206 protein-coding genes, 14 tRNA genes, 1 other RNA gene and 2 pseudogenes (2 of these 223 only partly in view) are annotated in these 223,264 nt (G+C 67.5%); 84 read left to right on the top strand and 139 right to left on the bottom strand.

The genetic code is table 11. The annotated features are described in order from the left end of the window. The 4 genes in view from ACVCL9_RS05465 to ACVCL9_RS05480 are tightly spaced (at most 46 nt apart) and all read left to right on the top strand, a layout consistent with a single transcriptional unit that may run on beyond the window. On the top strand, positions 1–240 hold the 3' end of the coding sequence (locus ACVCL9_RS05465) for an AAA family ATPase (RefSeq protein ID WP_395118642.1). Its footprint begins 702 nt before the window's first position; the window shows 240 of its 942 coding nt (coding positions 703–942); its start codon lies off the left edge, out of view; its stop codon occupies positions 238–240. After that, the gene (locus tag ACVCL9_RS05470) at positions 240–1,193 is read left to right on the top strand and encodes a DUF58 domain-containing protein (RefSeq protein ID WP_447098833.1); all 954 of its coding nucleotides are present in this window, start codon (positions 240–242) and stop codon (positions 1,191–1,193) included. Before ACVCL9_RS05465 ends, ACVCL9_RS05470 begins: the two co-directional genes overlap by 1 nt. Further along, positions 1,190–3,157 (top strand): transglutaminase TgpA family protein, encoded by a 1,968-nt coding sequence (locus ACVCL9_RS05475; RefSeq protein WP_447098832.1) that lies wholly within the window; start codon positions 1,190–1,192, stop codon positions 3,155–3,157. Before ACVCL9_RS05470 ends, ACVCL9_RS05475 begins: the two co-directional genes overlap by 4 nt. A gap of 46 nt (positions 3,158–3,203) precedes the next feature. Next, the gene (locus ACVCL9_RS05480; protein WP_447098831.1) at positions 3,204–3,794 is read left to right on the top strand and encodes a Slp family lipoprotein; all 591 of its coding nucleotides are present in this window, start codon (positions 3,204–3,206) and stop codon (positions 3,792–3,794) included. Positions 3,795–3,859: 65 nt separating this feature from the next. On the opposite strand, the gene ACVCL9_RS05485 is transcribed toward ACVCL9_RS05480, so the two are convergent. The 8 genes from ACVCL9_RS05485 to ACVCL9_RS05520 form a co-directional block, all read right to left on the bottom strand. Then, positions 3,860–4,204, bottom strand: coding sequence for a histidine triad nucleotide-binding protein (locus ACVCL9_RS05485; RefSeq protein WP_395118650.1), 345 nt, complete (start codon positions 4,202–4,204; stop codon positions 3,860–3,862). A 37-nt stretch (positions 4,205–4,241) separates the two neighbouring features. Continuing rightward, positions 4,242–4,841 carry a recombination mediator RecR gene (recR, locus tag ACVCL9_RS05490; protein WP_447098830.1) on the bottom strand — a complete coding sequence of 200 codons (600 nt, stop codon included), beginning with the start codon at positions 4,839–4,841 and terminating at the stop codon, positions 4,242–4,244. Positions 4,842–4,944: 103 nt separating this feature from the next. After that, entirely contained in the window at positions 4,945–5,268 is a 324-nt protein-coding gene (locus ACVCL9_RS05495; protein WP_395121393.1) for a YbaB/EbfC family nucleoid-associated protein, read from the bottom strand. Next, positions 5,268–6,929: a DNA polymerase III subunit gamma/tau gene (dnaX, locus tag ACVCL9_RS05500; RefSeq protein ID WP_447098829.1), complete on the bottom strand. Its 1,662-nt coding sequence runs from the start codon at positions 6,927–6,929 to the stop codon at positions 5,268–5,270. Before dnaX ends, ACVCL9_RS05495 begins: the two co-directional genes overlap by 1 nt. Positions 6,930–7,011: 82 nt before the next feature. Next, an RNA gene (ffs, locus tag ACVCL9_RS05505) (signal recognition particle sRNA small type) lies at positions 7,012–7,108 on the bottom strand. A gap of 93 nt (positions 7,109–7,201) precedes the next feature. Next, positions 7,202–7,294: transfer RNA gene (locus tag ACVCL9_RS05510), tRNA-Ser, on the bottom strand. A 312-nt stretch (positions 7,295–7,606) separates the two neighbouring features. Then, entirely contained in the window at positions 7,607–8,365 is a 759-nt protein-coding gene (locus ACVCL9_RS05515) for an MBL fold metallo-hydrolase (protein WP_447098828.1), read from the bottom strand. Beyond that, positions 8,362–9,093, bottom strand: coding sequence for a 3-deoxy-D-manno-octulosonic acid kinase (locus ACVCL9_RS05520; protein ID WP_395121394.1), 732 nt, complete (start codon positions 9,091–9,093; stop codon positions 8,362–8,364). The genes ACVCL9_RS05515 and ACVCL9_RS05520 overlap by 4 nt, the downstream gene beginning before the upstream one ends. Positions 9,094–9,168: 75 nt before the next feature. Between ACVCL9_RS05520 and ACVCL9_RS05525 the strand changes: the two genes are divergently transcribed. After that, positions 9,169–10,212, top strand: coding sequence for a glycosyltransferase family 9 protein (locus tag ACVCL9_RS05525; protein ID WP_447098827.1), 1,044 nt, complete (start codon positions 9,169–9,171; stop codon positions 10,210–10,212). An 18-nt stretch (positions 10,213–10,230) separates the two neighbouring features. Here ACVCL9_RS05525 and ACVCL9_RS05530 read toward each other — a convergent pair whose 3' ends face one another. Together ACVCL9_RS05530 and ACVCL9_RS05535 are read right to left on the bottom strand one after the other, a co-directional pair. Continuing rightward, positions 10,231–11,160 carry a LysR family transcriptional regulator gene (locus ACVCL9_RS05530; protein ID WP_447098826.1) on the bottom strand — a complete coding sequence of 310 codons (930 nt, stop codon included), beginning with the start codon at positions 11,158–11,160 and terminating at the stop codon, positions 10,231–10,233. Positions 11,161–11,264: 104 nt separating this feature from the next. Beyond that, on the bottom strand, positions 11,265–11,405 hold the full coding sequence (locus ACVCL9_RS05535) for a hypothetical protein (RefSeq protein ID WP_447098825.1): 141 nt from the start codon (positions 11,403–11,405) through the stop codon (positions 11,265–11,267). Here ACVCL9_RS05535 and acnA point away from each other — a divergent pair. Further along, positions 11,404–14,157, top strand: coding sequence for an aconitate hydratase AcnA (gene acnA / locus ACVCL9_RS05540; protein WP_447098824.1), 2,754 nt, complete (start codon positions 11,404–11,406; stop codon positions 14,155–14,157). The two genes, ACVCL9_RS05535 and acnA, sit on opposite strands and share 2 nt — an antisense overlap. Before the next feature lie 85 nt (positions 14,158–14,242). On the opposite strand, the gene ACVCL9_RS05545 is transcribed toward acnA, so the two are convergent. After that, positions 14,243–14,689 carry a hypothetical protein gene (locus tag ACVCL9_RS05545; RefSeq protein ID WP_395118660.1) on the bottom strand — a complete coding sequence of 149 codons (447 nt, stop codon included), beginning with the start codon at positions 14,687–14,689 and terminating at the stop codon, positions 14,243–14,245. A 144-nt stretch (positions 14,690–14,833) separates the two neighbouring features. Between ACVCL9_RS05545 and ACVCL9_RS05550 the strand changes: the two genes are divergently transcribed. Further along, complete coding sequence (locus ACVCL9_RS05550; RefSeq protein WP_447098823.1) at positions 14,834–16,519, top strand: AMP-binding protein; 1,686 nt, start codon at positions 14,834–14,836, stop codon at positions 16,517–16,519. A gap of 70 nt (positions 16,520–16,589) precedes the next feature. On the opposite strand, the gene ACVCL9_RS05555 is transcribed toward ACVCL9_RS05550, so the two are convergent. Next, entirely contained in the window at positions 16,590–16,958 is a 369-nt protein-coding gene (locus ACVCL9_RS05555) for a PilZ domain-containing protein (RefSeq protein ID WP_395118664.1), read from the bottom strand. 845 nt (positions 16,959–17,803) lie between these two features. Between ACVCL9_RS05555 and ACVCL9_RS05560 the strand changes: the two genes are divergently transcribed. From ACVCL9_RS05560 to arsC, 4 genes are all read left to right on the top strand, one after another. Then, positions 17,804–18,736 (top strand): segregation and condensation protein A, encoded by a 933-nt coding sequence (locus ACVCL9_RS05560; protein WP_395118666.1) that lies wholly within the window; start codon positions 17,804–17,806, stop codon positions 18,734–18,736. Positions 18,737–18,798: 62 nt separating this feature from the next. Next, on the top strand, positions 18,799–19,662 hold the full coding sequence (gene scpB, locus ACVCL9_RS05565) for an SMC-Scp complex subunit ScpB (protein WP_447098822.1): 864 nt from the start codon (positions 18,799–18,801) through the stop codon (positions 19,660–19,662). Next, on the top strand, positions 19,659–21,059 hold the full coding sequence (locus tag ACVCL9_RS05570; RefSeq protein WP_447098821.1) for a pseudouridine synthase: 1,401 nt from the start codon (positions 19,659–19,661) through the stop codon (positions 21,057–21,059). The genes scpB and ACVCL9_RS05570 overlap by 4 nt, the downstream gene beginning before the upstream one ends. A 9-nt stretch (positions 21,060–21,068) precedes the next feature. Further along, positions 21,069–21,413 (top strand): arsenate reductase (glutaredoxin), encoded by a 345-nt coding sequence (gene arsC, locus ACVCL9_RS05575; protein WP_447098820.1) that lies wholly within the window; start codon positions 21,069–21,071, stop codon positions 21,411–21,413. A 34-nt stretch (positions 21,414–21,447) separates the two neighbouring features. Here the strand turns inward: arsC and ACVCL9_RS05580 are convergent, their stop codons facing one another. The 3 genes from ACVCL9_RS05580 to ACVCL9_RS05590 form a co-directional block, all read right to left on the bottom strand. Further along, positions 21,448–22,248, bottom strand: a complete 801-nt coding sequence (locus ACVCL9_RS05580; RefSeq protein WP_447098819.1) for an amidohydrolase — start codon at positions 22,246–22,248, stop codon at positions 21,448–21,450. Positions 22,249–22,250: 2 nt separating this feature from the next. Next, complete coding sequence (locus ACVCL9_RS05585; RefSeq protein WP_447098818.1) at positions 22,251–23,390, bottom strand: pyridoxal phosphate-dependent aminotransferase; 1,140 nt, start codon at positions 23,388–23,390, stop codon at positions 22,251–22,253. A 64-nt stretch (positions 23,391–23,454) separates the two neighbouring features. Beyond that, positions 23,455–24,429, bottom strand: a complete 975-nt coding sequence (locus tag ACVCL9_RS05590) for a LysR substrate-binding domain-containing protein (protein WP_447098817.1) — start codon at positions 24,427–24,429, stop codon at positions 23,455–23,457. 127 nt (positions 24,430–24,556) lie between these two features. On the opposite strand from ACVCL9_RS05590, the gene ACVCL9_RS05595 reads away from it, so the two are divergent. From ACVCL9_RS05595 to ACVCL9_RS05620, 6 genes are all read left to right on the top strand, one after another. Beyond that, positions 24,557–26,227: an amidohydrolase gene (locus tag ACVCL9_RS05595; RefSeq protein WP_447098816.1), complete on the top strand. Its 1,671-nt coding sequence runs from the start codon at positions 24,557–24,559 to the stop codon at positions 26,225–26,227. A 279-nt stretch (positions 26,228–26,506) separates the two neighbouring features. Further along, positions 26,507–26,854, top strand: a complete 348-nt coding sequence (locus ACVCL9_RS05600) for a hypothetical protein (RefSeq protein ID WP_395118682.1) — start codon at positions 26,507–26,509, stop codon at positions 26,852–26,854. Between the two features lie 2 nt (positions 26,855–26,856). Next, positions 26,857–27,231 carry a GntR family transcriptional regulator gene (locus ACVCL9_RS05605; RefSeq protein ID WP_395118684.1) on the top strand — a complete coding sequence of 125 codons (375 nt, stop codon included), beginning with the start codon at positions 26,857–26,859 and terminating at the stop codon, positions 27,229–27,231. Further along, a complete protein-coding gene (locus ACVCL9_RS05610; RefSeq protein ID WP_395118686.1) occupies positions 27,228–28,085 on the top strand; it encodes an ABC transporter ATP-binding protein in 858 nt (285 codons plus the stop codon). The genes ACVCL9_RS05605 and ACVCL9_RS05610 overlap by 4 nt, the downstream gene beginning before the upstream one ends. Then, positions 28,082–29,041 carry an ABC-2 transporter permease gene (locus ACVCL9_RS05615; protein WP_395118688.1) on the top strand — a complete coding sequence of 320 codons (960 nt, stop codon included), beginning with the start codon at positions 28,082–28,084 and terminating at the stop codon, positions 29,039–29,041. Before ACVCL9_RS05610 ends, ACVCL9_RS05615 begins: the two co-directional genes overlap by 4 nt. Before the next feature lie 34 nt (positions 29,042–29,075). Continuing rightward, entirely contained in the window at positions 29,076–29,768 is a 693-nt protein-coding gene (locus ACVCL9_RS05620) for a hypothetical protein (protein ID WP_395118690.1), read from the top strand. A 142-nt stretch (positions 29,769–29,910) separates the two neighbouring features. On the opposite strand, the gene ACVCL9_RS05625 is transcribed toward ACVCL9_RS05620, so the two are convergent. After that, positions 29,911–31,293, bottom strand: a complete 1,383-nt coding sequence (locus ACVCL9_RS05625; RefSeq protein WP_447098815.1) for a class II fumarate hydratase — start codon at positions 31,291–31,293, stop codon at positions 29,911–29,913. Positions 31,294–31,517: 224 nt separating this feature from the next. Between ACVCL9_RS05625 and purB the strand changes: the two genes are divergently transcribed. The 3 genes and pseudogenes from purB to ACVCL9_RS05640 all read left to right on the top strand — a co-directional run bounded on the left by purB (position 31,518) and on the right by ACVCL9_RS05640 (position 35,699). After that, complete coding sequence (purB, locus tag ACVCL9_RS05630; protein ID WP_447098814.1) at positions 31,518–32,885, top strand: adenylosuccinate lyase; 1,368 nt, start codon at positions 31,518–31,520, stop codon at positions 32,883–32,885. Positions 32,886–32,988: 103 nt separating this feature from the next. Continuing rightward, positions 32,989–34,803, top strand: a complete 1,815-nt coding sequence (locus ACVCL9_RS05635) for a DUF885 domain-containing protein (protein WP_447098813.1) — start codon at positions 32,989–32,991, stop codon at positions 34,801–34,803. Between the two features lie 161 nt (positions 34,804–34,964). Then, positions 34,965–35,699, top strand: a pseudogene (locus ACVCL9_RS05640) (DUF72 domain-containing protein). Positions 35,700–35,917: 218 nt separating this feature from the next. Here ACVCL9_RS05640 and ACVCL9_RS05645 read toward each other — a convergent pair. From ACVCL9_RS05645 to ACVCL9_RS05655, 3 genes are all read right to left on the bottom strand, one after another. Continuing rightward, on the bottom strand, positions 35,918–37,285 hold the full coding sequence (locus ACVCL9_RS05645; protein ID WP_447098812.1) for an amidohydrolase family protein: 1,368 nt from the start codon (positions 37,283–37,285) through the stop codon (positions 35,918–35,920). Next, positions 37,282–38,721: an amidohydrolase gene (locus ACVCL9_RS05650; RefSeq protein ID WP_447098811.1), complete on the bottom strand. Its 1,440-nt coding sequence runs from the start codon at positions 38,719–38,721 to the stop codon at positions 37,282–37,284. The genes ACVCL9_RS05645 and ACVCL9_RS05650 overlap by 4 nt, the downstream gene beginning before the upstream one ends. Before the next feature lie 227 nt (positions 38,722–38,948). Beyond that, complete coding sequence (locus ACVCL9_RS05655; protein ID WP_447098810.1) at positions 38,949–41,612, bottom strand: TonB-dependent receptor plug domain-containing protein; 2,664 nt, start codon at positions 41,610–41,612, stop codon at positions 38,949–38,951. Positions 41,613–41,981: 369 nt separating this feature from the next. Here ACVCL9_RS05655 and ACVCL9_RS05660 point away from each other — a divergent pair, with 369 nt between their 5' ends. After that, entirely contained in the window at positions 41,982–42,329 is a 348-nt protein-coding gene (locus tag ACVCL9_RS05660; RefSeq protein WP_447098809.1) for a hypothetical protein, read from the top strand. Between the two features lie 59 nt (positions 42,330–42,388). Here the strand turns inward: ACVCL9_RS05660 and ACVCL9_RS05665 are convergent, their stop codons facing one another. The 12 genes and pseudogenes from ACVCL9_RS05665 to ACVCL9_RS05720 form a co-directional block, all read right to left on the bottom strand. Beyond that, positions 42,389–42,883: a hypothetical protein gene (locus tag ACVCL9_RS05665; RefSeq protein WP_447098808.1), complete on the bottom strand. Its 495-nt coding sequence runs from the start codon at positions 42,881–42,883 to the stop codon at positions 42,389–42,391. A 133-nt stretch (positions 42,884–43,016) separates the two neighbouring features. Further along, entirely contained in the window at positions 43,017–43,886 is an 870-nt protein-coding gene (locus ACVCL9_RS05670) for a nucleotidyl transferase AbiEii/AbiGii toxin family protein (RefSeq protein ID WP_447098807.1), read from the bottom strand. Next, the gene (locus tag ACVCL9_RS05675; RefSeq protein ID WP_447098806.1) at positions 43,858–44,880 is read right to left on the bottom strand and encodes a type IV toxin-antitoxin system AbiEi family antitoxin; all 1,023 of its coding nucleotides are present in this window, start codon (positions 44,878–44,880) and stop codon (positions 43,858–43,860) included. The genes ACVCL9_RS05670 and ACVCL9_RS05675 overlap by 29 nt, the downstream gene beginning before the upstream one ends. 33 nt (positions 44,881–44,913) lie before the next feature. Further along, a complete protein-coding gene (locus ACVCL9_RS05680; protein WP_447098805.1) occupies positions 44,914–45,075 on the bottom strand; it encodes a hypothetical protein in 162 nt (53 codons plus the stop codon). Positions 45,076–45,300: 225 nt separating this feature from the next. Next, positions 45,301–45,555, bottom strand: a complete 255-nt coding sequence (locus ACVCL9_RS05685; protein WP_447098804.1) for a Txe/YoeB family addiction module toxin — start codon at positions 45,553–45,555, stop codon at positions 45,301–45,303. Between the two features lie 25 nt (positions 45,556–45,580). After that, positions 45,581–45,825, bottom strand: a pseudogene (locus ACVCL9_RS05690) (type II toxin-antitoxin system Phd/YefM family antitoxin). A gap of 86 nt (positions 45,826–45,911) precedes the next feature. Beyond that, positions 45,912–46,538 carry an HD domain-containing protein gene (locus tag ACVCL9_RS05695; protein WP_447099453.1) on the bottom strand — a complete coding sequence of 209 codons (627 nt, stop codon included), beginning with the start codon at positions 46,536–46,538 and terminating at the stop codon, positions 45,912–45,914. Positions 46,539–46,974: 436 nt separating this feature from the next. Next, positions 46,975–47,064, bottom strand: a tRNA-Ser gene (locus tag ACVCL9_RS05700). Positions 47,065–47,281: 217 nt separating this feature from the next. Continuing rightward, complete coding sequence (locus ACVCL9_RS05705; protein WP_447098803.1) at positions 47,282–47,650, bottom strand: LrgA; 369 nt, start codon at positions 47,648–47,650, stop codon at positions 47,282–47,284. Continuing rightward, positions 47,647–48,927, bottom strand: coding sequence for a serine--tRNA ligase (gene serS, locus ACVCL9_RS05710; RefSeq protein WP_447098802.1), 1,281 nt, complete (start codon positions 48,925–48,927; stop codon positions 47,647–47,649). The genes ACVCL9_RS05705 and serS overlap by 4 nt, the downstream gene beginning before the upstream one ends. Positions 48,928–49,093: 166 nt before the next feature. Continuing rightward, entirely contained in the window at positions 49,094–49,678 is a 585-nt protein-coding gene (locus tag ACVCL9_RS05715; protein WP_447098801.1) for a hypothetical protein, read from the bottom strand. Between the two features lie 157 nt (positions 49,679–49,835). Next, the gene (locus ACVCL9_RS05720; protein WP_447098800.1) at positions 49,836–51,173 is read right to left on the bottom strand and encodes a replication-associated recombination protein A; all 1,338 of its coding nucleotides are present in this window, start codon (positions 51,171–51,173) and stop codon (positions 49,836–49,838) included. Between the two features lie 211 nt (positions 51,174–51,384). Between ACVCL9_RS05720 and ACVCL9_RS05725 the strand changes: the two genes are divergently transcribed. Further along, a complete protein-coding gene (locus ACVCL9_RS05725) occupies positions 51,385–54,426 on the top strand; it encodes a ligand-binding sensor domain-containing diguanylate cyclase (protein ID WP_447098799.1) in 3,042 nt (1,013 codons plus the stop codon). Between the two features lie 9 nt (positions 54,427–54,435). Here the strand turns inward: ACVCL9_RS05725 and ACVCL9_RS05730 are convergent, their stop codons facing one another. From ACVCL9_RS05730 to ald, 5 genes are all read right to left on the bottom strand, one after another. Continuing rightward, positions 54,436–55,125: a YoaK family protein gene (locus tag ACVCL9_RS05730; RefSeq protein ID WP_447098798.1), complete on the bottom strand. Its 690-nt coding sequence runs from the start codon at positions 55,123–55,125 to the stop codon at positions 54,436–54,438. 7 nt (positions 55,126–55,132) lie between these two features. Continuing rightward, a complete protein-coding gene (gene lolA / locus ACVCL9_RS05735; protein ID WP_447098797.1) occupies positions 55,133–55,801 on the bottom strand; it encodes an outer membrane lipoprotein chaperone LolA in 669 nt (222 codons plus the stop codon). Positions 55,802–55,863: 62 nt separating this feature from the next. Then, positions 55,864–57,390: a tetratricopeptide repeat protein gene (locus tag ACVCL9_RS05740; RefSeq protein WP_447098796.1), complete on the bottom strand. Its 1,527-nt coding sequence runs from the start codon at positions 57,388–57,390 to the stop codon at positions 55,864–55,866. A 128-nt stretch (positions 57,391–57,518) separates the two neighbouring features. Beyond that, positions 57,519–59,843 (bottom strand): DNA translocase FtsK, encoded by a 2,325-nt coding sequence (locus tag ACVCL9_RS05745; protein ID WP_447098795.1) that lies wholly within the window; start codon positions 59,841–59,843, stop codon positions 57,519–57,521. Between the two features lie 29 nt (positions 59,844–59,872). Continuing rightward, positions 59,873–60,937 (bottom strand): alanine dehydrogenase, encoded by a 1,065-nt coding sequence (gene ald, locus ACVCL9_RS05750; RefSeq protein WP_447098794.1) that lies wholly within the window; start codon positions 60,935–60,937, stop codon positions 59,873–59,875. A gap of 219 nt (positions 60,938–61,156) precedes the next feature. On the opposite strand from ald, the gene trxB reads away from it, so the two are divergent. From trxB to aat, 3 genes are all read left to right on the top strand, one after another. Continuing rightward, positions 61,157–62,119 carry a thioredoxin-disulfide reductase gene (gene trxB / locus ACVCL9_RS05755; protein ID WP_395118732.1) on the top strand — a complete coding sequence of 321 codons (963 nt, stop codon included), beginning with the start codon at positions 61,157–61,159 and terminating at the stop codon, positions 62,117–62,119. A gap of 99 nt (positions 62,120–62,218) precedes the next feature. After that, positions 62,219–63,349 (top strand): GNAT family N-acetyltransferase, encoded by a 1,131-nt coding sequence (locus ACVCL9_RS05760; RefSeq protein WP_447098793.1) that lies wholly within the window; start codon positions 62,219–62,221, stop codon positions 63,347–63,349. Continuing rightward, positions 63,346–64,077: a leucyl/phenylalanyl-tRNA--protein transferase gene (gene aat / locus ACVCL9_RS05765; RefSeq protein WP_447098792.1), complete on the top strand. Its 732-nt coding sequence runs from the start codon at positions 63,346–63,348 to the stop codon at positions 64,075–64,077. The genes ACVCL9_RS05760 and aat overlap by 4 nt, the downstream gene beginning before the upstream one ends. Here aat and ispG read toward each other — a convergent pair. Continuing rightward, complete coding sequence (gene ispG, locus ACVCL9_RS05770) at positions 64,070–65,329, bottom strand: flavodoxin-dependent (E)-4-hydroxy-3-methylbut-2-enyl-diphosphate synthase (RefSeq protein WP_447098791.1); 1,260 nt, start codon at positions 65,327–65,329, stop codon at positions 64,070–64,072. The genes aat and ispG overlap by 8 nt on opposite strands. A 183-nt stretch (positions 65,330–65,512) precedes the next feature. Here ispG and ccoN point away from each other — a divergent pair, with 183 nt between their 5' ends. From ccoN to ccoS, 7 genes are read left to right on the top strand one after another with little or no spacing between them, the layout of a single operon-like run. Then, on the top strand, positions 65,513–66,979 hold the full coding sequence (ccoN, locus tag ACVCL9_RS05775) for a cytochrome-c oxidase, cbb3-type subunit I (protein ID WP_447098790.1): 1,467 nt from the start codon (positions 65,513–65,515) through the stop codon (positions 66,977–66,979). 12 nt (positions 66,980–66,991) lie between these two features. Then, positions 66,992–67,657 (top strand): cytochrome-c oxidase, cbb3-type subunit II, encoded by a 666-nt coding sequence (gene ccoO, locus ACVCL9_RS05780; protein ID WP_447098789.1) that lies wholly within the window; start codon positions 66,992–66,994, stop codon positions 67,655–67,657. Then, on the top strand, positions 67,654–67,848 hold the full coding sequence (locus tag ACVCL9_RS05785; RefSeq protein ID WP_447098788.1) for a cbb3-type cytochrome oxidase subunit 3: 195 nt from the start codon (positions 67,654–67,656) through the stop codon (positions 67,846–67,848). Before ccoO ends, ACVCL9_RS05785 begins: the two co-directional genes overlap by 4 nt. After that, positions 67,845–68,753 (top strand): cytochrome-c oxidase, cbb3-type subunit III, encoded by a 909-nt coding sequence (ccoP, locus tag ACVCL9_RS05790; RefSeq protein WP_447098787.1) that lies wholly within the window; start codon positions 67,845–67,847, stop codon positions 68,751–68,753. The genes ACVCL9_RS05785 and ccoP overlap by 4 nt, the downstream gene beginning before the upstream one ends. Then, positions 68,737–68,976 carry a hypothetical protein gene (locus tag ACVCL9_RS05795; RefSeq protein WP_447098786.1) on the top strand — a complete coding sequence of 80 codons (240 nt, stop codon included), beginning with the start codon at positions 68,737–68,739 and terminating at the stop codon, positions 68,974–68,976. Before ccoP ends, ACVCL9_RS05795 begins: the two co-directional genes overlap by 17 nt. After that, complete coding sequence (locus ACVCL9_RS05800) at positions 68,973–71,225, top strand: heavy metal translocating P-type ATPase (protein ID WP_447098785.1); 2,253 nt, start codon at positions 68,973–68,975, stop codon at positions 71,223–71,225. Before ACVCL9_RS05795 ends, ACVCL9_RS05800 begins: the two co-directional genes overlap by 4 nt. Continuing rightward, complete coding sequence (ccoS, locus tag ACVCL9_RS05805) at positions 71,222–71,404, top strand: cbb3-type cytochrome oxidase assembly protein CcoS (RefSeq protein ID WP_395118752.1); 183 nt, start codon at positions 71,222–71,224, stop codon at positions 71,402–71,404. Before ACVCL9_RS05800 ends, ccoS begins: the two co-directional genes overlap by 4 nt. A 215-nt stretch (positions 71,405–71,619) precedes the next feature. Here ccoS and ACVCL9_RS05810 read toward each other — a convergent pair whose 3' ends face one another. Next, on the bottom strand, positions 71,620–73,566 hold the full coding sequence (locus ACVCL9_RS05810; protein ID WP_447098784.1) for an acetyl-CoA hydrolase/transferase C-terminal domain-containing protein: 1,947 nt from the start codon (positions 73,564–73,566) through the stop codon (positions 71,620–71,622). Between the two features lie 64 nt (positions 73,567–73,630). Between ACVCL9_RS05810 and ACVCL9_RS05815 the strand changes: the two genes are divergently transcribed. Beyond that, the gene (locus ACVCL9_RS05815; protein WP_447098783.1) at positions 73,631–75,106 is read left to right on the top strand and encodes a phospholipase D-like domain-containing protein; all 1,476 of its coding nucleotides are present in this window, start codon (positions 73,631–73,633) and stop codon (positions 75,104–75,106) included. Between the two features lie 78 nt (positions 75,107–75,184). After that, positions 75,185–76,546: an exodeoxyribonuclease VII large subunit gene (xseA, locus tag ACVCL9_RS05820; RefSeq protein ID WP_447098782.1), complete on the top strand. Its 1,362-nt coding sequence runs from the start codon at positions 75,185–75,187 to the stop codon at positions 76,544–76,546. 30 nt (positions 76,547–76,576) lie between these two features. Here the strand turns inward: xseA and ACVCL9_RS05825 are convergent, their stop codons facing one another. The 3 genes from ACVCL9_RS05825 to ACVCL9_RS05835 all read right to left on the bottom strand — a co-directional run bounded on the left by ACVCL9_RS05825 (position 76,577) and on the right by ACVCL9_RS05835 (position 79,697). Then, positions 76,577–77,497 carry a histone deacetylase family protein gene (locus tag ACVCL9_RS05825; protein WP_447098781.1) on the bottom strand — a complete coding sequence of 307 codons (921 nt, stop codon included), beginning with the start codon at positions 77,495–77,497 and terminating at the stop codon, positions 76,577–76,579. Further along, a complete protein-coding gene (locus tag ACVCL9_RS05830) occupies positions 77,494–78,015 on the bottom strand; it encodes a hypothetical protein (RefSeq protein WP_447098780.1) in 522 nt (173 codons plus the stop codon). The genes ACVCL9_RS05825 and ACVCL9_RS05830 overlap by 4 nt, the downstream gene beginning before the upstream one ends. A 470-nt stretch (positions 78,016–78,485) precedes the next feature. Beyond that, entirely contained in the window at positions 78,486–79,697 is a 1,212-nt protein-coding gene (locus tag ACVCL9_RS05835; protein ID WP_447098779.1) for a glycosyltransferase, read from the bottom strand. A gap of 116 nt (positions 79,698–79,813) precedes the next feature. On the opposite strand from ACVCL9_RS05835, the gene ACVCL9_RS05840 reads away from it, so the two are divergent. Together ACVCL9_RS05840 and ACVCL9_RS05845 are read left to right on the top strand one after the other, a co-directional pair. Continuing rightward, positions 79,814–80,365, top strand: a complete 552-nt coding sequence (locus ACVCL9_RS05840) for a TetR/AcrR family transcriptional regulator (protein WP_447098778.1) — start codon at positions 79,814–79,816, stop codon at positions 80,363–80,365. A gap of 186 nt (positions 80,366–80,551) precedes the next feature. Continuing rightward, positions 80,552–81,982: an aldehyde dehydrogenase family protein gene (locus ACVCL9_RS05845; RefSeq protein ID WP_447098777.1), complete on the top strand. Its 1,431-nt coding sequence runs from the start codon at positions 80,552–80,554 to the stop codon at positions 81,980–81,982. Positions 81,983–82,060: 78 nt separating this feature from the next. Here ACVCL9_RS05845 and ACVCL9_RS05850 read toward each other — a convergent pair whose 3' ends face one another. Next, positions 82,061–82,816 carry a YdcF family protein gene (locus tag ACVCL9_RS05850; RefSeq protein ID WP_447098776.1) on the bottom strand — a complete coding sequence of 252 codons (756 nt, stop codon included), beginning with the start codon at positions 82,814–82,816 and terminating at the stop codon, positions 82,061–82,063. A gap of 132 nt (positions 82,817–82,948) precedes the next feature. Between ACVCL9_RS05850 and ACVCL9_RS05855 the strand changes: the two genes are divergently transcribed. After that, the gene (locus ACVCL9_RS05855) at positions 82,949–84,391 is read left to right on the top strand and encodes a phospholipase (protein ID WP_447098775.1); all 1,443 of its coding nucleotides are present in this window, start codon (positions 82,949–82,951) and stop codon (positions 84,389–84,391) included. Positions 84,392–84,571: 180 nt separating this feature from the next. Further along, on the top strand, positions 84,572–85,069 hold the full coding sequence (locus ACVCL9_RS05860) for a hypothetical protein (RefSeq protein ID WP_447098774.1): 498 nt from the start codon (positions 84,572–84,574) through the stop codon (positions 85,067–85,069). Here ACVCL9_RS05860 and ACVCL9_RS05865 read toward each other — a convergent pair. The 4 genes from ACVCL9_RS05865 to ACVCL9_RS05880 form a co-directional block, all read right to left on the bottom strand. After that, positions 85,029–85,622 (bottom strand): GNAT family N-acetyltransferase, encoded by a 594-nt coding sequence (locus tag ACVCL9_RS05865; RefSeq protein WP_447098773.1) that lies wholly within the window; start codon positions 85,620–85,622, stop codon positions 85,029–85,031. The genes ACVCL9_RS05860 and ACVCL9_RS05865 overlap by 41 nt on opposite strands. Before the next feature lie 82 nt (positions 85,623–85,704). Next, positions 85,705–86,511, bottom strand: a complete 807-nt coding sequence (locus ACVCL9_RS05870; protein ID WP_447098772.1) for an AraC family transcriptional regulator — start codon at positions 86,509–86,511, stop codon at positions 85,705–85,707. 67 nt (positions 86,512–86,578) lie between these two features. Continuing rightward, the gene (locus tag ACVCL9_RS05875) at positions 86,579–87,052 is read right to left on the bottom strand and encodes a DUF1456 family protein (RefSeq protein WP_447098771.1); all 474 of its coding nucleotides are present in this window, start codon (positions 87,050–87,052) and stop codon (positions 86,579–86,581) included. Further along, the gene (locus ACVCL9_RS05880) at positions 87,049–87,546 is read right to left on the bottom strand and encodes a hypothetical protein (RefSeq protein ID WP_447098770.1); all 498 of its coding nucleotides are present in this window, start codon (positions 87,544–87,546) and stop codon (positions 87,049–87,051) included. Before ACVCL9_RS05880 ends, ACVCL9_RS05875 begins: the two co-directional genes overlap by 4 nt. On the opposite strand from ACVCL9_RS05880, the gene ACVCL9_RS05885 reads away from it, so the two are divergent. The 6 genes from ACVCL9_RS05885 to ACVCL9_RS05910 all read left to right on the top strand — a co-directional run bounded on the left by ACVCL9_RS05885 (position 87,545) and on the right by ACVCL9_RS05910 (position 93,947). After that, positions 87,545–89,011: a vWA domain-containing protein gene (locus tag ACVCL9_RS05885; RefSeq protein ID WP_447098769.1), complete on the top strand. Its 1,467-nt coding sequence runs from the start codon at positions 87,545–87,547 to the stop codon at positions 89,009–89,011. The genes ACVCL9_RS05880 and ACVCL9_RS05885 overlap by 2 nt on opposite strands. A 160-nt stretch (positions 89,012–89,171) precedes the next feature. Then, complete coding sequence (locus ACVCL9_RS05890) at positions 89,172–89,726, top strand: RNA polymerase sigma factor (RefSeq protein WP_395118779.1); 555 nt, start codon at positions 89,172–89,174, stop codon at positions 89,724–89,726. After that, entirely contained in the window at positions 89,723–90,634 is a 912-nt protein-coding gene (locus ACVCL9_RS05895) for a hypothetical protein (protein ID WP_447098768.1), read from the top strand. The genes ACVCL9_RS05890 and ACVCL9_RS05895 overlap by 4 nt, the downstream gene beginning before the upstream one ends. Further along, positions 90,631–91,227, top strand: a complete 597-nt coding sequence (locus tag ACVCL9_RS05900) for an IMPACT family protein (RefSeq protein WP_447098767.1) — start codon at positions 90,631–90,633, stop codon at positions 91,225–91,227. Before ACVCL9_RS05895 ends, ACVCL9_RS05900 begins: the two co-directional genes overlap by 4 nt. A gap of 359 nt (positions 91,228–91,586) precedes the next feature. After that, the gene (locus tag ACVCL9_RS05905) at positions 91,587–93,359 is read left to right on the top strand and encodes an ABC transporter transmembrane domain-containing protein (protein ID WP_447098766.1); all 1,773 of its coding nucleotides are present in this window, start codon (positions 91,587–91,589) and stop codon (positions 93,357–93,359) included. 33 nt (positions 93,360–93,392) lie between these two features. Further along, positions 93,393–93,947 (top strand): DUF3228 family protein, encoded by a 555-nt coding sequence (locus tag ACVCL9_RS05910; protein ID WP_395118787.1) that lies wholly within the window; start codon positions 93,393–93,395, stop codon positions 93,945–93,947. Between the two features lie 72 nt (positions 93,948–94,019). On the opposite strand, the gene ACVCL9_RS05915 is transcribed toward ACVCL9_RS05910, so the two are convergent. Then, on the bottom strand, positions 94,020–95,072 hold the full coding sequence (locus ACVCL9_RS05915) for an NAD(P)-dependent alcohol dehydrogenase (protein ID WP_447098765.1): 1,053 nt from the start codon (positions 95,070–95,072) through the stop codon (positions 94,020–94,022). A 215-nt stretch (positions 95,073–95,287) separates the two neighbouring features. Between ACVCL9_RS05915 and ACVCL9_RS05920 the strand changes: the two genes are divergently transcribed. Next, positions 95,288–96,787, top strand: a complete 1,500-nt coding sequence (locus ACVCL9_RS05920; protein WP_447098764.1) for a catalase — start codon at positions 95,288–95,290, stop codon at positions 96,785–96,787. 56 nt (positions 96,788–96,843) lie between these two features. On the opposite strand, the gene ACVCL9_RS05925 is transcribed toward ACVCL9_RS05920, so the two are convergent. After that, complete coding sequence (locus ACVCL9_RS05925; protein ID WP_447097690.1) at positions 96,844–97,824, bottom strand: IS110 family transposase; 981 nt, start codon at positions 97,822–97,824, stop codon at positions 96,844–96,846. A gap of 484 nt (positions 97,825–98,308) precedes the next feature. Between ACVCL9_RS05925 and ACVCL9_RS05930 the strand changes: the two genes are divergently transcribed. Continuing rightward, complete coding sequence (locus tag ACVCL9_RS05930) at positions 98,309–98,809, top strand: PepSY domain-containing protein (protein ID WP_395118793.1); 501 nt, start codon at positions 98,309–98,311, stop codon at positions 98,807–98,809. Between the two features lie 201 nt (positions 98,810–99,010). After that, entirely contained in the window at positions 99,011–99,208 is a 198-nt protein-coding gene (locus tag ACVCL9_RS05935; RefSeq protein ID WP_395118795.1) for a hypothetical protein, read from the top strand. Positions 99,209–99,214: 6 nt separating this feature from the next. Here the strand turns inward: ACVCL9_RS05935 and ACVCL9_RS05940 are convergent, their stop codons facing one another. From ACVCL9_RS05940 to ACVCL9_RS05985, 10 genes are all read right to left on the bottom strand, one after another. Then, positions 99,215–99,832 (bottom strand): Fic/DOC family protein, encoded by a 618-nt coding sequence (locus ACVCL9_RS05940; RefSeq protein WP_447098763.1) that lies wholly within the window; start codon positions 99,830–99,832, stop codon positions 99,215–99,217. A gap of 26 nt (positions 99,833–99,858) precedes the next feature. Continuing rightward, positions 99,859–101,061 (bottom strand): enoyl-ACP reductase FabV, encoded by a 1,203-nt coding sequence (gene fabV / locus ACVCL9_RS05945; RefSeq protein ID WP_447098762.1) that lies wholly within the window; start codon positions 101,059–101,061, stop codon positions 99,859–99,861. Positions 101,062–101,283: 222 nt separating this feature from the next. Continuing rightward, on the bottom strand, positions 101,284–101,487 hold the full coding sequence (locus ACVCL9_RS05950; protein ID WP_136259031.1) for a cold-shock protein: 204 nt from the start codon (positions 101,485–101,487) through the stop codon (positions 101,284–101,286). A gap of 150 nt (positions 101,488–101,637) precedes the next feature. Continuing rightward, positions 101,638–102,399: an S-methyl-5'-thioinosine phosphorylase gene (locus ACVCL9_RS05955; RefSeq protein ID WP_447098761.1), complete on the bottom strand. Its 762-nt coding sequence runs from the start codon at positions 102,397–102,399 to the stop codon at positions 101,638–101,640. A 143-nt stretch (positions 102,400–102,542) separates the two neighbouring features. After that, entirely contained in the window at positions 102,543–103,106 is a 564-nt protein-coding gene (locus ACVCL9_RS05960; protein ID WP_395118805.1) for a hypoxanthine-guanine phosphoribosyltransferase, read from the bottom strand. Beyond that, positions 103,103–104,116: a beta-N-acetylhexosaminidase gene (gene nagZ / locus ACVCL9_RS05965; protein ID WP_447098760.1), complete on the bottom strand. Its 1,014-nt coding sequence runs from the start codon at positions 104,114–104,116 to the stop codon at positions 103,103–103,105. Before nagZ ends, ACVCL9_RS05960 begins: the two co-directional genes overlap by 4 nt. Continuing rightward, a complete protein-coding gene (locus tag ACVCL9_RS05970) occupies positions 104,110–104,631 on the bottom strand; it encodes a CYTH domain-containing protein (RefSeq protein ID WP_447098759.1) in 522 nt (173 codons plus the stop codon). Before ACVCL9_RS05970 ends, nagZ begins: the two co-directional genes overlap by 7 nt. A gap of 114 nt (positions 104,632–104,745) precedes the next feature. Further along, a complete protein-coding gene (rlmD, locus tag ACVCL9_RS05975; protein WP_395118811.1) occupies positions 104,746–106,083 on the bottom strand; it encodes a 23S rRNA (uracil(1939)-C(5))-methyltransferase RlmD in 1,338 nt (445 codons plus the stop codon). A 111-nt stretch (positions 106,084–106,194) separates the two neighbouring features. Beyond that, positions 106,195–106,803 (bottom strand): YdbL family protein, encoded by a 609-nt coding sequence (locus tag ACVCL9_RS05980; RefSeq protein ID WP_395118813.1) that lies wholly within the window; start codon positions 106,801–106,803, stop codon positions 106,195–106,197. A 97-nt stretch (positions 106,804–106,900) separates the two neighbouring features. Then, positions 106,901–108,934 (bottom strand): hypothetical protein, encoded by a 2,034-nt coding sequence (locus tag ACVCL9_RS05985; RefSeq protein ID WP_447098758.1) that lies wholly within the window; start codon positions 108,932–108,934, stop codon positions 106,901–106,903. A 45-nt stretch (positions 108,935–108,979) separates the two neighbouring features. Here ACVCL9_RS05985 and ACVCL9_RS05990 point away from each other — a divergent pair, with 45 nt between their 5' ends. Then, positions 108,980–109,711, top strand: a complete 732-nt coding sequence (locus ACVCL9_RS05990; RefSeq protein WP_447098757.1) for a response regulator — start codon at positions 108,980–108,982, stop codon at positions 109,709–109,711. Between the two features lie 170 nt (positions 109,712–109,881). Here the strand turns inward: ACVCL9_RS05990 and recO are convergent, their stop codons facing one another. The 11 genes from recO to ACVCL9_RS06045 all read right to left on the bottom strand — a co-directional run bounded on the left by recO (position 109,882) and on the right by ACVCL9_RS06045 (position 122,108). Continuing rightward, on the bottom strand, positions 109,882–110,631 hold the full coding sequence (gene recO / locus ACVCL9_RS05995; protein WP_395118819.1) for a DNA repair protein RecO: 750 nt from the start codon (positions 110,629–110,631) through the stop codon (positions 109,882–109,884). A gap of 176 nt (positions 110,632–110,807) precedes the next feature. Further along, positions 110,808–111,740, bottom strand: coding sequence for a GTPase Era (era, locus tag ACVCL9_RS06000; RefSeq protein WP_395118821.1), 933 nt, complete (start codon positions 111,738–111,740; stop codon positions 110,808–110,810). Between the two features lie 78 nt (positions 111,741–111,818). After that, positions 111,819–112,478, bottom strand: coding sequence for a ribonuclease III (gene rnc, locus ACVCL9_RS06005; RefSeq protein WP_447098756.1), 660 nt, complete (start codon positions 112,476–112,478; stop codon positions 111,819–111,821). Between the two features lie 3 nt (positions 112,479–112,481). Then, positions 112,482–112,865 carry a DUF4845 domain-containing protein gene (locus ACVCL9_RS06010; RefSeq protein WP_395118825.1) on the bottom strand — a complete coding sequence of 128 codons (384 nt, stop codon included), beginning with the start codon at positions 112,863–112,865 and terminating at the stop codon, positions 112,482–112,484. A gap of 188 nt (positions 112,866–113,053) precedes the next feature. Beyond that, positions 113,054–113,944 (bottom strand): signal peptidase I, encoded by an 891-nt coding sequence (lepB, locus tag ACVCL9_RS06015; protein WP_395118827.1) that lies wholly within the window; start codon positions 113,942–113,944, stop codon positions 113,054–113,056. Positions 113,945–114,045: 101 nt separating this feature from the next. Beyond that, on the bottom strand, positions 114,046–115,839 hold the full coding sequence (gene lepA / locus ACVCL9_RS06020; RefSeq protein WP_395118829.1) for a translation elongation factor 4: 1,794 nt from the start codon (positions 115,837–115,839) through the stop codon (positions 114,046–114,048). A 176-nt stretch (positions 115,840–116,015) separates the two neighbouring features. After that, entirely contained in the window at positions 116,016–117,485 is a 1,470-nt protein-coding gene (locus ACVCL9_RS06025) for a Do family serine endopeptidase (RefSeq protein ID WP_447098755.1), read from the bottom strand. Positions 117,486–117,652: 167 nt separating this feature from the next. Further along, positions 117,653–118,312: a sigma-E factor negative regulatory protein gene (locus ACVCL9_RS06030; protein WP_395118833.1), complete on the bottom strand. Its 660-nt coding sequence runs from the start codon at positions 118,310–118,312 to the stop codon at positions 117,653–117,655. Beyond that, a complete protein-coding gene (rpoE, locus tag ACVCL9_RS06035) occupies positions 118,309–118,902 on the bottom strand; it encodes an RNA polymerase sigma factor RpoE (RefSeq protein ID WP_395121396.1) in 594 nt (197 codons plus the stop codon). The genes ACVCL9_RS06030 and rpoE overlap by 4 nt, the downstream gene beginning before the upstream one ends. Before the next feature lie 145 nt (positions 118,903–119,047). Beyond that, a complete protein-coding gene (locus tag ACVCL9_RS06040) occupies positions 119,048–121,603 on the bottom strand; it encodes a putative bifunctional diguanylate cyclase/phosphodiesterase (RefSeq protein ID WP_447098754.1) in 2,556 nt (851 codons plus the stop codon). A gap of 10 nt (positions 121,604–121,613) precedes the next feature. Continuing rightward, complete coding sequence (locus tag ACVCL9_RS06045) at positions 121,614–122,108, bottom strand: hypothetical protein (protein WP_395118837.1); 495 nt, start codon at positions 122,106–122,108, stop codon at positions 121,614–121,616. A gap of 285 nt (positions 122,109–122,393) precedes the next feature. On the opposite strand from ACVCL9_RS06045, the gene ACVCL9_RS06050 reads away from it, so the two are divergent. After that, entirely contained in the window at positions 122,394–124,451 is a 2,058-nt protein-coding gene (locus tag ACVCL9_RS06050; RefSeq protein WP_447098753.1) for a 3-hydroxyacyl-CoA dehydrogenase NAD-binding domain-containing protein, read from the top strand. A gap of 66 nt (positions 124,452–124,517) precedes the next feature. Here the strand turns inward: ACVCL9_RS06050 and ACVCL9_RS06055 are convergent, their stop codons facing one another. The 5 genes from ACVCL9_RS06055 to ACVCL9_RS06075 all read right to left on the bottom strand — a co-directional run bounded on the left by ACVCL9_RS06055 (position 124,518) and on the right by ACVCL9_RS06075 (position 129,542). Further along, positions 124,518–125,087 carry a DUF2058 domain-containing protein gene (locus ACVCL9_RS06055; RefSeq protein ID WP_447098752.1) on the bottom strand — a complete coding sequence of 190 codons (570 nt, stop codon included), beginning with the start codon at positions 125,085–125,087 and terminating at the stop codon, positions 124,518–124,520. A gap of 38 nt (positions 125,088–125,125) precedes the next feature. Beyond that, positions 125,126–125,350 carry a SlyX family protein gene (locus ACVCL9_RS06060; RefSeq protein WP_395118843.1) on the bottom strand — a complete coding sequence of 75 codons (225 nt, stop codon included), beginning with the start codon at positions 125,348–125,350 and terminating at the stop codon, positions 125,126–125,128. Next, positions 125,350–126,690, bottom strand: coding sequence for a UDP-glucose dehydrogenase family protein (locus ACVCL9_RS06065; protein ID WP_447099452.1), 1,341 nt, complete (start codon positions 126,688–126,690; stop codon positions 125,350–125,352). Before ACVCL9_RS06065 ends, ACVCL9_RS06060 begins: the two co-directional genes overlap by 1 nt. 131 nt (positions 126,691–126,821) lie before the next feature. Further along, positions 126,822–127,580, bottom strand: a complete 759-nt coding sequence (locus ACVCL9_RS06070) for an FKBP-type peptidyl-prolyl cis-trans isomerase (RefSeq protein ID WP_395118845.1) — start codon at positions 127,578–127,580, stop codon at positions 126,822–126,824. A gap of 195 nt (positions 127,581–127,775) precedes the next feature. After that, positions 127,776–129,542, bottom strand: a complete 1,767-nt coding sequence (locus ACVCL9_RS06075; RefSeq protein ID WP_447098751.1) for a cation:proton antiporter — start codon at positions 129,540–129,542, stop codon at positions 127,776–127,778. Between the two features lie 170 nt (positions 129,543–129,712). Here ACVCL9_RS06075 and ACVCL9_RS06080 point away from each other — a divergent pair. The 3 genes from ACVCL9_RS06080 to ACVCL9_RS06090 all read left to right on the top strand — a co-directional run bounded on the left by ACVCL9_RS06080 (position 129,713) and on the right by ACVCL9_RS06090 (position 130,046). Beyond that, positions 129,713–129,788: transfer RNA gene (locus ACVCL9_RS06080), tRNA-Ala, on the top strand. 69 nt (positions 129,789–129,857) lie between these two features. After that, positions 129,858–129,933, top strand: a tRNA-Glu gene (locus tag ACVCL9_RS06085). Between the two features lie 36 nt (positions 129,934–129,969). Then, positions 129,970–130,046 (top strand) — tRNA-Asp (locus ACVCL9_RS06090). A 111-nt stretch (positions 130,047–130,157) separates the two neighbouring features. Here the strand turns inward: ACVCL9_RS06090 and ACVCL9_RS06095 are convergent. Both ACVCL9_RS06095 and ppsR read right to left on the bottom strand, forming a co-directional pair. After that, complete coding sequence (locus tag ACVCL9_RS06095) at positions 130,158–130,586, bottom strand: DUF1249 domain-containing protein (protein ID WP_395121398.1); 429 nt, start codon at positions 130,584–130,586, stop codon at positions 130,158–130,160. A gap of 84 nt (positions 130,587–130,670) precedes the next feature. Continuing rightward, positions 130,671–131,486, bottom strand: a complete 816-nt coding sequence (gene ppsR, locus ACVCL9_RS06100; protein ID WP_395118849.1) for a posphoenolpyruvate synthetase regulatory kinase/phosphorylase PpsR — start codon at positions 131,484–131,486, stop codon at positions 130,671–130,673. 224 nt (positions 131,487–131,710) lie between these two features. Here ppsR and ppsA point away from each other — a divergent pair, with 224 nt between their 5' ends. Continuing rightward, positions 131,711–134,083, top strand: coding sequence for a phosphoenolpyruvate synthase (gene ppsA / locus ACVCL9_RS06105; protein WP_447098750.1), 2,373 nt, complete (start codon positions 131,711–131,713; stop codon positions 134,081–134,083). A gap of 256 nt (positions 134,084–134,339) precedes the next feature. Here the strand turns inward: ppsA and ACVCL9_RS06110 are convergent. Then, a tRNA-Ser gene (locus ACVCL9_RS06110) sits at positions 134,340–134,429 on the bottom strand. 108 nt (positions 134,430–134,537) lie between these two features. Between ACVCL9_RS06110 and ACVCL9_RS06115 the strand changes: the two genes are divergently transcribed. Next, positions 134,538–135,239 carry a PP2C family protein-serine/threonine phosphatase gene (locus ACVCL9_RS06115; RefSeq protein ID WP_395118853.1) on the top strand — a complete coding sequence of 234 codons (702 nt, stop codon included), beginning with the start codon at positions 134,538–134,540 and terminating at the stop codon, positions 135,237–135,239. An 18-nt stretch (positions 135,240–135,257) separates the two neighbouring features. On the opposite strand, the gene dnaQ is transcribed toward ACVCL9_RS06115, so the two are convergent. Genes dnaQ through ACVCL9_RS06130 form a run of 3 tightly spaced genes read right to left on the bottom strand, consistent with a single transcriptional unit; the run spans position 135,258 to position 137,110 of the window. After that, on the bottom strand, positions 135,258–135,962 hold the full coding sequence (gene dnaQ / locus ACVCL9_RS06120) for a DNA polymerase III subunit epsilon (RefSeq protein ID WP_395118855.1): 705 nt from the start codon (positions 135,960–135,962) through the stop codon (positions 135,258–135,260). Further along, on the bottom strand, positions 135,959–136,402 hold the full coding sequence (gene rnhA / locus ACVCL9_RS06125; RefSeq protein WP_395118857.1) for a ribonuclease HI: 444 nt from the start codon (positions 136,400–136,402) through the stop codon (positions 135,959–135,961). The genes dnaQ and rnhA overlap by 4 nt, the downstream gene beginning before the upstream one ends. A gap of 6 nt (positions 136,403–136,408) precedes the next feature. After that, the gene (locus ACVCL9_RS06130) at positions 136,409–137,110 is read right to left on the bottom strand and encodes a class I SAM-dependent methyltransferase (protein ID WP_395118859.1); all 702 of its coding nucleotides are present in this window, start codon (positions 137,108–137,110) and stop codon (positions 136,409–136,411) included. Between the two features lie 238 nt (positions 137,111–137,348). On the opposite strand from ACVCL9_RS06130, the gene gloB reads away from it, so the two are divergent. Together gloB and ACVCL9_RS06140 are read left to right on the top strand one after the other, a co-directional pair. Beyond that, complete coding sequence (gene gloB, locus ACVCL9_RS06135; protein WP_447099451.1) at positions 137,349–138,113, top strand: hydroxyacylglutathione hydrolase; 765 nt, start codon at positions 137,349–137,351, stop codon at positions 138,111–138,113. Further along, positions 138,110–139,279, top strand: coding sequence for a transglycosylase SLT domain-containing protein (locus ACVCL9_RS06140; protein ID WP_447098749.1), 1,170 nt, complete (start codon positions 138,110–138,112; stop codon positions 139,277–139,279). Before gloB ends, ACVCL9_RS06140 begins: the two co-directional genes overlap by 4 nt. 112 nt (positions 139,280–139,391) lie before the next feature. Here the strand turns inward: ACVCL9_RS06140 and ACVCL9_RS06145 are convergent, their stop codons facing one another. The 16 genes from ACVCL9_RS06145 to rlmE all read right to left on the bottom strand — a co-directional run bounded on the left by ACVCL9_RS06145 (position 139,392) and on the right by rlmE (position 152,092). Beyond that, positions 139,392–141,302: a SurA N-terminal domain-containing protein gene (locus ACVCL9_RS06145; protein ID WP_447098748.1), complete on the bottom strand. Its 1,911-nt coding sequence runs from the start codon at positions 141,300–141,302 to the stop codon at positions 139,392–139,394. Positions 141,303–141,457: 155 nt separating this feature from the next. After that, a tRNA-Asp gene (locus ACVCL9_RS06150) sits at positions 141,458–141,534 on the bottom strand. Positions 141,535–141,542: 8 nt separating this feature from the next. Further along, positions 141,543–141,617: transfer RNA gene (locus ACVCL9_RS06155), tRNA-Val, on the bottom strand. 20 nt (positions 141,618–141,637) lie between these two features. Then, positions 141,638–141,910 (bottom strand): HU family DNA-binding protein, encoded by a 273-nt coding sequence (locus ACVCL9_RS06160; RefSeq protein WP_136258998.1) that lies wholly within the window; start codon positions 141,908–141,910, stop codon positions 141,638–141,640. A gap of 333 nt (positions 141,911–142,243) precedes the next feature. Further along, the gene (lon, locus tag ACVCL9_RS06165; RefSeq protein WP_447098747.1) at positions 142,244–144,724 is read right to left on the bottom strand and encodes an endopeptidase La; all 2,481 of its coding nucleotides are present in this window, start codon (positions 144,722–144,724) and stop codon (positions 142,244–142,246) included. 169 nt (positions 144,725–144,893) lie between these two features. Next, a complete protein-coding gene (gene clpX, locus ACVCL9_RS06170; protein WP_136258996.1) occupies positions 144,894–146,189 on the bottom strand; it encodes an ATP-dependent Clp protease ATP-binding subunit ClpX in 1,296 nt (431 codons plus the stop codon). A 109-nt stretch (positions 146,190–146,298) separates the two neighbouring features. Then, positions 146,299–146,928 (bottom strand): ATP-dependent Clp endopeptidase proteolytic subunit ClpP, encoded by a 630-nt coding sequence (clpP, locus tag ACVCL9_RS06175; RefSeq protein WP_395118867.1) that lies wholly within the window; start codon positions 146,926–146,928, stop codon positions 146,299–146,301. Between the two features lie 35 nt (positions 146,929–146,963). Next, positions 146,964–148,256 (bottom strand): trigger factor, encoded by a 1,293-nt coding sequence (tig, locus tag ACVCL9_RS06180; RefSeq protein ID WP_447099450.1) that lies wholly within the window; start codon positions 148,254–148,256, stop codon positions 146,964–146,966. A gap of 85 nt (positions 148,257–148,341) precedes the next feature. Continuing rightward, positions 148,342–148,427: transfer RNA gene (locus ACVCL9_RS06185), tRNA-Leu, on the bottom strand. Between the two features lie 227 nt (positions 148,428–148,654). Further along, a tRNA-Lys gene (locus ACVCL9_RS06190) sits at positions 148,655–148,730 on the bottom strand. A 35-nt stretch (positions 148,731–148,765) separates the two neighbouring features. After that, positions 148,766–148,842 (bottom strand) — tRNA-His (locus ACVCL9_RS06195). A gap of 13 nt (positions 148,843–148,855) precedes the next feature. Next, positions 148,856–148,932, bottom strand: a tRNA-Arg gene (locus ACVCL9_RS06200). Positions 148,933–148,957: 25 nt separating this feature from the next. Beyond that, a tRNA-Pro gene (locus ACVCL9_RS06205) sits at positions 148,958–149,034 on the bottom strand. A 177-nt stretch (positions 149,035–149,211) separates the two neighbouring features. Continuing rightward, positions 149,212–149,288: transfer RNA gene (locus ACVCL9_RS06210), tRNA-Arg, on the bottom strand. Positions 149,289–149,487: 199 nt separating this feature from the next. Next, positions 149,488–151,446 (bottom strand): ATP-dependent zinc metalloprotease FtsH, encoded by a 1,959-nt coding sequence (gene ftsH, locus ACVCL9_RS06215; protein WP_395118869.1) that lies wholly within the window; start codon positions 151,444–151,446, stop codon positions 149,488–149,490. Beyond that, a complete protein-coding gene (rlmE, locus tag ACVCL9_RS06220) occupies positions 151,439–152,092 on the bottom strand; it encodes a 23S rRNA (uridine(2552)-2'-O)-methyltransferase RlmE (RefSeq protein ID WP_447098746.1) in 654 nt (217 codons plus the stop codon). Before rlmE ends, ftsH begins: the two co-directional genes overlap by 8 nt. Positions 152,093–152,173: 81 nt before the next feature. Here rlmE and yhbY point away from each other — a divergent pair, with 81 nt between their 5' ends. Both yhbY and ACVCL9_RS06230 read left to right on the top strand, forming a co-directional pair. Continuing rightward, positions 152,174–152,470: a ribosome assembly RNA-binding protein YhbY gene (gene yhbY / locus ACVCL9_RS06225; RefSeq protein WP_447098745.1), complete on the top strand. Its 297-nt coding sequence runs from the start codon at positions 152,174–152,176 to the stop codon at positions 152,468–152,470. Beyond that, positions 152,470–152,847, top strand: coding sequence for an Mth938-like domain-containing protein (locus tag ACVCL9_RS06230; RefSeq protein ID WP_447098744.1), 378 nt, complete (start codon positions 152,470–152,472; stop codon positions 152,845–152,847). Before yhbY ends, ACVCL9_RS06230 begins: the two co-directional genes overlap by 1 nt. Positions 152,848–152,872: 25 nt before the next feature. On the opposite strand, the gene ACVCL9_RS06235 is transcribed toward ACVCL9_RS06230, so the two are convergent. Genes ACVCL9_RS06235 through surE form a run of 4 tightly spaced genes read right to left on the bottom strand, consistent with a single transcriptional unit; the run spans position 152,873 to position 155,987 of the window. Next, positions 152,873–153,847, bottom strand: a complete 975-nt coding sequence (locus ACVCL9_RS06235) for a peptidoglycan DD-metalloendopeptidase family protein (protein WP_447099449.1) — start codon at positions 153,845–153,847, stop codon at positions 152,873–152,875. Positions 153,848–153,888: 41 nt separating this feature from the next. Beyond that, positions 153,889–154,494 (bottom strand): YqaA family protein, encoded by a 606-nt coding sequence (locus ACVCL9_RS06240; protein WP_395118875.1) that lies wholly within the window; start codon positions 154,492–154,494, stop codon positions 153,889–153,891. Beyond that, a complete protein-coding gene (locus tag ACVCL9_RS06245; protein WP_395118877.1) occupies positions 154,494–155,189 on the bottom strand; it encodes a protein-L-isoaspartate(D-aspartate) O-methyltransferase in 696 nt (231 codons plus the stop codon). The genes ACVCL9_RS06240 and ACVCL9_RS06245 overlap by 1 nt, the downstream gene beginning before the upstream one ends. Before the next feature lie 3 nt (positions 155,190–155,192). Beyond that, on the bottom strand, positions 155,193–155,987 hold the full coding sequence (gene surE, locus ACVCL9_RS06250) for a 5'/3'-nucleotidase SurE (RefSeq protein ID WP_395118879.1): 795 nt from the start codon (positions 155,985–155,987) through the stop codon (positions 155,193–155,195). Between the two features lie 141 nt (positions 155,988–156,128). On the opposite strand from surE, the gene ACVCL9_RS06255 reads away from it, so the two are divergent. Then, on the top strand, positions 156,129–156,680 hold the full coding sequence (locus ACVCL9_RS06255) for a Smr/MutS family protein (RefSeq protein ID WP_395118881.1): 552 nt from the start codon (positions 156,129–156,131) through the stop codon (positions 156,678–156,680). Positions 156,681–156,758: 78 nt separating this feature from the next. Here ACVCL9_RS06255 and truD read toward each other — a convergent pair whose 3' ends face one another. The 8 genes from truD to ACVCL9_RS06295 all read right to left on the bottom strand — a co-directional run bounded on the left by truD (position 156,759) and on the right by ACVCL9_RS06295 (position 164,865). Then, positions 156,759–157,769 (bottom strand): tRNA pseudouridine(13) synthase TruD, encoded by a 1,011-nt coding sequence (truD, locus tag ACVCL9_RS06260; RefSeq protein ID WP_395118883.1) that lies wholly within the window; start codon positions 157,767–157,769, stop codon positions 156,759–156,761. A gap of 161 nt (positions 157,770–157,930) precedes the next feature. Continuing rightward, entirely contained in the window at positions 157,931–159,325 is a 1,395-nt protein-coding gene (gene mgtE / locus ACVCL9_RS06265; protein WP_395118885.1) for a magnesium transporter, read from the bottom strand. Beyond that, positions 159,322–159,795 (bottom strand): 2-C-methyl-D-erythritol 2,4-cyclodiphosphate synthase, encoded by a 474-nt coding sequence (gene ispF, locus ACVCL9_RS06270; protein WP_447098743.1) that lies wholly within the window; start codon positions 159,793–159,795, stop codon positions 159,322–159,324. Before ispF ends, mgtE begins: the two co-directional genes overlap by 4 nt. Continuing rightward, positions 159,792–160,490 (bottom strand): 2-C-methyl-D-erythritol 4-phosphate cytidylyltransferase, encoded by a 699-nt coding sequence (gene ispD / locus ACVCL9_RS06275; protein WP_447098742.1) that lies wholly within the window; start codon positions 160,488–160,490, stop codon positions 159,792–159,794. Before ispD ends, ispF begins: the two co-directional genes overlap by 4 nt. Beyond that, on the bottom strand, positions 160,487–160,816 hold the full coding sequence (gene ftsB, locus ACVCL9_RS06280) for a cell division protein FtsB (protein ID WP_395118890.1): 330 nt from the start codon (positions 160,814–160,816) through the stop codon (positions 160,487–160,489). The genes ispD and ftsB overlap by 4 nt, the downstream gene beginning before the upstream one ends. A 15-nt stretch (positions 160,817–160,831) precedes the next feature. Further along, positions 160,832–162,130: a phosphopyruvate hydratase gene (gene eno, locus ACVCL9_RS06285; protein ID WP_447098741.1), complete on the bottom strand. Its 1,299-nt coding sequence runs from the start codon at positions 162,128–162,130 to the stop codon at positions 160,832–160,834. A gap of 143 nt (positions 162,131–162,273) precedes the next feature. Then, positions 162,274–163,107 carry a 3-deoxy-8-phosphooctulonate synthase gene (gene kdsA / locus ACVCL9_RS06290; RefSeq protein WP_395118894.1) on the bottom strand — a complete coding sequence of 278 codons (834 nt, stop codon included), beginning with the start codon at positions 163,105–163,107 and terminating at the stop codon, positions 162,274–162,276. 84 nt (positions 163,108–163,191) lie between these two features. Continuing rightward, on the bottom strand, positions 163,192–164,865 hold the full coding sequence (locus ACVCL9_RS06295) for a CTP synthase (RefSeq protein WP_447098740.1): 1,674 nt from the start codon (positions 164,863–164,865) through the stop codon (positions 163,192–163,194). A 143-nt stretch (positions 164,866–165,008) separates the two neighbouring features. On the opposite strand from ACVCL9_RS06295, the gene ACVCL9_RS06300 reads away from it, so the two are divergent. Then, complete coding sequence (locus tag ACVCL9_RS06300) at positions 165,009–166,808, top strand: M24 family metallopeptidase (RefSeq protein ID WP_447098739.1); 1,800 nt, start codon at positions 165,009–165,011, stop codon at positions 166,806–166,808. A 46-nt stretch (positions 166,809–166,854) separates the two neighbouring features. On the opposite strand, the gene lipA is transcribed toward ACVCL9_RS06300, so the two are convergent. From lipA to pdxR, 7 genes are all read right to left on the bottom strand, one after another. Next, positions 166,855–167,832 carry a lipoyl synthase gene (gene lipA / locus ACVCL9_RS06305; protein ID WP_447098738.1) on the bottom strand — a complete coding sequence of 326 codons (978 nt, stop codon included), beginning with the start codon at positions 167,830–167,832 and terminating at the stop codon, positions 166,855–166,857. A gap of 104 nt (positions 167,833–167,936) precedes the next feature. Continuing rightward, positions 167,937–170,693, bottom strand: coding sequence for a putative bifunctional diguanylate cyclase/phosphodiesterase (locus ACVCL9_RS06310; RefSeq protein WP_447099448.1), 2,757 nt, complete (start codon positions 170,691–170,693; stop codon positions 167,937–167,939). 70 nt (positions 170,694–170,763) lie between these two features. Further along, entirely contained in the window at positions 170,764–171,540 is a 777-nt protein-coding gene (locus ACVCL9_RS06315; RefSeq protein ID WP_447099447.1) for a TenA family transcriptional regulator, read from the bottom strand. A 544-nt stretch (positions 171,541–172,084) separates the two neighbouring features. Continuing rightward, positions 172,085–172,843: a hypothetical protein gene (locus ACVCL9_RS06320; protein ID WP_447098737.1), complete on the bottom strand. Its 759-nt coding sequence runs from the start codon at positions 172,841–172,843 to the stop codon at positions 172,085–172,087. Positions 172,844–172,919: 76 nt separating this feature from the next. Beyond that, the gene (locus ACVCL9_RS06325; protein ID WP_395118920.1) at positions 172,920–173,372 is read right to left on the bottom strand and encodes a hypothetical protein; all 453 of its coding nucleotides are present in this window, start codon (positions 173,370–173,372) and stop codon (positions 172,920–172,922) included. Beyond that, positions 173,369–173,782, bottom strand: coding sequence for a CC0125/CC1285 family lipoprotein (locus tag ACVCL9_RS06330; protein WP_447098736.1), 414 nt, complete (start codon positions 173,780–173,782; stop codon positions 173,369–173,371). The genes ACVCL9_RS06325 and ACVCL9_RS06330 overlap by 4 nt, the downstream gene beginning before the upstream one ends. Positions 173,783–173,914: 132 nt before the next feature. Beyond that, positions 173,915–175,348: a MocR-like pyridoxine biosynthesis transcription factor PdxR gene (gene pdxR, locus ACVCL9_RS06335; RefSeq protein WP_447098735.1), complete on the bottom strand. Its 1,434-nt coding sequence runs from the start codon at positions 175,346–175,348 to the stop codon at positions 173,915–173,917. 131 nt (positions 175,349–175,479) lie between these two features. On the opposite strand from pdxR, the gene ACVCL9_RS06340 reads away from it, so the two are divergent. From ACVCL9_RS06340 to ACVCL9_RS06350, 3 genes are all read left to right on the top strand, one after another. Then, positions 175,480–176,277, top strand: coding sequence for an MBL fold metallo-hydrolase (locus ACVCL9_RS06340; protein WP_447098734.1), 798 nt, complete (start codon positions 175,480–175,482; stop codon positions 176,275–176,277). Between the two features lie 9 nt (positions 176,278–176,286). Continuing rightward, complete coding sequence (locus ACVCL9_RS06345) at positions 176,287–176,757, top strand: cupin domain-containing protein (protein WP_447098733.1); 471 nt, start codon at positions 176,287–176,289, stop codon at positions 176,755–176,757. 133 nt (positions 176,758–176,890) lie between these two features. Then, positions 176,891–177,298, top strand: a complete 408-nt coding sequence (locus ACVCL9_RS06350; protein ID WP_395118929.1) for a VOC family protein — start codon at positions 176,891–176,893, stop codon at positions 177,296–177,298. 45 nt (positions 177,299–177,343) lie between these two features. On the opposite strand, the gene ACVCL9_RS06355 is transcribed toward ACVCL9_RS06350, so the two are convergent. The 4 genes from ACVCL9_RS06355 to ACVCL9_RS06370 form a co-directional block, all read right to left on the bottom strand. Beyond that, positions 177,344–180,847 carry a class I SAM-dependent DNA methyltransferase gene (locus tag ACVCL9_RS06355; RefSeq protein WP_447099558.1) on the bottom strand — a complete coding sequence of 1,168 codons (3,504 nt, stop codon included), beginning with the start codon at positions 180,845–180,847 and terminating at the stop codon, positions 177,344–177,346. Positions 180,848–180,971: 124 nt separating this feature from the next. Continuing rightward, entirely contained in the window at positions 180,972–181,343 is a 372-nt protein-coding gene (locus tag ACVCL9_RS06360) for an ArsR/SmtB family transcription factor (protein ID WP_447098732.1), read from the bottom strand. 4 nt (positions 181,344–181,347) lie between these two features. Continuing rightward, positions 181,348–182,433, bottom strand: coding sequence for an ACR3 family arsenite efflux transporter (arsB, locus tag ACVCL9_RS06365; protein WP_447098731.1), 1,086 nt, complete (start codon positions 182,431–182,433; stop codon positions 181,348–181,350). Then, positions 182,430–182,933 carry an arsenate reductase ArsC gene (locus ACVCL9_RS06370; protein ID WP_447098730.1) on the bottom strand — a complete coding sequence of 168 codons (504 nt, stop codon included), beginning with the start codon at positions 182,931–182,933 and terminating at the stop codon, positions 182,430–182,432. The genes arsB and ACVCL9_RS06370 overlap by 4 nt, the downstream gene beginning before the upstream one ends. 73 nt (positions 182,934–183,006) lie before the next feature. Between ACVCL9_RS06370 and arsH the strand changes: the two genes are divergently transcribed. Beyond that, a complete protein-coding gene (gene arsH, locus ACVCL9_RS06375; RefSeq protein ID WP_447098729.1) occupies positions 183,007–183,768 on the top strand; it encodes an arsenical resistance protein ArsH in 762 nt (253 codons plus the stop codon). A 31-nt stretch (positions 183,769–183,799) separates the two neighbouring features. Here the strand turns inward: arsH and ACVCL9_RS06380 are convergent, their stop codons facing one another. Further along, positions 183,800–185,638, bottom strand: coding sequence for an ABC transporter ATP-binding protein (locus ACVCL9_RS06380; RefSeq protein ID WP_447099445.1), 1,839 nt, complete (start codon positions 185,636–185,638; stop codon positions 183,800–183,802). Between the two features lie 214 nt (positions 185,639–185,852). Between ACVCL9_RS06380 and ACVCL9_RS06385 the strand changes: the two genes are divergently transcribed. The 3 genes from ACVCL9_RS06385 to ACVCL9_RS06395 all read left to right on the top strand — a co-directional run bounded on the left by ACVCL9_RS06385 (position 185,853) and on the right by ACVCL9_RS06395 (position 189,666). Further along, positions 185,853–188,252: a DUF3772 domain-containing protein gene (locus ACVCL9_RS06385; RefSeq protein ID WP_395118941.1), complete on the top strand. Its 2,400-nt coding sequence runs from the start codon at positions 185,853–185,855 to the stop codon at positions 188,250–188,252. A gap of 41 nt (positions 188,253–188,293) precedes the next feature. Next, the gene (locus ACVCL9_RS06390) at positions 188,294–189,109 is read left to right on the top strand and encodes a helix-turn-helix domain-containing protein (protein WP_447098728.1); all 816 of its coding nucleotides are present in this window, start codon (positions 188,294–188,296) and stop codon (positions 189,107–189,109) included. 134 nt (positions 189,110–189,243) lie between these two features. Continuing rightward, positions 189,244–189,666 (top strand): VOC family protein, encoded by a 423-nt coding sequence (locus ACVCL9_RS06395; RefSeq protein ID WP_447098727.1) that lies wholly within the window; start codon positions 189,244–189,246, stop codon positions 189,664–189,666. A gap of 51 nt (positions 189,667–189,717) precedes the next feature. Here the strand turns inward: ACVCL9_RS06395 and ACVCL9_RS06400 are convergent, their stop codons facing one another. Next, the gene (locus tag ACVCL9_RS06400) at positions 189,718–191,364 is read right to left on the bottom strand and encodes an alpha/beta hydrolase (protein ID WP_447098726.1); all 1,647 of its coding nucleotides are present in this window, start codon (positions 191,362–191,364) and stop codon (positions 189,718–189,720) included. Positions 191,365–191,410: 46 nt separating this feature from the next. Further along, on the bottom strand, positions 191,411–193,111 hold the full coding sequence (locus ACVCL9_RS06405; RefSeq protein WP_447098725.1) for a serine hydrolase: 1,701 nt from the start codon (positions 193,109–193,111) through the stop codon (positions 191,411–191,413). Positions 193,112–193,245: 134 nt separating this feature from the next. Between ACVCL9_RS06405 and ACVCL9_RS06410 the strand changes: the two genes are divergently transcribed. Together ACVCL9_RS06410 and ACVCL9_RS06415 are read left to right on the top strand one after the other, a co-directional pair. Next, positions 193,246–194,037, top strand: a complete 792-nt coding sequence (locus ACVCL9_RS06410; protein ID WP_447098724.1) for a phosphatase PAP2 family protein — start codon at positions 193,246–193,248, stop codon at positions 194,035–194,037. Further along, entirely contained in the window at positions 194,034–194,843 is an 810-nt protein-coding gene (locus ACVCL9_RS06415; protein ID WP_447098723.1) for a DUF72 domain-containing protein, read from the top strand. The genes ACVCL9_RS06410 and ACVCL9_RS06415 overlap by 4 nt, the downstream gene beginning before the upstream one ends. Positions 194,844–194,901: 58 nt before the next feature. Here the strand turns inward: ACVCL9_RS06415 and ACVCL9_RS06420 are convergent, their stop codons facing one another. Next, positions 194,902–196,455 (bottom strand): POT-type proton-dependent oligopeptide transporter, encoded by a 1,554-nt coding sequence (locus ACVCL9_RS06420; RefSeq protein ID WP_447098722.1) that lies wholly within the window; start codon positions 196,453–196,455, stop codon positions 194,902–194,904. A gap of 141 nt (positions 196,456–196,596) precedes the next feature. Here ACVCL9_RS06420 and ACVCL9_RS06425 point away from each other — a divergent pair, with 141 nt between their 5' ends. From ACVCL9_RS06425 to ACVCL9_RS06435, 3 genes are read left to right on the top strand one after another with little or no spacing between them, the layout of a single operon-like run. Then, complete coding sequence (locus ACVCL9_RS06425; RefSeq protein ID WP_447098721.1) at positions 196,597–197,013, top strand: ribonuclease domain-containing protein; 417 nt, start codon at positions 196,597–196,599, stop codon at positions 197,011–197,013. Next, positions 197,010–197,453, top strand: coding sequence for a barstar family protein (locus ACVCL9_RS06430; protein ID WP_395118961.1), 444 nt, complete (start codon positions 197,010–197,012; stop codon positions 197,451–197,453). Before ACVCL9_RS06425 ends, ACVCL9_RS06430 begins: the two co-directional genes overlap by 4 nt. Before the next feature lie 30 nt (positions 197,454–197,483). Then, positions 197,484–197,747, top strand: coding sequence for an RNA-binding S4 domain-containing protein (locus tag ACVCL9_RS06435; RefSeq protein WP_447098720.1), 264 nt, complete (start codon positions 197,484–197,486; stop codon positions 197,745–197,747). Between the two features lies 1 nt (position 197,748). On the opposite strand, the gene ACVCL9_RS06440 is transcribed toward ACVCL9_RS06435, so the two are convergent. Beyond that, positions 197,749–198,567: an arylamine N-acetyltransferase family protein gene (locus ACVCL9_RS06440; protein ID WP_447098719.1), complete on the bottom strand. Its 819-nt coding sequence runs from the start codon at positions 198,565–198,567 to the stop codon at positions 197,749–197,751. Positions 198,568–198,688: 121 nt separating this feature from the next. Between ACVCL9_RS06440 and msrA the strand changes: the two genes are divergently transcribed. Together msrA and ACVCL9_RS06450 are read left to right on the top strand one after the other, a co-directional pair. Beyond that, positions 198,689–199,369, top strand: coding sequence for a peptide-methionine (S)-S-oxide reductase MsrA (gene msrA, locus ACVCL9_RS06445; RefSeq protein ID WP_447098718.1), 681 nt, complete (start codon positions 198,689–198,691; stop codon positions 199,367–199,369). 150 nt (positions 199,370–199,519) lie between these two features. Then, the gene (locus ACVCL9_RS06450; RefSeq protein WP_447098717.1) at positions 199,520–201,364 is read left to right on the top strand and encodes an ABC transporter ATP-binding protein; all 1,845 of its coding nucleotides are present in this window, start codon (positions 199,520–199,522) and stop codon (positions 201,362–201,364) included. 24 nt (positions 201,365–201,388) lie between these two features. On the opposite strand, the gene ACVCL9_RS06455 is transcribed toward ACVCL9_RS06450, so the two are convergent. Next, positions 201,389–201,811, bottom strand: a complete 423-nt coding sequence (locus tag ACVCL9_RS06455) for a hypothetical protein (protein ID WP_447098716.1) — start codon at positions 201,809–201,811, stop codon at positions 201,389–201,391. Between the two features lies 1 nt (position 201,812). After that, on the bottom strand, positions 201,813–202,997 hold the full coding sequence (locus ACVCL9_RS06460) for a DUF6861 domain-containing protein (RefSeq protein ID WP_447098715.1): 1,185 nt from the start codon (positions 202,995–202,997) through the stop codon (positions 201,813–201,815). 267 nt (positions 202,998–203,264) lie between these two features. Between ACVCL9_RS06460 and parE the strand changes: the two genes are divergently transcribed. From parE to ACVCL9_RS06475, 3 genes are all read left to right on the top strand, one after another. Beyond that, complete coding sequence (gene parE, locus ACVCL9_RS06465) at positions 203,265–205,154, top strand: DNA topoisomerase IV subunit B (RefSeq protein WP_447098714.1); 1,890 nt, start codon at positions 203,265–203,267, stop codon at positions 205,152–205,154. A 142-nt stretch (positions 205,155–205,296) separates the two neighbouring features. Next, positions 205,297–205,890, top strand: coding sequence for a fasciclin domain-containing protein (locus ACVCL9_RS06470; RefSeq protein ID WP_447098713.1), 594 nt, complete (start codon positions 205,297–205,299; stop codon positions 205,888–205,890). 109 nt (positions 205,891–205,999) lie between these two features. After that, positions 206,000–206,521 (top strand): 3-hydroxyanthranilate 3,4-dioxygenase, encoded by a 522-nt coding sequence (locus tag ACVCL9_RS06475; protein WP_447098712.1) that lies wholly within the window; start codon positions 206,000–206,002, stop codon positions 206,519–206,521. Between the two features lie 60 nt (positions 206,522–206,581). On the opposite strand, the gene ACVCL9_RS06480 is transcribed toward ACVCL9_RS06475, so the two are convergent. Then, complete coding sequence (locus tag ACVCL9_RS06480; RefSeq protein WP_447098711.1) at positions 206,582–207,124, bottom strand: NUDIX hydrolase; 543 nt, start codon at positions 207,122–207,124, stop codon at positions 206,582–206,584. 168 nt (positions 207,125–207,292) lie between these two features. Between ACVCL9_RS06480 and ACVCL9_RS06485 the strand changes: the two genes are divergently transcribed. Both ACVCL9_RS06485 and ACVCL9_RS06490 read left to right on the top strand, forming a co-directional pair. Continuing rightward, positions 207,293–208,822, top strand: coding sequence for an amino acid permease (locus ACVCL9_RS06485; protein WP_395118979.1), 1,530 nt, complete (start codon positions 207,293–207,295; stop codon positions 208,820–208,822). Between the two features lie 76 nt (positions 208,823–208,898). Next, the gene (locus ACVCL9_RS06490; protein WP_395118981.1) at positions 208,899–210,365 is read left to right on the top strand and encodes an amino acid permease; all 1,467 of its coding nucleotides are present in this window, start codon (positions 208,899–208,901) and stop codon (positions 210,363–210,365) included. A 396-nt stretch (positions 210,366–210,761) separates the two neighbouring features. Here ACVCL9_RS06490 and ACVCL9_RS06495 read toward each other — a convergent pair whose 3' ends face one another. Next, on the bottom strand, positions 210,762–211,094 hold the full coding sequence (locus ACVCL9_RS06495; protein WP_395118983.1) for a high-potential iron-sulfur protein: 333 nt from the start codon (positions 211,092–211,094) through the stop codon (positions 210,762–210,764). Between the two features lie 167 nt (positions 211,095–211,261). Between ACVCL9_RS06495 and ACVCL9_RS06500 the strand changes: the two genes are divergently transcribed. The 5 genes from ACVCL9_RS06500 (at position 211,262) to ACVCL9_RS06520 (ending at position 215,239) form a co-directional block, all read left to right on the top strand. Further along, positions 211,262–211,912, top strand: coding sequence for a methylthioribulose 1-phosphate dehydratase (locus ACVCL9_RS06500; RefSeq protein ID WP_447098710.1), 651 nt, complete (start codon positions 211,262–211,264; stop codon positions 211,910–211,912). Beyond that, entirely contained in the window at positions 211,909–212,460 is a 552-nt protein-coding gene (locus ACVCL9_RS06505) for a 1,2-dihydroxy-3-keto-5-methylthiopentene dioxygenase (protein WP_395118987.1), read from the top strand. The genes ACVCL9_RS06500 and ACVCL9_RS06505 overlap by 4 nt, the downstream gene beginning before the upstream one ends. Before the next feature lie 79 nt (positions 212,461–212,539). Beyond that, complete coding sequence (gene mtnC, locus ACVCL9_RS06510) at positions 212,540–213,232, top strand: acireductone synthase (RefSeq protein WP_447098709.1); 693 nt, start codon at positions 212,540–212,542, stop codon at positions 213,230–213,232. 13 nt (positions 213,233–213,245) lie between these two features. Next, entirely contained in the window at positions 213,246–214,241 is a 996-nt protein-coding gene (locus tag ACVCL9_RS06515; protein ID WP_447098708.1) for a C13 family peptidase, read from the top strand. 149 nt (positions 214,242–214,390) lie between these two features. Beyond that, a complete protein-coding gene (locus tag ACVCL9_RS06520; RefSeq protein WP_447098707.1) occupies positions 214,391–215,239 on the top strand; it encodes an MliC family protein in 849 nt (282 codons plus the stop codon). 22 nt (positions 215,240–215,261) lie between these two features. On the opposite strand, the gene hisIE is transcribed toward ACVCL9_RS06520, so the two are convergent. From hisIE to ACVCL9_RS06575, 11 genes are all read right to left on the bottom strand, one after another. After that, positions 215,262–215,894: a bifunctional phosphoribosyl-AMP cyclohydrolase/phosphoribosyl-ATP diphosphatase HisIE gene (hisIE, locus tag ACVCL9_RS06525; RefSeq protein WP_447098706.1), complete on the bottom strand. Its 633-nt coding sequence runs from the start codon at positions 215,892–215,894 to the stop codon at positions 215,262–215,264. 111 nt (positions 215,895–216,005) lie between these two features. After that, a complete protein-coding gene (gene hisF, locus ACVCL9_RS06530; protein WP_395118997.1) occupies positions 216,006–216,779 on the bottom strand; it encodes an imidazole glycerol phosphate synthase subunit HisF in 774 nt (257 codons plus the stop codon). After that, the gene (hisA, locus tag ACVCL9_RS06535) at positions 216,773–217,501 is read right to left on the bottom strand and encodes a 1-(5-phosphoribosyl)-5-[(5-phosphoribosylamino)methylideneamino]imidazole-4-carboxamide isomerase (RefSeq protein ID WP_447098705.1); all 729 of its coding nucleotides are present in this window, start codon (positions 217,499–217,501) and stop codon (positions 216,773–216,775) included. The genes hisF and hisA overlap by 7 nt, the downstream gene beginning before the upstream one ends. Then, the gene (gene hisH / locus ACVCL9_RS06540) at positions 217,498–218,088 is read right to left on the bottom strand and encodes an imidazole glycerol phosphate synthase subunit HisH (RefSeq protein ID WP_447098704.1); all 591 of its coding nucleotides are present in this window, start codon (positions 218,086–218,088) and stop codon (positions 217,498–217,500) included. Before hisH ends, hisA begins: the two co-directional genes overlap by 4 nt. Beyond that, on the bottom strand, positions 218,088–219,155 hold the full coding sequence (gene hisB / locus ACVCL9_RS06545) for a bifunctional histidinol-phosphatase/imidazoleglycerol-phosphate dehydratase HisB (RefSeq protein WP_447098703.1): 1,068 nt from the start codon (positions 219,153–219,155) through the stop codon (positions 218,088–218,090). The genes hisH and hisB overlap by 1 nt, the downstream gene beginning before the upstream one ends. Then, positions 219,152–220,219 (bottom strand): histidinol-phosphate transaminase, encoded by a 1,068-nt coding sequence (gene hisC, locus ACVCL9_RS06550; RefSeq protein WP_447098702.1) that lies wholly within the window; start codon positions 220,217–220,219, stop codon positions 219,152–219,154. Before hisC ends, hisB begins: the two co-directional genes overlap by 4 nt. Next, complete coding sequence (gene hisD, locus ACVCL9_RS06555) at positions 220,216–221,514, bottom strand: histidinol dehydrogenase (protein ID WP_447098701.1); 1,299 nt, start codon at positions 221,512–221,514, stop codon at positions 220,216–220,218. Before hisD ends, hisC begins: the two co-directional genes overlap by 4 nt. 28 nt (positions 221,515–221,542) lie before the next feature. Next, positions 221,543–222,436 (bottom strand): ATP phosphoribosyltransferase, encoded by an 894-nt coding sequence (gene hisG, locus ACVCL9_RS06560; protein WP_395119009.1) that lies wholly within the window; start codon positions 222,434–222,436, stop codon positions 221,543–221,545. Beyond that, positions 222,433–222,768, bottom strand: coding sequence for a YerC/YecD family TrpR-related protein (locus ACVCL9_RS06565; RefSeq protein ID WP_395119011.1), 336 nt, complete (start codon positions 222,766–222,768; stop codon positions 222,433–222,435). Before ACVCL9_RS06565 ends, hisG begins: the two co-directional genes overlap by 4 nt. 217 nt (positions 222,769–222,985) lie before the next feature. Next, the gene (locus tag ACVCL9_RS06570) at positions 222,986–223,147 is read right to left on the bottom strand and encodes a 30S ribosomal protein THX (protein ID WP_395119013.1); all 162 of its coding nucleotides are present in this window, start codon (positions 223,145–223,147) and stop codon (positions 222,986–222,988) included. A gap of 93 nt (positions 223,148–223,240) precedes the next feature. Further along, positions 223,241–223,264, bottom strand: partial view of a MerC domain-containing protein gene (locus ACVCL9_RS06575; RefSeq protein ID WP_395119015.1) — the 3' portion only. 408 nt of this gene lie beyond the right edge of the window; 24 of the gene's 432 nt are visible here — the last part of the coding sequence; its start codon lies beyond the right edge, outside the window; it ends in the stop codon at positions 223,241–223,243.

A 223,264-nucleotide genomic window follows, 5' to 3' on the forward strand; every position in this document is an offset into this window, starting at 1 on the left:
GCGCTGCTGGCCGCGAGCCGGCGCCATCCGGAGATCCGCGCGGGCCTGTCGCCACGCGCGGGCCTGGCGTTGCTGGGCGCTGCCCGCGCCTGGGCCATGCTCAGCGGCCGCAGTCATGTACTGCCCGAAGACATCCAGGCCCTGTTCGTGCCGCTGGCAGCTCACCGACTGCCGGCCACGCGGGGGGCCGACGGAGCGCAGCTGGCGCGGCAGTTGCTGACCGAGGTGGCGGTGGATTGATGCGAGGCCTGATGCAACGCCTGCAACGCCGGGCGGAAAAGCGCCTGCCGGCGTTGACCCGCTACCGCCGCCCGGAGCGATTGCCGATCACCCTGCATCGCCGACGCATCTATATCGTGCCCAGCGGCTTCGGCCTCGGCTTCACCGTGCTGTTGCTGGTGATGCTGGTCGGCGCGCTGAACTACAACAACAACGCCGCCCTGCTGCTGACCTGCCTGCTCGGCGCAGCGAGTGCGGCGAGCATGCTGGTGGCATTCCGCAACCTCGACGGGCTGCGCCTGGATCACCTGCGCGCCGGCCACGCGATCGCCGGCGAGGCGATCGAGCTGGTGTGCTCGTTCCATTCGGATCGCCCGCGCGGCGCCCTCCGACTGGACCTGGACGACGAATCGACTGCCTTCGCCGTGGACAGCGCCGACGCCGCCCAGGTCCGCCTGCGCCTGTCGACCCACCGGCGCGGCTGGCAACCGCTGCCGCGACTGCGCCTGTGGACCAGTTGGCCGCTGGGCATGTTCCGCGCCTGGAGCTGGCTGCACCCGGAGCAATCCGTGCTGGTCTGGCCGCGCCCGGAGGCGACCGGTCCGGCGCCACGGGCGATGGCCGACGACGCCCGCCGCATGCAACTTCACCGCGGCGAGGAACTGGCCGCGTTGCGCGACTATCGCGCCGGCGATCCGCAACGGCACATCGCCTGGAAACCCAGCGCCCGCCACGACGACCTGCTGGTGAAGGACTTCGAACAGCCGCGCAGCCGGCCGCAGTGGCGCCTGGACTGGCGGCAACTGCATGGTCTGGACGATGAAGCCCGCATCGCGCGACTGGCACGCTGGCTCAACGAGGCGCAGGCGCAGCGCTGCAGCTACAGCCTGTGGCTGCCGGGCACCGAGATCGGCAGCGGCAGCGGACTGCAGCACTACGTCCGCTGCATGGACGCGCTGGCGGGCCTGCCGTGAGCGGGCGCAGGAAACCGGGCAAGCCGGCGATCGCGCTGCCACAACGCGCGTTCGACCTGCTCTGCCTCAGCGCAGCCTTCGTGCTGGCGGTCAACGCCAGCCACCTGCCGTGGTGGCTCAGTGCCGCGCTTGCCGTGATCCTGGGCAGCCGCTGGTGGCAGCGTCACCGCCACCCCGGTCGCGTGCCGCAGGCGATCAAGCTGCCGCTGCTGACCCTGCTGACCCTGGCGATCATCGCCTACTACGGCAACCTGTTCGGGCGTGCGCCGGGCACCGCGCTGGGCATCGGCCTGCTGGTGCTCAAGCTGCTGGAAACCGAAACGCTGCGCGACGTGCGCGTCGGGGTGGGCTTTGCCTGTTTCACCCTGATGACCGCCCTGCTGTTCGACCAGGGCATGGTCAGCACGCTGGTGGTGGCGCTGGGACTGGTGCCCGCGCTGGCCACCCTGCGGGCGCTGGAACCCGCGCAACCGGCGACCGGCATGGCGCGCAGCTTCATGCCCGCGCTGGCGCTGCTGGCGGCGGCACTCCCGCTGGCCTTGCTCGCCTTCGTGCTGGTGCCCCGGCTGGGTTCGCCGTTGTGGGGCGCACCCGGCCGCGACCAGGCGCGCACCGGCCTCAGCGACCGCATGAGTCCGGGTGCCTTCACCGAGCTGTTGACCGACGATCACCCGGCCATGCGGGTCACCTTCGACGGCCCACCGCCGCCGCCGGACCAGCGCTACTTTCGCGCCTTCGTCATGGCCAGGTACGACGGCGTGAGCTGGAGCTATGACGACGTGGCCCACGCAGCACCGGTGCCGCTCGAGGTCGAGCAGTCGATCGGCTACCGGATCAACCTGCTGCCCACGCACCGCCGCGTGCTGCCGACCCTGGACGTGCCGATCGAGGCGCCCGCGGGGGCCGTCATGCACAGGGACCGCGTGGTGGTAGCCAGCCGACCGGTCGACGATGCGCTCAGCTATGCGCTCGGTTCGGCCACGCGATACCGGCTCGAACCGCAGTTGGACGCGCGACCCCAGCGCTGGCTGCAGCTCCCCGCCCGCTTCAACCCGCGCACGCTGGCGCTCGGCCAATCCTGGCGCGAGCGCCACGGCAGCGACGACAACGCCATCGTCCGCGAGGCGCTGGCGCTGTTTCACGATGGCGGGTTTCGCTACACGCTCGCGCCGGCGCCGTTGGGCCGCGACGCCATGGACGATTTCCTGTTCGCCACGCGCGAAGGCTATTGCGAGCACTACTCGTCCGCATTCACCGTGCTGATGCGCGCAGCCGGCATTCCGGCACGCGTGGTCACCGGCTACCAGGGTGGCTACTGGAACAAGCTGGGCAACTATCTGCTGGTGCGCAACTCCGATGCCCATGCCTGGAGCGAAGTGTGGCTGGCCGGTCGCGGCTGGGTGCGCGTCGACCCCACGGCCGCCGTGCGCCCCGAACGGGTCAGCCTGGGCGCTGCCGCTGCCGCGGGTGATCAGCTGGACTGGTACCGACGCGACTGGCTGCAGCAGTTCCGCAATCGCTGGGACATTGTCAACCGCTGGTGGGACCAGGGCGTTGTGGCGTTTGATGCGCTACGTCAGCGCGGCTTGCTGACCCCGTTCGGCATCCGCGACACCGACACGAGGACGCTGGGCGTGCTGCTGGCCATCGGCAGCAGCCTGTTCGTCGCCATCGGGCTGGCGTGGGCATTGCGGCGGCGGCAGCCGCGCGACCCGTTGCGGGAGGCCTTGCGCGCGCTGGAACGCAAGCTCGCACGGCAACGGGTCGTCCGGCGGACCGGCGAAGGCCCGCAGCACTACCTGAGCCGCGCGGCACGTGCCCTGCCGGCGCAGCGCGGCCAGCTGACGGAGTTGATGCAGCAGTACCTGGAGCTTTGCTATGCCAGCGACGAACCCGCGCCTGAATCAGTCCACGCGTTCCGGCGCATGGTGCGGGATTTTCGGGTAACGAACGTGGTCAAATGACATCGATGCGATGGTGGACACCATCGTTCCTGACGGAGAAAACCTCATGTCTCTTTACCGTCCTCTCACCCTCGCCGCCGCGGTTGCCGTGCTGGGTGGTTGTGCGACGATCCCGCAACCGCTGCAGGGAAACTACGCCACCGTCTCCACCGCCAGTGCGCGACAGGGCGGCGCCGGCGACACCCCGGTTCGCTGGGGTGGCGAGATCATCAAGACCGAACCCGGCCCGCAGCAGACCTGCTTCTTCGTGCTGTCGCGCCCGCTGGACAAGCAGGCACGACCGCGCCTGGGCAATTCGGGCGAGAACGACGGCCGCTTCGTCGCCTGCCGTGACGGTTTCTACGACCCTGAGGTGTTCACCCGCGGACGCGAGCTGACCGTGACCGGCACCCTGCACGGCACCGTGACCAAGAAGGTCGGCGAGTACGACTATGCCTACCCGCGCGTCGAGGCGAACGTGGTCTACCTGTGGCCCAAGCGACAGCCCCGCGCAGCCTACCCGCCCGGCTTCTACGACCCGTTCTGGGGCCCGGGCTTCGGCCCGTACTGGGGCAGCCCGTGGGGCTATCCGTACTGGGGCGGCCCGCGGGTGATCGTGGTGCGTCCGCCGGCACCGCCACCGCCGCCGAAGAAGTAACCATCTGCCTACGAAAACGCCGGCTCGCAGCCGGCGTTTTCCGTTTTTCGTCAGGTCCGCGCCGGTCAGCCCGGCGGCCAATGCATGCGGCGTCCGGCCAGCAGATGGACATGGATGTGGAAGACGGTCTGGCCGCCATCCTCGTTGCAGTTGATCACGGTGCGATAACCCTGCTCGGCGAAGCCTTCCTGCTTGGCGTAGGCCGCGGCGGCCAGCAGCAGTTTTCCGAGCAGGGCCGCCTGTTCCGGAGTCGCGTCGTTGAGCGTCGCCAGCGACTGCCTGGGAATGAACAGCACGTGCACCGGTGCCTGCGGATTCAGATCGCGGAAGCCCAGCACCTCGTCGTCCTCGTAGACGATGTCGGCGGGAATCTCGCGGCGGACGATCTTGCTGAAAATGGTATCGCTCATGCTTGACTCCCTCGATCCGGCGGCGCGGTGGCCGTCATCAGTCCAGTATCTGGCGACCGCCGAACGCATGCGCCAGCGTGCTGCGGTCGACGTATTCCAGTTCGCCGCCCAGCGGCACGCCGTAGGCCAGCCGGGTCGGGCGCACGCCACCGGCACGCGCCAGTTGCGCGAGGTAGTGCGCGGTCGCGTCACCTTCCACGGTGGGATTGGTGGCGATGATCATCTCCTCGATCTCGCCCTCGCCCAGGCGCCGGGTCAGTTTCGCCAGCCCCAGTTCTTCCGGCCCGAGCCCGTCCAGCGGCGACAGCCGGCCCATCAGCACGAAGTACTGGCCACGATAACCGGTGGCCTGCTCGATCGCCGCCAGTTCGGTCGGCGACTCGACCACGCACAACACCTGTCGATCACGACTGGCACTGGCGCACAACGCGCACAGCGGCTCCTCGCTGAAATTGCGGCAACGCTCGCAGTGGCCGATCTTCTCCATCGCCTGCGCCATCACCCGCGCAAGCCGCGACCCGCGCTCGCGCTCGCGCTCAAGCAGATGAAACGCCATCCGCTGCGCACTCTTGCCACCCACGCCGGGCAGGCAGCGCAGCGCCTCGATCAGTTCGGCAAGAAGTGGGGAGCTGTTCATGGGCCCTTGGCCGCGAATGGGGAATCGGGAATGGAGAGTCGGGAAAGCACGGCTCGCTGGCTCCCGCGCCTGGTCTCGCGATTCCCCATTTCCGATTTCCGGCTCAAAACGGCATCTTGAACCCGGCCGGCAGGTTCATCCCGGCGGTGACGCCGCCGAGCTTGTCCTTGCTGGCCTGGGCAACTTTGTTGACGGCGTCGTTCACGGCGGCGGCGACGAGGTCTTCCGCCATCTCGGGGTCGTCGGCAAAGGTCTGCCGGTCGATCTGCACGCGGCGCACTTCATGCGCGCCGGTCATCACCACGCTGACCAGGCCGCCGCCGGCGCTGCCGGTGACTTCGAGTTTCGCGATCTCCTCCTGCGCGCGCTTCATGTCTTCCTGCATGCGCTGCGCCTGCTGCATCAACTGACCGATTTGTCCTCTCATCATCTGGCTCCGGGTTCGTTGCCCAAGGGTTTGACGGATTGCGGCACGACGCGGGCGCCGAAGTCGCGCTTCAGGCTCTGCACCAGCGGATCGTCCTCGATCGCCTGCTCGGCCGCGCTCTGCGCGCTGTCGCGTGCCTTGGCCGCGCGCGCCGCCGGGGTCTGCATGGCGTCGGCCTGGCTCTCGCTGACGAAGCGCAGGCGGATGGTCTCGCCCAGCGCCTGGCTGATGCGATCCTCCATCTGGCTGACCATGGGCTCCACCGCCATGCCCATGTGCGCCGGCTGCAACGCCAGCACCAGGGTCTGGCCGTCACGCTCGCGCAGCACCGCGTTCTGCGCCACCACGCTGAACGGCCCGCGCAGCTGGGCCCGTTCGATCAGCGCCTCCCAATCCGGCCGGCCGCTCGCATCGCGTGCAATCGGCGCGGGCGCCGGAGCCTGCGCGGCTGGCTCGCGCGGTGCTGGCGCGGGTGTCGGCGTGGCAGCGCGAGCATCTGCGGACGGCGGTGCGGGTGCACGCGCGTGCGCCTGGCTCGTCGGCGCCCGCGGCGCCACGCGCGCCGCCGCGGGTTCGTCGCCCGGACGGAAAGCGAGCATGCGCAGCAAGGCCATCTCGAAACCGGTGCGGGCGTCGGGCGCCAGCGTGAGGTCGCGCCGGCCCGTCACTGCAATCTGGTAGTACAGCTGCACGTCCTCCGGCGTGATGCGCCCGGCGAGGTCGGCCAGCGCGCCGTCGGCGTCATCCGCTTCCGGCCGGTAGCCGGGAATCAGCTGGATCAGCTGCAGGCGATGCAGCAGGCCGGCGATGTCGTCGAGCACGCCGCCGAAGTCGGGCGAATAGGAGGCGATCTGCGTGCACTCGACCAGCAGCTGCTCGCCGTCGCCCGAAGCCAGCGCCTCCAGTACGCCGAGCACCTGCCCGCGCGCCACGCTGCCCAGCATGGTGCGCACGTCGTCGGCGTGCAGCGCGCCGCCGCCATAGGCGATGGCCTGGTCAAGCAGCGACAGGCCATCGCGCAGCGAGCCGTCCGCGGCGCGGGCCAGCTCGCCGATCGCGCTGTCTTCATAGGCGATGTTCTCGGCACCCAGGATGTGCCGCATCTGGCCGGAGATCTGCTCCGGCAGCAGCCGCTTCAGGTTGAACTTCAGGCAACGCGACAGCACCGTCACCGGCAGCTTCTGCGGGTCGGTGGTGGCGAGCAGGAACTTCACGTGCGGTGGCGGCTCTTCCAGCGTCTTCAGCAACGCGTTGAACGCGTTCTTCGACAGCATGTGCACCTCGTCGACCAGGTACACCTTGAAGCGGCCGCGCGACGGCGCGTACTGCGCGTTCTCGATCACCTCGCGCACGTCGTCCACGCCGGTGTTGCTGGCCGCATCGATCTCCAGCAGGTCGACGAAGCGGCCTTCGTCCACCGCCGTGCACACCGAACACTCGCCGCAGGGATCGGCCGACTGGCCGCGCTCGCAGTTCAGCGACTTGGCGAAGATGCGTGCAATGGTGGTCTTGCCGACGCCGCGGGTGCCGGTGAACAGGTAGGCGTGATGCATGCGGCCGGTGTCGAGCGCGTTGGTGAGCGCGCGCACCACGTGTTCCTGCCCCACCAGCTCGGAGAACTTGCGCGGGCGCCACTTGCGGGCGAGTACCTGATAGGACATGACTGCCAACGTGGGGACAAAGGTCGATTGTGCCAAGTCGGCGCACGCAAGTCAGCAAACGTCCGGCCCGAAATGGTGGCGGCCCCGCCAGCCACACCCCGGCACCCGAGTCATTCGCTACCGTTGCTTCCTTCCGGACCTGGCGGAGTTTGCGAACTATCGTCGCGGGGGGACCGACGGGGCCACCATGGACGTCAAGCGATTACGCTTGTTGCTGTGTTGTTGCTGTTGCTGTTGCGCCAGCTTCATGCCGTCGCAGTTTGTTCAGAAACTGGCGGAGAGGGCGGGATTCGAACCCGCGATACGGGGATAAGCCGTATACACACTTTCCAGGCGTGCTCCTTCAACCACTCGGACACCTCTCCGCAAAATCTTTGTCGCACCATCTCGCAGCGGGCGGGATTGTTCGGCTCATCCTGAGCCTCACCCCTCACTGGCGTTCGGGGCCAGCCTGGCGGCTGTCCAAATTCGTTCCAGACGAATTTGTCGAACCCGCGATACGGGGATAAGCCGTATACACACTTTCCAGGCGTGCTCCTTCAACCACTCGGACACCTCTCCACTTTTCGAAGCAACCCGGCAAGGACGCCCGGATCTTCCTTGCGGGGCATCCCGCCCGACAAAGAAGCGGAAGGATAGCCGCAGGCCCGGATGCAGGCAAGCAAATCGAACGGGAGTCAACCGGCGTCGGCGCGCGGCGCGGCCGGCGCCTGCAACGCGACGCGTTGCCCCGGCGTGGCGATACGGAAACCGCGTGCCGCCAGCGCATCGCCATCGGCCGCGCTGCCGTAGTGGTAAAGAAGCAACTGTCGCTGCAGCGCCTGCGGGTATTCCCGCGCGATGTCGTCGATGCCGGTGTGCGACGGATTGCCGAGCAGGCTGCAGTCGTGGGCGACCAGCGCCGCGCCGCCGGCATGCCGCGCCAGCACTTCCGGGATCGGCCGGGTGTCGCCGGTGTAGACGAAACTGCCCTCCAGCGCCAGGCCGTACGAGGTGCCCGGCACGTGATGGCGGGTGGCGAACACGTCGAACCAGCAGCCATCCAGCCAGAAGCCGCGACTGCACGGCACCAGCTGGAACGCCTCCCAGAAATTGACTCCGCCTTCGGCCAGCGCACCGGGGTAATCGGCCACCCGCGTCTGCAGCCATGGCACCAGCGCGGCGTGGGTGAACAGGCGCATCCGCCCACGCCGCGCGGGATCGAACCAGAGCCGGATGAACAACTGCTCCAGCTCCGCGACATGATCCATGTGGGTGTGGGTGATGAACACCGCGTCCGGCAGGGTGCCGTAGCTTGCCGTGTAGCGGTCGAGCGTGCCCGGTCCGCAGTCGATCAGCAGCACCGGCTTGCCCGCGCGCTCGAGGACGGCGGCAGAGGCACCCAGCGCCGTCGCATGCGCGGCGCCCACGCCGAGAAAATGCAGTTGCCAGTTCATGCCGTCAGTGCGCGCTCGTAGCCATGCAGCAGAGGCTGCCAGATTTCGCGCTCGAACGCCTGCTCGCCTGCCGCGGCGGCGCCGAGCTTGAGCAACGACCGGCGCAGCCGCTGCAGGTTCGCCCGGCGCCAACCGGGTGCGGGCGCACGCTGGCGACCGCGGTCGAAGTCGATCAGATGCAGGCCGGCGGCCGAGACCAGGACGTTGTGCGCGTTCAGGTCGGCATGCCAGATGCCGGCCCGATGGAAACGCCCGACCACCGCGCCGACCTCGACCGCAAGCTCGCTGCCGAGGTCACCGCCGGCCAGGCACTCGGCGAGCGTCCGCGCGCCGGCGATGCGATGCGTGATGAGGTCGGCGCGATACAGCAGACCCTGGCGACGGTAACGCGCGGCGACCGCGCATGGCCCGGGCAAGCCCAGCCGCGCGATCTCGGCAAGCAGCCGGAACTCCCTGAAAGGCCGGCTGCGCCGCGCCCCCAGCCACAGATAGCGATCGCCCAGCAGCGCCCGTACCAGTCCGCCACGACGATAGTGGCGCAGCACGCACTCGCCGAGCGGGCTCGCGATGATCGCCACGCCGCCGCGGCCGCCGGCCTGCATGCGCAAGGCGCCGCGTTCGCGCCAGTAATCCGGCGCAAACCAGTCGTCGTCGACTTGTGACGATACGGCGGCGTCACACAGAATCGCGCCGTGGGCGTCTTGCTGGATGCGTTCGGGCATCATGATGCCTTGTGACCGGACACCGATTCTAACCCACAGGCCCGCCCTGCCTTCCGCTGGCGCGGGCCAACGACCATCGCGATGAATGCACCTTCCTCGATCTGCCTGCTGCGCACCTCCGCCATCGGCGACGTCACCCACGTCGTGCCACTGGTGCGCACGCTGCAACAGGCGTGGCCGCAGACCGCGCTGACGTGGATCGTCGGCAAGCTCGAACGCAAACTGGTGGGCGACCTGCCCGGCGTGGAGTTCGTCACCTTCGACAAGGCCGCCGGCTGGACCGGCCTGAGTGCAGTGCGTGCCGCCCTGCAGGGACGTCGCTTCGACGCGCTGCTGCAGATGCAGGTGGCGATGCGCTCGAACCTGCTGAGCCTGGCCGTCAAGGCGGATCGGCGCATCGGTTACGACCGCGCCCGTGCGAAAGACCTGCACGGCCTGGTCATCAACGAGCGCATCCCTGCGCGCGGCGGCGAACACGTGCTCGACGCGATCGGCAGCTTCTGCGAACCGCTGGGCCTGCAACAGACGCAGGTGCGCTGGGACATCCCGATCCCCGGCGATGCGCACGCCTGGGCCGCCACGCAACTGCCCGGCGACACACCCACCTTGCTGGTCAGCCCCGCCTCCAGCCATGCCTTGCGCAACTGGCGGCCCGAGCGCTACGCGGCGGTGATGGACCATGTCGCCTCCCGCGGCTGGCGGGTGGCCCTGATTGGCGGACCATCCGCATCGGAGCGCGCCATGGCCGACGCGGTGCTGGCCGCCTGCCGGCGCGCGCCGCTCGATCTCACCGGCAAGGACACCCTGAAGAAACTGCTGGCCCTGCTCGCCCGCGCGCAGCTACTGCTGGGCCCGGATTCCGGTCCGATGCACATGGCCAACAGCGTCGGCACCCGCGTGCTCGGCCTGCATGCCGCCAGCAACCCGGAGCGCTCCGGCCCCTACTCCGATCGACGCTGGTGCGTGAACAAGTACGACGAGGCCGCGCGCAAGTACCTGGGCCGACCGGCAGCGGAGATTCCGTGGGGCAGCAAGATCGAACGCCCCGGCGTGATGGACTTGATCGACGTGGATGCGGTGATCGACCGTTACGAGGCAGCCGCACGCGACCTCGGCCTGGCCTGACCTTCGCGCGTCGACGCGTCAGCCCTTGCCGCTGCGCACGCGCAAGCCCGGTCGCTGCCGCGCCAGCTTTCGCAACAGCTCGGCAAAGGCGTGCAGGTCGTCGTGCCAGGGCGAGGCATCGCGCCAGTACAGCGCGATTTCGCGACCGCCGGCCGAACCCTTGAGCCGCGCCAGCACGATCCCCGGCATCGAGGCGAGCCGCTCGTGCGCCAGCGCCGGTACCAGCGCGTAGCCACCGCGCAAGCTGACCAGCGCGGCGAGGCTTTCCAGGCTGACGTCCTGCACGTTGCCACGCTCACTGCCGTCGAGCCCGTCGGCATGGCTTTCCGCCATCAGGATCGCCTCGGCCTGGTCCAGTTGTTCCAGCGCAATGGACGGTCGGCCGGCCAGTGGATGATCGGCGCGCAGCATCAGCTCCCACGGTTCGAAGAACAGCGCCCGTGAGGCAATCCCGCTGACAGTCGATGCCGATGGGGCGAGCACCGCGTCCAGCTCACCCTCGTGCAGCCTGCGCAACAAGCCGCGTGGCTTGCCCTCGGAGATGCCCAGCCGGGCGCCGGGAAAATGCTGCGGAAACGGCGCAATCAAATGCGGCAACAGATATGGCCCCAGCGACGCCGGCAAGCCCAGCCGCAGCGCGCCGCCGAAAGCCACCTCGCCGGCACGGGCGACCTGCTGCAGGTGCTCGGCCGCCACCAGCACCGCATCGATCTGCTGCAACAGGCGTTGGCCGCCGGCGGTCACCACCACCCGCCGCCCGCCACGTTCGAACAGCGGTGCACCGAGCGCCTGCTCCACCTTCTGCACCTGGTGGGACAAGCCGGACGGACTGATGTGCATCGCGCGCGCGGCACTGTTGAAACTGCCGTTCCGATGCACCGCCTGCACCAGCGCAAGGTCGCGCAGCGAGACGGCGGCGAGGTGGGTCGAAATCATCGAACGCTGCATGTCGTCAAAGGCGTTTGTCTGTGATGGTCAAGGCGGGCATCCTGCAGGCACCGCGTGATTCCCCGCCCGGGCGCCGGGTGCAGTCTAACCGGCGCAGCAGCCCGTCACGCGCCGACACGCCCGGGTTCCTCGACGCCGACATGCAGCGTTTGAGCGATAATTCCCCTTTTGGCGGGGCCGGCCGCGCCGTTTCCGCATGCTTGCCAGTCGTCCCAGCCGCAGGATTCAGCCAGGAGCAGCACCATGAAAGACACGTTCGCCACCCGTGACACTCTCGAAGTCAACGGCAGGAAATACGCCTATGCCAGCCTCGCCAAGCTTGGCGAACGCTTCGACCTGAAGCGGCTGCCCTACTCGATGAAGATCCTGCTGGAGAACCTGCTGCGCCACGAGGATGGCGTGGACGTGACTTCCCGCGAGATCGAGGCGGTGGCCACCTGGGACGCCAGCAAGGAGCCGGATACCGAAATCGCCTTCATGCCGGCGCGCGTGCTGCTGCAGGATTTCACCGGCGTGCCGTGCGTGGTCGACCTGGCTGCCATGCGCGACGCGATGAAGGCGCTGGGCGGCGATCCCACCCTGATCAACCCGCTGTCGCCGGCCGAGCTGGTGATCGACCACTCGGTGCAGGTGGACGTCTTCGGCAGCGAGGACGCGCTGGAGAGGAACGTCGCGATCGAGTTCGACCGCAACCAGGCGCGCTACAGCTTCCTGCGCTGGGGCCAGAAGGCGCTGAGCAACTTCAAGGTGGTGCCGCCGCGCACCGGCATCGTCCACCAGGTGAACCTGGAATACCTGGCGCGGGTGGTGATGCACACCGAGATCGACGGCCAGGCCTGGGCCTATCCCGACACCCTGTTCGGCACCGACTCGCACACCACGATGGTCAATGGCCTGGGCGTGCTGGGCTGGGGCGTGGGCGGCATCGAGGCGGAGGCGGCCATGCTCGGCCAGCCTTCTTCCATGCTGATTCCGCAGGTGGTCGGCTTCAAGCTGTCCGGCCGCCTGCCCGAGGGCGCCACCGCCACCGACCTGGTGCTGACCGTGACGCAGATGCTGCGCAAGCAGGGCGTGGTCGGCAAGTTCGTGGAGTTCTTCGGTCCGGGCCTGCAGCACCTGGCCCTGGCCGACCGCGCCACCATCGGCAACATGGCGCCGGAATACGGCGCCACCTGCGGCATCTTCCCGGTCGACCAGGAGTCGCTGAACTACCTGCGCCTGTCCGGCCGCAGTGACGAGCAGATCCAGCTGGTGGAGGCGTACGCCAAGGCCCAGGGCCTGTGGCATGACGCCAACAGCCCGGAGCCGGCGTTCTCCGCCGTGCTCGAACTCGACCTCGCCGACGTGAAGCCCTCGATGGCCGGCCCCAAGCGCCCGCAGGATCGCGTGTTGCTGACCGACGTGCAGAAGAACTTCCACGAAGTGGTGGGCCCGCTCACTGCCAATCGTCGCCGCGGCAATGGCGACGTCGACCGTTTCTCCAACGAGGGCGGCGCCAGCGCGATCGGCAACCCGTCCAACGCGATCGGCGATACCGGCGTGCTGGTGGAACGCAACGGCCAGAGCTTCCGCGTCGCTGACGGGTCGGTGGTGATCGCCGCGATCACCTCGTGCACCAACACCTCCAACCCGGCAGTGATGCTGGCGGCAGGCCTGGTCGCCAAGAAGGCCGCTGCCAGGGGCCTGAAGGCCAAGCCGTGGGTGAAGACCTCGCTGGCCCCCGGCTCCAAGGTGGTGACCGATTACCTGGAGCAGACCGGCCTGCTGAGCGAGCTGGAGAAGACCGGCTTCTACCTGGTCGGCTACGGCTGCACCACCTGCATCGGCAACTCCGGCCCGCTGCCGGTCGAGGTCAGCAAGGGCATCGCCGACGGCGACCTGGCGGTGGCCGCCGTGCTCTCGGGCAACCGCAACTTCGAAGGCCGCGTGCATGCCGAGGTGAAGATGAACTACCTGGCCTCGCCGCCGCTGGTGGTCGCCTATGCGCTGGCCGGCTCGCTCGACGTGAACCTCTCCACCGATCCGCTGGGCCAGGATGCGCAGGGCAAGGACGTGTTCCTCAAGGACATCTGGCCGAGCAACAAGGAAATCAGCGACCTGATGGCCAGCGCGGTCACCTCGGCCATGTTCAAGAAGAACTACGCCGACGTGTTCAAGGGCGACGAGCGCTGGAACGCGATCGCCTCGCCGGACGGCGCGCTGTACGCCTGGGACGAAGCTTCCACCTACATCAAGAACCCGCCCTACTTCGAAGGCATGACGATGGAGCTGGGCACGGTCGAGGACATCCACGCCGCGCGCTGCCTGGGCCTGTTCGGCGACTCCATCACCACCGACCACATCTCCCCGGCCGGTTCGATCAAGAAGGATTCGCCCGCCGGCCGCTTCCTGATCTCGCGCGGCGTGCAGCCGATCGACTTCAACTCCTACGGCTCGCGCCGCGGCAACGACGACGTGATGGTGCGCGGCACCTTCGCCAACATCCGCATCAAGAACCAGATGCTGGATGGCGTGGAAGGCGGCTTCACCCGCCACATTCCCAGCGGCGAACAGCTGGCGATCTATGACGCGGCGATGAAGTACAAGGAAACCGGCACGCCGCTGGTAGTCATCGCCGGCAAGGAATACGGCACCGGCTCCTCGCGCGACTGGGCTGCCAAGGGCACCCTGCTGCTGGGCGTCAAGGCGGTGATCACCGAGAGCTTCGAGCGCATCCACCGCTCCAACCTGGTCGGCATGGGCGTGCTGCCGCTGCAGTTCAAGGCCGGCGAGAATGCCAAGTCGCTGGGCCTGACCGGTCGCGAGAGCTTCGACATCACCGGCCTGGACAACGGCAACGCGAAGGAAGCCACGGTGACCGCCACCGCCGAGGACGGCAGCAAGAAGCAGTTCAGCGTGCACGTGATGCTGCTCACGCCGAAGGAGCGCGAGTTCTTCCGCCACGGCGGCATCCTGCAGTACGTGCTGCGCCAGCTGGCCGGCCGCAAGGCCGCCTGATCCGGCGACACCCTGACAAGAAAACGCCCCGCTGGCCGGGGCGTTTTCTTTGTGGGGTACCGCAGCGTCGCCTGCGCGCCGGCTGCTAAATCGAACGCTCCCAGCTGGCGGTATAGCAGTGCCAGTCGCCGCCTTCCTCGCGCCATCCCGAGGTCACCCTGTAGACCCCCAGCCGATCGGGCAGCAGGCGTCCGCCGCTGCTCAGGGTGACCGTGAAAGTCGCCACCATGCGTTCGCCGCGTGGCTCGACGGAGACCGGCCCGAGCAAGACGCCGACGTGTTCGCCGCGCAGCTTCAACAGGCCCACCATCGCCATCAACCGGCGCCGGTCCAGTTCGCCGGCGTTGCCGTCGAAGTCCTCGCTCAATGACTCGCCCACGCCGCTGGCCGAACCGGCTTCCGCCGCCTGCGCCGTCGCAGTGATTGCGGCACGTATGCGCTCCTCGTCCGGCGCACGGTGGCAGGCAGCAAGCATCACCACGCACCACAGCAGTGCCGCCGACAGCAGGAAGATTTTTCGCGATCCGATCATCGATGGACTCCATGGCAACGCGGCTTGCCGCCGTGCGCGGGCGTATGCTCCAATGAACCGGCGCATGGGCCATCATGGATGCGTTCGGCATCCTGATTCCACCATCGGCGGCGCCATCACGGAAAACACGGGGAACCCCAGAGCATGAGCAACGAACGTCCCTGGCTGGAACATTATCCGGCCGGCGTGCCCGGTCAGATCGACGTCAACCAGTATGCTTCGGTCCCGGCGGTGCTCGAGGAAGCGTTCACCCGTTTCCGCGATCGTCCCGCCTTCGCCAATTTCGGCCGCCAGCTCAGCTATGGACAGATCGACGAGATGAGCCGCCAGTTCGCCGGCTACCTCACCGGCGTGCTCAAGCTCGGCAAGGGCGATCGCATCGCGATCATGCTGCCCAACGTGCTGCAGTATCCGATCGCGCTGTTCGGGGCGTTGCGCGCCGGGCTGGTGGTGGTCAATACCAACCCGATGTACACCGCGCGCGAGTTGAAGCATCAGCTGGAGGATTCCGGCGCCAAGGCGATCGTGGTGCTGGACAATTTCGCTGCCACGCTGCAGCAGGTGGCGGCGCAGACCCAGGTCAAGCACATCGTCACCACGGGCATCGGCGACCTGCTCGGCTTCCCCAAGGGCGCGCTGGTCAACTTCGTGCTCAAGCACGTCAAGAAGATGGTGCCGGCGTTCCACTTGCCCGAAGCCGTGCGTTTCCGCGACGCGCTGGCCCAGGGCGCAGCGCACCCGCTGCAGCCGGTCACGATGGACCACGACGACATCGCTTTCCTGCAGTACACCGGCGGCACCACCGGCGTGGCCAAGGGTGCGATGCTGACCCACGGCAACATGATCGCCAACATGCTGCAGGCAGCCGCCTGGATCGGCACCGAGCTGGTCAAGCCCGGCAAGGAAGTGATCATCACCGCGCTGCCGCTGTATCACATCTTTTCGCTGACGGCGAACGGCCTGGTCTTCACCCGCCTGGGCGGCCTCAACTGGCTGATCACCAACCCGCGCGACATGCCCGGCTTCGTCAAGGAGCTGGGCAAGTCCGGTTTCACTGCGCTGACCGGCGTCAACACCCTGTTCAATGGCCTGCTCAACACGCCGGGCTTTGCCGAACTGGATTTCTCCCGCCTGCACCTGACCCTCGGCGGCGGCATGGCGGTGCAACGCAAGGTGGCCGAGCGCTGGAAACAGACCACCGGCTGCACGCTCGCCGAAGCCTATGGTCTCACCGAAACCTCCCCGGCGGTGTGCATCAATCCGCTGAACCTGAAGGAGTACAACGGCTCGATCGGGCTGCCGGTACCGTCCACCGACGTGGCAATCTGGTCGGAGGCCGGCCAGCCGCTGCCGGTCGGCGAAGTCGGCGAGCTGATGGTGCGCGGGCCGCAGGTGATGAAGGGCTACTGGAAGCGCGAGGATGAAACCGCCAAGGTGCTCGGCGCCGATGGCTGGCTGCACACTGGCGACATCGCGAAGATGGACGAGAACGGCTACTTCTACATCGTCGACCGCAAGAAGGACATGATCCTGGTCTCCGGCTTCAACGTGTATCCGAACGAAGTCGAGGACGCGGTGATGGCGCACCCCGGCGTGCTGGAAGTGGCCGCGGTCGGCGTGCCCGACGAGCATTCCGGCGAAGTGGTGAAACTATTCGTGGTGCGCAAGGACCCGAACCTCACCGAGGAAGCGCTCAGGCAGTTCTGCCGCGAGAACCTGACCGGCTACAAGCGGCCCAAGCTGATCGAATTCCGCGACAGCCTGCCCAAGAGCAACGTGGGCAAGATCCTGCGCCGCGAATTGCGCGACGAGAAGAAACCCGCGGGCTGAACCTTCGAACATCCACCTGCAAAAACGCCCGCAATCGCGGGCGTTTTCGTGCAGGCGCGACGGAACCGGCTCAACCGTCCTTCCAGTACTCCAGGATATCGGCGTAACCGCCCAGCAGGTTCCACAGCGGCACCTGCTTGTCCTCCGGAATGCGGCTGTAGGAAAAACCGATGTGATGATCGGAGATGCGCGCGACAGTCGCCTCCAGATGGATATGCAGGTTGTGCCCGAAAATCATGTCCAGCACCCAGCTCTGCCCGGTTTCGCCGGTCCAGCCCAGCGGGCGGCGCAGCAATGCTCCGGTCGCCGAGATATCCACCAGTTCGGTGGGGTGCGACTCGCCATGACGGCTGATCAGCACCGTCGTCTCGATCTGCATGCGCGCCGGACGCAACTTCTCCGGCTCGCCTCGATCATGTCCCTGTTTGTCGATCGCCATCAGTTTTACCGCCTGTCTGCGTTTGCGCCTGCCCGGGGCAGGAACGCACCACCCTCATGTCCGGCGACCGCACCGGCCCCATCGAAACCGGCTGTCGTGCGTCCGGCCTCCCTCCGCTCGTAGCAATTGCCGTGCCACGGCGTACGTACACCGCCAAACCCCTCGCCAGGCCGCTTGCCGTGGGCAGACGCCGCATTTGCCGGCCGCCGAAAGGACACCTTCCTTTCAGCTGTCGACAGCCCCTCTGGAAGGGTGCTTCGAGCGCTTTCGCGCTTGCCCCGCAGCGTCACATTGGGTCACGTGGGGCCACCGGCATCCCCGCGGTAGTGGCGGAACCCCCTATTCTGCCTGTTGCCGACGCGGACATGAACCCCGCACGCGCTTTTCGTCCACCCGCGACCGACTGGACTTGTGTCCGGCTTGCCATTACCCTGTGGCCACGCGTGGACCCATGGAACCTGCTTGCTGCCGGCCCTTCGGCGCTCCAGGGTTGTCCACCGAAGTACCCAGACTGACCGGCAAAGAGCCAGCGGCGCCGAAGTTGTTCGCCAGTTGGCTTGCTCTGTTGTCGTGGCCGACGACCCGCAACAGCAGCGCCTTGGTCGCTGACGACCCGCCTGACCGAACCACGACGCGTGGATTCATCATGCCGGGCGAAACGATGGCGCCGACCGCGCCTCGGTTTTGATGTTGCACGGAAACGGGATACCGGGACGCCGCCCAACGACGCGTTTGAGCGCGGGCACATGCCGGGCGCGAGCACCACGTCGCGCCTGCCCACGAACAACCATGAACATGCGCTACCCACTGCCAGCCGTGGAACACGGCTCTCCAGACAGGCCTTGATGAGCACTGAATCCGTCGTCGAGCAGTCCGATCCGGGCGCCGCCACGCCCGACGCATTTGCCGCGGTACCGCAACAACAGGAGATGCCGCTGGCCATCGTGCGCGGCGAACCGATGCTGCAGATGCCGCAGGATCTGTACATCCCGCCGGATGCGCTCGAGGTCATCCTGGAGTCGTTCGAAGGTCCGCTGGATCTGCTGCTGTACCTGATCCGCCGACAGAACCTGGACATCCTGGACATCCCGGTTGCCGAGATCACCCGGCAGTACATGACCTACATCGAACTGATGCGGGACGTGATGCGGCTGGAGCTGGCCGCCGAGTACCTGCTGATGGCGGCGATCCTGGGCGAGATCAAATCGCGCCTGCTGCTGCCGCGTCCGCCGCTGGAAGAAGGGTTGGAAGACGACCCGCGCGCCGAACTGGTACGCCGTTTGCAGGAGTACGAGCGGTTCAAGCGGGCGGCCGAGGACATCGAGGCCCTGCCGCGCATGGAGCGCGACAGCGTGGTGGTGCATGCCGACACCGGCGAGCGCAACGTGATCCGGCTGCCGCCCCCGCTGGAACTGACCGAGCTGCTGCTGGCACTCAAGGACGTGATGCACCGGGCCGAACTGTTCGGGCATCACGCAATCAAGCGCGAGGCGCTCAGCGTGCGCCAGCGCATGGGCGAGCTGCTGAGCCGGCTGGAAGACGACACCTTCCACCGGTTCGAGGACCTGTTCGACCTGGCCGAAGGCCGCCCGGGCATCGTGGTGACCTTCCTGGCGATGCTGGAGCTGGCCAAGGAAATGCTGATCGAGATCGTGCAGGAAGTGCCGCTGGCGCCGATCTACGTCAAGGCCAAGGCCAGCCATGAGGAGCCCGCCGAACTGCCGGCGGAAGACACACGAACGGGCGAATCGGCGCTGGCCGAACCGTCCGGCGACTGATCCACCCATCGACCGATCCATCTCTGGACCGACCCACGCCGACCCGGCACCGACTCGAACCCATGCAGATCGACCAACTCAAACCCATCATCGAGGCCGCCTTGCTGGCGTCGACCCAACCGATGACCCTGCCCCAGCTCGGCGACCTGTTCAACGAAGACGAGGACGTCGGCTCGCAGCAGATCGCCCAGGCGCTGGAATCACTGGCCGGCGACTGTGAAGGGCGCGGCATCGAACTGAAGGAGGTCGCCTCCGGCTTCCGCTACCAGGTGCGCCAGGACGTGCATCCGTGGATCTCGCGGATGTGGACCGAGCGACCCAGCCGCTACTCGCGCGCCCTGCTGGAAACACTGGCGCTGATCGCCTACCGGCAGCCGATCACCCGTCCCGAGATCGAGCAGATCCGCGGCGTGGTGGTGTCCTCCAACATCATCAAGACGATGGAGGAGCGCGAGTGGATTCGCGTGGTCGGCCATCGTGACGTGCCCGGCAAGCCGGCGTTGTTCGGCACCACGCGCGCGTTCCTCGACTACTTCAACCTGAAATCGCTCGATCAGCTGCCGCCGCTGTCGGAGATCCGCGACATGGAAGATCCGCAGATGCGCTTCGAGCCCGACCCGCTGCCGGCGCACGTCGGCCGCGACCTGCCCATCGATCCGGACGACGACGCGGACGACCAGGTTGCGGAAACGACCGATCCGGGCGAAACCGACTCCCCGCGCGAACCGCTGTCCGACGCCGAGTCAGGCACCGGATCACCGATCGACGCCCACCACCCCACCCTCGCCGCCGACGCCCAGGCGCCCAGCGGCTCATCCGGGCCTGACGAAGCTGCCGACCATCCCGGTTCGCCTTCCGCCAGCCCGTCGACCACGGCCGTCGAAACCGACGCCGACGATCAAGATACCAAGGAGCAAAGCGCATGACTGCGCCGCAAAAATCCGTTCTTACCCTGAAGCGCGACACCCGCGCAGCCACTGACGGACCGGCCCTGGAGGAACGCCTGCACAAGGTGCTCGCCAACGCCGGCCTCGGCTCGCGCCGCATGCTGGAACAACGCATCCAGGCCGGAGAGATAGAGCTCAACGGCAGCCCCGCCGAGATCGGCATGAGCGTCAAGGCTGGCGATCGCGTGGTCATGGACGGCAAGCAATTCGTGGTGGCCACCGACAACCGCGATGACGCCGAAGTGCTGATCTACCACAAGCCCGAAGGCGTGCTGACCACCCGCGACGATCCCGATGGCCGCCCGACCGTGTTCGAACAACTGCCGCAACTCAAAGGCGCGCGCTGGGTTGCCGTGGGCCGGCTGGACATCAACACCACCGGCCTGCTGCTGCTGACCACCGACGGCGAGCTGGCCAACGGCCTGATGCATCCCAAGAGCGGCATGGAGCGCGAGTACCTGTGCCGCGTGCACGGCGAGGTGCCGGACGAGGTCATCGAACGCCTGAAAGCCGGCGTGGAGCTGGAGGACGGCCCGGCCCGCTTCGACGAGATCGCCGTGATCAGCCGCGGCGGCAGCCACAGCTGGTTCCGCGTGGTGATCCGCGAAGGCCGCAACCGCGAAGTGCGCCGCTTGTGGGATTCGCAGGGCTTCCTGGTCAGCCGGCTCAAGCGCATCCGCTACGGCCGGATCGAGCTGCCGCGCAACCTGCGTCGCGGCGAATGCGAGGCGCTCGATGCCGACAGCGTCAAGCAGTTGCGCCAGACCAGCGGGCTCGGACTCCCCCAGCCGGTGCTGACGCTGAGCCCGATCCTGCACCAGCGCCGTGCCACCCGCGGCGTCACCGAATATCGCCCGGAGCACGGCACCGGCAGCGCCTGGACCAGCGGCCAGGACGAGGCGCGCGAGCTGCGTGCCTACGACCGCATTCGCGAAGAACCCGCACGCGGACGCAAATCCGCGCCGCGCAACGGCCGCGAGGTCAACGGCAACGTGGCGGCACCTGAGCGGGCGCCGGGGAATGCGAAGCGGCACGGCAAGGGCCGTCGTGTGGCACCGGGCCAGGAGCTGCCTTCGGTGCGCACCTGGTTTGCCGGCGAGTCTCGCGATGGCAGCCCCCGTCCCGGCGGTCGGCGCGGCTTGGCCGGCGCCACCACCGGCAACCGTGGCGCGGCGGGTGGGCGCTCACGCGGCGCCCCCGCTGCCGGCAGCCCCTACGTCGGCACGGGCGGCAGCGGCAACCGCGCGCCTGCCAACCGACCCGGCCACGCCGGTCGTGGCCAGGGCGGCAACCGCGCCCCGGGCAGCCCGCGGCCCAAGGGCCATGGCGGCGGACGCCCGCCGGGTCGCGGCGGCAACCGCTCCGGCAACCGTTGAGGGCGAGCGATGATCCGCATCTACCACAACAACCGCTGCTCCAAGTCGCGCGCCACGCTGGCCCTGCTGCAGGAACGCGCCGACGACGTCGAGGTAATCAACTACCTCGACACGCCACCCACCGCGACGGAACTGGTCGACCTGCTCAAGCAACTGGGCATGACCGCCCGGCAATTGCTGCGCACCGGCGAAGCGGAGTACACCGAGCTCGGCCTGGATTCGCCCTCGCTCGATGACCGGTCGCTGATCGCCGCCATGGTGGCGCACCCGCGCCTGATCGAACGACCGATCGTGGTGGCCAACGGCAAGGCCGTGATCGGCCGGCCGCCCGAATCGGTGCTGGCCATCTTGTAGGAGCCCGCTCGCGCCCGGTGCCGGTCAGCGCTCGTCAATCCGCGTCAAGCGTGAATGAGTCCGCATCCATCCATGCCGGGAAGCGTTCGCGATGCGCCAGCAGCGGGGCCGGGTCGAGAGTGACGGTGACCACCTGCTCCTGCGCACCCAGTTCCACCAGTGCCTCGCCCACCGGATCGATCACCGCGCTGTCGCCGGCATAGGCGATCTCGTTGCCGTCCACGCCGACCCGGTTCACGCCGACCACGCAGGCGAGGTTCTCGATCGCCCGCGCGCGCAGCAGGGTACGCCAGGGATGCCGACGCGCGGCCGGCCAGTTCGCCACGAACACCGCCAGGTCGTAATCCATGCCACCACTGGCCGATGCGAGCCGGCGATTGCGCAACCACACCGGAAAGCGCAGGTCGTAGCAGACCTGCGGCAGGATGCGCCAACCCTTCAGCTCGACGATTGGCCGCCGCCTGCCGCTGCCGTAGCGGGTGTGCTCGCCGGCCATGCGGAACAGGTGGCGCTTGTCGTACTGCTCGAAGCTGCCGTCCGGGCGCATCCACAGCAGGCGGTTGTAGACCACCTCGTCCTCGCGGATCGCCACGCTGCCGCAGATCACCGCCCCCACCTCGACGGCCAGCGCGCGCAGCCAGGCGATGCCCTCGCCCTCCATCGTGTCGGCGCTGGCGCGGGTATCGTTGCTGAAGCCGGAGAGGAAGGTTTCCGGCAGCACCACCAGATCGCTGCCGCGCGCACGACGCACCAGCTCGCCGTAATAGTCGCGGTTGGCCGGCGCGTCATGCCAGCGCGTGGCGCCCTGCACCAGCGACACGGTCAGCGGCAGCATCGTCACAGCCGGCACAGCCGCTCGGCGGCCGCCTCCATGGTGGCGTCGCTCTTGGCAAAGCACAGCCGCAGCAGGCGCGTGCCCGGCGGGCGTTCGCAGAACGGCGTCAGCGGAATCGTCGCCACGCCGCCGTGCTCCACCAGCCAGCGACTGAAGGCGAGATCGTCATCGTCGCGGATCGCCGAGTAATCGACCAGCTGGAAATAGCCGCCCGGCACGTCGAGCAGCTTGAAACGCGAAGGCGCCAGCAGCGCGCGGAAGCGGTCGCGCTTGGCCCGGTAGAACGCCGGCAATTCCAGGTAGTGTTGCGGCGTGCTGGCCATGAATTCGGCAAATGCCACCTGCGCCGGATGAAACGTGCAGAAGGTCAGGTACTGGTGCACCTTGCGAAATTCGGCCGACAACGCGGCCGGCGCCACCGCGTAACCGACCTTCCAGCCGGTGCAGTGATAGGTCTTGCCGAACGAGGAGACCACGATGCTGCGTTCGGCCAGTTCCGGGTGGCGCAGCACGCTCTCATGGGCACCTTCGTAGACGATATGCTCGTACACCTCGTCGGACAGCACCACGATGCCGGTATCGCGCACGATCGCCGCCAGCTCGTCCAGGTCGGCCGCCGAGAGCACCGCGCCGGAAGGATTGTGCGGGGTGTTGATGAGGATCATGCGCGTCTTCGGCGTCACCGCGTCGCGCACGCGCTGCCAGTCGATCGCGAACGCCGGCACGGTCAGCGGGATGTGCACCGCGCGCGCGCCCTGCAGCTCGATCGCCGGCTCGTAGCAGTCGTAGGCCGGGTCGAACACGATCACCTCCTCGCCCGCGCGCACCGTCGCGGCGATTGCCGCGAAGATCGCCTCGGTGGCGCCGGAGGTGACCGTGATGTCGGTATCGACGTCGAGCTTGCGCCCGTACAGACGCGCGGTCTTCAGCGCAATCTGCTCGCGCAGGGCGGCGGTGCCGTGCATCGGGGCGTACTGGTTCCTGCCGGTGTTCATCGCCCGCGTCAAAGCATCGCGCAGCTCCTGCGGCGGTTCGAAATCGGGGAAGCCCTGGCCGAGGTTGACTGCCTGGTGCTGCAGCGCCCACTGGCTCATCACGCTGAAAATCGTCGTACCGACCTTGGGCAGCTTGGTTTCAATCATCGTCATCTGGCCGTTTGGATGTCCATAAGGGAATCAGCGTAGCGCATGGGCCGGGTCGCCTGCATCAGGCAGGCGGCAGCTCGGCCTGCGGGCGTTCGCGGCACTGCTGGTGTTTCAGCAACGTGGTTTCCGGCAGCCGCTCGGCCAGGAAATCGACCAGTGCGCGCACGCCCGGCAGCATGCCGCGCCGGCTGGGGTAGACGAAATGCATGATGCCCTCGGGCATGGTCCAGTCCGGCAACACCACTTCCAGTTCGCCGGCGGCAATCGCCGGCGCGCACACGAACTCCGGCAGCAGGGCCACGCCCAGGCCGCGGCGGGCCGCCTCCAGCAGCACGGCGAAATCGCCGGTGATCAGGCGCGCCTGCACCTCCACGTTGACCTGCCCCCCGCCGGCGTCGATCAACTCCCACGTCTGCGCGCCTTCGTGCTCGCGCATCGACAGAGCGGGCAACCTGGCCAGCTCCTCCGGCGTCGCCGGGCGCCCGGTGACCTTCAGCAGCGCGGGGCTGGCCACCAGGGTGGTGCTGGAATGGCCGAAACTGCGGATCACCAGGTTGGCGTCGGTGTCCAGCTTGCTGCGCACGCGAATGGCCAGGTCGAAGCCCTCGCCGATCACGTCGATACGGCGATCGTTCGCCAGCAGACGCACCTGCATCTTCGGGTACATCGCCAGGAAATCCGGCAGCAGGTACGCCAGCACGGTCTGCGCCAGCGAAACCGGGCAGCTCAGGCGCACGACACCGCGCGGCTCGGCGCGCAACTCGTCCACCGCGTCCTGCGCCGCCTGGGCCTCTTCCAGCACCGCACGGCAATGGGTGTAGAAGCGCTCGCCGACCTCGGTAACCACGAACCGGCGGGTGGTTCGCTGCAGCAGGCGCACGCCGAGCCGCTCCTCCAGCTGGGCCACCCGCTTGCTCAGGCGCGACTTGGGCACGCCCAGCGCGCGGCCGGCGGCGGAGAAGCCGCCGTGCTCGACCACCGCCGCAAAGAAGTACAGATCGTTCAGATCCTGCAAGGCACCGCTCAGTTGCGTCATCTTCGTATCCATCTACGAACCACGGCCATCGCGCCAGCGTAGCACCGCGGTTCGACTGCGCCAGCCGCCGCTGGAAATTGCCGGCCGGCATTGACACACTGGCGCACCCGACTGCCGGAATCTCCACATGACTCCGTTCCCGCGCGTGCTCCTGTTCGCCGTGCTGCTGGCGAGCGCCCCGCTGGGCCATGCCGCCAAGCTGCTGGTCAGCAACGTCAACGGCTACACGCTGGACAGCCAGGGCAAGTTGCAGCAGTTCCAGGCGCTGCTGGTCGATGACGGCAAGGTGGTGGCCACCGGCAGCACGGCCGAACTGCAGCCACGCGCCGATGGCGCCAGCGTGATCGACGGCCGCGACCAGACCCTGCTGCCCGGCTTGATCGACGCCCACGGCCACGTGCTGGAACTGGGCTACGCGCGCAACAGCGTCGACCTCAGCGAGACCCGCTCACTGGACGAAGCGCTGGCCAAGGTGAAGGCCTACGCCCAGGCGCATCCGCAGGCGAAATGGATCCGCGGCGGCGGCTGGAACCAGGTGATCTGGAAACTCGGCCGCTTCCCCACCGCCAGCGAGCTCGATACCGCGGTCGCCGACCGGCCGGTGTGGTTGAGCCGCGTGGACGGCCACGCCGCGTGGGCCAACAGTGCAGCGATCAAGCTCGCCGGCGTCACCCGCGCCACTGCCGACCCGGCTGGCGGACGCATCGAGCGCGACGCGCAAGGCAATCCGGCCGGCGTGTTCGTCGACGGCGCCACCGAGCTGGTCGACACCCACGTGCCGGCGCTGACCGCGGCGGAGAAAGCCGCCGCGCTGGACACGGCGCTGGCCGAGATGGCCCGCGTCGGCCTCACCGGCGTCAGCGATGCCGGCATCGATCTGGACAACTACCGGCTCTACCGGCAGTACGCCGACGCGCACAAGCTGACCGCGCGCATCTACGCGATGATCCGCGATACCGGCGAGTCCTTCGACGTCATCAGCAAGGACGGTCCGCTGATCGGCTACGGCAATGATTTCCTCACCGTGCGCGCGGTCAAGCTGTTCGCCGACGGCGCACTGGGCAGCCGCGGCGCCGCGATGCTCAAGCCCTACTCCGACGACCCGCACAACAGCGGCCTGCTGTTCATGTCGCCTGCCACCATGACGGCCAAGATCGACAAGGCATTCGCCAAGGGCTACCAGGTCGGCATCCACGCCATCGGCGACCGCGCCAACCGCGAAGTGCTGGACAGCTTCGCCGCGGCCTATCGCAGCCACCCCGACGCCAAGGCGTTGCGCAACCGCGTCGAGCACGCGCAGATCGTCTCGCTGGAGGACATCCCGCGCTTCGTGCCGCTGCAGCTGATCGCCTCGATGCAGCCCACCCACGCCACCTCCGACATGAACATGGCCGAGGATCGCGTGGGCCACGAACGCATCAAGGGGGCTTACGCGTGGCAGCGCTTCCTGAAACAGGGCACGGTGATCGCCGCGGGTTCGGATTTCCCGGTCGAGTCGCCCAACCCGTTCTTCGGCCTGTACTCGGCCGTCACCCGCGAAGACCACCAGGGGCAGCCGCCCGGCGGCTGGTATCCGCAGCAGGATCTGAGCCTGACCCAGGCCCTGCGCGCCTTCACCCTCGATGCGGCGTACGCCGAGCATGCGGAGAACCGCATCGGCACGCTGGAGCCCGGCAAGTGGGCCGACTTCATCCTGGTCGACCACGACGTATTCAAGGACCCGGCCAGCAAGCTCTGGAACACCAAGGTGCTGCAGACCTGGGTGGGCGGCAGGCAGGTGTACGCGAAGAAGGATTGATCACCTCCCCTGACGACCCGAGAAGGCCGGCTGCGAAGCCGGCTTTTTGTTTGGAGCAGGGAATAGGGAATGGGGAATAGGGAATAGAAAGAGCGGAAAAGCGCCGCCCTGATGCTCTTGGCTTCGGCTATTCCCTATTCCCTATTCCCTATTCCCTATTCCCCCGCCCCATAGGCCATCAGTCATGTAGTCAAATCCGAATTTCCCCTTGACGGCTCAAAAGTCGGTGTTATAGTTCACTACAACACCACTCACCCAGAGCACCAAAGGAGGTTCGACATGAAAGCGTACAAACTGATCGCCGGCGCCGCGGCCATCCTGCTCACCTTCGCGAGCCTGCGCGCCGTCTTGTACAACGTCGACGCCTGGCAGCCGGTCGGCAACAGCCACACCAGCACGCCGGCCCACGTCACCAACCTGGCCCCCGTTACCGTGCATCCGAGCGCCGCCGAATGGCGCGCCGCGGCGCTGATCGACGACGGCAGCGCCGCCAACCTCGCCGTCGTGCCCGCCGACGCGCAGCTGCGCCTGGGCGACACGATCGAGCCGCTGGGCCTGCTCGGGGCGCAGTGGGTCATGCCCTACTATTCGTTTGGCAAGAAGTTCGATCGCATCACCAAGGAATAACCATGACCATCGCCTGGAACGACAGCGTCCCGATCTATCGCCAACTGCACCAGCGTGTGGTGGCGATGATCCTGGACGGCGCCTTGAATGAAGGCGACCCGCTGCCGTCGGTACGCCAGGTAGCGGCGGATTATCAGATCAACCCGCTGACCGTATCGAAGGCGTACCAGGAACTGGTCGACGAACAACTCGTGGAAAAAAGGAGGGGTCTGGGCATGTTTGTCATCGAAGGGGCGCGCGATGCGCTGCTCAAGTCCGAACGGGAACGCTTCCTGCGCGAGGAATGGCCGGCGTTGCATGCCCGCCTGCAGCGCCTCGGACTGGATCTCAAGACCCTGATGCGGGAAGCCGGCAACCACCAGGAGCCATCAGCATGAGCGCGGTCATCACGGCCAGCGGCCTCGGCAAGCGTTACAAGTCGACGGTCGCGCTGGACAACGTCAGTTTCCAGGTCGAACCCGGTCGCATCGTCGGCCTGATCGGCCCCAACGGTGCCGGCAAGACCACCGCACTGAAGGCCATCCTGGGCCTGACCGACTTCACCGGCGAGCTGAACGTGCTGGGTTTCGACCCGCGCAAGCAGCGCGACCGGCTGATGGGCGAGGTGTGCTTCATCGCCGACGTGGCGGTGCTGCCGCGCTGGATTCGCGTGCGTGAAGTGGTCGACTTCGTCGCCCACGTGCATCCGCGTTTCGACCGCGCCAAGTGCGAGGCCTTCCTTGCCCGCACCAAGCTGCAGCCCGAACAGCGCGTGCGGCAGATGTCCAAGGGCATGATCGTGCAGTTGCACCTGGCGCTGGTGATGGCGATCGACGCCAAGCTGCTGATCCTGGACGAGCCGACCCTGGGCCTGGACATCCTCTACCGCAAGCAGTTCTACCAGAACCTGCTGGAGGACTACTTCGACGAGAACAAGACCATCATCGTCACCACCCACCAGGTGGAGGAAGTCGAGCACATCCTCACCGACCTGATGTTCATCCGCGACGGCAGGATCGTGCTCGACGCGGACATGGACGCCGTGGGCGAGCGCTACATCGAGGTGATGGTCAACGCCGACCGGTCCGAGGCCGCCCGTGCGCTGAAGCCGCTGGACGAGCGCCAGGTCTTCGGCAAGAGCATCTTTCTGTTCGACGGTGTCGGACGCGCGCAACTGGAAGCCCTGGGCGAAACCCGGCGGCCATCCATCAGCGACCTGTTCGTCGCCACCATGAAGGGAACCTACGCATGAACACCTTCCTGTGGTTGGTCAAACGCGAATTCTGGGAGCACCGCGGCGGCTTCCTGCGTGCGCCGGTGATCACGGCCGCAATTTTCCTGGTGCTGAACCTGATGGGTATCGTGACCGGCGAGGTGATGGGCCGGCAGATGGGCTTCCACCTGGGTATGGGCAGCAACAACCTGCACCTGCTCACCCAGGACCTGGACCAGCGGTCGATGGAGGCGGTCGGTGCCGGGCTGGACCTGGTGATGTACTCCTCCACCATGATCATCGGTATCGTGCTCGGCTTCGTGGTGTTCTTCTACTGCCTCGGCGCGCTCTACGACGATCGCCGCGACCGCAGCATCCTGTTCTGGAAATCGCTGCCGGTGTCGGACACCGCAACCGTGCTGTCCAAGGTCTTCTCCGCCACCGTGGTCGCGCCGTTGATCGCGGTGGTCGTGGGCGCCCTCACCGGGATCGTGATGCTGCTGATGTTCGCCATCACCCTGTCCCTGCATGGCGTCAGCGTGTGGCACCTGCTGGGCCTGTCGCACCCGCTGCAGGTGATCGCCAACCTGGTCGGCTCGATCCCGCTCTATGTGCTGTGGGCGCTGCCGACGGTGGGCTGGCTGATGCTCTGCTCGGCCTGGGCGCGCAGCAAGCCCTTCCTGTGGGCGGTGGCATTGCCGGTGGGCGTCGGCATCGTGATTGGCTGGTTCAACCTGCTGGGCACGCTGAATATCTCCAACGACTGGTACTGGCGTGGCGTGGTGGCCCGCATCCTGGGCAGCGTGTTCCCGGGTGGCTGGTTCAGCGAGGTCAGCGGCATCGGCGGCGACAACCCGGCGCAGGTGCTTTCCACCCTGAGCGTGATGCACAGCTACAGCGCGATGGGCTCGATGAACCTCTGGATCGGCGTGGCCGCGGCCGCCGCCATGCTGGCCGGCGCGATCTGGTTCCGCCGCTGGCGCGACGACAGCTGAGTTGCGTTCCAACACACGACTTGGAGAAGCACCCATGAAATCCCTCACCCTCAACGCCCTCGCCCTGGCCTTGCTGTTGCCGCTGGCCGCCTGCGGCCAGTCGGACCACACGGACTCCCAGCCGGCCTCCTCGGCAACCACCGCACAAACTGCCGGTGACAAGGCGCCCACCTCGTGGGTGGCCCGTCGCGTCGACGACGCCATGCAGAAGGCCCGGCAGGAACTGGCGACCAAAAACATCGACGTGGACACCGTCCACATCGGCAGCACCCTGCGCATGGGCCGCTCGACATCCAACGCCCAGATCACGCCGCAAGGCGAGCTGCTGATCGACGGCAAGCCGGTCGCCGCCACGCCGGAGCAACGGCAGCTGCTGCTGGACTACCGCCACCGCGTCATCGACATCGCCGAGGCCGGCATGGCGATCGGCACGCAAGGCGCGGACCTCGGCATGCATGCCGCCAGCGCAGCGCTGAGCGGCGCGTTCAGCGGCAAGAGCGACGCGGAAATCGAGGCGGCGATCAAGCCGCAGACCGACCGCATCCAGGCCGCCGCCCTCGAGCTGTGCAAACGCCTGCCCGACCTGCGCGCCGCCCAGCAGCAGCTGGCAACCACGATGCCCGCATTCAAGCCCTACGCGACGATGACGGAGGAAGACGTGCAGGACTGCGACAAGAACATTGCCAACTCGGGCCACAAGAAAGGCGTGACCGTGCTGTCGTTCTGAGGACGGGATTCGGGATTCGCGAGAGCAAAAGCAAAGGCATCGCCCGCGAGCGGGCTTCTGCGAGATGACGGAGGCTGCAGGAGCCCGCTCGCGGGCGATGCCTTTGCAAATCACCAATCCCGTATCCCGAATCCCTGGTTGTCTATTTTTCGTGGATGCCGCCGCGGGTCAGCGCCATCGGGTCGAGCAGCTTCTTCAACTCGTCCTTTTTCAGCCCGGTGGTTTCCAGCGCCACGTCCATGATCGGCCGGTGCTGTTTGTACGCCTGCTTGGCGGTGGCCGCGCCCTTCTCGTAGCCGATCACCGGGTTCAGCGCGGTGACCAGGATCGGGTTCATCGCCAGCGCCTGGTACACCCGCGCCTTGTTGACCTTGAAGCCGGCGATGGACTTGTCCGCCAGCAGCACGCTGACATTGGCCAGGATGCCGATCGACTGCAGCAGGTTGTGCGCGATCAGCGGCAGCATCACGTTGAGCTGGAAATTGCCGCTCTGGCCGGCGATGGTGATCGAGGCATCGTTGCCGATCACCTGCGCGGCCACCATCGCCACCGCCTCGGGGATCACCGGATTGACCTTGCCCGGCATGATCGACGATCCCGGCTGGAGCGCCGGCAGCTCGATCTCGCCCAGGCCGGCCAGCGGGCCGGAGTTCATCCAGCGCAGGTCGTTGGCGATCTTCATCAACGCGACGGCCAGCGTCTTCAACGCGCCGGACAGTTCCACCGCCGCATCCTGCGCGGCCATGCCCTCGAAGTAGTTTTGCGCCGACTCGAACTTCACCCCGGTCAGCTTCCTCAGCTGGGCGGCCATCGCCGGGCCGAACTTCGGGTCGGCGTTGATGCCGGTGCCCACCGCGGTGCCGCCCTGCGGCAGTCGGCGCATGCGCTTCAGCGCATCCTCGATCCGCTCGATGGCCGCGCCGACCTGCGCCGCCCAGCCCGACAGTTCCTGCCCGAAGGTGATCGGCATCGCGTCCATCAGGTGGGTGCGGCCGGTCTTGGGCGTGTTCTTCAGTTCGCGCGCGCGCTTGTCGATCGCCTTCTGCAGGTGCTTCAGCGCCGGCAGCAATTGCTCGCTGGCGGTCAGCGTGGCGCTGACGTGGATGGCGGTGGGGATCACGTCGTTCGAGCTCTGCCCGTAATTGACGTGGTCGTTCGGATGCACCTTCGCACCCGCGGCAACCGCCAGGTGCGCGATCACCTCGTTTGCATTCATGTTGGTGCTGGTGCCCGAACCGGTCTGGAAGATGTCGATCGGGAATTGCGCGTCGTACTGGCCGTCCGCCACCGCCAGCGCCGCCTTGCGGATCGCCGCCGCCTGACCCTTTTTCAGATGGCCCAGCGAAAGGTTCACGTCGGCCGCAGCGGCCTTGATCAGCCCCAGCGCACGGATGAACGGCCGCGGCAGGTGCAGGCCGGAAATCGGGAAGTTGTCGATCGCGCGCTGGGTCTGCGCGCCATACAGCGCGTCAGCCGGGACTTGCAGCTCGCCCATGCTGTCGTGTTCGATGCGGAAGTTGTTCATTGGGGAAATTCCTTCGGGGTGGGACCGTGGCATCGCCTGGACCGTTCGGGCTGAGCGTAGCGCCGAAGGCGCGAAGTCGAAGCCCTCTTGATACCCTTCGACTTCGCGCCTTCGGCGCTACGCTCAGGGTGAACGGGAGACGGTCACGTCCGCCCACTATAAGCCGCCGGGCACGGAGCCGCCGGCAATGTAAAATGCTCGTTTCCCCTCGCCGGAACGCCCCGATGTCCAACCACGCCCTGACCGCCCTGTCGCCGCTGGACGGCCGCTACGCCAGCAAGGTCGAAGCGCTGCGTCCGATCTTCAGCGAGTTCGGGCTGATGCATCGCCGCGTGCAGGTGGAGATCGAATGGCTGCTGGCCCTTGCCGCCGAGCCCAAGATCGTCGAACTCCCCGCCTTCGACGCGACCCAGGTCGCCACCCTGAAAGCCATCGCGGAGGACTTCAGCGAGGCCGACGGCGAGCGGATCAAGGCGATCGAGGCGACCACCAACCACGACGTCAAGGCGGTCGAGTACTTCATCAAGGAGAAGATCGGCGCCGACGCCAGCCTCGCGCAGGCGAAGGAGTTCGTGCACTTCGCCTGCACCAGCGAGGACATCAACAACCTCTCCTACGCGCTGATGCTGCGCGACGCGCGCCGCGGCGTGCTGCTGCCGCAGCTCGATGCGCTGATCGACACGCTGCGCCAGATGGCGCACGACAACGCCGGCCTGCCGCTGCTCTCGCGCACGCACGGCCAGACCGCCTCGCCCAGCACGCTGGGCAAGGAGATCGCCAACGTGGTGGCGCGCCTGGAACGTCAGCGCAAGCAGCTGGCGGCGGTCGAAGTCTCCGGCAAGATCAACGGCGCGGTGGGCAACTACAACGCCCACGTGATCACCTACCCTGAAATGGACTGGCGGGGTTTCTCGCAGCGCTTCGTCGAAAGCCTCGGCCTCGACTACAACGCCTACACCACCCAGATCGAGCCGCACGACAACGTCGCCGAATACTGCGACGCGGTGCGCCGCGCCAACATCATCCTGATCGACCTGGCCCGCGACATCTGGGGCTACATCTCGCTGGGCTACTTCAAGCAGACCTTGAAGGCCGGTGAAGTCGGCTCCTCGACCATGCCGCACAAGGTCAACCCGATCGACTTCGAGAACGCCGAAGGCAACTTCGGCCTCGCCAACGCGCTGCTGGGTCACTTCGCCGAGAAGCTGCCGATCAGCCGCTGGCAGCGCGACCTCACCGATTCCACCGTGCTGCGTGCGCTCGGCACCGCCTTCGGCCACACGCTGGTGGCGCTGGAATCGCTGAAGAAGGGCCTGGGCAAACTCAACGTCAACGCCGAACGCATCGCCGCCGACCTCGACACCAGCTGGGAAGTGCTGGCCGAAGCCGTACAGACCGTGATGCGTCGCTACGGCCTGCCGCAACCCTACGAGCAGCTCAAGGCACTGACCCGCGGCCACGGCATCACCAGGGATTCCATGCGCGAGTTCATCGCCGGGCTTGAACTTCCGGCGGATGCGAAACAGCACCTGCTGGAGCTGACGCCGGCCGGCTACATCGGGCTGGCAAAGCGCTTGGCGAAGGAAATCTGACCGCTCCGCGCGGCACGACAACCGGCACCACCCCCCGCGCGATTGCGTCGAACCGGCAGTACGCCTTAGGCTCGGCGCTTGCGATCATCCCGGGGAAGTCGACATGCATCCATTGCGCGCGCTCACACTCTCTGCCGTCGTTGCCGCCACCTTTCTTGCCGGCTGCTCCGCCGACGCCTCGCTGTCGGGCCAGTCCACGCCGGCCGCCGCATCCAGCGTCCACGCGGCGGACGCCGGCCGCAACGCGACACTGGCAACGGACGTCGACGCGTTCCTTGCCGGCTACTTCCAGCACTACCCGGTGTTCGCGGCCAACGCCGGCAAGCACGAGTTCGACGGCCGTCTGCCCGATTTCAGCGCCGAAGGCCTGAAGGCCAACGCGGACTGGCTGCATGCGCAAAGGAAGAGCTTTGCCGCATTCACCGATGACGAGCTGGATGCCCGCGGCCGATTCCAGCGCGACTACGTACTGGCGGTGATCGACGGCCAATTGTTCTGGCTGGAGGATTCGGGCGCTCCGTACAAGAACCCCACCTTCTACACCGGCGACCTGTCGCCGAGCATGTACCTGACCCGGCCATACGCGCCGCTGGCGCAGCGCATGGCGGCCTTCGTGACTTACCAGGAGGCGCTGCCCAAGGCGCTGGCGCAGATCAAGGCCAACCTCAAGCTGCCACTGCCCGCCTCGTACATCGACGTGGGCGTAAATTCGTTCGCAGGCTTCGCCAGCTTCTTCAAGACCGACGTGCCCGGCATCTTCGCCCAGGTGAAGGACGATGCCCTGCAGGCGCGCTTCAAGGCCAGCAACGCCGCCGCCATCAAGGCCTCGCAAGAGCTGGCCGACTGGCTCAAGGCGCAGAAGCCGCACGCCACCCAGGACTTCGCGCTGGGCGCGGACAAGTTCGCGAAGATGCTGCATGCCACCGAACGGGTCGACCTTCCGCTGGACCAGCTCAAGGCGATCGGCGAATCCGATCTTGCGCGCAACCTTGCCTCGCTCAAGAGCGCCTGCGACAAGTTTGCCCCGGGCCAATCGCTGAAGGATTGCGTGGCGAAGGAGAGCGCCGACAAACCCGTCGGCGGAGCAGTTGAAGGCGCCCGCGCGCAGCTCGCCAGCCTGCGCCAGTTCATCGTCGACAAGGATCTGGTCAGCATTCCCGGCACCGAGCAGGCCAAGGCCGAAGAGGCCCCGCCGTTCAACCGCTGGAACTTCGCCTACATCGAGATCCCCGGCCCGTACGAGAACAACCTGCCGTCGGTGTACTACATCGCCCCGCCCGACCCGACCTGGAGCAAGGCCGACCAGGCCGCCTACGTGCCGGGCAAGGCGGCGCTGCTGTTCGTCTCCGCGCATGAAGTCTGGCCCGGCCACTTCCTGCAGTTCCTGCACGCCAACCGTGCGCACTGGAAATTCGGCCAGCTGTTCGTCGGCTATGCCTTCGCCGAAGGCTGGGCACATTACGCCGAGGAGATGATGTTCGACGCCGGCCTCGACGGCGCCACGCCGGAAGTCCACATCGGCCAGCTCACCAACGCCCTGCTGCGCGACGTGCGCTACCTCTCGGCAATAGGCCTGCACACCGGCGGCATGAGCATGGCCCAGTCCGAGCAGATGTTCCGCGACAAGGCCTTCCAGGACCCGGGCAACGCCCGCCAGCAGGCTGCCCGCGGCACCTACGACCCGGCCTATCTCAACTACACCATGGGCAAGCTGATGATCATGCAGCTGCGCAAGGACTGGATCGCCGCCCACCCCGGCCCGAACGCGCTGAAGGCATTCCACGACCAGTTCCTCAGCTACGGCGGCCCGCCGATCCCGCTGGTGCGTCAGCAGATGCTGGGCGGGAAAGCCGAAGCGAAGCTGTGGACGGCGAGCGCGACGGCGCCGGCAGCGGAAGCGTCCGCTTCGTCCCACTAGGCCCTCAGTGGCCACGCTGATCAGGCTCATTCGCCTTCCAAGACGAATGAGCCTGATCGCGTCGATGCAGCGACAGCGACGCGACATCGCGGCTGCATCGCCACCATGGAGGTGGCTTCCTTCATCGTGACATGACGAACGGCGCGGTAGCGTCGTCCGCGATGGATGGCCTCCGCGGGATTTCCATGGTCGAAGCGCGTATTGGCATCGCCGGCTGGTCGATTCCTTCCGCGCTGGCGAGCCGCTTCCCCGAGGGCAACAGCCACCTCGAGCGATACGCGCAGCGGTTCAATTGTGTCGAGATCAATTCCTAGTTCTACCGCCCGCATCGGCCGGCCACCTACCGTCGCTGGGCGGCCAGCGTGCCGGCAGCGTTCCGCTTTGCGGTGAAGATGCCGCGCGCCATCAGCCACGAGGCTCGCCTGCACGACTGCGAACCGGCGTTGCGCATCTTCCTGGGCCAGGTCGACGAACTGGAAATGAAACTGGGTTGCCTGCTGCTGCAGCTGCCGCCCAGCCTCGCCTATGCACCATCGACGGCGCTGCCGTTCTTCGATCGGCTGATGCGGCTGCATGCCGGGCCAGTGGCCTGCGAACCGCGCCACCCGTCGTGGTTCCGGCCGGCCGTCGATCGCGCGCTGCGTGAACGGGGTATCGCGCGGGTGGCTGCCGATCCGGCGCGACACCCGCGCGCAGCGGTCCCGGCGGGAGATCCCCGCCTCCAGTATTTCCGCCTGCATGGCGCACCGCGCATCTACTACGACGCCTACTCCGAGGCCGCGCTGCGCAGCATCGAACGTCGGCTGCGGCGTCCGCAGCGCTGGTGCATTTTCGACAACACTGCGCTCGGCCACGCCGTGGCGAACGGACTGGACCTGATCGAACGCATCAGCTGATGCTCCACTTTCTCGTTCCTTACCGTGTCGTGGTCATTCGACGGGACATCGGTACCGGAAAAGCGCCGCCAGCAGGCTGCCAGCGAATGAACAAACTGCCAGAGCAGCGGCAGGTGCGACTGCCACGCGTGTGGCGATACGGGAAGATCCGGCCGGCAGTGCCCGCCCTGCGACGGCAGGCTCCGCCGCCTGCGGGCGGCGGAGCCTGCGGCACGTGCCTATTGCGCCGCCGGCACGATGTAGCCGGGCGGCAAGTCCTTCCTGCCGCGCATCGCCTGCATGTAGCGGTCGCGCAGCATCGTCTGGCGGCTGACCATGGGAATCTTGCGGCCGGCGATGAATACCTGGTCGGCGAAGCTGGACAGTTCCAGCGGGTCGCCGCTCCAGATCACCACGTCGGCCAGCTTGCCCTGCTCCAGCGTGCCCACATCCTGGTCCATGCCGTAGATCCGCGCCGGGTTCAGCATCAGCGCCTTCAACGCGTCGAGCCACGGCAGGCCGTTGGCCACCGCATTGCCGGCAGCCTGGGTGACATTGCGCGCGTTGTGGGTGTCGCCGGTGGCGAAGGCGATCATCACGCCGGCTTTCTGCAGGCGCGCGGCGTTTTCCAGGGTCGAGCCCAGCGTCTCGAAATGTGCCGGCAGGTCTTCCAGCGGATTGAGCAGCACCGGCACGTGGGCGGCGGCGAGTTCGTCGGCGACCATCCAGGCTTCGGCGCCGCCGGAGACGATCAGCTTCAGCTTGAAGTCGCCGGCCAGCCGCAACGCCGCCTCGATGTCGCTGGCACGCTCGACGTGGAGCACCAGCGGCTCCTGGCCCGCCAGCACCGGACCGAGCGCCTCCAGGTCCAGCCGCGTCAGCGCGTACTTGCGGCGCTGGTTGCTGGCATAGGCGCTGGTGTTGTCGGCGTAGTCCCTCGCATCCTGCAGCGCCTCGCGCAGGGCCAGCATCGCGGCCGCGCGCGAGCCGCCGGCCTGTGCGGCGCCGGTCTCGCCCAGCGCGGCGAACATCGCCGCCGCATCGCGATGGATGAAGCCTTCGGTGGAACCCAGGTCGATGATGGCGCCACGGCCGGCGATGATGTGCTTGTCGCCGTTGGTGGGCGACACCATCGCGCGGGTGACGCCGGCGATCCGGTTGACCGGGATCAGCATCGAGCGCGGGTTGATCGCGTCGGCCACGTCGAACGCGGCGCTGAAACGCGAGTCGCCGGCCGAGGCGTCGCGGGTTTCCTTCACCGCGCCCACCTCGACGATGCCGAACTGGCTTTGCGGGTCGAAGATGCCGGGCGTGACGATCTTGCCGGTGGCGTCGATGCGCTCGGCATCGGCGGGAATCTCGACGTTGGCGCCCACCGCGGCGATCCTGCCGTTCTTGACCAGCACCGTGCCGTGCTCGATCTTGCCGGCGGCGCCCAGCGTGTACACGGTGCCGCCGGTGATGGCGTAGGTCTTGCCATCGCCGGCAGCGTTGCCATTCGCAGGCGCCGCGGAACTGGCCGCCGCGGTATCGGCATGGCCGTCCGAATGGTCGGCCGGGCTGCAGGCGACGCAGAGCATCGCCAGGATCATGGCCAGGTATTTCATCGTGCGCCCTCCCCTGCGGCGGCATCGGTGGCATGCGGGTCGATGAAGCTGCCCAGCATGAAATCGGAGGTCGATTGCCGCTGCGGTTCGTCGCGCTCGTAGACCACGGCGCCGTCGAGGAACACCTTCTCGGTGCGCGCGTAGACGCTGAACGGGTCGGCGCTCCAGATCACCACGTCGGCATCCTTGCCCGGTTCCAGCGAGCCGATGCGGTCGGCCAGGCCCAGCGCCTTGGCCGGGTTGAGCGTCATCCACATCACCGCGTGCTCCTTGCTGATGTCGAGCCCGGCACGCCGCCCTGCGGCCAGCGCCTTGGCTACTTCCTGGTTGAGGCGCTGGATGCCGTTCTCGTCGTCCGAGTGGATCATCGCGCAGGCACCGCCGGCATCGACCATCGCGATGTTGGCGCGGATGCCGTCCCACGCTTCCATCTTGAAGCCCCACCAGTCGGCCCACATCGCCGCGCAGGTGTCCGTCTTCGCCAGCAGGTGCGGAATCTTGTACGCCTCGACGGCATGGTGAAACGCCGCGATCTTGAAGCCGAACTCGTTTGCCACGTCGAGCAAGGCGGCCATCTCGTCGGCGCGGTAGCAATGCATCTGTACGCGGATCTTGCCGCCGAGCACTTCGGCCAGAGTCTCCTTGCCCAGATCGCGCTTGGGCGGCGGGCCGGCCTCCGTGGCGCCCTTGGCCTTGACCTTCGCCTCCCACGCCTTCCACTCGCGGTCGTAGGCCTGCGCGTCGGCGAACGCCTGCCGGTAGCCGGCGACGTCGCCCATCAGCGTCGACGGAAACTGGTGACGGCTTCCGTAGACCCGCATCGGATTCTCGCCGCAGGCCATCTTCAGGCCATACGGCGCATCCGGAAATTTCATTCCCTGCACGGTGGTGGCCGGCACGTTCTTCAACACCACGCTGCGCCCGCCGATCAGGTTGCCGGAACCGGGCAGGATCTCCAGCGTGGTCACGCCACCGGCGCGCGCGGTGTTGAAGCCCGGGTCCTGCGGCCACACCGAATGCTCGGCCATCACCTGCGGCGTGGTCGGGTTGGTCATCTCGTTGCCGTTGGCGGTGGCATCCACCGATGGCGACGGATAGACGCCCAGATGCGAATGCACGTCGATCAGTCCGGGCGTGACGAACTTGCCCTTGGCATCGATCACCACCGCACCGGCCGGCGCCTCGACCTGCTTGCCGATCGCCGCGACCTTGCCGTCACGCAACAGCACCGACCCATCGTCAATGCGCTCGCCGGTACCGGTGTAGATCGTCGCGTGCTCGATCAGCGTGACTTGCGAAGGCAGCGGCTGGTAGGTGGACGGGAAGGCGTCCGGCGGAAATTCGGTGGGCTGCGGCGTTGCAGCCTGGGCGACCACCCCGGCGGACACCACCAGCAAAACCGCGAGCACCGCCGCGCGCAAGTGTGACGATTTCATCTTCGCTCCCAAGTTGGCCCCAATGCCACGCCAGCCCTGGCTGCGATGTGCGGCGCATCCGTTGCCGCCGTCCGCAAACCGTACATGGAAGTGGCGGCAAAGTCTTGCTTGCAATGGCGCGGGGCGGCGTGAGGCTACTGGGTCAGCGGAGAGCGCGCTCGTCGGCTGAGCCATCAACTATCGTCCCCCCGGGCACACCCGGGGAGACGGTCCATGGCGACGACCGGTCAGAAGCTTGCTGTCACGCGCGCGTACCAGAACGCGCCGTTGAAACCGAACGGCGAGGTCAGCGCGTACTTGACGCCAAGGAACTGCAGCGTGGCGTTCTGCTCCTTGCCGGGGTAGGTGTCGAAGACGTTGTTGCCGCCGATGGCCACCGTGAAGGTGTCGTTGAACTTGTAGCTGGCCTCCAGATCGAGCAGCGTCTTGCCGCTGTAGTGATTGACGTCGTCCGGCGGGTTGTTGCTGCCGAACAGGCCGACCGTGGTGCTCCAGCTGCCGTATTGATTGATCCGCGCGATGGCATCGAACCCGTGCAGCGCGTAGTCGAAGCTGAGCACCGACCGGCTCCTGGGCACCTGGTGCTCGAGGTCGTACACGAAATCGTCGTTGAGCGTGTCCGGCTGCACCTTGACCACGTTCTGCTTGTTGCGGTTGTAGCGGAAGTCGATGTTGAGCCTGCCATTGCCCAGCTGATGCCGCGTATCGAGCACGAAGTCGATGCCGCGGATGTCGGAGCCGAACGCATTGCCGAAATAACTGGCGTCGCTGCCGAGCAGCAGTTGCGCGTTCGGATAGCCGCCGGCGGCGAGCTGGTCGACGGTGGCCTGGCTCACGCGGTTGCTGACCAGGCCAATGCGGTCGTCGATCCTGATCCGGTAGTAGTCCAGGGTGGTCGTGACGCTATCGAGCGGCGTCCACACGGCGCCGACGGACAGGCTCCTGGAGGTTTCGGTCTTCAGCGGTTTGGAACCGAGCGCGCGCGCCACCGGGTTGTCGACCGGATAGGTGCCGGCGGGTATCAGGCCACCCTGGGCGTTAGCCGTGGTGGTGACATTGAGTGTGTTCGCCTGGCCCGGGGTCGGTGTGCGGAAGCCGGTGTTGTACGTACCGCGCAGCGCGAACGCGTCGGTGAACGCGTAACGGCTGGAAAGCTTGTACACGACCTTGGAGCCGTAGTTTTCCGCACGCTCGTAACGCACCGCCGCCGCGCCGGACCACTGGTCGGTGAAGTTCGTCTCGGCGTCGACGTAGGCGGCCTCGCTGTTCTGCATGAAGCGCCCGGCCGCGTTGGCCGGAAAGCCCTGGAAGGCATCCGAGCCCACCCCGAACACCGACGCGGTCGGCCCCACCTCGATCGAACCGGCGTCGCCCTGGTGGATGATGTAGGTCTCCTGGCGCCAGTTCGCGCCGAAGGCGAGCGTGAGCGGCGAATCGTCGAACGAACGGACGAAATCCGCACCGGCGCCCTGCTCGCGCTGGGTCAGCTTGCCGGGATGGAAGTTGGTGGGCGACAGGCTGCCCAGGCTCGGGTTGATCGAGCCCTTCAACTGGTAGTCGACCTCGTTGCTGCCGGTGCGGTAGTGCAGGTCCCACTGCAGGTTGCTCTGCCCGCCGCCACGCACGCCGCCGACCAGCTGGTGATCGCTGATGTCCGCACCGAACAGCGGGCTGTAGCCGCCCGGGAACTTCGTGTAGATCGGGTTCAGCAGCACCCATCCGCTCGGACTCGCCGCGTTGGCCGTCAGGTAGTTCGCCGGATCGCCGCCACCGGCCACGATGCTGTCCACCAGCGACTGCGGCGCGTTCGCCGGGGTCAGGGTGCCATCGGCGTAGCTGACCAGGGTGGAGCGGCCGCCGATGCCGTACTGGGCCGGCAAGACCGGGTTGCGGTAGAAGAAGCTGGACAGGACCTTCTTGTCCATGAAGCTGCCCGTGGCGTAGAGCTGCATGTCGCCGGACAGCGGCAGGCCGGCGTTGACGAAGAGCTTGTTGGTCTTGGTCTGCGGGTCGCCCCAGCGCTGGCCGAAGCCGTCATACGGCACCTGGTCCGCACCGACCACGGCCGCGACGGCCGCCGCGTCCGCTTGCGGCATCCCGCGCGAGGTGGGGTCGGTGGTTTCGCGCTCGGCACTCACATGCACGAAGCCATCGGCGCCGAGCGGGAATCCCGCATCGGCGTCGTAGCGCCGCAGGTTGCCATCGCCCTTGCCGTACTGGCCCACCTGCGCGCTGACCGTCACGCCCGAGCGGGCCTTCTTGAGAATGACGTTGACCACGCCGGCGATCGCGTCCGATCCATACAGCACCGAGGCGCCATCGCGCAGCACTTCGACGCGCTCGATGGCGTTGGACGGAAACACCGAGAAATCCACCGCCTGCGCGCCCTGGTTGAAGGTGCCCAGCGGATCGAGCTGCAAGTTGACCAGCGCCGAACGATGGAAGCGCACGCCGTCGACCAGAACCAGGGTCTGATCGGGCGACAGGTTGCGCAGCGACACCGGCCGCACGAACGACGTGCCGTCGGCGATGGGAAAACGCTGGGTAGTCAGCGACGGCACGATGTTGGTCAGCGCGTCGGTGAGGTCCGCCGAAGACTGCTTCGCGATCTGGCTGCCGCTGAACGCGTCGATCGGCGAAATGGATTCGGTCGGCGACAGGCCGGCCCGGTGCGTACCGGTCACCACCACTTCCTGCAGGGTGGTGGTCGACTTGGCCTTCGCCGCATCGTTGCGCCCTTGTGCCGCGGTCGCCTGGCTGGCCTGGGCCTGTCCGCTGTCCGACGCGCCCGCGTCCTGCGCCTGCACCGAGCACGCGACCAGCGCCGCAGCGGCAAGCGCCGCGCGAATGGCGCGCAAAAGAACCACGTTGATCCCTGCATGGTTATGCATGTTGTCTCCCTCCCGATGGCCGCTGAATTCCCCCCTCAACGCAAACTACTCCGACCCCTGGCGTCCCAAAAGGCCTCCATTGGTAGTACGTGCGCGAGATCACTTTCGTGGCGACAGCCTTGCCGATGGGTGCACTCATCAAGCGACTCGCCGGCATCTGTCCACCGGGGCAACAGAAATGATTGGGCGGCGGGAGCGGCGTAGCGAAACCGCTCGAAACGAGGCGGGTTCGGGAAAGTGGACCTGACCCCGTTGGTGACGCCGTCAACCCGTGACCCCGAGCGGCGTTCTCCTTCCGGCATGCCGCCATTCGTCCGGCACGACATGGCAGTACCCAACCGCCGGCCTCCCACACTGAAGGACACCGTCATGAACCACGCTTCGATGATCCGTCTCGGTCTGCTCAGCCTGATCGCCTGCACCGCGTTCGCCAGCGCCAGCGCGATGGCCGCCGACAGCACCGTCCCCGGTCACCCCCGCGTCAACGAGGTCAACCAGCGCATCGACAACCAGCAGGCGCGCATCGCGAAAGGCGTCGCCAACGGCACCATCACGCCGAAGCAGGCAGCCAACGACCAGCGCCGCGCCGCCAACATCGCCCAGCGCGAAAGCGCCGCCGAAGCCAAGCATCACGGCCACCTGACCAAGGGCGAAACCCGCCGCCTCAACCGCGCGGAAAACCGCAACAGCCGCCACATCCACCGCCAGCGCCACTGAGCGCCAGCAAAAAAAGAGGCCCCGCTTGCGGGGCCTCTTCCATTCCAGGAAATGACGAATCAGGCCGGCAGCGGCTCGCTCGGCGCCGGCTCACTGGCCGGTGCGGGATTGCGCGGCCCGCGGGCAAAGCGGGCGGCCAGCGCCTTGCGCGCCTCGTCCAGTCCCTGCCCCTTGCCGGCCACCTTCAGCACCGCGTAACCCTCCAGCGCATTGGTCATCAGGTCGCTGCCCACCGCCATCTCGGTGTCGACGCCACGCTGATGCAGCTTGCCCAACCGCACCAGGCGCGGGCGCAACGCATCCAGCGTGGCGATGTCGCGCTGATAACCGTCCAGATCGAAATTGCGGGGCAGCACGCCGGGGTTGTCGGCGAACACATGACCGGCCTGCCGGCAGAACGCCTCGGACTTGTCGCCCATCTTGGTCAGCCCGTGGCGCTGCTCGGGCGTCAACGCGATCAGCGAGGCCAGGCCCGTCTCCAGTGCAGCCAGGGCGTTGTCGATGGCCGCCAGCACTTCGGCATTCAGGTCGATATCGATCAGGTTCTGAGGCATGTTCACTGCATTGATTGAGTTGCAGACAAGCCGGTCCGTTGGCCGACGCCGCAGCGTAGCGCGCCACCTGCCCGCTACCAGCCAATCAGCCGGAACCAAGATTGTCCCCGACACATTTTCTGGACTGATTCGCTCAAGGGGTCGCGGCGCCCCGCAATCCCGCATGAAAGGCGCCCAGCAGGTCGAGGTCGATCTGCACGTCGCCGGACCGCATGTCGCCTATCAGCAGCAGCCGGCCATCCGGGTCGATCTCCGTCGCCAGCAGATCCAGCACCGCGTCCAATGCGACTGTGACACCGGCGTTCGCCAACGGGTGCAGCAACTTTCTGGCGTCGTGGCCCAGCAACCATGCGCCGGCACGGGCATGGTCGTAATCGCTCGCTTCGAGCAGTTGGCTCGCGTCCGCATACAGGCGTTCCATGTTGCCCGCCTCTAGATAACTGCGCAGCAGCAGGCGCAGGTCACCGGCATCGACGCCCGGCCGTTCGTGGCGTCGGTCACGCCAGGCGAGCAGCTTCAGGACGGCTTGCGCCGGCAAGGAGGCGACCGCCACCACCACGTCATCCGGCAGCCGTACCGCGACTGCCTGCGCCGCCGCCTCGCGGTAGCCGAGCATGGTCATCTCGACGACATGCGGCGACGGCCAGGCGATGCTGCGATCGGCCCGCTCCACGCCGCCGAAGGGAAGCAGATCCACCCGATGGCACTGCTCGAACACCAACCGATGCAGCACGCCGGGCACTTCGGCGAAAGATCCGTCGGCGAGCAGGGCGTTCCTCAAACCGGCGAAGCTGTTCCATCCATCCAACCCAAACGCGAAATCCATGTCGGTCGTGGCGCGCGCGACGCGTATGCCATGCGCGAACGACAGCAACACGTCGCGCGCCATCGCGCCCACCAGCAAGGGCTCGGCATCCGGCCAGGCCCGGCGCATCGTCGCCACCAGCCTGGCCAACACCGCCAGCCCGGGCTGCTCACGCAAATCCAGCGGCGATCCCTGCATGCATTTCCCCTGCGATTTCCAGACAGCGCGCATCGCCGATCGCCAGCAGGTCCGCGTACACCAGCAAGTGCGGCACCATGCCGGGGGTCTCGCCCTCGAAATTCCAAAAGCGTCGCAGCACTTCCACGTTGCCGTTGCGATGCGGCTGCAGACGCTGATCGGTCAGTAGATTCGGTTCGACCTTGTTGCCGTAGAAGGTGGCCGTGCCGGGCCGCAGGTGTTGCGTCAGCCGCGCCGCTGCCGGCTCACCGCCCAGCAGCAAGCCGTAGCGCGTTGCGTCGATGGCCTCGACCCAGTCGAGCTTGCGCGTGTCGTAGCGGCCCAGCAGCAGCTTGGGCCGCAGCCGCTGCGGATACGCATCCACCCAGCGCTTGAGCAGCCGTTCCGCATCGATCAGCCGGCGCCGCTTGCGCAACGTGGCGACGAAGCCGAGCTGCGGCAGTTCGGCCATCACCCAGCCCACCGTGCCGTGCGCCACGCCCGCCAGGGCGGCGATCTCCCGATACGGCAGGTCCACCGCCGCCGGCCGGCACAACAGGGCGAACAGCACCTGCAGCCCGGTGGCCTGAAACGCACGGCCGCCCTGCGTCGGCGGCGCGAGGGCTTCCCTCGGCCGCTCACCCTTCACCCAGACATGCAGCGGCGGCTGCGTCAACCAGGCGTTGCCCGCGGCATCAATGAACTGCACGCCGCGCCGGCGCAGCTCGTCGGCCATCGGCGGCGTGACGTAGTCGGCCACCAGCAGCCCCTGCTCGCCGTGGTTCGCCAGCTGATGCAGCGCCGCGCCGAGCGTGGCACGGCGCAGGCCGCGCTTCAGCTCGGCGACGTAGCGCAGCTCGCGGCCATCGAAACGCAGGCACAGCACGGCATCGCCGCGCGTCGCCTGGCCGCCAGGCTCCCGTTCGACGACTTCCCATTGCAGGCCTGGCAGCTGCACCGCGGTCAAGGCAGCCTGCAGCAGATCCGGTTCGTGTTGACGGCGGTGTTTGTCCATGATTGGGATTTGTCCATGTTTTGTGGACAGAAGTCAATTGTGGACAAGATGCGGCCTCGAACCCGTGCGAGCATCGCGATGCAAGATCAGGTAGTCGGCGCGGCGGATGCTGGACTTGTCGCGCGCGGCACGATGGCCCCGCACCACCATGCGGCCGGCCTTGAGCGTGAACTCCTGAAACACCTGCTCATTCACGTTTCAACCGCTGGCGACCAGGGCGGGTGTGATGAACTTCAGGCAGATGTCCGCTTCGGACAGTTTTCTCTTATCCATGAAGCATGACTCTGGCGACTCCCCCGACTCGAACACGCCAGAGCATAGGGCGTTGGATCGACCCCGACCAGTCGACGGCGCATGTCGATGTCTTTACACCGCCGCGTGGGTGGTTTTTCAAAGCCAGCCGCGACCGTTGCCTGTTGCTCAATAGTGATACCGCAACTGCGCAATCAGCAGCGCGTCGGCAACGGGCTTGTACACCATGCGGTGCTCGCCGTTGATGCGGCGCGACCAATAATCGGCCAGCCCGTGTCGCAAGGGTTCGGGTTTGCCGATGCCTTCGAGGGGGTGGCGCATGGTGTCGTCGGTCAGCTTGTTGATGCGCGCCACCAGCTTGCGGTCGTGGGCCTGCCAGTGGAGGTAATCCTCCCAGGCCGCGTCAGAGAAGATCAGCTGCATGCCGGCCAAGCTCAGCGAGTTAGGTTCAGCGGGCCAGCCTGAGTGGTTTGCCGCCACCGGATTCCAGTTGCGCCATCGATTCCAGCAGGCGGCGCGCGTTCCTGGGGCTACGCAGCAGGTACGCGGTCTCATCCAACGACTGGCAATCGGCCAGCGACATCATCACCACTCGTCCTTCTTGGTAATGATCACCGGCGCATGATCCTCGCAGACGCGCTCCATCGTCTCGGCGAGACTGGAACGGGCCTTGGTGTAGGTGATGGTGTCCATGGGCTATCGCGATATGTACATTATTCTGTACATGATCTAGCCGACGGCCCGCAGCCGGTCAAATGCCGCGGGTCCAAGCCGGCGAATCAGCCAGCAAGCGCCTTGCGTTCCCCCGCGCCTGCCAGCGCATGCATCAGGTCCACCGTGCTGTCGAGCACCCTGGCGACCTTCGTGCCACGACTCGAGAAGATTTCTACCAGCGCCTGGTAGTAGCCCAAGGTCCCGTCGCGTCCGCCGGTGAACCGATCGAATACGCGCGTGGCAACTTCGGGATCTTCCAGGTCCTGGACGATGGCGCGGGCGTTATGCAGCTTGTCGCAGGCGGAGACAAGCAGCGTGGCGTCCGGGGCTTGTTTCAGGTGTGCGAGGTAGGCGAGTTTGCGCTCGATCCAGTCGCGGCGTCTGGCTTCCGGATCGGTGTGGCTGGCCTTGCCTTCGGCGGTGCCATCGGTGCAGTCCACCACGATGTTGGCGACGGCATCACCGAATTGCTTGCGGATCGCCGCCTCATGCCCGGTACCGCAATCCTCGATGGTGTCGTGCAGCAGGCCGGCGATGGCCTGGTCTTCGTTACCGCCGAACTCGATCACCAGGCTGGCCACGCCGAGCAGGTGATAGAGGTACGGGATGTTCGAGCCCTTGCGCACCTGCGCGGCGTGGGCGATGCGGGCGTAGTCAACGGCCTGGCTGAAGCGATCGGATAGCGTGGTCATGCTGCCCCCTGTGACGGTTTCATCGTAGCCAATGATGATGGCGGCGCGGCGCAAGGGCTGAGAGCGTAGCGGACGCCGTTCAACGCTTGATCTCTTCTTCCATCACTTGGCTCATCGTGCTCTCCGTAAAAAGTTGGCACCTGAGCAGAAAATCACTGGGTCATTACATTGCGCTGTTGCGTGCCGTCCGCGGGGATTGTTGGGCCCATCCATGGGCCAAACCCCTTCGCGCTGCGCACTGCGGGGCCTGCCTGCGGCTGCCCGAATTCGCTCCCGGCGAATTCGCCGACTGCGGAGGCAGGATGCCAGAGCGAACGTCGGCGAAGCCGACGGACCGAAGGGTGAGGTGCAGGATGCGCCGAATAACCAGTGGGTTCTCATTCCTGCCATCACCGCCAGAAAAGGAAAACGCCCCACTCGGGGCGTTTTGCTTTTCTGGCGGAGAGAGTGGGATTCGAACCCACGGTAGTGTTGCCACTACGGCAGTTTTCAAGACTGCTGCCTTAAACCGCTCGGCCATCTCTCCGAAAAATTTTCCCGCCAACTGTCGCTCTGGGAACTCTGGCCCTTCGACTTCGCTTCGCTACGCTCAGGGTGAACGGTGGGAAGTTGTGCGGGGTGCACATGCTATCAGGAACGTTGCAATGGATGCCGCGGAAGGCGCGCCGGGACTTTGTAGCAGCGCACTCTGCGCGCGATGTTTTTCGGTGGCGTGACGAAGGGCATCGCGCACGAGTACGCTCCTACAGCGGCTTGGGCTTTTTTCTCGACAGCGCCACCAGGCAGCCGACCAGGATCGCCACCGGGATCAGGGCGCCGAGCAGCGGCAGCAGCAGCACTGGTTCGCGCACGACCATCGGCACCAGTTGGGTGGCGCTGGCGAAGGCGATGATGGCGAGGCGCCGGCGGCGGCTGTGGCGGGCGAACCAGAAGCTGGCGAGGACGAGCGCCAGCGCGACCATCGAGAGATCGAGGTCCACGGTGGGCAGGTGCCAGACGCCGTCGAAGCCGAGGCGGGTGGCGATCACGCCGGCCAGCACCAGCAGCAGGAAGAAGCTGGTGTAGAACTCCACCCTGCCCCAGTTGCCGCGTGCGGGCGCCGGCGTGTTCATGCGATGCGGTCGAGCCCAGCCATGTACGGGCGCAGTGCTTCGGGGATGGTGATCGAGCCGTCGTCGTTCTGGTTGTTTTCCATCACGGCGATCAGGGTGCGGCCGATGGCGAGGCCGGAACCGTTGAGCGTGTGCACCAGTTCGGGCTTGCCGGTTTCGGGGTTGCGCACGCGGGCCTGCAGGCGGCGGGCCTGGAAGTCCACGCAGTTGGAGCAGCTGGAGATTTCGCGGTAGGTCTGCTGGCTGGGCAGCCACACTTCCAGGTCGTAGGTCTTGGCCGCGCCGAAGCCCATGTCGCCGGTGCACAACAGCATCTTGCGGTATGGCAGGCCGAGCTTCTGCAGCACGGTCTCGGCGTGGCCGACCATCTCCTCCAGCTGCGCGCGGGACTGGTCGGCGCGGGCGATGTGCACCATTTCCACTTTCTCGAACTGGTGCTGGCGGATCATGCCACGGGTGTCGCGGCCGTAGCTGCCGGCCTCGGCGCGGAAGCACAGCGTGTGCGCGGTCATGCGCAGCGGCAGCGCGTCGGCGTCCTGGATGGTGTCGCGCACCAGGTTGGTCAGCGAAACTTCGGCGGTGGGGATCAGGTAGCGCTTGGTCTCGCCGACTTCGGTGGCGAACAGGTCTTCTTCGAACTTCGGCAGCTGGCCGGTGCCCTGCATGGTGTCGGCGTTGACGATCACCGGCAGGTTGCATTCCAGATAGCCGTGCTCGCCGGTGTGCAGGTCGAGCATGAACTGGCCGAGCGCGCGGTGCAGATGCGCGAGCTGGCCGCGCAGCACGGTGAAGCGCGCGCCGGAGAGCTTGGCGCCGGCGTCACCGTCGAGCCAGCCGTGGCGCTCGCCCAGTTCGACGTGGTCCTTCACCGCGAACGCGAACTCGCGTGGCGTGCCCCAGCGGCTGACTTCGACGTTGTCCTTTTCGTCCTTGCCCAGCGGTACTGAGGCATCCGGAATGTTGGGGATGCCCAGCGCGATCTCGGCAAGTTTCGCCTGCACGTCGCCGAGGGCCTGCTCGTTGGCCTTGAGCTTGTCGCCGATGCCGGCGACCTCGGCCATCAGCGGTGCCACGTCCTCGCCTTTCGCCTTGGCCTGGCCGATCGCCCTGGAGCGGGTGTTGCGCAGGTTCTGCAGCTCCTGCGTCTCCATCGCCAACTGCTTGCGCGAACTCTCCAGCGCCTCGACGGCGGCCACGTCCAGCATGTAGCCGCGGGTTTCGGCGAGGCGTGCGGCGGTTTCGGCCAGATGCGAACGCAGCAGGGCGGGATCGAGCATGAGCGAGGTCCAGGTAACGGCTTGAACCGCGAATTATCGCTGCGCGTGGCCGGTGGCCGCAATGAATGCGGCCACGTCCCTGCTTTTGGCGGCCTTCGACTTCCTCGCTCCTCAAAGCCGCGGCCATCCCTGGCCGCACCCCGCGTGCGGCGCTACTCGCCTACGCTCAGGGGGAACGGTTCGACGAGCGCTCGCCGCGACCCAGCCACCACGCCATCGCGGCACCGGCGAGCAGCCAGCCGATCAGTTGCTCGGCCAGGGCGGCGAGCGTGAAATCGAGCGGGAAGCGGTACCAGTTCCAGTACGGGAGCATGCTGCTGAGCCAGGCAAACACGGCCGCCGCAGCGGCAATCGCCACGCGGCGACGGAAGCCCACCACGGCCAGCCCCATGACGAAGGCCAGCGCCAGCGACGCCAGCGTGTCGGATGCCCACTGCCGCCCGATCTGCGGGCCCATCTGCATCATGTCGGTGCCGCGCGGCTGGTACACCACCCAGGCGTACGGCGAGCGCACAGCCTTGATCGAATAGGCGCGCACCACGGCCGCGTCGCCCATCTGCTTGGGATCGAGCGAGGGCAGCAGGTACACCCCTGGTTGATCGCCAAGCCCTTCCTGCAGCCCGCTCAGCGCCGCGTTCTCGTTGAGCGGCTGGTGGATGCCGACACTGCCCAGCCCCAGCGCCATGTGCGCGGCCACGCCCCAGAGGAACATCACGATGCCGCCGATCAGACCCGCCACCAGTACGCGCATGGTTCATCCCTCCCCCGGTTGGTTGAGCCAATCTAGGTCGGGAAAGCGCGTGCGGCAAGGGCGTACGCGGCAGGAGCCCGCTCGCGGGCGATGCTCTTGCGAATCCCGAATCCCGAATCCCGAACCCGAAAGAAAAGCATCGCCCGCGAGCGGGCTCCTACGGATTGCGGGCTTTTTCGCGGGCGGCACGCAGGGCCAGCAGTTTTTCGCGCAGTTGCAGTTCCAGGCCGCGTTCGACCGGTTCGTAGAACACCGTGCCGACGAGCGCGTCGGGCAGGCACTGCTGGTCCAGCGCGATGCCGCCTTCGGCGTCGTGGTCGTACTGGTAGCCCTTGCCGTAGCCGAGGCCCTTCATCAGTTTGGTGGGCGCGTTGCGCAAGTGCATCGGCACTTCCAGCGTGCCGCCCTTGCGTACCGCGTCGCGGGCCTTGTTGTAGGCCATGTAGGCGGCGTTGCTCTTGGGCGAGATGGCCAGCCAGATCGCCAGCTGGGCCAGGCCCAGTTCGCCTTCGGGGCTGCCCAGGCGCTCGTAGGTGTCCCACGCGTCCAGCGCCATGCGCCAAGCGCGCGGCTCGGCCAGGCCGACATCCTCCACCGCCATGCGGGTCATGCGGCGGGCGAGATACAGCGGATCGACGCCGCCATCGAGCATGCGGCACAGCCAGTACACGGCGGCGTCGGGGTCGGACGAGCGCACGGATTTGTGCAGCGCCGAGATCTGGTCGTAGAACTGCTCGCCCTGCTTGTCGAAGCGACGGGTGCGGTCGGCCAGCACCTGGCTCAGCGTGGCCTCGTCGATGGTGCGCTCGTGCGCCAGTTCGGCGGCGATTTCCAGCAGGGTCAGCGCGCGGCGCACGTCGCCATCGGCGGCCTGGGCGATCGAATCGAGCGATTCGTCGGACACCTGCAATTGCAGTTCGCCGAGGCCGCGCTCGCTGTCGGCCAGCGCGCGTTTCAGCGCGGCGATGATGTCGGCGGTGGAAACCGGCTCCAGCACATGCACGCGGCAGCGCGACAGCAGCGCGGAGTTAAGTTCGAACGAGGGGTTCTCGGTGGTGGCACCGATGAAGATGATCACGCCACGCTCGATGTGCGGCAGGAACGCATCCTGCTGGGTCTTGTTGAAGCGGTGCACCTCGTCCACGAACAACACGGTGCGGCGGCCCTGCGCGAAGTTCACCTCGGCCTCGGCCAGCGCCTTGCGCACGTCAGGCAGGCCGGACAGCACGGCGGAGATCGCACGGAAATCCGCCTCGGCGTAACGCGCCACCAGCAGCGCCAGCGTGGTCTTGCCGCAGCCGGGCGGGCCCCACAGCACCATCGAATGGATCTTGCCGGCCTCCAGCGCGCGGCGCAGCGCCTGGTCCGGGCCGACCAGACGCTGCTGGCCGACGATTTCGTCGAGGCTGCGCGGGCGCATGCGTTCGGCCAGGGGCTTGAGCGCGTCGGGCTCGGCGAACAGGCCGGAGCCGGCCGGGGCAACGGGAGGATTCATGCGCCGATGATAAAGCATGCACTCGCGGCACCCGCCTGCCGAAACGCAGTGCATGCCGGTATCATGGCGTCGCCCGCGTTGTCTAGCCGATGCGACCGGGCGTGGCGGGGGACAACCAGAACGTGATCGTGCACGGAATCATTGACCACACCACGAAAACCGGACGCGCGCAGCGGCCCGGCGCCTTGCCGTGCCGGCATGGATGGCCGGGGTGAAGCGGCAGCCCTTGCGCTGCCCGTTGCTGGGCCTGCTGGGAGCGCTGCTGCTGTTGCTCCGGGCTGGCGCGGGCATGGCTGCTCCGGCTTCTCCGGTCGATCCGTGGGCGCCGTTCGAGTCGCCGTGGTTCGACAAGGTATCCAGTGCGGAAGGATTCCCGCCGGCCATCGTCACCGCGCTGGCGCAGGATCGCGAAGGCCTGCTGTGGGTGGGCACGATGGTCGGGCTGGCCCGCTACGACGGCTACCGCACCCAGCTGTTCGACGTCCGCGGCGAACCTGTCAAGGGCCTGCCCGACGCCTACGTGCGCTGCCTGCTGGCCCTGCCCGACGGCGGCATGCTGATCGGCACCAACGCCGGCGGCCTGGTGCGCTTCGATCCGGCGACCAACACCTTCCGCGTCTATCCCGGCGGCCCGGACGGCATCTCCGACCGCAAGATTTTCGCCCTCGCCGACGACCACGCCGGCGGCGTGTGGGTGGCCACCGAACAGGGCCTGGACCATCTCGACCTGCGCAACAACGCGATCCGCCACGTCGACACCGGCAGCGACACCGCGCCGCGCAACTTCAGCGTGATGCAGGACCGTGCGGGCAACCTGTGGCTGGGCAACAACGAGGGCCTGTTCGTGCGGCACGCAGGCAGCGATCGCTTCGAGCGCCCCGCGCCGCCCGGCGACGCCGTGGTGGCCACCGTGCTGGAGAACCAGATCTGGGCCATCGACGAGGACAGCGCCGGGCGCCTGTGGATCGGCAGCGGCCAGGCCGGCGCGGTGTACCGCGGCCCGCACGGAAACTGGCATCCGGTGCCGCAGTTCAGCGGCTATCGCAAGGGCGCCCAGCACGCCACCGTGCGCGACTTCCAAGAGGCCGCGCCGGGCACCATGTGGATCGCCACCGACGGCAGCGGCGTGCTGGCCTACCGCCCCGGCGACGCCTCGCTGCAGCGGATCGAGCACGATCCGGCGGTGCCCTCCTCGCTGCCCGGCGACGCCGTGCGCGCATTACTGCACGACCGCGCCGGCAACCTGTGGGCGGCCACCGACCTGGGCCTGGCCCGCGCCTATCTGGGCGACCGCGGCGCGTTCTCGGTGCTGCCATCGCCGCTGGAATCGAACATGCTCAGCGACACCAGCGTGCGCGGCGTCTACGTGGACAGTCGCGGGCTGGTCTGGATCGGCCTGAGCGCCGGCCGCATCGACGTGATCGATCTGCGCGCCGGGCAGATGCGCCACCTGCGGCTCGGCGGCACGCAGACGCTGCGCGACGTGCAGTCCTTTGCCGAGGCGGCAGACGGCTCGATCTGGGTCGGCACCCAGGGCCTGGCGAAGGTGGACCCGCACACGTTCGAGATCAGCTCGTCGGTGCTGCCCGCACTGGAGAATACGCCGGTGCTGTGCCTGCGCATGGATGGCAACCGCCTGCTGATCGGCACCTACGACGGACTGTTCCGCTACGACACCGGCACCGGCGTGCTGGACCACATCCGGCACGACCCGGACGACCCGACCAGCCTGGTCAGCAACACGGTGCGGCAGATCCTCAAGGTCGGCGACGAATGGTGGTACAGCACCTCGCGCGGCATCAGCATCGCCCCCGACAGCGGCGCCAGCCGCGGCTTCCGCACGCTCACCCATCGCGAGGGCGATCCGGCCAGCCTGCCCGGCGATTCGGTGAGCGCGGCAACGCCCGGCCCGCGAGGGCACCTGTGGGTGAGCACCTCCGGCGGGCTGGCCGAAAGCATCGGCAAGAACCCGTGGCGCTTTTCCAGCATCGGCGTCGCCGAAGGCCTGCTCAGCGACAAGGTCACCAGCGCGCTCAGCGATGGCCTGGGCCACATCTGGGCCAGCACCTCCAGCGGCGTCGCGCGCGTCGATGCCGGCAGCCACGCGGTGCGCAACCTGAGCTCGCGCGACGGCCTGCACATCCGCAGCTACCACTATGCCGACGCCGCCGCCCACGCGCCCGACGGTTCGCTGCTGTTCGGTGGCCTGGGTGGCCTGACGGTGATCCGCCCGGCCATCCAGATCGACGACAACGACGACGCCCCGCTGGCGATCACCCACGCGGTGCTCGGCGCGGTGGCGCTGCCGTTCGGCAAGCTGCCGCATGACGGCGACACGATCACGCTGGACCAGCGCAACCGCAACCTGCGCGTGGACTTTTCCCTGCTGGATTACCGCTCCCCCGGCGAAACCTCGTACAGCTATCGCATGACCGGCCTGGACGACGGCTGGGTCGACATCCCGGCCGGCGCCAAACCCGGCGCGAACTACACCAACCTCGCGCACGGCGACTACGTGCTGTATCTGCGCGCCAGCACGCAGGGCATGTACCCGCGCACGGTCGAAAGCCGCCTGCTCGTGAAGGTCGCCCCCCGCTGGTACGAGACCTGGTACAGCAAGCTGGCAGCGGTCGCGCTGCTGATCGGCCTGGTGGTGCTGCTGGTGCATCTGCGCACGCTCTACCTGCGCCGACAGGCGCTGCAGCTGCAGCGACAGATCAACGAGCACACGCGCGACCTGCGCGCCGCCAACCGGCGCCTGGACGAGCTGGCCAGCACCGACGGGCTCACCGGCATCTACAACCGGCGCCGCTTCCTGGAGCTGGCCCAGGCGGAATGCGAACGGTCGCGCGAGCAATCCATCTGCATCGCGCTGTTCGACCTGGACCGCTTCAAGCAGGTCAACGACATTCACGGCCACCTCGCCGGCGACGCCGTGATCCGCGGCGCGGTGGCGGTGATCCAGCGCCATTGCCGGCAGGGTGACCTGCTCGGACGCTACGGCGGCGAGGAGTTCGTGCTGTGCCTGCCCGACACCAGCGTGGCGCAGGCCAGCGAGATCGCCGAGCGCATCTGCGCGGCCATGGCCGGCACGGCCGTCAGCTATCAGGATCGGCCGATCCAGGTCACGGTGAGCATCGGCGTCACCGCGCTGCGTCAGGGTGAATCCATCGAGCAGTGGCTGTCGCGCGCGGACAAGGCGCTGTACGAGGCCAAGCGCAACGGCCGCAACCGCTACGCGGTAGCCAGCTGACATCCCCGCTCAATCGGCGCCCGCGGTGCCCCGACTCAAGGTGTATTGCCGGTAGATGCCGTAGCCCATGCCGCACAGGCCGGTCAGCGCGGCCGGCACCAGCAGGGCGCGCTCGCCCATGGCGCGGAACAACAGCGCGCCGGCCGTGCCGCCCAGGGTGAAACAGGTCACCACCAGCAGGCACACGCCCACGCGCAGCGCATCCACCGGCAGGCCGCGCATCCGCTGGCCGATGTAGATTCCCAGGTCGGTGAACATGCCGGAGACGTGGGTGGTGCGGAACACCATGCCGCTGTACGTGCTGGCCATGCCGTTCTGCAAACCGATGCCGATCGAGGCCAGGTAGATGCCGGCCGAATCATTGGCATGCAGCAGCGGCACTGCCGCAAACAGCAGCAGCGACTCCAGCACCAGCGCCACGCCGTAGCGGCGGCCGAGTTTCAGCGTCTGCTGCTGCACGATCAATCCGCTGAGCAGCGCACCGAACACGAACGCCGCCACCGACAGGCCCCAATGCACCGCTTCCGGCCCGTCCGCCAGGCCCAGCGATGCACCGAGCAAGGTGGTCGATCCGGTCAGGTTGGTGATTGCCTGGTGGCGAAAGCCCAGGTAACCGGCCGCGTTGACGATGCCGGCGATGAACGCCAGCACGCCGCCACCGATCCACGCCCAGCGCGGCAACTGCCGCAGTACGGCCATCGCCGGCTCAGTCCCGGATCGGCTGGATGCTGATCTGCGGCACGTCGCCGATCACGTCGGCGCCCTCCGGCGGCACGAAGTTGAACGTGCCCGGCGGCAGCACCGGGTTGCGCTGCCACTGCGAGAAACGGATCTCGGTGGTCGCGCCGAGCTGGTCGCGGAAGGTCATCCGGGCCAGGCCGTTCGCGTCGAAACCGAGGTCGACCCAGGCGAACTGCGCGTCTTTGCTGGTGGAGGTCAGCCGCAACCAGGCGAGCCCGTCCTTTTCGCCGCGTTCGCTGGCGTTGAACTCCTTGTCCAGCTGCTTGAGGTCGGTCAGCACGGTCAAGGGACTGTGCGCCTCCTCGGTGCTCTGCCTGCGCACGGTGACCTGCTCCAGCTCCGGGTCGTACATCCAGACCCGGCCGCCGTCGGCGACGATGGTCTGCTTGTACGGCGTGGTGGTGTCCCAGCGGAACTCCCGCGGCGCCTCCAGGGCCAGCGTGCCGGAACTGGTCTTGCTGCCCTGGCCGTTGACGTTGGTCAGCGTCTGGCTGAAATGCCCGGTCAGCGAATGCAGGCCGGTGGCGAATGCATCCAGCCGCGCCCGCGCCGGGCCGGTGGCCGCCTGCGCGAGGCCAGCCACGCCCAGGGCAGACAGGGCGACGATGCAGAGAATGATGCGATTGCGGGTCATGGCCATTTCCGAATGGGTAAAGACAAGTGTGTCATCCACTGGCTTAATCAAAGGCTTCCGCGTCAATCGGGAACCACGTCGAAGGCGACCGACAGGCGGTAGTCGCCGGGAGCGGCCACGAATGGCACCGTGCCATGCCACATCCACGAAGGGAACAGGGTAAGCACGCCCGGCACCGGCTTGACGCAGTGCCCGGGGGGCGATCCGGACGGCAGTTCGTGGCCGAACTTCAACCATCCGCCGCGGTCGTCATCGGACAGCGACGCCGGCACCTCGATGTGACAGGCCGAGGATATCCAGCCCTTGCCGTGGAAATGGCTCGCATGGTGCCCCTGTGACTTCAGCCGCACCGACCACATGCCGCTGAAACGATAGCGGCCGGTGCCGCGCCGCGAAAAGGCGTCGGCACCCGTGGCCATCACCGTCTCCATGTAGCGGCGGATGGCGCCATCGACCGCCGTCGGAAACGCCCGCACCGCCCGATCCGCCGAGGGGCTGCCGGGCCGCAACTCGACCTGCGTGCCGGTGCGCGCCGACTGCGTGGGCGGGTGCGCCTGCAACGGGTCGTGCCGTGCGTGCAGGCTGGCCGCGAGGTCGTGCAGATAATCGTCGAGACTGGCCCAGCCCGGTGGCACGTCGATGCGACAGGAGCGCACCAGCCGCGGGTAGTCGTACAACGCCGGATAGCGCGGATCGCCCAGCGCATGCCACGCCGCGGCCTGCAGTGCGAAGGCGGACACGTCGTTGCGGTCCAGCGCCAGCAGTCGGCCGGCCAGGCTGGCCGCCGCTTCCGGCAGCCCGGCCGCGAGCAGGATGTCGCCGTGCAAGCGGTGCGCCTCCCGGCTGCGCGGCTCCAGTTGCAGCGCGTGGGTGATGAGCGCCAGCGCCCGGGGCGGGTCCAGTTGCAGCGCGCATTCCGCCGCCAGTACGTGCAGCGCGGCGTGCTGCGGGTGCGCTTCGAGCAGCGGCGCAAGCTCGGCGTACGCCCGTTCGGCCGCGCCGGTCTGACGCCACAGCCGGGCCTTGACCATGCGCAGCTCGACGCGCGAGCGGGCGTCGCTGCCCGCATCGAGCGCGATGGCCACCGCATCCATGTCGCCGCTGCGCATCCACACCAGTTCGGCCAGCGTGGTATGCGCCGCAAGGTGCTGCGGCGCCGTCGCCACGACCTGACGAAGCTCCGCTTCGGCCTCGACGAACCGATCCTGTTCGAACAGGGCGCGAGCCAGCACGTAATGCGCGTGCGGATGGTCGAGCGACTGCGCGAGTGCGCCGCGCGCCGCCACCTCGGCTGCTTCGGGCTGGCCGCTTTCGCCGTGCGCCACGGCAAGCCCCAGCAGCATGCGCCCGTCCCCGGGCGCGGCGGCCATCGCAACTTCGAACGCCGGCACGGCCTGCCGCGGACGCCCCAGCGACAGCAACAGCTGCGCGCGCAACCGCAGCGGCTCGACGACCCGGCAATCCGGCGTCGAGCCGAGGAATCGCTCGACGATCGCCAGCGCGTCCTGCGCGCGGTTTTGCTGGACCAGGCGATGGACGTCGCCGGCCAGCGACGCCCACGCGGCATCGTTCCCATCGTGTTGCGGCAAGTTCGACACCATGACCGACGTACGCGTCCAAGAGCAATCATGAAGGCCGTCGCGCGTCCGATCCACGGACCCGGCGTGCGCGGCAGGAGCGCATCATGCCGGTTTTGCGCCGGCAGCGGGATACCGGATCAATCCTTGGGCGGCGGCGGCGCCAGCACCTCGCGGTTGCCGTTGTGCTGCGGCGCGCTGACCACGCCGTCGGCCTCCATCTGCTCGACCAGTCGCGCGGCGCGGTTGTAGCCGATGCGCAGATGCCTTTGCACGCCCGAGATCGAGGCGCGGCGCGTCTGCGTGACCACCGCCACGGCCTTGTCGTAGAGCTGGGTGTCGGCGTCGCCGCCTTCCTCGCCGTCCTGCGGCAGGCCGGAGTCGTTGATGAACTTGCCGTCGCTGGTGGCCTGCACCTCCTCCAGCACGCCTTCGATGTAGTCGGGCCCGCCCTGCGACTTCAGCCAGGCGACCACGCCGTGCACCTCGTGGTCGTCGACGAAGGCGCCGTGCACGCGCTCGGGCGTGGCGGTGCCCGGCGGCAGGTAGAGCATGTCGCCGTGGCCCAGCAGCGCTTCCGCGCCGGACTGGTCGAGAATCGTGCGCGAGTCGATCTTGCTCGATACCTGGAACGCGATGCGGGTGGGGATGTTGGCCTTGATCAGGCCGGTGATCACGTCCACCGACGGGCGCTGGGTGGCCAGGATCAGGTGCACGCCGGCGGCACGCGCCTTCTGCGCCAGGCGCGCGATCAGCTCCTCGACCTTCTTGCCGACGATCATCATCATGTCGGCGAATTCGTCGATGAACACCACGATGTTCGGCAGCGGCTCCAGCGGGTCGGCCGCCAGGCCCGGCATGTCCGGGTTGGGCCGGAACAGCGGATCGAGCAAAGGCTGGCCGGCGTTCTCGGCGTCCTTCACCTTCTTGTTGAAACCGGACAGGTTGCGCACGCCCACGGCGGCCATCAGCTTGTAGCGGCGCTCCATCTCGGCCACGCACCAGCGCAGCGCGTTGGCGGCCTCCTTCATGTCGGTGACCACCGGCGCCAGCAGGTGCGGGATGCCCTCATACACCGAGAGCTCCAGCATCTTCGGGTCGATCATGATCATGCGCACGTCTTTGGGGCTGGCCTTGTACAGCAGGCTCAGCACCATCGCGTTGACCGCCACCGACTTGCCCGAACCGGTGGTGCCGGCCACCAGCAGGTGCGGCATCTTGGCCAGGTCCACCACCACCGGCTTGCCGCCGATGTCCTTGCCCAGCGCCAGCGCCAGCGGCGAGCGCGCCTGGTCGTACTTGTCCGAACGCAGGATCTCGGACAGGTAGACGATCTGCTTGCGCGTATTGGGGATCTCCAGCCCGATCACGTTCTTGCCGGGGATCACGTCGACCACGCGCACGCTCACCACCGACAGGCCGCGGGCGATGTCCTTGTCCAGGCTCGACACCTGCGAACCGCGCACGCCGGGCGCCGGCTCCATCTCGAAACGGGTGATCACCGGCCCCGGATAGGCGCCGACCACCTTCACGTCGATCTTGAAATCCTTCAGCTTGAATTCGACCTGGCGCGAGAGGACTTCCAGCGTTTCCTCGGTATAGCCAGGCCCCTGCTCCGGCGCCTCGTCGAGCAGCGACAGCGGCGGCAGTTCACCCGGCGCGGCGGCGCCGGCGAACAGCGGGATCTGCGTCTCCAGCCGCGCGCGCTCGCTCTTGGTCACCGGCGCGGGCGCCGCCTCGATGCGCACCGGTTCGCGCCGGGCCTGCTTCACCGCGTCGGCCTTCTTGATCACCTCGCGCTCGCTGCGCGCCTGGCGCGCGGCCAGCAGTTGCGGTGCCTCGCGCAGCTTGCCGCGCAGCCAGCCGGCCAGCTGCAGCACGGCCTGGCCGGTCCAGTCCATCACGCCGAACCAGGACAGCCCGGTGGCCAGCGTCACCGCAATCAGGAACAGCGCCAGCAGCAGCAACGGCGCGCCGGTGGACCCGAACGCCGACAGCACCGCATGGCCCACCCACACGCCGATGATGCCGCCCACGCCCTGCGGCTGCACCGGCTCCTGCGCGAAGTTCAGATACAGCAGCGCCGGCCCGGTGATGAAGAAGAACACGAAGCCGACCAGCCGCAATGCCGGTTCCCACGGATGCTGCGGTTGCTGTCCGCGCTGGCGCAACACCTGCACGCCGAGCAGCAACAGCAGCAACGGGAAGCAGTACGCCACCAGGCCGAAGATCCAGCGCAGCAGATCGGCCACGTAGGCACCGACGGTGCCGCCGAAGTTGCGCGCATGCTCCAGCTGGCCGGCATTGGTCCAGCTGGGGTCATGCGGGTCGTAGCTGAACAGGCATACCAGGAGGTACACCGCCAGCGGCAGCAGCAGCAGGGCGCCGGCTTCGCGCAGCCGGCGTTTCAACTCATCGCTGAGGCCTGCCTTGGGTTGTTGCCTTGCGTTCGCGCCGCGCGCCACCCGGGGTGCCCCTTTCTTCGTGACCAGGGTCAGAGCATACCTTGCAGCGCCGGATGTACCAGCTTGCCGCCGTCGATGTTGATGCCGACCTTGAGCGGCTCGAACTCGCGCCACGCGTTGCCGCCGGCCAGGCGCTGCACGTACGGCAGGATCGCCGCGGAGATCGCCACCGACGAGGTCTGCGGCACCGCGCCGGGCATGTTGGTGACGCAGAAGTGGGTAACGCCGTGCACGTCGTAGGTGGGGTGCTCCCAGGTGGTCGGCCGGGAAGTCTCGAAGCAGCCGCCCTGATCGATCGCGATGTCCACCAGCACGCTGCCCGGCTCCATCGACTTGACCATCGCCTCGGTCACCACGTGCGGCGCCTTGGCGCTGGGGATCAGCACGGCGCCGACGACCAGGTCGGCGTCGCGCACTTCCTCGGCCACCGAGGATTCATAGGCGTACAGCGCGGTGACGTTCGGGCCCAGCGCCATCATCTCGGCCAGGCGATCCTGACGCTTGTCGAACACCACCACGTTGGCGCCGGCCTGCGCCGCCAGCGCCGCGGCATTGCCGCCGGCCGCGCCGGCACCGAGCACCACCACCTTGCCGCGCGGGGTCGAGGCCATGCCGCCGAGCAGCTTGCCCTTGCCGCCCTGCGGACGATGCAGCAGCGTGGTGCCGCACTGGGTGGCGATGCGCCCGGCGATCACCGACATCGGGTGCAGCAGCGGCAGGCCGCCGTGATCTTCCACCGACTCGAACGCCACGCCGGTCAGGCCGATGTCGAGCAGGCTGCGGGTCAGCGCCGGCTCCGCCGCCAGGTGCAGATAGCAGAACAGCAAGTGGTGCTTCTTCAGCAGGGCCAGGTCGCCGGCGATCGGCTCCTTCACCTTGACGATCAGTTCGCCCGCCTCGTACAGCGCGGCGGCATCGGCCACGATCTTGATGCCGGCGTTGACGTACGCCTCGTCCGAAAAACCGCTCTTCAGGCCGGCCCCGGCCTGGATGAACACCTCATGGCCGCGACGCACCAGGTCGGCAGCAGCGGCGGGAACAAGGGCGACACGACCTTCGAGGGTCTTGGTTTCGGAGGGGATACCGATACGCATGGCAAAAGAATCCTGTGGGAACACGTGGAAAGTCCATCGCGCAACTGCCGCGGTGGTGTCGTTGATCTGCCGGCGACTTGAATCAGCCACGCGGATTCCCCATTCTCCGGGGGTCGCATTCGTTGTTGCCACCTGCAGGCCCGGTTTCGGTGAAACCCCGGCTGCAGCTGCAGCGAATAGCCGCTCAAGCCACCAGCAAACCCAAGGATTATACCTGCCATGCCCACCCCCAAGCACAGCCGCCTGCTGATCCTCGGCTCCGGTCCTGCCGGCTACACCGCCGCGGTGTACGCTGCCCGCGCCAATCTCAAGCCGACCATGATCACCGGCCTGCAGCAGGGCGGCCAGCTGATGACCACCACCGACGTGGACAACTGGCCGGGCGACGTCGAGGGGCTGCAGGGTCCGGCGCTGATGCAGCGCATGGCCGAGCACGCCGAGCGCTTCCACACCGAGATGATCTTCGACCACATCCACACCGCCGACCTCAAGCAGCGCCCGTTCCGGCTGGTCGGCGACTCCGGCGAGTACACCGCCGATGCGCTGATCATCAGCACCGGCGCCACCGCGAAGTACCTGGGCATCGCCAGCGAGGAGAAGTTCAAGGGCAAGGGCGTGTCGGCCTGCGCGACCTGCGACGGCTTCTTCTTCCGCGACCAGGACGTGGTGGTGATCGGCGGCGGCAACACCGCGGTCGAGGAAGCGCTGTACCTGGCCAACATCGGCCGCAAGGTGTACCTGGTGCACCGCCGCGACAAGTTGCGCGCGGAGAAGATCATGCAGGACAAGCTGTTCGAGAAGGAGGCCGCGGGCAAGATCGAGCTGGTCTGGAACCACACCATCGACGAGGTGCTCGGCGACGACACCGGCGTCACCGGCGTGCGCGTGAAGGACGTCAACTCCGGCGCCACCCGCGACATCGCGGCCACCGGCTTCTTCGTGGCGATCGGCCACACCCCGAACACCGGCATCTTTGCCGGCCAGCTGGACATGCACGACGGCTACATCCGCATCCACAGCGGCCAGAACGGCATGGCCACGATGACCTCGATCCCCGGCGTGTTTGCCGCCGGCGACGTCGCCGACCACGTCTATCGCCAGGCGATCACCTCCGCCGGCTTCGGCTGCATGGCCGCGCTGGACGCCGAACGCTGGCTCGACCAGCAGACGCCGGCGGGCTGACCTGCCCGCAGGAGCCCGCTCGCGGGCGATGCTTCTGGCCGGGATTGAAAAAAACAGAAGCATCGCCCGCAAGCGGGCTCCTGCGGCACCTGCCGAGTCATGCACATCCGCTTCCACGACGCGATCGCCGAACTGCCTGCCGCGGCGTGGGACGATTTGCGCGGCGGGGCGAATCCGTTCGTGTCGCACGCGTTCCTGCATGCGCTGGAAGACACCGGCTGCATCCGTCCCGACTGGGGCTGGCAGGCACACCACCTGGGCCTGTACGACCACGATCGCCTGGTGGCCGCCGCGCCGCTGTACCTGAAAGGCAACTCGCACGGCGAGTTCGTGTTCGACTGGAGCTGGGCCAGCGCGTGGGAGCGCGCCGGCGGCGAGTACTACCCGAAGCTGCTCTGCGGCGTGCCCTACTCGCCGGTGCCCGGCCCGCGCCTGCTGGCCGACACGCCAGCGCTGCGGCAGGCGCTGGTCGAGGCGATGCGCGCCGAGGCGAAGCGGCTGGGGCTGTCCTCGGTGCACGCGAATTTCCTGCTCGCCACGGAGGCGCCGGCGTTCGGCGACGACTGGCTGGCCCGCTCGGACGTGCAGTTCCACTGGCACAACCGCGACTACCGCCACTTCCCGGATTTCCTCGCCGCGCTGACCCACAAGAAGCGCAAGAACATCCTGCGCGAACGCACCCAGGTCGCCGCCAGCGGGTTGGCGATCGAATGGCGCAGCGGCGACACGCTCGACGAGCACGAGTGGAATCGCGTGCACGCGCTGTACGAAGCCACCTTCGACGACAAGGGCAACCACGCGGTGCTGACCGTCGCCTTCTTCCGGCAGCTCGGCGAACTCGGTCCGCTGGCACAGCTCGCGCTGGCCCGCGCAGGCGGCGAGATCGTGGCGATGGCGTTGTTCGTGCAGGGCGACGGCGTGCTCTACGGTCGTTACTGGGGCAGCATGGTCGACGTGCCCGGGCTGCATTTCGAACTCTGCTATTACCGCGGCATCGAGTACGCCATTGTGCAGCGGCTGCATCGCTTCGAGCCCGGGGCGCAGGGCGAGCACAAGCTGGCACGCGGCTTCCTGCCCGCGCGCACGCAGTCGCGCCACTGGCTCGCCCACCCGGGCTTCCGCGCGGCGGTGGCCAGCGCGCTGGCGCGCGAGGCACCGGCGGTGGATGCCTACGCGGAAGAATTGCGGCAACACAGCCCGTACGCGCAGCACGACGAGGCTGCGCCATGATCCGCCTGCCCCTGCTCGATGCCGACGCGCCGGAGCGCTTTCCCGATCCCTCCCGCGCACTGGCCGAACCGAACGGCCTGCTTGCCTTCGGCGGCGACCTGTCGCCAGGCCGGCTGCTGGCCGCCTACCGGCAAGGCATCTTCCCCTGGTTCGGCGAGGGCGAACCGATCCTGTGGTGGTCGCCCGACCCGCGCTGCGTGTTTCGCACCGACGCGTTGCGGCCGAACCGCAGCCTGCGTCGCCAGCTCGCCGGCAAGCGCTGGCGGGTGACGATCGACCGGGCGTTCGAGGCGGTGATCCGCGGTTGCGCGGCGCCGCGCGACAACAGCTCGGGCAGTTGGATCGTACCGGCCATGATCGACGCCTACCTCCACCTGCACCAGCTCGGTTACGCGCACAGCGTGGAGACCTGGGACGGCGAGCGCCTGGTCGGCGGCGTCTACGGCCTTTCTGTCGGCAAGCTGTTTTGCGGCGAGTCGATGTTCAGCGCCGAGAGCGGTGGTTCGCGGGTGGCACTGATCGCGCTGGCGCGGCTGCTGCACGAACAGGGCTGCCCGCTGCTCGATGCGCAGGTAGCCAACGCCCACACGCTGAGCCTGGGTGCGTTCGAGATGGCGCGCGCGGACTACCTGGCGCAGGCCGGCACGCTGGCCGCGCAACCTGGGCAGGTCGGCAGCTGGACCGATCTCGGCCCGCGGCTGTGGCAGCCCGGCACGACTTTCAGCTAGCGCGCGCGGCGTACTTGCGCGCCACGTAGTCGTCGAGGATGTCGACGAACTCGTTGGCGATGTTGTCGCCGCGCAGCGTCATCGCCTTCTCGCCGTCGATGAACACCGGCGCGGCCGGCGCCTCGCCGTTGCCCGGCAACGAGATGCCGATGTTGGCGTGCTTGGATTCGCCCGGCCCGTTGACGATGCAGCCCATCACCGCCAGGGTAAGGTTCTCCACGCCGTCGTATTTCACCCGCCACAGCGGCATCTGCTCGCGCACGTGTTCCTGCACGGTCTTGGCCAGTTCCTGGAAGAACTCGCTGGTGGTGCGCCCGCAACCCGGGCAGGCGGTGACCAGCGGCGTGAACGAGCGCAGACCCATCGTCTGCAACAGCTCCTGCGCCACGATCACCTCGCCGGTGCGCGAGGCACCGGGTTCGGGCGTGAGCGAGATGCGGATGGTGTCGCCGATGCCTTCCTGCAGCAGCACCGCCAGCGCGGCAGCCGAGGCGGTGATGCCCTTGGAGCCCATGCCGGCCTCGGTCAGGCCCAGGTGCAGCGCGTAGTCGCAGCGCGCGGCGATGTCGCGGTATACGGCGATCAGTTCCTGCACGCCGGAGACCTTGCACGACAGGATGATGCGCTCGCGCGCCAGCCCGAGTTCCTCGGCGCGCGCGGCCGAATCCAGCGCGGAGCGGATCAGCGCCTCGCGCGCCACGTGCGAGGCATCCCAGGGTTCGGCGCGCTGCGCGTTCTCGTCCATCAGCGCAGCCACCATGGCCTGGTCCAGCGAGCCCCAGTTGGCGCCGATGCGCACCGGCTTGCCGTGGCGCAGCGCCTTCTCGATGATCGAGGCGAACTGGCTCTCGTGCTTCTTGCCGAAACCCACGTTGCCGGGGTTGATGCGGTACTTGGCCAGCACCTCGGCGCAGGCCGGTTCGCGCTCCAGCAACTGGTGGCCGTTGTAGTGGAAGTCGCCGATGATGGGCACGTCCACGCCCATCATCGCCAGCCGCTCGGCGATGCGCGGCACCGCGGCCGCGGCGGCCGGCGTGTTCACCGTGATGCGCACCAGCTCGGAGCCGGCGCGGGCCAGCTCGGCGATCTGTTTCGCGGTGCTGGCCGGGTCCTCGGTGTCGGTATTGGTCATCGACTGCACCACGATCGGGGCGCCGCCGCCTACCTTGACCTTGCCGACCTGCACGCCCACGCTGGCGCGGCGCGGCGCGGGCGCCGCCGGACGGGGTTGTTGCGAAACGATCTCACTCATGGATTCAACCGGAATGTCTGGTCGCGGCAGGCCGCGACTGAAGATGCCAAGGATACTCGCCCGACCGGTAGCGCCGGCCTCCGCCGCGATGACGTGGACGGAATGCCGCAGTTGCTTGATCGAGGTCAGCACTTCGCCGCATGCTTGCCGCCAAAATGCCCCGCTGTCCAGCCGGAAAAGCCGATGCCGAACACCGAATACTACAACGACAAGGTCGTCCGCCAGTTCCTGCTCGCGGCCGCCGTATGGGGCATCATCGGCATGTCCGTCGGCGTCTATGCCGCCGCCGAACTGATGTGGCCGGTGCTCAATTTCAACGTGCCGTGGCTGACCTTCAGCCGCATCCGGCCCGACCACACCTTCGGCGTGATCTTCGCGTTCGGCGGCTCGGCGCTGATGGGCACCTGCTATTACGTGGTGCAGCGCACCGGCCACGCGCGGCTGGCTTTCAGGAAGCTGGCCGCCTTCACTTTCTGGGGCTGGCAACTGGTCTGCGTGCTGGCGATGACCACGATGCCGCTGGGGCTGACCCAGAGCAAGGAATACGCCGAGCCGGAATGGTTCATCGACATCCTGATCGCGGTGGTGTGGGTGAGCTTCGGCGTGGTGTTCTTCGGCTCGCTGGCGCGCCGGCGCATCAAGCACATCTACGTGGCCAACTGGTACTACGGCGCGTTCATCATCGCCGTGGGCCTGCTGCACATCGTCAACAACCTGGCCATCCCGGTCTCGCTGACCAAGTCGTACTCGATCTATTCCGGCGTGGTCGACGCGATGGTGCAGTGGTGGTACGGCCACAACGCGGTGGCGTTCTTCCTCACCGCCGGCTTCCTCGGCATGATGTACTACTTCGTGCCGCGGCAGGCCAAGCAGCCGCTGTGGAGCTACCGCTTCTCGATCGTCAATTTCTGGGCGCTGATCTCGGTCTACATGTGGGCCGGCGCGCACCACCTGATGTACACCGCCCTGCCCGACTGGGTGCAGTCGGTCGGCATGGCGTTCTCGCTGGTGCTGCTGATGCCGAGCCTGGGTTCGGCGGCCAACGGCCTGCTCACCTTCAACGGCGTGTGGCACCGCCTGCGCACCGACCCGGCGGCCAAGTTCATGGTGTTGTCGCTGGTGTTCTACGGCGCCTCGACCTTCGAAGGGTCGATGATGGCGATCAAGACGGTGAACTCGCTGTCGCACTACACCGACTGGACCATCGCCCACGTGCATTCGGGCTCGCTGGGCTGGGTGGCGATGATCACCATCGGCTCGCTCTACGCGATGGCGCCGCGCGCGCTGGGGCGGCCGGAAATGCATTCGCGCAAGGGCATGGAGCTGCACTTCTGGCTGCACATCATCGGCACCCTGCTGTACGTCGGCTCGATGTGGACGGCTGGCGTCACCGAGGGCCTGATGTGGCGCGCCACCAACCCCGACGGCGCGCTGACCTACGGCTTCCTCGACAGCCTGCTGGCGATCAAGCCGATGTACCTGATCCGCTGGGCCGGCGGCGTGTTCATCCTGTCCGGCATGTGGGTGATGGCGTGGAACCTGTGGTACACCGCCGCCGACGCCCGCGCCCGCCTGATCAAGCCGATCCCGGTGCCGATCCCCGAGCCGGTGCCGCACCAGGTGCCCGCGCCCCTGCCTGCCGCGGGTTGAGGAAGATTCCAGATGGCCTACAAACATTTCGAAGCGATCGAGAAGCACGCCGGCCTGCTCGGCATCGGCATCGCGATCATGGTCTCGCTGGGCGGGTTGGCCGAGATCACCCCGCTGTTCATGGAGGCGCATTCGGTGAAGGCGCCGCCGGGCGTGCATCCGTACGAGCCGCTGCGCCTGATCGGCAAGGACGTCTACGTGCGCGAGGGCTGCTACCTGTGCCACTCGCAGATGATCCGCGCGCTGCGTTTCGAGACCGAGCGCTATGGCCATTTCTCCACCGCCGAGGAGTCGGTCTACGACCGCCCGTTCCAGTGGGGCTCCAAGCGCACCGGGCCGGACCTGGCGCGCGTGGGTGGCAAGTATTCCGACGAATGGCAGCGCCTGCACCTGATGGACCCGCGCCAGGTGGTGCCGCAGTCGAACATGCCCGCCTACCCGTGGCTGGCGCACAACACGATCAGTGCCGAGGACGTGCAGGCGCGCATGCGCACGCTGCGCAAGCTGGGCGACCCGTACACCGACGCGCAGATCGCGGCGGCGCCCGAGGCGGTCAAGGGCAAGACCGAGATGGACGCGCTGATCGCCTACCTGCAGGGCCTGGGCATCGCCAACGAGCCGGCCCCGCCGGCAGCCAAGCCGGCGACCACCGACGGCGTCGCGGGAGCCACGCCATGACGCCGATGAGCCCGGTCTGGGGCCACGTTGCAGGGGTATTCATCATCCTGATGCTGGTGACCTTCATCGGCATCTGGATCTGGGCCTGGCGCAAGCGCCACAAATCCACGTTCGACCGCATGGCGCGCCTGCCGCTCGAACAAGACGAACTACCCGACAGCGATGTCGACGCCAAGGAGGATCGCCCATGAGCAGCGGCTGGTCGTTGTGGGTCATGTTCCTGGTGGTGCTCAACCTGGGCATCACCTTCGCGCTGTACCTGTGGGCGCCGCGGGCAAAGATCCCGACCCGGCCCGACGGCACCACCGGCCACGTGTGGGCGCACGGCACCATCCTGGAAGGCCTCAAGAACCTGCCCCGGTGGTGGATCGTGTTTTCCGGCGCGATGTTCGCCGCGGCATTCATCTATCTGTTCCTGTTCCCCGGCTTCGGCAACCACAAGGGCGCGCTGGGCTGGACTTCGCACGGCCAGCTGGCACGTGAAGTGGCCGCCAACGAGGCCAGGCTGGACCCGCTGCTGGACCGCTTCCGCCTGTACACGGTGGAGCAGCTGGCCGGCGACCCGCAGGCGCAGCAGATGGGCAAGGTGCTGTTCGAGGACAACTGCGCCGCCTGCCACCAGCGCAGCGGCAAGGGCAACATCCTGGTCGGCGCACCCAACCTCACCGACGGCGACTGGCTGTACGGCGGCACCGGCAAGGACATCACCACCTCGATCCACGACGGTCGCAGCGGCGTGATGCCGCCATGGGCGAGCCTGGGCGCGGACAACGTGAAAAACCTCGCCCAGTACGTGCTGAGCCTGTCCGGCGCCCCGCACGACGCGGCCAAGGCGGCAGCCGCCAAGCCGCTGTTCTCCACCTGCGCCGCCTGCCACGGCGCCGAGGGCAAGGGCAACCCGGCGCTGGGTGCGCCGAACCTCACCGACCACGTCTGGCTGTACGGCGGCACCCCGGCCGATATCGAGCAGACCATCGGCAACGGTCGCCAGGGCCACATGCCGTCGTGGAGCACGCGGCTGAGCGAAGACCAGATCCACGTCATCGCCGCCTACGTCTACCACCTGTCGCACCCGGTCGATGAAGACCAGCCATGACATCGGCGTCCGCACGGCATCGGCCTGGTATCGCCAGCCGGTGCTGTGGCTCGGAGCATTCATCTTCGTCGCCTCGCTGGCCGGCTGCGCATGGCTCATCGTGGTCAGCGTCCGCTACGCCGACACGCCGCTGACCACCAGCTCGCACGCGGTATTCGGGGTGCCGGTCGCCTCGCACAGCGCGCCACCGCCATCCACCGCCCCTCCCTCGCGCAAGCCATGAACAGCGCGGCGACATGGGCCGATCCCCGGCTCGCCGCCCAGGTGCTGCGCGAGCGACGCGACGGATTGAGCGAGATCGCCCTGCGCGTCGAGGCGCTGGACGATCCCCGCCGGCTGCTCTGGCTGGAGCAGCGCATCAATGCGCTTGCCGGCGTGCGCCGGGTCAGCGTCGACCGCGCCGCGCGGCGCATGCGGGTGGTCTGGGACACCCGGCGCACCACCCTGCCCACCCTGCTGGAGAACTTCGCCGCCGCCGGCTGTCAGGCGCGCCCGCTGCGCCTGGACGAAGTGGAAGACGTCCGCGCCGCCGAGATGCACGATGCGCTGAAGCGCATGCTGGTGGCCGGCATGTGCGCGATGCAGGTGATGAGCTACGCCCTGGTGATCTACCTCGGCGTGGTCGACTTCGTCGATTTCAGCACGCGCAACCTGTTCCGCTGGCTTGGCCTGCTGACCACCATCCCGCTGGTGGCCTATTCGGCGCAGTCGTTCTTCCGCGGCGCCGCAGAGGAACTGCGCGGCCGCCGCCTCGGCATCAACCTGCCGGTGGCGCTGGCAATCGCGCTGGTGTTCGCGGCCAGCGTGATCAACACGCTGCGCGGCAGCGGCGAGGTGTATTTCGATTCGGTCAGCATGTTCGTGTTCCTGCTCCTGGTCGGGCGCTACATCGAACTGCGCTCGCGCCATCGCGGCGACGCCGGCGGCGATGCCTTGCTGGATGCCACGCCGCTGCTGGCGCAGCGCCGCCGTGCCGATGGCGAACTGGAAACCGTGCCCGCGATGACCCTCGCCAGCGGCGACTGCGTGCACATCGACGACGGGGGCACCGTGCCGGCCGATGGCGTGCTGGAAAGCGCCGTGGTCGAGGTGGACGAAGCGCTGCTCTCCGGCGAATCGCGCCCGCAACGGCGCCAGCGCGGCGAGCGTCTGGTGGCCGGCAGCGTGCTGCTGACCGGGCCGGCGCAGCTGCGCGTGGAACATGGCGGCGCGCAGACCAGCGTGGCGCGGCTCGGCGCGCTGGCCGCGCGCGCGCGCCAGGCCCGCGCGCGAATCGCCGGCAGCGATCGCGAAGTCACCCGCTTCGTGCGCCGGGTGCTGGTGCTTACCGTGGTGACCGCGCTGGGCTGGCTGCTGGTCGACCCCTCACGCGCGTTCGACGCGGCCATCGCCGTGCTGGTGGTGGCTTGCCCCTGCGCCTTCGCGCTGACCGTGCCGGTGACGCTGACCCGGGCGCTGGGCCGGCTTGCCCACCGCCACGTGCTGGTCACCGATGGCAGCGCCCTGCTCGCACTTGCCGGCGTCGACCGTGCCCTGTTCGACAAGACCGGCACACTCTCCACGCCGCACCTGGATGACGAGGCGGTTGAACCGCTGCGCGGCGACAGCCGCGAGCAGGTGTTGGCCTGGGCCCTGGCGCTGGCCCGCGCCAGCTCGCATCCGCTGGCCCGCGCGCTGAGCGCCGCGGCGCGCCCGCGCGGCGTCACACCGGCGGCACAGGACGTGCGCGTGCACCTGGCCGCAGGTATCGAAGGCCACGTCGGCGACCGCGCGCTGCGATTGGGCCGCGCCCGCTACGCGCTGGGCGACGCGCATTACGATCCGCGGCTGGCCAGCGCGGCCATGGTGCTGGCCGACCAGCACGGCGCGCTGGCCCGCTTCGGCTTTCAGGAACGCCCGCGCGAGGATGCCGCCGCCACGCTGGCACGGCTGCGCGAGGACGGCATCGACGTGTGCATGGCCAGCGGCGACAGCGCCGATCGCGTCGCCGCGCTGGCCACCCGGCTCGGCATCGACGACTGGCATGCGCGGCAGCTGCCGGCCGACAAGCTGGCCCTGCTGCAATCCCTGCAAGCCGACGGCCACCGCGTGCTCGCCGTCGGCGACGGCAGCAACGACGCCCCGCTGCTGGCGGCCGCCGACGTCTCCGCCGCGCTGTCCAGCGGCACCGACCTGACCCAGGCCCAGGCCGACCTGCTGCTGCTCGACGGCCGCCTGCAAGGCCTGCTGCACGCGCACGCGATCGCCGTGCAGATGCAGCAGGTGATCGCGCAAAGCCGCCGCTGGGCGCTGGGCTACAACCTGTTCGCCGTGCCGTTCGCGGCGTTCGGCCTGGTGTCGCCGTGGCTGGCCGCCATCGGCATGTCGCTGAGCTCGCTGATGGTGGTGCTCAACGCCATGCGCGTCGGCCGCGAACACGCGCACGACGCCAACCCCGGCCGCGCCGACCGCACCGCCGAGGCGGCGGCATGAACGTCCTGCTGGTGCTGATCCCTGTCACCCTGGTGGTGATCGGCGTGGCCGTGGCGCTTTTTTTCTGGGCCGTGAACCACCAGCAATTCGACGACCTCGACAGCCCCGGCGTGCTGCCGCTGATGGACGATCAGCCCGCGCCGGCCGAAGAGCCCGAGAATCCACCCACGCCCCCGTAGGAGCCCGCTCGCCGGGAATCGGGAATCGGGAATCGGGAATCGGGATTCGGGATTCGGGATTCGGGATTCGGGATTCGGGATTCGGGATTCGGGATTCGGGATTCGCAAAAGCTCAAGAGCGTCGCCCACGGGTGCGACGCGTCCAGGCGTAGGGCGGGCATGGCCCGCCGGCCTTGCACGGCGCCGACGACAAAAGCCGGCGGGCCGTGCCCGCCCTACGTCGATCGCCGGCGCAGCGCGGCTTGCAGCAGACGGCGCTGGATGCGCTCGGGCAGGCCCTTGGGCGCATCCAGGCCCATGCGCGCCAAGGCTGCGCCTTCATCCTCCATCGCCTCGCCGGGACGCACCGCGGCGCGCAGCACTTGCCAGCGGCCGCGCCAGCGACTGCTGCGCGACTGCAGCCATTCCAGCGCCGGCAACAGGCGCTGTTCGACCTCGTCGAAATCGCTGCCGAAGGGGAACACCGGCAGTTGGCCCTTGCGCCGGAATGGCATCAGCGATTCGTGCAGTGCATCGGGCTGGTGCCGGCGCCAGGCATCGGGTATGGCGAAATCCGCCGCCAGCTTGCCGCGCGATTTCGCCTCCGCGCACAGCGCGTCCAGAAAGCGCGCATCGCAGATCGACAGCATCGCCTCGATGCATTCGCTGTCGCTCTTGCCGCGCAAGTCGGCGACGCCGTATTCGGTGACCACGATGTCGCGCAGGTGGCGCGGGATCGTGGTCTGGCCGTAGCTCCAGCGGATCGTGCTCTCGATGCCGCCGCGATGGCGGCGGGTGGCGCGCAGCAGCAGCACCGAGCGCGCGCCCGGCAGCTCGTGCGCCATCGCCACGAAGTTGTACTGGCCGCCGACGCCGCTGACCACCGCGCCGTCCTCCAGCGTATCGGACACCGCCGCACCGAGCAGGGTCGCCATCATGCAGGTGTTGAAGAAACGCGCGTCGCGTCGCTGCAGCGTGGCCAATGCCTGTTGGTCGCCGTACAGCTGGTTGACGTTGGACACCGCGCACATGTCGATCGCGTCCGGGTCGCTCGCCTCGGTGGCGGCCAGCCATTCGTACAGGTCGCGCGAACCGAGGAAGAATGCGCCGCGCAGGTAATGACCGCCGGGCGTGCCCGGATTCAGCCGGCCGGACAGCGAGGCGCGCTCCAGCGCAAGGTTGTCCCAGCTGCGCCGCTTCAGGATGCCGCCGCGCTGCAGGTGCATGAAGCCGTCCATCACCATCTCGCTGGCGCCGTACAAGCCGGTCCCCAATGGTGCAAGGCCACCGAGCGCGCCTGCCTGCGCATGGGTGCTGCCGGCCGGGTCCAGCGCCACCAGCATGCAGCGCCAGGCGGTGTTCTGCTGCTGGCGCAGCAGCAAGGCCTTGACCAGGGCGTCGGACAACGCGCCGATGCCGATCTGCAGGCAGCCGCCGTCGCGCACCAGGCTGCTGGCGTGCAGGCCGATCGCATATTCGGCCAGGTCGATCGGCAACCGCGGCAGCGCGAACAGGCGCGGCGAGGATTCCGGCTGCAGCTCCACGTCGAAGTAATCCGCCGGCACCTCGGCATCACCGCCCAGCCACGGCAGGTCGGGATGCACCACCGCCACGCACAGCGGCCGGCGTGCGCCTGCCAGCTGCAACTGGCGCAGGAAATCCAGGGTCAGGTCGGGGTTGCACGAGAGGCTGTAGCGCACACCCTCGGCGGTTTCGCGGCGTGCGACCAGTTGCACCAGCAGGTTGATGTCCTGCAACGCCAGGTCGCGCGCCACATGGGTGTAGTTCTGGCTGATGTAGTTGCGCTGCGCACTGCCCGAATGCAGCAGCGCGCCACTCTGCAGGTAGAACTCGTGCACCACGACGTTTGGCGGCAAGGCATCGCGCGCCTCGTCCAGGGCGTACTGCGGGTCGACCGCGTCGGCGCCGAAATGGCGATCGAGGAACGGCAGCAGGAAGCGCCGCTGCAGCCCCGCCTTCGGCTGCGGCCGGGTCAGCGACAGCGCGGTGTACAGGCGCATCGAACGCGTCGGGTCGCCGGCGGTGAGCCGGTACAACGCGTTGAGCAGGCCGTGCGGCTTGCCCAGGCCCAGCGGCGCGGCGATGCGCAGATCCGGCCCCAGCGCATCGGCGAGGTCGTGGGCGCAAGCGTCGGTGTCGCTGTGGCGCGGCTTGGCGGGCATCCTCCGATCATGCCAGAAGCCGCCGCCACGGCGCATCGACATCCCCATCGCCTACACTCGATGCATGCCCGACCCCTTGTCGCCGTCGTCGTCCTCGTCCAGTCGCCTGCTGGCGCAGCAAGCGCTGAGCCGCGCTGCCGGGGCACCGTTGCTCAGCGGCAACGCGGTGGACCTGCTGATCGATGCGGCAGCCAACTATGCCGCGTGGCTGGAAGCGATCCGCGGCGCGCGCCAGCGGGTGCTGCTGGAAAACTACATGGTGCGCGACGACGTGGTGGGCCGCGAATTCCGCGATGCGCTGGTCGAGCGCGCGCAGGCCGGCGTGTTCGTGGCCGTAGTGGTCGACTGGGTCGGCTGCCTGGGCCAGTCGCGCAGCGGCTTCTGGGCACCGCTGCGCGCGGCCGGTGGCGAAGTGCGCGTGTACAACCCGCTGCAGCTGGGGCAGACCTTCGGCTGGCTGAGCCGCGACCACCGCAAGTCGCTGGTGGTCGATGGCGTGACCGGCTTCCTTTCCGGCGTGTGCATCAGCGCCAGATGGCTGGGCAACCCCGCGCGCGACGTGCCGCCGTGGCGCGATACCGGCGTCGCCTTGCGCGGCCCGGTGGTGACCGAGCTGGAAGCGGCATTCGCGCAAAGCTGGAGCGCCACCGGCACGCCGCTGCGCGAATTCCCGAGCGCGGCCGAGCCGACCACACCCGCCGGTGACGTCGCACTGCGCCTGATCGCCACCCAGCCCTCCACCGCCGGCATGTATCGGCTCGACCAGCTGATCGCCTCGCTGGCCACCCGCACGCTGTGGCTCACCGACGCCTATTTCGTGGGCATCGCACCCTACGTGCAGGCACTGGTGGCGGCCGCCCGCGATGGCGTCGACGTGCGCCTGCTGGTACCCGGCAGCAGTGACATCCCGGCCGTGGCCAACATGTCCCGCGCGGGCTACCGGCCACTGCTGAAAGCCGGCATCCGCGTGTTCGAATGGAACGGCTCGATGCTGCACGCCAAGACCGCGGTGGCCGACGGGCAATGGGCGCGGGTGGGCTCATCCAACCTCAACCTCGCCAGTTGGCTGGGCAACCAGGAGCTGGACGTGGCGATCGAGGACGCCACGTTCGCCGGCAAGCTCGCCGCCCAGTACGAGCACGACCTGGAAAACGCCACCGAAATCGTGCTGGCGCCGCACCATCGCCGCGGCCATGCCGAGAAAGTACGCACCAGCCAGGCGCGACCGCGCGTGCGCCATGGCGGCGGCAGCTCCGGGCGTGCCGCGGCGGGTGCGTTGCGCCTGGCCAACAGCGTCGGTGCCGCGCTTGGCCATCGCCGCGTGCTCGGTGCGACCTCGGCCAGGCCGTTGTTCCTGGCCACCGCGGCGCTCCTGGTGCTGGGCGTGATCGCGGCACTGTGGCCGGCCTGGATCGGCTGGCCGGTCGCCGTGCTGTGCGCCTGGTTCGCGCTGAACCTGGGCATCCGCGGCTGGCGCCTGCGCCGCCGCCAGCGCACGGCGCGCGAAGCCGACGCCCGCGGGGCCGGCCACGACACATGAGACATTTGTTCTGATTCACCTCCCAAGCGGATGTTTTTTCACGACTTCACCGTAGCGGCATGCTAGGCTCTTCGCCCCATGTCCGTCCCCGACACCCCCCGCCACGTGCTGACCCCCAGCTCGCTCAACCGGCTGGTTCGCGACCTGCTGGGCGACGCGCTGCCGCAGGTGTGGATCGAAGGCGAGCTGTCCAACGTGGCGAAGCCGGCCTCGGGCCACCTGTACTTCACCTTGAAGGACAGCGGCGCGCAGGTGCGCTGCGCGATGTTCAAGATGAAAGCCTCCGTGCTGCGCTTTCGCCCGGTCGACGGCATGCAGGTGCTGCTGCGCGCCAAGGTCGGCCTGTACGAACCGCGCGGCGAGTTCCAGCTGGTCGCCGAATACATGGAACCGGCCGGCGAAGGCGCGTTGCAGCGCGAGTTCGAGCAGCTCAAGGCCCGGCTCGACGCCGAAGGCCTGTTCGACCCGGCGCGCAAGCGTGCCCTGCCCCGCTACGCGCGCCGGATCGGCGTGATCACCTCGGCCACCGGCGCGGCGATCCGCGACGTGCTGAGCGTGCTGTCACGGCGCTGGCCATTGGCTGATGTCGAGATCTTGCCGGTGCCGGTACAGGGCCGCGAGGCGCCGCCGGCGATCGTGGCGATGCTGCGCAAGGCATCGGCCAGCGCACGCTACGACGTGCTGCTGCTGACCCGCGGCGGCGGCTCCCTGGAAGACCTGTGGGCATTCAACGACGAAGCGGTGGCACGGGCGATCCACGCCAGCGCGGTGCCGGTGGTTTCCGCGGTGGGCCACGAGATCGATTTCAGCATCGCCGACTTCGTCGCCGACCTGCGCGCGCCCACACCCTCGGCCGCCGCCGAACTGCTGGTGCCCGACGCGGTGGCGGTCGATCGCCACCTGCGGCAACTGCAGCAGCGCCTGGCTACCCTGCAGCAACGACGCATGCAGGGGAACGCGCAACGCGTCGACCATCTGCTGGCGCGATTGCAGGCGCAGCGGCCGCAGGCGCGGCTGCAACGCGATCGCGAGCGGCTGGTCCATCTCCACCGTCGCCTCCTCGGGGCAATGCGCGAACAGCAGCAACGCCGCCAGTCGCAGCTCGACCGCGCGCGGTCCCGCTTGCTCGGGCAACACCCGCAGCAGCGGTTACCCCTGCTGCGCCATCGCCTCGGCGAACTCACCCAGCGCCTGCGCCACGCCATCGAGCGTCGTCTGGAACGCGACCGCCTCACCCTGCAGCAAGCCGCGCGCGCTCTGCATACGGTCAGCCCATTGGCCACGCTGGAACGTGGCTACGCCATTCTGTTCGACGAGGCCGGCAAGGTGCTGCGCTCGACGCAGGGCGTCGAGGCTGGCACGGCGCTGCGCGCACGACTGGCGGATGGTGAGTTGGGGTTGCGGGTGGAGGAGTGTGATGCCACGAAACCTCGCGGATGAGCAAACTTGATTCTGCGTTTGCTGCTCTTGCTACCGCCGAACAAGATTGCTGATGCTCGCAGCCATGGCCGCGGCACTCTCCTTGCCGTAGCCGCCGCCACCGACGAACACTGCCGAGGTGCCAAGCGACGAGAGTCGATCCAGCACGAGCGCGTCGCGTTCGACGCAATCGGCCACGGAAAGACGCATGCCGCCGAGTGGATCGCTAGCCAGCACATCGGTTCCGGCCACCACGAAAGCCAACGCGTGCCCACCGATCACCTCGCCCAGCCCGCTGCGCAACCGGGCCAGATATTCGTCACCGGACACGGCGTTGCGCAGAGGAAGGTCGATGTCGACCCGCTGTCGAGTGAAGCCGTCGCGTGGATAGATGGTGTCGTTGTAAATATCCAGAATATCCACTCGCTTGTCGTCCATGAACACATGCGCGTTGCCGTTGCCGTGATGGGCGTCGATATCGACGATCAGAATCCGGTCTTCGGTGCCCAGCGTGTTGTCGCCTCGCAACTGTTCCACCGTGATGCCGATGTCGTTGTAGACACAGAAGCCCTCGGCTGCGTTGCGGCTGGCGTGGTGATAGCCACCGGACAGGTTCCAGACATGCCCGCCTTCGCGTAGCGCCGCGCGTGCCGCTGTGAGCGTGCCGCTCACCGCCCAGCGCATCGGCGTCAGGATACGCCGATCGATCATCGAGAACGGCAGCAAGGGAATCCATGGAAGCTCGAGTGCCTGCAGAATGTAGCGTTTGCTCGACAGCAGGTTTCCGAAGATCGAACCGACGAAGGTTTGGACTGTCGCTTCATCGACAGGCGCCAGCGGTTCTGCCATCTCGACACCGGTCAGTGCGTGGAGGCTCTCGGCAACCTTGGCGTACTTCCTGCCATCGAACGGATGCAGCCGATTGAGCAGACCGAAGTCGATGTTGTACGCAGGGGTGTAGATGATCTTCAAGATTGCTGCAGCTCTCTGGCGAATTTGAGCACTTGGGCCGGCGTCCAGATACCCCAACCCAACACGCGACCGAATCGGTTGTACTCGCCTGCGTGCGGGGTGAACGAAGGGCCTCGCTTCGCACCTTCGATCAAAGCGAGCGCGACGACGTGTGAGCAGTTGTTCCGCGCGATCTGATAGCGCGGTGTGTCCTTCTGAAGGTTGATGATGAATCGGAGCACGGCAGCCTCGTCCAGCAGGGGAAGTTCCACGGTCACCGGCTGCCGGTTGCCCTCGTTGTAAATATCCTGCTGAAGGCTTTGCATCAGCATGCCGGGCTGACTCCGTTTGGTCTTCAAATCCTTTTTTTCCGCGCCTCCGTCAGGCCAGAAACTGACGTATTCGCTTCCGATGGTCAGGGCTGCGTGTCCGATGTGCTCGTTGTCCGCCAGCCAGACATGAACCTTTACCAGGGGAACGTCCTTTTCCTGAGTTGTCGTGAAGTGGCTGCGCAGCACCCATATTGAAAATGCTGCCACTCGATTCTGATGGCAAGCACGGCACCATGGGCCGTATCGTACACGCAGGGATTGCTTGCACCGAAGCTGCTCCAGACGATGCCGAACGACGGAAAGAATGCGCGACTGCGCATCCCTGGTCGATGGCGAACTCCCGCTGCGGGTGATACGTCGCACCGCCGACCCCGGTGCCAGGTTGTTCCTGATGGAAGCCATGGTCTCCGATGCCCGGACTGGGCCAAGATGCCGGACATCCACATGCTGGTACTGCTCGGCGGAAAGCAACGCACGCGGCAGGAGTACGTCACCCCGCTCTCGCCGCGGGCTTTGCGCTGCAGCGGGAGCTGGATATCGGGGCCGGCATCTCGATCATCGAGGCAGCCGCGGTCTGAAACGCGGCCAAGATGGCGAAAACAGAAGGCATTGAAGCTGTGCAAACGCGTGGGTCGGAGCCGACGCAGGGATCGCGTAGCAACCGACATCCGCGCCGCCTACCTCCCAAGCACCCCTTCGATAGCGGCGACCGCCGCGGCGAGGCCGTCTTCGCTGGCCATGCGTCGGCCAAGCTCGGCCGCACGCGCGACGACGGTTTCCCGCGCGACAAAATCGAGGGCTGCAGCAAGCGCCGCAGTGTCCGGGCTTGCCGCCGGGAGTGCCGCCGGCGCCACGCCCAGCCGACGAAGGCGATCCGCCCAGAACGCCTGATCCCCGGCGAACGGCATGACGATGGAGGGTTTGCCTGCCCGCAGGGCCGAGTGGGTGGTTCCCGATCCGCCGTGGTGGATCACCGCAGCCATCCGTGGAAACAGCCAATCGTGCGGGGTGGCGTCGATGCACAGGACATTGTCCGGCAGACGCACGTCGCCCATCCCGTTCCACCCCGGCCAGAACACGGCACGTCGCCCGTCCAGCGCCGCGATCACCGCACCGAGCATGGCAGCCATGTCGATGCCGGTCATGCTGCCAAAGCCCACATAGACCGGCGCGGTGCCGGCGGCAAGGAACGCCGCCAGAGCCGGAGGTGGCGTGTAGCTTTCACCCATGGGCGGCAGCCACTGGCCACACAGCGTGGCATTCGCCGGCCAGTCCTTGGGCGATGGCAGCAGCGTCGGCGAGATGCCGTAGAGCATGGGCAGATCCTTCCACACGGTTTTCCGCGGCGGCAGGGCCAGCACCTCCGCCCGTGCACGGTTGAGCGCCTGCTTGAAAGCCAGCCAGAACAGCTTGTTGGTGAACGCGAGGCTGGCCCGGTTCAACCAGGCGGGGACCCAGGCCGGCGGCAAGAAGGGCGAAGCAAACTCGCGCGACGGCGTAAGCGGGATCATCCCCGCGATGGCGGCGGGAACCTCGAGGCGCTCGGCCACCGAAAGCCCGACGAAGCCGGCCAGGCCCGACGTCACGATGGCGTCGCAACCTTCCGCCGCGGCCAGCGTCTCCCGCATCCACGCAGCCGTGTGCTTGTTGGTCAATGCCACCATGGCCTTGGCCGTGCCGCGCGGCCCTTGTTGTCCCCAGTCGGCAAACAGCTCGCGGATGTCGCCGGAGAGCGGCGTGGCTGGAATCCCGAGCGCATGCGCCGTGCCCAGGGTTCGCGCGTCGCCCAGCAGAACCACCTCATGGCCCGCTTTGCACAGGGCATGACCCAGCGCGGCCAGCGGACGCGTATCGCCCTCGGTGCCGCAGGTCAGAAGTACGAGCTTCATGTCACGCTCCCATGTAAAGTAAACGGCGTATACTTTACATGCCACCGAGTGTCTGAGCCATGCCATCTTCCCGTCCGCGTCCCCGGCCATCAAGCCGGGCCGAGTTGCCCGAACACATGGGCCTCGTTGCGCGCCAATTGTTCGCATCGCACGGCTATGCCCAGGTGACCATGGAGCAGGTCGCCGCCCAGGCCGGCGTATCCAAGCGCACCCTGTACAAATACTTTCCGGCCAAAGAAGCTCTGCTGGAACACACGCTGGAAGCTTCCCTCTCGAAAGACCTCGCAACACGCGACTTCAGCCTGCACGAACGTGCCGGCTTCCGCGCCGGCGCCACGGCACTGCTGCACGAATCGGCGCACTGGTGCGAACAGCACGCCGATATCCTGTTGCCCTACATCCGCTACAAGTTCGCCAATTTCGACCCGGGCGCCAGGCCGAAGGAAGATCGCGGCCTGCTTCCGCTCTGGGTGATGCTGATCGAAGCCGCCCAGGATCGCGGCGAACTGGCGCCGCAGCATCGCTCCGAACAACTGGGCATCTATTTCCACTACCTCTACCTGGGTGCCCTGATGCGCTGGCTCAGCGAGCCGGGCCTCGACCTGCGGCAAGAGTTCGACATGGTGATCGGGCTGTTCATGGACGGGGCGGCGGCCGGCGTGAATTGATGTTCGGCAAGCTGGCGCATGGCCATGCAGCCTTGTGTCGCCGCCGGGAGAGCCTCGACATCATGCCCGTGTGGCCGTCGCGGCCAGCGCGAAACCAGGTTCACCCACTGGCAGACGACAGCAGCTCACGACCCCTGAACAACACCACGCCCTATCCTTGCCGGATCGCAACCGCAGGCAAGCGCCATGTTGAACAAGACCTACCCGTACTACCTTGCCAACCGGCCGCAGACGTCGAAGGCCATGCTCGACGTGCGCGACAAGTACAACGGCAAGCTCGCCACCCGCGTCGCGGTACCGGACGCGAAGGCCACCGAGCAGGCGATCGCCGCCACGGTGAAGGCGGCCAAACCGATGCGCGAGTTCAAGCCGTGGGCGCGCCAGGCCGTGCTGCAGCATTGCGCGCAGCGCTTCGCCGAGCGCCGCGACGAACTGGCCGAGGCGCTGTGCATCGAGGCCGGCAAGCCAATCAAGGATGCAGCCGGCGAGGTGACCAGGCTGATCGAGACCTTCCGCATCGCTGCCGAAGAAGCCGTGCGCATCAACGGCGAAACGATCAACCTGGAACTGGCCAGCCGTCTGGACGGCTATCACGGCTACACCAAGCGCGTGCCGCTGGGGCCGGTGTCATTCATCACGCCGTTCAACTTTCCGCTGAACCTGGTGGCGCACAAGGTGGCGCCGGCGATCGCCGCCGGCTGCCCGTTCGTGCTGAAACCGTCGGAGAAGACCCCGATCGGCGCGCTGATCATCGGCGAGGTGCTGGCCGAGACCGATCTGCCGAAGGGCGCGTTCTCGATCCTGCCGCTGGACGGCGACCATGCCGCACCGCTGGTCGAGGACGAGCGCTTCAAGCTGCTCTCGTTCACCGGCGGCCAGATCGGCTGGGCACTGAAGGCACGCGCCGGACGCAAGAAGGTAGTGCTGGAACTGGGCGGCAATGCCGCCTGCATCGTCGACGCCGACCAGGGCGCGCAGCTCGATCGCGTGGTGCAGCGGCTGGTGTTTGGCGCGTTCTACCAGTCCGGACAGAGCTGCATCGGCGTGCAGCGCATCTACGCCCACGCAGATGTCTACGACGCGCTGAAGCGCAAGCTGGTCGCCGCCACGAAGAAGCTCAAGGCCGGCGACCCGCGCGACAAGGAGGTATTCCTCGGCCCGATGATCGACGAGGCGGCCGCCGAACGCCTGCACGGCTGGATTCTGGAAGCGAAACAGGCCGGCGGCAGGATCCTCTGTGGTGGCAAGCGCGAGGGCAACATGCTCGACGCCACGCTGATGGAGAACGTGCCCGCCGATGCCAAGGCGAACCGCATGGAAGCGTTCGGCCCGTTCGCGCTGCTCGCTCCGTTCGACAAGTTCGACCAGGCGATCGGCATGGTCAACGACTCGGACTACGGCCTGCAGGCCGGAATCTTCACCAACGATCTGGACCACGCCATGCGTGCCTGGAACGAGCTTGAGCAAGGCGGCGTCATCATCAACGACATCCCCAGCTTCCGCGTCGACAACATGCCCTACGGCGGCGTCAAGCTGTCCGGCCTGGGTCGCGAAGGCCTGCGCTACGCGATCGAGGACATGACCGAGATCCGCCTGATGGTGATGCGCGAAGGCTGATCCATGCCGGGCCCTGCGCCACACGAAGGTCGCCGCCCGCTGCACGGCCGCGACGGAGGCCGGCGGGCATTGCCCGCCCTACCGCAAGGGTTTCATGACCGGTGCGTTCCAGCCCATCGCGTTGTAGACGCGGTACCGCAGCACGCCCAGGTACTCATGCAGGGCCACGTCGGTCAGCACCAGGTTCTGCGCCGAGGGCCACAGGCCCAGGTTGGCGTGCAGGTAATCCGCGCGCACCGGGGTGGCTGCGATACCGAAATGGTCGAAGTACAGCACGCTGCGACGCAAGTGCCAGGCGGAGCTGACCAGCCACACCTTCGGTGCGTCGAGCCTGGCCAGCAGCGGACGCGAGAACTGCGCGTTCTGCCAGGTGTTGTTGCTGCGGGATTCCAGGATGAGATCCTCGTCCGGCACACCGAGCCCGCGCAGCACGCGGGCGTAGGAGACGGCCAGCGGCGTTTCCATGCGTTCCGGGTCGCCGCCGCTGACCAGCAATTTGCAATCGGTCCCGGCCGCGTGGCAGGCGTGGTACAGCACGGCCGCTTCGGTGATCCGTCCGTACGCGCCGATGCTCGGTTCGACCTTGTCCTGCGGCACATGGATCGAACCGCCGGTCAGCAACACGATCGCGTTGTGCGGTGCCCATGCCAGCGTCGGACGCAGCGCATACGGCGCCTGCAGGCGTTGCAGCAACAGCCGGGGCAACACGCCACATCCGGCCAGCAGCAACAGCAGCACCGCCAGTAGCGCGGCGCCGCCGCCCAGCCGACGCCAGCGACGCCAGAGCGCCAGCCAGGCGAACAGGATCAACGCAGCGATGAGCGAAAGCAGCATGGTCGGGCCGACAGCACGAAGGCTCGCAGGTTAACCGATGCGAGGCCGCACGCAAGGCGCGCTTTCGTGACGGCGACAACTGCGCGAGGATGATCGACGCGCGCGATCGGCGCGTGCCGCGCAGGCGTCGCCATGACCACCCTCGTCTTCGTCCACGGCTGGAGCGTCACCAGCACCGCCACCTACGGACAGATGCCGCAACGCCTCCAGCAACGTGCGGCCGCCAGCGGCCTGGCGATGACCCTGGCCGACATCTGGCTATCCGAATACGTGAGCTTCGACGACGCGGTAACCATGGCCGACCTGGTGCGCGCCTTCGACCACGCCCTGCGCGACCTGCACCTGCAGGACGCAAGCTTCGCCTGCGTGACGCACTCCTTTGGCGGCCCGGTGGTGCGCGAGTGGTTGCGCGCGCAGCGCATGCAACCCGGACGCCACAGCACCATCCGCCTGACCCACTTGGTGATGCTGGCGCCGGCGAACTTCGGTTCCGCATTGGCACAGTTGGGCAAGGGCGTGCTCGGCAAGCTGAAGGCGTGGTGGCACGGCGTGGAACCGGGCCAGCGCCTGCTCGACTGGCTGACGCTGGGCAGCCCGGCCTCGCTCGCCCTCAACCTGGACACCATCCACGGCGCGGACCCCGCGACCACCGGCCTGTATCAGTTCGTGCTGACCGGCGATCGCCCCGACCGCGCGCTGTACGACTACCTGGTGCCCTATACCGGCGAGGACGGCTCCGACGGCGTGGTGCGCATTGCCGCGGCCAATCTCAATGCGCGCCACGCGGTGCTGAGCCGGGATGGCAAAAGCGATGTCGGCGGCATCGACGAGCTGGCGTTGAGGGTGACCCGCGGCCCGCGCTTCGCCTTCAAGATCGTGGCCGACGCCGCCCACTCGGGCAGCGAACACGGCATCCTGCGCGAGGCAGCGCCGACCACCGTGGCCGACATCCTGCGTTGCCTGCAGGTGCGCAGCGGCGGCGACTACGCCACCCTGGCCGACGCCTTTGACGCCGAGAACGCCGCACGCGACGCGCACCGGGTGGAACTGGAACCGGCCGACCCGTTCCCCGCCCGCGTGCACATCCACGACCCGCGCAGCCAGCTGATCGTGCGCATCAGCGACGACAGCGGCGAGGCGCTGGCCGGCGCCGGCTTCCTGCTCACCGCCGGGCCGCAGGCCAGCCCCGACCGGATGCCGCCGGGCTTCATGCTCGATCGCCAGGTCAACCCGCGCCATCGCGCCACCACCACGCTGTATCTCGACCACACGCTGCTCGCGGGCGCCGATCGCGTGAGTCATCCGGACAACTCGCGCAAGACACTGCGCCCCGCCATGCCCAGCCACCGGCCCTACGGTGCCAGCGTCACGCCGCAGGATCTCGGCGGCCTGGTGCATCACGCGCTGGCGCGCAGCATTGCCGCCGATGACCTGTTCGCCATCCTCGGCCCGCACCAGACCACCGTGCTGGACGTGGTGCTCTCGCGCAAAATCCACGCCGGCGTGTTCCGCCTCATCCGCGACCTGGAGCCGCAGGACTTCCGCCAGCCGTCGCCCGGCCCGGTGATCGGCTAGCGCAACTGGCCCTGTCGCGCGCAGGAAGTTACGATGCGCGACAGGGCGGCGACGCGGTTCCGCGCGCCAAGGGGATCAACCGGTGTGTCACCAGACTTTCGTCAGCCCCGCCTGACGGGCAGCAGGTCAGTTGGCGCCCAAACGCTGCAGCTCAATCCATCAGGTCAGGGAGGACATCGCATGAAGAAAATCGTGTTCGCGATCATCGTGATCGCCGCGGCGATCTGGTATTTCGACCTCAGCCGCAGGATGACCGAAACCGCGATCCGCGAGAGCTACCAGGCGCAGATCGCGGCGCTGCAGCGATTCGACGCCAGGCCGCTGTGCGACGCGCTGGACGACAGCTACCAGGCCACCGTGACAGCCCGCGGTTCGGCCCGCGCGCCGAGCGCCAAGGACAAGGCCGGCGCCTGCGCGGACCTCACCCGTACCCTGCGCCGGATGAAGACCCTGAGCGAACGCACCGGCGGCCTGCTGGAGCCGGATTACGACTTCGAGATCAAGTCGATCAAACTCTCCGACGACCGCAAGACCGCCACCGTGGAGATCACCAGCGCCATGCGCATCGGCGACATGACCCTCGCCCGCTCCCGTTCGGTGGAACACCTCATCCGCCGCCTGGGCCGCATCCGCAGCGTCAGCAGCGAAGAAACCGTGTGGGCGTACCAGCCGGAATAGGCCGAACGTCGGCGAGTACCACCGATGCCTCGATCTGTCGTTCCGATATGTTCCAGTAGGCCCGCAGCAGCTTCGGCGCCTGCGCCGTCGGCACCGGTTCGAAACCGTGCCGCTGATAGAAGCGGATCGCCCAGTCGGCCGCGGACCATGTGCCCACCAGCATGCGCCGCGCACTCTTGCGGCGCAGGTGCGTGATCAGCTCCCCGCCGATGCCGCGGCCCTGCTGGCCAGGCAGGACGTAGGCGTGGCGGATCAGGTCGACGTCTCGCACCGCCTGGACACCCATCACGCCGACCAGCGCGCCATCCATTTCATAACCCCGGAATTCGACCCCGGCGGCGATCTCGCCGTCGAGCTCCCGCAACGTCATGTATGGCTCGTGCCAGCAGTCGTCGGGAATCACGCCCCGGTACGCCTCGGCAGCGGCCTGGATGATCGCAAGTATCGTCGCGCGCTCGTCGTCGCGACAGCGCCGGATGATCGCCGGCGCGACGCCTTCGGTAGTTGTCGGGAAAACTTCGCCTTGGTTGGGGTCGATGATGGCGTTCTGCATGTGCCGCACTCCTGTCGGTTGGACGGGTGCAAGCCTGACGACACCGACGCGGGCGGTCTTGGACAAAAGTGCGGGCGCGGAATCAACCGGCGGCGGCGTAGCGGCTCGGCGTAACGCCGAACTGCCGGGTGAAACAGCGGGTCAGGTGGCTCTGGTCGAAAAAGCCGGCAATCGCCGCCGCCTCGGCCAGCGCATGGCCGTTGCGAATGAGCCGGCGCGCCAGAGCGACCCGCCGCTGCAAGATGTAAGCATGCGGCGGCAGCCCCAGCTCGCGCGCAAAGCCGCGAAGCAACTGGTAGCGACTGAGCCCGGCCTCGTCGGCCAGGCTTGCCAGCATCAGCGGCGCGGCCGGGTCGTCATCGATCCTGTCGCGGACCTGGCGGATGGAAGCCACCGGCCCCGGCGACGCCATTCGGCCGCCCGCCGCATTGGCCTGCATGCCCGCAGCCAGGCGCAGGAGCGCCGTCTCGCAGGCCATCGCATTGCTCGATCCGCCCGCAGGCACATGGGTGAAGATGTCATCGAAAAGCCGGCGCAATCGCTCGTCCTTGAATACCGGTGCGGCGAATGCCAGCGATATGTGGGCGCCGCCGTGGATATCGTCCAGGACGTTGCCCAGCAGCTCGGGATCGACATACAACATCCGCCACGACCGCGGCTGTCCATGGATTGCGCGGCCGTCATGGACTTCGCCCGGGTTCACGAAAATCAGGCTGCCCGGCCCGGCTTCGACCTGACCCCGGCCGCTCGACGATGCATGTCCGCCGGTGTCGAGGACACCAATGCCGTACTGGTCGTGCGTGTGGCGCGGATAGCTGCGCGCCGTGGATGCCGTCATCGCGTCGATGCCGGCCAGAGGGAAACGGTGGTAGAGGATACGCTCGCTCATCCGCACTCCAGAGGGCTGCGGTGCCTCGGGCCCTGGGAGCCAGCCCGGCGCCGGCTGGCAACGGTGCTCAGCCGTTGCCGCGCACCCGCACTGTCAACCCTTTCAGGAAATTGCGCAGCAGCTGATCGCCGCACAGCTTGAAGTTCTTGTGGTCGCTCTGGCGAAACAGTGCGCTGAGTTCCGGCTTGGAGACGGGGAAACCGGCGGACTCGAGGATCTGGTGCATGTCCACGTCCTTGAGTTCGAACGCCACGCGCAGCTTCTTCAGTACCACGTTGTTGGTGACGCGCTTCTCCGGCGGGCGCGGCGGGCGGCTTTCGTCCTTGCCGCGGCGGTGGAACACCAGTCCGTCGAGAAACAGCGCCAGCAGCTTGGTGCTGCATTCGATGTAGCCGGGCTCGTCGTCCTTCTTCAGCATCGCCTGCACCTCTTCCTTCGTCACCGGCGCCGCGGCGTCGGCCAGGTGGATCAGCTCCACCACCTTGCCGTCGCTCAAGTCGAGCATGTAGCGGATGGAGCGCAGTACGTCGTTGTTGATCATGTCGTTCCGAAGGGGCGTGCGTAAGGCCGCCATGCTACCGCGACGGTCCGGCGAGTTTCAGGCGGCACAGGCTCAACCCCCTTTCCGTTCGCGCTGCGTTTCATCTTCCACACCCGGAGGAGAACCGACGCGATGAAAACGAATACCCTGTGGCGCAGCGTGTTGATGGCCTTGCTGGTGATGCTTGCCGGCTGCGGCCACCGGCCAACCGCCGAGCCGGTCAAGACCGGCCATGCCGCCAGCGCCGCGGCAACGCAGAATGACCAGTCGGCCCGGACCACGCCGGCACCTTCCACCCGCCCGTTGCAGGAAACCGCACCCAGGGCGGCGAACGACACCACACTGCCCTCGCCGCCACGACTGCCACCGCCGCCGTATGTGCAACGCCGGGCAACCCCGCCTTCGCCTCCCGCACCGCCACCGATGGTCGCGGCGCCATTGGCAGCAGGCAAACGCATGGCCCCCGCCATGCCGACGATGGCGTCGATCATCATGCCCCCGAACCAGCCATTGCCCGGCGACATCAACACCGAAAACTACACCCACCGCGACGCCAATCCGGTGCGGCTGGTGAGCGAACACCCGGTGTCCACCTTCAGCATCGACGTCGACACCGGCGCGTACACCAACGTGCGGCGCATGTTGAATGCCGGCCGCCTGCCGCCAGCCGACGCGGTGCGCGCGGAGGAGTTCATCAACTATTTCGATTACCACTACGCGCCGCCGGCGAATCGCGCGCAGCCGTTCAGCGTCATCACCGAACTGGCGCCGGCGCCGTGGAATGCACAGCGGCAACTGTTGCTGGTCGGCATCCAGGGTTATCGCGTGCCGAAGGCGCAGATCCCCGCCGCCAACCTGGTGTTCCTGATCGATACCTCCGGCTCGATGAACGAGCCGGACAAGCTGCCGCTGCTCAAGGTTTCGCTGAAACAGCTGGTGCGCGAACTGCGCAAGCAGGACCGGGTGGCGATCGTCACCTATGCCGGTTCCGCCGGCGTCGCCCTGCCTTCCACTGCCGGCGACCAGCACGCCACCATCGATGCCGCCATCGACAGCCTCGGCGCCGGCGGTTCCACCAATGGCGGGGCCGGCATCGAGTTGGCCTATGCGCAGGCCGGACAAGGCTTCATCAAGGACGGTGTAAACCGGGTAATCCTGTGCACCGACGGTGACTTCAACGTGGGCACGGTCGACGAGGAAGCCCTGAAAACCACCATCGAGGACCATCGCAAGAGCGGCGTGGCGCTGACCACGCTGGGCTTCGGCGAAGGCAACTACAACGATGCGATGGCGGTGATGCTGGCCGACGTGGGCAATGGCAGCCACCACTACATCGACAACCTCGCCGAAGGCCGTCGCGTGCTGGTGGACGAGATGTCCGCGACGCTGCTGACCATCGCCAGGGACGTGAAGATCCAGCTGGAGTTCAACCCCGCCCAGGTGCAGGAGTACCGCCTGATCGGCTACGAGAAGCGCCTGCTCAAGCGCGAGGATTTCAACAACGACCAGGTCGACGCCGGCGAGATCGGCGCCGGTGCCAACGTCACCGCGATCTACGAGATCACCCCGGCCGGCTCTGCCGGCGCGCGGATCGATCCGCTGCGCTACAGCGACCGCGCCGAGCCGCAAGGCCACGGCAATGAACTCGGCTTCCTGCGCCTGCGCTACAAGTTGCCGGGTCAGTCGGCGAGCCGCCTGATCGAACAGCCGATCGCCGCGCAGGCCGAGGCTGAAGCCAGCGAGCGGCTGCGCTGGGCCGCCGCGGTGGCCGCGTTCGCCGATGCCCTGCGCGGCGGCAAGTACCTGGACGGCTACGGCTACCGCCAGATCGCGCAGCTCGCCAACGGTGCCCGCGGCCAGGATGCCGACGGCTACCGCGCCGGCTTCGTGCAGTTGGTGAAGCTGGCCGAGGGCCTGGCCACGCCCGCCCCGGCCAACCCTGAAACTTTCCTGCGCTGAACCATTCGGCCCCGCCGCGTCGACCGCCGTGACGACCGCAGCCTGCTCCCCCGCTGCCGCCTTCCCCCACGACGATCGCGCGGCGGGGCCGATACCCGTCGCGCCGGCGCCCCTGCACGGGTCGCCCGGACACCGCCGATTTGTCTTACCCTCGCACTCCATGGATGCCCCGGTCGACCCCGATGCGATGCTGATGCTGGCCTACGCGCGCGGCGATCTTGCCGCGTTCGAGGCGCTGTACGCGAAGCATCGCGGCGTGCTGTATCGGTTCCTGCTGCGCAGCCTGCGCGATCCCCAGCGCACCGACGAGCTGTTCCAGGAAACCTGGAGCCGGGTGATCGCCGCCCGCGCGCGCTACCAGCCGCAAGCAAAGTTCAGTACCTGGCTGCTGCAGATCGCGCACAACCTTCTGGTCGATGCGCTGCGCCGCCAGCGCCCCACCGCCGACGGCGAGGAAGCCGAACTGGCGCTGTCCCGCGTCGCCATCCCCGAACACGAGCAACCCGAGCACGCCTGGTCCGATTTCGAGCGCCGCCGCCATCTGCAGCGCGCGATCGAGCAGTTGCCCGACGAGCAACGCACCGCCATCCTGTTGCGGCTGGAGCAGGAGCTGAGCCTGGAGGAGATCGCCGAAGTGACCGGCAGCGGCCGCGAGACCGTGAAGTCGCGCCTGCGCTATGCCATGACCCGCCTACGTGAAGCGCTGTCCGAATGAGCACGCCCCTGCCACCGAACGATCCCGCCACCCCGGACGAGAAGCTGCCCGGCGAAGCCGAAGTGGCCGCGCTGTACCGGCATCTGCCGCGGCGCGAGCCCGGTCCGGAGCTGGACGCGGCCGTGCTGCATGCCGCGGCGCATGCGCTCGGCGTCGACCGGGCGCCGTTGCACGTCGAACGCCGCAAGAACCCGCGCGAGTCCGGCGACTGGGTACACCCCAAGCCGTTGTCGGCGATCAAGGCTCGCGCGATCCCGTCGGTCGACCCGGCCGCGCGCGCACGCCGTCGCCCCATGCCGCACTGGCTGGTGGCGCTGGGCAGCGCGGCCAGCCTGGTGCTGGTTGCCGGCCTGGCCTGGCACATGCGCTCGACGTCGCCGGCTTCGCCGCTGCCGACCGAAACGGCCGCGCCGGCGCAGGCCGTCACGCTGCCCACTGCCGGGCAAGCTGCCGATCGCGCCGTTACCGCCGCGGCGCCGTCACCGCGCACGCAGGCAACAGAAGTGGCCGAGCGCCAGTCGACGGCTGCCAGGAAACAAGCCGCCGCCCCTGCCGTCGTCGCGGCAAGGATGGCCCCACCGCCGCCGCCGGTGACGCCGATGGCCAAGGCGTCATTGCAACCGCAGATGGCCGCAGCCCCACCGGCACTGCCGCCACGGCCGCTGCCGGCAATGCTCCAGGCGCCCGCGCCGGCAGCACCGCCCGCGCCGCCAGCGGACACCGTCGCGAAGGAAGCCGCACCAGCGACGGCTGGCGTCATCACTCCGGCCGAGGAGCTGGCGCGGATCGAGCAGCTGTTCGCGCAAGGCGAGCAGCACGAGGCACGCCAGCGCCTGCTCGATTTCCACCACGCCCACCCGCAATGGCCGCTGCCGCCGGAGCTGCAGGCGAAACTGCCCAAACCGTGAGCGAGCCGCCGTCCACCGTCGCCGCGCGTTGCCGCCACCAGCAGGACATCCGCAAGAGCCGCTTCCTCGCCATCGCCGAGCCGGTGACCTCGCCCGCCCAGGCGCTGGCCTTCCTGCGCGAGGTCGCCGACCCGGCCGCCACGCACAATTGCTGGGCCTGGCGCATGGGCCAGGACTACCGCTTCAACGACGACGGCGAACCCGGCGGCACCGCGGGCCGACCGATCCTGCAGGCGATCGAGGGCCAGCAGATGGACGGCGTGATGGTGGTGGTCACGCGCTGGTACGGCGGCGTCAAGCTCGGCGCCGGCGGCCTCGCCCGAGCCTACGGCGGCACCGCCGCCGAATGCCTGCGCCTGGCCGACCGGGTGCCGATCGTGGCGATGGCGCGGCTGGGCCTGCACGTGGAATTCGCCGTGCTTGGGGTGCTCAAGGCGCGGCTGAAGGAACTGCAGGCCGAGACCGAACACGAGGCCTTCGGCGCCGACGGCGTCGAGCTGCAACTGCAACTGCCGCAGAGCCGCGCGGACGACCTGGCGCTGCTGGTGCGCGACCTCACCCGCGGCCGCAGCAGGGCGAAACGCCTGGATTGACCGCGCCCCGGGTAGGGCGGACTCCGTCCGCCGGCTCTTCGTATGCATCGCAGCCAGACGCGATGGCGGGCAGTGCCCGCCCTACTCGCTGGATCGACCGCCCCGGGTAGGGCGGACTCCGTCCGCCGGCTCTTCGTATGCATCGCAGCCAGACGCGATGGCGGGCAGTGCCCGCCCTACTCGCGCCCGCCCGGGTAGGAGCCCGCTCGCGGGCGATGCTTTCAGGCCGGGAAGGGAATAGGGAATCGCAAGAGCAAGAACATGGCGTGTGGTTCGCCGATTGAATCGGCGGCCTTCTGCCCCACTTCAGTGGCTGCGTGCCGCCGTGCGCATCCCTTACGGACATCCTGCGAGCCTCCATGAGCGACACCGCCCACGACACGCCCCGCCCGTCCCGCCGCCTTGGCGCCCTGCGCGGGCTGTGGCCGTTCCTGAAACCGCACCGCGCGCTGGCCGTCGGCTGGCTGGTGTTCCTCGGGCTGTCCTCGGGCGCCTCGCTGACCTTGCCGCTGGCGTTTCGCCACATCATCGACAAGGGCTTCGGCCATGCCAGCCAGGCGGCGATCAACGAGACCTTCATCGCCCTGTTCGGCGTGGCGCTGGTGCTCGCGGTAGCCACCGCGGCTCGCTATTTCTGCATCACCCTGCTGGGCGAACGCGCGCTGGCGTCGTTGCGGCAGACGCTGTACGCGCAGGTGATCCGCCTGGACGTGGCGTTCTTCGAACGCAGCCGCGTCGGCGAGCTGCTGTCGCGGCTCAGCGCCGACACCGAGGTGGTGCAGGCGCTGATCGGCTCGGGCGTGTCGGTGGCGCTGCGCAGCGTGGTGATGCTGGTCGGCGCCAGCGCCATGATGGTATGGACTGCGCCCTCGCTGGCCGGACTCACCGCGCTGGTGATCCCCGCGGTGATGCTGCCGATTCTCGTCTTCGGCCGCCGCGTGCAGAAACTCTCGCGCGCCAGCCAGGATCGCCTCGCCGACGCCGCGGCGATCGCCAACGAAACCCTCAACGCCTCCACCGCGGTGAAAGCGTACGCGCGCGAGAACATCGAAAGCACCCGCTACAGCCACGCGATCCTGCGTGCGCTGGCCACCGCGCGCCGACGCATCGGCATGCGCGCGCTGCTGACCATGGCGGTGATCGTGCTGGTGTTCGGCGCAATCACCCTGGTGCTGTGGGCCGGCGCGCGCCATGTGCTGACCGGCACGCTGGACCCCGGCGTGCTCGGCCAGTTCGTGCTCTACGCCGTGTTCGCCGCCGGCTCGGTCGCCGGCCTCTCCGAGGTCTGGGGCGACGTGCTGCGCGCGGCCGGCGCGATGGAGCGCCTGGGCGAGCTGCTCGACGAGCGTCCCGAAATCGTCGCACCGGCGCAGCCGCTCGCCCTGCCCAAGCCGCTCCGCGGCGCGCTGCGCTTCGACGGCGTCAGCTTCCACTACCCGAGCCGCCCCGACGCGCCCGCGCTGCACGACTTCACGCTGGACGTGCGCCCCGGGGAAACCGTCGCCCTGGTCGGTCCCTCCGGCGCCGGTAAAAGCACGGTGTTCTCGCTGCTGCTGCGCTTCTACGATCCGCAGTCCGGCCGCATCTGCATCGACGGCGTCGACCTGCGCGCGGTGACGCTGGACGACCTGCGCGGCGCGATCGCGCTGGTGCCGCAGGAGACCGTGATCTTCAGCGGCAGCGCCGCCGACAACATCCGCTTCGGCCGCGACGGCGCCAGCGACGAGGAAGTGCACGAGGCCGCCCGCGCCGCCGAAGCGCACGACTTCATCAGCGCGCTGAACGACGGCTACCAGGCCGAGATGGGCGAACGCGGCGTGCGCCTCTCCGGCGGCCAGCGCCAGCGCATCGCGATCGCGCGCGCGATCCTGCGCGACGCCCCGCTGCTGCTGCTCGACGAAGCCACCTCGGCGCTGGATGCGCAATCCGAAGCAGCGATCCAGCAAGCACTGGAACGCCTCGAAAAAGGCCGCACCACCCTCGTCATCGCCCACCGCCTCGCCACCGTGCAACGTGCCGACCGCATCGTGGTGCTCGACGGCGGCCGCATCGTGGCGCAAGGCACGCACGACAGTTTGCTGGCCGAAGGTGGCCTGTATGCCGAATTGGCACGGTTGCAGTTCGTGGCCTGATCCGTATCCCCCAATCCCGAATCCCGGCCTTCCATGCCTATCGTCCTCACTCCCTTCGCCCGCACCCGACTGTTCCCTCGCGATCGCCGCCGCAGCGCGATCCAGGATTGCACCGCCGAGGAGTTCGAGCAGCGCCTCAACATCGAAGCACCGCTGAAAGTGCTCGACGGCTACGCGCCGTTCTGCAAGCTGCACGTGCACCGCAACTGGACCTCCACGCGCTGCACCGCCACGCCGATCACCGAGGCCAACCGCCACCTGCTGCGCTCGGCCTACGAGGCGCGCAGCACCGACGAATTGCCGGTGCTGGTGCGCTGGTTCGAAGGCATCGACCCGCCGGTCGCCAACTATCTGCTGCCGATCCTCTACAGCCGCGAACAGCTGGCGAAGGAAGGTTCGCCGATCGACGCCGACTGGGGCGTGGTCGGCTGCCTCTACACGGCCGAGCCCGAAGAGATCCCGATGGTGCCGATCACCATGCTGCGCAATGCGCTGGGCGTGGAAGAAGGCGGCTCGGGCGTGCCACTGGATCGCGCGGCCTATCGGCGCGCCGTGGCGTTCTGGGAACGGCACGCGAACTGGCGCTGAGCAGGGCAAGCCGCGAAGAGCGACCTCGCCCCGGCCCTCCCCTGCCATCGCAGGGGAGGGAGCACATGCGGATCAACTGGCCAGCGAGCTGTTGTCGATCACGAAGCGGTACTTCACGTCGCCCTTGACCATGCGGTCGTAGGCCTCGTCGATCTGCTGCGCGCGGATCATCTCGATGTCGGAGACGATGCCCTTGTCGGCGCAGAAGTCCAGCATCTCCTGCGTCTCGGCGATGCCACCGATCAGCGAGCCGGCAATCGCACGACGCTTGAAGATCAGGTTGCCGATGTTCGGCGTCGGATGCGGGTGCTCCGGCACCCCGACCAGCACCATGGTGCCGTCGCGCTTGAGCAGGCTGGTGTAGGCATCCAGCGAGTGGCTGGCGGCGACGGTGTTGAGGATGAAATCGAAGCTGCCCGCGTGCGCCTTCATCTCGCCGGCGTTGCGCGATACCACCACCTCGTTCGCGCCCAGGTCCAGCGCCGCCTGGCGCTTGCCGTCCGACGTGGTGAAGGCCACCACGTGTGCGCCCATCGCGTGGGCAAGCTTCACGCCCATGTGGCCCAGCCCGCCGATGCCGACCACGCCGACCTTGCTGCCGGGGCCGACCTTCCAGTGCCGCAGCGGCGAGTAGGTGGTGATGCCGGCGCACAGCAGCGGCGCGACGGCAGCCAGTTGCGATTCGGGGTGGCGGACCTTCAGCACGAACTTCTTGTCGACCACGATGCGCTGCGAGTAGCCGCCCAGCGTGTGCCCGGGCGCGTCCGCGGTCGGGCCGTTGTAGGTGCCGACGAAGCCGTTCTCGCAATACTGCTCCAGCCCTTCGTCGCAGGCTGCGCAATGCTGGCAACTGCCTACAAGGCAACCCACGCCCACCGTATCGCCGACCTTGAAGCCGGTCACCTCGCCGCCTACGGCGCTCACATGGCCGACGATCTCGTGACCCGGCACGCAGGGATACAAGGTGCCGCCCCATTCGGAGCGCACGGTATGCAGGTCGGAATGGCACACGCCGCAATAGGCGATCTCGATCTGCACGTCCTGCGGACCGGGCGCGCGGCGCTCGATGTCGAGGGCTTGCAGGGGCTTGTCGGCGGCATGTGCGCCGTAGGCTTTGGTGGTCATGGCGGTTCCTTGGCTCGGGGATGGGGAGAAAATGCAGGGTTCGACCTCGCACGATATTCCTGATCGCGCCGATTCTCCATCCCGTGGCCGGTTTCGCACGCGCTGCAGCGCGGCCTATCGTCCCGATTGGAAATACCGAATGGCGTGCCCGCGCGGTTGGAGGCAGACTGGGTCCGGTCACCTCGACCAACCTGCATCGAAGGAGGCAAGTCCCCATGTCCCACGACAAGAACAAGTCCGCCAGCGGTTCCACTACCGGCGCCGGCGCCCCTGCCGTCAGCGATCGCAACTCGCTGAGCATCGGCCCGAACGGCCCGCTGCTGCTGCACGACGTGCACTTCCTCGAACAGATGGCGCACTTCAACCGCGAGAAGGTGCCCGAGCGCCAGCCGCACGCCAAGGGTGCCGGCGCGTTCGGCGTGCTGCAGGTTACCGAGGATGTGTCCCGTTACACGCGCGCGGCGCTGTTCCGGAAGGGCGCGAAGACCGACATGCTGGCGCGCTTCTCCACCGTCGCCGGCGAATCGGGCAGCCCGGATACCTGGCGCGACGTGCGCGGCTTCTCGCTGAAGTTCTACACCGACGAAGGCAACTACGACCTGGTCGGCAACAACACGCCGGTGTTCTTCCTGCGCGACCCGATGAAGTTCCCGCACTTCATCCGCAGCCAGAAGCGCCTGCCGGATTCGGGCCTGCGCGACAACCACATGCAATGGGACTTCTGGACGTCCAATCCGGAAACCGCCCACCAGGTGACTTACGTGATGGGTGAGCGCGGCCTGCCGCGCACCTGGCGGCACATGAACGGCTACGGCTCGCACACCTATATGTGGATCAATGCCGCCGGCGAGAAGTTCTGGGTGAAATACCATTTCCACACCCGCCAGGGCATGGCGTTCTTCAACAACGCCGAAGCGGCCGCGATGGCCGGCGAGAACGCCGACTTCCACCGCGCCGACCTGTTCAACGCGATCAAGCGCGGCGAATTTCCCGTGTGGGACCTGTCGGTGCAGGTGATGCCGTATGCGGAGGCGAAGAACTACCGCTTCAATCCGTTCGACCTGACCAAGGTGTGGCCGCACAAGGACTACCCGCTGATCAAGGTCGGCACGATGACCTTGAATCGCAATCCGGAGAACTTCTTCGCGCAGATCGAGCAGGCCGCGTTCTCGCCGGGCAACACCGTGCCGGGTATCGGCCTGTCGCCGGACAAGATGCTGCTCGGCCGCGCGTTCGCCTACGCCGATGCCCAGCGCAACCGCATCGGCACCAACTTCCACCAGCTGCCGGTGAACCAGCCCAAGGTGCCGGTGAACACGTACATGTTCGACGGCCAGATGGCCTACCACCACAGCGGCAACGCCCCGGTGCATGCACCCAACAGCGGCGGGCGCCCGTGGTCGGACGACACCGGCCCGGTCGAAAACGGCTGGGAAGCCGACGGCGAGATGGTACGCAGCGCATACACGCAGCACGCGGAGGACGACGACTTCGGCCAGGCCGGCACCCTGGTGCGCGAGGTGTGGAACGACGCCCAGCGCGCGCAGTTCGTCGATCAGGTCGCCGGCAGCCTGCTCGGCGGCGTGCGCAGCCCGGTGCTGGAACGCGCCTTTGCTTACTGGAAAAGCGTGGACGCGAAAATCGGCCAGCAGATCGAGGACAAGGTCCGTGCCGGCAGCGCATCGGAACCGACCGAGGGCATGGGCGAAGGTTGATCGCCCTCACACCCTGTCGACTCCCGTCACACCCGTAGATACCGTCTTGCCGTCCGTCAGGCAAGCGCGATGCTGGGGTCGAAATTCTTACCTGAGCGGATAACCCCCCAAGCGAGGTGGAGCAGCTTGCGCATGGCGGCACCCAGCGCCAGTTTGCGTGGCTTGCCGCGAGCGACCAGTCGATCGAACAAGGCGCGCACGGCGACGTTGTGGCGGATCGCCGTCATCGCCGGCATGTAGAGCTTGGCGCGCAACAAGGCGTGACCGAGCTTGGACAGGCGGCTTTGACCGACCCACTTGCCCGACTCGCGGATGGCGGGATTCATGCCGGCGAAGGCATCGAGCTTGCGCGGGTCGTCGAACCGGCGCAGGTCGCCCGCACAGCCCAACATGAAGGCCGCCGTCAGCTCGCCAATCCCCGGAATGGAGGTCAGCAGGCCGGCATCGCGGCGTAAGTCCGGATCCGAGTCGATGTGGTTGTCGATTTCCTTCTTCAGCTCTGCGATCTGGGCGTCCAATGTCTCCATCACGTCGGCGATGGAGCCGCGCACCGCCTGATCGCTGACGTCCAGCCGGTTGCGTTCCATCTGGCGCATGCCCTCCAGATCGTTCAGCCGGTGGATCAGGGCGCGCAGTTTGCGCTGGGCGGGCGTGGGCGGCACCCACGGCCGCAAGGTGGTGCCCACCTGCAACTGCGCCATCGCAAAGCGGGCGATCAGCTTGGCATCGGCATGATCGGTCTTGGTCCTCGACAACTCGCTCTTGGCATAGGCGGCGACCTGGGCCGGGTTGGCCACGTAAACGGTCACGCCGCGCTCGACCAGGAAAGTGGCCAATGCTTCGTGATACACGCCCGTCGCTTCCATGCACACCGCCGCTCCCGGCACGTGGCGATCCAGCCAGTCGCTCAGCAAGGTGAAGCCGGCGGGCGTGTTCGGCAACTTCGCTTTGGTGCGGTACTTGCCCTTCGGTTCCAGCGGCGCGGCCACGTCAAAGGTTGCCTTGGCCACGTCGATGCCAACCATGGATTCTGTCATCAGCCAATCCTCGTTCGGTTCAGGTGTCCGACCATCGAAGATCCGCCAAGCCGATCCTTACACGTGCAGGCTCACGCCAGGGGCGGGCCTAAGATACCGTTGCAGCTTGCGGCAGATAAAACGGAACGGGGGCGCGAATCTACGGCGCAGGCGCGAAGCCAGAGGAGCCCGACGGCGTCTCCCCGTTCCCACCGATGATCAGTCGGCGATTCTCCCCCAACCTCCGAGGAGAATCGACACATAAGGAGCCCGCTCGCGGGCGATGCTCTTGTCGGGTGTCGGGGTTCGACAGCCGCAAACCAAAACAGCATCGCCCGCGAGCGGGCTCCTACTGGCGACGGCTTCCCGGTGGCACTGTCTGCTGAACCAGCATTCATCACGTTCACGCAGCCATTTCACCGGCACTGCTTCCATCGGACTCCCCATGAGTCGGCGCCCGGCCAGTCCTGGCCGGCTGGCGACATCACCGAAGAAGGAGTCACTGATGACCAAGCACACACTTCCGCTGTTGATCGGCCTGTCCGTGTGCACGGCAGCCATGGCGCAGCAGGCGCCCGCCCCCGCGCAATCCGGCACCACCACGCAGATCGTCACCACGACCACTCACTGGGGCACGCAGCCGCCGGAAGGCGCGCTGACCGAGGACGCCATCAAGACCGCGATCGCCAATGCCGGCTACAAGGAGGTCAAGGGACTCAAGTTCGAGGACGGCGTGTGGCGCAGCCAGGCACGCGGCGGCAACGACCAGTGGGCGAAGATCACCGTGGGACCGGTCAGCGGCAAGGTCTACGTCACCGACGCCCCGTCCAGGCTCAACAAGGACGAAATCAAGGCCAAGCTCACCGCCGCCGGCTACGAGAAGATCCACGACGTGGAATACGAGCACGGCCTGTGGAGCGCCGAAGCCGACACCGCCCGCGGCACCGATGTCGAACTGCTGGTCGACCCCGACGACGGCAGCGTGGTGGCCAAGTCGCGCGACTGACATGGCGTTTGCCGACACTGAAAACCCGATGCCTTGATGGCATCGGGTTTTTCATTTCAGGGGCGGCTCAATCGAAATGCTCCATGTCTTCCGGCAAGCCCAGCCAGGAATGCTGACGCCCTTCGTAGACCGATACCTGCGGCGGCGGAAAACTCGGGTCGGCGCCATTCAGCCAATTGCGAACAGGCCTATTAAGGTATAATGGACGCCGTGAAGTCCGCCAAGCCGACCATCCCCAACAAGAAGCCGCTCCGCGCCGCCAAAGCGCCCAGCCAGCGGGCCATCGTCCGTGCAGTGGCCAGTTCCACCGCTATCGAAACCGGCAAGAGCATCCGCCAGGTCGAAGAGTCCTTGCTCGGCAAGAACCCCAAGCTTCGCGGAATCGCACTGGCAAGCTGACTCCTCTCAGTTCACCAGGGCCGCTTCAACCAATCGCTGCATCGGCCGGTAGTCGTTCGCCATGCCGGCTCGAATGGCGCCGAAATACGCTGCCTTGTCTGCCTCCCACGCGCTGTAGTCGAGTGGCCCGCGCCCCGCCTGTACCACCATGACGTCGGCCAATAGGCGCGACAGCCGCCCATTCCCCTCGCGAAATGGGTGAATCAGGATGAGTTCTACGTGGGTCATGGCGATCGCTTCTATCAATGAAGCATCATCAATGTCATGGCAAGGCGTGAAACGTGCAAGACAATCGCGTTCAAACACCGTCAACAGACGGGGAACCTGCGTTGCCGCGGCAAAATGGAAATCGCCCTTGCCCATGTTGACCGAGCGCTCCATGCCAGCCCAGTCATATACATTGCCGAGCCACCGACGATGCCAGGTTTTCAAGTCCGCCACGTACAGGCGCCGATCAGGCAATGCCTCCAACAGCACCGCCCGGTAGATCTGCCCCAATAACTGCAGTTCGACTTCGTCCATCTCGTCTGGATCGGTCACGCCCAGCTTGTTCCGCAAGACCCGGTCGTCCGAGCCAGGCTCGTGGCTGCCTTGGGCCTCACCGGCTTCGTAACGGTTACTCATGCAGACGCGTCCCCCATCTCCTGCCCTCACATCTCCACACAATCAAACCGCCGATCCGCTTCCACCTCGGCGTCGTAGTCCACGTCGTCGCGGTCGAAGCCGAACAGCTGCAGGAACTCGTGCTTGTAGCCGGCGTAGTCGGTGATCTGCTTGAGGTTCTCGGTGGTGACGGTGGGCCAGATCGTCTTGCAGGGTTCCTGCACGTCGTCGCGCAGTTCCCAGTCATCCAGGCGCAACCGGCCTTCATCGTCGGTAGGCGCGGCCGCACCATCAGCACGGTAGAGGCGGTCATGGAACAGGCGGTTGGCCTGCTCGATCGGGTTTTCGTGGATGCCCTTCTCCTTCATGATCTTGAAGGCAATGGAGACGTACAGCGGGATCACCGGGATGGCGGCGCTGGCCTGGGTGACGACGGACTTCATCACGCCCACGTAGGCGTCGAGGCCGGGGTGGCGGCTGCGCAGTTCACGGGCCGTGTTGTCCAGGTGCTGCTTGGCCTGGCCCAGGGTGCCGTGCCAGTACATCGGCCAGGTGATCTCGGTGCCGATGTAGCTGTAGGCGATGGTCTTGGCGTGTTCGGCCAGCACGCCGGCGGCGCTCAGCGCGTCGATCCACAGCGCCCAGTCCTCGCCGCCCATCACGGTGACGGTGTCCTTGATCTCCTGCTCGGTGGCCGGCTCGACGGTGGCCTCGATCACGGTGTCCTTGTTGGTGTCGACCGAGGTGTTGTGGAACGGCTCGCCGATGGTCTTCAGCGCCGAGCGCACCACTTCGCCGGTGTCGGGCAGCTTGCGCACGGGCGAGGCCAGCGAGTAGACGACCAGGTCGATCGGGCCGCCCATCTCGTTCTTGATGATCTCGATGGCCTTGGCGCGCGTCTCGTGGGCGAACGCGTCGCCGTTGATCGACTTGCTGTACAGGCCGGCGGCCTTGGCCGCCTTGTCGAACGCGGCGGCGTTGTACCAGCCGGCGGTGCCGGTCTTGTCGTGGCTGCTGGGCTTCTCGAAGAACACGCCGAGCGTGGCGGCGCCGTAGCCGAACGCGGCGGTGATGCGCGAGGCCAGACCGTAGCCGGTGGAGGCGCCGATCACCAGCACGCGCTTGGGGCCCTTGCTCTTGTCGTGGCCGGCGGCCTGGGTGATCGCGATCTGGTCGAGCACGTTGCGCTCGCAGCCGACCGGGTGGGCGGTGACGCAGATGAAACCGCGGACTTTGGGCTTGATGATCACGAGGAGCTCCTGGGGTGTTCGGCAATTCCCCATATTAACCAAGCGACGCGGCCATGCGCTGCCGTAGGGGTCTCGACTCGTGGTGTGGCCCTTCGACTTCGCCGCTGCGCGGCTACGCTCAGGGTGAACGGATGGGGCTTCCGGTTGGGGGCTCGCGCAAAAAAGGAAACCCCGCAGCGAGTGCGGGGTTTCCTTTGCATCATGCGACGCGGGGTCGGCCGATCAGGCGGCTTCGACCGCCGAGGCCTGGGCGCCCTTGGGACCTTGGGTGACTTCGAACTTCACCCGCTGACCTTCCTGCAGGCTGCGAAAGCCCTTGCTGGCGATCGCCGAAAAATGGACGAACACGTCCGCTCCCCCGTCCTCAGGTGCGATGAAACCGAAACCCTTGGCGTCGTTGAACCATTTGACCGTACCGAAAGTCATTGCGTGAACCTCTGGATCCATGGAATGGTGCGCCAGAACTGGTGCGGCTGTCCCCCCGGCTCGCCGCGCTGGCCGGGGAAAAGTAGCAAGAGGTGAAGCCGCATTGCAATACGAAGAAGTCCGGTCCGTGCACAAATTCACCGGATGCCCTCAGACCCGCAGCAACTCGGCCAGGATGCGCGGCACGTCGGCGGTGGCGGCGGCGAGGTGGGCGAAGATCTCCTCGATGCTGATTTCCGCCTCGTCGCCGCAGCCGGCGGCAAAGTTCGCCACCAGTGCCAGGCAGGCATAGTCCAACTCCAGTTCGCGCGCCAGTACGGCCTCGGGCATGCCGGTCATGCCGACCAGGTCGCAACCGTCGCGCTTCATGCGGGCGATCTCGGCACGGGTTTCCAGCCGCGGCCCCTGGGTGGCCCCGTAGCAGCCGCCGTCGATGGCCGCCACGCCGGCCGCACGCGCCGCATCAAGCAATTGCCGTCGCAACGATTCGGCATACGGCTCGCTGAAGTCGATGTGTTTCACCTCGGCGCCTTCGACGTCGCAGTAGCTGGTGAGGCGGCCGTGGGTGTAGTCGATCAGCTGGTCGGGTACCACGATTACCCGCGGACCCATGTCGTCGCGGATGCCGCCGACGGCATTGACGCCGACCACCCGCCGCGCGCCCAGGCTGTGCAACGCCCACACGTTGGCGCGGTAGTTGACCCGGTGCGGCGGCAGCGTGTGGCTCTCGCCGTGGCGGGCGAGGAAGGCGATGCGCTTGCCGGCGAAGTCGCCGACCACGATGTCGCCGGAGGCCGGGCCGTAGGGCGTGTCCACCGTGTGCCGCTCGGCATTTTCCAGGCCCGGGAAGTTGTACAGGCCGCTGCCGCCGATGACGGCGAGGTCGAGGGGGGTAGTTTCGTGATGGGGCATCGTAATGATCCGTTTTCAGGTTGCAGCCAGAAATTCACCACCGTTCACCTTGAGCGCAGCGCAGCGAAGTCGAAGGGTGATCGGCTGGGGTAGCGCAAGCGCAAATTCGAAGCGCCACAGTTGTGCGCCCTGGTCCCGAATCCCTATTCCCCATTCCCGGCCTTCAACGCGTAGATGCCCGGCAGGTTGCGCCCCTGCTCGTAGTAGTCCATGCCGTAGCCGAACACGAAGCGGTCGGGCAGTTCCACGCCGTTGAAATCCGAGGCGATGCCTTCGACCAGACGGTCGTGGCGCTTGGTGCACAGGCTGGCGATCAGCACTTTTTTCGCACCGCGCTTGTAGCAGTCTTCGCGCACTTCCTTCAGCGTGTGGCCTTCGTCGAGGATGTCGTCGACCAGCAGCACCACGCGACCGGCCAGCGACACGGCGGGTGCACGCAGCCAGTGCAGCGTGCTGCCGGTGGTTTCGCCGCGGTAGCGGGTGGCGTGCACGTAGTCGAACTCCAGGTCGGTGCGGATCGCCAGGGCCAGCTGGCCGGCGAAGATCAACGCGCCGTTCATCACGGTGAGGAACACCGCGCGCTCGCCGCCGAGCACGGCATCGATGCGTGCGCCCATGTCGGCGATCACCGGCTCCAGCGCCTCGCGGGCATACAGCAGGTCGGCCTGCGCCAGCGCATCGGCCAGGGAGGGATGTGCAGTGTTCATGCGTTTCCTTCGGCGTGCAACGCCGTGATGCGGGCGACGAAACGGTCGCGCTGTGGATTGTCCGCGAGGCCGGCCCAGGTGGCGCCAATGGCGCCGCGCAGCGTGGCGATCGACGCGGGCATGGCGCCGGTATCGGCAGGCAGCGCGGCCAGTGCCTCCTCGACCACCTCGGGGAAGCAGGCAAGCACCAGGTCGCAGCCGGCGTCGAGGTGCGCCCTCACTCGCCCGCCCACGCTGCCGGCCGCGCCGGCGGCGGCCATGCTGATGTCGTCGCTGATCACCGCGCCGGTGAAGCCCAGTTCGCCGCGCAGGACCTGCTCGATCCAGACTTTCGAATAGCCGGCTGGACGGCTGTCCACGGCCGGGTAAATGACGTGCGCCATCATCACCGCTTCGACGCGTGCCTCGATGCATTCGGCGAACGGGCGCAGATCGTCGCGGCGGATCTCGTCCAGGCCGCGCGGGTCGACCGCCGCCACCTTGTGGGTGTCGCCGATGACCGAGCCATGCCCCGGGAAGTGCTTGAGCACTGCGGCCATGCCGCCCAGGTGCATGCCGCGCACGTAGGCCTGGCCCAGTTCGCCGGCCACCGCGGGATCGGCGTGGAAAGCACGCAGGCCGATAGCCGCGTTGCCACGGGCGAGATCGACCACCGGCGCGAAACTGAAATCGACGCCGCTGGCGCGCAGTTCGCTGGCCATCACCCAGGCGTGCTCCTCGGCCAGGCGGATCGCATCAAAGGGGTCGCGGTCGTAAACGGCACCGATCGCTGCCAGCGGCGGCAGCCGGGTGAAGCCGTCGCGGAAGCGTTGCACCGGGCCACCCTCCTGGTCCACCGCGATCAGCAGGTGCTCGCCGCCGGCATCGCGGATCGCCTCGCACAAGGCCATCAACTGCTCGCGCGAACGGTAGTTGCGCGCAAACAGCAGCACGCCGGCGACGCCGGGCGCGCGCAGCCAGCGTTTCTCGGATTCGGCCAGTTCCGGCGCGGCCACGCCGATCATCAGCATGCGGCATCCTCGGCGGCGCGCTCGGCCGGCGACCATTGCCGGTACGGATGCGCGATCAGGTTGACGTTGTAGTAGCGCGTCAGCGCGCTCACCTCGCGGCCCAGCCACGCCGGCCGCGGAAATGAGGCATCGACTGCAGGCAATTCGACCTCGGCGACGACCAGGCCGGCGTTGTCGCCGCCGAATTCGTCGACCTCGAACAGTACGCCGTCGACGCGGACATGATGGCGGACCTTCTCCAGCACGCCGTCGCAGAGGCTGGCCAGCATGACGCGCGCATCGGCCAGCGGTATCGGGTAATCGAATTCGGCCCGCGCGATGCCGGAAGTGGCGGCCTTGATGTTGAGCCACGCCTGCTCACCGGCCAGCCGCGCGCGCACCGAGGCGCGCGCGTGGCCCTCGCGCAAGGCCTGCGCACCGACCAGGTAGCCCTGCGCGATCGGCTCGCTGCGCTCGATCGCGGCGCGCCACTCGTCGGTGGCCAACAGGAATTTGCGTTCGATCTCGATGGGCATAAAAGTCAGGAGTGAACGGAGAGAAGTGAGAAGTGAGAGAGAGCAAGAACAAGAGCGTCAAGCATGCACTGGATTTCTCTCACTTCTCACTCCTCTTCATTCACTCCTCGCTCCTCAGCGCTCGAACAGCGCAATCGATTCGACATGGGAGGTATGCGGGAACATGTCCATCACGCCGGCCGAGGCCAGCCTGAAGCCGTGCCGGTTGACCAGGATGCCGGCGTCGCGCGCCAGCGAGGCGGGATGGCAGGAGACGTAGACGATGCGTCTGGTCGCCTTGTGCGGCAGGTAGTCGAGCACCTTGTCGGCGCCGGCACGCGGCGGGTCGAGCAGCAGCTTGTCCCACGGCTGGCGCGCCCACTCGGTGGCGCGCTGGTCCTCGAACAGGTTGGCGACGTGGAAGCGCGCGTTGGCGATGCCGTTGCGCGCGGCATTCTGCGCGGCGCGCTCGACCAGGCCGTGCTCGCCTTCCACGCCGACGACCTCGGCCACCCGCCGCGCGATCGGCAGGGTGAAGTTGCCGAGGCCGCAGAACAGGTCGAGCACGCGATCGGCCGGCTGCGGATCGAGCAGCTCCATCGCGCGCGCCATCATCAACTGATTCATGCCGGCGTTGACCTGCACGAAATCGAGCGGCTGGAACTCCAGCTCGACGTCGGCGAAGCGCGCGTCCCCACTGGCGATCGTGAAGGCCAGCCGCGGGTTTTCCGGCCACAACGGATGCACGCTGCTGATGCCGCCCGGCTGCAGGTAGATCGCGAAACCGTGCTGCCGGCCGAACGCGACCAGCGCGGCCTGGTCGTGTTCGCTGAGCGGCTGCATGTGGCGGAACACCAGCGCCATCAGCTCGTCGCCGGCGGCGAATTCGATCTGCGGGATGTCCTCGGCCGCATCCATGGTGCCCAGCAGCTCGGCCAGCAACCCGACCTTGGGGCCGAGCGCCGGATGCATCACTTCGCATTGCCGGATCTCTGTGACGAAACGCGGGTTCTGCTCCTCGCGGAAGCCGACCAGCACGCGGCCCTTCTTCGCCACGTTGCGTACCGACAGCCGACCCTTGCGCCGATAGCCCCATGGTTCGGCGGTGAGCGGCGGCAACCAGGCTTGTGGCGTGACCTTGCCGATGCGCTCGAAGTTTTCGGCCAGCACGCGTTGCTTGGCGGCGATCTGCGAGGGCGCATCGAGATGCTGCAGCGAGCAGCCGCTGCACTGCGCGAAATGGCGGCATTTCGGTTCGACCCGATGCGGCGAGGCGGTGATCACCTCGACCGTTTCCGCCTCGTCGAAATGCCGGTGCCGCTTGCGCAGCTTCGCCATCACCCGCTCGCCGAGCAAGGCCCCGCTGACGAACACCGTCTTGCCGTCGATCCGCGCCACGCCGCGGCCATCGTGGCCGAGGTCGGTGATGTGTGCTTCAAAGGGTGTGGGCGAGACCGAGTTGGAACGTGACATGGGGCGCAGACAGAAGGGCTGGCCGCCAATTATCACAGATCGGGCCGGACCGCGCCCCCGTAGGGCGGGCACTGCCCGCCCTACGCGGTAGGGATCACTTTGCGGCGGAAGCTATTTCTTCTGCCAGGCGCCGGCGGCGTTCTGGTAGTACCAGCCGGCGTGCGCCTTCTCGATCCATGTCTTGGCGAAGGCGGTGCGGATCTGCGCCTCCCATTCCGGGTGGTTGTTGGCGACGGCGATCTCGCGGTACAGCGCGGCGCGGTCGCGGTTCTCCTCGGCCACGGCGGCATTGGCCTGGGCGCGCTGGCTCAGCGGCACCTTCGCCGCGTCGCGCATGGCCACCATGCCGTCGTGGGTGAAGCCGACCGCGCCGCTGTCCAGCAGCTGGCCGAGGATGCCGCCGATGCGCTGGTTCATGCGCGCATGAATGGCGTCGGTGGCGCTGGTGTGGACGCGGAAATCCGGCGTCTCGGCCGCCTGCGCGGCGGGGATCAGCAGGTCGAGCAGCATGGCCGAGGGGTGCCCGGCGTCGCTCTTCGGCGCCGGCGGCGGCTCCTTCGCGGCCGGCTTGCCGGCGGCGTCGGCCTTGTCCAGCACGCTGCCGATGAACTGGTCGGCGGCCTTCTGCGCCGCGGCTTCGGGGAAGTACACGTTGATCGTGACACAGCCGACCAGCGCCACGGCCATGGTGGTCAGGATGACGTAGACGAGCTTGCGCATGACGTGACTCCGGTGCTGAAAAGTAAGTATGTGCAGAAAACCCGTTCTCGTGACTTTCGATCGCCAGTCCGGGTTTGGAGGTCGAATCGGCAACCGCTCAGTGAATCTCGGGCCCGCTGCCGCTGATGGCGTCCTGCAGCCGCTTGACCAGGGTGGGCCAGTCGACCTCGGTCTGGTGGCCGATCACCTGCAGGCGCGGCAGGCCGCTGCCTTCGACGATAGTGTAGCCACCGTCGGTCGGTTCCAGACCGCTCATCTTGCACACGGTGCCCTGCAAGGTGCAATTGAGGCCGATGCGCTGGTAGCCGAACGTCTTGAACAGTTTCAGCATCGCGCCCTGCAGGCCGGCAGCCACGCCGCCGCCACCGACCGAGGTGAGGTTGTTCACCGCGCGCTGGCTGATCCGTCCGCCGTCGCCGGCGAGCAGGCTGGCCTTGAACGCCACCGGGCTCCAGTCGACCAGGCGCAGGCCCTGGATGCTGCCGTCCAGCCGCCCGGTGATGCTGCCGAAGTCGAACACGCTGGTGATCGCACCGAGATCGAGCTGCTTCAGGTCGATATCCGCGCTGAGCACCGGACTGGTCCCGAACGGTTGCTGCAGGGACAGCCGGGTGATGTCGACGAAGCCGTCGAACACGTGCGCGCTGAGCCCGCCGCCGAGTTCCAGCCGGTCGTCGACCCAGCGCAGCGAGGGCACCGCGCCGGCCAGCGTGCCGGGGAACGCGGGCCAGCCCATCGCCTGGCTGAACGCCTTCATGTCCACGCCGGTCAGCACCAGCGAGGTCGCCAGCCGCTGGCCGGCAGCCGCGGCGGGGGACCAATCGAACTGGCCGATCTGCAGCTGGCCACCCAGCACCGGCATCGTCAGCGGCTGCTGCAGGCTCAGCATGCCGTCATGGCTGCGCCAGGTCGATTGGGCCGCGCCGTTCTCGATCCGGTAGAAACCCAGCCCGCGCCAGCCCAGCGTGGTGACGGGCCGGTCGCCCTTGGCCGACCAGTCCAGCGCGCCGTGCAGGCCGTCGATCGCCAGGCGCCCGGCAGCGTCGGTCAGGTCGAACCCATCGGTCTTGAACGCGAAGCTGCGCAGGGAATCCTCACGCCAGTCGACACTGGCGTCGATGTCGCCGGCCACCGTGAGGTCCTGCAGGCCCATCGTGTCGAGCCAGGAGCGCCCGTAACGTTCGTACGCCGCCGGGAAGCTGGCGTGCAGGCGGTCCAGCCGCAAGGCGCTCGGCGCGCCTTTGGCATCGAACGCCAGCGCGCCGGAGAGCTGCAGCGCATCGGCATCGGTGAAACGCAGGCGGCTCAGCTCCACCGCCCCGTCCGCAGCGTTGGCATGCAGATTCAACTGCACGGGATGATCGGGCAGCTTGGCGTAGAGCGGACCCAGCAGCAGCTCGCCCCCGCGCAGGCCTGCATCGAGGTCGATCTGTGCCGGGCCATCGCCGTAGTCGAAGTTGAAGCGGCCATTGCCGCTGACGCCCCGCCCGGCAAGCGTGCCGCTGGGCGTGTCGAAACCCACCTCGTGCAGACTGAACTGGCCGGAGGAACGCAGGCCCGGGTCACGCAGGTCCAGTGCCAGCTCGGCATCCACCCGGCCGGCGGTGGTGCGGCCGGACCAGACGGTGCCGAGCAGGCCTTGCAGCCAGCCTGCCGGCAGGTTTGTCACACGGATCTGCGCATGCGTGGGCTGATCCAGCGGCAAGGCGCCGCTGAGCGTGGCCTGGCCCTGCAACACGTCGATCTGCAAGGTGTTGGCCGCCGGGCTCACCTGCACCTGCACCTGCGCATCGGCGAGCGCGCCGCCGGGCGCGCGGGCCAGCTTGAGGTTGCCGTCCAGCACCCAGCCCATGTGCTCGTTGCGGCGCAGGCTGCCGGCAAGATCCAGCGGCAGGCGGCGCCAGCCCATGGCCGGCAGGTCGGCCTTGTCCGCATGCAGCGACACGGTGAGCGCGCCGGCGCCGTCCTCGCCCAGGCGCAGCGTCACCGCCTGCAGTTGAAGTCCCGGCATGCTGATCGACCTGGCCGACAGCAGCACGTCGGCCCGCGCCGGCGCGAACCAGAGCAGACCCAGCAGGAGGCCGCAACACAGCGCGAAGCGGCTCGAAATGTGGCTTGAAGTCGGGCGCATCTCGGGCCATTCTGCCAAATCCAGATGAACGACAAGGATTTCGTCTTGAGCGAGCGCCCGGAATCTTGCAGTTCGTCCCTCCGCCAGGCACCCCGCCCCTACGTTCTGGTCGCCGATGACGACCCCGGCAGTTGCCGCTTCCTCAGCGACGGGCTGCGCTCACTGGGCGCCACGGTGGAGACCGCCGGCAGCGGCCGGGAAGCGCTGGAGCGCGCCGGTGCGGGCAAGTTCGACCTGTTGCTGCTCGACTGCCGCATGCCCGGCGGCGGCGCCCTGCACGTGCTGGAGCAACTGCGCGCCGATGTCCGCTCTGCCTCCGTCGACAGCACCGCCGTGGCCACCAGCGCGGACATCGCGCCGGCCGACCGCGACGACCTGCTGGCGGCAGGCTTCAGCGACATCCTGCTCAAACCCTGCACCCTGACCGACCTGCGCCGCGTGCTGGCGCTGATCCAGGCCGAGTCGTCGTCCGTGCTGGACGATGGCGCGGCGCTCTGCAGCAGCGGCGACGCCACCACGATGCGTGCGTTGCGCCTGTTGCTGCGCGAGGAACTCGCGCTGCTGCAAGGCGAACTGGACCAGCTCAGCGCCGACCGCGTCGCATTCGCCGAACGGCTGCACCGGCTGCGTTCCTCATGCGGATTTTGCGGTGCCACGGCGCTGGCCGAACAGGCGGTGCGACTGCAGCGGCAACTCCTGCCCGACGGCTCCGCGCCCGCCGCCTTGGCCAGCTTCCGCCGCGTGCTGGCCGCGACGCTGCAGGCGCTGGACAGCTAGGAGCGTGGGCGGTAGAAACTTTCGAGGCGAAAAAGTGGCTGCGTGAGGACAGATTTTCGACGATTCGCCGGCCCATAGTGGTTCTACGAGCAGGAAGCGGCGGAAATATGGACCGCGCAGACGCTTTTGCAGCCCGGGAGATTTCTACCGCCCACGCTCCTGGCGCGGACTCACGCCGGCGGCTTGGCGCGGTCGCTGCCCGCGGCGGGAGCGCGGCGCGAGACCGCCATCGACAGCACCCGCCACGCGCGCAACTCGCCGCCGCCGAGGTGGAAGCGGATGATTTCGCGCATCAGGTCGCGCAATGCTTTCAGGCCGTGCGGGTCGGGCATGCGGTCGTGCGCCAGTGCCAGCAGGTCGGCGCCGCGCATCGCGCGGGGCGCGTCGGCGGCGCAACGCCGCGCGCCTTCCTCGACCTGGTAGCGATACCACGCGTCCGGCTCGATCACCTCGCCGGTGTCCGCCTCGTGCAGCAACGGCAGGCCGTAACCGGTGGCCTGCAGCAGGTCGCGTTCGAAGCGGCGCAGGCTCCAGCTGATCGACTCGCCCGTGGCCAGCCGCGCCAGCGCTGCGGCATAGGCATCGAACAGCGGCCCCAGCGGGTCCTGCCGCCCGGTCAGGCGCACCACCAACTCGTTGAGATACAGCCCGGCCAGCGCCGCGTCGCCTTCCAGTCGCTGCGGCGTGCCGACCGCCTCGACGGCGGTGAGCGTGGCCATCTCGCCGCGCAGCAGCAGACCCAGCGCCAGCGGCTGGAACGGTTCGAGCTGCGCACGCCGCAACCGTGCACGCTCACCGCGCACGCCCCGCGCCACCACACCCAACCGCCCATGCTCGCGGGTCAGGCACTCCAGCAACAGCGACGTCTCGCGATACGGCCGCGCGTGCAGGACATAGGCGGGTTGCTGGTCGATGCGCATGGCTTGGGGGCTGGGAATAGGGAATGGAGAATAGGGAACAGGAGAGCAGTGGTCGCCTTGGCGATTCCCTACTTCCTGTTCCATAACTCGCAGAAAGCCAAAATGGGAAAACGGGATGGGAGAGCGGCGGATTCGGCTTTGACGATTCCCTATTCCCTATTCCCCATTCCCTGCTCTCAATCCGTATACCCGAATTTCTTCAGCATGTTTTCGTCGTCGGCCCAGCCTTCGCGGACCTTGACCCACAGGCGCAGGAACACTTTGCGCTCGAACATGCGCTCCATGTGGCGGCGGGCGCCGGAGCCGATCGCCTTGAGCTGGGCGCCGCCCTGGCCGATCACGATGGCTTTCTGGCCGGCGCGCTCGACCCAGATCACGGCGTGGATTTCGGCGACGCCGTCCGGCCGATCCTCGAACTGCTCGATCTCCACCGTGGTGGCGTACGGCAGCTCCTGGTCCAGCCGCAGCATCAACTGTTCGCGCACCATCTCGGCGGCGAGGAACCGTTCGCTGCGGTCGGTGACCTCGTCGACGCCGTAGATCGGCGCGCGTACCGGCAGGCGCTTGATGATGGCCTGCTCCAGCGCCTGCAGGCCCTGTTCCTTCAACGCGCTGACGTAATGGATCTCGTCGTACTGATGGTGCTGCGCCAGTTCGGCCACGAACGGCAGCATCACGGTCTTGTCCTTGTTCAGATCGACCTTGTTGATCACCAGCAGGCGCGGCGCGGACTGCTCGACCAGGGCGGTGTACAGCGCCTCGTCCTCGTCGGTGAAGCGACCGGCCTCGATCACCTGCACCACCAGGTCCACGTCGCCGATCGCCGAGCGGGCGGCGCGGTTGAGACTGCGGTTCATCGCCCGCTTGGCGCCCCGGTGCAGGCCCGGGGTGTCCACGTAGAGGATCTGCCCGGCCTCGTTGGTGTGGATGCCGAGAATGCGATGGCGCGTGGTCTGCGGTCGCGGGCTGATGATGGACAGGCGAAAGCCGATCAGCGCGTTGAGCAGGGTCGACTTGCCCACGTTCGGGCGTCCGGCCAGGGCCACGGTGCCGCAGCGGAAATCCTCATGCGGCAGGCTGCCGTCGGCGATGTCGAGGGGGTCGTTCATGGTGGCAGGCTCGGCGAGTCGGAGGGCAAGTGTAGTGCGTGGAAGGCGCGCGCACGGTGAACCCGCGGCGCCGGCGGCTCAGGAGTCGCGCGCCAGTTCCAGCAACTGGCCGAGCACGCTCTCGGCGGCATCCTGTTCGGCGGCGCGGCGGCTGCCGGCCGTGGCAGCGGCGACGATCTGCAGCGGTTCGCTGATGCGGCAGGTCACGTCGAAGGTCTTGGCGTGGTCCTCGCCGTGGCTGTCGACCAGCTCGTACTGCGGCAGCGGCCAGCCCCCGGATTGCAGGTGTTCCTGCAGCCGGGTCTTGGCGTCCTTGGACGAGCGTCGCAGCGCGGCGACGCGCTCGCCGAACAGGTCGCGCACCAGGCTGCGGCAGGTGTCGAAACCGGCATCCTCGTACACCGCCGCCACCAGTGCCTCGAACGCATCGGCGAGGATCGAGTCGCGACGGAAGCCGCCGCTCTTGAGCTCGCCGGGGCCGAGCTTCAGCTCGTCGCCCAACTCCAGCTCGCGCGCCACCACGGCCAGCGCGTTGCCGTTGACCAGTTGCGCACGCAGCCGCGACAGCTCGCCTTCGCTGGCCTTGGGATGCACCTCGTAAAGCAGCTCGGCGATGATCGCGCCCAGCAGCGCATCGCCGAGGAACTCCAGCCGTTCGTTGTTGGGCTTGCCGGCGCTGCGGTGGGTCAGCGCCAACTGCGCCCAGGCCGGATCACTGAATCGGTGACGGAGCTTCAACGTCTACTCGCCGACATTGCCCTGCAGCGGCACGCTCTTGTTGAAGTGCAGCAGGAAGTCGATGTTGTACATGAACGGGATCTGCTTGTCGTAGGCCACGGTCAGCACGCTGGTGCCGCCGGCGTCGCGCTTGATGGTGATGTTGGCCGGCTTGACGGTGGCATCGTCGACGTACTGGAAGCCGAGCTTGAACATCAAATCGCGGCGGATCGAGTCCAGCGACTTGCCATTGGTGCCTTCGGTGGCGATCTGGTTCATCGCCTTGGTCACGCCCATGTACTCGGAATACGACGGCGCCAGTTTCATCGCCATGTAGGCAAAGAAGCCCACTACCACGATGATGAGCAGGAAGCCGATCAGGGTGATGCCCGACTGTTTCGATTTCATAGTCCCCTCGCTATGCCGCCTGGGCGGCCGTTCGATCTGTGGATGTCCCGGTGTCGCCCGCACCCGCCGCACCGGCCCGGCCGGGGCCGATGGCGCCTGCGGATTCTCGCACTTGTTGGCCGCAGGCGGGGAGCGGGCGGCACGATCGCATCACGTTTTCGCGGTCGCGCGCCTGGCCGGAGGATGCGTCAGTGGATGACCGTGCCGATGCGCGAGAAATCCACGCCGCCGGTGCCCCAGCCCTTCCAGCTCATCCAGATCAGGAATGCCTTGCCGGCCAGGTTCTGCTCCGGCATGCAGCCCCACCAGCGGCTGTCTTCACTGTTTTCGCGGTCGTCGCCCATCACCAGATAGCAGTTGTCGGGCACCACCGCAGGCATGTTCGCGTTGGGCACCGGCGGCGTGGGCATGCGGTCGGGCATGCGCGCGATCAGGTGGGTCACCTTGCCCAGGTGCTCTTTCCAGATGGTGGCGCCGTAGGCGAGCAGTTCCTCGTCCGCCGGGCGCGCGTGGTTGCCCTTGAACGGGCCGATCTTCTCGGCCGGCACCGGCTTGCCGTTGATCACGATCTCGCTGTCGCGGATCTGGATGGTGTCGCCGGGCAGGCCGATCACGCGCTTGATCCAGTTCTGGTTCGGCACCGGAACGCTGCAGTCCGCATTGCCGCCGTGCACTACCGTGCCGTCGTCGCGATGGCAGGTGAAGCCGGGCCAGCGGAACACCACCACGTCGCCGCGCTCGGGTTCGCCCAGGTCGAGGATCTTGTTGTTGAACGCCGGCAGGCGCAGGCCATAGGCGAACTTGTTGACCAGGATGAAATCGCCCACGTCCAGCGTCGGCATCATCGAGCCGGACGGGATGCGGAACGGCTCGGCCACGAACGACCGCAGCAGCAGCACCACCAGCACCACCGGGAACAGCGAGCGCGCCCAGTCCACCGGCATCGGGTCGCGATACTCCTCGCCCGCCGCGTCCAGCCGCGCCTTGCGCTTCTTGTACAGGAACAGCCGATCCAGCCCCCACACCACGCCGAACAGCACGGTGAGGCCAAGCAGAATCGCCGCAAAATCAAATTCCATGAGGGGCTCCCTTTGGAGCCAGGAATGGGGAATCGGGAATGGGGAATAGTGAAGCCGCTCTTCCTATTCCCGATTCCCGATTCCCTATTCCCGGCCTTTGGCTATTTATCCACTTTCAACACGGCGAGGAAGGCTTCCTGGGGGATCTCGACCCGCCCGACCTGCTTCATCCGTTTTTTGCCTTCCTTCTGTTTCTCCAGCAGCTTCTTCTTGCGGCTGACGTCGCCGCCGTAGCACTTGGCCAGCACGTTCTTGCGCAATGCCTTCACCGTCGAGCGGGCGATGATCTGCGCGCCGATCGCGGCCTGGATCGCCACGTCGAATTGCTGGCGCGGAATCAGCTCCTTCATGCGCTCGACCAGTTCGCGGCCGCGGCGGTCGGCGTGGCTGCGGTGCACGATCAGGCTCAGCGCGTCGACGCGCTCGCCGTTGATCAGCACATCGGTGCGCACGAACGGACCGGCCTCGAACCGGTCGAAGTGGTAATCCATCGAGGCGTAGCCGCGCGAAACGGACTTCAGCCGGTCGAAGAAATCCATCACCACCTCGGCCAGCGGCATCTCGTAGCTGATCTGCACCTGGGTGGCCAGGTACTGGATCGAACGCTGCACGCCGCGCTTTTCCTCGCACAGCTTGATCACGCTGCCGATGTAGTCCGGCGGGGTGAGGATGTTGGCCACGATGATCGGCTCGCGGATTTCCTGGATCAGGCTGGAGTTGGTCGGCAGCTTGGCCGGGTTGTCCAGTTGCAGGATCGAGCCGTCGCTGAGCAGCACCTCGTAAACCACCGTGGGTGCGGTGGTGATCAGGTTGAGGTCGTATTCGCGCTCTAGCCGCTCCTGCACGATTTCCATGTGCAGCATGCCGAGGAAGCCGCAGCGGAAGCCGAAGCCCATCGCCTCGGAGGACTCCGGCTCGAAGAACAGCGCGGCGTCGTTCAAGCGCAGCTTGTCCAGCGCCTCGCGCATCGCCGGGAAGTCGTCCGACGACACCGGGAACAGGCCGGCGAACACGCGCGGCTGCATGGTCTGGAAGCCCGGCAGCGGCGCCGCGGCCGGCTTGCCGGCGTGGGTCAGCGTGTCGCCCACCGGCGCGCCGTGCACGTCCTTGATCGAGGCGTTGATCCAGCCCACTTCGCCCGCCGACAGCTTGTCCAGCTTCTTGCGCTTGGGCGTGAACACGCCGACGTCGTCGACCTCGTGGCTGCGCCCGGTGGACATCACCAGCAACTTGTCGCCGGGCTTGATCTCGCCCTGCATGACGCGCACCAGCGAGATCACGCCGAGGTAGTTGTCGAACCACGAGTCGATGATCAGCGCCTGCAGGCGATCGGTGTCGCGCGGCTTGGGCGGCGGGATGCGCGCCACGATTGCCTCCAGCACCTCGACCACGTTGAGCCCGGTCTTGGCGCTGATCGCCACCGCGTCGGTGGCGTCGATGCCGATCACCGCCTCGATCTCGCCCTTGACCTTCTCGACGTCGGCGGTGGGCAGGTCGATCTTGTTGAGCACCGGCACCACTTCCAGGCCCATCTCCACCGCGGTGTAGCAGTTGGCCACGGATTGGGCCTCGACGCCCTGTGCCGCGTCGACCACCAGCAGCGCACCCTCGCACGCGGCCAGCGAACGGCTCACCTCGTAGGAGAAATCCACGTGGCCGGGGGTGTCGATGAAGTTGAGCTGGTAGGTCTTGCCGTCGCGCGCGGTGTAGGGCAGCGACACCGACTGTGCCTTGATGGTGATGCCGCGCTCGCGCTCGATCGGATTGTTGTCCAGCACCTGTGCTTCCATCTCGCGGTCAGCCAGACCGCCGCAGATCTGGATGATGCGGTCGGCCAGCGTGGACTTGCCGTGATCGATGTGGGCAATGATGGAGAAGTTGCGGATCAATTCCATGGAGCGCGAGCGGCCTTTCGGTCGTGGGGTCCGCCGCCACGCACCATGCATGACGACGCGCCGCCCCGAGGCGACGCCAACCCCGCATTATCGCATGGAACACCCGTCCGGCAGGCATCCGCGAGGGGATCGGTGCCGCCCCGCGACGGGCGGCACCCTTGCCGGGCGAGGTCCGGCTACTTCCCGTCCGGCACGGTCAGGCCGATGAACTGGCTCTGGTCGCCGCGGCGCACCAGCAGCAGGACCGTGCTGCCCGCCTTGACGTCCTTCGTGGCCGCCTCGAACTCCGCCACGCTGCCGATCTTGCGCTGGTTGACCATCAGGATCACGTCGCCGGCGCGCAGCCCCGACTGCGCCGCCACCGGACCGGTGATGGCGTCGATCACCACGCCCTGCCCGTCCTTCAGCCCGAGTTGCTTGCGGGTATCGTTGTCGAGCGACTGCACGCTCAACCCCAGCGCGGCCGAACCGCTGCGCGCGGAGGGCGAGCCGGCGCTGCGGTTGTCCACGGCATTGCCGTCGCGCTTGGCCTCACCGATGGTCACCTGCACGGTCTGCTTCTTGCCGTTGCGCAGGATCTCCACCGGCACCTTGCTGCCCGGCTTGGTCATGCCCACCAGCGGCGGCAGGTCGGCGGCCTGCTGCAGGTCGTGGTTGTCGTAGGCCAGGATGATGTCGCCGGCCTGGAGGCCGGCCTTGCCGGCACCGCTGTCCGGGTCCACGTCGACCACGGCCGCGCCGACGCCGTTGTCGAGCTTGAACGCCTTGACGATGTCGTCGCTGACCGGCTGGATCGTCACGCCGAGTTGCCCGCGCGACACGTAACCCTTGGTCTTCAGTTGCTGCACCGCGTTCATTGCCACGTCGATCGGGATCGAGAACGACACGCCGAGATAGTCGCCGGTGTTGGAATAGATCTGCGAATTGATGCCGACCACCTGGCCCTGCAGGTTGAACAGCGGGCCGCCGGAGTTGCCGCGGTTGATCGGCACGTCGGTCTGGATGAAGGAGGTATATGGCTGGTCGCGCTGGCCCAGGTTGCGGCCCACCGCGCTGACGATGCCCTGGGTCACGGTGTAGTCGAAGCCGAACGGCGAGCCGATCGCGAGCACCCACTGGCCCGGTTTCAGGCTGCGCGAATTGCCGATGGTCACCGTCGGCAGCGCACCGCCGGCATCGACCTTGAGCAGGGCGATGTCATAGGTCGGGTCGGTGCCGACCACCTTGGCGGTCAGCGTGCGGCGATCCTGCAGGCGCACGGTGACTTTGTCCGCATGGTCGACCACGTGGTTGTTGGTGAGGATGTAACCGTCGCTGGAGATGATGAAACCCGAACCCAGCGAGGTATGCCGCTGCTCCTCGGGCGAGGGCATCATCGGCATGCCGAAGAAGCGCCGCAGGATCTCGGCGCCCGGGTCGTTGGGCATGCCCTGCCCCGGTCCCATCTGGCCCTGCACGCGCATCGAGCGATTCGGTTCGCCGGTGTACCGGGCCTCCACGTGCACTACCGCAGGGGCGTTCTGCTGCACGATGCCGGTGAAATCCGGCAGCGCCGCGGCGGCCGCCGGCTGGGCCTGCACGCCGCCGACCCCGGCCAGGCCCAGCAGGGCGCAACAGGCCAGCGTACGCAAGATGGAATGACTCATGACTCCTCCTTGGGTTTGAACTGCAGCCGGCGCGAACCGGCGATCAATGACGACGCGGCAAGCGGGCCGCGGCACAGTCGAGCGGCCGCACAACACCTTCGGCGCAGGCGCCGAGGGGACATCCGCATCAACAGGATTTGCCGCGAACCATCACTCGCCCGACAATCTCAGCGCCGGCCGGCAGCGGCCTGGTGCGAGGCATCCGGTGCCGGGTCGAGCAGCAGCAGATAGCTGCCGTCGTTGTTGTCCAGGGTGCGATAACGATGCATCGCCGGGTAGGTCGACATCCGCCGCGCATCACGCGACTGGCCGTCGTCCAGCGGCGCGCCCAAGGTAGCCGAAGCCTGCTGGCTGAGCAGGCCGGCTGCGTTGCCGCTGAGCCATGGCGGCACCGAAGGCGGTGCTGCCGGCGTGCTCGCCGGCGTCGACAAGGTCACCTGGCTGGTCCCCGCCACCACGGCGGAGTCCACGCGGCCGGCATCGCCCGCCGGCTGGCTGATCATCAACGCCGCGGCGGCCACGCTGGCGGCGATCACGCCACCGCCGGACCAGCGCAACCAGGCGTGCCGTCGCGACGGCGCCGCGGCGGCCACCGTCTCCTGCTCGATCGCCAGCATCACCCGCGCGGCGAAGCCGCCGGAGGCGCGCAGGGTGATCTCGCGGCGCAGGCCGTCGCGGGCAAAGTGGTAGCCCGACCATGCCTGGCGCAAGGCTTCATCGTGATCGAGTCGGCGCAACAGGAAACGCAACTGCTCGACAGGCAATTCGCCGTCCATGCTGGCCGAGAGATTCTCGAGGGCGTCCTGGTGGGTCTGTGCCTGGTTCATGTCGGATCCTCGCGGCCAGACAGCAGCGGCCGCAGCTTTTCGTCGATCGCCTCACGCGCCCGGAAGATGCGCGAACGCACCGTACCGATCGGACAGCCCATCGCTTCGGCGATTTCATCGTAACTGAGGCCATCCACTTCACGCAGGGTGATGGCGGTCCGCAGTTCCTCGGGCAGGGCTTGGACAGTGGAAAACACCGATTGTTCAATTTCCTGGCGCATCAATTCGTGCTCGGGGGTGGCGCTGTCGTGCATGCGCTCGGCCCCGGCCATGAACTCGGCTTCGTCCGCGTCGACGTCGCCGGAGGGCGGCCGTCGCCCCATCGCCACCAGGTGGTTCTTGGCGGTGTTGACCGCGATCTTGTACAGCCAGGTGTAGAACGCGCTGTCGCCACGGAACGAGCCGATCGCGCGCCAGGCGCGGATGAAGGATTCCTGCGCGATGTCCTCGCACTCGGCATGGCTGCGCACGTAACGCGAAATCAGCCCGATCAGCTTGTGCTGGTACTTGCGCACCAGCAGGTCGAAGGCGCGCTTGTCCCCCTGCTGGACCCGCTCGACCAGCGCGCGGTCCAGTTCGTTTTCGCCCATGCGGGCCGTGTCCATCGTCAATGCCGTCATCCGCTGAGGGTGCCTGGGGTGAGCTGAACCCGGCGCTCAGACCACGAGCGGCCCACCGAGTTCAGTTTAGCCAATCGTCGCGCCAGCTCCCGTTATGGGGCCGCCTGCGGACCGCTCAAGCCGGTTCGGCCTGCCGCACGCCCAGCAGGCGCTGGCGCTCGGCCAGCATCTTCTCGAAGCTGATCGGCTGCAACGGCCGGCAGAACAGGTAACCCTGCAGCTCGTCGCAATGGTGGTCGCGCAGGAATTGCAGGTGCTGCTCGGTCTCCACGCCCTCGGCCACCACCGCACGGTTCAGCCGGTGGGCCATCTCGATGGTGGCCCGCACGATCGCCTCGTCGTCCGGGTCCACGCCGATATTGCGCACGAAGCTCTGGTCCACCTTGATGCGGTCGGCGGGCAGCCGGCGCAGGTAGTCCAGCGAGGCGGCGCCGGTGCCGAAATCGTCGATCGCGATGTGACAGCCGAGCCGGTGCAGCGCATTGAGGTTCTCCACCAGGTTCGGCGCCGCCTTGATGCTGATGCTCTCGGTGATCTCCATTTCCAGCAGGGTGGGATCGAGCCCGGTCTCGCGCAGCGCGCGCGCCACCATCTCCAGCAACTGCGGCTCCATCAACTGCACGGCCGACAGGTTGACGCCCAGGCGCAGGCGCAAGCCGTAGCGCTGCTCCCACTCGCGCGCCTGGCGGCAAGCGGTGTGCATCACCCATTCGCCGATCGACACGATCAGCCCGGTCTCCTCGGCCAGCGGAATGAACACGGCGGGGCTGATCATGCCCAGCTCGGGGTGCTCCCAGCGCACCAGCGCCTCCATGCCCACGATGTCCTCGGTCTCGGCATTGACCTGGGGCTGATAGACCACGCGCAACTCGCCGTTGCCTTCGGCGTGGCGCAGGCGCGTCTTCAGCGCCATGCCGTGCTGGCGCGCGTACTCCGGACTGACCTCGTAGATCTGGAAGTTGTTGCGGCCTTTGTGCTTGGCCGAATACATCGCCTCGTCCGCATGCTTGAGCAGGGTATCCGCGTCGTTGGCGTCGTCGGGAAAAAAGCTCACGCCCATCGACACGGTGACCTGCAGCTCCACGCCGTCTTCCAGGAAGATCGGCGACTCCATCATCTGCACGATCTTCTCGGCCACGCGCAGCACGTCGTCGTTCTTGACGATGTGGCGCAGCACGATGGTGAACTCGTCGCCGGCATAACGCGCCACGGTGTCGGAGGCGCGGATGCTGCCGCGCAACCGCTGGGTGACAGTGCGCAACACCCGGTCGCCGGTGGCGTGGCCGTAGGTATCGTTGATGGCCTTGAACCGGTCCAGGTCGACGAACAGCAGGGCAAAGCACTCGCCGTTGCGGATCGCCTCGCGCAGGATCGCCTCCAGCCGGTCGTTGAACAGCAACCGGTTGGGCAACCCGGTCAAGGCATCGACCAAGCCCTCGGCGCGACCCTGTTCGCGGGTGCGCTGCAGCTCCAGCGTGCGGGCGAAACGCGCCGCCGCGCAACGCAGCACCGGCTCGACCACCGCCATCTCGGCGAAACCGCGGCGGCTGCCGGCGAGCACGGCGCCGAGCACGCTGTGCCGCTCGTCGTACATCGGCAAGCCGACGAAGCCGGCCAGATCCAGCTGCTGCAGCAGCGGGTCGACCGCCGCCAGCTTGCCGGCATCGCTCTGGTACCGCATCGCCTGCCCGCCCAGCACCAGTTGCAGCGAACTCTGCAGGTAGCCCGGCGGCCACTGCGCGTGTTCCTCGCGGCTCAGTTGCAGGACCTGGGCGGGGGCGTCGGCCGTTTCCGGACGGACCGACCACACGGCCAGATAGTCCAGCGCCAGCTCGTCGAACAGCAGTTGCGCGCAGGCGGACTGCGCGTCGACGCCGCTGCTTGAGGCGAACAGGCGCGACAACAGCGACAACGCCGCCTCCGGCCGCAGGTCGGCGCGATCGCTGCGAAACTGCAGCGCCAGAGCCGCGCTGCCGCCCTGCTCGACCCGCCGCACGTTCACCTGACCGGTGTCGTAACCCAGCGACGACTTGCGCCGGGCCGGATGCCAGCGGCGATCCGCGTCGTTGAAAATGGTGACCGACGTGTCGCCCTCGAGCTGTACCGCCTCGGCCAGCGCCAGCCCGGCCCACTCGCTGGCAGGCAGGCGACTGTGCCGGATCACGCCGGGACTGACTTCGAGCAGGCACTGGCTCTGCAGGTCGACCATCAACCATTCGCTGCCGCTTTCCTCGAAGGCCCATCGCCAATCGCCGGCCGCACCCCAAACCGTCGGGACCGGGCCACCGGCTGCGCTGACCGGCAGGCGCTGCCAGCGCGCGACCAGTTCGGTGGCAATCTGTCCGGCGCAAAGCCAGTCGGCGATCCCCGGCGGCAGGTCGGCCGGGCTGCACGGCGCGCCATCGGCCAGCACCACGATCAGCGGCGCATCGGCGGCGCCCGGCAGCCGGCGCAATTGCTCGCAAGCGGCGCAGGCCTGGGTTTCGTCGCCATCCAGCACCAGCACCATCAACTGCAGCGGTTCCTGCGCGGCATTGCCCTCCAGCAGGATCGCCGCGTGGGAAATGTCGCGCGCCGAATGCAGCCGCGCGTAGCCGGCACGATCGAGCGCGTCGAACAGCGCCCGGCGCAGGTCGCGCTGGGCGGCTACCAGCAGGATGCCCGCATTCATGTGCGCGGCCTCATGTCAGCCAGCGACCATCGCGCAGGCGCAGCTGGCGCGGCTTGCCGTCTTCGGTACTGACCTGGGCGGCGAGGTCGCCCAGGTGGGCCACCAGCGCCTGCGGCGCATCGACCAGCACCACGCGGCGCAGGTGGCCCTTGGGCGCCCGCGCCAACTGGCGCAGCATCGCTGCATCCACCGCCGACAGGGGCAGCTCCACCCCGCGCAGGAAATAGACGCCGAAATGCATGCTCTGCTGCATGTAACGCAACGCATTGCCGAGCCGCTCGCAGTCCGGCACCCGGGCATGGGCCTCGCGCAGGCTGCCCAGCCCGGTGTCCGGCTGCCACAGGTATACCGCTTGGCCGCTGTGCCTGGCCAGCACGCGCACCTGTTCGATCAGCGCTTCGGCGTCCTTGCTTTGCAACACGACCAGGCCACTGGGCGCGGTCAGGATGCGTTCGAATATCTCGGCGCCAGCCTGGGGTACGGCGGAGGCCATGGCGATGGTCATCTGGTTTCGTCCTGCGGCAGGTGCTGAATCCGGACCCGCGGCGAGCGCGGATGCCTTCGAATGGCCGGGAACCGATCGACCCTCGTCGACCCGGTTCAGTTAGCCAATCGCACCTGCGGGAATCGCTCGGGAGCACCCGCGCGTGCGACTGGTTTCGGCGGATACCGTCCGCAACGGTCCGATTTCACACCGCTGTCACCAGCGGGTCAAGCGCACGCGTCACATCTCGCAATCGCGACCACGGAACGGTATGGTTCAGGCCTCCTCCACCATGTGCCGACCCCCATGTTCGAAGGATTGCGATTCAACCACTGGCGGACCCACGAGGACGATGGCCTAGTGACGCTGACGCTCGACCGCGCCGGCAGCAGCGTCAATGCGATCAATCGTGCCGTGCTGGACGAGCTGGATCAGATCGTCGAGCGGCTGGCGATCGACATGCCCGCCGGCGTCATCATCCATTCGGGCAAGTCCGCGGGCTTTGCGGTGGGCGCGGACATCCGCGAGTTCGTGGAATACGCGCGCCAGGACACCGTGCGCGAGAACATCGAGCACGGCCAGCGCGTGTACGAAGCACTGGCCCGGCTCGCCTGCCCCACCGTGGCCGCGGTGCACGGTCCCTGCATGGGCGGCGGCACCGAATTGATCCTGGCGTGCCGTCTGCGCGTGGCGGCCGACGAGGACAGTACCCGCATCGCCCTGCCCGAGGTGATGCTCGGCATCCACCCCGGCTGGGGCGGCACGGCCCGCCTGCCACGCCTGATCGGTGCGGCCGAGGCGATGCCGGTGATGCTCACCGGCAAGCCGCTCTCGGCGCGGCGCGCACTCGCGCTGGGCGTGGTCGATCACCTCGCACGCCCGCAGGAGCTGCTGGCCGAGGCGCGCCTGCTGCTGCGACGCGCGCCGTCGCGACCGTTCGGGCGTCGAGCCAAGGCGTGGGCCAGCAACAGCTGGCTGGGGCGACAGATCCTGGCGCCGATCATGGTCAAGCAGACGGCGGCCAAGGTACGTCGCGAGCACTATCCGGCGCCGTTCGCCCTGATCGACGTGTGGAAGCGCGGCGGCAGCGACATCGGCCAGCGCTTGAAGATCGAAGCCGACTCGGTGGCGCGGCTGGCGCAGACACCCACCGCGCAGAACCTGATCCGCATCTTCTTCCTGCAGGAGCGGCTGAAGGGCCAGGGCGGCGGCGTCGATGCGGCCATCAACCGCGTGCACGTCGTGGGTGCCGGCGTGATGGGCGGCGATATCGCCGCCTGGGTGGCGCTGAAAGGCATGGACGTGACCCTGCAGGACCGCGAGATGAAGTACATCCAGCCGGCGCTGGATCGCGCACGCGCGCTGTACGAGAAAAAGCTCAAGACCCCGGAGAAGATCGACGCGGCAGTGCAGCGGCTGCGCGCCGACGTCGACGGCAAGGGCGTCGCCCAGGCGGATCTGGCGATCGAGGCGATCTACGAGAATGCCGAGGCGAAAGAGGCGCTGTACGCCGCCATCGAGCCACAGCTCAAGGACGGGGCAATCCTGGCCAGCAACACCTCCAGCATTCCGCTGGACGAACTGCGCGGCAAGCTCGCTCGTCCGGCAGACTTCCTCGGCCTGCATTTCTTCAACCCGGTGGCGCAGATGCCGCTGGTGGAGGTCGTGCGCCACGACCGGCTCGACCCGGCCATCGAGAAACGCGCGCTGGCGTTCTGCAAGGCGATCGGCAAGCTGCCGGTCGCGGTCAAGGGCACGCCGGGCTTCCTGGTCAACCGCATCCTGGTCCCGTACCTGCTCGAAGCCATGCGGCTGTACAGCGAGGGCGTGCCCGGCGCGGTGCTCGATCGCGAGGCGAAGAAGTTCGGCATGCCGATGGGGCCGATCGAACTGGCCGACACGATCGGTCTGGACGTCTGCGCCTCGGTGGGCAAGGAGTTGGCGCCTTTCCTTGGCCTGGAGCTGCCGCCCGGCATGGACGAACGGCTCGCCGCCGGCAAGCGCGGCAAGAAGGACGGCCAGGGACTGTACGTGTGGCAGGACGGCAAGCCGCAGAAGCCCGAAGTGGACAACGACTACGTGACACCGCCGGACCTGCAGGATCGAATGATCCTGTCGATGGTCAACGAGGCGGTGGCCTGCCTGGCCGACGGCGTGGTCGACGACGCCGATCTGCTGGATGCAGGCGTGATCTTCGGCACCGGATTCGCACCCTTCCGTGGCGGCCCGATCCAGTACGTGCGCAGCGAAGGCGCCGACACGCTGAAGGCGAAGCTGGAGCAGCTGGCCCGCCGCCATGGCGACCGCTTCAAGCCCAAGCATGGCTGGGACCATCCGGCGTTGACGCAAGCGCCGGACCGCTGAATCGCGCGGCGGGCGGTGCCCGCCGCGCTTGCTTCGTGAGGCGGCGGTGCCCGCCCTACTTCGACCTCACCACATGAGATCGTCGGGTACGCCGTCGTCATCCGTGCCGGCGGTGCCCGGCGCCACCAGCAAGGCGACGTGGTTGGCGTCCAGTTCGCGCAGTTGCTCGGCCGTGTCGCGGCTGACCAGCAGGTAGCGACCGGCATGCTGCACCACGCCCAGTTCGCCGGCGTTGAGTGCCACCAGCTGGGTTGCGTCGACATGGATGCGGCGGATCTTGCCGGCGTATTCGAAGTTGCGCACCTGGTCGGCATCGGCCTTGTTCAACGCCTGGCCATCCAGCAGTTGCTGGATGCGCAGCTTGCGCTCACGCCGCAGCCGGGCTTGCTCGGCCGCCTCGCGCTCGATCCGCTGGCGCTCGCGGGCTTCAGTCCGGGCACGCAGCGCGTATGCCTTGGCCAGGTCGATGTCCTGCTGGCTCTGTCCCGACGGCCGCGCCGCATGCGGCTTGCCGCCCTTGCGTGCGGGCTTGCCGGGCGACGCAGGCGTCGGGCGCTTCGGTTCGTGCGCGCGGTCCTGCTGCACTTGTTTGACGATGCCGCTCTTGAGCAGCTGATCGCGCAGGGAATCGGCCATGCGGGCATTCCGTGATCGGCAGGTGGGAGGGGTCCGGGTCAGTAATGCGGCGGCGGCGGTTCATCGTGCGGATCGTCACCCTGCGCGATGCGCATCGACGCCACCTCGCCGCGCAGGTCGCGCAGGGCGCGTTCCAGCGCAGCGATCCGCTGCGACTGGTCGGCGTCCGCCGTGGTCAGCGCCTGCACCGCCTCGTCGATGAAGGTCAGCTTGATCTCCATCTCGTCGAGCCGGCGGGCGAGCACGTCGTTCGAACTGTTCATCACGACAACTGCAGGCTGCGGCCACGGCCGATGCCGTAATAGGCCAGACCCGCCTCCTCCACCACGGCCGGGTCGTACAGGTTGCGGCCGTCGAAGATCGCCGGGACCGCCAGCGCGGCACGGATCGCCGCAAAATCGGGGCTGCGGAAGGCCTTCCACTCGGTGACCACCGCCAGCACGTCGGCGCCCTGCAGGGCAGCCGCGGCGTGCTCGCAAAGCACCAGATCGGCACGTTCGCCGTACAGCCGCCGGGCTTCCTCGCGCGCTTCCGGGTCGAACGCGCGCACCTTCGCGCCGGCGCCCCACAGTTGTTCCATCAGGCGTCGGCTGGAAGCCTCGCGCATGTCGTCGGTATTCGGTTTGAACGCCAAGCCCCACAGCGCGATCGTGCGGCCGCCCAGCTGGCCGTCGAAATGCCGCGAGATCAGCTCGAACAACTTGCCCTTCTGCTGCCGGTTGACCGCCTCGACCGCACCGAGCAGGCGCGCCTCGTAGCCATGCGCGTGCGCGGTGCGCTCCAGCGCCTGCACGTCCTTGGGAAAGCACGAGCCGCCGTAACCGGCGCCCGGGTAGATGAAGCTGTAGCCGATGCGCGGGTCCGAGCCGATGCCCTGGCGCACTAGTTCCACGTCGGCGCCCACCCGCTCGGCGATGTTCGCGATCTCGTTCATGAAACTGATCTTGGTCGCCAGCATCGCGTTGGCGGCGTACTTGGTCAGCTCAGCCGAGCGCTCGTCCATCACCACCATGCGGTCGTGATTCCGGTTGAACGGCGCGTACAGCTTGCGCAGCAGGGCAACCGCGCGCGTGCTGGAAGAACCCACGACGATGCGGTCGGGGCGCAGGCAGTCTTCCACCGCAGCGCCCTCCTTTAGGAACTCCGGGTTCGAGACCACGTCGAATTCCACCGTGGCCTGGCGCGCCGCCAGCTCGGCCGCGACGGCTTCGCGCACGCGATCGGCGGTACCCACCGGCACGGTCGACTTGTTCACCACCACGGCGTAACGCTGCAGGTGACGGCCGATCGTGCTGGCCACCTTCTGCACGTACTGCAGGTCGGCGCTGCCGTCTTCGTCCGGCGGCGTGCCGACGGCGATGAAGATCAATTCACCGTGGGCGATCGCCGGCGCCGCCTCGGTGGTGAAGTCGAGCCGGCCACTGGCATGGTTGCTCTGCACGATCGATTCCAGGCCCGGCTCGTAGATCGGGATCTCGCCGCGCTTCAGCCGCTCGACCTTGCCTGCGTCGATATCGACGCAGACCACGTGATTGCCCATCTCGGCCAGACAGGCACCGGTAACCAGTCCGACGTAGCCGGTACCAAAGATCGTTACCTTCATCATCGTTGAGGGTTTTCCTGGAAAGTGAACCGCCTATTCTAACCGCGCCGTCCGACAGCGACACACCGCGCAAAAAGAAGGGGCGCGAATTGCTTCGCGCCCCTTCGGCGAACCTGCCGGCGAACCGTCGGTTACTGCCCGTCGGAACCGCTGGGAGCTGCCGGCGTCGGGCCCGTCTTGACCAGGGTCACGTCGAAGATCAGCGTGGCATTGGGCGGCATCGGCGGCTGCGGCTCGGCACCATAGGCCAGCGAGGCGGGAATGAACAACTTGTAGTGTCCACCTACCTGCATCAGCTGCAGGCCTTCGCGGAAGCCCGGGATCACGTTGGCGACCGGGATCGAGGCCGGCTTCGGACCATGCTTGGCGGAGGCGTCGAACACCTGGCCGTCCAGGAACGAGCCGGTGTAGTTGATCTCCACGGTGTCGTTCGGGCCCGGGCGGGCGCCGGTGCCGGCGGTGATCACCTTGTACTGCAGGCCGGAAGCCGTGGTCTTCACGCCAGGGGCGGTCTTGTTCTTGGCGAAGAAGGCGTCGCCTTCCGCCTTGTTCTTGGCTGCCTCCTGGGCGCGCTCGGCCTCGAACTTGGCCTGCACCTTGGTCATGAAGGCCTCGTAGACCTGCTTGGCCTCGGCCTCGCTGACGGTCGACTTCTGGCCCGACAGCGCGGCCTGCACACCACGCGCCACGGCGGCGGGGTCCATCTCGTCGCGCAGGATCGGCGGCACGCTCTCGCCCATCTTGTAATAACCGAATACGTAGCTGGCCTTGGCCTTGTCGACGGGGGCGGCGGCGCCAGTCTTGGCGGCCTGGGCAAATGCGCCCGCCGTCATGCCCAGCGCAACGGCCATTGCCACTGCCGTCAGCGTGGGACGCAGAAAGTGCTTCATTTGTAACTCCCTCATGAAAATGGAAATGCCGGCATCGCCGGCCGGACCCCGCGTTGGAGGCAGGCCACGCATTGTGCGGTGCCGGCCTGTTCTTGGCAACGATCGCGCCTTGTGACCGTCAGACGGCATAAAGGTTCAGCGTTGCACGGATGCCGGCCGCCGCCTCGCACCCGCCCCCCGCGTGGGACGTCGTTGTCAATCGGCCCCGTCCGCCGGCGGCTCCGGCTTGTCAAGGGTTTCCTTCAACGCCGCCTGCAACCGCGCATGCATGTGCACCAGGCCCCGCCACAGCACCACCGACAGCACCGCCCCCACCACCAGCAGGAAGATGGCGATGCCGCGCGGCGGCAGGATCGCCGAACCCAGCGCGCTCAGCAGGATGCCCAGCAGCAGCAGCGTGGCCAGCGGAATCACCCGCGCCAGCACGTTGCGGATGGCGTGGGTGTAGGAGCGCGCAAAGCTCTCGCGTATGCCGATCTCGGCCAGCAACATGCCCAGCGCGCCGGCCTTGCGATACACCGCGATCAGCATCGGCAGCGACAGGAACAACGCGCAGGCCCAGATCACCGTGTGCCGCATCTCGCGCCCGATGCCCACCGTGGAGAACCAGGTCCAGCCATGCGCATTGACATAGGCTCCGACCATGAACAGGGTCACCACCAGCAGAATGTTCACCGCGATGTGCCACAGCAGGCGCCGCAGGATCGCCGCCAGCGTGGCGTTCTCGTTCACCGGCTTGAGATGTTCCAGCCAGCCGCTGTAGCTGGTGGCCAGCAATTGCACGGAACGTGGCGTGACCCGCCGCAACCCGCTGGCCACGCGGTCGCCCGAGCGCGACAGGTACGGCGACAACGCCATGCACACCACCGAGACCGCGACGGCCACCGGATAGATGAAGTCGCTGATCACGCCCAGTGAAAGGCCGAGCGTGGCGATCACGAACGAGAACTCGCCGATCTGCGCCATGCCGAGGCCCGCCCGCAGCGCGGTGCGCGGTTCGTGCCCGACCACCAGCACGCCGAGGCTGCAGGCCAGCGTCTTGCCGACGACGACCACCCCCGCGATCAACAGCGCCGGCACCGCGTACTGCCACAGCATCGCCGGGTCGATCTTCAGGCCGATCGCCACGAAGAACAGCGCGGCGAACATGTCGCGCAAAGGCTCGACCAGCTGGACCACCCGGCCGGCGCTGCGCGACTCGGCCACCACCGCCCCGGCCAGGAAGGCACCCAACGCCACGCTGAAGCCCATCCACACCGCGACCAGGCTGGCGCCGAAACAGATCCCCAGCACGCTGACCAGCAGGGTTTCGTCGCGACCGAAGCCGGCCACGTAGTCCACCAGCCGCGGCAGCAGCAGCAGGCCCAGGATCATGCCGACCACCACGAACAGGCCCAGGTGTCCGATCAGGGTGAACGCCGCCTCCGCCTGCACCGAGCCGCCGATGGCCACCGCGGTGAGCAGGGTCAGCATGATGATGGCGAGCATGTCTTCGGCCACCAGCAGGCCCACCACCAGTTGGGCGAACGGCTGCTGACGCTGGCCCAGCTCGGACAGGGTGCGCGTCGCCACCATGGTCGAGGACAGCGAAATGATCGCGCCGAGAAACAGCGCATCCATGCCCTTCCAGCCGAACAGGCTGCCGATGCCGTAGCCGATCCACAGCATCAGGCCGACCTCGCCCACCGCCACCAGCAACATGCCGACACCCACGTCGCGCAGCTTGCGCACGCTGAATTCCAGGCCCAGCGTGAACATCAGCAGCACCACGCCCAGGTTGGAGATGTCGTCGATGGCGCGCGCGTCGCCGACCAGCACGCCGGGCGTGTGCGGACCGATCAGCACGCCAGCCAGGATGTAGCCCAGCAGCACCGGCTGACGCAGGCGCTGAAACAGGATCGTGGTGGCGCCGGCCACCAGCATCACCACGGCAAGATCACGGATGAACCCGATTTCGTGCATCGCCTTCCTTCGCCGTTGCCCTCGTCGCTGCAGCATAAAGGAGCGTCGGCGAAGATCGCGTCCGCATCGCCGCAGCCGTGGCGCGATGTGATGATGCGCACGCGCAACGGCGTCGAAAAAAAGCTTGACGGGCAAGCAACCCCACCCTATTCTTCTCGGCTTCCAGCGGCGGGGCCATAGCTCAGCTGGGAGAGCGCCTGCATGGCATGCAGGAGGTCGGCGGTTCGATCCCGCCTGGCTCCACCAGGTTTTGATTCAGTGCAAGTCCTTTGCGAGAACCCGCGCATCCATGTGCGGACTTTTCGAAAAATCAACGTCCCCATCGTCTAGAGGCCTAGGACATCACCCTTTCACGGTGGCGACCGGGGTTCGAATCCCCGTGGGGACGCCAAGTTGGGCCGCGCAAGCTGGAAGCTGTTGCAACTGCGGAGTGGTAGTTCAGTTGGTTAGAATGCTGGCCTGTCACGCCGGAGGTCGCGGGTTCGAGTCCCGTCCACTCCGCCACCATTCAAAACGAAAACCCGCCTGGCGCGGGTTTTTTGTTGTGGTGATTTGTGCATCCATCCATGGGCGCAAAGATCAGGACGCAGCCATGGATCGCTTTGAATAGAACCGCTATTCCCCACCGCCTTCGTGCGACTCCGGCTGCGGCTCCAGGGTGCCGGTGGAATGCCCCTGCTCGGCGAGGTATTCCAGCCATCGGGCCAGGAATCGGTTCATGCGCAGGCGGTACTGGAACACCGAGTGCACCGGGGAAAACGGGCCCAGCACCTGCCACAGGTGCCGGCCCGGGTGGCAGTGCAGCGCCTCGGCGACATGCGCGTCGGTGTACATGCGCAACTGCGCCGAGGGCGCGCGCTGGCCGGTGTGCGCATCGACGAATCCGTAGGTGAGCTCCAGCTCGACGGTGTACGGGTGGTGCTCCTGCACCTGCAGGTGCACGTCCAGGCCGTCGTCCACGCTCGACACGTAGCGGCCGGCGGGAAGCTCGTGCGGCGCGAACAGCCGCGCGAGGCGGTGATAGTTCTCCGCATACAGACCCATCAGGGTCTCGAACCGTCCCGGCAGCAGGCTGTTTCGATGGTCCAGTACGGCACTCGTGGGCAACGCACAAACTCCGGATGAAAATCAGAACATGGTCCGCTCGATGCCGAAGCGGTCGAAGATCTTGCTGGCGATCTCCTCGATCGACACGTGAGTGGTGTTGAGGCTGGGTATCCCGGCCTGGCGCATCAGCCGTTCGGCCTGTTCCAGCTCCCAGCGGCATTGCGCGATCGTGGCGTAACGGCTGCCGGAGCGGCGCTGCTCGCGAATCTGCGCCAGGCGTACCGCGTCGATGGTCAGCCCGTAGAGGCGGTCCTTGTAGGGCCGCAGCCGCGCGGGCAACTCCAGTTTCTCCAGGTCCTCGTCGGTCAACGGATAGTTGGCGGCGCTGACGCCGTAATGCAAGGCCATGTAAAGGCAGGTGGGCGTCTTGCCCGAACGCGACACGCCGACGAGGATCAGATCGGCATCGGCGTAATTCACGTCGATCCCGTCGTCATGCGACAACGCGTAGTTGGTGGCGTTGATGCGCGCCTCGTACTTGTCGAAATCGACCATGCCGTGCGAGCGATTCACCGCACCGGACCGGCGCGTCTGCAGCTCTTCCTCCAGCGGACCGATGAACGGCGCGAACACGTCCAGCATCAGCGCACCGCTCGAAGCCACGATGTCGCACAGGTTGCGGTCGGCCATGGTGTTGACCACCACCGGACGCTGCCCGGTCTGTGCGTAGTTGGTCTTGATCCGCAGTGCAGCCAACTCGGCCTTGTGCGGGTTGTCGGTGAACGGCAACCGGTGCTTGTCGAACCGGACACCCTCGAACTGCGCCAGGATGCTGTTGCCGATCGTCTCGGCGGTAATACCAGTGGAATCGGAAATGAAAAACACGGTTCGCTGCATGTGAAGCTTCCGCCGGGCCGAGTGCGCAGGCTCGCACCTTAGCGCAAGGGCAAAACGCTGTCCCGTGTTGAACGCGCGTTGACTGGTATCGGGTTGGAATGACATCGCGTGGCACTGGTCTTCTTGTGCTTCGCACCATCCGCGGCGGACAATACCAGTTTCCCGCAGCGCGCCCGCGACCGCTGGTTCCCTGCCCCCCGTTCCGCCATCCCGAGGAGACACCCTTGAACGACCTGGTGCTTTGGCTCGATCAACTGCGCATGACTGACCTTGGCAAGGTCGGCGGCAAGAATGCTTCGCTGGGCGAAATGATCGGCAACCTAGCCAAACTGGGTGTCTCGGTGCCCGGCGGCGTTGCCACCACCGCCAGTGCGTTCCAGCAGTATCTGGAAAAGAGCGGGCTGGCCCGGCGCATCCAGGATCGACTGGCCACGCTCGACGTCGACAACGTCGATGCCCTGGTCGCGGCCGGCAAGGAAATCCGCGGCTGGATCGTCGACACCGCCCTGCCCGCCGAACTCGAGCAGGCGATCCGCGCGGCCTACATCAAGCTGTGCAGGGACGCCGGTGCCGACGACATCGCGGTTGCGGTTCGTTCCTCTGCTACCGCCGAGGACCTGCCCGACGCCTCGTTCGCCGGCCAGCAGGAAACCTTCCTCAACGTGGTCGGCATCGACGACGTGCTGCACAAGGTGAAGGAGGTCTTCGCCTCGCTGTACAACGACCGGGCCATCGCCTACCGCGTGCATCAGGGCTACAAGCACGAGGACGTGTTCCTCTCCGCCGGCGTGCAGCTGATGGTGCGTTCGGACGTGGGCGCCTCCGGCGTGCTGTTCACGCTGGACACCGAGTCGGGCTTCCGCGACGTGGTGTTCGTCACCGGCTCCTATGGTCTGGGCGAGATGGTCGTGCAGGGCGCGGTGAATCCCGATGAGTTCTACGTGTTCAAGCCGACCCTGCGCGCAGGCAAGCCGGCCGTGCTTCGTCGCAACCTGGGCGCCAAGCAGTTGCGCATGGTCTATTCCAGCGCGCCGGGCGAGCGCGTGAGGACCGAGGACACTCCGGCCGAACTGCGCCACAAGTTCTGCATCAGCGACGACGACGTGCAGGAACTCGCCCGCCAGGCGCTGATCATCGAGAAACATTACGACCGCCCGATGGACATCGAGTGGGCGAAAGACGGCCACACCGGCAAGCTGTACATCGTGCAGGCCCGCCCGGAGACGGTGAAGTCGCGCTCGCATGCGACCCAGCTGGAGCGCTTCAGCCTCAGCGAGAAAGGCAAGGTGCTGGCCGAAGGCCGCTCGATCGGCCAGAAGATCGGCGCCGGCAAGGCCCGCGTGATCCGCTCCCTGAGCGACATGAACAAGGTGCAGGTCGGCGACGTGCTGATCGCCGACATGACCGACCCCGACTGGGAGCCGGTGATGAAGCGCGCCTCGGCCATCGTCACCAACCGCGGTGGTCGCACCTGCCACGCGGCGATCATCGCGCGCGAGCTGGGCGTGCCGGCGGTGGTCGGCACCGGCAATGCGCTGGAGCTGATTCCGGATGGCGCTGACGTCACCGTGTCCTGCGCCGAAGGCGACACCGGCACGATCTACGAAGGCATCCTGAAGTACGAGCGGATCACCGCGGATCTCGGCGACATGCCCGAGGCGCCGTTGAAGATCATGATGAACGTGGCCAACCCGGAGCGTGCCTTCGACTTCGGCCAGCTGCCGAACGCCGGCATCGGCCTGGCCCGGCTGGAGATGATCATCGCCAGCCACATCGGCGTGCATCCCAAGGCGCTGCTGGAATACGCCAAGCAGGACGCCGAAACCAAGGCAAAGATAGACGAGCGCATCGCCGGCTATGCCGGCCCGGTCGAGTTCTACGTCGATCGCCTCGCCGAAGGCATCGCCACCATCGCCGCCTCGGTCTACCCGAAGCCGGTGATCGTGCGCCTGTCCGACTTCAAGTCGAACGAGTACGCCGGCCTGCTCGGCGGCTCGCGCTACGAGCCGCACGAAGAGAACCCGATGATCGGTTTCCGCGGCGCCAGCCGCTACGTCGACCCCAGCTTCGCCGAGGCGTTCGCGCTGGAATGCAAGGCAGTGAAGCGCGTGCGCGAGGTGATGGGTCTCTCCAACGTGTGGGTGATGATCCCGTTCGTGCGCACGCTCGGCGAAGGCCGCAAGGTGATCGAGGTGCTGGCGAAGAACGGCCTCAAGCAGGGCGAGCACGAGCTCAAGGTCATCATGATGTGCGAGGTCCCGTCGAACGCCCTGCTCGCCGACGAGTTCCTCGACATCTTCGACGGCTTCTCGATCGGCTCGAACGACCTCACCCAGCTCACCCTGGGCCTGGACCGCGACTCCAGCATCGTCGCCGGCCTGTTCGACGAGCGCGACCCGGCGGTGAAGAAGCTGCTGGCCATGGCGATCAAGACCGCCCGCGCCAAGGGCAAGTACATCGGCATCTGCGGCCAGGGCCCCAGCGACCACCCCGACCTCGCGGAGTGGCTGATGGAACAAGGCATCGAATCGGTCTCGCTGAACCCGGACACCGTGGTCGATACCTGGTTGCGGTTGGCAAAGAAGAAGGCTGGCTGAGGCCAGCGCGTCCGGTGCGGCAAACATGCCGCGTTGTTTGCAAGGGGGCCGGTCTCGACCGGCCCCCTTTTTCACGTGCGTGACTTGCAAAACGCCCTTTCGGCAAGGGGATTATTCGTCCCGTCCGGGCCAGACCCTTCCGCGCCACGCGCTCCGGGGCCAGCCTGCGGCTGTCCGTATTCGTTCCGGACGAATCCGTCGAACCGGGCGGATCGTGCAATACGCAAAACGCCCCTTTCGGGGCGTTTTGCGTATCTGGCGGAGAGGGTGGGATTCGAACCCACGGTACGCTTGCACGTACGCCTGATTTCGAGTCAGGTACATTCGACCACTCTGCCACCTCTCCGGTCGGGTGCATGGGCGCATGCGAGCCGCGAATCATACGCGAGCAAGGGAACCGTGACAACAACCGTGGCTTGCGGCATGCTGCACAGCTTGCCCTGACACTAGCCCCATGATCGAGCTCGGACACGGAACCCATGTCGGCCTGCGCCGCACGCGCAACGAGGACACCTACCACGCCGATGTCTCGCTCGGCCTGTTCCTGGTCGCCGACGGCATGGGCGGCCACCAGCATGGCGAGGTAGCGTCGGCACTGGTGCGCGATGCGATGGTCGAGCTGGTCGGCGCCGGGTCGGGCCTGATCGAGGCCGTCAATGGTGCGGGCGAGCGATTGCTGGCGCACGCCCGGCCCAGCTTCGACCTGTTGCCGATGGGCACCACGATCGCAGCACTGCGGATCGTCGGCGACGCGTATGAAGTGGCCTGGGTCGGAGACAGCCGCATCTACCTGTGGCAACACACCCTGCGCCGCGTCAGCCACGACCATTCGCTGGTCCAGGCACTGGTGGAAGCCGGCCAGCTCGACCCGGCCCAGGCGGCGCAGCACCCGCAGCGCAACCTGCTCACCCAGGCACTCGGCGTCACCGCCACCGAGCAACTGCGCATCGGCATGGCCCGCGGCACGCTGGAACCCGGCATGAGCTTCCTGCTGTGCAGCGACGGCTTGACCGAGTGCGTCGACGATGCAGCGATCGCCCGTACTGTCGCGCGCAACGACCTCGCCGCGCAGGAATGCGCCGACCAATTGCTGTTGGACGCGCTCGACGGCGGTGGCGACGACAACATCACCGTCGTCCTCGTGCGCTGCAGCTGAAACATCGCGCCGCGCGGCTCAACCCAACCGGCGCCACACGCTCTGTCCGCCCGCGCTCTTGTCCAGCGCATCGAGCCGTCGCTCATGCTCCAGCAACTCGCTTGCCGACGCGCACAGTACACGTGGACGCACCTGCAGGGTTGCCGGCGGCAGTACCACCGCGTGTTGCGGGGTCGCTGCATCGAACTCCAGATCCAGCCCGACCTGACCCGAGGTCATGGCCAGATAGACGTCGGCCAGCAGCTGCGCGTCGATCAGGCCACCGTGCAGGTCGCGACGCGAGTTGTCCACGCCCAGCCGCTTGCACAAGGCATCCAGGCTGTTGCGCTGGCCGGGATAGCGCTCGCGCGCCATCGCCAGCGTGTCCAGCACGCTGCACCGATCGGCGATGCAGCCGCTGGCGGCACCGAGGCGCGCCAGTTCGGCGTCGAGAAAGCCCACATCGAACGCCGCGTTGTGGATGATCAGTTCGGCGCCGGCGATGAAGGCGAGGAACTCGTCGGCGACATCGGCAAAGCGCGGCTTGTCGAGCAGGAACTCGTCCTCGATGCCGGTGACCTGGCGGGCGCCTTCGTCGATCGCACGATCGGGGTTCAGATACGTCTGGTAGTAGCGACCGGTGAGCCTGCGTTCGACCATCTCGACGCAGGCGATTTCCACCAGGCGATGGCCCTGGCGTACTTCCAGGCCGGTCGTTTCGGTATCCAGGACGATCTGCCTCATGCCCCGCTCCTGATCGACTCGGCCTGCTCGCGCGCGGCGCGGTCGACACGCTCGTTTTCCGCGTGGCCGTTGTGGCCGCGCACCCACTGCCAGCGAACCTGGTGCGTACCCACCGCATCGGACAGGCGCTGCCACAGATCCTGGTTCTTGACCGGCTTGCGGTCGGCCGTGCGCCAGCCGTTGGCGCGCCACTTCGGCAACCACTGCTCGATGCCCTGCATGACGTAGCGCGAATCGGTAGTGAGCGTGACCACGCAGGGGCGCTTGAGCGCCTCCAGCGCGCCGATCGCCGCCATCAGCTCCATGCGGTTGTTGGTGGTGGCGGGCTCCCGGCCGGCCAGCATCCGCTCGCCGCCAGGGGCCCGCAGCAAGGCGGCCCAGCCGCCCGGTCCGGGATTGCCGAGGCAGGCGCCGTCGGTAAATGCTTCCACTTCACTCATGGGTGTTCAGGTATCCCTTGTTGCCTGCAGGGCCGGGTTGGGCCGTGTCCCCGGCGACAGCCTGCCCGCTGCCGGCACCGGCAGTTTCACGGGCTTGATGCGCAGCGGTGTGGCCAGTCGCCGCTGCTTGCGCGCGAGCAACACATAGCCGCCACCCAGCACGCTGTCCATTGTCGTCGAAGTCGCCGGCAGCCCCGGCCAACCGCGTCCGACGCGGCGGGCCAGTTCGATCTCCATGCCTGCATGGCGCAGCACGCGTTCCAGCTGCAGCGGAAGCTGCAGCTTGAGCGTCCGGCCCCGCGCATGCCAGCGCAACCACGGCGACCACCCGCTGACCGGATGCACACCGGTCAACGCCAGCACCCCGCCCGGCGCCAGCACGCGCAGCACGTCTTCCAGCAGCGCCGATGACACCGGCGATACCTCCAGGGCGTGACGCAGCAGGACCAGATCGAACGCGTCGGCCACGAACGGCAGCGGCTGATCCACGGCGGCACGCAGATCGCCGCCATAGCGACCGCCGTCGAGATAAAGACGAACCCAACTCCCCAGCATCGGCAGCGCCGGCGGCGCCTCGTCCGCGGCGACGCCGAGCAACAACGCGTGCGTGCCGAAACAACGCTGCAACTCCGGCGCCAACACCCGCGCCTGGGCATCGCGCAACCGGCGCAGCGGTGCACTGGCGTAGATGTCGTCCTGTGGGTGCATGCAGCGGGGGTCCAGGGGCTGGCGCGAACCTCCAGTTTAGCTGCAGCGGCAACCGATCGCAGTCGCCTGACCTGGCGCACGGATCTGAATGACCGACCCACCTCTTAACACCATGCTAACGAGAAGCTGCCGATGCCCCTTTATAGTCGGGCGCTCCCATGCGGCCGGGCGGCCGCGTCTGCCGGTGACGCATCGGCATCGACGCGCCGTCGGTGTCGCCCGACCATCCGGAACCGCCTTGCACCTTCTCCCTCTACCGGCCCTCACCGACAACTACATCTGGCTGCTTCATGACGATGAAGGCCAGGCCGTGGTCGTCGATCCGGGCGATGCGGCGGTCGTCGAGCAGGCCTTGGCGCAGCACCGGTGGCGCCTGCGTGGCGTGTTGCTGACGCATCATCACAACGACCACATCGGCGGGGCGGCTGCACTGCGGCAACGCCATGACGTGCCGGTATACGGACCGCGTGATTCGCGCATCGAAGGCCTGACGCACGCCGTCGGCGATGGCGACACCGTGGAGTTCTCTGCGCCCGACCTGGTTTTCGAGGTGCTGTCGATTCCGGGACACACCCTCACCCACGTCGGCTACGTCGGCGCCGGCCTGCTGCTGTGTGGCGACACCTTGTTCAGTCTCGGCTGCGGGCGCCTGTTCGAGGGCACGCCGACCCAGATGCTCGCCTCGCTGGACCGTCTGGCGGCGCTGCCCGGTTCGACCCAGGTTTGCGCCGGGCACGAGTACACCCATGGCAACGGCCTCTTCGCCGACACGGTTGAGCCGGGCAACTCCGCGCTGCGGGAACGGCGGCACGAAGTGGCGCAATTGCGTGCCGACGGCCAGGCCAGCCTGCCCGTCACGCTGGCCACGGAGCTGGCAACCAATCCATTCCTCCGGGTCGACGCCGACGCCGTGATCGACTGGTGCGCTGCACGCGGCGTCGACGGCAACCGCGTGTCCCGCTTCGCCGCACTGAGGGCGGCCAAGGACGTCTTTCGCGCATGAACCGGACGCCCCGACACCTGCTGCTGCCGCTGGCGCTGTCGACAGCGCTGGCCGCCTGCAGCAACATGCCTTCGCAACCGGCACGCGCACCTGTCGCCGTCGTCGCCCCCGCCAGCACGCCACCGGCGGTTGCCGCCAGTGTCGCGACTGCGGCACCTGTACCGGCGGCCGACCTGTGGGATCGACTGCGCAGCAGTTTTGTCATGCCGGATTGCAATGCCGACCCCGCGGTGCTGGCGTGGGCCGGGCGCTACACGCGCAGCCCGGCGCGGTTCGAGGACACCTTGCGCGAGGCGATGCCGCGCCTGGCCTATGTCCAGCAGGTCGCCGAGCAATACGACGTGCCCGGCGAGTTCGCACTGCTGCCGTGGGTGGAGAGCCGTTACCGCCCGGTGCAGGGACGCAGGCACCATGCTGCCGGCATGTGGCAGATCATGCCGGTGACCGCCCGCTCGATGGGCCTGCGCGTGGATCGCCATTACGACGGCCGGCTGGACATACCGGCCGCAGCGCACGCCGTGATGAAGTTGCTGCGGCAATACCACGACCGCTTCCACGACTGGCGCGTGGCCGACTATGCATACAACGCCGGCGAGTTCAAGATACGCGGGTTGATCAGCCGCCACGGCATGCCGGCGGACAAGCCGGCGATCCCCGACCTGCCGGTACGCCGCGTCACTCGCGAGCACCTGACCCAGTTGCTGGCGATCGCATGCGTGATACGCGAGCCGTCGCGCTTCCAGGTCAGCCTGCCCAGCCTGCCGGAGTCCGAGCACCTGGTGCAGGCACCGGTGACGCATCCCGTCACGGTGGCGCACGCCGCCGAAATGGCCGGCATGCCGGAATCGGCCCTGCGTCATCTCAATGCGGCATTCCGCGGCAACAAGCTGGATGGGCGAACGGTTTCGCATCTCATGCTGCCGGCCGGTCACGCCGGTCGGTTCGAGCTCGCCATGCTCGATGCCGCCGCGGCCTCCACCACCACCGCAGCAGACGACGAATCGTCCCGCGGTCCTGACACGCACGTGGTCAGCCCCGGTGAAAGCCTGTGGCAGATTGCGCGCGAGTATTCGACCAGCGTCGCGCATCTGCAGCAACTGAACGACCTGGCCCAGGGCCAGGCGATCCAGCCGGGACAGGTGCTGAAGCTGGGCGACGTCGACTGAAGGCTTGCGCCGCCACTGACCTGCTCCGTGGCGACATCGTGCTCTCGGGGTCAGCCTTCGCCGGTGCGCACGGCACGAGCCATGCGCACCGGCGCCAGCCGAGCGAACCCGGCTACAGCAGGTTCTTGTTGATCTTGATCTTGGTCTTGGCGCGCAGCGTCTGGAGCAGCTCGCGCGTCGCCTCGCCGGCATAAGCCTGGGCCATCTGGCGATGCAGCATGTCGCGCTCTTCCGGCGTGATCCTGGAGAGATCGCCGGGCTGCACCTTGTCCACGGCCACCAGCGCGAAGCCACCATCACCCATGTTCACTTCGGCGAAGCTGGGCTTGTCGGGCGCCGACGGATGTGGCAACAGGTAGGCCTCCTTCAGCACCGGCGCCGGCACCTGCAGCGACTGGCCGCGCACGGCTTCGGCCACGCTGACGATCCTGGCGCCGAGCGACTTGGCCACCGCTTCCATGTCCTCGCCCTTGCGCAGGCGCGCCAGCACGTCATCGGCCTGCTTGCGGGCCGCCGCCGTGATGCGCTCCTCCAGGATGCTCTGCTGCACCTTGGCGCGAACCTCGGCCAACGGCTTGACCGCAGCCGGCACGTGCTTGTCAACGTGGATCACGATGGAGTGGTTGTTGCCCAGATCGATCAGACTCGAATTGTTGCCCTGGACCAGCACGTCGTCGCTGAATGCGGCGGCGACCACCTTTGGGTTGGCCGCCAGGCCCTTGCCGTCGGTGCGCGAAAACAGCGGCAGGGTCTGGATCGGCAGATCAAGCGCGGCGGCCGCGGGCTCGAGCGAGCCCGGGTTCGAGTAGGTCTGGTCCGCCATCTTGCCGGCCAGTTCGTTGTACTCGCGATCGCGCTCGGCGGTGGTCGCCTCCTGCAGCAACTGGTCGCGCACTTCGGCAAACGGCTTGGACTCGCCACTGCGCACGTCGCGCAGCCAGATGATGTGGTAGCCGTCGGAGGACAGCACCGGCTTGGAGATCTGCCCCTTCTGCAGCGCAAACATCGCCGAATCGAAGGCGGCGTTGGTCACGCCCTTCTCGAGCCAGCCGAGGTCGCCGCCCTGGCGCCGCGAACCCAGATCCTGTGAATCCTTTTCGGCCAGCTGGGCAAAATTCGCCGGCGTGGCTTCGGCCGCGATCTTGTCCGCGGTGGCCAGCGCAGCCTTCTGCTGTTCGGGCGTGGCGTTGGGGGGCACGTTGACGAGGATGTGCGAAACCAGCCGCTGCTCGGGCTGCACGAAGCGCTGCTTTTCCTCTTCGTAGCGCGCCTTGAGTTCCTCGTCGCTGGGGGCCGCTTTCGGCTTGAGCTTGGCGCTGTCCACCTCGACGTACTTCACCGAAACCCGCTCGGGATTCATGTAATCGGCCTGGTGCGCCTTGTACCAGGATTCGATTTGCGCGTCGGTCACCTCTTTCTCGGCGGGCTCCGGCTTCTGCAGCACGAAGTAACGCAGGTCGCGCCGCTGAGTGGCCAGGCCGAGATAGTTGTCGACGCGCTCGTGGCTGATGATGGCGCTGTCGCTGATTGCCTGCGGCAGCAGTTGCGTGGCCAGCGAGGAGCGGATCTCGTCCTCGAACATGGCCGAAGTCTTGCCGCTGCTGGTGAGGTAAGCCCGGTAGCTGGTCGGGTCGAACTTGCCGTTGACCTGGAACGCCGGGATACCCGCGATGGCGTCGCGCAGCGCCTGATCGGAGACGCGCATGCCCCAGTCGGCATTGGCCTGCAGCAAGAGCTGCTCGTCGATCATCGCGTCCAGCACACGCAGCTTGGTTTCCGTCTTCTCGAACACGGTCGGGTCGAACTGCTCGCCCTGCTGCTCGCTGACTTGCTGCCGCAACTGGTTCATGCGGTTCTGGAATGCGTTCTGGCTGATTTCCTGCTTGCCCACCTTGGCCACGAATGTGTCGTTCTGCGAGGTGAAATAGCTCTCCATGCCAAACAGCGACATCGCCAGCACGGCGAGGCCGAGAACGATGATGGACGGCCATCCGTGCATCTTGTTACGCATTGCCTGCAGCATAGAAATCTTCCCGCAACGTGATTTGGAAGCGCGCGAAGCGCATGATCCACACGAGGCACCGGATGCCTCATCGCTGCATGCCGGGGCGCCATGGCATCGCCGGAACACGCAGGTCTCAAACGACAAAGGCGCCCCACGGGCGCCCTTGCTAAACGTGGCGGAGTGGACGGGACTCGAACCCGCGACCTCCGGCGTGACAGGCCAGCATTCTAACCAACTGAACTACCACTCCGCACAATCTGGTGGGTGCTGTAGGGATCGAACCTACGACCACCGCCTTGTAAGGGCGACGCTCTACCGCTGAGCTAAGCACCCCGAAACCAAGCGCAAGCCGCTTAGTTTAGGGCATCCTTCAGGGTCTTGCCAGCCTTGAACGCGGGCACTTTCGACGCCTTGATCTTGATCGTTTCGTTGGTCCGCGGGTTGCGCCCGGTGCGCGCGGCACGCTTGCGCACGGTGAACGTGCCAAAGCCCACCACCGAGACATCCTCACCCTTCTTCAACGACTTCTGGATGGCTTCCAGGTAGGCCTCCAGCGCACGACCAGCGTCTGCCTTGGTCAGCTCGGCCTTCTCGGCAATGGCATTGATCAGATCGGTTTTGTTCATTGAAAACTCCCTCGTTCGGATTTCGCCCGCGCGATCCGTCGCGGGACGGATGACGCGGGCATGGATGGTTGGCTGGTGCCAGAGCCGTGGCGCAACTCCGCATCGCCTCGTCGTCAGCAAGCGCGGGGGCTGCGGCATCGCCTTTATACCAGTGCCCCGCCGCTATCCGCAACACAAGGCACAGCAACGTTTCCGCCGGTTCGGCATGGTCAAAAAGCGCATGCGCAAGCCGGCTCCCGACACAGCCCGGAACTTCGCCGATCAACGTCGACACGGCTGCATCACGAGCCTATCGCGCGGGTGCCTCCGGCCCGCGCGCCCGCGATCGCGCGATCAATGCGTCAGTGAGTGTCCTTCCGCCGACTCCCCGGCGACGGCTGCCGGCGGCGTCTCGCTCGCCGGCTTGGGCTGCACCGGATGCTCCAGTGCGATGTCGAGCACCTCATCGATCCAGCGCACCGGGTGGATCTCCAGCGATTCGGTGATGTTCGCCGGCATGTCCACCAGATCCTTCTTGTTGTCCTCGGGAATGATTACCGTGGTGATGCCGCCGCGATGCGCCGCCAGCAGCTTTTCCTTGAGACCGCCGATGGGCAGCACGCGACCACGCAGGGTGATCTCGCCGGTCATGGCCACTTCCGAACGCACCGGCACCTTGGTCAGCACCGACACCAGCGCGGTGCACATGGCGATGCCGGCGCTGGGACCGTCCTTGGGGGTGGCACCCTCGGGAACGTGGATGTGCACGTCGAGCTTCTGGTGGAACTCCGGATCGATGCCAAGCCGGTCGGCGCGCGCGCGCACCACCGAGAGCGCAGCCTGGATCGACTCCTTCATCACGTCGCCCAACTGGCCGGTGTGCACAAGACGCCCCTTGCCCGGCACCACCGAGCCCTCGATGCTGAGCAACTCGCCGCCGACCTGGGTCCACGCCAAGCCAGTGACCAGGCCCACTTCGTTCTGCTGCTCCTTGCGGCCGAAGTCGAAACGACGCACGCCGAGGTAGTCGCCCAGGTTCGCCGCGTCCACCTTGACGCGGCCTGCCGCGACCTTCGACTTGCCTGCAGCCGCTTTCGCCCGGGGCGTCCCGGTCTTGGCCTTGGCCTTCTTCACCTGGCCGAGAGTCAACTCCTTGACCACCTTGCGGCAGATCTTGGAAATCTCGCGCTCCAGATTGCGCACGCCGGATTCGCGCGTGTAGTAGCGCACGATGTCGCGCAACGCCTCTTCGGCGACGTCGAGTTCCTCCGGCTTGAGGCCGTTCGCCTTGAGCTGTTTCGGCAACAGATACTTGCGCGCGATACCGAGCTTCTCGTCTTCGGTGTAACCCGGGATGCGGATGACCTCCATGCGGTCGAGCAGCGGGCCGGGGATGTTCAGCGAATTGGCGGTGGCAATCCACATCACCTCGGACAGATCCAGGTCGACCTCCAGATAGTGGTCGTTGAATGCGTGGTTCTGCTCCGGATCGAGCACTTCCAGCAGCGCCGACGAGGGATCGCCGCGGAAGTCCATCGACATCTTGTCGATCTCGTCCAGCACGAACAGCGGATTCCGTGCGCCGGCCTTGTTGATGTTCTGCACGATGCGCCCGGGCATGGAGCCGATGTAGGTGCGTCGGTGGCCGCGAATCTCGGCCTCGTCGCGCACGCCACCCAGGCTCATGCGAACGAACTTGCGGTTGGTCGCCTTGGCAATCGACTGGCCCAGCGAGGTCTTGCCCACGCCGGGCGGGCCGACCAGGCACAGGATCGGCCCCTTCATCACCGACACGCGCTGCTGCACGGCGAGATATTCGAGGATGCGCTCCTTCACCTTCTCCAGGCCGAAATGATCAGCGTCGAGCACTTCCTGCGCCATCTGCAGGTCCTTGCGCACCTTGCTGCGCTTCTTCCACGGCACGCCGACCAGCCAGTCCAGGTAGTTGCGCACGACGGTGGCCTCGGCCGACATCGGCGACATCTGGCGCAGCTTGCCGAATTCCTGCCGTGCCTTGGCAAGCACCGGCTTGGGCATGCCGGCAGCTTCGATCTTCTTCTGCAGTTCCTCGACCTCGTTGGGACCGTCCTCGCCGTCGCCCAGCTCCTTCTGGATCGCCTTCATCTGTTCGTTGAGGTAGTACTCGCGCTGACTCTTTTCCATCTGCGACTTGACCCGGCCGCGGATGCGCTTTTCGACCTGTTGCAGGTCCATCTCGCCATCGACCAGCCCGATCAGCAGTTCCAGCCGCTTGCCCACGTCGGCCGTCTCCAGCACCTTCTGCTTGTCGGCCATGCGCACGGAAAGATGCGCGGCGATGGAATCGGCCACGCGCGAGGGGTCGTCGATGCCGGACAGGCTGGCCAGCACTTCCGGCGGCAGCTTGCGGCTCTGCTTGACCAGTTGCTCGAACAGCGAGATCAGCGTGCGAGAAACGACGTCGAGCTCGCGTTCCTTCGCGTTGTACGCCGGCTCGATGACGCGCGAACGCGCAGTCAGCATGCCGTCGACTTCCTTGAAATCCTCGATCGCGACGCGCGACTGCCCTTCCACCAGCACCTTGACCGTGCCGTCCGGAAGTTTCAGCAGCTGCAGCACGCCGGCCAGCGTGCCGACCTGATGCAGGTCGGCCACCTCGGGGTCGTCGATGTCCGGGCTGGTCTGCGCCACCAGCAGGATCTGCCGTTCGCCTTCCATCGCGCGCTCCAGCGCCCGCATCGACTTGTCGCGGCCGACGAACAGCGGGATCACCATGTGCGGATAGACCACCACGTCGCGCAGGGGCAGTACCGGCAGGGTGTCCAGCGCGACGGGGGCGGGGGCTTGCTTGGCCATGGAAAAGCGATTCCTCGAATTCAAATGGGGTTTCGTCCCGACACTGCACCGGGCCCTTCAGCACGTCAAGTGGAGGCGATCCCGTGCCAGCGCAAGGCTTGCGATGGCCGCAAAACGACGCGGCCCCGGTGAAACCACCGGGGCCGCGCAACGGGCACAGCGGAGTCGATCAGGCCGCGGCGTCGCCGCCGTCGCCCGCCACGCGTTGCTGCAGGTTGCCGCGGTAGATCAGATAGGGCTCGGCCTGCCCCTCGATCACCGCATCGTCGACAACGACCTTGCTGACGTGCTCCAGCGACGGCAGCTCGTACATCGTGTCCAGCAGCACCTGCTCCAGGATCGTGCGCAGGCCGCGGGCGCCGGTCTTGCGCTTGAGCGCCTTCTGCGCGATCGCCTCCAGCGCCTCGGGACGGAACTCCAGCTCGACGTCCTCCATCTCGAACAGCTTCTTGAACTGTTTGGTGACGGCGTTCTTCGGTTCGGTGAGGATCTTCACCAGCGCGGCCTGGTCCAGCTCGTCCAGGGTGGCGACGACCGGCAGGCGCCCGACGAACTCGGGGATCAGGCCGAAGCGCACCAGGTCGGCCGGCTCCACGTCGGCCAGCACCTTGCCCAGGTTCTGCGTGCGCTCCTTGCTGCGCACCTCGGCACCGAAGCCGATACCGGTACTCTCGGAGCGCTGCTGGATGACCTTTTCCAGGCCGGCGAACGCGCCGCCGCAGATGAACAGGATGTTCTTGGTGTCGACTTGCAGGAACTCCTGCTGCGGATGCTTGCGCCCGCCCTGCGGCGGCACCGAGGCCAGGGTGCCCTCGATCAGCTTCAGCAGCGCCTGCTGCACGCCTTCGCCGGAGACGTCGCGGGTGATCGACGGGTTCTCGCTCTTGCGCGAGATCTTGTCGATCTCGTCGATGTAGACGATGCCCGACTGCGCCTTCTCGACGTCGTAGTCGCACTTCTGCAGCAGCTTCTGGATGATGTTCTCGACATCCTCGCCCACGTAGCCCGCTTCGGTCAGCGTGGTGGCGTCGGCGATCGTGAACGGCACGTTGAGCAGGCGCGCCAGCGTTTCGGCCAGCAGCGTCTTGCCCGAGCCGGTCGGGCCGATCAGCAGGATGTTGGATTTGCCCAGCTCGATGTCGTCGCTCTTCTGGCGCGACTCCATCCGCTTGTAGTGGTTGTACACGGCGACCGCCAGCGCCTTCTTGGCGCGCGCCTGCCCCACCACGTACTGATCCAGCGACTCGCGGATCTCGCGCGGCTTGGGCAGCTGGGTATGGCCGGCGGCGGCCTTCTCTTCCAGCTCCTCACGGATGATGTCGTTGCACAGCTCCACGCACTCGTCGCAGATGAACACGGACGGACCCGCGATCAGCTTGCGTACTTCATGCTGGCTCTTGCCACAGAACGAGCAATAGAGAATCTTGCCGCTGTCGCTGGAACGCCCCTGCCGGTCGTCACTCATAACTCTCGATCCTGCTGGTAAATCCGTGTGCGCCGCGAGAATACCACAGGCCTCCGCGTCTGCCTGCAGACGCAGAGCCCATGACGGGACACCGGGTAAAGTCGTCGAATCAGGCGGATTTCACGGAATCCACGGCGCGCTTGTCGAGCACTTCGTCGATCAGGCCGTAGGTCTTGGCATCCTGCGCGTTCATGAAGCGGTCGCGTTCCATGTCCGCCTCGATCTTCTGCAGCGGCTGGCCGGTATGCTCCACGTAGAGGTTGTTCAACCGCTCGCGGATATACAGGATCTCGCGCGCCTGGATCTCGATGTCGGTAGCCTGACCCTGGGCGCCGCCGGACGGCTGGTGGATCATGATGCGGGAGTTCGGCAAGGCGAAACGCTTGCCCTTGGCGCCCGCCATCAGCAGGAACGAGCCCATGCTGCAGGCTTGGCCGATGCACATGGTGCTCACCGCCGGCTTGATGAACTGCATCGTGTCGTAGATCGCCAGCCCGGCAGTAACCGCTCCGCCGGGGCTGTTGATGTAGAAGTTGATGTCCTTGTCCGGGTTCTCCGACTCCAGGAACAGCATCTGCGCCACGATCAGGTTGGCCACCTGGTCGTTGACCTCGCCCACCAGGAAAATCACCCGCTCCTTCAACAGACGCGAGTAGATGTCGTAGGAGCGCTCGCCGCGAGCCGTCTGCTCGACGACCATCGGTACCAGGTTGAGATTCTTGATGGGATCCATGGTCATGCTCGCGGCTTGGGAGTGGACGGGCCTGGCAGTTGTCAGGCGTTGGCTGGGCGCATCACGTCATCGAAGCTCATTTCCTGCACAGTGGTCCTGGCGTGCTCGGCAACCCACTCTGCCACCTGATCTTCCATCACGCGATTCTGCAGCCCCGACATCAACTGGGGGTCGCCGTTGTAGAGTTCAATGACCTTCTCAGGCTCTTCGTAGGTCGAGGCAATCGCGGCCAGCTGCTCGGCGACCCGCTTGCGGTCGATCTTGAGCGCCTGCTTGCGCGCGATCTCGCCCATCAGCAGGCCGGCGATCACCCGCTTGCGGGCAATCGGCAAGGCGGCGTCGATCAGCTGCTGCGGCGGCTGCTGGCCTTCGGGCATGTTGCCCGCCGCCAGGGTGCGTGCCTCCGTCTGCACCATCATCTTGGGCACGTCCAGATCGCCGTGCGCATCGGCCAGCTTGCTGGCCACTTCCGACTTCAGGCGCGCCATCAGCGCGGCCTTGAGTTCGCGTTCCAGGTTGGCGCGAACCTCCTTGCGGAAGGTCTCCAGGCTGCCATCCTCGATGCCGAACAGCTTGGCGAACTCCCCGTCGACCTCCGGCAGCTTCGGCTCCTGCACCTTGATGACGTGGAAACTCACCTTGGCGCTCTTGCCGGCCAGTTGCTCGTTGCGAAAATCCGCCGGGAACTCGATCGCCGCCTCGAACTGGTCGCCGGCCACGTGCCCGGTCAGGGCCTCGTCCAGCGCCGCGAACAAGGTGCCCGAACCCAGCACGCTGCCGGCGCGCTCCTGGCCTTCGGCCGGGAAACGGTAGTCGTCGGCCGTGGCGGCATACTCGAACATCATGAAATCGCCGGCGGCCGAGGCACGCTCGACCTCCTCGAAACTGCGCCGCTGCAGGCGCAGGGTTTCCAGCATGCGGTCGATATCGGCGTCGGTGACTTCGGCCGCGGCGCGATGCACTTCCAGCGCGGAGACGTCGACTTCGGGAAACTCGGGCATGATCTCGAAGGTCGCCGTGTACGCGATCTCCCCGTTCTCGGGACGGCCGGTGGTGTTGATCGCCGGATTCGCGATGGGCTGCAGCTTCTCCTGCTCCACCGCCTCGCGCAGCGTGCTGCCGATCAGGTCGGAAAGCACTTCGCCCCGCACCTGCTCCCCGAAGCGCTGCTTGATCACCGTCACCGGTACCTTGCCCGGCCGGAATCCCTTCAGGCGAACGGTGCGCCCCATCTCCGCGATCCGCGCGCTGACCTGCGTCTCGAACCGCTCCGCGGGAAACTTCACCGTGAGCTTGCGCTCCAGCGAACCGACATTCTCAACCGAAACCTGCATGACGTCTCCTGGTACTACTCTTAAGTGTTGTGACCCTGTCACAGGCGCCATGGCGGGATTCCCCGCCTGCAAAAACGACCGACCATGGTGCGAAAGGGGGGACTCGAACCCCCACGGGGGTTACCCGCTGGAACCTAAATCCAGTGCGTCTACCAATTCCGCCACTTTCGCGATGCTGCCGCCATGGACCGTGCGTGCCGGACGGCCCGGACGACCACCAGCCGTTGCCGAACACCGCCACGGGAACCCTGCGGCAGGCTTGCCCGAGTCGAGGATTCCCTGGTACGAAAGCGGATCATTTTACGGTTGCGCGGCCTTGCAGCACAAGCAGCCCCGTTGACGACCGCAACCGCCCAAAAGCAGACAGGCGCCCGGTTTTGCCGAGCGCCTGTCGTTAGTGGTGGGCCGTGAAGGATTCGAACCTTCGACCAATTGATTAAGAGTCAACTGCTCTACCAACTGAGCTAACGGCCCAGAGACTGGGTCAACCCGGAAAACCGGGGTGGAACTGGGGTGGATGATGGGATTCGAACCCACGACAACCGGAATCACAATCCGGGACTCTAACCAGCTGAGCTACATCCACCATCGTTTGATACTGGTGCGCCCGACAGGATTCGAACCTGCAACCCTCGGCTTAGAAGGCCGATGCTCTATCCGGTTGAGCTACAAGCGCAGTCATCACCAGTAGAACATGTTGCTGGTCGGGGTAGAGGGATTCGAACCCCCGACTTTTGCGTCCCAAACGCAACGCTCTACCAGACTGAGCTATACCCCGGTTTCGAGCCCTCGACACAAGCACCATCGAAGCCTTGAAATGTTACGGGTGACGCTTGGCCCAGTCAATCCGTACAAGCCGCACCATCCACATGAAACTGTCGTTTCCGTCGCCGCGAAGCTCTCGTCGCGATGAAAACGAAACGGGGTGCAAGCACCCCGCTCCACCGAATAAAAATGGTGCGCCCGGAGAGATTCGAACTCCCGACCACCTAGTTCGTAGCCAGGTACTCTATCCAACTGAGCTACGGGCGCACTGAAAAACTTGTCATGCCGTGCTTCGATGCCGGTGCATCGAAGCGCCGAAGCAAGAGGCGGAATTATTCAGACTCCGCGCGCATGCGTCAACCCTTTTCGCAAAATTTCTTCATCTCCGACTCGGGGACACCGCCAGTCAAGGCGGTGATTGCAGGAGACCGCAGGCAGGCGTTCGCACCGTGCCCGCGGGATCGCATCACTCGCCCAGCGACGCGCGATTCTGCGCGGCCGGATCACCAACCTTGCCCACCGGCGCTCCCGCGTCGCTTTTCGGCGGCGGTGGCGGCGGCGTCGAGCCACCCGGGGCGTTCTTGCTCCAGTCCGCCGGCGGGCCGGGCTGGCGCCCGGCCATGATGTCGTCGATCTGGTGGGCGTCGATGGTCTCGTACTGCAACAGCAGCTCAGCCATGGTGTGCAGCTTGTCGAGGTTCGCCGTGAGCAGCTCCTTGCTGCGCGCATATGCGCGATCGAGGATGCCACGCACGACTTCGTCGATCTTGCTTGCCGTCTCGTTGGAGATGCTCTTGTGCTGGGTCACCGAGCGGCCCAGGAAGACCTCGTCCTCGTCCTCGCCATAGGTGATCGGGCCGAGTTCGTCGGACAGGCCCCACTTGGTCGCCATGTTGCGGGCCATCTTGGTGGCGCGCTCGATGTCGTTGGAAGCGCCGGTGGTGACCTTGTCATTGCCGAAAATCAACTCTTCAGCCACGCGCCCGCCATACAACGAGCACAACTGCGATTCGATCGCCACCCGGTTGATGCTGTACTTGTCGCCCTCGGGCAGGTACATGGTCACACCCAGCGCGCGCCCGCGCGGGATGATGGTGACCTTGTAGACCGGGTCATGTTCCGGCACCAGGCGACCCACGATGGCATGGCCTGCCTCGTGGTAGGCGGTGAGCTTCTTCTCGTCTTCGCTCATCGCCATCGAGCGCCGCTCGCTGCCCATCAGGATCTTGTCGCGTGCCTTGTCGAGATGGCTCATGCGCACTTCGCGCGCGTTCTCGCGCGCGGCGAACAACGCCGCCTCGTTCACCAGGTTGGCCAGGTCCGCGCCGGAGAAGCCCGGCGTGCCGCGGGCGATCGTCATCGCGTTGACGTCGCTGGCGATCGGCACCTTGCGCATGTGTACCTTGAGGATCTGCTCTCGCCCACGCACGTCCGGCAGTCCGACCACCACCTGGCGATCGAAGCGGCCCGGCCGCAGCAAGGCCGGATCGAGCACGTCGGGGCGGTTGGTGGCGGCGATCACGATGACGCCCTCGGTGCCCTCGAAGCCGTCCATCTCGACCAGCAACTGGTTCAGGGTCTGCTCGCGCTCGTCATGACCGCCGCCCAGCCCGGCACCACGATGCCGGCCGACCGCGTCGATCTCGTCGATGAAGATGATGCACGGCGCGTGCTTCTTGGCCTGCTCGAACATGTCGCGCACGCGACTGGCGCCCACGCCGACGAACATCTCCACGAAGTCGGAACCGGAGATCGAGAAGAACGGCACCTTGGCCTCGCCGGCGATCGCCTTGGCCAGCAAGGTCTTGCCGGTGCCGGGCGGGCCCACCATCAGCACGCCGCGGGGGATCTTGCCGCCGAGTTTCTGGAACCGGCCGGGGTCGCGCAGGAACTCGACCAGCTCGCCGACCTCCTCCTTCGCCTCGTCACAGCCGGCGACGTCGCCGAAGTTGACCTTGACCTGGTCCTCGCCCTGCAGCTTCGCGCGCGAACGGCCGAAGCTCATCGCGCCGCGCCCACCGCCGCCGGACTGCATCTGGCGCATGAACCAGATGAACACACCGACGATCAGCAGCACCGGCAGCCAGCTGATCAGCAGGCCGATCAGCGAGAAGCCCTCGGAGGGGTCCTGGCGCACTTCCACGCCCTGGTCCTGCATCTGCTTGACCACTGCATTGGTAGAGAAGCCCAGCATCGGCGCGACAGTGCGGAAGGCACTGCCATCCTTCAGCTTGCCGCTGATCGTGGCGGGCTGGTCGGCGCTGATCGTGGCGCTGGAGACGTTGCCGCTGCTCACGTTCTGCACGAACGCGCTGTAGGCCAGGTCGGATGAACGGCTGCTGCGGGGGTTGAAGCTTTCAAACACGGTGAACAAGACCACCGCGATGATCACCCAGAGCAACACGTTTTTCGCCGTTTCATTCATGAACAGTACTCGCCAGTGGCACCGCGGCAGGTTTGCGCCCGGTCGCCAGTGCATACACCTCACGCGAACGCGCGCGCGAGGCCTTGGGTTTACGCATCGTCACGCGACTGAAGTCTGCGCGCAAGCAACGCAGATAATCGTCAAAACCGACTCCCTGGAACAACTTGATCAGGAACGAGCCGCCCGGCTTGAGCCACTGCCTGCTGAAATCCAGCGCCAACTCCGCCAGTGCCATCGCGCGAATCTGGTCGGCAAGCGCCACTCCACTCATGTTGGGGGCTATATCGCACAGTACAAGATCCAGCCGGTGCCCCTTCAGGCGGGCCTCCAGCTGGCGCAGCACCGACTCCTCGCGGAAGTCGCCCTGCAGGAAATCCACCCCGGCGATGCTCTGCATCGGCAGGATGTCCAGCGCGAACACCTTGCCGCTGTCGCCCAGCCGGTTGCGCACCAATTGCGACCAGCTGCCCGGCGCCGCGCCGAGATCCACCACGTTGATGCCCGGCTTGAGCAGCTTGTCGCGCTCGATCAGCTCCTCCAGCTTGTAGACGGCACGCGAACGCAGCCCTTCGGCCTGTGCCTTCTTGACGTATTCGTCGTTGAAATGTTCACGCAGCCAGACTGCGCTGCTTTTGCTGCGGGCCATGTCTTGAGGGAATATCTGATCGGGAGGAGGCCGTTGCATGATACCCTGTGCAGTCCCTTGATCGTGAACCTGGCCTGCCCCATGCCGCTTACACCCTCGCAGATCCGCTACCTGCGCGGCCTCGCCCACGACGTGAAACCCGTCGTGTTGCTGGGCAACAAGGGCGCCACCGAAGCTGTCGTGAAGGAGCTGGGACAGGCGCTGGACATCCACGAACTGGTGAAGGTGAAGCTCTCCGGCGGCGACAAGCAGGAGCGGCAGGCGCAGATCGACGTGCTCGCCAGCGGCACCGGCGCGGAGACGGTCCACCAGATCGGCCATGTCGTGGTGCTGTTCCGCCGCAACGCCGACGAACCGGGCATCGCCCTGCCGCGCTGATGGACCTGTCACTGGAACAAGCCGATGGCTATCTGCTGGTGCGTCGGGTTGACGCACGCAGTGTCACCCTGCTCGACCGGGTCGTCGAACACAGCTTCCTGCTCACCCCCGCCGGCATCACCGAAGCATGGCCGGTCACGGCCGCAGGCAGCCTCGGCGTCGACGACGTCCCCGTGCTGCTGGCATTGAAGCCCGAGGTGGTGATCCTGGGCACCGGCGAGCGTCAGGTGTTCCCGGCCGCGGCGTTCATGGCCGGCTTCCTGCGCAAGGGCATCGGCATCGAGGTGATGGACAACGCGGCCGCCGCGCGTACCTACAACCTGCTGGCCGGCGAGGATCGCCAGGTCGTGGCCGGCTTCATCCTGCCTCCCGCCTGATCGGGCACCTTCCGTGCCGCCGCGATCAGCGTGGCGGCAGGTAGCTGAGCGGGTCCACCGGATTGCCGTTCTTGCGGATCTGGAACTCGAGCTCGTTGCGGGTCGCGCCGGTTGAACCCATCTCGGCGATCTGCTGCCCGGCCGTCACCCGCTGGCCTTCCTTCACCAGGCGCCAGCGGTTGTGCCCGTAGGCCGACAGGAAACTGTCGTTGTGCTTGATGATGACCAATTCGCCATAGCCGACCAGGCCGTTGCCGCTGTAGACCACCACGCCATCGGCGGCAGCCCGCACCGGGTCACCCGAATTGCCCGCGATCTCGATGCCGGGAATGGCATCGCTGCCGTTGAAGCGCCCGACCACCGACCCGCCTTCGACGGGCCAGCGCCAGCTCACCCCACCGACATCACGCGCCGGGCCGGCGACCACGGGCTTGGCCACGGGTGGCACTTTCGCCGGCGGCGTGACGGAAACCCCGGCCACCGGCACGGCATCCACCGCCGGCGGCGCATGCGCCGCCGGTGTAGCGGAAGGAATGGCGGGCCGCGCTCCGGCCGTCGCCGCCGTGGCTGGCACGGCCTCGGTGACCGGTTCGAACACGGAAGCCGCGGCCGACGTGCCCGGCGCCCGAGGGGAACCGGCGACCGTACCCGGCGTGCGCGCCACGGCCGGTTTCGTCACCGCCGACGGCGACAGCGTCAAGCGCTGCCCCGGCCAGATCGTGTAGGGCGCCGCGATGGCATTCCACTGGGCGAGGTCGCGAAAATCCACGCCGTTGCGGAAGGCGATGGAATAGAGCGTGTCCCCTTTTGCCACCACGTAGCTGCCACCCGGAATCGGCGTGCGCGCCACGCGGGAGGACGGCGCGGCGGCAGGCGACGGGTAGCTGCCCGCGGCGGGCTCGATCACCACCGAACTGCGCATGGTGCCGCAGCCGGCCAGCAACGCCGCCGCGACAACCAGGCAGGGAAAGCGAACTGAATGATCCATGCGGTCCAGCATACCGAGGCGCGCCGCCATTTTCATGCGCACCGCGCTGCCAGTCAGCGCGGCCACAGCCACCACGCCAGCAGCACGACGAGCAATACCAGCGCGCCCCGGCCGATCCACTCGATGTTCTTGTGCAACATGCGCTCGGCGCGCTCGCCGAACAGGCGGATCAACAGCGCCAGCAGCCACACGCGCTTGCCGCGGCCGACCGCCATGCAAGCCAGGAACGGCAGGACCGGCACGCCCACGATGCCGGCCGCCCAGGTGACGAACTTCATGGGGATCACCGGCTGCAGCGCCGCCAGCATCAATGCGCCCAGCATGGTCAACCAATGCTCGTTCATGTCCACGCGCAGATTGTTCACCCAGGCGGTGATGACCTCCTGCATGTGCATGCTGAGCAGCGGCTTCACCGACTCGTAGGCCCAGTGGCCCAGCGCATAGCCGACCACCGAGCCGAGCAGGGAAAACAGCAGCGACATGTTGGCGTAGAAGAACGCCTTGAGTCGCTTGGCCAGCATCATCGGCGCAAGCATCACCTCCGGCATGATCGGGAAGATGAACGCCTCGAAGAAGCTCAACGCACACAGGTAGTGCAGCGCGCGCGGTGCGCGAGCCCAGACCAGTGCGCGGGCGTAGAGCGGCTCGAACAGGCGCATCAGCCGATGCCGCCCAGCAGCGGCACGAAACTCACCGGGCCGAGTTCCTCCAGCGCGAAATCGCCCTTGCCGTCGCCGCGCATGCGGATCAGATTCTGCCGGCTCGGCGATCCCACCGGCGCCACCAGCACGCCGGCGGGATTGAGCTGTTCGAGGATGCGGGTCGGGATGGTGTCGCCTGCGGCGGTGAGGATGATCGCGTCGAACGGTGCCTCGTCCGGCCAGCCCAGCTTGCCGTCGTCGTAGCGCGAGCGCAGGTTGGTCAGGCCGAGCTGGCGGAAGCGGCGCCGCGCCTGGCGCAGCAGCGCCTCGATGCGCTCGACCGTATACACCTCGCCGACCAGGGACGACAGCACCGCTGCCTGGTAACCCGACCCGGTGCCGATCTCCAGCACCCTGCGCGGCATCTCCTTCTGCCCCTCGAAGTGCTCCAGCAACGCTTCCGTCATGCGCGCCACCACCCACGGCTGGGAGATGGTCTGGCCGTGGCCGATCGGCAGCGCATCGTTCTCGTAGGCGTGCAGTTGCAGTGCCTGGTCGATGAAATGATGGCGCGGCACCGTGCGGATCACCTCGATCACGCGCGGGTCGCGGATGCCTGCATCCTGCAGGGAGGCGGCCAGCCGGTTGCGGGCGCGCTGCGAGGTCACTCCCTCGCCCTTGAGCTGGGCTGCAGGCAACGGATAGGTGATCATCGGTCAGGCCGCCTCGCCCTTGCTGCGGCGGCCGGCCATGCCGTCGCTCAGCGTCTTCATCCAGCTGCTGACCTTGTCCAGCGCCTGGAAACGGGTCAGGTCGACGTGGATCGGCGTGACCGAGACGAAGCCGCGACGTACCGCGTTGAAATCGGTGCCGGGGCCGGCGTCGTCCACCTCGCCGGCCGGTCCGATCCACCACATCGGTCGCCCGCGCGGATCAGTCTGCGCGATGCACGGCGCGGCACGGTGGCGCCGACCCAGCCGGGTGACCTCGAAGCCGGCGATCTCCGCCCAGGGCCGGTCCGGCACGTTGACGTTGAGGATGGTGTCTGCGGGCAGCGGATCGACCAGCAGACGTTGCATCAGCAGCAGCACCGCCTGCGCCGCGGCGTCGTAGTGCACGCCCTGGTGGTCTTCGCTGACCAGCGAGACGGCGATCGCCGGCAGACCGAGAAAGCGCCCTTCCATCGCCGCCGAGACCGTGCCGGAATAGATCACGTCGTCGCCCAGGTTGGCCGAGTTGTTGATGCCGGATACCACCATGTCGGGTTCTTCGTCGAGCAGGCCGGACAGCGCCAGGTGCACGCAGTCGGTGGGCGTCCCCGCCACACGGTAGTAGCCCTGGCCCATCGACAGTACGCGGATCGGCGCGTCCAGCGTCAGCGAATTGCTCGCCCCCGAGCGATCGCGATCCGGTGCCACCACGGTGACCTCTCCCACCGCCTGCAGGCGCTCGGCCAACACGCGGATGCCCGGCGCATCCACGCCATCGTCGTTGCTGACCAGAACTCGCATGATGCTCCGTCGAAAACTGCCTGCCGGCGCAGGAAGATCAAGCGCGGCGGTTTCGTGATGGTTGCAAGTCTACCGTAGCGCGCCCCCAAGTTTCACCGGGATTCAACGCATCGTGCCGCCGCTTCTGGCTAGGATGCGCAGATGAAGCGACCCAACCCGCCCCGGATCACCGACGACGATCGCCGCCTGTTCCGCGAGGCGATCGGCGAGGTGCAGCGACTCGCGCCGGTTTCCCCGCCGCCGGCGACCGCGAAACCCGCGCCACACCCGCGCATGTTCGAGGCCGACGAAGCTGCCGTGGCCAGCGAGTTGCTGGACATGGATTTCGACCCGGCCACGCTCGAAGTCGGCGAGGAACTCGGCTACCTGCGCGACGGCTATCCGCCCAGGTTGCTGCGGCAACTCAAGCGCGGCCAGTTCAGCGTGGGCGACGACCTGGACCTGCATCAGATGAACGCCGCCGCGGCCCAGGCCAGCATCGTCGCGTTCCTGGCCGAAGCGCGGCAAGCCGGCGTGCGTTGCGTGCGCATCATCCACGGCAAGGGGCTGCGTTCGAAGGCTGCCGGTCCGGTGCTGAAGGCGCTCACCGATCGCATGCTGCGCCGGCGCGACGACGTGATCGCGTTTGCCTCCGCGCGCCCGGCGCAGGGTGGCACCGGGGCGGTGATCGTCTTGCTGAAAGAGCAGAAGTGAGTGGAGAGGAGTGAGAACTGAGAGAGGGAACGGGTGCGCTGGTGCTTTCTCTTTCTCTCACTCTTCACTCATCTCCACTCACTCCTCGCCTTTAAGCTCGCGCACCACCACCGTGGCGTACGCGCCAGCGGGCAGCTCGAACGACAGTTCCAGCGCGTCCTCGCCAAGCCAGCGCCAGTGGAGATTGTGCGGAATCAGCCGCAGCGGGCGGCGCTCCTGATCCATGCGCGCGGCGGCCAGGCCGCTGGCCAGGTCGTCATTCGCCGCAGCGACTTCGCGCTCCAGCGCTCCTGCTTCGCCCTGGCTCGGCGGCTCGCCCTGCCCCCACAGCGGACCTGACGGATGGATGTCGGCGCGCGCCAATCGCGCGGCCAATTCGTCGTTGAACGGTTCCGGCCCGAACCACGAGCGCGAACCGGCCAGCGACCAGATTTCCCCTTCCAGCGGCCGGTCCCACGCATCGTGCTCGACCCGCGCCGCCAGTACGGCATTGAAGATGTGCGAACGCGCCGCGGACAGCAAAATCGAACGCTTGTCGCGATCCACCCGGCGCCCACCGAACATCGCGCGCGCCTGTGCCACGTTGCCGCCTTCGCGGCCGAAGCGCTGCTCGCCGTAATAGTTCGGCACGCCGCGCGCAGCGATCTGCCGCAGCACCGACTCCGCCCGCGCGCGATCGCCGCTCACCTCGCGCAACACCAGCACGAAGCGGTTGCCGCGCAGGGCGCCACGCTTGAGCTTGCGCGAATGCCGCGTCGCCGCCAGCACTTTCACCTCCGGGTGCGGGAACGTGGACCAGTCCGGATCGGGCCGGCCGGCCAGTTGCACCGAGAAGGTCTGCCGGGTCACGGCATGGCGATCCTTGAGGCCCGCATAACCGACCGCGACCTGCGGCACGCCGGCGAACTTCGCCAGCTCGCGCGCGACCCAGTCGGTGTTGGCGCCGCGCTTCTCCACCCACAGCAGCAGGTGCTCGCCGGCACCCTCGGCGTCGTAGCCGAGGATCTCCTCGACCAGGAAGTCCTCGGGACTGGCGCGCAGCCGGGCAGTCAGTGGCGGTTCGCCGAAAGCATGGGGCAGTTCTTGCATGGAGAAACGGCTTCTTTGGGCGAATTCGATCTGACGGGTGACTGAAGAGCAGGCTGGATTCCCGCTTGACCGGCCCTTCGGCCGTTGCATGGCGCCTCGCGGGAATGACGTCCTGCCACGCTCGGGTTCGACAACCTGAAACCGGGCCGGAAGGGTGACGATTACATCAGGAACACCGTCGCCAGTCCGAGAAAAATGAAAAAGCCGCCGCTGTCGGTCATGGCGGTGATCAGCACGCTGGAGCCCAGCGCCGGGTCGCGGCCGAAGCGGGTCATGCAGATCGGGATGCCGACGCCGGCGAAGGCCGCCAGCAACAGGTTCAGCGTCATCGCCGCGGTCATCACCAGGCCCAGCGAGGCACTGTCGTAAAGCAGCCACGCCACGATGCCGATGACGCCACCCCACACCAGCCCGTTCAGCAGCGCCACGGCCATCTCCTTGCGCCACAGGCGCCGCGCGCTGTCGGCGCTGATCTGGTTCAGCGCCAGCGCGCGCACGATCATGGTGATGGTCTGGTTGCCGGAGTTGCCGCCGATGCCGGCCACGATCGGCATCAATGCGGCCAGCGCCACCAGGCGCTCGATCGAGCCCTCGAACAAGCTGATCACGCGCGAGGCGATGAAGGCCGTCATCAGGTTGATCGCCAGCCACAGCCAGCGGTTGCGCAGGCTGGCCCAGACCGAGGCGAAGATGTCCTCCTCCTCACGCAGGCCGACCCGGCCCAGCGCCTCGCTTTCGCTCTCCTCGCGGATCACGTCCACCATGGCGTCGATGGTGATGCGGCCGATCAGGTGGCCGCGCTCGTCCACTACCGGCGCGGTCACCAGGTCGTAGCGCTCGAACGCTTGCGCCACGTCGTAGGCGTCGTCGGTGGGGTGGAAGGTGTTGACGTCCGGCGCCATCACCTCGCTGACCATGCGCTCGGGGGAATTGACCAGCAGCCAGTGCAGCGGCAGGACGCCAGTCAGCAGGTTGTCCTGGTTGATGACGAACAGCTTGTCGGTCTGTGGCGGCAGTTCTTCCCAGCGGCGCAGGTAACGCAGCACCACTTCGAGACTCACGTCCTCGCGGATCGTGACCATCTCGAAGTCCATCAGCGCGCCGAGCTGGTCCTCCTCGTAGGACAGCGCCGACTGCACCTGCTCGCGTTGCTGCGAGTCGAGGCTGGCCATCAGCTCCGGCAGCACCGCCGTGGGCAGGTCTTCGACCAGGTCGGCCAGTTCGTCGGCGTCCAGCGTTTCGGCGGCGGCGAGGATCTCGTGGCGATCCATGTCCGCGATCAGCGATTCCCGCACCGCATCGGACACTTCCAGCAGGATCTCGCCGTCGCGGTCGGCCTTGACCAGTTGCCAGACCGCCAGGCGCTCGTCCAGCGGCAGCGATTCGAGGACGAAGGCGATGTCGGCCGGGTGCAGCTCGTCCAGTTGCTGGCGCAGGTCCGCCAGCACGTCCGCGGGCAGGCGGCCGTCGCCTTCGTGACGATGCAGCAGCTCGACGATGGTGTCGAGCCGATCGTGCAGCCGGTTGGCGACGCTGCGGGCCTCGATCTCGGTCATGCGCGCTCCAGCAGCACGCACGCCTGCGCGGCGATGCCCTCGCCGCGGCCGCAGAAACCGAGCCTTTCGGTGGTGGTGGCCTTGATGCTGACGCAACCGATGTCGCAGGCCAGGTCGGCAGCGAGAATTTCGCGCATCGCCTGCGCATGCGGACCGACCTTCGGTGCCTCACCGATCACGGTGACATCGGCGTTGCCCAAGGCGTAGCCATGCTGCGCCATCAGCATTGCCGCATGGCGCAGGAACTGGCGGCTGTCGGCGCCGCGCCAGCGTGCGTCGGTGGGCGGGAAATGACGGCCGATGTCGCCCAGTGCCAGCGCGCCGAAGATGGCGTCGCACAGCGCGTGGATCACCACATCGCCGTCGGAGTGCGCCACCACGCCGCGATCGTGCGGCACGCGCACGCCACCGAGCACGAGGTGGTCACCCTCGCCGAACGCGTGCACGTCGAAACCGCTGCCTATCCTCATGAACTTGTCCTTGCGAGCAGGAACTGCGCCAGCGCGAAATCCGCTGCCGTGGTCACCTTGATGTTGTCCTCGGCGCCTTCGACCAGCAACGGCGAGAACCCGGCCAGCTCCATCGCCATCGCCTCGTCGCTGACGTCCACGCCACGCTGATGCGCATCGCGCAGCGCCGCCGTCAACGGGCCACGCCGGAACATCTGCGGCGTGAACGCGCGCCAGCGCGACTCACGCGGTTCGGTGCGCGCGACGCATCCGTTCACGTCGGCGTGCTTGAGCGTATCGCGCAGCGGCGCACCGAGCAGGCCGCCGTCGCCTCGCCCGCCCCGCTCGATCAGCTGGCCGATGTCATCCAGCCGCACGCAGGGACGCGCCGCATCGTGTACCAGCACGAACTCCGCATCGCCGACACCCGCAGGCAGCGCGTCGAGCCCGGCCAGCACCGATTCACTGCGCTGCGCGCCGCCGACAGCGGTCAGCACCGGCTTGCCGCACACGTCGCGCAGGCCCGGCCAGTGCCGGTCATCGACCGCGAGCGTCACCAGCAGGCCGCCGATCCGCGGATGCGCGGCGAGGCGCGCCAGCGTGTGTTCGATCAGTGTCCGGCCAGCCAGCAACTGGTATTGCTTGGGCAAGTCGCCGCCGGCCCGCACGCCCCGCCCGGCCGCCGGCACCACGCACCACAACGTGGTGCCGGTCATGGCGAGCCGCGCGCAGCGGATGCGGCCGTGGCCGGCGAGCTGCCCGCGCGCGCGGGCTCGACCACCTGGTAGAACACCTCGCCGGGCTTGATCAACCCCAACTCGGTACGCGCGCGCGCCTCGACCGCCTGGTCGCCATGCTTGAGGTCGTGCACGTCGGCGGCCAGCGCCTGGTTGCGCTTCTGCAGGCGCGCGTTGTCGCCGGTCTGCTTGTTCACCGCGATGCGCAAACTGTCCACCTCCTGCATGCTGCCGCTGCCGAACCACAGCTTCAGCTGCAAGCCGACCAACAGCAGCAACAACAGCAGGGCGATCCAACGCAGCATGGCGGCGTGTCCCGCTCAGCCCGGCAAACGGCCGAGGTTGGGGAACGCCTCGCGACCGGCGTAGCGCGCAGCCGAGCCCAGCGCCTCCTCGATGCGCAGCAACTGGTTGTACTTCGCCACGCGGTCGCTGCGGCACAGCGAGCCGGTCTTGATCTGGGTCGCCGTGGTGGCCACCGCGATGTCGGCGATGGTGGTGTCCTCGGTCTCGCCGGAGCGGTGCGAGATCACCGCCGCGTACTTCGCCGCGTCGGCCATGGCAATCGCCTCCAGCGTCTCGGACAGCGTGCCGATCTGGTTCACCTTGATGAGGATCGCGTTGGCGATGTTCTTCTCGATGCCCTCGCGGAAGATCGCCGGGTTGGTCACGAACAGGTCGTCGCCGACCACCTGCACGCGCTCGCCGATCGCGTCGGTGAGCAGCTTCCAGCCGTCCCAGTCGCCTTCGGCCATGCCGTCCTCGATGGTGACGATCGGATACTGCTTCGCCCAGCCGGCGAGCAGGTCGACGAACTCGGCCGAGCTGTACTGCTTGCCTTCGCCGGCGAGGTCGTACTTGCCGTTCTTGTAGAACTCCGAGCTGGCCGCGTCGAGGCCGAGCAGGATCTCGCTGCCGACCTTGTAGCCGGTCTTGTTGATCGCTTCGAGGATGGTGTCGATCGCCTCGACGTTGGAGCGCAGGTTCGGCGCAAAGCCGCCCTCGTCGCCCACCGAAGTGGCGAGGCCACGGCCGTGCAGCACGCTCTTCAACGCATGGAAGATCTCCGCGCCGGCGCGCAGCGCCTCGGCGAAGCTCGGCATGCCGACCGGCAGGATCATGAACTCCTGCACGTCGACGTTGTTGTCGGCGTGCGCGCCGCCGTTGATGATGTTCATCATCGGCACCGGCAACGCGCCGGGCTTGCCGTGCGACAGGTACTGCCACAGCGGCTCGCCGCGCGAAGCTGCCACCGCGTGCGCCGCCGCCATCGACACGCCGAGCAGCGCATTCGCACCCAGCCGGCCCTTGTTCGGCGTGCCGTCCAGCGCAACGAGCTTGGCGTCGAGGCCCTTCTGATCGGCCGCATCGAAACCCTTCAGCGCATCGGCGATGGTGCCATTGACGTTGGCTACCGCGTTCTTCACGCCCTTGCCGCCGTAGCGCGACTTGTCGCCGTCGCGCAGCTCGACCGCCTCGCGCGAACCGGTGGAGGCGCCGCTCGGCACCGCGGCGCGGCCGAAGCCGCCGCCGGCCAGGGTGACTTCGGCTTCCAGCGTGGGGTTGCCGCGCGAGTCGAGGATTTCACGGGCGTGGATGCGGGTGATCAGAGTGGTCATGGTTATCCGTCAGTGAAGTGTTGTCGTAGGGGCCCGCTCGCGGGCGATGCTTTTACAGATCCCGAATCCCCGCTCTCAGCAGACGAACGTCCGGTCATCCCGACCCAACAGCATCGCCCGCGAGCGGGCTCCTGCAGGCGTGGTCACACGTCCTGTTCGAGGAAGCGGTGGCGCTTGGTCACGGCGTCCAGTTCCAGCAGGGTTTCCAGCAACGCCTCCATCTTGCCCAGCGGCCACGCATTCGGGCCGTCGGACAGCGCCTTGCTCGGATCGGGATGGGTCTCGGCGAACAGGCCGGCCACGCCGACCGCCACCGCCGCGCGCGCCAGCACCGGCACGAATTCGCGCTGGCCGCCGGAGCTGGCACCCTGCCCGCCCGGCAACTGCACCGAATGCGTCGCGTCGAACACCACCGGGCAACCGGTCTCGCGCATCACGCTGAGCGAGCGCATGTCCGAGACGAGGTTGTTGTAGCCGAAGCTGGCACCGCGTTCGCAGACCATGATGTGGTCGTTGCCGACGGCCCTGGCCTTGGCCACCACGTGCTTCATGTCCCACGGCGCCAGGAACTGGCCCTTCTTGATGTTTACCGGCTTGCCGGCACGCGCCACTTTCTGGATGAAGTCGGTCTGCCGGCACAGGAAGGCCGGCGTCTGCAGCACGTCGACCACCGATGCCACCTCGTCCATCGGCGTGTACTCGTGCACGTCGGTGAGCACCGGCACGCCGATCTGGCGCTTCACTTCGCCCAGGATGCGCAGGCCCTCTTCCAGGCCGGGCCCACGGAAGCTCTCGCCGGAGGAGCGGTTGGCCTTGTCGAAGCTGGATTTGAAGATGAAGGGGATGCTCAGCCGCGCGGTGATTTCCTTCAGCATGCCGGCGGTGTCCAGCTGCAGCTGCTCGGATTCCACCACGCAGGGGCCGGCGATCATGAACAGGGGTTGGTCGAGGCCGACCTCGAATCCGCAAAGCTTCATGACTCTTTCCCGTTCAAAGCGTTCTTGATTCCATCATGCCCGCATTCGCGGGAATGACAGCCACGAGGGTGTCGCGTTGCCGCGTCATGCCGTCGCCTGCACCGGCGCCAGCTTCTCGCCGACGCGCACGGCCTTGTACTCGCGTGCCGCGCGCACGAAGCCGCTGAACAACGGGTGGCCGTCGCGCGGGGTCGAGGTGAACTCCGGGTGCGCCTGGCAGCCGAGGAACCACGGATGCTGCTGTTGCGGGAGTTCGACGATCTCCACCAGCAGGTCGTCCATCGACTTGCCGGAGATCACCAGGCCCAGGTCCTCGAACGTCTGCCGATAGCGGTTGTTGAACTCGTAGCGATGGCGATGGCGCTCGCGCATGACGTCCTGCCCGTACATCGCGCGCGCCAGCGTGCCGGCCTTGAGCCGGCATTCCTGCGAACCCAGGCGCATGGTGCCGCCCAGGTCGGAGCGGTCGTTGCGCTGCTCGACTTCACCGGTCGCGGTGGTCCACTCGGTGATCAACGCGATCACCGGGTTCGGCGTGTTGCGGTCGTTCTCGCTGGAATCGGCGTCGGTCAGGCCAGCCACGTGGCGGGCGAAATCCACCACCGCCGCATGCATGCCGTAGCAGATGCCGAAATAGGGCACGCCGTGCTCGCGGGCGTACTTCGCCGCCAGCACCTTGCCCTCGAAGCCGCGCTTGCCGAAGCCGCCGGGCACCAGGATGGCGTCGGCCTTGCCCAGCACCTTGGCGGCGCCTTCGGCCTCGACCTGCTCGGAGTCGATCCAGTCCAGGTTGACCCGTGTCTGCTGCTTGATGCCGCCGTGGCGCAGCGCCTCGCCGAGCGACTTGTAGGCGTCCTTGTGCTCGACATACTTGCCCACGATGGCGACGGTGACCTCGTCCTTCGGGTGCTCCACCGCGTCCACCGTGCGCTGCCACTCGGACAGGTCGGCCGGCTTGGCGGCCAGGCCGAGCTTCTTCACCACGATGTCGTCCAGGCCCTGCTGGTGCAGCCACAGCGGCTGCTTGTAGATCACGTCGACGTCGGCCGCGCTGATCACGGCGGATTCGGGCACGTTGGTGAACAGCGCGATCTTGCGCCGTTCGGCCTCGGGCAGCGGCTCCTCGCAGCGGCACAGCAGGATGTCCGGCTGGATGCCGATCGAGCGCAGCTCCTTCACCGAGTGCTGGGTCGGCTTGGTCTTGATCTCGCCGGCGGCCTTGATGTACGGCACCAGGGTCAGGTGCATGAACACCACCTTCTCCGGACCGTGCTCGATGCGCAACTGCCGGATCGCCTCCAGGAACGGCAGCGACTCGATGTCGCCCACGGTACCGCCGATCTCCACCAGCGCCACGTCGAAGCCGCGGGTGGCCTCGTGGATGCAGTGCTTGATCTCGTCGGTGATGTGCGGGATCACCTGCACGGTGGCGCCGAGGTAATCGCCGCGACGCTCCTTGCGGATCACCGCCTCGTAGATCTTGCCGGTGGTGATCGAGTTCTTGCCGGACAGGCGGGTGCGCACGAAGCGCTCGTAGTGGCCAAGATCGAGGTCGGTCTCGGCGCCGTCGTCGGTCACGTAGACCTCGCCGTGCTGGAACGGACTCATCGTGCCCGGGTCCACATTGATGTAGGGATCGAGCTTCATCATGGTGACCGAGAGGCCGCGCGCTTCGAGGATGGAGGCGAGCGACGCCGCCGCGATGCCCTTGCCAAGCGAGGACACCACACCGCCGGTGACGAAAATCAGGGGGGTCATGGAAAGCAGCCGTGCGGGAAATTGGCATTTTAGCTGCAGAACCGTCCGACGGCGAGATGGCGTGCGAAAAATCGACCCCATCGGTTCATTTCCGGGGCAGCGCGTGCATGAAAACGGCAGATGGCGCCTGCTAGCATGACAGGATGAACAATCCCGTCCCCGCCCGTCTCGCCGCCTTGCGCGCGGCCATGCAGCAGCACGGCGTCGCTGCCGTGCTCGTTCCCAGTGCCGATCCGCATCTGTCCGAGTACCTGCCGGCGCACTGGTCGGCACGGACATGGCTGTCCGGGTTCGACGGATCGGCCGGCACGCTCATTGTCGGTCGCGAGCAGGCCGGGCTGTGGACCGACTCGCGCTATTTCGCGCAGGCCGAGCAGCAGCTGGCCGGCAGCGGCGTCGCGCTGATGAAGCTGCGCGTACCGCACACGCCCGAGCATCTGGAATGGCTGCAGCAGCAACTGCATGACGGCGACGTGCTGGCGGTGGCCGGGGACAGCGTGGCTGTCGCCACCCGGCACCAGATCGAACACCGGCTGGCGGAGACCGGCGCCACCGTGCGCACCGACCTGGACCTGCCGGGCGAGATCTGGACGGATCGCCCCGCCCTGCCGGCGTCGCCGGTGGTCGAGCACGCGCTGGCCTGGGCCTGCATCCCCCGCGCGGAAAAGTTCGCGCGCCTGCGCAAGGCGATGCGCAAGCTCGGCGCCAGCCATCACCTGGTGTCAAGCCTCGACGACATCGCCTGGCTGACCAACCTGCGCGGCAGCGATGTCGAGTGCAACCCGGTGTTCCTCGCCCACCTGCTGGTACAGGCCAACGCCGGCGCCACCTTGTTCGTCGGCCGCGCCAAACTCGATGATGCGCTGGTCGCGGCACTGGCCGCCGACGGCATCGGCATCGCCGATTACGCTTCGATCACCTCGGCGTTGCCGGAGCTGGGCGCGGACGACCGCCTGCTGCTGGACAGCGGCCGCGTGGTCAGCTCGATCGCCGCGGCAATCGCGCCGGAGGTCACACGCATCGAGGCGCCCAACCCCAGCACGGCGTTCAAGGCGGTCAAGAGCGCCGCCGAACTCGACCATGTCCGCGACGTGATGCGCCGCGACGGCGCGGCGCTGGTGCGCGGTTTCCGCCGGCTGGAACAGCGGCTCGCCGCCGGCATGACGCTGACCGAGCTGGACGTGGACACGCTGCTGCACGAGGAACGCTCGGCCCAACCCGGCTGGGTCGGCGAGAGCTTCGCCACCATCGCCGGCTACCAGGCCAACGGCGCATTGCCGCACTACCGCGCCACGCCGCAGTCGCACAGCACGCTGCAGGCAAAGGGCCTGCTGCTGATCGACTCGGGCGGACAGTACCTCGGCGGCACCACCGACATCACCCGCGTGCTCGCCCTGGGCGAGACCACCGCCGAGCAGCGCCGCGATGCCACGCTGGTGCTGAAGGGCATGATCGGGCTGTCGCGCGCGCGTTTTCCCAAAGGCGCCAGCGGCCCGCAACTGGATGCGCTGGCGCGTGCGCCGCTGTGGGCGGCGGGCATGGATTACGGCCACGGCACCGGCCATGGCGTGGGTTATTTCCTCAACGTGCACGAAGGCCCGCACGGCATCCGCGCACCGGTGCCCGGCGGCGCACTGGTGCCGCTGGAGCCGGGCATGATCAGCTCGATCGAGCCGGGCCTGTACAAGCCCGGCCGGCACGGCATCCGCCACGAAAACCTGGCCGTGGTGGTCGAGGCCGACCGCACCGAGTTCGGCGAATTCCTCGCCTTCGAGACACTCACGATGTGCCCGTTCGATCGCCGCGCGCTCGAACCGAACCTGCTCAACCCGGAAGAGCGCGCCTGGCTGGACGACTACCACGCCAACGTCCGCGCCGCGCTCAGCCCGCTGCTGGCCGACGCCGATCTGGAGTGGCTGAACCGCCACTGCGCGCCGCTGTAGGCCGCGCCCTGCGGCAGGCCCCATGGACCTGCCGTCGCGCCGCGGGTCACAGCCCCAGGTTGTTGTGCTCCAGCACGCGTTCGGCGCGATAACTCGAACGCACCAACGGCCCGGCGACCGCTTCCACGAAACCCTTGCCCAGCGCCAGTTCGCGATAGGCACGGAATTCGTCCGGGGTGACGAAGCGCTCCACCGGCAGGTGGTGCGGGCTGGGCCGCATGTACTGGCCCAGGGTGACCACGTCCACGCAGGCGGCGCGCATGTCGTCCAGCGCCTGCTCGATCTCGGCGTCGGTTTCGCCCAGGCCCAGCATCAGGCTGGTCTTGGTGAGCGTCCTGGGCGCGTGGCGCTTGGCGAACGCCAGCACGTCCAGGGTCTGCTCGTAGCCGGCGCGCGGGTCGCGCACCGGATGGGTGAGGCGGCGCACGGTTTCCAGGTTCTGCGCGTAGGTGGCCAGGCCGGCGTCGAGCACGGTGGCGACGCTGGCATGGTTGCCGGCGAAATCGGGCGTGAGCGCCTCCACCGCGGTGTCGGGCGAACGCAGGTGGATGGCCTTCACGCAGGCGGCGTAGTGGGCGGCGCCGCCGTCCGCCAGGTCGTCGCGATCCACCGAGGTGAGCACCACGTACTTGAGCCCCATCAGCGCCACCGCGTCGGCCACCTTGGCCGGCTCCAGCGGGTCGAGCCAGCCGTTCGGGTTGCCGGTGGACACCGAGCAGAACTTGCACGCGCGCGTGCACACCGAGCCCATCAGCATCAGCGTGGCGGTGCCGCGGCCCCAACACTCGGCGATGTTGGGGCACTTGGATTCGGCGCACACGGTGTTGAGCTGGTGCGTGCGCACGATATCGGCCACTTCCTCGTAATGCGCGCCGCTGGGCAGCTTCACGCGCAGCCATGGCGGCTTGCGGCTGACGTCGGGCTCATGGCTGTGTGCGTTGGGCTTCTGGCCGCCCTTTACCGCACGCGTGCCCTGCGGACTGGTGAACTTGCTGCCGTCCGGGATGGAAGGGTTGCTGGACATGGGGATGCGGGCTGGCTGGACTGCCGCCAGTGTCGCGCGCCACGCCTGGGCCTGCCCTGATGCACGTCAAAGCAGCCGAGTCGATGCCACGCGCCGCATGCCGATCAACCGCGCCGTGGCGGCACCAATCGCAGACGGGGGGAGCCGCTCTGCTGGTTGGGGCTGAGCAACGCCTGGATTTCCTCGGCCTGCAACGGATACGAGTAGAGGTAGCCCTGTCCCTCGACGCAACCGGCGCGCAGCAGGAACTCGTGCTGCGCCTCGGTCTCGATGCCTTCGGCGATGGTGACCAGGCCCAGGCTGCGCGACATCGCCAGCATCGCCTCGGTAATCGCCGCGTCGTTGGCGTCGCCGGGCAGGCCGGTGACGAAAGAGCGGTCGATCTTCAGGTAAGTGACGGCCGGCAGCTTGAGGTACGCCATCGAGGAGTAGCCGGTGCCGAAATCGTCGATGGCCACGTCGATGTTCAGCATGTCCAGCGTCTGCATGGTGCGCTGGGTGTCGTCGCCCAGCCGCAGCATCGCGCTCTCGGTGATCTCCAGCAGCAGGCGGTGCGGCGACACGCGGCGCGACTGCAAGGTGCGGCTGACCCCGTCGACGAAGGATGGATGGCCGAACCAGCGCGCGGAGATGTTCACCGCCACGCGGATCGGCGGCACGCCGGCCAGGTCCCAGGCCTGGATCTGGGCGCAGGTGGCCTGCAGCACCCATTCGTCGATGCGCCGGATCAGGCCCAGACTCTCCGCCACCGGGATGAACTCGCCGGGCAGTACCTCGCCGCGCTCCGGATGCTGCCAGCGCAGCAGCGCCTCCACCGCAACGATGCGCCCGCTGCCCAGCTCGATGCTGGGCTGGAACACCAGGCGGAACTCGCCCCGGCTCAGTGCCTGGCGCAGTTCGGTCGCCAGCTGCAGGCGGCGCCGGTTGTCGGCATGCATCATCGGCGTGTAGAAGCGGAACGCGTTGCGCTCCTCGGTCTTGGCCGCATACATCGCCGCGTCGGCGTTGGCGATGAGGGTGGCCGCGTCGTTGCCGTCCAGCGGGTAGCCGGCCACGCCGATGCTGGCGGTGAGCACGACCTCGTAATCGTCCAGCACCAGCGGCTCGGACAGCGTCGCCAGCAACCGGTTGACGATCGCCCGCGCATCCTCGCGCAGGCTCAGTCGCGGCAGCAGCACGGTGAACTCGTCGCCGCCGATGCGTCCGGCCACGTCGCCGTCGGAGAGCTGCCGGCTGATGCGCTCGCCCACTTTCACCAGCAAGCGGTCGCCGATCGCGTGACTGTAACTGTCATTGACGATCTTGAATGCATCCAGGTCGATGAACAGCACCACCGCCGCCAGCCGCTCGCGCTCGGCCTGGGCGATCGCCTCGCTGCAGTAGCGTTCGAACTCGGCGCGATTGACCAGGCCGGTGAGCGGATCGTGCCGGGCCAGGTGTTCCAGCCGGCGCTGGTTGGCCTTGGCCTCGTGGATGTCGGTGCACACCGCCACGTAATACGTCACGTGGCCGTCGCCATTGCGGATCGCGCTGAGGCTCAAGTGTTCCGGATAGGTCGTGCCGTCGGCGCGGGTGCTCAGCACCTCGCCGATCCAGTTGCCGCCGGCGGCCACCTCGTCCCAGATGGCTTTCGGCAGCGCACGCCCGTCCGGCAGGCGGCGCGTGTCGCCCAGCCGCCGGCCCTGCAGCGCCAGGCTGCTGAAGCCGGTCAGCTCGGTGTGCGCCGCGTTGGTGGAGGTGATCCGCTGCTGCGCGTCGGCGATGACCACGCCCTCGGCGATGCTGGCCAGCGCCTCGGCCGCCACCCGGCGCTCCTGTTCCATCGCCACCCGCTCGGAGATGTCGCGGATGATCGCCTGGCACACCGGCAACTCGCCCCAGCTGGCAACGCTGGTCTGGGTCTCCACCGGGCGGGAGCTGCCGTCGGCGGCCAGCAGCGCGTTGGTGGCGGCACGCCCCGCCTGCTGGCCGGCCAGCGGCTGCAGGAACAGGTGCACGTAGCGGTCGCCGATCAGCTCCTTCGCGCTGCGCCCGGTCCAGGCCGCCGCCGTGCGGTTCACGTCGAGGATGCGCCCGCTGCCTTCGTCGATCATCACGATCGCGTCGGCGGCGCTGTCGAACAGCAGCCGGTAGCGCTCCTCGCTGCCGCGGATGCTTTCCAGGATGCGCCGCGCCATGCCCAGCCACAGCAGCACGGCGACCAGGGTCACCGCGACCACGCCACCGAAGAGCAGCTTGCCGACCCACGAGGCGCCACGCGCCACCTCGAGCGAGAAGACGTTGGTGCGCGGCTCGATGAATCGGTTCAGCTCATGAATGCGACTGCGTTGGCGAAGCTGCTCGGCCGGCGGCAGGCCACCGGCCGCGTAGGCGCGTTGCAACTCGCCGGCAATCTCGTCCAGCTCGGTAATGGCGTCGTCGACCGAGTACCAGGCGCGCAGCGCCTCGCTGATATGCGGCGCCGACGAAAAATGCTGGAGGATGAAGATCATCCCGGGGATGGCATCGGGGATCACGCTGCCCCGGGCGAACGCCTGGGCGACCTTGTCGTGGTCGAACTGGCCCGAGGCGATCGCGTCGCGGGCCCAGCGATCGGAGAGCACTACCGCGTAGTGGCGCCTGAAGCCGGCCAGGTCCGCGGCGTCGCCGCTGATCGCATAGGCTTCCAGGTCGATCACCGACTGCTTCTGCGCCTTGGACCACAGACTCTCGCCGTTGAGGAAACCGGCGAGAGTGATCTGGATCTGCAACGCGCCCCAGGTCAAGGCCAGCATCAGCCCCACCATCGCGATCAGCGCATACGCCAGCGGCATCAGTCGCCGCGACAATGGCTTTTGCAAGGTGGCTCGGGAAGTGCGCATCATGCCCCTTCTACCATGACTGGTGCCTTGTGACCCACTGCGTGCTCCTTGGTTGCTGCAGTTCGGTACGTCAGGCGGCGGCTTCCCTCAGGGCCTCCAACTCGTAACGCGTGCCGATGCAATGATCCATGCTGATGCGCATGCTTACATAGCTGCGCTTGATGCAACTGGCAATATGTTCCACGTCGTGCGCGGCCGGGGTCGTCCCCATCAACGTGCAGACGATCTCCAGCGCCTCCCACGGATGGGTATCGTCATAAGCGGCATGAAGTTGAAGCCAGCGCAAACTGCCGGCACGTTCCTTCGGCGCGAAGCTCTCGGCATAGGCCTTGCTTTCGTATACGCGCTGCGACCACTCGCCGGTGGCCCCCTCGACGGCATAGTTGGTGGCTGCGATGCTCGCCGCCAGCGAACCGCTGGCGCAAATCTCCTCGCACCAGTCCGCCAGGGTACCGGTGCCGTGCGGCGCCCGGCCGTTCAGCACGTCCTCGCGCTCAACGCCCGCGCCTTCGGCCCAGTTGAGCCAGTATTCGGCATGGTTCTGCTCCACGCGGATGTTGCGCACCAGCCAGCGCCGGGCCAGGTTGTCGCCGGGGCTGCGGCCGAAGCGGGTCTTGAGCAGGCTCAGCGCCATGTACGCCGGGAAACGCTCGATCACCGGCCAGATCCCGACCATGAAGTGACGCGTCGCCGTTTGGCTGAGCGAAGCCTCCCTCATCAGGTCCCACATCTCGTGCCGCACGACGCCTTGCTTGGCGGCTTCGCAATCGGCCACCATGTCCTGCGCCCATTGAGGGTAGCTGGTCAGTTCGGTGAGCGGGCCGGTACGTTCAAAACGGGTGTTCATCGTCCATCTCCTTACAGGTGGGTGTTGCGGTGGTTCGCCATTGCCTGACCGTGCGCTGGATTGCTGCCGGCCTCGATCGGGCGCCGCCTTCTTCGGCGACACCACGAAAATTCATGCATCGGCCGCACTGGCCACCGGCAGCACGAACCCGGGCCAATGCCCGACTCGCGCGCGACCATCGTGCCGCCTGCAGCGGTTGCAGTGTGGATACCATGTCGCAGTCCACGCATCCGCGCCACCCGGCATCGTTTGGACGTCCGGACCCGGATCGGTTTTCGCGGGGTTCGAGAGTGGGCTGACGGCGACCACGCCGCAGCGGCCGAGTCGCCGCACAGGACCCGCGGCAGCGCCTCGCGCCGCATCGGCCGGCCGGGCGCATCAGCGCAGCACCCCGACGGTGGCATACCGATGAAGCCTCTTGTCGTCGTCGCCCTGCCCGGTCGATTGCATGGACACCCCCGCGGGAACTATGCCGCAGATGGCGACGACGCGCGAGCCGAGCCGCGGATGGTGACTAGCCGAAGGAACGCCGTTCGCGGTCCCGTCAATGCACCGACGGCGCCGTCGGCGCCAGCACCGCCTCGGTCACGCTGCTGCCGTCGTGGCCGAACACGGAGTGGTTTTCTTCGGTGCGCCGCGACACCGCCAGCAGGCGCGTGCCGACCTGCTGCAACGCGTAGTCGGTGGTGGTGCCGAACTCGATGCTGATGAGCAGCTTGCGCCCCTTGATCGCCAGCATGTTGCGCACCGCCACCGGCACGCCATCGGCGCCCAGCCACACACTGAGCTGGCCGACGTACTTCTTGACCGACATCTCCTTGTTCGCTGACGGCGGCATCGGCACGTCGAACACCAGCAGGCGCGCCGGCTTGCCGTTGCGGGTGTCGTCGCGCTGGCTGGCCAGGGTCGCGCCGTCGAGCTGGCGCAGCAGCACCGGCGCGTAATTCACCATCGGCTGCACGTTGACCGGGCTCAATTGGCCGAGCAGGTCCTGCACCGGCGTCGGCGCATCCTTGTTCTTCGCGTTCACCGCCGCCTCGGCCGCGGCACGCTGCAGCAGCTCCGGCGAAAAATGCAGCTCCAGGCCATCGGTGCCGCTGCGCACGCCCAGCTGCAGCTGCGCGCGCTCGATCTTGCCGTCTTCCTTCTTCACCGTGCTGCTGACGCGCGCCGTGGCCAGCAGCGGCTGCGCCGGCTGCAGCTTGCCCAAGGTGGCACGCAGGTCGGACACGGCATCGGCCCGGGCCAGTGCCGGCAAGGCGAGCGCGGCGAGCAGCGCGGCAAGGATCACGCGTGAGGTCATGGTACGGTTCCGGTCGCCAGGGGCGGCCAGTATCGCCTGCCCGGGCGGCGCGCACACGGTCGGCGCCGCCGGCAGTTCAACCGGCGTGCTTGTGCGGCACCGCGCGCACGGTCGGCTCGAACAGGATGCCCACGCGGCTGGCCGGCGCATCGCGATACAGGCCCAGCACGCAGTGCTCCGCGCGCAACGCAAAGTCCGCGTAATAGACCACGCCCGGATAGGGCACGAAGGTCAGGTCGGGCGAACACGAATACATCCGCTGGTAGCCGCTGGCCACCAGCACCTTGAACAGCATCAGGCGCTCGCCCGTCGGCACCTGCAGCTCGCCGTGGCTGCTCTTGAGGTCGTAGCACCGGCGACCATCGCAGAAACTCAGCGGCATCGCCTGGCTGGCCAGGTTCGGCGACAGCTTGATCGTGGCCAGCGGCTGGCCGGCCGCCGGCTGGTACATCGGCAGCCCCGCGCAGCCGCCAAGAACGGCAGCGGCCACGGCGGTCAGCAGCCGGCGGGTGACGTGATCGGCGCTCATCGGTGGCCTGCCTGTGCATGGACATAAGAGACGTAGCGCTTCTCGATCTCGCCCGCGTCGAGGTCGCCGGCGGAGTAGTCCTGGTCGAACAGCACGAACACCCAGTCGCCCATGTCGCCCGCCACCCGGCCAACGGTGAGGTCCATGGTGGGGCGGTCGCGGATGGCATCCGGCAGCGATTCGTACAGGCGGAGATACCGTTTGTGCCGCTGCAGCGCCAGCTCGGCGCAGCGGTACATCAGATAGGCGTGGGTAGTGTCGCGGTCGATGTAGCCGTTGCCGGAGAAACCCACCTTGAGCAGTTCACCCGGGCCGGGCTGCTCCCAGTAACCGCCGGTGTAACCGCGGATCACCCCCTTGTCGGAGTGATAGCCCGTGGCGCAGCCGCCAAGCAGCACGGCGGCCACCATCGCCCACATCCTTCTTCCCATCCCCTTCCCCCGTTCCCTCGCCAGCCTGTCGCGGCGAAAAGCCGCCTCGATGCGTATCCGCCGACGCGTGCCGCGCGATGATGCACGGCCACCCCGGTGGCCGCAAGCGCTTCAGGCCAGGGCGCGGCGCAACTGGGCGAACGCCCTGGTGATGGCGTGCGGATCGATCACGCCGTAGCCGAACGTCACCGCCGGCTCGATCGTGCGCGTCATCGCGTAGCTGGCGGTGGATTCGGCGCCGACGGCGTGGCGCAGGATGATCGGCATGAGCCGGGCCGCCCGCGCGGGATCGCGGAATCGCGCGGCCAGATGCAGGCCGGCTTCGGAGGGAATCGGTTGCAACCAGCGGCCGAGTTCACCCTGCAGCGCGTCGAGCAGGGCCGCGCGGCGCTCGGCGTAGATCGGCCGCATGTGGCGCACGTGCCGCGCGAGGTGGCCGTCGCGGATGAAGGCGGCAAGCGCGGCCTGGGTTATGCCGTCGCAATGCGAGTCGACGCAGTGCTTGACGGTGACCAGCCCGCTGCGCGCCCACGCCGGCGCCACCACGAAGCCCTTGCGCAGCGAGGGAAACATGCTCTTGGAGAAAGTGCCGACGTAGAACACCAGGCCGTCGCGGTCCAGCGTTTGCAGCGCATCGAGCGGACGGTCGCCGAAGCGGAACTCGCCGTCGTAGTCGTCCTCCACGATCACCGCATGGCGACGACGCGCGAAGTCGAGCAAGTCGGCACGCCGACGCAGCGACATCGCCACGCCGGTGGGCGACTGGTGCGACGGGGTGACGCTGATGATGCGCACGTCGTCGGGCAGGCGCTCGACGCACAGGCCCTCGTCGTCCACCGGCAGCGGCACCAGTTGCGCGCCGGCGGCGGCGAACGCGGCGCGCACCGGCGGGTAGCCCGGTTCCTCCACCGCCACCTTCGTCTGCCCCGGCGTGACCAGCAGGCGGGCGATCAGGTCGAACGCCTGCTGCGCGCCGGAGGTGACGATCACATCGTCGGCGCCGCAGGCCACCGCGCGGGTGAACGCGACGTGCTGAGCGATCGCCTCGCGCAAGGCAGGGATGCCTTGCGACGGTGCATAGGCGAACGGTTCGCGCGCGCTCTGGCGCAGCGTCTGCGCCATCAGCCGGCGCCAGACCTCGTGCGGAAAATGGCGGTGGTCGGGAATGCCCAGACGGAAATTTCGCTCGGGCAGGCTGCGCGCCGGCGACGGCTGCAGGAACGGCGTGCGCCATGCCGGCGCGAAACGCGATTCGTCCGCGCCCGTGTGCACCGGCCTGGATCGCCGCCGAACGAACTCGGCGACCCGCGGCCGGGCGCCCTGACGTGGGGCCAGGTAACCCTCCGCGATCAGCAGGTCGTAGGCGGCGACCACGGTATTTCGCGCCACGCCCAGGGCCTCGGCCACTTTCCGCGTGGCGGGCAACGCGGCGTGTGGTGGCAGGCGGCCGTCCAGGATCGCCGCGCGCAATTGCTGGTGCAGCGCCTGCGTGAGCGTGCCTGAGCCACGCGGCAGCAGCACGGGGAACGGAAAAACTGGTTCCATGGAATCTCTCGGGAATGGGTCAATCACAGGTCCAGATTATGCCTAGAGTCGGCACCGTACGGCGGGCACCGCCCGCCGTTCCCGAGTCGAAAAGCCGGCGGGCACCACCCCGCCCCAAGCGAGGCCAGACCATGACAAACGCCATCTGCGAAACCTGCGGCACGCAATACCCGAACGTCCCCACGCACTGCGCCGTCTGCGAGGATGAGCGCCAATACGTCGGCGCGCGCGGCCAGACCTGGACGACGCACGACGCCCTGAAAGCCACCCACACGCTGCGCCTGCAGGACGAAGCCGGCGTGCTCGGCATCGGCCTGGCGCCGGATTTCGCCATCAACCAGCGCGCGCTGTACCTGCCCACCGACGCGGGCAACATCCTGTGGGAAGCCTTGAGCCTGGTGACCGACGAGGCGGTCGCCGCCCTGAAGGCGCGCGGCGGCGTGGACCTGATCGCGATCTCGCACCCGCATTTCTACGCTTCGATGCTGGAGTGGAGCGAGGCGTTCGGCAACGTGCCGATCCTGCTGCACGAGGCGGACCGCGACTGGGTGCGCCGGCCGTCGCCGAACGTGCAGTTCTGGCGCGGCGAGGTCTACCGCCTGTCCGACGCGGTGACCCTGATCAACAGCGGCGGCCACTTTCCCGGCAGCACCGTGCTGCACTGGAAGAACGGGCCGCGACCCGGCGGCGCGCTGTTCTCCGGCGACGCGCCGCACGTCGCCAGCGACCGCCGCCACGTCTCGTTCATGCACAGCTACCCCAACTTCATGCCGATGCCGGCGGCCGACGTGCACCGCATGCGCTCGCGCCTGGCCGGCTGCGACTTCGAGGACGTCTACGGCTTCACCTGGGGCCGCAACATCATCGGCGGCGGCCGCGCGGCGGTCGATGCCTCGTTCGCACGCTATCTCGCCGCCATCGCCGCCTGAGGACACGCCATGAATCGTTCCGCCCGCCTGCACGACTATCTGCCCGCCCGCTTCAGCACCGCCGCCGCGCGGCACTGGGTGCCCTCCTCCACGCCCGGCAAGTCGTCCAGCCCGTTGCGCTTCTTCGCCGGCGACCGCGGTTTCGTCGAGCTGCTGCGCATGGAACCGGGCACGGTGATGCCGCTGCATCGGCATACCGGCGAGATCCACGCGTACAACCTCAGCGGCACGCGCAAGCTGTGCACCGGCGAGCTGATCGGCCCGGGCGACTACGTCTACGAGCCGCCGGGCAACACCGACTGGTGGAAGATCGTCGGCGACGAGCCGATGCTGGCGCTGGTGATCGTGATGGGCACGGTCGAGTTCCTCGGCCCGGGCGGTGCGGTGACCGCCCGCGCCTCGGCCAGCACGCAACTGGCGGAGTACGAACGCCATTGCCGCGAGCTGGGCGTGGCGATGCCGGATGTGCGGGACCGCTGAACGTGGCTCGGCGACGACGCAGCCCGGGCGGCGGCAACCTTCGCCCGCCGTGTCGAAATCGCCGCCCGCCAATCGTCTTACGGGAGACGAGCAGCGCCGCTCTCCGTATCCCCCACCACCGGAAAACCCCGCCATGCCCAAGATGATCTTCGTGAACCTGCCGGTCGCCGACCTCAAGAAGTCGATGGCCTTCTACGCATCCCTCGGCTTTGCGAACAACCCCCACTTCAGCGACGACACCGCCGCGTGCATGGTGTGGAGCGAGGCCGTCCACGTCATGCTGCTCACCCACGCCAAATGGCGCGGCTTCACCGAGCGGCCGCTGCCGAGCGCAGGCGCCAGCGAAGTGATGCTGGCGATCTCGCTCGACGACCGCGCCGCGGTCGATGCCATGAACGGCACGGCCGCGGCGAACGGCGGCACGGCCGACATCAACCCCGCGCAGGATCACGGCTTCATGTACAGCCGCAGCCTGGCCGATCCCGATGGCCACGTATGGGAAGCGTTCTGGATGGACCCGGCGGCCATCCCGCCGGGTTGATGATGTCCGCTGCCGTGGTGGCCGCTGACGCAGCGCCCGGTACCGTCATCGGCCGCTGTAGCGGCCGTCCTGTTCGCGGGCGCGGCCCAGCGCCACCAGCATGTCGAGCAGTTGCGGCAGGCGTTTCTTCCACGGGCCGCGGGCGGTGAAGCGGGTCGCCAGCGCGTCCGCGTCGAGCGCGACCGGACTGGCGGCGAGCGCGTCGGCTACGGCACGCACCTGGGCCACCGCGTCCTTCGGCCACGGCAGCGGCTTGGCCGCGGCGGCCGGTGCAGCGGCTTCGTCCCCGCCCTGCCCGGCGGCAAGCTCGGCCTGCTCCGGTGCCGCCTGCGCGGTCGGGTGCTGGAATGCGGGGCGCAGCCAGCGGACCAGGCCGCGCGCTTCTTCCGCCGCGCGTTCCGCATTGAGCGCCACCAGCCGTTCGAGGATCGCCTCGTCGAAGGCGCGCTTCGCCTCGTCGCGGCTGGCGCCATCGGCGGGCGCGTCATTACCGTGCGCCACGCGCAGCGGCGGCAACAGGTCGCCCCAGCCGTAGGCATCGAGCACCGCCGCGTCGATTTCGTCGTGCAGCTGGCGCAGCACCGAGACCAGGCCGTGCTCGTGGATCACCCGCTCCTTCGCCGTCAGCGGCTCGCCGCTGCGCAGCTTGTCCAGCACGTTGTACATGCCGGTGAGAGTGAGGTCGGGGTACGCAGCCTGCTGGCGTTTGCGGTGGGCGTCGAGTTGTTCGGCGAGGTTAGACAGGTGGGTTTGTTGTTGCTCGATCATCACTTTCGGGAATGGAAAGGGATCGAAGCAAAGCGTGTTGTTGTAGCGTGGAGTCGGCCCTAGGTCTGCACCTGCTGCTAGTGCCCACGTGGTGTGAACACAGCTCGACAACACGCCAAAGAGGGCAGCGTCGTCGATGGCAATTCCAAACAAGGAGCCGTCCCAGAGCCGATCCGCTGACACGAACGTGAAAGCCCGGTGCTTGGTAGTTTCTAAAGTTGCAACGTAGCGTCGGAGCCCCTTTAGTCCGTTTCGGATCACCGGCCGATCCCAGGCAAACTTCCACCATTGCTCGCGTATGGAAGGACGCGCGTTCTGGTCGCGGATCGGCTTCACCTCGGTCAAAAGTTTCTGATACGCCGCCGACGAAGTTGCCCTCGCTTGTTGTTCTGTCATGCCAAAGAAGTCGATGACGAGACGTCCTCCTGTTCCATTGAGCACATCCTTGGGCCCAACCATCAAGCGTCCAACAGGCAAGCCAGTTACTGGATTTATCTCAGGGAACGTATCGCCATCGTTCGCGTAGAAGCCGTCACCTACCAATTTGATTCCTTGACCCGAGAGGCCGCGGTTCGCGCGAAGGCGTGTGGCGCCAGCAACGTTGGCTCCAGCGGTCAGGTCGACGTGAATCGTTCCGAGTTTTGTATGGGTGACGATCTCGTATTCACCGGTCGACCCTTCAGTTTCGCCTAAAAGCGAGACCTGCCGGCCTGGCTGGGTTCCGGCTTGTCCAACGGTCATCGCAATTCGAACTGCCGCGCCATCTGCCGTATCCACCCACGGATGATCGGGGATAGCAAACACCAGGGACAGCGGCCGAGCCTTTCCTTTTCCCTCCGGGAGAAGGGAAGAAGACAATGCGGCTTCGATGACGCGGCGGTTGAAAGTCTGGCTGATCGAGTTCGTGGTGATGAAGCCGAAGCGTTGCAGCGCGCCGCGCTGCGTCAACACGGCAGCGTGATGCCACCAGTACATGACGAAATCGGCGGAATCGGGCATGTCCGGCCACGCACCGCGCAACGCTTCGACGTAGCCATCACCCAACGCCGCACGCATCCGCTTGTTGCCAATAAACGGCGGATTCCCCACCACGAAATCCGCCTCCGGCCACGCCGCCTTGCGCGGGTTCACGTAGCACTCCAGCGGCACGCGCTTGCTGTCGTCCGGCACGTCCTCGCCGGTGACGGGCGAGGGCTTCATGCTCACGCCGTCCCAGCGACTGACCGGCACGCCGCGTTCGTCGAGCACGTACTCCATGCGGTCGTAGGCCAGCACCGCGTCGCGGTTCTCGATGTTGCGGAAGTCGCGGATCACCGGTTGCGGCGGGTTGATGTCGCCGCGGGTGCGGTAGTGCCATTGCAGGTAGCCGATCCACAGCACCACTTCGGCGATGGCGGCGGCGCGCGGGTTCAGCTCGATGCCGAGCAGTTGGTGCGGGTCGACGGTTTCGCCGCCGAGCGCGTCGGCGCGCTCGCCATCCAGCGCCAGGCCGGTCTGGCGGTAGCCGAGTTCGTCCAGCGCGTTGAACACTTCGCCTTCGAGGCGCTTCAGGTGTTCCAGCGTGACGTAGAGGAAGTTGCCGCTGCCGCAGGCAGGGTCGAGCACCTTGACCGTGCACAGGCGGTGGTGGAATGCGCGCAGGGTCTTCACCGCCTCGTCGGCCTTGCCTTCGGCGGCGAGGGTGAGCGCGGCGGCATGGGCGTCGCTCCATTCGCCGCGCAGCGGCTCGATCACGGTGGGCAGCACCAGCCGCTCGACGTAGGCGCGCGGGGTGTAGTGCGCGCCGAGCTTGTGCCGCTCGCCGGGGTCGAGCGCGCGTTCGAGCAGGGTGCCGAAGATGGCCGGCTCGACGTGTTCCCACTTGGCCTTGGCCGCCTCGATCAGCAGCGCGACCTGCTCGCGGGTGAGCGGCAGCGTGTCGGGCTGCTTGAACAGCTTGCCGTTGAAGTGCAGCACCTCGCTGGCGATGGCGCCGCTGAAGCCGCCCTTGTCCATGTCGTGCCAGAGCAGGCCGAGCATGCGCATGGCGGTGTCGGGCTGGTCGGCGTATTTCAGCAGCAGGTCGCGGAAGCTGTCGCTCGGCAGCAGCTTCACGTCTTCGGCGAACATGGTGAACAGGCAGCGCATCAGGAACTGCGCGACCGCCTCGGCGCGGTGGCCGGCCGCTTCCAGGCTACGCGCCAGGGTGGCGAGCCGCGCGGCAATCTCGCGGGTGACGCGGGCGGATTCGCGACTGGGGTCGAGCGCGAGCGGGTCGGTCCAGATCGTGCGCAGGCGCGCGCGGATCTTTTCCTCGCGCAGCTCGTCGAGCGCGATGCGGTGGCTGCGCGGGTCGGGGAACGGCGTGTAGGTGGCGCCGGAGCGGCTGAACTCCGCATACAGCTCGATGCGGTTGCCCACATCCACCACCAGCAGGAACGGCGGGCGGCCCTCGCTGGCCGGCAGCGCGCGGGCGTACTGCTCGGCCTGGCTGCGTGCGCGCAGCATCGCGTCGTCGAAGCCCTTGGTGTGGGTGGGTGCCTTGAGCTTCTTCGCTTCGAGCACGAAGCAGCCGCGCTTGTACAAGTCGATGCGTCCGGCCGAGCTGCTGCCGTCGCCGTGACTGAAGGTGACCGGCCGCTCGAACATGTATTGCTGCTCGGCATCCGGGTGCGGCGCTTCCACGTCGAGCAGCCGGCACAGGTCCAGCGCGAAGCTCTGCGCGGTGGACAGCTCCGAGGCGGTGACGCCGCGCCATTTGGCGATGAAGGCGTCGGCGGCTTCCATGCGGGTGGTCGTCATGAGTGCTTCACCGCGACGGCGAGTAGGTGTTCCACGATCATTCCTTTCGATAGCCCCGCCGCCGAGGATATCCGGTTCCACGCCCTGCCCTCACTTCGCCGTCTGCGCCGCCGCGTGCAAAAGCTCAGGCCGAACCCGACCGCCGCTTGCCGACCGCGGCCACGCGCTTGGCCGGCGCGCTCTTGCGCGTGGCCGGTGCGCAGGTGCCACCGGACTGGCTGCAGCAGTGATCGGTGAGGTAGCCGACCAGCTCGTCCATCGTCTCGATCACCGGCGCGTAGTAGATGAAGCGCCCGCTCTGCCGGCTGCTCACCAGGCCCGCGTGCGACAGCTCCTTCAGGTGGAAGGACAGCGTGGCGTTGGGCAGGCCGAGCTTCTCCGCGATCGCGCTGACCGCCAGTCCTTCCGGCGCATGTTCGATCAGCAGCCGGTAGACCGCCAGCCGCGACTCCTGGGCGAGCGCGGCGAGGATGGTGATGGCTTGCCTGTTCTGCATGGCGCTACTCCCGGGCCGATTCATACCAGCGCTTGCTGCGGTTGACGATGCGCACCACCGACAGCATCACCGGCACCTCGATCAGCACGCCCACCACGGTCGCCAGCGCCGCGCCGGAATGCACGCCGAACAGGCCCACCGCCGTGGCCACCGCCAGCTCGAAGAAGTTGCTGGCGCCGATCAGCGCCGACGGGCCGGCCACGCAGTGCGGCACGCCGAAAAGGCGGTTGAGCCAGTACGCCAGGCCGGCGTTGAAATACACCTGGATCAGGATCGGCACCGCCAGCAGCGCGATGATCGCCGGCTGCGCGACGATCTGCCGGCCCTGGAAACCGAACAGCAGCACCAGGGTCGCCAGCAGCGCGCCCAGCGACACCGGCCCCAGCCGCTGCAGCAGTTTCTGCAGGCGCGCCTCGCCGCCATGCGCCAGCAGCCGGCGCCGCAGCAGCATGCTGAGCGCCACCGGCACCACGATGTACAGCAGCACCGACAGCAGCAGCGTGTTCCACGGCACCGTGATCGAGGAGATGCCCAGCAGCAGCGCCACGATCGGCGCGAACGCCACCACCATGATGGCGTCGTTCAACGCAACCTGGCTCAGCGTGAATGCCGGCTCGCCACGGCACAGGTTGCTCCACACGAACACCATCGCCGTGCACGGCGCGGCGGCCAGCAGGATCAGGCCGGCGATGTAGGAGTCGAGCTGCGCCGCCGGCAACTGGCCGGCGAACAGGTGGCGGATGAAGATCCAGCCCAGCAGCGCCATCGAAAAGGGCTTTACCGCCCAGTTGACGAACAGCGTGACGCCGATGCCCTTCCACTGCCGGCGCACGCCGCCGAGCGCACCGAAGTCGATCTTCAGCAGCATCGGGATGATCATCAGCCAGATCAGCACGGCGACCGGCAGGTTCACCTGGGCCACCTGCATGCTGCCCAGCGCCTCGAAGCTGCCGGGCAGCAGGTGGCCCAGCAGCGTGCCGGCGACGATGCACAGCAGCACCCAGAGCGTGAGCCAGCGCTCGAAGAAGCCGATGCGGGCACCGTCCGGAGAAACCGCGTCGGCGGCGAGTGCGGCGGATGGCTGGTTCATGCGTGGGCTTCCTCGCCGGTGAGGCTGCCGATGCGGTCGAGCGCCTCTTGCAGCTCGTCGCGGCCCATCGTTTCCACCGGCAGCTGCAGCAGCGCGGTGATCCGCCGCACGATCAGCGCGTACGCACGCCGGAATGCCGCGGCAGCGTCCGCGTCCCGCGCGGCAGCCGGATCGGGCAGGCCCCAATGGCTTCTCACGAAATCGCCGAACAGCACCGGGCAGGCCTCGCTGGCGGCGTTGTCGCAAACCGTGATCACGATATCCAGCGGCGGCGCGCCCGCTTCGGTGAAGCGGTCCCACGACTTGCTGCTGAGTCCTTCGGTGGCAATACCGTGCACCTTGAGCTCGTCGATCGCGTAGGGATTGACGCGCCCGGTCGGCTGGCTGCCGGCGCTGAACGCCGCGAAGCGCCCCGCGCCCAAATGATTGAGGGTGGCCTCGGACAGGATGCTGCGGGCCGAATTGCCGGTGCAGATGAACAGGACGCGACACGGGGGCATGGGCGACGGTTCCGGGTTGGCTTCTATATTTCCATGATTATAGAATTGTCAAACCAACGCAACAGGAACCGCCGTGATCCCGGACCTGCCCCACGTCGCCGCCGACGTACTGGACACCCCCAGCCTGGCCAAGCTGGCCCTGCCGGCCGACGCCGGCCACCCGCCGCGCATCCTGATCCTGTACGGCTCGCTGCGCCCGCAGTCGTTCAGCCGCAAGCTGGCGCTGGAAGCCGAGCGCATCCTGCGCCACTTCGGCGCCGAGACGCGGGTGTTCGACCCGCACGAACTGCCGCTGCTGGACAGCGTGCCGGCCAGCCACCCCAAGGTGCAGGAACTGCGCGCGCTGTCGCTGTGGTCCGAGGGCCAGGTGTGGGTCAGCCCCGAGCGGCACGGCACGATCACCGGCGTGTTCAAGAACCAGATCGACTGGCTGCCGCTGGAAGACGGCAGCGTGCGGCCCACGCAGGGGCGCACGCTCGCGGTGATGCAGGTCTGCGGCGGCTCGCAGTCGTTCAACGTGGTCAACACCCTGCGCGTGCTGGGCCGCTGGATGCGCATGCTGACCATCCCGAACCAGTCCTCGGTGGCCAAGGCCTGGCAGGAGTTCGACGACGACGGCCGGATGAAACCCTCGCCGTTCTACGACCGCGTGGTGGACGTGATGGAGGAGCTGTTCAAGTTCACCCTGCTGGTGCGCGGGCGCAGCGACTACCTGGTCAGCCGTTACAGCGAGCGCAAGGGTGCCGCCGCGGCGAAGGCGCTGACGGCGGCGGCCGAGGTGCTGGAAAGCGCGCCGACGGCGGGCAAACCCGCCTGCTGCAGCGGAACGTGTTGAGCCCGCGACTCCCGCCTGCCGCAACCGCCGATTAGACCGGCGCGTCCTCCGCCGCCACGAAGCCACCGGTTTGCCGCTTCCACAGCCGCGCGTACAGGCCCTCGTGCGCGATCAGCTCGGCGTGCGTGCCGGTCTCGACGATCTGTCCCTTGTCCAGCACCACCAGCCGGTCCATCCGCGCGATGGTAGAGAGGCGATGGGCGATCGCGATCACCGTCTTGCCCTGCATCAGGATGTCCAGGCTGTCCTGGATCGCCGCTTCCGCCTCGGAGTCGAGCGCCGAGGTCGCTTCGTCCAGCACCAGGATCGGCGCGTCCTTCAGCAGGACGCGGGCGATCGCGATGCGCTGGCGCTGGCCGCCGCTGAGTTTCACGCCGCGCTCGCCGACCAGCGCGTCGTAGCCGCGACGGCCCTCGCCATCGCTGAGCTGCGGGATGAATTCGTCGGCGCGCGCCTTGCGCACGGCCTCGGCCACCTGCGCTTCGCTGGCATCGGGACGGCCATAGAGCAGGTTGTCGCGGATCGAGCGGTGCAGCAGCGAAGTGTCCTGGGTGACCACGCCAATCTGCGAGCGCAGGCTTTCCTGGGTGACGTGTGCGATGTCCTGGCCGTCGATCAGGATGCGCCCGGCCTCGAGGTCGTACAGCCGCAGCAGCACGTTGACCAGGGTGGACTTGCCGGCGCCGGACGGGCCGACCAGGCCGATCTTCTCGCCCGCGCGCACGTCCAGATCCAGCCCGGCGATGACGCCGCCACGCTTGCCGTAGTGGAAGTGGATGTGCTCGAAGCGCACCGCGCCGTTGGTCACCTCCAGCGGCATCGCGCCTTCGCGGTCCTGCACCGCGCGCGGCTGCGAGATGGTGGTGATGCCGTCCTGCACGGTGCCGACGTTCTCGAAGATGCCGTTGACCACCCACATGATCCAGCCGGACATGTTGTTGATGCGGATCACCAGCCCGATCGACAACGCAATCGCCCCGGTGGTCACCCGCCCCTCGCTCCATAGCCAGATCGCCAGCGCCGAGGTGCCGGTGATGAGGAAGCCGTTGAGCGCGGTGATGCTGACGTCCATGGCCGTCGTCAGGCGGGTCGTCAGGCGATGCTTGTCGATCAACTCGCCCATCGCCTCGGCCACGTACGCCTCCTCGCGGCGCGTATGGGCGAACAGCTTCAGCGTCATCACGTTGCTATAGCCGTCGACGACGCGGCCCATCAGCTTCGATTTCGCCTCCGAGGATTTCCACGAGCGCTGTTTCACCCGCGGAATGAAGAAGGCCAGCAAGCCGATGTAGCAGAAGATCCACGCCGTCAGCGGTACCGCCAGCCAGCCGTCGGCCTGCGCGAACAGCGCGATGGCGCTGCCGGTGTAGATCACGATGTACCAGATCGCGTCCACGATCTGCACGGCCGAATCGCGCAGCGAGGCGCCGGTCTGGATGATGCGGTTGGCGATGCGCCCGGCGAAATCGTTCTGGAAGAAGCCCAGGCTCTGGCGGATCACGTAGCGATGGTGCTGCCAGCGGATGCGGTTGGTGAGGCTGGGCAGGATCGCCTGGTTCACCAGCAAGTCGTGCAGGCCGCCGAGCAGCGGCCGCGCCACCAGTGCGACCAGCGCCATCCAGATCAGCGCCTGGCCGTGCAGGCGGAACAGGTCCGCCGGCGTGCCGCTGGCCATGTCCACGATGCGCCCGATGAAGCCGAACAGCGACACCTCCACCACCGCCACGCCAAAGCCGACCACCAGCGTGGCGGCGAACACCGGCCACACCTGGCGCAGATAGAACACGTAGAAACGCCACACCGGCCGCGGCGGCATGCCGTCGGCCGGTTCCTTGAACGCGTCGATGAGGGATTCGAACCAGCGAAAGATCATGGGCGGCACGCAGCAGGCAGGTTCTCTAGCGTGGGTGCGCGGCTGGCTGCATGCAAGGACCCACGCGTGACCAGCGGCGGCGACTGCGGCAGGCCAGGCGCGCTTGCCCGCGCGAGCCACCGCGCAACCAAGCTGAACCGTCGCCGTGCCTTCCGCCGCGCAGGACGCCAACACGATTGACCGCCTGTCGCACCGCTCCGATCATGCGCGGATGCCCACACCATGCCGCTTCCTCCTGCTCGCCCTGCTCGCCTGCGGCAGCCTCGCCGTGCACGCCCAGCAAGGCGACGCCGCGCCGGCATCGGCGGCGAGCGCCGCCACGCCGGCGCAGTCGCTGGAGCAGTTGGACGATCGCCTCGATGCACTCAAGGCAGCACTGAAGGACAAGCAAGCCGCCAGCTCGCTCGGCGACCTGCGCAACGACGCGCTGGCGGTGCAGGACCAGGCGCGGCAACTGGCCAGCGACCTGGCGCCCCAGCTGGCCGCGCTGCAGGCGCAGCTCGACGTGTTGGGCCCGCCGCCGGCCAAGGGCGCGGCGCCGGAAGCGCCGCAGGTCGCGGCCCAGCGGCGGCAACTGGACAAGGCCGGCGCCGCGCTGGATGCACGGATCAAGCAGGCGCAGCTGCTGGGCCAGAACGCGCTGCAACTGGCCGCGCAGATCACCGGCATGCGCAACGACGCGTTCCAGGCGCGGCTGGCCTCGCGCACGGCATCGCCGTTCGGCCGCGCATTCTGGAGCGAGCCGGCGCGCAGTTTTCCCGATGACCTGGCACGGCTGGACCGCCTCGGCGGTCGCGTGGCCGATGCCTGGAGCGAGGCGTGGGAAGCGCCGAACCGCACGCCACTGCTGCTGTGCCTGATTGGCGCGTTGCTGTGGCTTGGCGTGGGCCGCTGGCTGCTCGACCGGCTGCTGTTGCGCCTGGCCACGCGCCACGTGCCGGACGGCCATCTGCGCCGCAGCGCGATGGCGGTGGCGGTCGCGCTCACCGCGCTGCTCACCACCGGCATCGCCGCCCAGCTGGCGTACCTGGGCCTGAACTGGAACGACATCCTCGCACCGGACCTCGACGCGCTGGCGCGCTCGGCGGTACGGCTGGTGCTGTTTGCGGCGTTTGTCACCGGGCTGGGCCGCGCGCTGCTCTCCGTGCGCCGGCCGAGCTGGCGCCTGCCGCCGCTGTCCGACCTGGCTGCGCAGCGCCTGCGCATGCTTCCCTGGCTGCTCGGCGCCGCCGCGTTGCTGTTCGGCCTGGTCGAGCGCATCAGCCGCACGATCGGCTCCAGCTTGCCGACCACGGTGGCCACGCGCGGCGCGGTGGCGCTGGTGGTCAGCGGTCTCATCGCGGCGGGCTGGTGGCGTTTGCGTGGGGCGCGGCGGCAGGCGGCGGCCGAGGGCGTGGTCGAACATCAGCCGTTGTGGGTCGGCGCGCTCGGTGCCGGCGCAGTGCTGGGCGTGCTGGTGAGCTGGCTGGGCGTGGCCACCGGTTACATCGCGCTCGCGTTCTTCGCCGCGGTGCAGATGCTGTGGGTCGGCGTGGTGGTGGCCAGCGCGTGGCTGCTCGGCCACCTGTTGAACGACCTGATCCACGTGGCGCTGTCGCCGCACGAACGCGGCGGCCAGCGGCTGCAGGCATCCTTCCAGCTGGCGCCGCATGCGCTGGACCAGGCCGCCACCCTGCTCGCCGGCATCGCCAAGGTGCTGCTGACCCTGCTGGCCATCGCCATCGTGCTGACCCCGTTCGGCGCCGGCCCGGGCGACCTGCTGGCCAGCGCCCTACGCACCTTCGGCAACCTGAAACTGGGCGATCTGCCGATCAATCCCGGCAACATTTTCCGGGCGGTGCTGGTGCTGGTGGGCGGCGGCGTGCTGCTGCACATGCTCAAGCGCTGGCTGCGCGAGCAGTTGCTGCCCAAGTCGACGATGGAACCGGGCATGCAGGATTCCATCGTCACCCTGCTCGGCTACCTCGGCGGCCTGCTGGTGCTGGTGCTGACCCTGGCCGCGCTGCACGTCAACCTGACCAGCATCACCTGGATCGTCAGCGCGCTGTCGGTGGGCATCGGCTTCGGCCTGCAGGCGATCGTGCAGAACTTCATCTCCGGCCTGATCCTGCTGGTGGAACGGCCGGTGAAGGTGGGCGACTGGGTCAGCCTCAACGAGGTCGAGGGCGACATCCGCCGGATCAACGTGCGCGCCACGGAGATCCAGTTGTGGGACCGATCCACCGTGATCGTGCCGAACTCGCAGCTGATCACCGAGAACGTGCGCAACGTGACCCAGGCCAACGCGCTGGGCCGCGTGCAGATCAAGCTGCCGATGCCGCTGGACACCGACGCCGACAAGGTACGGGCACTGGCGCTGGAGGTGCTCGGCGCACACCCGGGCACACTGGCCGCGCCGGCGCCCTACGTGCAACTGGAGGGCCTCGATGCCGGCTCGATGACCTTCAACTGCGTGGCCTACGTCGGCAGCCCGCGTGACACCGGCGGCGTCAAGAGCGACCTGCTGTTCGAACTGCTGCAGCGCCTGCGCCGCGCGCGACTGCCGCTGGTGCGCGCGCAACTGGTGCGCACCCTGCCACCGCTGGCCGAGGAAGACGAACAGACGGGCTGAGCCGGCACGCCAGACCGCCGCGTATCCACGGAGACGAGCCGATGGGATTCCAGTACTACCTGCCCGGACCACCGCTGGACAAGCTGATCGCGAAAGTGTGGGACTGGGACATGCCGCCCGCGGCGCATCGCCACGAGCGCGTGCTGCCGCAACCCGGGGCGCAGCTCATCATCAACCTGCACGAGGACGAAACCCGTGTCTACACCGATGACGCGGCGCGGCGGTGTATCCGCTCGTCCGCCTGCGTGCTTGGCGGCCCCACCCTGCGCAGCGAGATCATCGACACCGCCGAACAGATCCGCGTGATGGGCGTGGTGTTCCGCCCGGGAGGCGCCCACGCGCTGACCGGCGAGGACGCCACCACCCTGATCGGACGGGATGTCGACCTGGGTGACTTGTTCGGGCCGGCCGCCGCGCTGCTGCGCGAGCAACTGCTGGAAACCCCCGCACCACGGGGCCGCCTGCGCCTGCTGACCCGGTGGCTGGTGCGACGCCTGCACAGCACCGCCTTGCATCCCGCCATCGCCTACGCGCTGGATCGGTTGGCCGACCCGCCGCAGGTGCAACGCATCGCGCCGCTGGTACGCGAGGCAGGCTTGTCCGAGCGCCGCTTCGGCATGCTGTTCCAGCACCAGGTGGGCATGCGTCCCAAGCACTACACGCGGCTGCTGCGCTTTCGCGCGGTGGTGGATCATGCGGCAGCGCAGTCGGCGGTGAACTGGAGCCAGGTGGCGGCCGATGGCGGCTATTTCGACCAGGCCCATTTGACCCACGAGTTCCGCCAGTTCGCCGGCGTCACGCCGACCGCATTCATGGCTGCGCGCGGTCCCTACTCCAACCACCTGCCGCTCGATTGAGCGACGGAAATCTACAAGACCGCCACGCCTCGCGGGGATAGTCTGGCCCGCGTCCCTGAGGACCGCGACGTCGTTTCGCGCCGGCGCAATGACGACACCACCCACCTTGCGAGAATCCACCACGGAGATAACCCATGGAACAGTCCGGCGGCAGCACCATCATCCCCTGCCTGCGCTACCGCGATCCCCACGCGGCCATCGACTGGCTCTGCCAGGCCTTCGGTTTCGAACGGCACGCGGTTTACGAAAACGACGCCGGCGAGGTCGAGCACGCGCAACTGGCCTACGGCCGCGGCATGGTCATGCTGGGCGGCGTGCGCGACAACGAGTTCGGCCGGCACATCGCGCAGCCCGACGAGATCGGCGGCCGCGAAACGCAGTGTGCCTGCGTGACCGTGACCGACTGCAAGGCCCACTACGAGCGGGCAAAGGCAGCCGGCGCGGTGATCGTCGACGACTACGCCGAGAAGGACTACGGCGGCGCCGGCTACAGCTGCCACGACCCGGAAGGCCACCTCTGGTACATCGGCAGCTACGACCCGTGGCAGCCGGAATGAACCGAAAACGCGCGGGCGGCGGGCGGTGCCCGCCCCACGGCGCGATGAGGATCAGGGCGTGACGACGGGCTTCAGCCTGGAGTCCGGCCGCGCGATCGCATACATCGCCCAGCTGATCTGCTTGAGCAGGCCGTGGTGGTCCTCGCCGATCCAGTACAGGTTGCCGTGGGTGCGATCAGGCAGGAAGCGGAACTCCGTCTTCGCTCCCAGGCCATCGAGCACGGCCTTCAGCTTGTGCGCGGAACCGTCGAGATAGAACGTGTCGGCCGTGCCCACGTAAAGATGGATCTTGCCGTCCAGGTCGGGCTTCAGCTGCGGCCATTGCTGCTGCAGGCGGTGCGCGATGTCGTAGTGATCACGCCAGTACGCCACCACCGCCGGGTCGACGGCGCCGGTGTCGCGATCGAACATCGGCACGGGCCGGCCATCCTCACCGCGCGGCGAGAATACCCACTCGAACGACGCCAGCTGGCCGCCGTAGCTGCCCAGCACGCGTTCGAGTTTCGCGAACTGCTCGAAGGTGCCCAGCACCTTGTCGTGGTTGCGCACCAGCGGGTAGGCCGAGCCGTCGGGCCGGCGGTAGACGTTGGCGTGCGGCGCGTAAAGATCCACGCCGGTGAAATCGTGAAAGTCACTCGGGTCGGGCGAGGTCGACCAGGTGCCTCCGAACAGCTTCGGGTAGCGCGTCTGCAGCCACAGCGTGGCCCAGCCGCCGGAGGAGTGGCCGTTGAGGAAGCGGCCGTTGGCATCGCCATCCATGCGGTAGTGCGCTTCGAGATGCGGGATCAGCTCGGTGGTCAGCGCCAGTCCCCACGGGCCGTTGTTGACCGAGTCGGCAAACTCGTGGGTGCCGGTGGGGCTGGACTCGTCGAGGAACACCCAGATCATCGGCGGCATCTGCTGCTTCGCCATCGCGGTGTAGACGGTGACGACCGGGCCGATCACGCGCTCGTTGTTGCCGCCGAAACCCTGCGTGTAATAGACGGTCGGGTAACGCGCGGCAGCCGCGGCGTCGTAGCCGGGCGGGGTCAGCACCCAACCGCGCATGTGGATCGGCCGGCCCCAGAACGCACTCAGCGACGGACTGGTGAAATCGACCAGGTGCGCGTGCGGACGAGCGGCGGCCACGCTTTCGCGCATCGCCGGCGGGGCCGAATCCGGCACGGCCCAGGGATCGCCGTCCGTCGGCAACGCTTTCGCCAGGACCAGTTCCGGCACGCCGGTCGCCGGCAGATGCAGCCTGACCACGTCGCTGACCAGATCGCCGGCACCACGCCCGGTGTAGTTGTAGTCATGGTTCACGTCGAGCACGGCCTGCACCAGGTAATCGCCCGGCGGCAGCTGCGACCACTCCGCGGGATACGCCATGCGGTTGGTGTCGATGTCGATCGCCTGCCCCGGCGCCCAGTGGTCCACCTCGCGCGCGGCCACGCTGGTCACCGTGCCGCTGAACGGATCGGCGTCGACCGACTCGACCACGCTGCTCTTGCCCTTGGACTCCGCTTCGGCCGCCGCCTGCGCCGCCTTGGCATCGACCGCGAACAGCAGCAGCCGGCCCGAAGTCGCTTGCGTGCTGGCCGCACCCAGTTCGACGCGGATGTAGCGATGTTCCAGCGCCTTGTCGCTGCGTGCCTGGGCAACGCCGACGAGCAAGCCGAAAGCCAGCAAAATCGCCCCGGCGTGACGACGATGATTCATGTCCCTTCCCCTTCGGCGTGGACGCCGCGAACGGCGCCGTGATGGATCACTTGCCTGCTGACGCCCCGGTGGCAGCCTCCACCGGCACCAGTCGCAGGTCCTGGAAATCGAAACTGAAATCGGTCAGCGGCGAGATCGGCTGCATGCGCACTTCACGGATCTTGCCGTCCATGTCCAGCGCGAAATCGACGAAGGCATCGGCGTCCAGCGAGCGGTCATCCCAGCGCACGGTGAAGCTGTCGTGTTGCCACGGCGTCAGCGTGCCGACCAGCTGTTCGGTCTTGCCGAAGCGCATGCGCAGCTTGCCGCGCTCCTGGCTGATGATGACGTCGCCGTACCACGGGTCGCGATACGTGCCGGCGTAGTCGGCCAGCGGCAGCGAGGGTTTGCTGCGCTTGTCGCGCGCCTGCTCGTGCTTCGCCACGCTGTCGTCGGCCTTGGCCTGGGCGTGCTGCACGGCCTTCTGGTACACGGCCACCCAGTCGGTCTTGTGCGAGGGGTTGAGGTAGGCATCGAGCACGCGATACGTCACCGCGTTGAATGCGGCGCCGGACTGCTGGTTGGTCAGCACGACCACGCCCAGCTTGAGTGAAGGCACCATCGTCACCCGGGACACGAAGCCGGGCCAGCCACCGGTATGCCAGACCAGCTTGCGGCCCTGGTATTGGCCGAGGAACCAGCCTTCGCCATAGCCGTAGTAGTCCGGCGTCAGCGGCTCCAGCTCGGGGATCGACGCCTTCCTGATCGGTATCGGCGTCAGCATCGACCACATCTCGTGGTGGCTCTTCTCGGAGAACACCCGCCGCGGCTTGCCGTCGGCGCCCACGGTCGGCAAGGCGCCGCCGGCCAGTTGCACGTTCATCCACTTGGCCAGGTCATGCACGCTGGAGTAGATGCCGCCAGCACCCGGATCATTGAGCCAGGCCATCGGCGGCACCGGCTTGATGTCCTTGAACTCGTACGGGGCATGACCGGCAGCCACGTCCATGCCGGGCTTCAGGTAAGTCATGTCGATCAGCGACTCCTCCATGCCCACCGGCTTGAACAGGTGCTCGCGCACGTAGTCGGCATAGCTCTGGCCGGAAGTCTGTTCGATCACCAGGGTGGCCACCGCGAACAGGATGTTGTCGTAGGCGTAGTGGCTGCGGAAACCGTTCTTCAGCGGCACCTTGGCCAACCGCTCGACCACTTCCCTGGTGGTGTACGAGGACGGCGGCCAGTACAGCAGATCACCCGCGCCCAGACTCAGGCCACTGCGGTGCGCCAGCAGGTCGCGAATGCGCATCTCGTGCGTCACGTACGGATCGGACATGCGGAACCAGGGCAGGTGGTCGATCACGCGGTCGTCCATGTCCAGCTTGCCCGCGTCGGCCAGCTGCTGCAGCGCCGCGGCAGTGAAGGCCTTGGTGTTGGAGGCGATCGCGAACAGCGTGTGCGCGTCGACCGGGTCCGGCTTGCCCAGCTCCTTCACGCCGAAGCCGCGCTCCATCACCACCTTGCCGTTCTTGACGATGGCCACCGCGATGCCGGGCACCTCGAAGGTCTTCAGCGTATCCGCCATGTAGGCGTCGAAATCCTGCAGCTGCGCCGGCAGCAGCGGCTGCACGATGTCGCCGGTCGATACCGGCGGCGGCAGCTGCTGCGTGGCCGGAGCCTGCGCCAGCGCCGACGCGCCGAGGACCAGCAAGGCATGGCCGGCCAACAGCCGGAACGACAGCGCACGCACGGACCCGAATCGCTGGACCATCGAAGTTCTCCCCCAGGGCGACGACCCGCGCACTATCGCGAGAAATCGCCCGCAAGGCCAGCCCGGCATCCAACTCGACGCCGGCCGCGCAAGCCGCGATCATGCGCGGATCGGCAAGCGAAACGAGGATCGCAATGAACACGCTGGCGGAATGGATTGCGCTGCACTCCCTGCTGCTGTGGGCGCTGCTGTTGCTGCTGGCCTTGCTGGCCGGCGACCTGGCCTGGCGGCACAACGCGCGCTGGCAGCGGCGCGCTGCGCTGCTGGGCCAGGCGCCGACGATGCTGCGCTGGCGCACGGGCCTGCTGCTGTGCATGGTGCTGGGGTTGTTCTTCGGCGGCCTCGCGCTGGCGATTTCCGGCCAGCCGACGACCGGCCTGGACGGCTTCGACGCCAGCCTCGCCGCCAGCCTCCGTGCCCATGTGCCGGTGCCGGCGCTGCGCGTGATCGCCGCCATCACCCATCTGGGCGACACCTTGTGGGTCGCCAGCGCGGCGGCCGTGGTGTTGCTCATCCTGCTGCTGCGCCGCCAGTGGACGCTGGCGGCGAGCTGGAGCGTGGCCCTGCTCGGCATCCTGCCGATCAACGGCGGGCTGAAGGCGCTGTTCCGCCGTGCCCGCCCGCTGCACGACCACGGTTTCATCGTCGAGCCGGGCTGGAGTTTCCCCAGCGGGCACGCGTTCGGCGCGATGGTGTTCTACGGCATGCTGGCCTACGTGCTGCTGCGGCTGACGCCGCGCTTCCATCGCGCGGTCATCGCCGGCGCCGTGCTGATGGTCGGGGTGATCGGCGTCAGCCGGATCCTGCTGCAGGTGCATTACCTCAGTGACGTGATGGCCGGTTATGCCATCGGCGCGGCGTGGCTGGTGCTGTGCATGGGCACCTCCGAATGGCTGCGCCACCAGCCCGGCGGGGCCACGCCATGAACAAGCACGGCACGATCCGCGTCGGCATCGGCGGCTGGACCTACGCACCGTGGCGCAACAACTTCTACCCGACGAAACTCGTGCAACGGCGCGAGCTGGAATACGCCAGCCGCCAGCTGCGCGCGATCGAGATCAACGGCACCTTCTACGGCGCGCAGAAACCGGCCACGTACGCGAAGTGGGCGGCGGAAACGCCGGACGGTTTCGTCTTCTCGCTGAAGGCGCCGCGCTACATCACCGAAGGCAAGCGGCTGGCCGACACCGGCAAGGGCATCGGCGGATTCATCCACGGCGGCCTCGTCGAGATGGGCGACCGGCTGGGGCCGATCCTGTGGCAGCTGCCGCCGTCGCGACGGTTCGATGCCGACGACGTGGCGGCCTTCCTGGACGCCCTGCCGCGCGAATTGAACGGGCACCCTCTGCGCCACGTGCTGGAAGTGCGCCACCCCAGCTTCGCCTGCGCGCCGTACGTGGAACTGGCCCGCGCACGAGGCGTGCCCACCGTGTTCACCGACTCGACCGAGTACCCGTCGCTGGCCGATCTCACCGGCGACTTCGCTTATGCGCGCTTGATGCGCAGCGTCGACGGCATCCCGACCGGCTACGCCCCCGACGCGCTCGACCTCTGGGCCACGCGTGCACAAGCCTGGGCTGCCGGCGAGGACATCGCCGACCTTCCGCACGCGGCCGCCGTGCAGCCACGAGGCAAGCCGCGCGACGTGTTCGTGTTCTTCATCAGCGCCGCCAAGCACCGCAACCCGGCCGCCGCGATGGCGCTGCAATCACGCGTGGATTCGACCTCGTAGGGCGGGCACTGCCCGCCGCTTTCCGTCACGGGCCAAGGGCCGGCGGGCAGTGCCCGCCCTACACCGGCCGGTAGTGATCCACTTCGCGATAGCGCCTCGCGTACAGCCCGAACGCCAGCGCAGCGAGCAAGGCGAAAGCGGCGAAGAAGAACATCTGGAACGCCGTGACGCTGAGCCCGCTGTGGGCGATCGAACCGATCACGCTTTCGTTGCGCACCGCCGCGTTGGCCAGCAGCACCCACAGGTTGCCGACCGTGGTGGTGAGATTCCAGAAACTCATCACCACGCCCTTCATCGAGGCCGGCGCCTGGCTGTAGGCGAACTCCAGACCAGTCGCGGAGACCAGCACCTCGCCGAAGGTGAGCAGCGCGTACGGCAATACCTGCCACACGATCGACAGCGGATCGCCGCCGTCGATCACCACCTGCAGGCCGCCCACCACGATCCAGGCCAGGCCGCTGAACGCGATGCCGGCGGTCATCCGGCGCAGCGCGGTGGGCTCGTAGCCGAGCCGGCGCAACAGCGGGTACAGCACCAGGTTGTTGAACGGGATCAGCAGCATCACCAGCAACGGGTTCAGCGCCTGCATCTGCGCCGGCCGGAACCAGGACGGCATCGTCATCTCGCCACCCTGGATCACCCAGGTCGAGGCCTTCTGGTCGAACAGCGAGAAGAACGGCGTGGTCAGCGCGAAGATCACCAGCACGCGCAGCACGTTGCGTGCGCCATCGACCGCAGCGTCCGGATGCGCGCCCCGTGCGCGATCCATCTGCAGCCAGGCGCCGCCGCCCACGCCGCCGATCAGCACCACCAGCGCGATGCATGCGGCGATCACGAAGCCGAGCGACGGCACCAGCGCGAACGACGCCAGCGCCACCACCACCGCGACCACCGCCAGCCACAAGCCCGGCCGCGTCTGACCCGGCCGCTGCGTCAGCAGCGCGGTACGGACCACCCGCGAAAACGCGTGCTGGTCCGGCGGCCCCGGCGGCACCATCACGTACTGCTTGCGGCCCAGCCAGAACACCACGGTGGCGACGAACATCAGGCCCCCGGGAATGCCGAACGCCACCGCCGCGCCGAAGTGGTGCAGGAACAGCGGCATCAGCAGCGAGGCGAAGAACGAGCCGAAGTTGATGATCCAGTAGAACGCGTCGAACACCATCTTCGCCAGGTGCTTGTTCGACTGGTCGAACTGGTCGCCCACGAACGACGCCACCAGCGGCTTGATGCCGCCCGCGCCCAGCGCGATCAGGCCCAGTCCCGCGAAAAAGCCCAGCCGGTTGTCCTCGAAGATCGCCAGGCAGGCGTGACCGGCGCAGTAGATGAGGCTCATCCACAGCACGGTGTTGTACTTGCCGAAGAAACGGTCGCTGATCCAGCCGCCCAACAGCGGGAAGAAATACACGCCGATCACGAAGGTGTGGAACACGTCCTTCGCCGCCAGCATGCGCTGGCCCTCGGGCAGGTACAGCAGCAAGCTCGTGATCAGGAACGGAGTGAGGATGTTGCGCATCCCGTAGAACGAGAAACGCTCGCAACCCTCGTTGCCGATGATGTAGGCGATCTGGCGCGGCAAGCGGCCGCGATCATGGTCGGAGGTGGTGCTCATCCGGGCTCCGGAAGTCGGGTGGGCAGCGCACGCGCTGTATCGAGGCGAAGGCGGAGTGTGCGTAATTTCCTTCGATGAAGGAAGCCTGCAGCCCCGTTCGGCCCTGCTAAGCTCGCCTCGCCACCGCCTGCCGCGAGAACCATGCGCCGTCTTCGACCGCTGCTGTTGCTGCTGATCGCCATCGTCGCCGTGCTGCTGTGGCAGCGCCACGGCGAAGCGCCGGGCGCGCCTGCCGGCCCCGCCGGCAACCCTGTCGCCACGCGCGTGGCACCGGCGGACGACGCGATGGCATCGCTGCCGCCGCAGGCGCGCGCGATGGTGCAGCGGATCGCCGCCGGCGGTCCGTTCGAGCACCGCCAGGACGGCGCCGTGTTCGGCAACTACGAAGGCTTGCTGCCCAAGGAGCCACGCGGCTACTACCACGAGTACACGGTCGAGACGCCCGGCGCGCGCAACCGCGGCGCGCGGCGCATCGTCACCGGCGGCACGCCGCCGGAAGTCTGGTACTACACCGACGATCACTACCGCAGCTTCCGTCGCTTCGAGGTGGCGCGATGAGCGCGGACCGTTTCGACCTGGACCTGACCCGGCCCGCGCTGAGCGGCGTGTATTTCGTCGGCGTCGACGATCTCGATCGGCTGGCCCGCATCGCGGCGCGTGACGATTTGCACGTGTGTCGCACCGACCTTGCCGGCTGCCACGACAAGGATGAACTGCTGCACCGCCTGGCGGTGTCGTTGCAGCTGCCGGCCAGCTTCGGTCACAACTGGGACGCGCTGGCCGACTGCTTGCGCGATCTCGGCTGGCTGCCGGCGTGGGGCCACGTGCTGTTGTTCGAGCACGTCGACGACTTGCGCGCGACGGCCAGCCGCGACTACGAGATCCTGCTCGGCGTGCTGGACGACGCCGCCACCTTCGGCGCAGAGCACGACCATCCCTGGTTCGCCTTCCTGGCGCTGCCCGACAGCGCGTTCGAGCACGCCCATCCTTCCGCCTGAGCGCGGACCATCCCTCCCCACGGCAAGACCATGCAGACCATCGAATTTGAACTGGAAGGCGGCTACGTCGAACTCAACATGCTGCTGAAGCTGGTCGGACTGTGCGACAGCGGCGGCGCCGGCAAGGCGATCGTGGCGAGCGGCGCGGTGAAGGTCGACGGCACCGTGGAACTGCGCAAGACCTGCAAGATCCGCGCAGGCCAGTTCGTCACCCTCGACGACGTGGAGATTCACGTGCTGGCCGACCCGCTGGGCGACGAAGACGGCCGCCCGCCGGCCGGCGGACACCGCTGAATCAGGCGCGCGGCAAGCCTTGCAGGCGATCGCCGAGCGCTTCTATCGCGGAAGCTGGCAGCAGGAATTCACCTTCCATCACCTCGCGCAGCTCGGCCACGTCGCGCAGTTGCCGGCGCTCCGGCTCCTGGCCATCGCGGCGGATGGTGAACTCGTAATCGAGCAGGCCCAACCGTCGATCCGCGGTGGTGCGGCCGAGCAAGAGATGGCTGACGAAGCGCGAGGCCGGGTGGCTCGACACGTAATGATTGGCCACCACGTAATCGACCATCGGCACCGCGCGCAGATCAAACCGGTACAGCGTGCGCCACTGGCCATGCGCCAGCGACTGCATGCGCCACTCGCCATCGCGTTCCAGCAACCGGAAGGGCTCGTGCGCGGTGGCCTGCCGGATATCCGGCTGCAGCCGCAGCGCGCCGGTGAGCACGTGGCCGCCGAAGCCGACATCCGCCAGCCAGCTCTCGCCCTCCAGCTCGACGCGCAACAGCATGTGGCTCTGCGGGGTTTGCGTATCCTCCGGATGACCCCACAGCACGCGGGCGATCAGGCCGCTCACCTCGAAGCCGATCTCGCGCAGCATCGCTTCGAACAGCAAGTTCTGCTCGAAGCAGTAGCCGCCACGGCCCTCGTCGACCAGCTTGCGCTGCAACGCCGCCAGATCGAGATCAACCGGCCGGGCCATCAGCGGATCGAGGTTGGCGAACGGGATCGTGGCCACGTGCGCGATGGCCAGCCCGCGCAGGGTCGGCAGATCCACCCCGACCGGGCCGGACCAGCCCACGCGGCGCAGGTAGGCGTCCAGATTGACGGCGTCAGGCATGCAACCCTCCAGCGAATTCGCCGCCCATGGTAGCGCCGCACCGTCGCGAGGTAACCGCCGCCCTCCCGTCGACGAATGATGGGTTGAGTGCGTCCGCACGCCATCGTCAGCGAGGTTGCCCATGATCCGTCCACGCCGCCTGTTTCCGTTTGCCGCCGCGCTCCTGCTCGCCGGCCTCGCGGCCTGCCAGCCCGCCGCGGCTGCTCATGAAGGCGTGCGCCTGCCCTCGCCCGTCGTCGATGCGGCGCCTTCCACCGCGCACGACGAGGTGGCCGTGCTCGCCGGCGGCTGCTTCTGGGGCATCGAGGCGGTATTCGAGCACGTGAAGGGCGTGCGCAAGGTCACCGCCGGCTATTCCGGCGGGACCGCCAGCACCGCCCACTACGATGAGGTCAGCGGCGGCGACACCGGCCACGCCGAGTCGGTGCAGGTCGAGTTCGACCCGTCCCGGGTCAGCTACGGCACGCTGCTGCAGGTGTTCTTCTCGGTCGCGCTGAACCCCACCGAGCTCAACCGGCAAGGACCGGATCGCGGCACCCAGTACCGCTCGGTAATTTTCTACGGCAACGACGAGCAGAAGAAGATCGCCACCGACTACATCGCCCAGCTGACGGCGGCCCATGCGTTCGCCGCGCCGATCGTCACCCAGGTGGTTCCGCTCACGGCGTTCTACCCGGCCGAGGCCTATCACCAGCACTATTACGACCTGCACCCGCGCAACCCGTACATCGTGATCAACGATGCGCCCAAGGTGGCCCACCTGCAGCGGCTGTTCCCCGAGCTCTACCAGGCCGCTTTGTAGGGGCGCGCTCGTGCGCGATGCTCTTCGTGACGCAACGAAAAGGCATCGCGCCCAAGGGCGCTCCTGCGACAGGGGTCGCCTTGCGTGTGACGGCACGACCCCCATGTCGGAAGCTTCGCGCACCGTCCGCGCCTTCCGGCGACCTCCAACGTGCCACCCCACGCCACTTCTCCCGAGCCACCGAAGGAACTCGCCCGAAGCTTCCTGGGTGTGTTCCGCTACAGCGGTCGTGCGCTGGAACTGGTCTGGAGCACCAGCCACGCGCTGACCGTCGCGCTGGCCGCGCTCACCCTGGTCGCCGGCCTGCTGCCGGCCGGCATCGCCTGGGTCGGTGCGCACATCGTGGACGCGGTGGTGGCCGCCAGCCGCCTCTGGGCCACAGACGGCCACGCGCCGCTGCGATCGGTCTTCGAATGGGTGGCGCTGGAAGGCATGCTGGTGGCGGCGCTGGCCGGCGCGCAACGCGGCCTGTCGCTGTGCCAGTCGCTGCTGCGCGCGCAGCTCGGCCAGCGCGTCAACGTGATGATCCTGGAAAAGGCGCTGACCCTGGAGCTGGCGCACTTCGAGGATTCGGAGTTCTACGACAAGCTCACGCGCGCCCGGCGCGAGGCATCGAGCCGGCCGTTGTCGCTGGTCACGCGCACGTTCGGGCTGGGCCAGAACGCGATCTCGCTGCTCAGCTACGGCAGCCTGCTGTTCCAGTTCTCGCCGTGGGCGGTGGCGGTGCTGCTGCTGGCCGGCCTGCCCTCATTCTTCGCCGAGACCAAGTTCTCCGGCGACGCGTTCCGCCTGTTCCGCTGGCGTTCGCCGGAAACGCGCATGCAGCTGTATCTGGAAACCGTGCTGGCGCGCGAGGACCACGCCAAGGAAGTGAAGCTGTTCGGCTTGGGCCCGCTGCTGCTGCAACGCTACCGCGACATCTTCCACACCCTGTACCGCGCCGACCGCGACCTTGCCGTGCGTCGCGACAGCTGGGGTTTCGTGCTGGGCCTGCTGGGCACGCTGGCGCTGTACGGCGCCTATGCGTGGATTGCCGCCAGCACCGTGATGGCACGCATCACCCTGGGCCAGATGACGATGTACCTGGCGCTGTTCCGCCAGGGCCAGTCGGCGGTGTCGGCGATGCTGTCGGCGATCGGCGGCATGTACGAGGACAACCTCTACCTCTCCACCCTGTACGAATACCTGGAAACCCCGGTGCCGCCGGCCACCGGCATGGCACAGCGCGGCGCGCGGCCCGAGGACGGCATCCGCTTCGAGCAGGTCAGCTTCACCTACCCCGGCGCCGGCGAGCCGGCGCTGCGCGACATCGACCTGCACATCCGCCCAGGCGAATCGCTGGCCCTGGTCGGCCAGAACGGCTCGGGCAAGACCACCCTGATCAAGCTGCTCACGCGCCTGTACACGCCCGACAGCGGCCGCATCCTGCTCGACGGCACCGACCTGCGCGAGTGGGACGAGGGCGTGCTGCTGCAGCGCATCGGCGTGATCTTCCAGGATTTCGCGCGCTACCAGATGCGCGTGGGCGAGAACGTCGGCGCCGGCGACGTCACCCACTTCGACGACGAGGCGCGCTGGCGCGAGGCCAGCGACAAGGGCATGGCCAGCGACTTCATCGACAGCCTGCCGGCCGGCTTCGATACGCAGCTGGGCAAGTGGTTCAACGACGGGCGGGAACTCTCCGGCGGCCAGTGGCAGAAGATCGCCCTGGCCCGCGCCTTCATGCGCTCACGCGCCGACATCCTGGTGCTGGACGAACCCACCGCCGCGATGGATGCGCAAGCCGAAGCCACCATCTTCGAACACTTCCGCGAACTTTCCGGCGGCCGCATCGCGATCCTGATCTCGCACCGCTTTTCCACCGTGCGCATGGCCGACCAGATCATCGTGATCCAGGACGGCCGCATCGTCGAACGCGGCAACCACGAGCAGCTGATGGCCGAGGACGGGCATTACGCACACCTGTTCTCGTTGCAGGCGCAGGGGTATCGGTGAAGCCGTGATGACCACAGCAACAATTCAGTCGTAATAACCGGGCGCGAACACCAGCACGCTTTCCGGCGGCAGCTTCGGATCATTCACCGCGTGCGGTGCGTAAAGGCTTATCCCCAGCGCCAGGGAAATCGCCCCGTCGACCTCGCGCTCAAGCTGCGGATCCTTGGACTTGAGGTATTTCACAGCTTGCTCGAAACCCATGCCCAGCAAGTTGATCCCGTAGAGCTCCGGCGCTGCAGGCGAGGCCAGCTCGATCGCCTCCAGACGCCCGGTCTTGTCGTAGTTGGCGAACAGTCCCGCACCGGCGAAATAGTCACACGGATGCGCAGCGCCCGGGGTGCGCATGAACGACTTGAAGCCCGCGCCCAACGCCGCCCGTACCCCTGACACGCCTGTCCCGAACGGAATGCCTTTGATTCCCTTGCCTGGAGCGATGTCGTATTTCACTTCAAGGCCCCTTCTTGTCCGTGTACTTCAGCATCTGATCGATGGCCTCATTGTACTTGTCGCCAAACTTCGCGCGCACGTCGTCCACATCCATCTTCTGGGCCTCGCCGAACTTTCCCTGCTCGAGAAGTTCCGCCTGTCGCTTTCGATACGCGCGCGCTTCCCGAGAGTTGCCCCAACTCCCTGTCATGCGGTGATCGTCAATCTTCATCGCAATGGCAGGGCCTTGATTCGTGGGAAGAGGACTGACCGAATCGGCAGGCATGTGGTGCGACTCGTAACCCGGCAACCCCTTGACGTCGCCGTGCGCCCCACCCCTCTGGACAATCGGCTCCTTCTCCACGGCGGTGCTCTTCACGGCAGCCGTAGAAGGCTTTGCCGCGGGTGAACGCCTCGGTGCAGGCTTGCTGCTTCCGCCTTGAGGGGATTTGCTTGATTCGCCGAACCCAACGATTGGCTCTTCACTCGAACGCAGCCGCGGATCGGCTTTGAGCTTCGACTCATTTCGCAACAACCATTCGCCGAACTTGCGCCCCAAACGACCATGGCTGGCCTTTTCGGCGAGTTCCCGCATGCTGCCACGCCCCTTGCTGACGTAGGCGACAATCGCCATCAGCAACAGGACGAACATGGCCACGTGACCGCGGGCAAGCAGGCTGGCCGCGTGCCGGATGGCAAAGGCGTTGATGTGCGGTTGCCCCTGGGGCAAGGGTGGCGGAGCAGCGGCCAGCCACGCTTCGCGAATGCCGCTCCAATAGGTGCGTCCGATGGCTGGCAGGCCTTCCACGACGAATTCGGCCAACGCCTTCAGGCCCAGCGCGGCGAGCATCCATTCGCCCGCTTCCGCGCCCAGCGCCGCGCCCGCCACCGCACCCGGCGCGGCGCCAGCCCCGAAACCGCCGAAGAATCCCGCGACGCCACCGAGCAGTGCGCCGATGCCGGTGGTGGCGACCATGATCGCCAGGCATTCGGCCAGCAGGCGGGCGATCTCCCGGGCAACCGCGGCGACGTCCAGATCATGAAAGTCGCGCTCGATCTGTTCGGCAGCCTGCTGGGCCGATTGCGTCAATGCCTCCTTGAGGCAGCGACTGCGCGCCGCCAGCAGGATGGCATCGCCTTTTGCCGCAGAAACGCGGCGGGCAGCCCAGCGTTCCAGCTCGATCCATGCACCCTGCAGTCCCGTCATCTTCCCTGATCCCCGGTCGACAAATCTCCATCGAAGCCACAGGATAACGTGCACCCACGCCTGTCAGCGTGACACACATCATCCTTGTGCGATGCCGCGAACGACTGGCCCGCGAACTCGGCGCTCGGATCCAGGCGCTGTTCGGCCTGGTGCCGTCAAAGGGGCCGTCCAGATGCCTTCCGTGCCGCCAGCCCGAGCCTGTCCGGCTTGACCGTCGCCACCCGCGCGCCCCATGCTTTGCCGTCTTTTCTCCATCGAAACACCCACATGAGCAGTCGCTACAACGCCGCCGACATCGAAGTCCTCTCCGGCCTGGACCCGGTCAAGCGCCGGCCGGGCATGTACACCGACACCACCCGGCCGAACCATCTGGTGCAGGAGGTGGTGGACAACTCGGTGGACGAGGCGCTGGCCGGCCACGCCAGTGCGATTGAGGTGGTCTTGCACGGCGACGGTTCGGTGTCGGTGAGCGACGACGGCCGCGGCATGCCGGTGGACATCCATCCCGAGGAAGGCGTGTCGGGCGTCGAGCTGATCATGACGCGACTGCATGCGGGCGGTAAGTTCAGCGGCAAGAACTACAGCTTTTCCGGCGGCCTGCACGGCGTGGGCGTGTCGGTGGTCAACGCCTTGTCCGATCGCGTCGAGGTGACGATCCGCCGCGACGGCTCGGAATACGCGATGGCGTTCGAGCATGGCGACAAGGTCAGCCCGCTGGAAGTGATCGGCAGCGTGCCGAAGAAGCGCAGCGGCACGACGCTGCATTTCTGGCCGGAGGCGAAGTATTTCGATTCGCCGAAGATCTCGCTGGGCAAGCTCAAGCATTTGCTGCGCGCCAAGGCGGTGTTGTGCGCCGGCCTCAACATGAAGCTGACCGACGAGGCCAGCGGCGAAGTCATCGAGTGGCGTTACGAGGACGGTTTGCGCGACTACCTGCGCGGCGAACTGGATGGCAACGAGCTGCTGCCGACCGAGCTGTTCGTGCACCAGATGGCGCGCGACGCCGAAGGCATGGAGGTCGCGCTGGCCTGGCTGCCCGAGGGCGAACTGGTCCAGGAAAGCTACGTCAACCTGATCCCCACCATGCAGGGCGGCACCCACGTCAACGGCCTGCGCAGTGGCCTGACCACCGCGATCCGCGAGTTCTGCGACATCCGCAACCTGCTGCCGCGCGGCGTGAAGCTGGCGCCGGAGGATGTGTGGGAGCGCATCGCGTTCGTGCTGTCCGCGCGCCTGCAGGACCCGCAGTTCGCCGGCCAGACGAAGGAGCGGCTGTCCTCGCGTCATGCCGCCGGGTTGATCGAGAACGTCATCCACGACGCCTTCAGCCTGTGGCTGAACCAGAACGTGGACATGGGCGAGCGCATCGCCCAGTTGGCGATCGAGCGCGCCAGCGCACGGCTGAAGGCGGCCAAGCAGATCGTGCGCAAGAAGATCACCCAGGGTCCGCAACTGCCCGGCAAGCTGGCCGACTGTACCGCCACCGACCTCACCCGCACGGAGCTGTTCCTGGTCGAGGGCGATTCGGCCGGCGGCAGCGCCAAGCAGGCACGCGACAAGGAGTTCCAGGCAATCCTGCCGCTGCGCGGCAAGATCCTCAACACGTGGGAAGTCGAATCCACCTCGGTGCTGGCCTCCGAAGAAGTGCACAACCTCGCCGTGGCGATCGGCTGCGATCCGGGCAAGGACGACTTGAGCGGCCTGCGCTACGGCAAGGTGATCATCCTCGCCGACGCCGACTCCGACGGCCTGCACATCGCCACCCTGCTCTCGGCCCTGTTCCTGCGGCATTTCCCGCGACTGGTCAGCGAAGGCCACGTGTTCGTGGCGATGCCGCCGCTGTTCCGTGTCGACGTGGGCAAGCAGGTGTTCTATTGCCTCGACGAGGGCGAGAAGGAAGCGATGCTGCAGCGGATCGAGCGCGAGAAGATCAAGGGCGCAGTCAGCACCACCCGCTTCAAGGGCCTGGGCGAGATGAATCCGCCGCAGTTGCGCGAATCCACCATCCACCCGGACACCCGCCGCCTGGTGCAGCTGACCGTCGACGACGATGCCGGCACGGCGAAGATGATGGACATGCTGCTGGCCAAGAAGCGCGCCGGCGACCGCAAGGCGTGGCTCGAAGAGAAAGGCGACCTGGCCACGCTCGAGGTGTAATCGTCCGCGTCCTGGCGAGCCCGTGCTTCGCATGGATTTCACTTCACTGAATCGCACGCCGACACCTTGCATCCACTGGAGCGCATGTCGCGTATCTACAGGTGCTTCCAATCCGCGAAGCGGAAACCCCTGGAGAACTTTCATGAAGACCCATTCCCGCGTGCGCGCCCTCACTCTTGGTCTTTCGATGGCACTGGCCACCGCCGCCTTCGCCCCGATGGCGATGGCCGGCCAGATGGATTCGATGAGCATGCAGAAGACCGTGATGGTCGGCGGTGCCGCGATGTACCCGACGAAGAACATCGTCGAGAACGCGATCAACTCGAAAGATCACACCACCCTGGTCGCCGCGGTGAAAGCCGCCGGCCTCGTCGACACGCTCGAAGGCCCCGGACCGTTCACCGTTTTTGCGCCCACCAACGAGGCATTCGCCGCACTGCCCGCGGGTACGGTAGACAACCTGCTCAAGCCGGAGAACAAGGCCACGCTGACCAAGATCCTCACCTACCATGTGGTGCCGGGCAAATATACCGCGCACGACCTTGCCAAGCTGGCGAAGGCGCATGGTGGCAAGGCGGTGCTGAAGACGGTCGAGGGCGATTCGATCACCGTGGCGAAGCACGACGGCAAGTGGACGGTGACCGATGACAAGGGCAATGTCGCCCACATCACGATTGCCGACGTGACCCAGTCCAACGGCGAGATCTTCGTGATCGACAAGGTCCTGATGCCGTAACGGCAAAACCTTCAACCGCTCGCAGCAGCTGCCCGGGAATGCCCGGGCGGCTTTTTTTGTGGGAATGGCGGCGCTATCGTGCGAACTGGCTTTTCCCGAGCAAATGCACATGGCCCTGCTGCCGCCACTGAATCTCGAGCACTGGATCGACGAGCACCGCCACCTGCTGAAGCCGCCGGTGGGCAACAAGTGCATCGTCGACGGCGACTTCATCATCATGATCGTGGGCGGGCCGAACGCGCGCACCGACTACCACTACGACGAAGGCCCCGAGTTCTTCTACCAGCTCGAGGGCGAGATCACGCTGAAGGTGCAGGACGACGGCGTGGCCCGCGACATCCCGCTGCGCGCCGGCGAGATCTTCTACCTGCCCGCGCGCGTGCCGCACTCGCCCAACCGCGCCGCCGGCTCGATCGGACTGGTGATCGAGCGCCGCCGCCTGCCCGGCGAAAAAGACGGCCTGATGTGGTTCTGCGAGCAATGCAACCACAAGCTCTACGAGGAGTATTTCACCCTCGCCAGCATCGAGCAGGACTTCCCGCCGGTATTCGAGCGCTTCTACCGCTCGACCGACGCACGCACCTGCAGCGAATGCGGCCACGTCCATCCCGCACCAGGAAAATACGCGTAGGGCGGGCACCGCCCGCCGCTCTGCGCAAGGTACATCGAAAACCGGCGGGCAGTGCCCGCCCTACGCCAGCCACTTGCGCGCCATCCGCCGCAACGACGTGTCGAGTGTCTCGTCAGCGGCCACCTCGTTCACCGGTCGCCATGCCAGCGCGTGCGATTCGGCGTTGACCACGAACGACTCGTCGGCACTCGCGCGCACCACGTAGCGCAAGTCGTAGTGCCAGTGCTCCGGCTCGTCCGCGCGGGCGGGAATGCGATGTCGGTCGACATCGAAAATGCCGCCATCGACATGAAGGCCGGCCAGGCCGGTTTCCTCTTCCGCCTCGCGCAGGGCGACACGCGCAAGATCCGTATCGCCATCGGCATGCCCGCCCGGCTGCAGCCAGCGATCGAGCTTGCGGTGATGCATCAGCAGCACGCGCTCGCCATCGGCGCTGACCAGCCAGGCCGAGCCGGTGAAATGGGCCACCGGGTTGCCGCGCTCGAAAGCATCCGCGTGTGTCTGCGCGAAATCCTCGAACTGCGCGACGACGTCGGCGTCACCCTGCCATTGGTCACGGTAGCGACGAAGGGCCTGGATGAGACTGCTTGCGGACTCGCCCATGGGCACCTGCACGCGTGAAAGAAAGTGGGCGCGGCATGTTTCGCCGCAACATGGACGAAGCTTGTACAACCTTCGTCGCATGGGATATGTTGGCCCGCCATTGTCCAGCCTGTCCACGCACGCCGCCATCGCGCGGAAAGGACAGGAAATCCATCCGAGGGGAACCCGATGACAAAAGGTCTTTTTGCCACCCACGGCATCGAGGCGATGCCTCATGTCGACGCCGGCGAGCCTGTCGAGGGCAGCGGTACCGGCGAGGTGACACTGAAACGCGCACTGACCGCGCGTCACCTGGTGATGCTCGGTATCGGCGCGGTCATCGGCGCCGGCATCTTCGTGCTCACCGGCACGGCGGCGGCGCAGTTCGCCGGTCCGGCGCTGGTGATCAGCTTCCTGATGGCCGGTTTCGCCTGCGCACTGGCCGGCCTCTGCTACGCGGAGTTCGCCGCGATGCTGCCGGTATCGGGCAGCGCCTACTCCTATTCCTACGCCACGCTGGGCGAGGTGGTCGCCTGGTTCGTCGGCTGGAACCTGGTGCTGGAATACCTGTTCGCCGCCTCGACCGTCGCGGTGGGCTGGTCGGGCTACTTCAATGAAATGCTGCGCATGATCAGCGCCTGGATCGGCGTGGATGTCTCGCTGCCCGCCGCACTGGCCTCGGCACCACTGACCTTCGACGCCAGCGGCCACCACATCATCGCCACCGGCACCCTGATCAACCTGCCGGCGGTGGCCATCGTGGCGGCGATCAGCTGGCTCTGCTACCGCGGCATCACCCAATCGGCCACGGTCAACGCGATCATCGTGGCGATCAAGGTCATCGTGATCCTGCTGTTCCTGGCCGTGACGTTCCATTACCTCAACCCGGATCTCTGGCACCCGTTCATCCCGGAGAACGAGGGCGGCGCCAAGTACGGCTGGAGCGGCGTGATCCGCGCGGCGACGCTGGTGTTCTTCGCCTATATCGGCTTCGATGCCGTATCGACCGCCGCGGGCGAGGCGAAGAATCCGCAGCGCGACATGCCGATCGGCATCCTCGGCTCGCTGGCGATCTGCACCCTGCTCTACATCGCGATGTCCGCGGCGCTGACCGGCCTGGCCCCCTACACCGAACTCAACACGCCCGAGCCGGTGGCCACCGCGCTCAACTACGTGCTGGGCAACGTGCCGGCCGGCAGCAGCGCCAGCCATATCCTCGGCACGCTGAAGATCCTGGTGGTGTTTGCCGCGCTGGCGGGTCTCAGCTCGGTGGTGCTGGTGATGCTGATGGGCCAGCCGCGCATCTTCTATTCGATGTCGCGCGACGGCCTGCTGCCGCCGCTGCTGGGCAAGGTGCACAAGAAGCACCGCACCCCGTACGTGGGCACGGTCATCGTGGGTGTGATCGCCTCGGTGCTGGCCGGCCTGTTCCCGGTCGACGTGCTCGGCGACCTGGTTTCGATGGGCACGCTGCTGGCGTTCACCACCGTATGCATCGGCGTGCTGGTGCTTCGCCACACGCGCCCGGATCTGCCGCGCGCATTCCGCGTGCCATTCGTGTGGGTCGTCTGCCCGCTCGGCGCGGCAGCCTGCCTGTTCCTGTTCTGGCAGGCGTTCGTGGTGCGCTGGTGGCTGATCCTCGGCTGGACCGCGATCGGCTTCCTGATCTACGGCTTCTACGGTTACCGCAACAGCAAGTTGCGCCAGAACGCCCACTGACCAACCCGCGGCCGGCGCCTCCAACGCCGGCCGCGACGCTTTTGCTGCTCTCCGCCCCGGCCACGAAGACTTTCCCATGCTCAGCCAGTTGCTCGCCCGCAAGACCGATTTCAGCAACGACGACCACGCCCACGGTCCGGGCCTGCGCCGCACGCTGGGGCCGTGGGGCATCACGGCGCTGGGCATCGGCGCGGTGATCGGCACCGGCATCTTCGTGGTCACCGGCACGGCCGCGGCCGAACATGCCGGCCCGGCGGTGCTGATCTCCTTCATCATCGCGGCGATCTGCAGCGGCTTTGCGGCCTTGTGCTACGCCGAGTTCGCCACCTTGATCCCGATCTCCGGCAGCTCCTATTCGTACGCCTATGCGTCGCTGGGCGAACTGGCGGCCTGGTTCATCGGCTGGAACATGGTGGCGGAATACGGCATCTCCGCCTCCGCCGTGGCGGCGAGCTGGACCGGCTACTTCACCAGCCTGCTCGATCATATGGGACTGCACCTGCCGGTGGCGCTGACCGAAGCACCGCTGGCCTTCACCAAGGGCGAACTCGTGGTCACGGGCCACCTGTTCAACCTGCCCGCGGTGGCAATCGTGATGGCGCTGACCTGGCTGTGCTACATCGGCATCCGCGAATCGTCCAGCCTCAACGCGCTGATGGTGCTGGTCAAGGTCGGTCTGATCATCATCGTGGTGGTGGCCGGCTACCGCTACGTGAACCCCGAGAACTGGCATCCGTTCATCCCCGAGCCGCAGGGCGACGGCAAGTACGGCTGGTCCGGCATCATGCGCGGCGCGGCCATGGTGTTCTTCGCCTACATCGGCTTCGAGGCCACCTCCACGGCGGCGCAGGAATGCAAGACACCGCAACGCGACCTGCCCTTCGGCATCCTGGTGTCGCTGGTGATCTGCACCGTGCTCTATCTGGCGATGGCCGCGGTGCTCACCGGGCTGGTGCCGTACACCCTGCTGGACACCGCCGAGCCGGTGGTCACCGCGGTGGCCGCGCATCCCGAGCTGGACTGGCTGCGCCTGATCGTCGAGATCGGCGCCATGATCGGCCTGTCGTCGGTGATCCTGGTAATGATCATCGCGCAGCCGCGCATCTTCATGATCATGGCGCGTGACGGCATGCTGCCGAAAGTGTTCGCCAAGGTGCATCCGCGTCACCGCACGCCGCACATCAACACGTTGATCACCGGCAGCATGATCGCCTTGCTGGCGGCCGTGTTCCCGCTCGACCTGCTGGCCAACCTCACCTCGATGGGCACGCTGATCGCGTTCTCGGCGGTGTGCGCCGGCGTACTTATCCTGCGCTACACCCTGCCGGACCTGCCGCGCACCTTCCGCGTGCCGTGGGTCTGGTTTACCTGCCTTGCCGGCGTGGCGTGCTGCTTCGCCCTGCTGTTCAGTCTCGACTGGTTCAACTGGGCGATCCTGGGCGGCTGGACCCTGCTGGGTTTCGCCATCTACTTCCTCTACAGCCGCAAGCACAGCGTGCTGCATCAGGCGGCCAATCAACCGTCCGTGACGAAATTTCAGTGATCGTCGCTGAAGATCACCGAAAATACTTCATAAGCACACAGGTCACGCAAACGTCGCGATTCCACCAGTCTCGGCAGAACATGCGAACTTGAATGTAAAATGCGTGTTATGTGATTGATTTTAAATAGCTTGTCGGTGCGCCATCGCGGCGAGTTGCATCCGGGGTCGCCCATTCGCCGAACGCGGGAGTATGATCCCCAGTCCGAGGGTAAATCACTTGGCAGTGGGCCCCGGATCGCGGCCCGGCCCGTCAGGCAAAGCAGCTCCTCAGCCTGACGTCGCCGGGCCGCACTTTGTCCAGCATCCGCATCCATCGCCGGCTCGTCCGCGGAATCCGCCCCATGAAATGAAAAGGCCGGCGAGATCGCCGGCCTTGCAGAGCTTGCCGCGTGGCGGTCAGGCTTTCTTGGGGGTGTGCGACACGCACCAACCTTTCGCGTTCACCGACTTGCCCGGGAACAGCTGGCACGGGCCGCGGCCAGTGGGGCCACCGGAGTAGAACTGACAGTTCGCGCAATCGTCGCCGGCCTTGTGCTTGGGGTTGGTGGACTTGGTGGTGTCCTCCACGTAGTCCAGGGCCTTGGCGGTCGGATCGTCAGGGCCCAACGCCGGCAGGTCGGCGGCACGCGCGAACCGCGGCAGGCCCCCCATCACCACGGCTGCCGCCGTGGTCCCTGCGGCCACCTTGAGGAACCGGCGACGCGATTCGATATCTTTGTCGTTCGACATGGCACATGTCTCCATTGGGTTGCAGCCGACGCACCCTGCCCCGGCCCCTCGGCGATGGTACGCCCGGTCACGCAATCTTTCCTGACTCGCGAGAATGGCTCTCATTCCGGCAAGAGCCGCTGGCGCGGCGTGTTATCATCGATCACTCATTTGGACGTCCAAATCACATGAGCCAGTCCCTGCCCGACGCGATCGCGGCCAGCCACTTCGACGCCTGCGCCGACCGCGTGGCCGAGACCGCGCGCGCGCTCGCAGGCAAGGGCTGGACTCCGGCGACCAGCAGCAATTTCTCGATGCGCGTCGATACGGGCCACGCCGCCATCACGATCTCCGGGCGCGACAAGGGCAAGCTGGGCCGCGACGACATCATGCTGATCGACCTCGAGGGTCGACCGGTGGGCACCGGGGCGCGCCCCAGCGCCGAGACTGCGCTGCACACCCAGGTCTACCGGCGCTGGCCCGACATGAATGCGGTGTTGCACACCCACTCGCGCACGCAAAGCGTGGCGTCGCGACTGTTTGCCCGCGAGGGCGTGGTCCGGCTGCAGGGCTGGGAGTTGCAGAAGGCGATCAGCGGCTACCACAGCCATGACAGCGTGCTGGAGATCCCGGTGTTTCCCAACACCCAGCACATGCCCGAACTGGTCGCCCATGTGGATGCCTGGCTCGACGCCGGCAAACCGCTGCACGCCTACCTGATCGACGGCCACGGCATCTATACCTGGGGCCGCGACATGGCCGAGAGCGAGCGCCACCTGGAAGCGCTGGAGTTCCTGCTCGGATGCGAACTGGATCTGCGAACAATGAGGTCATCATGAGCCGCCTGCGCATTTTCGACGAGAACGAACCGCACACCGCCCGCGCCACGCTCGACCGCCACGAAGCCATCGCGGAAGAACTGGCCAAGGTCGGCGTGCGCTTCGAACGATGGGAAGCGAACCAGCCGATCGCCCCGGGCGCCAGCCAGGAGGAAGTGATCGCGGCCTACCGCAGCGACATCGACCGCCTGATGGACGAAGCCGGCTACCAGGCCGTCGACGTGATCAGCCTCGCTCCCGACCATCCCGACCGCGCCGCCCTGCGCCAGAAGTTCCTCAGCGAACACACCCACAGCGAGGACGAGGTGCGATTCTTCGTCGCCGGCTCCGGCCAGTTCACCCTGCACCTGGATGGCAAGGTCTACGACGTGCTGTGCGAGCAAGGCGACCTGATCGGCGTGCCCGACGGCACGCGGCACTGGTTCGACATGAGCGAGGCGCCGTACTTCGTGGCCATCCGCCTGTTCACCAACAAGGAAGGCTGGGTGGCCAACTTCACCGGCGACGACATCGCCACCCGCTTCCCCCGCATGCAGCCGAACCCGTAGGAGCCCGCTCGCGGGCGATGCCTTTTCCAACCCCCGCATCCATCGTCCTGAATCTGTCGAAGGCCCGAGTCCCGTCCCCATGACCGAAATCCGCGCCATCGTCACCGACATCGAGGGCACCACCAGCTCGATCGACTTCGTCCGCGACGTCCTGTTCCCGTTCGCCCGCAAGCGCCTGCCCGCGTTCGTGGAAACCCATGGCGATCGTCCCGACGTGCAGCACTGGCTGCACGAGGCCGCGCGCGAAGCCGGCATGATCGAGGCCGAACGACAGGAGGTGGTGGAATTGCTGCTGCAATGGATCGCGCAGGATCGCAAGTCCACCGCGCTCAAGGCGCTGCAGGGCATGATCTGGAAGGAAGGCTACGAAAGCGGCGCCTACCGCGCCCACGTCTACCCCGAAGTGGCTGCCCGCCTGCGCGCCTGGCGCGCCGACGGGCTTCGCCTGTATGTGTACTCCTCCGGTTCGGTACCGGCGCAGCAGCTGTTCTTCCGCTACTCGGAAGCCGGCGACCTGACGCCCTTGTTCGCCGGCTATTTCGATACGGAAACCGGCCCCAAGCGCGAGGCGCAGTCCTATCGCCGCATCGCCGAAGCCGTGGGCGAGGAGCCCCGCCACCTGCTGTTCCTGTCCGATATCGTCGAGGAGCTGGACGCCGCGCGCGCCGCCGGTTTCCAAACCGCCTGGCTGGTGCGTGAGCCGCAACCGCTGCCGGAGGCGGCAGGCCATCGGGTCTATCGCGACTTCGACGCGATCGACCCGGCCAGCTGAGATGCGTCGGGGCGTGCGTACTCTGCTGACCATCGCGGCGGCATTCAGCGCCGGCGTGGCGCTGGCCGCGTGGTTGCCGGTCAACGCTCTCCCCGACTCGGCCAACACGCCGCCCGCCATGCCGCTTCAAGCCGAAACACCGGCCGAATCGACAGCGGCGCCCGATGCCTGGCCGGCATCCGCGCCCAGCCCCGAGCAGGTGCTCTACGCCCAGCCGCAGATGGTACGCGACGCCCTCGCCCGACTGACGCCGCGGGTGGCGGGCAAGCCCAATCTCTACCTGCTCGCTTTCGCCGGCGACGGCAGCGAGGACGTGTTCCGCAATGAGGCCGAATACGCCGCGCAACTGTTCGGTTCGCGCTTCGGCCCCACCGTCCACAGCCTGGTGCTGGAGAACAACCCGGCCTCGCTGACCACCCACCCGCTGGCCAGCTGGAGCAATCTCGAAGCGGCGCTCGACGGCTTGCAGCAGGTGATGCGAACGGACGAGGACATCCTGCTGCTCTACGTCACCAGCCACGGCGACGAGGACCATACCTTGCTGGTCGACATGGACCCGTTGCCGCTGGATCAGATCGGCGCGCAAGATCTCGCCGACATTTTGGCGGCGCGCCACTTCCGGTGGAAAGTGGTGGTGGTCAACGCCTGCTACTCCGGCGGCTTCGTGCCGCCGCTGCGCGGTTCCGGCACCCTGGTGCTCACCGCTGCACGCAGCGACCGCAGCTCGTTCGGCTGCGGCAGCGATTCGGACATCACCTACTTCGGCAAGGCCTGGCTGGTCGATGCGCTGAACCACACCGACAACTTCGTCGACGCGTTCAAGCGGGCACGCAGCGATATCGCCCACTGGGAAAGGCAGGACGAGCTCACCCCCTCCGAACCGCAGATCGACGTCGGCAGCGGCATCGCGGCACAGCTGGCAGCGTGGCGCAAGCACGTCGTGCCCGGCCCGGCGGTGTCGTTCAAGCCAGCAGCGCCCGGCGCAGCCGACACGACGCCGACGCCCTGACCGCAGCTCAAACCCCTGGCCAGGTCCGCGCCGGGCGTCGCTGCCATGAATCCCGGATATAACGCGCCACGCAGGTCGCCGCGAGGCTTCACGAATTTCACCTGCAGCGGCTGCTAGCGTGGCGCTCCCTTCCTGAGCGGGAGACCCGCATGAGCGCACGCAGCCACCTGACCAGGCCCGCCATGTCGAGCCACCTGCGCCGGACGTTCTCGTCGCCATGGCGGCCAGCCATGATTCCCCTGCTGGTGCTGTCAGCCTGTTCGTCAGCGCCGCCCGCGACACGCCAGACGCAAGCCGCCGCCCCCGCCGCATGCGTGCCCGCGCAGCTCAAGCTGTCGCTGGACGACGGCAACGGCCGCTTAAACGGGATGTCGCATGCCGGCACCATGCTGGTCGTGCACAACGCAAGCGAAGTCGCCTGTTCGATCGCCGCCATGCCCGCGCCGGGCTTGCGGGGCGCGCAACGGCAAACACTGGCCATCGCCGCGCAGGTCCCGCCAATACCCGCCGCCCAACCACCACGGCTCACGCTGGCTCCCGGCGCCAGTGTGGAGAGCGACATGCGCTGGGTTTCAGGCAACGTCTACGACGACGGCCATTGCGAGTCGCCGGCCGTCATCACGCTGGCCATCGGCGCGGGAACCGTGAGCGCACCCTTCCACGGCCAACTCTGCGGCGCCGGCGGCAAGCCATCCACGTACTCGATCGGCCCGTTCCGCGTGGCCGGCGCAACCGGGACCATCGGCGCGGCCAGCATTCGCTACCGCTGCGACGATGGCCGCACGGTGCTGGCCGCCTATCCCGACACGCAGACCGCCATGCTGGACTTCGACTCGCAGACGCATCGGCTGCACGCGGCGGTTTCGGCCGATGGCGCGCGCTACGTGGACGAGCATTGGCAATGGTGGAGCAAGGGCATGCATGACGCCTGGCTCGCCGAGCTCAAACCCGGCGAACAGATCGCGTCTGCAGCCGGCGTGGCTTGCCGCACCCCCTGATCTGCACCGACCGGCCTCCTCGCTAGCGCGCCCGGTGCCGGTCGGCCAGCACCGCAATCGCGTCCGCCAGCGACAATCCGCGTGCCCGCAACACGACCACGAGATGGAACAGCAGGTCCGCTGCTTCACCCAGCAGCGCCTCGTCGTCCTGCACTACCGCGGCCAGCGCCGTTTCCACGCCCTCCTCGCCCACCTTCTGCGCGATGCGGCGGATGCCGTCGTCAAACAGCTTCGTCGTGTAGCTGCCGGTCGGCCGCGCGACGTGGCGTTGCGCGACCAGCGCGTCGAGTTCGGCGAGGAAACCCAGCGGCGGGCGCACGTCGGCGCTGTCGCCAAAGCAGCTGGAGGTGCCGGTGTGGCAGGTGGGGCCGTGCGGTTCGGCCTGGATCAGCAAGGTGTCGGCGTCACAGTCGAGGCGGATCGACTTCAGCGCGAGCACGTGACCGGAGCTCTCGCCCTTCACCCACAAGCGCTGCTTGCTGCGGCTGTAGAAGGTGACGTGGCCATCGGCCTGCGTCTGCACCAGCGCATCGGCATTCATGTAGCCGAGCATCAGCACCTCGCCGCTCAGCCAGTGCTGCACGATCGCCGGCAGCAGGCCATTGCCCTTGGCCCAGTCGGGAACATCGGGATTGATTGCGGGGGTGGTGGTCATGGGTTGATCTCCTTGGAGCGAGAAGTGAGTGGAGAGAAGTGAGAAGTGACAGAAAGCATCCGATCCACCATTGCGGTGAGGTTTCTGCTGTCTCTCACTTCTCACTCCTGCTCACTCACTCCTCACTCGTACGCCTTCAGCTTGCAGGTAGCGCTTCAACGCGGGAATCGAAATGGCGCCCGAATGGAACACGCTGGCCGCCAGCGCGCCATCCACGTCGGCCTCGACGAAGGCATCGCGGAAATGTTCGGGAGCGCCGGCACCGCCGGAGGCCACCAACGGCACCTGGCAGATCGCGCGGGCGGCCCGCAATTGGTCCAGGTCGTAGCCGCGGCGTACCCCGTCGCTGTCCATGCAATTGAGCACGATCTCGCCGGCACCCCGCCGCTGTGCCTCGACTATCCAGTCCAGCGTGCGGCGCGGCAGCGCCTGCATTTTCGCGGGATCGCCGGTGTACTGGCGCACGCGCCATTCGCCGTCGCCGTCGCGCAACGAGTCGATGCCGACCACCACGCACTGCACGCCGAACGCGGCGGCCAGTTCGTCGATCAGCGCGGGCCGCGCCAAGGCGGGCGAGTTCACCGAAATCTTGTCGGCACCCGCATGCAGCACCGCGCGTGCCTCGTCGACCGAGCGGATGCCGCCGGCGACGCAGAACGGAATATCGATCACCCGGGCGACTTTCTCCACCCAGCTGCGATCCACGCTGCGTCCCTCGGGGCTGGCGGTGATGTCGTAGAACACCAGCTCGTCGGCGCCTTCGTCGCGGTAGCGCAGCGCGAGGTCGACGATTTCGCCCATGACCACGTGGTCGCGGAAGCGCACGCCCTTGACCACCTGGCCGTTGCGCACGTCGAGGCAGGGAATGATGCGGCGGCTCAGCACGCCAGCGCCTCAGCCACGGTGAAACTCCCTTCCAGCAGGGCGCGACCGAGGATCACCGCATTCGCGCCGGCATCGCGCGCGGCACGGATATCGTCCAGCGAGCGCACCCCGCCGGACGCCTGCAGCGCCAGTTGCGGCACGCTGGTCACGAGGTGGCGATACAGGTCGAGATTGAAGCCGGCCAACATGCCGTCGCGATCGATGTCGGTGCACAACAGGTGACGGGCACCGCGTGCTGCGTACCACGGCGCCAGCTCGTCCAGCGTGCGCGCCTCCACTTCGGTCCAGCCGGCGCTGGGCAGGACCCAGCGTCCTTCCGCGTGGCGGGTGTCCAGCGCGAGGGTCAGCCGCTCTGCGCCGTACTTCGCCAGCCAGGCGGCGACACGCGCCGGATCGCGCACCGCCACGCTGCCAACCACCACGCGCTGCACGCCGGCATCGAACAACCGCTGCAGATCTGCCTCTTCGCGCACGCCGCCACCGGCCTGGATCGCCATGCCATCGGTGGCGATCGCGGCGATCACCGCGAGATTGTCCAGCCGGCCCGAACGTGCGCCATCCAGGTCGACCAGGTGCAGCCAGCGCGCACCGGCGTCGGCGTAGCGCCTGGCCAGCTCGCGCGGGTCCGCCGCGTAGGTCGTCTGCTGCGCGTAGTCGCCCTGCTTCAGGCGCACCACCTGGCCGCCGCGCAAGTCGATCGCGGGAATCACGTCGAAGTTCATAGTTCGAGAAAGTTCTTCAGCAGTCGGGCGCCGACACCCGCGGAGCGTTCGGGATGGAACTGCATGCCGTGGAAGTTGCGGTGCGCGACCACCGCCGAGAACGCGCCGCCGTAGTCGGCGGTGGCCAGAGTCCAGTCGCCGACCGGTACCGCGTAGCTGTGCACGAAATAGGCCTGCTCGCCCTCGCCCAGCCCGGCCAGCAGCGGATGTTCCCGCCGGATCGACACCTCATTCCAGCCCATGTGCGGCACACGCAGACCGGGAGCCTCGGCGAAGCGTCGCACCGACGCGGGAATCAGGCCGAGGCATGCGGTGTCGCCCTCTTCCGAATGCGTGCACAGCAGTTGCATGCCCAGGCATACGCCGAGCACGGGCTGGCGCAGCGAACGCAAGACCTCGACCAGACCCAGCTCGCGCAGCCGCGTCATGCCCGGTCCGGCCGCACCCACGCCGGGCAGGATCACCTTGTCGGCGGCGCGGATCGCGGCAGCCTCCGAGGTCAATTCGGCATCTGCGCCAAGACGCTGCAAGGCGTAGCGCACCGAGCCGATATTGGTGCCGCCTGCATCGACCAGTACCACGCTCATCACAGCGCGCCCTTGGTACTCGGCAGTTCGCTGCCGGAGCGCGCGATCGCCTGGCGAAGGGCGCGCGCCACGACCTTGAAGCAGGCTTCCACCATGTGGTGCGCGTTGTCGCCGCGCACGGCGAGGTGCAGGTTCGCACCCAGCGTCTCGCACAGCGAGCGGAAGAAATGCGGCACCAGTTCGGTCGGCACCTCGCCCACGCGCTCGCGCGGGAAGCTGCCCTCGAACACGAAGTACGGTCGGCCGGACAGGTCCAGCGCGGCGCTGGCCTGCGCCTCGTCCATGGGCAGGGTGAAACCGTAGCGACCGATGCCGCGCTTGTCGCCGAGCGCCTGCTTCAGGGCCTGGCCGAGTGCCAGCGCGCAATCCTCGATGGTGTGGTGCTCGTCGATGTGGGTGTCGCCGTCGCAATCGAGTTCCAGCGCAAGGCCGCCGTGCTTGCCGATCTGTTCCAGCATGTGGTCGAAGAAGCCCAGCCCGGTGCGCACCTGCGGGTCGGTTGCGCGATCCAGGTCGACCTTGACGGTGATGCGGGTCTCTTTCGTGTGGCGCACCACGGTGGCGGTGCGCGGCGCATCCAGCAGCCGGTGCGCCACCTCCTCCCAGCCGATACCTTGCAGGCCCACGCGAAAACCGCGCACGCCGAGGTTCGCGGCAAGCTGCAGGTCGGTTTCACGATCACCGACCATCGCTGAGGCGGCGCGGCTCCAGCCGTCGTCGGCCAGGTAGTGGCGCAGCATGCCGACGCCGGGCTTGCGCGTGTCGAGGCCTTCGTGCGGAAGGCTGCGGTCGATCAACACCTCGCGGAAGCGAATGCCCTGCGAGTCGAGGATGCGCAGCAGAAGTTCGTGGGGGCCACGGAAATCGGATTCGGGAAAACTGTCGGTGCCCAGCCCATCCTGGTTGCTCACCATCACCAGCGCGTAGCCGGCGGCGACGAAGCGCTGCAACGCGGCGATCACTCCGGGCAGCAGGGCCAGCTTCTCCCAGCTGTCGACCTGCTCGTCGGCCGGCTCCTCGATCAGGCAGCCGTCCCGATCGACGAAAAGAATCTTGCGGACGGTCATGCGATGCCTCGATCCGAAGCCAGCACGGCCAGTACCCGCTCGTTCTCCGCCGGCGTGCCGATGGTGATGCGCAGCGCGTCGGCGAGGTTCGGGTAGCGGCGCACGTCGCGCACCACGATGCCGGCGGCGAGCAGGCGCCGGTAGACGTCGGCGGCATCGTCGAAGCGGACGGCAAGGAAGTTCGCCTGCGAAGGCAACACCTCGCGCACGCCGGGCAACCGGCGCAACGCCTCGCACATGCGCGTGCGCTCCGCACGCACGACGGCGAGGTGTTCGCGCGCATTCGCCTGGCCCCAGCCGGACAGCGCCAGCAGCGCCGCGTCCACGCACGGCAACGGCAACGGGTACGGCGCCATGATCTTCCGCAGCAAGGCGACCACGCCGGCGTTCGCCAGCAGGCTGCCGATGCGTGCGCCGGCCAGCGCCCAGGCCTTGGACAGAGTGCGCAGCACGGCGAGGTTGTCGTAGCGGTCGATCAAGTCGGCGATGCTGCCGTCGTCGGCAAACTCCACGTACGCCTCGTCCACCACCAGCAAGGCGCGGTCAGACAGCGCCCGCGCCAGCCGTTCGAGTGCCGCACGCGGCACCGCCTGACCGGCGGGATTGTTCGGAGTGCACACGAAGACGAGCGTCACCGCCGGGGTCAGTGCCGCGAGCACCGCGTCCACGTCCAAGGTGAAATCCGCCGCCAGTGGCACCTCGACAATGCCGGCGCCCTGCACCCGCGCGCACACCGCGTACATGCCGAACGTCGGCGGCTGGATCAGGATCGCATCGCGGCCGGCGCGACAGAACGCGCGCAGCAGCAGGTCGATCGCCTCGTCGCTGCCGCGGCCGACCAGCAACTGTTCGCGCCGCACGCCATACAGTGCTGCCAGCGCAGCGACCAATGCGACGGGCTGCGGCTCGGGGTAGCGGTTGCAGCCGAGTCCGTCGTCACCCACCGGTGCCCACGCCGACTCGTTCGCGTTGAGCAGGACCTCGCCGCCGCTGGCCTCCATCCGCGCCGAGGAGTACGGCTGCATCGCGCGGATCTCCGGCCGCGCCAGATCGAGCACGCTCATGCCAATGCCTCCAGCCGCAGGGTCACTGCGCGGCGGTGCGCTTCCAGCTGCTCGGCTGCCGCCAGCGTCGCGGTACACGGGCCGATGCGGCGCAGGCCGTCGGCGCTGACTTCCTGCACGCTGATCTGCTTCTGGTAGCTGGCCACCGACACGCCGCTGTAGCTGCGCGCGTAGCCGTAGGTCGGCAGCACGTGATTGCTGCCGCTGCAGTAATCGCCCACCGATTCGGGCGTCCACGGACCGAGGAAGATCGAGCCGGCACTGTCGACGCCGTCGAGCAGCGCGCGCGGCTCAGCCACCTGCAGGATCAGGTGCTCGGGCGCGTAGCGGTTGCTCACCTCGACCGCCTGCGCCAGCGAGTCGACCGCGATCAACCGGCTCTGCGCCAGCGCCTGGCGCGCGATGTCAGCGCGCGGCAGGCCGTCACACTGACGTTCGACCTCACGCTCCACGCGCTCGATCAGCTCCACCGAATCGCTGAGCAGGATCACCTGCGAATCCGGTCCGTGCTCGGCCTGCGACAGCAGGTCGGCGGCGACGAACACCGGATTCGCGGTGGCATCGGCGATCACCAGTACTTCCGACGGCCCGGCCGGCATGTCGATCGCCGCACCGTCCGGGTCGGACGACACCTGCAGCTTCGCCTCGGTCACCCAGGCATTGCCGGGGCCGAACAGCTTGTCGCACTTCGGCACCGACTCCGTACCGTAGGCCATCGCGGCGATCGCCTGCGCGCCACCGAGCTTGAACACCTTGTGCACGCCGGTGAGGCGCGCGGCGTACAGCACCGCCTCGTCGCAGCACCCGTCAGCGCGCGCGGGCGAGCACAGCACCACCTCGCGACAGCCGGCGATGTGCGCCGGCACGCCCAGCATCAGCGCAGTGGAAGGCAGCGGCGCACTGCCAGCCGGCACATACAGGCCCACCCGGCTGACCGGCCGCAGCATGCGCTCGACCCGCACGCCGGGCGCGGTGTCGACCGCCACCGGCCGCAGCGCCGCGGCACGATGGAACAACTCGATGCGTGCGGCGGCTTCGCGGATCGCCGCTTTCAATTCGGGATCGAGCGCCGTCTCGGCCGCGACGAACTCGGCCTCGTCGACCTCGAGTGCATCCAGTGTGCAGCGATCGTACCGGGCGCTGAGCGCGCGCAACGCCGTGTCGCCGTCCTTGCGCACGGCCGCGACGATCCGTTCGACACCATGACGCACGTCGTCTGCGCGCGACTGCGCCGGTCGCGCCAGCGCCTCGCGCCGGGCCGTTTCGTCCAGGGCGTTCCAGTCCAGACGTTTCATGCAAGCGAACTCCTCGTGCTGCCCTGCTTCATGCCAGCATCTTCTCCACCGGCAGCACGAACATCTCGCGTGCGCCGGCCTTCTTGATTTCCTCCAGTTGCCGCCAGCTCACCTCACCGGCGCACAACGCCTGCAGCATCAACTGGTCGGCCTGGCCAGCCACCGCCAGCAGCGTCGGCTGCGGACCGCCGGGGAGCAACCGGGTGACCGCCTCCAGCGAGTGACGCGAGGTCTGCAACAGCAGCAGCCGCGATTCGCGCACCTGGATCACGCCATCGAGCCGCTTCAGCAACAACTCCAGCATGTCGCCGCGCTCGTCCGCCGGCAGGGTCACCGGCCCGGCCAGCACCGCCTCGCTCTCCAGCAGCACCTCGGTCTCGCGCAACTGGTTGGCCACCAGGGTGCCGCCGCTCTGCACCAGGTCGCAGATCGCGTCGGCCGTGCCCAGCTTCGGCGCAATCTCGACCGAGCCGGCCAGGGTCACCACGCCGGCGTCGATGTGTTGCGCGCGCAGCCATTCACCAAGCAGGCCGGGGTATGACGTGGCGATGCGCCGTCCCGCGAGATCGCCGGGCGCGGAATAGTCGAGCTCCTGCGGCACGGCGATCGACAACCGGCACCGTCCGAAGCCGAGTGGCCGCAGTTCGGCCAGCGGCTCGCCATCGCGCCCGGCAGTGAGCTGGAACTCGCCCAGCACGTTGCGGCCGACGATGCCGACGTCGCATACGCCTTGCGCGATCAGGCCGGGGATGTCGTCGTCGCGCACCAGCAGCAGGTCGACCGGCTCGCCTTCGCCGAAGCAGAACAGCTTGTCGCGGCTTTGCCGGAAGGTCAGGCCGCATCGCTTGAGCAGGTCCAGCGCCGGCTCGGTCAGCCGTCCGGATTTCTGCATCGCGATGCGCAGGCGGTCGCGCGGCTTCATGCCCTCTTCCTTGCCGCCTGCGCCTGCCGCCGCGCCGCGCGGGCCGCGGCCGCGAGATAGCCGCCGCTGCCCTGGTTGAGATAGCGCGCGACCCGCCCGATCGTGGTGATGCTGACCGCAGTGCGCTCGTGGATCTCCCGGTACGACACGCCTTCGAGCAGGAACGGCACCACCCGCCAGCGGTCCACCAGCACTTCGAGTTCCGCCGGCGTGCACAGGTCGCTGAGGAACGCGCCAACTTCCTCGACGTTCTTCAGCGACAGCAACGCCTCGTACAGGCTCAGCTCGGCGGACTCGACGGGTGTTTCGGGATCAAGCGATCGACGCTTCATAATGTACTAACGCATTAACACAGTGGCGCGCATCATACACCCATGCGGCGCTGCCGCAATCCCCTCGTTCCTCGCCGCTCGCCCCCCCATCCTGGAGCCCGCATCCCGGAGCCCGCATCCCGGCTCTCGACAGACGAATGCGCGGTCATCCCGGCCCCAAAAACAGGAACCCCCGCCGAGGCGGGGGTTCCTGGCAACACGGGAAAGCCGTGTCGACTCAGGCGGACTTCTTGCGCGGGGCCGCCTTGCGGGTCGCCGGCGCCTTGGTCACCGTCGGCTTGGTGCCGGCCACGGCCGGGGCCAGCGCGTGCGCGCGCGTATTGCCGTAGCTGCTGCGGTAGATCTTGCCGCGGCGGGTCTTGCGATCGCCCTTGCCCATGGGGAACTCCTTGATTCGATGGATGTACGGCCGTCCATCATAGCAGTGCGGCGGGCAACGCCATAGGCCACCCACGCCCAGCGCCAACCAGCCTCAATGCGCGCATTGCGGGCCGTG

This window comes from Rhodanobacter sp. UC4438_H5 (assembly GCF_052978405.1).

What these genes read in the sequence shown, in the direction of transcription:
- trxB (WP_395118732.1), top strand. Translation starts at nt 61,157, where the DNA reads ATGCCCACCCCCAAGCACAGCCGCCTGCTGATCCTCGGCTCCGGTCCT.
- ACVCL9_RS06505 (WP_395118987.1), top strand. Translation starts at nt 211,909, where the DNA reads ATGAGCCGCCTGCGCATTTTCGACGAGAACGAACCGCACACCGCCCGC.
- ACVCL9_RS05550 (WP_447098823.1), top strand. Translation starts at nt 14,834, where the DNA reads ATGAGCAACGAACGTCCCTGGCTGGAACATTATCCGGCCGGCGTGCCC.
- ACVCL9_RS05655 (WP_447098810.1), bottom strand. Translation starts at nt 41,612, where the DNA reads ATGCATAACCATGCAGGGATCAACGTGGTTCTTTTGCGCGCCATTCGC.
- ACVCL9_RS06500 (WP_447098710.1), top strand. Translation starts at nt 211,262, where the DNA reads ATGAGCCAGTCCCTGCCCGACGCGATCGCGGCCAGCCACTTCGACGCC.
- ACVCL9_RS05940 (WP_447098763.1), bottom strand. Translation starts at nt 99,832, where the DNA reads ATGAGTAACCGTTACGAAGCCGGTGAGGCCCAAGGCAGCCACGAGCCT.
- hisA (WP_447098705.1), bottom strand. Translation starts at nt 217,501, where the DNA reads ATGAACTTCGACGTGATTCCCGCGATCGACTTGCGCGGCGGCCAGGTG.
- ACVCL9_RS06065 (WP_447099452.1), bottom strand. Translation starts at nt 126,690, where the DNA reads ATGAAGGTAACGATCTTTGGTACCGGCTACGTCGGACTGGTTACCGGT.
- ACVCL9_RS05590 (WP_447098817.1), bottom strand. Translation starts at nt 24,429, where the DNA reads ATGACGCAACTGAGCGGTGCCTTGCAGGATCTGAACGATCTGTACTTC.
- nagZ (WP_447098760.1), bottom strand. Translation starts at nt 104,116, where the DNA reads ATGCTGATGATCGGCGTGGCCGCGCCGGAACTGGCCGAATCCGAGAAA.
- ACVCL9_RS05560 (WP_395118666.1), top strand. Translation starts at nt 17,804, where the DNA reads ATGAGCACTGAATCCGTCGTCGAGCAGTCCGATCCGGGCGCCGCCACG.
- ACVCL9_RS06485 (WP_395118979.1), top strand. Translation starts at nt 207,293, where the DNA reads ATGACAAAAGGTCTTTTTGCCACCCACGGCATCGAGGCGATGCCTCAT.
- ACVCL9_RS06130 (WP_395118859.1), bottom strand. Translation starts at nt 137,110, where the DNA reads ATGCACCCACAGGACGACATCTACGCCAGTGCACCGCTGCGCCGGTTG.
- mgtE (WP_395118885.1), bottom strand. Translation starts at nt 159,325, where the DNA reads ATGACCGAGATCGAGGCCCGCAGCGTCGCCAACCGGCTGCACGATCGG.
- ispF (WP_447098743.1), bottom strand. Translation starts at nt 159,795, where the DNA reads ATGAGGATAGGCAGCGGTTTCGACGTGCACGCGTTCGGCGAGGGTGAC.
- ftsH (WP_395118869.1), bottom strand. Translation starts at nt 151,446, where the DNA reads ATGAATGAAACGGCGAAAAACGTGTTGCTCTGGGTGATCATCGCGGTG.
- ACVCL9_RS05810 (WP_447098784.1), bottom strand. Translation starts at nt 73,566, where the DNA reads ATGCCCGCCAAGCCGCGCCACAGCGACACCGACGCTTGCGCCCACGAC.
- ACVCL9_RS06325 (WP_395118920.1), bottom strand. Translation starts at nt 173,372, where the DNA reads ATGAGCGCCGATCACGTCACCCGCCGGCTGCTGACCGCCGTGGCCGCT.
- ppsR (WP_395118849.1), bottom strand. Translation starts at nt 131,486, where the DNA reads ATGCAGCGAACCGTGTTTTTCATTTCCGATTCCACTGGTATTACCGCC.
- ACVCL9_RS05860 (WP_447098774.1), top strand. Translation starts at nt 84,572, where the DNA reads ATGAAGAAAATCGTGTTCGCGATCATCGTGATCGCCGCGGCGATCTGG.
- ACVCL9_RS05840 (WP_447098778.1), top strand. Translation starts at nt 79,814, where the DNA reads ATGGGCCTCGTTGCGCGCCAATTGTTCGCATCGCACGGCTATGCCCAG.
- ACVCL9_RS06075 (WP_447098751.1), bottom strand. Translation starts at nt 129,542, where the DNA reads ATGCACGAAATCGGGTTCATCCGTGATCTTGCCGTGGTGATGCTGGTG.
- ACVCL9_RS06520 (WP_447098707.1), top strand. Translation starts at nt 214,391, where the DNA reads ATGAGCGCACGCAGCCACCTGACCAGGCCCGCCATGTCGAGCCACCTG.
- ACVCL9_RS06240 (WP_395118875.1), bottom strand. Translation starts at nt 154,494, where the DNA reads ATGCGCCTGTTCGAGCCGCTCTACGCCCGCGCACTGGTCTGGGCTCGC.
- ACVCL9_RS06425 (WP_447098721.1), top strand. Translation starts at nt 196,597, where the DNA reads ATGCGCCGTCTTCGACCGCTGCTGTTGCTGCTGATCGCCATCGTCGCC.
- ACVCL9_RS05950 (WP_136259031.1), bottom strand. Translation starts at nt 101,487, where the DNA reads ATGACTTTCGGTACGGTCAAATGGTTCAACGACGCCAAGGGTTTCGGT.
- mtnC (WP_447098709.1), top strand. Translation starts at nt 212,540, where the DNA reads ATGACCGAAATCCGCGCCATCGTCACCGACATCGAGGGCACCACCAGC.
- ACVCL9_RS05870 (WP_447098772.1), bottom strand. Translation starts at nt 86,511, where the DNA reads ATGAGCGAGCGTATCCTCTACCACCGTTTCCCTCTGGCCGGCATCGAC.
- scpB (WP_447098822.1), top strand. Translation starts at nt 18,799, where the DNA reads ATGCAGATCGACCAACTCAAACCCATCATCGAGGCCGCCTTGCTGGCG.
- xseA (WP_447098782.1), top strand. Translation starts at nt 75,185, where the DNA reads ATGTCCGTCCCCGACACCCCCCGCCACGTGCTGACCCCCAGCTCGCTC.
- ACVCL9_RS05665 (WP_447098808.1), bottom strand. Translation starts at nt 42,883, where the DNA reads ATGCCTCAGAACCTGATCGATATCGACCTGAATGCCGAAGTGCTGGCG.
- rnhA (WP_395118857.1), bottom strand. Translation starts at nt 136,402, where the DNA reads ATGAGTGAAGTGGAAGCATTTACCGACGGCGCCTGCCTCGGCAATCCC.
- ACVCL9_RS05785 (WP_447098788.1), top strand. Translation starts at nt 67,654, where the DNA reads ATGACGCCGATGAGCCCGGTCTGGGGCCACGTTGCAGGGGTATTCATC.
- ACVCL9_RS06350 (WP_395118929.1), top strand. Translation starts at nt 176,891, where the DNA reads ATGCCCAAGATGATCTTCGTGAACCTGCCGGTCGCCGACCTCAAGAAG.
- ACVCL9_RS06295 (WP_447098740.1), bottom strand. Translation starts at nt 164,865, where the DNA reads ATGACCCCCCTGATTTTCGTCACCGGCGGTGTGGTGTCCTCGCTTGGC.
- ACVCL9_RS06460 (WP_447098715.1), bottom strand. Translation starts at nt 202,997, where the DNA reads ATGACGGGACTGCAGGGTGCATGGATCGAGCTGGAACGCTGGGCTGCC.
- ACVCL9_RS06435 (WP_447098720.1), top strand. Translation starts at nt 197,484, where the DNA reads ATGCAGACCATCGAATTTGAACTGGAAGGCGGCTACGTCGAACTCAAC.
- ACVCL9_RS06160 (WP_136258998.1), bottom strand. Translation starts at nt 141,910, where the DNA reads ATGAACAAAACCGATCTGATCAATGCCATTGCCGAGAAGGCCGAGCTG.
- lon (WP_447098747.1), bottom strand. Translation starts at nt 144,724, where the DNA reads ATGGCCAAGCAAGCCCCCGCCCCCGTCGCGCTGGACACCCTGCCGGTA.
- ACVCL9_RS05795 (WP_447098786.1), top strand. Translation starts at nt 68,737, where the DNA reads ATGAAGACCAGCCATGACATCGGCGTCCGCACGGCATCGGCCTGGTAT.
- ACVCL9_RS06300 (WP_447098739.1), top strand. Translation starts at nt 165,009, where the DNA reads ATGAACAATCCCGTCCCCGCCCGTCTCGCCGCCTTGCGCGCGGCCATG.
- ACVCL9_RS05620 (WP_395118690.1), top strand. Translation starts at nt 29,076, where the DNA reads ATGAAATCCCTCACCCTCAACGCCCTCGCCCTGGCCTTGCTGTTGCCG.
- ccoS (WP_395118752.1), top strand. Translation starts at nt 71,222, where the DNA reads ATGAACGTCCTGCTGGTGCTGATCCCTGTCACCCTGGTGGTGATCGGC.
- ACVCL9_RS05730 (WP_447098798.1), bottom strand. Translation starts at nt 55,125, where the DNA reads ATGGCCGTACTGCGGCAGTTGCCGCGCTGGGCGTGGATCGGTGGCGGC.
- ACVCL9_RS05915 (WP_447098765.1), bottom strand. Translation starts at nt 95,072, where the DNA reads ATGACCACCAAAGCCTACGGCGCACATGCCGCCGACAAGCCCCTGCAA.
- ACVCL9_RS06310 (WP_447099448.1), bottom strand. Translation starts at nt 170,693, where the DNA reads ATGCGCACTTCCCGAGCCACCTTGCAAAAGCCATTGTCGCGGCGACTG.
- ACVCL9_RS05515 (WP_447098828.1), bottom strand. Translation starts at nt 8,365, where the DNA reads ATGAACTGGCAACTGCATTTTCTCGGCGTGGGCGCCGCGCATGCGACG.
- hisIE (WP_447098706.1), bottom strand. Translation starts at nt 215,894, where the DNA reads ATGACCACCACCCCCGCAATCAATCCCGATGTTCCCGACTGGGCCAAG.
- ACVCL9_RS05800 (WP_447098785.1), top strand. Translation starts at nt 68,973, where the DNA reads ATGAACAGCGCGGCGACATGGGCCGATCCCCGGCTCGCCGCCCAGGTG.
- ACVCL9_RS06570 (WP_395119013.1), bottom strand. Translation starts at nt 223,147, where the DNA reads ATGGGCAAGGGCGATCGCAAGACCCGCCGCGGCAAGATCTACCGCAGC.
- ACVCL9_RS06095 (WP_395121398.1), bottom strand. Translation starts at nt 130,586, where the DNA reads ATGGGTCTGTATGCGGAGAACTATCACCGCCTCGCGCGGCTGTTCGCG.
- ACVCL9_RS05555 (WP_395118664.1), bottom strand. Translation starts at nt 16,958, where the DNA reads ATGGCGATCGACAAACAGGGACATGATCGAGGCGAGCCGGAGAAGTTG.
- rlmE (WP_447098746.1), bottom strand. Translation starts at nt 152,092, where the DNA reads ATGGCCCGCAGCAAAAGCAGCGCAGTCTGGCTGCGTGAACATTTCAAC.
- ACVCL9_RS05705 (WP_447098803.1), bottom strand. Translation starts at nt 47,650, where the DNA reads ATGAACACGCCGGCGCCCGCACGCGGCAACTGGGGCAGGGTGGAGTTC.
- ccoO (WP_447098789.1), top strand. Translation starts at nt 66,992, where the DNA reads ATGGCCTACAAACATTTCGAAGCGATCGAGAAGCACGCCGGCCTGCTC.
- ccoP (WP_447098787.1), top strand. Translation starts at nt 67,845, where the DNA reads ATGAGCAGCGGCTGGTCGTTGTGGGTCATGTTCCTGGTGGTGCTCAAC.
- clpX (WP_136258996.1), bottom strand. Translation starts at nt 146,189, where the DNA reads ATGAGTGACGACCGGCAGGGGCGTTCCAGCGACAGCGGCAAGATTCTC.
- dnaQ (WP_395118855.1), bottom strand. Translation starts at nt 135,962, where the DNA reads ATGAGGCAGATCGTCCTGGATACCGAAACGACCGGCCTGGAAGTACGC.
- rlmD (WP_395118811.1), bottom strand. Translation starts at nt 106,083, where the DNA reads ATGTCACGTTCCAACTCGGTCTCGCCCACACCCTTTGAAGCACACATC.
- ACVCL9_RS05895 (WP_447098768.1), top strand. Translation starts at nt 89,723, where the DNA reads ATGAGCACGCCCCTGCCACCGAACGATCCCGCCACCCCGGACGAGAAG.
- ACVCL9_RS05865 (WP_447098773.1), bottom strand. Translation starts at nt 85,622, where the DNA reads ATGCAGAACGCCATCATCGACCCCAACCAAGGCGAAGTTTTCCCGACA.
- ACVCL9_RS06245 (WP_395118877.1), bottom strand. Translation starts at nt 155,189, where the DNA reads ATGATCACCTATCCGTTGCCTGCAGCCCAGCTCAAGGGCGAGGGAGTG.
- hisC (WP_447098702.1), bottom strand. Translation starts at nt 220,219, where the DNA reads ATGAGCGTGCTCGATCTGGCGCGGCCGGAGATCCGCGCGATGCAGCCG.
- ACVCL9_RS05835 (WP_447098779.1), bottom strand. Translation starts at nt 79,697, where the DNA reads ATGAAGCTCGTACTTCTGACCTGCGGCACCGAGGGCGATACGCGTCCG.
- ACVCL9_RS05595 (WP_447098816.1), top strand. Translation starts at nt 24,557, where the DNA reads ATGACTCCGTTCCCGCGCGTGCTCCTGTTCGCCGTGCTGCTGGCGAGC.
- ACVCL9_RS06230 (WP_447098744.1), top strand. Translation starts at nt 152,470, where the DNA reads ATGGACCTGTCACTGGAACAAGCCGATGGCTATCTGCTGGTGCGTCGG.
- ACVCL9_RS06480 (WP_447098711.1), bottom strand. Translation starts at nt 207,124, where the DNA reads ATGGGCGAGTCCGCAAGCAGTCTCATCCAGGCCCTTCGTCGCTACCGT.
- ACVCL9_RS06360 (WP_447098732.1), bottom strand. Translation starts at nt 181,343, where the DNA reads ATGCAGAACAGGCAAGCCATCACCATCCTCGCCGCGCTCGCCCAGGAG.
- ACVCL9_RS05480 (WP_447098831.1), top strand. Translation starts at nt 3,204, where the DNA reads ATGTCTCTTTACCGTCCTCTCACCCTCGCCGCCGCGGTTGCCGTGCTG.
- ACVCL9_RS06395 (WP_447098727.1), top strand. Translation starts at nt 189,244, where the DNA reads ATGGAACAGTCCGGCGGCAGCACCATCATCCCCTGCCTGCGCTACCGC.
- ACVCL9_RS06055 (WP_447098752.1), bottom strand. Translation starts at nt 125,087, where the DNA reads ATGGCCGATTCCCTGCGCGATCAGCTGCTCAAGAGCGGCATCGTCAAA.
- dnaX (WP_447098829.1), bottom strand. Translation starts at nt 6,929, where the DNA reads ATGTCCTATCAGGTACTCGCCCGCAAGTGGCGCCCGCGCAAGTTCTCC.
- ACVCL9_RS06405 (WP_447098725.1), bottom strand. Translation starts at nt 193,111, where the DNA reads ATGGTCCAGCGATTCGGGTCCGTGCGTGCGCTGTCGTTCCGGCTGTTG.
- ACVCL9_RS06145 (WP_447098748.1), bottom strand. Translation starts at nt 141,302, where the DNA reads ATGCTGCAGGCAATGCGTAACAAGATGCACGGATGGCCGTCCATCATC.
- hisH (WP_447098704.1), bottom strand. Translation starts at nt 218,088, where the DNA reads ATGAGCGTGGTACTGGTCGATGCAGGCGGCACCAATATCGGCTCGGTG.
- ispD (WP_447098742.1), bottom strand. Translation starts at nt 160,490, where the DNA reads ATGACCGGCACCACGTTGTGGTGCGTGGTGCCGGCGGCCGGGCGGGGC.
- ACVCL9_RS05605 (WP_395118684.1), top strand. Translation starts at nt 26,857, where the DNA reads ATGACCATCGCCTGGAACGACAGCGTCCCGATCTATCGCCAACTGCAC.
- ACVCL9_RS05715 (WP_447098801.1), bottom strand. Translation starts at nt 49,678, where the DNA reads ATGCGCGTACTGGTGGCGGGTCTGATCGGCGGCATCGTGATGTTCCTC.
- ACVCL9_RS06390 (WP_447098728.1), top strand. Translation starts at nt 188,294, where the DNA reads ATGGGATTCCAGTACTACCTGCCCGGACCACCGCTGGACAAGCTGATC.
- ACVCL9_RS06415 (WP_447098723.1), top strand. Translation starts at nt 194,034, where the DNA reads ATGAACAAGCACGGCACGATCCGCGTCGGCATCGGCGGCTGGACCTAC.
- ACVCL9_RS06385 (WP_395118941.1), top strand. Translation starts at nt 185,853, where the DNA reads ATGCCCACACCATGCCGCTTCCTCCTGCTCGCCCTGCTCGCCTGCGGC.
- ACVCL9_RS05600 (WP_395118682.1), top strand. Translation starts at nt 26,507, where the DNA reads ATGAAAGCGTACAAACTGATCGCCGGCGCCGCGGCCATCCTGCTCACC.
- ACVCL9_RS06400 (WP_447098726.1), bottom strand. Translation starts at nt 191,364, where the DNA reads ATGAATCATCGTCGTCACGCCGGGGCGATTTTGCTGGCTTTCGGCTTG.
- ACVCL9_RS06345 (WP_447098733.1), top strand. Translation starts at nt 176,287, where the DNA reads ATGAATCGTTCCGCCCGCCTGCACGACTATCTGCCCGCCCGCTTCAGC.
- ACVCL9_RS05920 (WP_447098764.1), top strand. Translation starts at nt 95,288, where the DNA reads ATGTCCCACGACAAGAACAAGTCCGCCAGCGGTTCCACTACCGGCGCC.
- ACVCL9_RS05890 (WP_395118779.1), top strand. Translation starts at nt 89,172, where the DNA reads ATGGATGCCCCGGTCGACCCCGATGCGATGCTGATGCTGGCCTACGCG.
- clpP (WP_395118867.1), bottom strand. Translation starts at nt 146,928, where the DNA reads ATGACCATGGATCCCATCAAGAATCTCAACCTGGTACCGATGGTCGTC.
- ACVCL9_RS05855 (WP_447098775.1), top strand. Translation starts at nt 82,949, where the DNA reads ATGACCACCCTCGTCTTCGTCCACGGCTGGAGCGTCACCAGCACCGCC.
- ACVCL9_RS06140 (WP_447098749.1), top strand. Translation starts at nt 138,110, where the DNA reads ATGAACCGGACGCCCCGACACCTGCTGCTGCCGCTGGCGCTGTCGACA.
- recO (WP_395118819.1), bottom strand. Translation starts at nt 110,631, where the DNA reads ATGCGCATCGACCAGCAACCCGCCTATGTCCTGCACGCGCGGCCGTAT.
- ald (WP_447098794.1), bottom strand. Translation starts at nt 60,937, where the DNA reads ATGCGTATCGGTATCCCCTCCGAAACCAAGACCCTCGAAGGTCGTGTC.
- ACVCL9_RS06255 (WP_395118881.1), top strand. Translation starts at nt 156,129, where the DNA reads ATGAAGCGACCCAACCCGCCCCGGATCACCGACGACGATCGCCGCCTG.
- ACVCL9_RS05625 (WP_447098815.1), bottom strand. Translation starts at nt 31,293, where the DNA reads ATGAACAACTTCCGCATCGAACACGACAGCATGGGCGAGCTGCAAGTC.
- lepB (WP_395118827.1), bottom strand. Translation starts at nt 113,944, where the DNA reads ATGGAATTTGATTTTGCGGCGATTCTGCTTGGCCTCACCGTGCTGTTC.
- ACVCL9_RS05485 (WP_395118650.1), bottom strand. Translation starts at nt 4,204, where the DNA reads ATGAGCGATACCATTTTCAGCAAGATCGTCCGCCGCGAGATTCCCGCC.
- pdxR (WP_447098735.1), bottom strand. Translation starts at nt 175,348, where the DNA reads ATGGAACCAGTTTTTCCGTTCCCCGTGCTGCTGCCGCGTGGCTCAGGC.
- ACVCL9_RS05925 (WP_447097690.1), bottom strand. Translation starts at nt 97,824, where the DNA reads ATGACAGAATCCATGGTTGGCATCGACGTGGCCAAGGCAACCTTTGAC.
- ACVCL9_RS05960 (WP_395118805.1), bottom strand. Translation starts at nt 103,106, where the DNA reads ATGAACACTGCACATCCCTCCCTGGCCGATGCGCTGGCGCAGGCCGAC.
- ACVCL9_RS06025 (WP_447098755.1), bottom strand. Translation starts at nt 117,485, where the DNA reads ATGAGTCATTCCATCTTGCGTACGCTGGCCTGTTGCGCCCTGCTGGGC.
- ACVCL9_RS05585 (WP_447098818.1), bottom strand. Translation starts at nt 23,390, where the DNA reads ATGATTGAAACCAAGCTGCCCAAGGTCGGTACGACGATTTTCAGCGTG.
- ACVCL9_RS06355 (WP_447099558.1), bottom strand. Translation starts at nt 180,847, where the DNA reads ATGACGACCACCCGCATGGAAGCCGCCGACGCCTTCATCGCCAAATGG.
- ACVCL9_RS06315 (WP_447099447.1), bottom strand. Translation starts at nt 171,540, where the DNA reads ATGAACACCCGTTTTGAACGTACCGGCCCGCTCACCGAACTGACCAGC.
- aat (WP_447098792.1), top strand. Translation starts at nt 63,346, where the DNA reads ATGATCCGCCTGCCCCTGCTCGATGCCGACGCGCCGGAGCGCTTTCCC.
- ACVCL9_RS05635 (WP_447098813.1), top strand. Translation starts at nt 32,989, where the DNA reads ATGCATCCATTGCGCGCGCTCACACTCTCTGCCGTCGTTGCCGCCACC.
- ACVCL9_RS05685 (WP_447098804.1), bottom strand. Translation starts at nt 45,555, where the DNA reads ATGCAGCTGATCTTCTCTGACGCGGCCTGGGAGGATTACCTCCACTGG.
- serS (WP_447098802.1), bottom strand. Translation starts at nt 48,927, where the DNA reads ATGCTCGATCCCGCCCTGCTGCGTTCGCATCTGGCCGAAACCGCCGCA.
- eno (WP_447098741.1), bottom strand. Translation starts at nt 162,130, where the DNA reads ATGACCACTCTGATCACCCGCATCCACGCCCGTGAAATCCTCGACTCG.
- era (WP_395118821.1), bottom strand. Translation starts at nt 111,740, where the DNA reads ATGAACGACCCCCTCGACATCGCCGACGGCAGCCTGCCGCATGAGGAT.
- ACVCL9_RS06420 (WP_447098722.1), bottom strand. Translation starts at nt 196,455, where the DNA reads ATGAGCACCACCTCCGACCATGATCGCGGCCGCTTGCCGCGCCAGATC.
- ACVCL9_RS05850 (WP_447098776.1), bottom strand. Translation starts at nt 82,816, where the DNA reads ATGCTGCTTTCGCTCATCGCTGCGTTGATCCTGTTCGCCTGGCTGGCG.
- ACVCL9_RS06070 (WP_395118845.1), bottom strand. Translation starts at nt 127,580, where the DNA reads ATGAAGCACTTTCTGCGTCCCACGCTGACGGCAGTGGCAATGGCCGTT.
- ACVCL9_RS05645 (WP_447098812.1), bottom strand. Translation starts at nt 37,285, where the DNA reads ATGAAATACCTGGCCATGATCCTGGCGATGCTCTGCGTCGCCTGCAGC.
- yhbY (WP_447098745.1), top strand. Translation starts at nt 152,174, where the DNA reads ATGCCGCTTACACCCTCGCAGATCCGCTACCTGCGCGGCCTCGCCCAC.
- ACVCL9_RS05970 (WP_447098759.1), bottom strand. Translation starts at nt 104,631, where the DNA reads ATGCCCATCGAGATCGAACGCAAATTCCTGTTGGCCACCGACGAGTGG.
- ACVCL9_RS05670 (WP_447098807.1), bottom strand. Translation starts at nt 43,886, where the DNA reads ATGCAGGGATCGCCGCTGGATTTGCGTGAGCAGCCCGGGCTGGCGGTG.
- rpoE (WP_395121396.1), bottom strand. Translation starts at nt 118,902, where the DNA reads ATGGGCGAAAACGAACTGGACCGCGCGCTGGTCGAGCGGGTCCAGCAG.
- truD (WP_395118883.1), bottom strand. Translation starts at nt 157,769, where the DNA reads ATGCAAGAACTGCCCCATGCTTTCGGCGAACCGCCACTGACTGCCCGG.
- ACVCL9_RS05980 (WP_395118813.1), bottom strand. Translation starts at nt 106,803, where the DNA reads ATGCGCAAGCTCGTCTACGTCATCCTGACCACCATGGCCGTGGCGCTG.
- hisB (WP_447098703.1), bottom strand. Translation starts at nt 219,155, where the DNA reads ATGACCGTCCGCAAGATTCTTTTCGTCGATCGGGACGGCTGCCTGATC.
- parE (WP_447098714.1), top strand. Translation starts at nt 203,265, where the DNA reads ATGAGCAGTCGCTACAACGCCGCCGACATCGAAGTCCTCTCCGGCCTG.
- lipA (WP_447098738.1), bottom strand. Translation starts at nt 167,832, where the DNA reads ATGTCCAGCAACCCTTCCATCCCGGACGGCAGCAAGTTCACCAGTCCG.
- ACVCL9_RS06060 (WP_395118843.1), bottom strand. Translation starts at nt 125,350, where the DNA reads ATGAACAGTTCGAACGACGTGCTCGCCCGCCGGCTCGACGAGATGGAG.
- ACVCL9_RS05650 (WP_447098811.1), bottom strand. Translation starts at nt 38,721, where the DNA reads ATGAAATCGTCACACTTGCGCGCGGCGGTGCTCGCGGTTTTGCTGGTG.
- ACVCL9_RS06430 (WP_395118961.1), top strand. Translation starts at nt 197,010, where the DNA reads ATGAGCGCGGACCGTTTCGACCTGGACCTGACCCGGCCCGCGCTGAGC.
- ACVCL9_RS05905 (WP_447098766.1), top strand. Translation starts at nt 91,587, where the DNA reads ATGAGCGACACCGCCCACGACACGCCCCGCCCGTCCCGCCGCCTTGGC.
- ACVCL9_RS06475 (WP_447098712.1), top strand. Translation starts at nt 206,000, where the DNA reads ATGGCCCTGCTGCCGCCACTGAATCTCGAGCACTGGATCGACGAGCAC.
- ACVCL9_RS06045 (WP_395118837.1), bottom strand. Translation starts at nt 122,108, where the DNA reads ATGACCATCGCCATGGCCTCCGCCGTACCCCAGGCTGGCGCCGAGATA.
- ACVCL9_RS06235 (WP_447099449.1), bottom strand. Translation starts at nt 153,847, where the DNA reads ATGCTGGACCGCATGGATCATTCAGTTCGCTTTCCCTGCCTGGTTGTC.
- ACVCL9_RS06470 (WP_447098713.1), top strand. Translation starts at nt 205,297, where the DNA reads ATGAAGACCCATTCCCGCGTGCGCGCCCTCACTCTTGGTCTTTCGATG.
- ACVCL9_RS06030 (WP_395118833.1), bottom strand. Translation starts at nt 118,312, where the DNA reads ATGAACCAGGCACAGACCCACCAGGACGCCCTCGAGAATCTCTCGGCC.
- ACVCL9_RS05815 (WP_447098783.1), top strand. Translation starts at nt 73,631, where the DNA reads ATGCCCGACCCCTTGTCGCCGTCGTCGTCCTCGTCCAGTCGCCTGCTG.
- ACVCL9_RS05535 (WP_447098825.1), bottom strand. Translation starts at nt 11,405, where the DNA reads ATGGTGCTGCTCCTGGCTGAATCCTGCGGCTGGGACGACTGGCAAGCA.
- tig (WP_447099450.1), bottom strand. Translation starts at nt 148,256, where the DNA reads ATGCAGGTTTCGGTTGAGAATGTCGGTTCGCTGGAGCGCAAGCTCACG.
- ACVCL9_RS05530 (WP_447098826.1), bottom strand. Translation starts at nt 11,160, where the DNA reads ATGCAGCGTTCGATGATTTCGACCCACCTCGCCGCCGTCTCGCTGCGC.
- hisG (WP_395119009.1), bottom strand. Translation starts at nt 222,436, where the DNA reads ATGAAGCCGCGCGACCGCCTGCGCATCGCGATGCAGAAATCCGGACGG.
- acnA (WP_447098824.1), top strand. Translation starts at nt 11,404, where the DNA reads ATGAAAGACACGTTCGCCACCCGTGACACTCTCGAAGTCAACGGCAGG.
- ACVCL9_RS05660 (WP_447098809.1), top strand. Translation starts at nt 41,982, where the DNA reads ATGAACCACGCTTCGATGATCCGTCTCGGTCTGCTCAGCCTGATCGCC.
- ACVCL9_RS05845 (WP_447098777.1), top strand. Translation starts at nt 80,552, where the DNA reads ATGTTGAACAAGACCTACCCGTACTACCTTGCCAACCGGCCGCAGACG.
- msrA (WP_447098718.1), top strand. Translation starts at nt 198,689, where the DNA reads ATGATCCGTCCACGCCGCCTGTTTCCGTTTGCCGCCGCGCTCCTGCTC.
- ACVCL9_RS05570 (WP_447098821.1), top strand. Translation starts at nt 19,659, where the DNA reads ATGACTGCGCCGCAAAAATCCGTTCTTACCCTGAAGCGCGACACCCGC.
- ACVCL9_RS05760 (WP_447098793.1), top strand. Translation starts at nt 62,219, where the DNA reads ATGCACATCCGCTTCCACGACGCGATCGCCGAACTGCCTGCCGCGGCG.
- ccoN (WP_447098790.1), top strand. Translation starts at nt 65,513, where the DNA reads ATGCCGAACACCGAATACTACAACGACAAGGTCGTCCGCCAGTTCCTG.
- ACVCL9_RS05935 (WP_395118795.1), top strand. Translation starts at nt 99,011, where the DNA reads ATGGACGCCGTGAAGTCCGCCAAGCCGACCATCCCCAACAAGAAGCCG.
- arsB (WP_447098731.1), bottom strand. Translation starts at nt 182,433, where the DNA reads ATGAACCAGCCATCCGCCGCACTCGCCGCCGACGCGGTTTCTCCGGAC.
- ACVCL9_RS05470 (WP_447098833.1), top strand. Translation starts at nt 240, where the DNA reads ATGCGAGGCCTGATGCAACGCCTGCAACGCCGGGCGGAAAAGCGCCTG.
- ACVCL9_RS06410 (WP_447098724.1), top strand. Translation starts at nt 193,246, where the DNA reads ATGAACACGCTGGCGGAATGGATTGCGCTGCACTCCCTGCTGCTGTGG.
- lolA (WP_447098797.1), bottom strand. Translation starts at nt 55,801, where the DNA reads ATGACCCGCAATCGCATCATTCTCTGCATCGTCGCCCTGTCTGCCCTG.
- kdsA (WP_395118894.1), bottom strand. Translation starts at nt 163,107, where the DNA reads ATGAAGCTTTGCGGATTCGAGGTCGGCCTCGACCAACCCCTGTTCATG.
- ACVCL9_RS06495 (WP_395118983.1), bottom strand. Translation starts at nt 211,094, where the DNA reads ATGTCGAACGACAAAGATATCGAATCGCGTCGCCGGTTCCTCAAGGTG.
- ACVCL9_RS05615 (WP_395118688.1), top strand. Translation starts at nt 28,082, where the DNA reads ATGAACACCTTCCTGTGGTTGGTCAAACGCGAATTCTGGGAGCACCGC.
- surE (WP_395118879.1), bottom strand. Translation starts at nt 155,987, where the DNA reads ATGCGAGTTCTGGTCAGCAACGACGATGGCGTGGATGCGCCGGGCATC.
- arsC (WP_447098820.1), top strand. Translation starts at nt 21,069, where the DNA reads ATGATCCGCATCTACCACAACAACCGCTGCTCCAAGTCGCGCGCCACG.
- ACVCL9_RS05495 (WP_395121393.1), bottom strand. Translation starts at nt 5,268, where the DNA reads ATGAGAGGACAAATCGGTCAGTTGATGCAGCAGGCGCAGCGCATGCAG.
- ACVCL9_RS05525 (WP_447098827.1), top strand. Translation starts at nt 9,169, where the DNA reads ATGAATGCACCTTCCTCGATCTGCCTGCTGCGCACCTCCGCCATCGGC.
- ACVCL9_RS06050 (WP_447098753.1), top strand. Translation starts at nt 122,394, where the DNA reads ATGTTCGAAGGATTGCGATTCAACCACTGGCGGACCCACGAGGACGAT.
- purB (WP_447098814.1), top strand. Translation starts at nt 31,518, where the DNA reads ATGTCCAACCACGCCCTGACCGCCCTGTCGCCGCTGGACGGCCGCTAC.
- ispG (WP_447098791.1), bottom strand. Translation starts at nt 65,329, where the DNA reads ATGAGTGAGATCGTTTCGCAACAACCCCGTCCGGCGGCGCCCGCGCCG.
- ACVCL9_RS06010 (WP_395118825.1), bottom strand. Translation starts at nt 112,865, where the DNA reads ATGAAATCGAAACAGTCGGGCATCACCCTGATCGGCTTCCTGCTCATC.
- ACVCL9_RS05610 (WP_395118686.1), top strand. Translation starts at nt 27,228, where the DNA reads ATGAGCGCGGTCATCACGGCCAGCGGCCTCGGCAAGCGTTACAAGTCG.
- ACVCL9_RS05955 (WP_447098761.1), bottom strand. Translation starts at nt 102,399, where the DNA reads ATGCCCCATCACGAAACTACCCCCCTCGACCTCGCCGTCATCGGCGGC.
- recR (WP_447098830.1), bottom strand. Translation starts at nt 4,841, where the DNA reads ATGAACAGCTCCCCACTTCTTGCCGAACTGATCGAGGCGCTGCGCTGC.
- hisD (WP_447098701.1), bottom strand. Translation starts at nt 221,514, where the DNA reads ATGAAACGTCTGGACTGGAACGCCCTGGACGAAACGGCCCGGCGCGAG.
- ACVCL9_RS05880 (WP_447098770.1), bottom strand. Translation starts at nt 87,546, where the DNA reads ATGATGATCGACGCCATCGTCGGCATGGCGGGGGCCATGCGTTTGCCT.
- ACVCL9_RS05885 (WP_447098769.1), top strand. Translation starts at nt 87,545, where the DNA reads ATGCCCCCGAACCAGCCATTGCCCGGCGACATCAACACCGAAAACTAC.
- lepA (WP_395118829.1), bottom strand. Translation starts at nt 115,839, where the DNA reads ATGGAATTGATCCGCAACTTCTCCATCATTGCCCACATCGATCACGGC.
- ACVCL9_RS05675 (WP_447098806.1), bottom strand. Translation starts at nt 44,880, where the DNA reads ATGGACAAACACCGCCGTCAACACGAACCGGATCTGCTGCAGGCTGCC.
- ACVCL9_RS05545 (WP_395118660.1), bottom strand. Translation starts at nt 14,689, where the DNA reads ATGATCGGATCGCGAAAAATCTTCCTGCTGTCGGCGGCACTGCTGTGG.
- ACVCL9_RS05985 (WP_447098758.1), bottom strand. Translation starts at nt 108,934, where the DNA reads ATGCGCCCGACTTCAAGCCACATTTCGAGCCGCTTCGCGCTGTGTTGC.
- ACVCL9_RS05720 (WP_447098800.1), bottom strand. Translation starts at nt 51,173, where the DNA reads ATGAATCCTCCCGTTGCCCCGGCCGGCTCCGGCCTGTTCGCCGAGCCC.
- ACVCL9_RS05930 (WP_395118793.1), top strand. Translation starts at nt 98,309, where the DNA reads ATGACCAAGCACACACTTCCGCTGTTGATCGGCCTGTCCGTGTGCACG.
- ACVCL9_RS06115 (WP_395118853.1), top strand. Translation starts at nt 134,538, where the DNA reads ATGATCGAGCTCGGACACGGAACCCATGTCGGCCTGCGCCGCACGCGC.
- ACVCL9_RS06440 (WP_447098719.1), bottom strand. Translation starts at nt 198,567, where the DNA reads ATGCCTGACGCCGTCAATCTGGACGCCTACCTGCGCCGCGTGGGCTGG.
- ftsB (WP_395118890.1), bottom strand. Translation starts at nt 160,816, where the DNA reads ATGCTGCGTTGGATCGCCCTGCTGTTGTTGCTGCTGTTGGTCGGCTTG.
- ACVCL9_RS06320 (WP_447098737.1), bottom strand. Translation starts at nt 172,843, where the DNA reads ATGACCTCACGCGTGATCCTTGCCGCGCTGCTCGCCGCGCTCGCCTTG.
- ACVCL9_RS06370 (WP_447098730.1), bottom strand. Translation starts at nt 182,933, where the DNA reads ATGCCCCCGTGTCGCGTCCTGTTCATCTGCACCGGCAATTCGGCCCGC.
- ACVCL9_RS05910 (WP_395118787.1), top strand. Translation starts at nt 93,393, where the DNA reads ATGCCTATCGTCCTCACTCCCTTCGCCCGCACCCGACTGTTCCCTCGC.
- ACVCL9_RS05580 (WP_447098819.1), bottom strand. Translation starts at nt 22,248, where the DNA reads ATGCTGCCGCTGACCGTGTCGCTGGTGCAGGGCGCCACGCGCTGGCAT.
- ACVCL9_RS06340 (WP_447098734.1), top strand. Translation starts at nt 175,480, where the DNA reads ATGACAAACGCCATCTGCGAAACCTGCGGCACGCAATACCCGAACGTC.
- ACVCL9_RS05875 (WP_447098771.1), bottom strand. Translation starts at nt 87,052, where the DNA reads ATGATCAACAACGACGTACTGCGCTCCATCCGCTACATGCTCGACTTG.
- ACVCL9_RS06490 (WP_395118981.1), top strand. Translation starts at nt 208,899, where the DNA reads ATGCTCAGCCAGTTGCTCGCCCGCAAGACCGATTTCAGCAACGACGAC.
- ACVCL9_RS06565 (WP_395119011.1), bottom strand. Translation starts at nt 222,768, where the DNA reads ATGAAGCGTCGATCGCTTGATCCCGAAACACCCGTCGAGTCCGCCGAG.
- ACVCL9_RS06040 (WP_447098754.1), bottom strand. Translation starts at nt 121,603, where the DNA reads ATGAATGCGGGCATCCTGCTGGTAGCCGCCCAGCGCGACCTGCGCCGG.
- ACVCL9_RS06330 (WP_447098736.1), bottom strand. Translation starts at nt 173,782, where the DNA reads ATGGTGGCCGCCGTGCTGCTTGGCGGCTGCGCCACGGGCTATCACTCC.
- ACVCL9_RS05695 (WP_447099453.1), bottom strand. Translation starts at nt 46,538, where the DNA reads ATGACCACGCTATCCGATCGCTTCAGCCAGGCCGTTGACTACGCCCGC.